Source organism: Arthrobacter sp. TJ-254 (assembly GCF_058269175.1).
Genome location: NZ_JBZCNF010000001.1, coordinates 677662 through 905247, shown reverse-complemented (window position 1 = coordinate 905247; position 227586 = coordinate 677662). Strand labels below are relative to the sequence as shown.

The window sequence follows — 227586 nt, the reverse complement described above, 5'->3', positions numbered from 1 at the left end:
AAGAGCAGGTAGGCGGCCGGAGCGAGGCTCATTGCCGTCCCAGGATGCCCGTTGCCCACCTTCTCAACGGCGTCCGCGGCGAGCACGCGGACCGTGTCCACCGCCCGGTCGTCCAGTTCAGTCCAGTTCAGATCCTGCTCTTGCGTTTGTGCCACGTCTACCGGGCTCCTTCTCTGTACAGAGCGGCCAGCGCCGCGGCGCCGAGTGGAGCTGGGGGCCGGCGTGCGTAGATGCACCGTCGACCAGCTGGCCGTTCACCGTTGAATACTGCGTATACCGACTTTCACCGGTTAGTCCAAATGCACGCCGACACAACGAAAAAAGGCCGCGCCGGCTTTGAAACCAACCATATCCCTTCCATCGATCAATGGAAGTTCACTACCTAACAAGTCACCGGCGCGCCCGGGCATTCCCGATGGTGCCCACCAATTTCATCTCCGATTTCTACAGGACGTAAAAGGGTATGATGGAGAGGTCTTGTGCCCCGGAAGAAACGAAAGTGTTGCCTTGTGAAGACCCAGCAGCTTCCTGCTCCGGCAAGCCCGTCACGGGCCCGATTGGGCGCTGGGCGCAAAGTGAGGGCGTATATCGCCCTCACCAAACCGCGCGTTATCGAACTCCTGCTGGTGACCACGCTTCCCACAATGATCTTCGCCCAGGGCGGGTTTCCCCCCTTCTGGCTGATGGTTGCGACAATGGTCGGCGGAGCCTTCGCGGCGGGCAGCGCAGGAGCGTTCAACTGCTATTTCGACCGTGACATCGACAAGGTGATGCACCGCACGGAAAACCGGCCCCTTGTCACCGGGGAAGTCTCCCCCCGCGAGGCGCTCGTCTTCGCCTGGGCACTCGGCGCCGCGGCGATCGCCATCCTGTGGATCGGCGCCAACCCGCTCGCCGCCTGGCTTGGCGTCGCGGCGATTTTCCTCTACGTCGTCGTTTACACCCTCGTCCTGAAGCGGCGCACGTCGCAGAACATCGTGTGGGGCGGTGCCGCCGGGTGCATGCCGGTGCTGATCGCCTGGGCCGCAGTGACCAATACCGTGGAGTGGCCGGCCGTTGTCCTGTTCCTGATCATCTTCCTGTGGACGCCGCCTCACTACTGGCCGCTCTCCATGAAGTACAGCGACGACTACACCGCAGCCAACGTTCCGATGCTCGGGGCAATCGCCGGTGCCCGCGCCGTGTCGGTGCAGGTCGTCCTCTACACCTGGGCCACCGTCGCCTGCTCGCTGCTCCTTGTCCCGGCAGGGGCGGGCTGGGTGTATACGGTGGCCGCGGCCGCCAGCGGCGCCTGGTTCATCCGTGAGGCGCACCGCCTCTACTCGCAGGCGCGGCGCGGCGACCTCAGCACCAAGGCGGCGATGAAGGTTTTCCACGGCTCGATCAGCTACCTGACCGTCCTGTTCATCGCCCTTGCGATCGACCCCTTCGTCGGAGCGCCCGTTTTCTAGGTCGATCTCCTAGAGTGGGGCAATGACCTTCACCGGGCTCGTCGCCTACCCCATCACGCCTTTCACCGCCGCAGGGGAAGTCAACACCCCCGAGCTCGCCTCACTCGTTGCTTCACTGGCACAGTCGGACGTCGATTCGGTCGCCGTCCTCGGCTCCTCCGGAAGCTTCGCCTACCTCAGCCCTGAGGAGCGCGGGCACGTGGCGCGCACCGCGGTCGAGGCAGCCGGCGGCGCCGTCCCCGTGCACGTGGGCATCAGTTCGGTCGGCACCCGGGAGGTGCTCAGCGCGGCCCGTGACGCGGAAAAGGCGGGGGCCTCCGGGCTGGTCCTTTCTCCCGTCTCCTACGTGCCGCTGAGCGAGGAGGAGGTGCTCGCTCAGGTGCGCACCGTGTGCGAGTCGACCGACCTGCCGATCTGCCTCTACAACAATCCCGGCACCACCCAGTTCCATTACGCCCTTGAGCTGGTCGCCGAGCTGCTCGCACTGCCGAACGTCGTCGCCTTCAAGGACACCGCACCCGACGCGGCGTCGTTCCGCGCCCGGTACGGCACACTGCGCAGGCTGGCGCCCAAGGGCTTCAGCCACGGGGTGAGCGGCGACCTCCTGATGCTCAGCGGGGACGTCGAGGCGGACGCCTGGCACACGGGTCCGGGCGCGCTGCTGCCCGCCTACTATTCGCGCCTGCGCAATGCCATCACCGTAGGAGACCAGGCCGTTGTTCAGGAGTGCAGGAAGGCGCTCACACCCCTGGTGCAGCACGTGATCAACCTCCGCCGGATCAGCGGCCTGCACCTGCTTGCGAAGGTGTGCGGCATCGACGCCGGCGACCCGAGGGCGCCGCTGCTTCCGGCGCCCGGGAGCGAACAGCGCGAACTCGCCCGCCTGCTCGATGTCGCCGGGGCGTCGCTCGCCGCCTGAGCCGTGCCGCGGAAAACCGTCCGCCGTCGCCCCCTAGGCGTCGACCTGCCGGGCCGGCGCGGCCGCGGCGGCCCGTACCGCGTCGAAGGCGTCGGCCGGCTGGCGGGTGAAGGCGCAGTACACCGCATTGACTGTGGCCGCCGTCAGCAGGGACGCGCCGAGCATGTGCAGGGCCACCAGTGCCGCCGGAAGGTGAAGGAAGTGCTGGACATACCCGACGGCGCCCTGCGCCAGAACGATGACGGCAAGGAGCACAAGGGCCCGCCGCAGGCGCGGTGAGACCCCGAAGCGGAAGGCAAGCACGACGGCGAGGCCGACGGACATTACCAGGAGGTAGACCGGCGCGGTGTGGACGCGCGTCATCAGTTCGGGGTTGAGGTTGTTCCGTGCCGCCCCGTGGTCGCCGGCGTGGGGCCCGGACCCGGTCAGCACGACGCCCAGGACCACGGTGACCGCCGTGAGCACGGCGACCGCGATGAGCACCTGGCGCAGCACCGCCGGGGCCGCCTGCGGGAAGGAGGCCCGGCTCTGTGCGGAGTTGAGGCGCGAGCGGTTGACCAGCACCGTCGCCACCGCGATAAGCGCCATCGACACGAGGAAGTGCCAGCCCACCACCCAGGGGTTGAGGTCCGTCCACACGGCGACGCCGCCGATGACCGCCTGGGCGGGAATGCCGGCGAGCAGTGCCAGGGCGAGACGGAACAGGTCCTTGCGGTCCCTGCGCAGGTTGATCAGCGAGACCAGCATTGCCACGGCCACCGCCACGAGGACGAACGTCAGCAGCCGGTTGCCGAACTCGATGACACCGTGAAGGCCGAGCTCCGGGGTGCTCACGATCGATTCGGGTGTGCAGCGCGGCCATTCCGGGCAGCCCAGGCCCGAGGCGGTCAGCCGGACGGCGCCCCCGGTCACAACAATGAGAATCTGGGAAACCAGCGAGGCGACGGCGAGGCGCCGCACCAGGCGGGTTTCGGAGGCGGGAAGCCTTGCCGCGAGGCGGGAGGCAGCGGGTCGGATCATTGAGCTAACTCCATTTGAACCAGCGGAGGGCGGCCGTGCTGGCCAGGACGGCCCAGATCACCAGGATCAGGCAGGCAAAGGGATCGAAGGCGCCCCCGGCAAGCGCGCTGCGCAGCCCGTCACCGAGGGCCGCCGAGGGAAGGAGGGTGACCACGGGCTGGATGGAAGCCGGGAGTTGCGCTGCGGGAAGTATGGTTCCTCCGCCGGCCGCGAGCAGGATCCAGAGCAGGTTGGTCACCGCCAGGGTTGCCTCGGGCCGCAGGGTCCCTGCGACGAGCAGTCCCAGCGCGGTGAAGGCGGCTGCGCCAAGGACAAGCAGCAGGAAGGCGGCGGGCAGCCCGCCAAGCTCCGGACGCCATCCCATGAGGAGGGCGGCCCCGCCGATGACAACCAGCTGCACCGCGAGCACCACGGCCACCGCAACTGCCTTGCCGAAGATCAGCCCGGACTTGCCCAGCGGCGTTGTCGAGAGGAACCGCAGCACACCGTACCTGCGGTCGAAGCCGGTCGCGATGCCCTGCCCGGTGAAGGCGGTCGACATGATGCACAGTGCGAGCACGCCCGGAGTCGCGACGTCGATCCGTGACCCCGGATAGCCGTCGAGGACCGGGGTGAAGGCCAGGGCGGCGAGGGCGAGCAGGGGAAGGGCGATGGCGAGAACCAGCTGTTCGCCGTTGCGCAGCATCGCCGCGGCCTCATACCGGCCGTGGCGCAGGACCCTGCCGGCCAGGGGAGTGGCGTTGGTCACCGGATGCTCCTTCCGGAGATGTCGAAGAAAACATCCTCGAGGGAACGCGGGGCCATGCTGATCGCTGTGGGCATCACGCCGGAGGCAGCCCACCAGCCGGCGACGGCGGCGATGTCGGCCGCGGTGAGCGAGCCGCTGAGCACGTACTGGCCGGGTGCCGGCTCGTAGGCGTTGAGGTGGGGGAGGAGGTCCGGCGGAAGCTGGAGTCCGGGAACGGTTTCGAAGCGCAGCTCACGGACGCTGCCCTGCGGGTCCGCTGCGGTGAGTTCGGCGACGGTGCCTTCGGCGACGGTGCGTCCGGCCTCCATGATGTACACATAGTCGGCAAGCTTCTGGGCGTCGTCGAGAAGGTGCGTGGTGAGGATGATGGCCAGTCCCGCGGCGCGCAATTCCTGGATCAGCTCGAAGACGATGACCCTTGACTGCGGATCGAGCCCGGCGCTCGGCTCATCGAGGAACAGGACCTCGGGCCGCCCCACAAGCGCGCAGGCGAGGGCGAGGCGCTGCTTTTGGCCCCCGGAAAGCCGCCGGATGGTCGAGGCATCGAACTCGTCGATGCCGAGGCGCTCGGCAAGTTCGGCGACCGGCCGCGGGCGGGCATACATCGAGGCGACGTGCCGCAGCAGGGCCATTGGTTTGACCGAGGGGGGCAGCCCGCCGTCCTGGAGCATGACGCCCACACGGGAGCGCAGGTGCGGGCTGGCGCGGTACGGGTTTTCGCCGAGCAGCCGGACGGTTCCGGCGTTGGGCCGGGTCAGGCCCTGCGCGCACTCAAGGGTTGTTGTCTTGCCTGCGCCGTTCGCACCGAGGATCGCGGTGACGCTGCCCGTTGATGCCTCGAGGCTGACACCGTCGAGCACGCGCACCATCCTTCCTTCGAGGGACGGAACCGGCCCGAAGTCCTTAACGAGGCCGTCGATGCGCAGGGCGGCGGAGGAATCTGGCACCCGGCTATTCTACGGCACGTAGTAATGGACGGCACCCAGTGGCAAGCCTCACCTTACTGGATCGCCGGCTGACATTACGTCATGATTGTGTTGTGTATTTTTTAATTCGGCCGGGAGGGATGACGTCATGACAGTGGCAGAGCATGCCGCCGGACGAAGCGGCGGAGCCGAGACCCCCGCCCGGCCCGGATCGGACACCGACGAGCGGACGCGTGACCGCGTCGCATCGGCGGTCCTCGAGCGCGGGCCGATCAGCGCAGCGGAACTTGGGGCGCGCCTGGGGCTGACGCCCGCCGCCGTCCGCAGGCATCTTGACGCACTCTTCCGCGACGGGCTCATCGAGGTCAAGCGCGGCGGGAGCACTGCCACCGGCGCCGGCCGTCCGGCCCGCCGGTACGTGCTCAGCCAGCGCGGCCAGACGAGGCTCGGCAACGACTACTTCGACATCGCGAAGGCGGCACTGGCCCAGCTTGCCGCGGTCGCCGGCCCCGGGGCCGTTGAGGAGTTCGCCCGGAAGCGCTTCGCCGACATGGAGGAGCGGTACCGCCCGCTCGTCGAAGCGGCAGGACCGGACGTTGAGGACCGGGCCCGCGCCCTCGCCGCCGCACTGAGCTCCGACGGTTTCGTCGGATCGACGAAGGTTGTCGGCGGTGCGTCACCGCGCACTGCCATGCTCAGCGTCCAGCTGTGCCAGGGGCACTGCCCGGTGCAGCAGCTGGCCGCCGAATTCCCCGCCTTCTGCGACCAGGAGACAGCGGTCTTCTCCCGGCTGCTCGACGTCGACGTCCGAAGGCTTTCAACGCTCGCACGCGGCGGGCATGTGTGCACGACCCACATTCCGGTCGGCCGGCCCGCGCAGGGCGCCGCGCAGCGGCAGCCCGAGCCGCTTCCCAATTCCTCAACAAGCCACTCAACGTCAATCCATCAGCAAGGAAGGCCGTGATGACGGATCAAGTAGACCAAAAGCCACTGACCCCGACAGCCGTTCCGGAGTCGGTCATCAGCGACATCCTGGAAAAGAACCCCGAGCTCGAGGGCATCGGCACCTACCAGTACGGGTGGTCCGACAAGAACGACGCGAGCGCCAATGCGCGCCGCGGCCTCAGCGAGGAAGTCGTCAGGGACATCTCCGCGAAGAAGAACGAGCCCGAGTGGATGCTCGACCTCCGCCTGAAGGGCCTCAAGTACTTCGACCGGAAGCCGATGCCCGCCTGGGGCGCCGACCTGTCCGGCATCGACTTCGACAACATCAAGTACTTCGTCCGCTCCACCGAGAAGCAGGCGAACACCTGGGAGGACCTTCCGGAGGACATCCGGAACACCTACGAGAAGCTGGGCATCCCCGAGGCCGAGCGCGCACGCCTGGTCTCCGGCGTCGCCGCCCAGTACGAGTCCGAGGTCGTGTACCACCAGCTCCGCGAAGACCTCGAGCGCCAGGGCGTGATCTTCCTCGACACGGATACCGCGCTGCGCGAGCACCCCGAGATCTTCAAGGAGTACTTCGGCACGATCATCCCGGTCGGCGACAACAAGTTCGCCTCGCTGAACACGGCCGTCTGGTCGGGCGGCTCCTTCGTTTACGTCCCCAAGGGCGTCCACGTCGAAATCCCCCTGCAGGCGTACTTCCGGATCAACACCGAGAACATGGGCCAGTTCGAGCGCACGCTGATCATTGCTGACGAGGGCTCCTACGTCCACTACATCGAAGGCTGCACCGCCCCGATCTACACCTCCGACTCGCTGCACTCGGCTGTCGTCGAGATCGTGGTCAAGAAGAACGCCCGCGTCCGTTACACGACGATCCAGAACTGGTCGAACAACGTCTACAACCTGGTGACGAAGCGTGCGGTCGCCCACGAAGGCGCCACCATGGAGTGGATCGACGGCAACATCGGCTCGAAGGTCACCATGAAGTACCCGGCCGTCTACCTGGTCGGCGAGCACGCCAAGGGCGAGACCCTGTCGATCGCGTTCGCCGGCGAGGGCCAGCACCAGGACACCGGCTCCAAGATGGTTCACATCGCGCCGAACACGAAGTCGTCGATCATCTCGAAGTCGGTGGCGCGCGGCGGCGGACGTGCCGCCTACCGCGGCCTGGTCCAGGTGCGCGAAGGGGCGAAGCATTCGGCGAACACAGTGCGCTGCGACGCGCTCCTTGTCGACACCATCTCGCGTTCCGACACCTACCCGTACGTCGACATCCGCGAGGACGATGTCACGATGGGCCACGAGGCCACGGTTTCGCGCGTCAGCGAGGAGCAGCTGTTCTACCTGATGTCCCGCGGGATGCCCGAAGATGAGGCGATGGCGATGATCGTCCGCGGCTTCATCGAGCCGATCGCCCGTGAACTCCCCATGGAGTACGCGCTCGAACTGAACCGCCTGATCGAACTCCAGATGGAAGGGGCCGTAGGCTAGCAATGGCTGACGCTACAAACGTGTATGAAACAGCGCCGGAAGGCGCCCTGACCGATGTCTCAGAGCTTGATGGCAAGGCGCGCCTCGGCGCGCCCTCCATCGACGGGTTCAGCGAGGAGGGCGAAAGCCTCTCCGAGCTCAACGCCGGCTCCGAGCAGCACGGCCTGAAAAAGCACAGCCACGGCAACGCACCGGTGGTCCCGGAAGCATCACGGGGGGAGCGGCTGAAGTCCTTCAACCTCGCGGACTTCGCGCCCCTCACCGGGCGCGAGGAGGACTGGCGGTTCACCCCGCTTGCCCGCCTGCGCGGCCTGCACACCAAGCCACTGACCGGCGCCGAGCCGGTGCTCAAGGTTTCCGGTGCGTCGAACGTGCGGGTCGAGACCGTCGACCGCTCTGACGCCCGCGTTGGGTCGGCGGGCATCCCCGAGGACCGGGTCTCTGCCGCGGCGTGGGCCGCGGTCCCCACCGCAACGGTGATCACGATCCCGGCCGAGACCACCGCTGACAGCGAGGTGACGGTGGCCATTTCGGGAACGGACGCCGCTCCTGCCGCCCAGCACCTGGTGATCTCCGCCGAGCGGTTCTCCCGCGCCGTGGTCGTCCTTGACCACTCGGGAAACGCGACACTCGCCCAGAACGTCGAGATCGTCGTCGGAGACGGCGCCGAACTCACCGTTGTGAGCGTCCAGGAGTGGGACGACGACGCCGTCCACGTCTCCTCCCAGCAGGCCCGGATCGGCCGCGACGCGCGCTTCAAGCACGTCGTTGTCTCCCTTGGCGGTGACCTCGTACGCCTCACCCCCTCGTCGGTGTTCACCGCGCCCGGGTCGGAGGTCGAGATGTACGGTGTCTACTTCGCCGACGCCGGCCAGCACCTCGAGCAGCGCCTCCTTGTCGACCACGCCGTGCCGAACTGCAAGTCGCGGGTCACCTACAAGGGCGCCCTCCAGGGCGCCGGTGCGCACACCGTGTGGGTCGGCGACGTGCTGATCCGCAAGGAGGCAGAGGGAACCGACACCTACGAGGTGAACCGGAACCTGCTGCTCACCGACGGTGCGCGCTCCGACTCCGTGCCGAACCTGGAGATCGAGACCGGCCTGATCGAGGGTGCCGGCCATGCCAGCGCCACCGGCCGGTTCGACGACGAGCACCTGTTCTACCTCATGGCCCGCGGCATCCCCGAGAAGGAGGCCCGCCGCCTCGTTGTGCGCGGCTTCCTCATCGAGGTCATCCAGCAGATCAAGGTGCCGGCCCTCGAAGAGCGGCTCTCCCTTGCCCTTGAGAACGAGCTCGCGGCAGGCAACCTGTGAGCGCTGAAGCAACGCCGCGCGGCGAGCTGATCTGCAGCGTCGACGACATCGAAGTGAAGCAGGCCCTGCGCGTGCTGATCGATGACTACCCGGTGGCGATCGTGCGGGACTCCGAGGGCGACATCCACGCTCTCGGCGACACCTGCTCCCACGCCGACATCTCCCTCTCCGAGGGCGACGTCGAAGGCTGCGCCATCGAGTGCTGGGGCCACGGCTCGCAGTTCGACCTGCGCAACGGGGCACCCCTGCAGCTTCCCGCCTACGAACCGGTCCCGGTGTTCGCCCTGGAAATCCACGACGGCGACGTGTACGTGGACATCACCACTGTCACCAACGGAGCGCCCGCCCCCCAGCTCGGCTGACCGCCGCAGCACCAGCACACTTAGACGACGCCCTGCACCCGGGGCAAAGGAGAACGGAATACAGATGTCCACCCTTGAAATCAAGGACCTAAACGTCAGCATCGTGACGGATCAGGGAACCAAGCAGATCCTCAAAGGCGTCAGCCTGACCATCAAGACCGGGGAAACCCACGCCATCATGGGCCCCAACGGCTCCGGGAAGTCAACGCTGGCATCCACCATCGCCGGGCACCCCCGCTACACCGTCGACAGCGGCTCGATCACCCTCGACGGCGAAGACGTGCTCTCCATGAGCGTCGACGAGCGCGCACGGGCCGGACTCTTCCTGGCCATGCAGTACCCCGTCGAGGTTCCCGGGGTCACCATGACCAACTTCCTCCGCACCGCCAAGACGGCGCTCGACGGCAAGGCCCCGAGCCTCCGCCACTGGACCAAGGACGTCAAGGAGGCAATGAGCCAGCTGCGCATCGATGCCGATTTCGCCCAGCGCAACGTCAACGAGGGCTTCTCGGGCGGCGAGAAGAAGCGCGTGGAGATCCTCCAGCTCGAGCTGTTCCACCCCCGGTTCGCCATCCTCGACGAGACCGACTCCGGCCTCGACGTCGACGCCCTGAAGGTCGTCTCCGAGGGCGTCAACCGCGAGCACGCCAAGGGCGAAATGGGAACGCTGCTGATCACGCACTACACCCGCATCCTCCGCTACATCAAGCCAGACTTCGTCCACGTGTTCGTTGACGGCCGGATCGCCGAGCAGGGCGGCCCGGAGCTCGCGGACCGTCTCGAAGAAGAGGGTTACGACCGGTTCGCCGCGGCCAGCCCCGCGGTCGAAGCGTAGAACCGAATTCCCCGACCGGGAAAGGAAAAACGATGAGTGAAGTAGAAGCAGCATCGACCTCGCTTGAGGATGTCGAAGAGGCGCTGAAGGACGTGATCGACCCCGAGCTCGGGGTTAACGTCGTGGACCTGGGGCTGCTGTACGGGCTCAAGTATGCTGACGACGGCGCACTGCTGATCGACCTGACGCTCACCACCGCCGCGTGCCCGCTCACCGACGTGCTCGAGGAGCAGGTCGGCCAGGCCCTCGACGGCGTGGTCGACGAGTGGCGGTTGAACTGGGTATGGATGCCGCCGTGGGGTCCCGAGAAGATCACCGAAGACGGCCGCGACCAGATGCGCGCCCTCGGGTTCAACATTTAGGACTGTCAGTATCTGCGGCGCCCAGGCTGGGCGCAGGCAGAACAGAAGGGGCGGCTCGAACGGAGCCGCCCCTTCTGTGCGTCGTGGAGTGTTGGTTCGAGCGTCAGGGGCCCTGCTGAGGCTCCCCGTCCGTCTCCTGGTGCTCGCCGAGCCCGCGCGCGGCCAGTGCTTGCCCGGTCGCCTGGGCGTAGGCGACCGCATTGACGACAACGGGGATGACCACGGCACGCGGGCTGCGCTGCAGGCCCCGGGCCTTGGCTGCATCACGGAGGTCCGACAGCGAGCCCACAAGGTAGGGGATGCTCCGCACCATGATCGACAGGGCGAGGGCGAACCGCTCGGGGTCGGCGCCGACGCGCCGCAGCGGCCGGACAAGGTACACAAGCCCGTCGAGGAGTTCCTGGCCGGGCGTCGTGACAGTGAGGAGCCGGGCGGCGAGGACGCACACGGCGATGCTCCCCGGCACCACGAAAGCCGCCTCGGGTCCCCGGCTGAACCACGAGTAGACGGCGAGGAGGCCGAGCACCGGCAGCAGCGGCAGCACCACCCCCACCACCCGCCGGAGTGAAAGACGGGCGCCGATGGTCAGCAGGATCAGCATCAGGGCCAGTCCCGCCGCCGTCCACACCGGCTGACGGGCGACGAGGACGGCCGTGCTGAGTCCCACGCAGAGCAGGGCCTTAATCCACAGCGGGGTCCGGTGGAGCAGCGAGCTGCCGGGAACGTACATCCCCAGGAGCTGACCATGACCCCTCACGGGACGCACAGCTCCCGGTAGAACCGTACGGCGGCCCCGGGCGCTCCGTCGAAAACAACATGCCCGTCGTCGAGCACCAGGGTACGTTCGCTGTCCTGGGCGAAGGCCAGGTTGTGCGTTGTGAAGATCACCTGCTGTGGGAGCCCGCCGATCACCGACCGGATGAGGTGCTCGTTGCGGAGGTCGAGCAGGGTCGTGGGCTCGTCGGCGATCAGGATCCCGGGATCCACTGCGGCCACAACGGCGATGGCCAGCAGCTGGCGTTCACCGCCGGAGAGGTCGTAGATCGACCGGTCGGCGAGATGGCCGATGCCGTACGCCTCAAGGACCCGCATTCCCGCGGCCCGGCGTTCGTCTGGCCTGCGGATCCGGCTGCGCAGGGAGAGCTCCACGTCCTCACGCCCGGTGGGCATCACCAGCTGCGACAGCGGATCGGTGAAGACGAATCCGACATTCCGGCGCACCTCGCGGCCCCGCCGCACCGTGTCGAGGCCGCCGACGGTTACCCGCCCGGAGGTGGGCACGGCGAGGCCGTTGATCAGCTTCAGCAGGGTGGACTTGCCGGATCCGTTGGCGCCGATGACGGAAATGCGGCGCTCGCGCAGCTCGAGGGAGAGCGGATGGAGAATGGTCCGGCTGCCGCCGTCCTCGTCGGCAGGCGAGGCGACTGATGCCTCGGTGAAGACGATCATGGAGACTGAGGTGTTCCTCCGGCGGGCTCACCGACGCGGCTTCCAAGGGGGTCCCGGCGGAGCAGTGCCGGGAACGCGCGGTGCACGGCCAGCGCGATGCCTGCCGCGAGGATGTTCTTGATCACGTCTCCCGGCAGGAAGGCGGCGTCGAGCACGATGGCGTCGCGGACCTGCAGTCCGCCGTTGATCACCAGTCCGGCGATTCCGAGCGGGTGGATGAGCAGCAGGCTCGAGGCGAAGCAGGCAAGGAAGAGTGCACCGACACGGAACCGTCGGACCCTCCTGAGGAGCACGGCGGCCAGGAAGCCTGCGAGCATCGCTGCGAGGGGGAAGGCGATGAGGTAGCCGGCGGACGGTCCGGCGAGGACGCCCAGGCCGCTGCGGAAGCCGCTGAACACCGGAAGGCCGGCCAGACCCGCAAGGAGGTACAGCCCGACGGCGGCTCCGCCCCTGCCGGGTCCCAGGACGATCCCTGCGAGCATCACGCCGAGCGTCTGCAGGGTGATGGGCACCCCGAGCGCGCCTACCGGGATTCCGGGTACGATGGCAAGGGCGGCAATGAGCGCGGCGAAGACCGCAATCAGCGACAGGTCGGTGGAAGTCCACCGCTCCCGGACGCGCCGGCGGGGCTCTCCGACCGGGCGTGGGAACTTTCGGTTCGATCGATTCATTGTTCTCTTCCTGGAAGTGTCCGACACAGGCCGCGCCCGGAAACGGGCCGGATCTGGAGCCCATCGACAACTCGGTGCCGCCCTCATCCGACAATAGCGCCGGACACCATAGAAACCTTTGTAGGGTTCTCACAAAAGAACGCCCTGTGCATGCGCAGGGCAAGGAAAGGCCACGGCATTGATTACCGTATCGAACTTGGAGCTGCGTGCAGGAGCCCGGCTGCTGATGGAGTCGGTGTCTTTCCGCATTGACCGTGGGGACAAGATCGGCCTTGTGGGTCGCAACGGCGCCGGCAAGACCACGATGACGCGGGTGCTGGCGGGGGAGTCCCTCCCGGCCGGTGGCAGCGTCAGCAGGAACGGGGAGATCGGCTACCTCCCGCAGGACCCCCGCACGCCGAACATGGACCAGCTCGCACGCGACCGCATCCTGTCCGCGCGCAACCTTGACACTGTCGTCCGCAACCTCCGCCAGGCGCAGGAGGACATGGCCAGCGAGGACACCGCCGTGCGCGCCAAGGCGATGAACCGCTATGACCGCATCGAGGCGGAATTCCTTGCCGGCGGCGGGTATGCCGCCGAGGCCGAAGCCGCGGCCATTTCCTCGAACCTCGCCCTGCCGGAGCGCATCCTGAACCAGCCGCTGCGCACCCTCTCCGGCGGCCAGCGCCGCCGCGTGGAGCTCGCCCGCATCCTGTATTCCGGGGCGGAGACGATGCTCCTTGACGAACCGACCAACCACCTCGACGCCGATTCGATCACCTGGCTCCGCGAATTCCTGCGCAACCACCAGGGCGGCCTGATCGTGATCAGCCACGACGTCGACCTCCTTGAGGCGACGGTCAATAAGGTCTTCCACCTCGACGCCAACCGCGCGACCATCGACATCTACAACATGGGCTGGAAGCGGTATCTGCAGCAGCGCGAGACCGACGAGCGGGCGCGGAAGCGCGAGCGGGCCAACGCCGAGAAGAAGGCGCAGGTCCTCATGGACCAGGCCAACAAGATGCGGGCGAAGGCCACGAAGGCGGTCGCAGCCCAGAACATGGCCAAGCGCGCCGAACGCCTGCTGGGCGGCCTCGACGCCGTCCGCGCGAGCGACCGCGTCGCCGCCCTGCGTTTCCCCGATCCGGCCCCTTCGGGCAAGACACCGATGACGGCCGAGGGGCTGAGCAAGTCGTTCGGTTCCCTCGAAATCTTCACCGATGTCGACCTCGCGATCGACCGCGGTTCGAAGGTGGTCATCCTCGGCCTCAACGGCGCCGGGAAGACCACGCTGCTGCGGATGCTCGCCGGGGTTGACACCCCGGACACCGGACGCGTCATCCCGGGCCACGGCCTCAAGGTGGGCTACTACGCCCAGGAGCACGAGACCCTCGACACCGAGCGCACCGTCCTTGAAAACATGAAGAGCGCCGCCCCCGACATGAAGGACGCCGAGGTGCGCGGCATCCTCGGGTCGTTCCTGTTCTCAGGCGACGACGTCGAAAAGCCTGCAGGAGTGCTCTCCGGTGGAGAGAAGACCCGCCTCGCGCTTGCGACGATCGTCGCGTCGTCGGCGAACGTGCTGCTGCTCGACGAACCGACGAACAACCTCGACCCGGCCAGCCGTGCCGAAATCCTCGGCGCCCTGGCGAACTACACCGGGGCGGTCGTCATGGTCAGCCACGATGAGGGTGCCGTCGAGGCGCTCAAGCCCGAGCGGGTCGTGCTCCTGCCCGACGGCGTCGAGGATCTCTGGAACGAGGACTACCTGGATTTGGTGACGCTGGCCTGACCCTGGTGACGCTGGCCTGACCGCGTGCCTCCCGTCCCGCCTTCGGGCGGAACGGGCCGGGTCACTGCAGACCCTGAGCGTCAAGGAGTGCGTCTTCCTCTTCCTCCGCCGTTGGCCTTCGCTGCCTCGTTGCGCGCGTCCGCTGCGGCCCCTCCGGGGGAGTACCGCTGGCGGGGCCTTCGGCGGCCTCGGCCTCCTCGGCGTCGACGACCGCCTGCTGCCGGGCCGCGTATCCGAAGCCGACGAACAGCAGCACCCCAAAGGCGAACCACTGCAGGGAATAGGAAAGGTGCGGGCCCTCATCGATCGAAGGTTTCGGGAAAGCCAGCGGTGACTGCGCGGGGGCCGGTGTTTCCTGGTCCAGCTGTCCGTACGCGCCGGTCTGGAGCGGATAGCCGAGCCGGGCGGCGTACCCGTCGAGGTCGATCGATGCCGTCTGTCCCTCCGGAGCCCCGCGGTCAACCGCCGGTTCCGCAGGGCGCACCCGTGCGACAACCTCCACCCGCCCGGATGGTGGAGCGGGAACGGTGTCGGGCCGGCCCGCGCGGTCGTTGCCGATCGGCAGCCAGCCGCGGTCAATAATCACCGCGGTACCGTCGTCGAGCCGCAGCGGCGTCAGCACCTCGTAGCCGGGCTGGCCGTTGAAGGGGCGGTTGCGCACGATCAGCTGATCAGCCGTCTCGTAGACACCCGTGAACCGAACGGGAGTCCATTCCCGGTCGGGGGTGAACGTTGCGAAGTCGTTCGCACCGGCTGCGTAGTCCGCCGGGCTGCGCTCGAAGTTGGACTCGATGCGCTCGATAGTCGCCACCACCCTGTCCCGGCGGTCGAGCTGCCACTTGCCCAGCGCACCGCAGGCTGCGGCGAGCACGAGGACGAGGGCGAACCAGCCGAGCCAGCGCGGGGAAACCAGGAATCTGTACCGCTTCATCTATGCCGCTCCGCCCGGTGCCGACGTTTCCGACCGCTCCGGTGCCAGCGCCACCGTCTCCTTATGAAGTCCCCTGAGCTTGAGGTAGTCCTCAAGCCACTGAACATGGGCGCTGCAGGCAGCCCAGACCTTCCGCCGCTCGGGGGTGTGGATCTTCGGGTTGTTCCACAACAGTTGCCACTGGGCTGCTTCCCTGCAGCCCTTCCGCGAGCACACCGCGTCGGCCGGTCCGCCGGCACCACGGCCTGCCGCCCGGTCCTGGCGGTTTGGGTTCTGGCCGCCTTGGTTTTGGGGATCCTGGTTCTGGCTGCCGGGGAGGTGGTCAAAGATGCTGAAGCCCGGGCCGCTCACGCTGCCGACCCCGTGGAGCGGCCGTCGAAGGGGAAACCGTCGCCCCTCTGCTGCTCCGGCTGGTCTGATTCGTCGTCCTCAACCAGCTCACCGGCCAGGATTTCGTCGGAGGGTTCAGGCTCCGCAGCGGGAGCCGACTGCTCGATTTCGCGCAGGGGGACGTGGTCGACAAGGGCGTCGCTGTGCTGGATGTTGCTTACGTCGCTGCCGCCATTGGCGAGGATCACTGCGAAATAGGGAAGGACGACGGCGCCAGCGATCACGACCCACATCATCCAGCCCTCAACGAAGAAGACGAGGATAAGGCAGACAAGCCGTACCCCCATGGAGATTGAGTACTTGATCATCCGCGACCGCATCTCGTCTGTGTGGGATTCGCGGGCGTCGGAAATGCTGTGGACGTCGGTGTCGCGCCTTCGCTGCCTTGTCTGCTTACTCATCACACTCCAAAAAGGGCCCAATCCATTGTCTCACCCGAGCGTCCGTTGTTAAAGTTGGCCACCTCGCGGCTAGGATCGACGGGACACTTTGACATAGTTCGTTTAATAACAACGCGTACCCGAAAGCAAAGGATCCCTGTGCAGGCAACAAATCTCGGCGATGAAGACAGGCCCGCGCGCAGCGTCCTGGTCACGGGCGGCAACCGGGGAATCGGGCTTGCCATCGCAAAGGCTTTCCTTGCCAACGGGGACAAGGTGGCGATCACCTACCGCAGCGGCGACGTGCCCGAGGGGCTCCTGGGGGTCAAGGCGGATGTGACGAGCGAGGAGCAGATCGACGCGGCGTTCAAGGAGGTCGAGGCGGCGCACGGCCCTGTTGAGGTGCTTGTCGCCAACGCAGGCATCACCCGCGACACCCTGCTCCTGCGGATGAGCGAGACCGACTTCACCGATGTCATCGACACGAACCTCAGCGGGGCCTTCCGTGTCGTCAAACGGGCGTCGAAGGGCATGATCCGGCTCCGCCGCGGCCGTGTCGTGCTGATTTCCTCGGTCACGGGCCTGTACGGTGCGCCGGGGCAGATCAACTACTCCGCGTCGAAGTCGGGGCTGATCGGGATCGCCCGCTCCCTGACCCGGGAGCTCGGCTCGCGGGGGATCACAGCCAACGTCGTCGCGCCGGGCTTCATCGATACCGACATGACCGCGGAACTTCCCGAGGAAACACGCAAGAGCTACCTCGCCACGATTCCCGCCGGCCGCTTTGCCGCTCCGGACGAGGTGGCGAAGGTTGTCCGGTGGGTCGCCAGCGAGGAGGCCGGCTACATCTCCGGTGCCGTCATCCCGGTCGACGGCGGCCTCGGCATGGGTCACTAGTCCCCGAACCAGCATTCGGCTGCAGCACCCGCTGCCGCCGCACCGATCACGCGAAGACACGATACGCGGGCATCACCCGCGCGAAGAAGGAGTATTCATGGGTGCTTTGGACGGCATTGGAGCAATCGTCACCGGGTCATCACGGGGCATCGGGGCCGATGTGGCCCAGCTGCTGGCCGCGGAAGGCGCATCGGTTGTGGTCAACTACCGGCAGAAGGCGCCACGGGCGAACAAGGTGGTTGCAGGCATCGAGGCCGCGGGTGGCCGGGCGGTAGCCGTCGGCGCGGACCTCACAACGCCCGAAGGCCCGGAGGCCCTCGTCGACGCGGCGGTGAGCAACTTCGGCGGACTCGGCCTGCTGGTCCTCAACGCTTCGGGCGGCATGGAGAGCGGGGTCGGCGAAGACTACGCGCTCAAACTGAACCGCGACGCCCAGGTCAATATGCTCAAGGCCGCCGCCGAAGTCATGCCCGCCGGTTCCCGCGTTGTCTTCGTGACGAGCCACCAGGCGCACTTCATCGATACGGTGCCCACAATGGACGCCTACGAGCCGGTGGCCCGCAGCAAGCGCGCCGGTGAGGACGCCCTGCGGGAGCTCATTCCGATGCTCGAGGACAAGGGCATTCGCCTCGTCGTCGTCTCCGGCGACATGATCGAAGGAACCGTGACGGCCACCCTGCTCGACCGCGCGGCTCCCGGCGCGATCGAGGCCCGGCGCAGCGAGGCCGGCAAGCTCTACTCGGTTGCGGAGTTCGCAGCCGAAATCGTGAAGATGGTCACCGCCGACGTGCCGACCGGCCACACCGAACTGGTCGGGGGAGCCCGCGGCTTCGTGCCGCAGGGCTGACCGCTTCCGCCGCACCTCCACCGCACAGGCCCGCTCCCGGAGTTCCGGGAGCGGGCCTGTTGCGTTTGTGTGGATCACAGGCCGCGTGCGGCCGACCGCGGTCCCGCTGATCAGCGGGTGTCGGATGCCGCGGTTTCGGCGTCGGACGCCTCGGCCGCGGTCTGCGCATACGACGCCGAGATGCGGCGGTAGACCGGGGTCAGGAAGGCCAGCAGCGCGGCAAGAATCAGAATGATTCCGGCCACCAGGAACACCAGAGCGATGCCGCGCGAGGTGCCCTCGCCCAGCAGCGGGGCCAGCCGGGCGGCGCCCTCCTCGGACCGAGCGTAGGGGATGATCCAGAACTGGGCGATCGGCGCGATGAGGAACGCCGTGATCGGCGCGGCCGCGGACTCGAACGCCATGGCGAATCCGAACACCCGGCCCTGCCGGTTCAGGGGCACAACCCGCTGGATGACCGTCTGCTCGGCGGCTTCAACAAAGGGCACGAGGACCAGATAGAGCCAGATCCCGACGATGTAAAGCCACGCCCACTCCCGCAGCGTGAACACCGCACCGAGGATGCCCATCAGGATCACGGCGAAGAGCATCGTGCGCAGCGGGTTTGACCCTAGTCCGAACCTGCCGATCAGCGCACCGCCCACGATGAACCCGGTGGCGCCGACCGCGAAGTACGTTCCCCAGAGCTCAACGGGGAACAGCTCCAGCCCGTAGGGATCCATCAACGCCAGGTAGACCCCGCCGACGAAGTTGTTGAACGTGGAGAACAGGATGAGCGCGAACAGCCCCGTGACGGCCAGCACGGCGGCCAGTGAGCCGCGCAGGTCGAATCCGCCGTGCGCGTCGGTGGCGGCCGCGCGCACCTCCTCGGGCATGCGCAGCGTGAGCAGGTGGGCGAAGGCCAGTGCCGTGAGCACGATGGCGAGGACGATCGTCCAGCCCATGCCCAGCAGCCCGACCGACAGCCCGGAGAGCACAGAGGTGACGATGAACATCAGTCCCTGAACCATGCCCACCAGCCCGTTGGCGTTGGCCCGCCGCTCCGGCTCGATGAGGATGGTGACCGTGGTGGAAAGCGCGATGTTGCGCATGTTCTCCACCACAGCGCCGATCAGGATGATCAGGGTGAAGATCCAGAACCACGGCCGGGTCAGGTCCAGCAGCGAGGCCGTCGGTGTCAGCACGAACATGACCCCGGCGAGCAGGAACATTCCAAGGGTGAAGGCGGCGGCGAAGCGCATCACGGACAGCTTGCGGTAGCGGTCAACGTAGGTGCCGAAGCTGATGCTGGAGAGTGCGATCAACAGCATGTAGGCGCCGCCGACCACCCCTGTGGCGATCACGTTGCGCGTCTGCAGGTACACCCAGAACGTCAGGGCGAACCACAGATAGCTGGTTGTGATGTTGGCAAGGCCGGTGTTCACGAGGATGCCGGTGAAGGTGCGGGACCGCTCTGCCGGACTGCGCACGGACGTGTCGATGGCGCCGCTGTCGGCCGGACCCGATGCACCGCCGCCCTCGATCGGCGTGGAGGCGGTGGTCGCGCCCTCGGAGGGGCCCGCGCCAGCGTGGGGATCCGCAGCGGCCCTGGAGGGGGCCGGTTCCTGCCCGGTCATGCGTTCCAGTGTACTGACGGGCACCGACACTGTCGCCGCCCGGCCGGACCCGCCCGCGGAGGCTCGTGCGGGGCCCGTCAGGGGAGGGGCCGCGCCGGATCCGGCTCAGATTCCGGCGAAATGCCGAACGACGTCGAGATACGGCAGGTCGATGGCGGCATCCGCGGCGGCCCTGACGGCGGGCTTTGCGTTGAAGGCCACTCCCAGGCCGGCGGCTCCGAGCATGTCGAGGTCGTTCGCGCCGTCGCCGACGGCGATGGTCCGCTCGAGCGGTATCCCTGCCTCCTCGGCCCAGCGGCGCAGGCATCGCTCCTTCTCCGCACGGTCGACAACCGGGCCCGACACCCGGCCGGTGAGGATCCCGTCGCGGATCTCCAACAGGTTGGCCTTCGCGTGCGTCAGCCGCAGGCGAGCCGCCAACGGGTCGAGGAGTTGGCTGAACCCGCCGGAAACCACCGCCACCCGATGGCCGGCTCCGAGGAACGCCTCCGCCATCACGGCGGCACCCTCGCTCAAGTCGATCTGGGCGCCGACCTTGTCGATGACCGCCTCGGGCAGTCCCGCGAGGGCGGCGACGCGTGCATGAAGGCTTTGGGCGAAGTCGAGCTCACCCCGCATCGCGGCCTCGGTGACGGCGGCCACCTCGGCCTCGCGGCCGGCAAAGGCGGCGAGCAGTTCGATGACCTCCTGCTTGATCAGGGTCGAATCGACATCGAGCACGAGGAGCTTGGTGCCCGGACCGAATACCGCAGCCGGCACAACGGCGGTTCCCACCGGTCGCGCCGGGGCGCCGGCTGCGGCACTGCCCGCTCCGGGCAGTGCCGCACGCAGGTCCCCGACCGGGCCCGAATACTCAACCGTCAGCGCCTGGACCCGGTACCGGGAGTCGCCGCCGTCGTCGACCGCTGAGATGCGCCCTCCGGCGGACCGGACGGCCTCCTTGACAGCGTCGAAGGCGGCTTCGGAATCACCGGAACCGTAGCTGACGACTCGGAACGGCGCGGTCATTGAACCTCCAGGGGATGCAGGGTGCCCGTCCGATGCGGGCGGGCCCTCCGGGCGGGGCCGGGCGGCGGTGCGGATTTCGCCAACTGCCCGGGTATTAGCCTAGTGTCTAGTGCTATGAGTGACGTTCTTGAATTGGCCGGGGTGAGCCTCATCCGAGGAGGCAAGACGCTGTTGGACAGCGTCGATTGGCAGGTCAGGGAAGGCGAACGCTGGGTGATCATGGGGCCTAACGGCGCCGGGAAAACAACGCTCCTGCAGATAGCCGGAGCGCGCCTGCATCCGACCACGGGCGTTGCAGGAATCCTCGACGAGGTTCTCGGCGCGGTTGACGTATTCGAACTGCGCCCCCGGATCGGCCTCGCCTCCGCCGCACTTGCCACCCAGATTCCTGAGCACGAAACCGTGCTGAACGTCGTCGTCACCGCCTCCTATGGTGTGACCGGACGCTGGCGCGAGCAGTACGAGAGGCTGGACGAGCGCCGGGCGTTCCAGCTCCTTCACGCCTGGGGGATGTCGACGTTCATCAACCGTCCGTTCGCTTCACTCAGCGAGGGGGAGCGCAAGCGGGTGCAGATCGCCAGGGCACTGATGACCGACCCCGAACTGCTGCTGCTCGACGAGCCCGCCGCGGGCCTCGACCTTGCCGGACGCGAAGACCTCATCCAGCGGCTCACGGAGCTGGCACAGGACGAGGACTCGCCCGCCATCGTCCTCGTCACCCACCACCTCGAAGAGGTGCCGCCGGGCTTCACCCACGCGCTGCTGATGCGCGACGGCGCCGTGGTTGCAGCAGGGCCGCTGGGCGACGTGCTCACCGAAGCGAACCTCAGCGAGGCATTCGACCTGCCCCTGAGGCTCAGCCAGACCGACGGCCGCTACAGCGCGGTCGCGCGCACAAACTAGGCACTGCGGCATGCCCAGCAGGATTTGCCGTGTCCCGGCCCCGGACGCCGGTTCATGACTCTGATCCACCTCGAAGGCCCCGGCGATCCCCGGGCCGCCGACTATGCCAACCTCACCGACACCCAGCTCCGCCGGCGCCGCGAGCCGGCGGAGGGCCTTTACATTGCCGAGAGTTCGAAGGTGCTCCGCCGGGCCGTTGACGCCGGACATGTGCCGCGCTCCTTTCTCCTCACCGAAAAGTGGCTTCCCGAACTCGGGGACGTCCTGGACCGTTTCCCGGATGTCCCCGCCTTCCTCGGCAGCGAGGCGACGCTTGAGCAGATCACCGGTTTCCACCTGCACCGGGGGGCACTTGCCGCAATGCACCGCCCGGCTCCCAGAACCGTCGAAGCGGTCCTCGCCGGGGCGCGCAGGGTCGCAGTGCTTGAGGACGTGGTTGACCACACCAATCTGGGGGCGATTTTCCGCTCCGCTGCCGCCCTCGGCGTCGACGCCGTCCTGATCAGCCCGCGCTGCGCGGATCCGCTGTACCGCAGGGCGATCCGAGTGAGCATGGGCAGCGTGTTCCAGGTTCCATGGGCACGCCTGAGCGAGTGGCCCGCCCAGCTCGGGACCCTCAGGGGTGCCGGGTTCACCGTCGCCGCGCTGGCGCTCGGTCCCGGCTCCCGGCCGGTCCAGGAGATCGGGGCGGCCGGCCTTGAACGGCTCGCGCTGCTGCTCGGCACCGAGGGTGAAGGGCTGTCGGAGGAAGCTGTGGCGGCCGCAGACCTGTCCCTCAGGATTCCCATGCATGCCGGCGTCGATTCGCTCAATGTCGCGGCGGCGGCGGCCGTTGCTTTCTGGGAATGCAGGTACCGCATACCCTAGCCGCGCGACGGTCCACCCGTTGTGCAGCCCGCTCTGGCTGGTCCCGGGCAACGGTGAAACACTGGGAGCGTGACGGTCCGGACGGGGCACGGCCCACCGCGCACGAGGAAGGCCTTTCTGCCCGTAGCCGCGGTGTCGGTCAGCGTTGCCCTGGTGCTGGGAGGCTGCGGCCGGCTGGCAAGCCAACTCGAGGAATCGGCCCGGCCATCGGCGAGTTCCGCCGCCCTCGGATCCGCACCGCCCGCAAATGCCCCACCGACCCCGGCCCCGCCCTCCACAGCTCCCGGCCCGACGACGCCCGGTGGCCCACCGGCGCCAACCGCCGGGGCAAAGCCTTCGGCGGACCCCAAAGCCGGAACGGCCCCGGCCGAGCCTGGTCCCACGGTGAAGCTGTCCCAGAGCCAGCAGCAGATGGTGCGGGAGGTGCAGGCGGCCTGCAGGGAGCTGCTCGCCCCGCAACGGCTCAAGCGCGTGCCGGGGGAGCGGGCCGGCGCGTGTGTCGAGGCGGCCATGCGCGAAGGCAAAACGGCACGCCAGGTGCTCTCCACCGATGCCACCGGGCTGCCCGCAGGCACGCACGAGGCCGAGGTCCGCACCGCGCCAGACTTCGGACTCGACCTGGTGAACGAGCAGTACGGGGTGCGGATCCTCGTCACCGGAGGCTCCGGGTTCCTGCTCACCGCGGAGGGCGGGGCACCCGCCAACCCCGCTGGCGGACCGGAGGAACGGTACGCCGCCGTCCTCGTTGAAGCGGCATCGGCCACATCCGATCCGGCCGCCCTGAGGGCATTGCTGTCCGGTTCAGCCGAATTCTCGGTCGACTACGCATCGGACCGGGAGGGCATGCTCTACACCCGCCTCACGGCCGCCCAAGGTCCCGAACTCCAGGGCGTGCGGATGACCTCGTTCCAGCTGTGGCTCGACGATCTTTTCCGCCCTGCCGAACTGTTCCTCCAGGGCTCCCAGAACGAAATCCAGACCACGCTCTCCGCCCGGTACACGCAGTGGGGCGCGCCCGTGGACATACCGCAGCCCCCTTTAGCGGAGCTGCCCGGTTTACGATAGGATGGATAGCTGGTCCCCGGACCGCCCTAACTTTCAATCACCCGTGCCTGGCAAAATCCAGGCAACCAGAGAAGGTATTCCTGTGAAGTCTGATATCCACCCCAAGTACCAAACCGTAGTTTTCCGCGACCTCGCTTCGGACAAGTCGTTCCTGACGAAGTCGACGGCCGGTTCGAACAAGACCGTCGAGTGGGAGGATGGAAACACGTACCCTCTGATCGAGGTGGAAATCTCCTCCGAGTCGCACCCCTTCTACACGGGCAAGCAGCGGATCATGGACTCCGCCGGACGCGTCGAGCGCTTCAACGCCCGCTTCAAGGGCTTCGGCAAGAAGTAATTCCGGGCGCACCGCCCAGTTCCTCTGCTTTCCAGTGAAGCCACGCCCCATCTGCGGCGTGGCTTCACTCGCTTAAAGCCCGGCTCCCCAGGAAGACGAACATGACCCCCAGCACCGGCAGCCCGCGACGCCTCCACGGCGAATACAAGACCCCGGGAGGCAAGCTCACGGCCGTTGACCTCGAGGTGCGTGATGGGCGCCTCTCCGGGGTGTCGGTGAACGGTGACTTCTTCCTTGAACCGGATGAGGCCCTCGCCGATATCAACGCCGCACTTGAGGGCCTTCCCGCAGATACGGGCGCTGGAGACCTCGCGGAGGCGGTGCGCAGGGGTCTCGACCCGTCGGTGCAGCTCTTCGGATTCTCGCCCGAAGCCATAGCGACAGCCGTGCGGCGCGCCCTCGGCCGCGCCACGGGTTTCTCAGACCACGCCTGGGAGATCATCGCCCCGACCCCGCTGAGCACGGCCATGCACGTCGCCATGGATGAGGTGCTGACCCACGACGTCGGCGCAGGCACCCGCAACCCGACGCTGCGCTTCTGGGAATGGGAATCTCCCTCGGTGGTCATCGGCAGCTTCCAGTCGCTGCGCAATGAGGTCGATCCAGAGGGTGTGGAGCGCCACGGCGTCACGGTGGTCCGCCGCATCAGCGGGGGAGGTGCGATGTTCATGGAGCACGGAAACGCCATCACCTACTCCCTCTATGTGCCGCAGACCCTCGTTGACGGGATGAGCTTCGCCGACTCCTATCCCTTCCTGGACGACTGGGTGATGGAGGCCCTCAGGACGATGGGCATCACCGCCTGGTACCAGCCCCTCAACGACATCGCTACGGACCTCGGCAAGATCGGCGGCGCCGCCCAGAAACGGCTCGCGAACGGGGGAATGCTCCACCACGTCACGATGAGCTACGACATCGACGCCGACAAGATGCTTGAGGTGTTGCGGATCGGCAAGGAGAAGCTGTCGGACAAGGGGACGAAGAGCGCCAAGAAACGCGTCGACCCGCTGCGCCGGCAGACGGGGCTGAGCCGGGAGGACATCATCGCCGTCCTGATCGACACGTTCCGGCAGCGCTACGGAGCTACGGATGCGGTGCTTTCGGCCGAGGACCTCCGGCGAGCCGGCGAACTCGTCGAGACCAAGTTCGGCACGGAGGACTGGCTTCAGCGGGTGCCGTAGGCCTGCGCCGTGAGGGAGCGCACCAGCTGGTCGCGCTCCTCGACGATGATGCGCCGCAGGGCCGCCGGAGCGTCGGTGTTGGCTTCCAGCCAGGCGTCGGTGCGCTCCACCACCGGATGCCGCAGGGGCTCGCCGTCGAGGTCCTGGCTGCCGGGGTAGAGCCCGCGCACCACCCGGGTGGCCATCTCGATTCCCCGAGCCGACCAGATGTCGCGGATGCCGTCGAAGTAGCGGGCCGTGAACGGGGAGGTGAGCTCGGCGCCGCCCACGGAGAACCCGTCGATGGTCGCGCTGAGCAGTTCGTTCGAGAGGCGGGTGCCGGAGAAGGCCTCCCGCCACGCCAGCTCCTTCACCGCGGCGTCGGGCACGGCCGCGCACGCCAGGGTGAACGCGACCTTTCCCGAGGCCGTGTTGTCGCGGGCAAGCTCGGCCTCAAGCTCGTCGACGCCCGCCAGGTTCTGCGCGGCCAGCGCGGAGAGGAGCAGCCACCGCAGCTCCGCATCGAGGGCCAGCCCGGGCACCGGGGCGGACCCGTCGAACATGCCGCGGACCGTCTTGGCGGCCGACACACTCGTGCGGCCGCACACCGCCAATGCCCGCGCCCAGACCAGCTGGATGTCCGAGCCATCCTCAGCGGCGCGCAGGCCGGCCTCAAGCAGTCGGGCATACCGCTCGCGCAAGCCGGGGCGTGCCACCGGCCGGGTGTACCGCTCCACAGCCGTCGACGCGTTCTGCAGCAGCACCTGCAGCACCCCGACCCCCGTCTCGGCGGGTGCCGCGAGTTCCACCGCCGCAAGGTAGTCCTGCGAGCTCAGGTCGGCGTCGCGGGTGCTCGACCACAGCGCCGAGAGGCACACGGCCCGTGCGAGCGGATCGGTGATCCGCTCCACCGATGCCAGGAGCGTTGAAAGCGAGCGGGCGTCGAATCGAAGCTTCGCGTACGTCAGGTCGTCGTCATTGACGAGCAGAAGGTCCGGCTGCTTCATCCCCGCCAGCTCCGGAAGCACTGTGCTGGCACCTGCAAGCTGCACCTCGTGGGCGCTGGTGCGGGCCAGCTGCCCGTCCGGGCCGAACGAGTAGAAGCCGACCCGGATCGAGTGCGGCCGCGGTTCTTCGCTGCCGGTGGCCGGGTCGAGGGCGTCCTGCCGGATGGAGACGGAGGTGTAGTGCCCGCTCCCGTCGACGTCGACCTCGGCGCTCAACGCCGGAACACCCGAGGTCTGCAGCCAGGAACGTGCCCACGCCGTCATGTCCTGCCCGGAGGCGGCGCTGAGCTCATGCAGCAGGTCCGCGAGGGTGGTGTTGCCGAAGGCGTGGGCGCGGAAGTAGTTCCGGGCGGCCCGGGTGAAGGCATCGAAGCCGGCGTAGGCGACGAGCTGCTTGAGCACCGAGGCGCCCTTGGCGTAGGTGATGCCGTCGAAGTTCTGTTTCGCGGCTTCGAGGTCGGCGATGTCGGCCACGATCGGGTGGGTGGTGGGCAGCTGGTCCTGTACGTAGGCCCAGGCCTTGCGCTTGTTCGCGAAGCTGACCCACGAGCTCTTCCACTGGGTGGCTTCGGCGACGGCGAGCGTCCCCATGAAGTCCGCGAACGATTCCTTGAGCCACAGGTCGTCCCACCAGGTCATCGTGACGAGGTCGCCGAACCACATGTGGGCCATCTCATGCATGATCGTGTTGGCGCGGGCCTCGTACTGTGCGGCGGTTGCAGCGGAGCGGAAGACGTAGTTCTCGGTGAACGTGACAAGCCCCGGGTTCTCCATCGCGCCGAGGTTGTATTCGGGGACGAACGCCTGGTCGTACTTGCCGAACGGATACGGGTAGTCGAAGAGGTCGTGGAAGAAGGCGAGGCCCTTCCTGGTGACGTCGAAGATCGCCTCGTGGTCAAAGGACGGCGCGAGGGAGCGGCGGCAGTACAGCCCCAGTGGAATCTCAAGACGGCCGCCGTCACTGGCCGCCGGAAGCGACCAGGCGTCCTCCACATAGTGGTAGGGGCCGGCGAGGACCGTCGTGATGTAGGTGGAGATGCGCTCGGTGGGGGCGAAGCGCCACCGGAGCGTTCCGTTTCCGGCGGGCTCCGCGGCGGCGGAGGCAACCGCGTTCGAGGCGACGGTCCAGGCCTCGGGGGCGAGCACGGTGAAGGAGAATGAGGCCTTCAGGTCCGGCTGCTCGAAGTTGGCAAACACCCGCCGGGCATCGGCCGGCTCGTACTGGGTGTAGAGGTAGGTGAGCCCGTCGGCGGGGTCGACGAAGCGGTGCATTCCCTCGCCGCTGCGGCTGTAGCTGGCGGTGCCGCGCACCAGTACCGTGTTGTGCTCCGACAGGTGTGGCAGATGGATGCGCGCGCCGTCGACGGCAGCCGCCGGGTCGAGGGGGTCCCCGTTGAGCAGAACTGTTTCGACGCCGTCGTGAACGAAGTCGAGGAAGGTCGACATTCCCGGCTTGGAGCAGCTGAACTCGATGAGCGACTCGCTGGGGAACCCGGTGACCGATGCGTCCTCCGCGCCGCCGAGGTCGAGGGTGACGGCATAGCTTTCAACCCGGATGTGGCTTGACCGCTCGGCGGCTTCGTCCCGGCGCAGATTTTCGTTTGGCACCCGGTTATTCAATCACGTGCGGCCCGCCCCGCCGGACGCCGTACGGGCCCCCGCCTCCATGGGGTGGCAGAATCGACGGATGTCGGGTTGGAGGCTCAGCGCATGAATATCCCCGAAGAGATCGCCCCCGCGGCGGTGATGATCGACGTCGACGTGCTCGAGAGGAACATCGCCGCAATGAGCGCTGCCACCCGCGCCCGGGGAGTGGCGCTCCGCCCACACGCGAAGACCCACAAGGTTCCGGAAATAGCCGCCCGCCAGCTTGCCGCAGGGGCGGCAGGGCTGACCGTGGCGACCATCGGTGAAGCCGAGGTCTTCGCCGCACACGGTGTAGAGGACATCTTCATCGGTTATCCGCTGTGGGTGGACCGGCGGCAGGCCGACCGCCTGCGCAGGCTCGCGGAAACCACCCGCGTCACCGTTGGGATCGACTCGGCCGAAAGCGCGCTCGTTCTGGGCCGGAACCTCGGCCGGGACGCAGGCGGAGTTGCAGTGCGCGTCGAGATCGACAGCGGCCACCACCGCACCGGCGTCGACCCCGGCGATGCGCTGGCCGTCGCATCCGCCGCGGCCGCGGCCGGGCTCGAGGTCACCGGAATCTTCACGTTCCCCGGCCACAGCTACGCTCCCGGCATGCCGGCCGCCGCGGTGCGTGAGGAGAATGCGGCGCTGATGCAGGCGGCCGGGGCGCTGCGCGCTGCCGGCTTCGCCATTGTCGACGTCAGCGGCGGGTCGACGCCGACCGCCACCCTGCAGGGAGGGACGGCAGTCACCGAACTCCGCCCCGGCGTCTACGTGTTCGGCGACGCGCAGCAGTGGGAACTGGGGGACTGTGCGCCGGAGGACATAGCGCTGACGGTGGCCGGCACGGTGGTCAGCCACCACAAGGGCACGCGGGGAGAGCCCGGCCGCTTCCTCCTCGATACCGGAAGCAAGGTCCTCGGCAGCGACAGGGCGGCCTGGGCCACGGGCTACGGTCGCCTGCTGGATCACCCGGAGGCGCGGATCTCCGCGCTGTCGGAGCACCACGCAACGGTTCAATGGCCGGAAGGGAAGGAGCTTCCGGCGCGGGGCCGCCGGCTGCGCGTGGTCCCGAACCATGTGTGCCTCACGATGAACCTCGTGGACGAGGTGGAGGTCGTCAGCGGTGGCGCGGTGGTCGGACGCTGGTCGGTCGCCGCCCGCGGGCGCAACAGCTGATCCACCGGCGCTTCAACAAACCGGCCCGGGAAAGCCTAGGGGAGTGGGTGGCGGAAGGCGCACGGGACTTCTTGACGGCGGCGCTGGTCACCCCGGCGGGCCGGGAAGCGGACCCTCGGGGGCCAGCACCCGGACCATCTGAAGCTCCCGCTGACCCGGGTTCAGCTCGTACGGGGTGGTCCCCGTCAGCGCATAGCCGCGGCGCCGGTAGAACGCCTGTGCACGCAGGTTGTCCTCGTGCACCTCCAGCTCGATCCTGGAGCACCGGAGCGCGGCCCACCGTTCAATCCCCGAAAGGAGCCCTTCCGCCACTCCGGCCGCACGGCCCCGGTAAGCGGGGGCGACATAGACGCCGACAAGCAGCGCTGCGGGATCTGCGGCCGGAAGGTATGCGCCCATGGTGCCCACCCACCGGCCGGAACCGGCGATTGCGGCAAGGGTTATGGAATCCCCGCCCGAACCCCGGCGGCCCCGGAATTTCCATTCTTCCGGGTCGTGCCCCAGCGCGGTTTCAAGGGTCTCGACAAAGGCCGACGGGGTATCTTCGAGCATTTCCAGCCGCAGCCGGCGAATGTTCTGCCAGTCGTCCCCAACCGTACGGCGAATCCGCACATCCGCAATGTCCATTGAGAAAGTGTAGGTGCCGGTTTCCTGAATGCCGGCCATTCTTTCCGAATACGCGAAATCGGATGGGTCGAAAAACGAATTCACCTTCCCGGCCGTGGTGAACCGGCGCCGCAGATGGTAAACCCCGGCCGGACCGCCGGTGGGCCCGCACGGAGCCCGCCGGCGGACCGGCCTCGAATGCTTGAAGGAACTAGCCCGCCGGTACGGTCTGGCCCTTGCTGAGGATGGTCAGTCCGGAGTCGGTGACGAAATACCCACGGCTGAGGTCGAGCTCCCGGTCGACGCCGATGCGTGCTCCGGCCGGGATCCTCACGTTCTTGTCCACGATGGCCCGCCGCACGATGGCGCCCGGGCCGACCGCCACCTTGTCCATGAGGACCGACCCGGTGACTTCCGCGCCCTCCTCAACGAACACGTCTGTCGCAAGCACCGAGCCCTGGACCCTGCCTCCGGTGATCACGGCACCGGCCGAGACGATCGAGTCGTGTGCTTCGCCGGTGCGGCCCGTTGCGCCGCGGACGAACTTCGCCGGGGGTGAGACGCTCTGACGGGTGTAGATAGGCCACTGCAGGTTGTAGAGATTGAAGAGGGGCAGCGGCGAGATGAGGTCCATGTTCGCGTCGTAGTAGGAGTCCATGGTGCCGACGTCGCGCCAGTACTGGCGGTCCCGCTCCGTTGAGCCCGGGATGTTGTTCGTCGTGAAGTCATAGACCGCGGCGTCGTTGCGCTCCACGAAGTGGGGAATGATGTCCCCGCCCATGTCGTGCTTGGTGTCAAGGCGGGCGGCGTCCTCCTCGAGCGCCTTCACCAGGGCGTCGGCGGTGAACACGTAGTTGCCCATCGAGGCAAGGAAGCTGTTCGGGTCGTCGGGCAGGCCGGGCGTCGACTTGGGCTTCTCAACGAACGCGGCGATGCGCCCGCGGTCGTTCTGGTCCACTTCGATCACGCCGAACTGGTCAACCAGGTTCATGGGCTGGCGCACCGCGGCAACGCTCACCGAAGCGCCGGAGGCGACGTGCGCGTTGACCATCTGTTCGAAGTCCATGCGGTACACGTGGTCGGCGCCGATGACGACGACGATGTCGGGCTGCGCGTCGTGGATCAGGTTCAGGGACTGGTAGATGGCGTTGGCGCTGCCGAGGAACCAGCTCTTGCCGCGGCGCTGCTGGGCCGGGACGGAGGCGATGTACTGCTGGAGCTGGGTGGACATGCGCCACGTCTCCGACACGTGGCGGTCAAGGCTGTGCGACTTGTACTGGGTCAGCACCACGATTTGCAGATAACCGGAATTGACGAGGTTCGAGAGCGCGAAGTCGATAAGTCGGTAACTTCCGGCAAACGGCACGGCCGGTTTGGCCCTGTCGGCGGTCAACGGCATCAGCCGCTTTCCTTCGCCGCCTGCCAGTACAACCGCTAGGACTTTCTTCAGTGCCACGAGTGACCCCCTGCTCTTCCTTGAGTGCTCAACGTGTCGGTCCAATTCAACTCACACTAGAGGACTTGGGCGCTCTGCACTACGTTGGGGGGGTGCGAGTAGATATTGTCTCAAAAGAATTTCCCCCAGAAATCTACGGCGGGGCGGGAGTCCACGTTGCCGAACTGAGCCGCGTGCTCGCCGGGCAGGTCGATCTCAACGTTCACTGCTTCGGCGCCGAGCGTCCCGCCGACTACCACGGCGCGAAGGTCCGCAGTTACGGAGTGCCGCAGGGGTTGGCGGAGGCCAACGCCGCGGTGCAGACCCTTGGCACCGACCTGGAGATGCTCGAGAATATCGGCGGCGCCGACCTCGTTCATTCCCATACCTGGTATGCGAACATGGCCGGCCACCTCGCCTCACTGCTCCACGGCATACCCCACGTGCTCAGCGCCCACAGCCTCGAGCCGCTGCGCCCATGGAAGGCCGAACAGCTCGGCGGCGGATACGCGCTTTCGTCGTGGGTCGAGCAGACCGCCTACGAGGCCGCCGCGGCCGTCATCGCGGTTTCGGCGGGGATGCGGGACGACATCCTGCGCAGCTATCCGAAGGTGGACCCCGCGCGGGTGCGCGTAGTCCACAACGGGATTGACGTCAGCGAGTGGGTGAGGGATGAGGATGACGACGCCGTCCGGGCGCTGGGCATCGATCCCGACCGCCCCAGCGTGGTATTCGTCGGCCGCAACACGCGCCAGAAGGGCGTGCCCTACCTGCTCCGCGCCGCAGCCAAGCTGCCGGCGGAGGTCCAGCTCGTCCTCGTCCTCGGGGCGGCGGACACCAAGGAACTGGCCGCCGAAACCGAGAAGCTGATCAACGACCTTCAGGAAAAGCGCGGCTCGGTGATCCTCATCGAACGCATGCTGCCGCGGCGGGAGCTGGTCCAGGTGCTCAGCCACGCCACAGCTTTTGCGTGCCCGTCAATCTACGAGCCCCTTGGGATCGTCAACCTTGAGGCGATGGCATGCGGGGCAGCGGTCGTCGCCAGCGCCACCGGAGGCATCCCGGAAGTCGTCGACGACGGCGTCACCGGAACCCTCGTCCGGCTCGAGCAGGTTGCGGACGGGACGGGGACTCCCCTTGATCCCGAGCGTTTCGTGACCGACTTCGCGGCGGCGCTGACGGAAATGGTCTCCGACCCCGCCCGGGCCCGCCGCATGGGCGAGGCCGGGCGTGCCCGCGCGGAGGAACACTTCGCGTGGGGATCGATCGCCCAGACAACACTCGAGGTCTACCGCAGCGTCCTCTGATCCCCGTCGAGGACGCACAACCGACGCTCCAAACGCCCTTGGGCCGGTCATTAGTGCGCCCTCGACGGGAGTGGTTCAGCGGGCCGCCCGTCAGCTGGCCTGGCCGCGCCGGGCGAGGAACGTCTTTTCGTCGATGGGCGCCCCGCCGCCGGCCCGCGCGGCCCGGGCATAGGCGGCGGCCTCTTCCTGCCGCTGCCGTTCAGCCCCTGTTGCGAGCTGGGCGCGGAGGTGTTCGGGACCGTAGCCGAACGCGTCAACGAGGTCGAGCGCGTGCGGCCGGATCTTCGCGAGCAGCCGGTTGATGTAGGCGCTGAGCGTCCGGGCCCGCTGCGCCGACAGCCGTCCGTTCATGAGGTACCACGCCAGGTTCTTTTCGATGAGGCACAGCCCGAACAGGTCCCGCACCCAGGTGAGCACCTGCTTGGTTCCCGGCTCGTCGACGGTGTGGACCGCGCGGGTGAACGCCTCCCACTGCAGCAGTTCGGCATGTGCGCGCGCCGTCTCGATCAGCTGGTGCTGGTTTTCGTTGAACAGGGCCGCGACCTCCGCCTGGGGCATGCGCTTCGCTCCGCGCAGTTCGCCGGCGAGCTCGCCCACCATGGTGTTGACGCGGTCGGCCAGCAGCCCGTGCTGGGTTGCCTCGTCGCGCAGCGCGATCGCCGACTTCTTCTCCGATCCGGTGTCGACAACCGTCTGGACAGCACGGCGCAGGCCCGAGCGGTGGACCGTCCGTCCGGCGACCTGGGTGACGGCGTAGCGGGCCAGCACCCCGAAGTCCATGTCCTTGAACTCTTTGGCGTAGTCGGTGAGCAGGCGCTTGGCCACCAGCTGCAGCAGCACGTTGTTGTCGCCTTCGAAGGTCGCATAGACGTCGAGGTCCGCCCGCAGCGAGGTGAAGCGGTTCTCGGTGAGGAAGCCGGCCCCGCCGCAGGCCTCCCTGCACTCCTGGAGCGTATCGAGGGCGAGCCAGGTGGACAGCGGCTTGTAGGCGGCGGCGAGGGTTTCCAGGTCCTGGCGGTCCTCGTCGGTGTCGTGCGCTCCGGAGAAGACGCCGTCGAGCTTCTCGAGCAGTTCCTCGTGGGCGAAGGAGGCGGCATAGGTCGCGGCGAGGCGCGGAAGCAGACGACGCTGGTGCCGCTGGTAGTCGAGGATGACCTCCTCTTCGAGGTCGGAGGCGGCGTTGAACTGCCGGCGCTCGGAGGAGTAGGTGATGGCGGCCTTGAGCGCCAGTTTACTGACGGCCACGGCGGCGCCGTCGAGGGAGACCCTTCCCTGGACGAGGGTGCCGAGCATCGTGAAGAACCGGCGTCCCGGGGAGGCGATGGGGGAGCTGTAGGTCCCGTCGGCAGCAACGCTTCCGTAGCGGTTCAGCAGGTTGGCGCGCGGCACCTTGACCCCGTCGAAGTGGAGCCGGCCGTTGTCGATGCCGTTCAGGCCGCCCTTGATGCCGTCGTCCTCGCCGCCGATTCCCGGCAGGAAGGCGCCGTCTGGGCCGCGCAGGTCAACGTAGAAGGCATGGACGCCGTGGTTGACGCCCGCGGTGATCAGCTGGGCGAAGACGACGGCGGCCCGCCCGTCCACCGCCGCGTTGCCGATGTAGTCCTTCCAGGCCGCCCGGAAGGGCGTCGAGAGGACAAAGGTTTCGTCGGCCGGGTTGTACACGGCGGTCGTGGCGATGCTCGCGACGTCCGAGCCGTGGCCCGTCTCCGTCATCGCGAAGCAACCCGGGATTTCCATGTTCATGATGCCGGGCAGCCACGCCTTGTGGTGTTCCTCGGTGCCCAGGTGCAACACGGCGGCCCCGAACAGGCCCCACTGCACGCCGGCCTTGATCTGCAGCGAGGGATCCGCCACCACGAGCTCTTCGAAGCCGGCAATGTTGCCGCCGTGGTCGTCATCCCCGCCGAGTTCGGTGGGGAACGCCCGATGAATGGCCTTGTGCTGCACGAGGTAGTGCATCTGGTCGAAGCAGCGCTTGCGGTGCTCGGTGTGGGTGAGCCCTTCGATTTTGTGCACCTCAGGGCGCCCGGCGAGGTCGCGCGCGACACGGCGTACCGCTGCCCACTTGCCAAGGAGAAGCTCCCCGAGCACTGCGGCGTCGATGACCGCCTGGTCATTGTCGGCGATCGCGGGCGCCGCAGGGACCTTCAGGGTCGGGCGGGTCACTGTCTGTGTCATGACTTGTCCTTTGCGGATGAAACGGGTGGTGAAGTGGCGGGGTCGTCGCTGCGCACGGCGGGCACCTGGTGGCTGATGCCGTCGAACAGCCAGTTGGTGAGCTGTTCGGCAAGCTGGTCCTCGGTCGGCTTGTCCGGTGATGGGGGCTGGGAGAGCCAGAGCTCACCGGCTGCCCGGACCATCCCGATCGCCGCCCGGGGCCAGTAGGCGAGCGCCGGGTCCACCGCTGCGTGCGGCGCGGACCGGAGGTAGGCCTTCATTGGAGCGGCGAGCATTTCCGTGACCGCCTCGAGGAAGTGGGTCAACGGATCGGTGGTTCTTCCCGAGCCGTTCGGGTCCGTCCCGGGGCCGGCCCCGGCCGCGGGATCGGAGCCTGCTGCAGGGTCGGTTGCGCCTACCCGGGTCACAAACGCGTAGACGTTGGGGGAAGTCGAAGCCATCTGGAGGTACGCCGACACCATCGACCGCAGGCCCTGCCGTGGCGTCCTGGCCTGACGAGCGGCGGCGAGCACCTTCTGCTGCATCTGGCTGAGCACCACTTCGGCCATCGCCTGCTGCAGGCCGGTCTTGTCCCCGAAGTAGCGGTAGTAAACGGATTTGGAGGTGTCCGCGGCAGCGGCGATGTCCTCCATCGACGCTCCGTGTCCCAGCGTGTCGACGGCGCGGCGCGCCGTGCTGATCAGCGCGCGGCGCCGTTCGGCCCGGTGCTCCTCCCAGCGGCTTGACCGGCCGTCCGCGGGAGGCGCGGTGTCGGTTCGAGCCCCGGAAAGTAGGGGGGAAGAGTTCATGATACTCAGCGTATCAGGTACGCTTGGTATCGGTAATCAGCCCGCCCATCCAGGAGAGCCTCCAATGTCAGATCAGGCCGGGGAAACCCGCACCTCAAGCACGGTCCGCAAAGCGGTAGTCATCGGCGGCAACCGCATTCCCTTCGCGCGGGCCGGGGGAGCCTACGCCCACTCCTCGAACCAGGACATGCTCACCGCGGCCCTCGACGGCCTCGTGGCCCGGTTCGGACTCCAGGGGCAGCGGATCGGCGAGGTGGCCGCCGGAGCGGTGCTGAAGCACTCGCGCGACTTCAACCTCACCCGCGAGGCGGTGCTGGGTTCCTCGCTTTCACCGGAGACTCCCGCCTATGACCTGCAGCAGGCCTGTGCCACAGGGCTCGAGACCGTCGTCGGGCTGGCCAACAAGATCAAGCTGGGCCAGATCGAATCCGGAATCGCAGGCGGCGTCGACTCCGCATCGGACGCGCCGATCGTCGTGAGCGAACGGTTCCGGCGGGTGCTGCTCAACCTTTCCCGGGCGAAGACGCCCCAGCAGAAGCTTGCCGCCGTCAGCAGGCTGCGCCCGAAGGATCTGGCACCCACCGCCCCCACAACGGCAGAGCCACGCACCGGCCTGTCAATGGGAGAGCACCAGGCGCTGACCACCGCCGTCTGGAAGATCAGCCGGGAGGCCCAGGACGAACTCGCCCTGAACAGCCACCGGAACCTCGCCGCCGCCTACGAACGCGGATTCTTCTCCGACCTGCTCACCCCCTACCGGGGCCTGACCCGCGACGCCAACCTCCGGCCCGACACCTCCCTCGAAAAGCTCGCCTCCCTGAAGCCGGTGTTCGGCAACAGCCTCAGCACCCCCGCCACTATGACGGCAGGCAACTCCACCCCGCTCACCGACGGCGCCTCGGTGGTGCTGCTCGGGTCCGAGGACTACGCCCGCGAGAACAACCTGCCGATGCTCGCCAACATCGTCGACGCCGAGGCCGCCGCCGTTGACTTCGTCAACGGCAAGGAGGGCCTGCTCATGGCCCCCGTCTACGCGATGCCCCGGCTGCTCAAGCGCAACGGCCTGAATTTCGACGACTTCGACTTCTTCGAGATCCACGAAGCCTTCGCCGCCACCGTCCTGAGCTCGCTCGCCGCCTGGGAAAGCGAGGAGTTCGGGCGCAACCAGCTCGGCCTTGACGGAGCACTGGGCAAGATCGACCGGAGCCGGCTCAACGTCCACGGCTCGTCGCTTGCGGCAGGCCACCCGTTCGCCGCGACCGGCGGGCGCATCGTGGCGTCGCTGGCGAAGTCGCTCGCCGAGAAGGGTTCGGGCCTGGGCCTTGTCTCAGTGTGTGCCGCCGGCGGGCAGGGCGTTATCGCCATCCTCGAGGCACGCTGACCGTGGCGGACAACTACCTCAACCTCATCAACTCCCCGCTACCCGGACGCGCTGCGAAGGCCCTCGGCCTTCCCCGCCCCGCGGTTCTGCGCCGCCACACACCCGGTGCGCCCCTGCTTGAGGGTCCGCTCCTGGTGCTCGGCAGCGGCGCCGGGGCTGACGCAGTATCCCGCGCCGCCCTTGAGTGGAACCTTGACGTGCGCCGCCATGCCGCACCCTCGGACAAGTTCGGCGCCGTCGTCGTGGTCCTCGATGAGGCCTCGCGGCCCGAGGACCTGGCCGCCCCAATGCTCACGCTGGGCGCCGCCCTGCGGCAGATGCTTCCCTGCGGCCGCGTCATCACCGTGTCCAGACCCGCAGCGGAATCCTCCGAGCCTGCCGTCGCCGCCGCCCGCCAAGGCGTCGACGGGGCGCTGCGGTCCGTCGCCCGGGAGCTCCGGTCGGGGGCCACAGCCAACGGCATCGTCCTCACAGCGGGAGCGGCAGCCGATTCCGGCACCGCCCTGGCGGCCCTGCGCTTCCTGCTGTCCGCCAGGAGCGCGTACGTCGACGGGCAGTTCATCGCCGTGGCCCCGGTTCCGGGAACGGAGGCGCACGATCCGGAGGTGCCCCTGGCCGGCAGGACCGCCGTGGTCACGGGCGCTGCCCGGGGGATCGGCGCCAAGATCGCCGAGGTGCTCCACCGGGACGGCGCGCAGGTGGTCGTTGTCGATGTTCCCGCCGCCGGGGAGCAGCTCGCGGCCGTTGCCAACAGCATCAACGGCACGGCCTTGCAGGTCGACATCACCGAGCAGGACGCAGCGTCCCGGATCCTGAAGCATGTCAGTGAACGGTACGGGTCACTGGATATCCTCGTTCACAATGCCGGCATCACCCGTGACAAGCTGCTGGCCAACATGGACGAGGCACGCTGGAACTTCGTCACGGCGGTCAACATCTCCTCCCAGCTGCGCATCAACGAGGAACTCCTCGCATCGGACACGTTCGCTGCCGACGGAAGGATCATCAGCCTCGCCTCGACCAGCGGCATCGCGGGGAACCGGGGGCAGAGCAACTACGCCGCCTCGAAGGCCGGCGTGATCGGCATGGTCCGGGCCACGGCCGCGGGGATCGACGGCGGAGGACGGACCATCAACGCCGTAGCTCCGGGTTTCATCGAGACCGAGATGACGTCGAAAATCCCACTGCTCACCCGGGAGGTGGCCCGCCGGCTCAGCAGCCTGCAGCAGGGAGGGCAGCCGGTGGACGTCGCCGAGACGATCGCCTTCCTCGCATCCGGCCCCGCCGCCGGAATCAACGGGCAGGTGATCCGCGTGTGCGGGCAGAACCTGGTCGGCGCATGAGCGACGTCGCCCTCGCCGGCGTGCCCGCGCTCTCCGACCTGTACCGGCGGGCGGGCCTGCTCGCCGCCCGCCGGAAGCTCACCCGCGTCCGGCCGGCGCTTGTCCTTCCCGCCGCCCGCCACACCTCCACCGGCATTTCGGTCGACCCGGCGCACCTGACCGCGTATCAGCACACGGTGGGAGCCACAGCACGGGACTCCCTGCCCTCCTCCTACCTCCACACCCTCGCGTTTCCCGTTGCGATGAGCGTCCTGGCCCGTGAGGACTTCCCGCTGCCGCTGCTGGGCCTCGTGCACCTCGGGAACGCCGTAAAGCAGCAACGCCCCATTGACGCCGCCGAGCGTCTCGACGTGACAGCGTTCGCAGAAAACCTGCGGCCTCACCGGTCCGGGACCCAGGTGGACCTCGTCGCCGAGGTCTCGGTGGCCGGGGAACCGGTCTGGACGGGGCGCTCAACCTACCTGGCCCGCGGCACCGGTTCGGCGAATGGTGTTGACCGGGTGCCGGCCGGCGGGCCCTTCACGCCCCCGCCGCCGACTGCCGTATGGCACCTCGGCTCAGATGCCGGGCGCCGTTACGCGGCGGTGTCGGGGGACTGGAACCCCATCCACCTCAGCGCTCCTTCGGCGCGCGCCCTCGGCATGAAGGGTGCGATTGCGCACGGGATGTACCTGGCGGCGCGGATGGTCGAGCAGGCGCGGCCGAGCGGGTCCGGGTCAGCGCCTGGAATCTTCGAATGGGCCATCGACTTCGCCACACCGGTGCTGCTTCCCCTGAAGGTCGCCGTTGCCCTGCGGCAGTCCCCGGACCAGCACTCGCCGGAGCAGCTTCGAACCGACGTCGTCGCCTGGTCCGGCGAGGCCCGGCGCCCCCACTTCACGGGCTGGGTCACCGAACGCGCAGGGTGAGCGGCGACGGCGCCGCCGGACCCGAAGCGCGGAACCGCGGTGCAAACACCGGTGCCTCCCGCTCTAGACTGGGCGAATGATCGAAGAAGAACTGCTGACCCGCGCCCGGGAACTCGACGCCAAGGATCCCCTTGCCGGCTACGTGTCGCGTTTCGTCACCGATGACAACGACGGCATCGTCGCCTACCTCGACGGGAATTCGCTCGGCAGGCCCCTTGCGGCGACCCTTGACACGCTGCCCGAGTTCATCAGGAGCCAATGGGGCGGGCGCCTGATCCGGGGGTGGGACGAGGGCTGGCTGGAGCTGCCGCAGCGCCTCGGTGACCGGCTCGGCGCGGTGGCCCTGGGCGCGGCGCCCGGTCAGTGCATCGTTGCCGATTCAACGAGCGTGCTCCTGTACAAGCTCGCCCGTGCCGCCGTCGCAGCGGCCCCGGGCCGCACGGAGATTGTCATCGACCGCGAGAACTTCCCGACCGACCGCTTCCTCATGGAGGGCATCGCCCGGGAACGGGCGCTGACCATCCGCTGGCTGGATGTACCGCCCAACGCCGGCGCGACAGTGCAGGCGGTTGCGGGCGCCGTCGGGCCGAAGACCGCGCTGGTGGTCCTCAGCCATGTCGCCTACCGTTCCGGCTACGCGGCCGACGTTCCGGGCATCACCGCCGTGGTCCACGACGTTGGCGCCCGCGTCCTGTGGGACCTGAGCCACTCCGTGGGGTCGGTCCCGGCCGAACTCGATGCGTGGGGCGTGGACTACGCCGCCGGGTGCAGCTACAAGTACCTCAACGGCGGGCCGGGTGCTCCCGCCTGGGCATATGTGGCGGCTCGGCACCTCAATGACTTCGAGCAGCCAATCCAGGGCTGGCTTGGCAGCGCGGACCCCTTCGCCATGGGCAGCTCATACGAGCCTGCGCCGGGGATCCGCCGGATCGTCTCGGGCACTCCGCCGATCGTTGGAATGCTTGCGCTGCAGGACATGATCGGACTCCTTGAGGAGGTGGGGATGGCTGCGGTGCGCGAGAAGTCCGTGGCACTGACCGGCTTCGCCGCAGAGGCCGTCGAGGCCCTCCTCGGCCGCTTCGGTGTTGGTGTCTCCTCGCCGGCTGCCCCGGGCGAGCGTGGAGGACACATCACCATCGACCACCCCAGCTTCGAGGGAATGGTTCCCGAGCTGTGGGCCGAGGGAGTCATCCCGGACTACCGCAATCCCTCGGGGATACGCCTTGGACTCTCTCCGCTGTCCACCACCTTCGAGGAAACGCTCGCCGGCGTCACCGGCATCGCGCGCAGGATGACCGGTAAGTAATCGGCGCGGAAGAATCACGGCAGCCGCGCGGTTTTCGGGGCGCCCGGCTGTAAGGTGTCGGTATTCCCCGTTCACGCTAAACGACCCTGATTCCGCGGAGGCCATACATGGTTAGCAACGACAGCGGCATCCGAAACGAGCAGATGAGTTCCCTGCTGCAGGACATGGTGCTGGACAGCGACGACGTCGGACAATTCCTGACAGAGCTGGTGAAGCTCGCTGCCGCAACCCTCGAGGGGGAAAACGGCGAAATGCTGTGCGGCGTGACCCTCCTGCGCCACCGGCGGGCGGGCACAGTGGCCAGCAGCAGCGAACATGCCCAGAAGATGGACGAGATCCAGTACAACTTTGAGGATGGACCGTGCCTGCGGGCGGCACGCGAGAAGAAGCTCGTCCATGTTCGGGACGTCCGTGAAGACAACCGCTTTCCCGAATACCGGGAAGCAATCCAGGAACACGGCCTCTACTCGATCCTCGGTGTCCCGATTCTCCTCGAAGGTGATGCGAGCGCGGGGCTGAACCTGTACTCGACGGAGGCGAACGCGTTCGACGACAACGCCATTGCCGCAGCCGAACAGTTCGCCGACGAGGCGTCGAAGGCGCTGCGCCTCTCGGTGCGCATCGCGAAGCTCACCGACTCAACGAAAGACCTCAAGGCGGCGATGGATTCCCGCACGACGATCGATCTTGCCGTGGGGATCATCATGGGGCAGAACCGCTGCAGCCAGGAGGCTGCGTTCGAGATCCTGCAGTCGGCCTCGAGTTCGCGGAATATGAAGCTGCGCGATGTCGCTGCCGCACTCGTGGCCTCGACCGGCAACGGGCCGGTCAAAACCCACTTCGATGGCTAGCGCCCCTGTCTTCGGCACCGTCGCCGGAAGCCGCCCCGGTACAACACCGGCTGCAACGGCTTGGGGCCCGTGAGCGCTTTTGGTGAGGCGTGGTGGAATTCCTTCGCCGGAGCGTTTGTCGCCGTTGCCCCGCCTGTCCTGACGCCGCCCTTTCTGGCGCTGATCCTGGGCGCGGCGTTCGCCGCAACGGTGCCCCGGCCCGCGTGGCGGTACTCGGGCCTTTTCGTCACAGTCGTCCACGAGCTTGGACACACCTTTGCCGCGCTCTCGACCCTGCAGCGCGTGAGCGGCATCCGCTTGCGGTTCGATCAGTCGGGTACAACGACGAGCCGGGGGCGCGCCGGCTGGAAGACCGTGTGGACGGGCTTTTGGGGATACCCCGCGCCCGCGCTCGTCGGACTGCTTCTGGTGTGGGCGGCTGGATCGGGCTGGTCCGCTGCAGCGCTGTCCGTCGGGTCCGTGGTCCTGCTGCTGCTGGTTCTCCTGATCCGCAACGCCCAGGGCTTCCTCATCGCTGGGGCAGCAGCGGCCGCGGCAGCCCTCCTTGTGGCCTATGCCCCGCCGCCGGTGGTTGCCGGGGTGACGCTCAGCGGGGGGCTCGGTCTCCTGGTTGGGTCGCTGCGTGACTGGATGAACGTTGTGAGGCTCCACCGGCGCGGTGGGCGGGGGCGGCTCGGCTCGGACGCCCACCTGCTCCAGGAACGGACAGGGGTCCCTTCAGCCGTGTGGCTCTGCCTGTTTGCCGTGGTGATTGCCGGGGCCGGTATCGGCAGCGCTTATCTACTCGCCGGAAGTGTGGTGCTGGGTATCCGCTGAAGAGGGCGCCCGGTCAGGCGGCCATTCTCAGCCGGGCCTCGGGGGCCAGCGCTGCAGCGAGGGGCATCGTGAGGAGTTCAACCTGACGGGCGCTCAGCACACCGGGCACGACAACCGCCAGGTGCGCTGCCTGGAGTGCCGCGGTGATGTGGTGGGTACCGGCAAGACCGCCCATGACGCCGCTGACCAGGGAACGGATACGGTCGTAGTCCCGCTTCGAGGCGTGGTGAGCCAGAGTCGCAAGCGCGTCGCGGTAGGCAACGTGTTCGTGGACGCGAAGGCTCTCCGCAGCGACGGTGTGCAACTGCTCCGGCGTCCAGACGACGTCGAAGATTTCGGAGGCGGGAAGGGCAGCGGTGTTCACAGAAGGGCTCCAGGTGGGGGTACGGCCGCGATTCCTGCGACAGGGTTATTGAACGCTGTCCACCGCCCATCTATGCCCGGCGCCGGGCATAGACGGCGTGGCGGCCGGTTTTCCCGGCGTGGCGTCGCAGCGCCGGGCGCTCGGGGTGAGCCGGCACACGGTGCCGCCGCGGCCCATGCCGGCCATCGAACATCGCCTTCTCAACGCGGTATGCCCGGCACGACCGGTGCCGGGCTTACGCGGTAGGACCGCCGCGCAGGCTCCGGAACGGACGGGACCTGCACAGCGCGCCTGCACCCCCCGGGGCTCAACCCCGGTGGGGGCGTTCTACCGGGGGCGGGACGCACCGACGGCAGCAGCGGCGTCGACCAGCCCCGTCCCGCAGCCACCGGTGCCACACCCTCCGGGGAAAGGCCGGGCGGTGCGCTTGAGCGTCTGCTCCACCTGGGCGGGGGTGAGCCTGGGGTTGAGCGAAATCATGAGCGCTGCCGCTCCGGAGACGTGGGGCGCTGCCATGGATGTCCCCAGCATGTAGGTGTAGCTCTCAGCGCCCGGGCGTGCTGTTCCGCTGTTCCAGGTGGAGATGATCCCGCTCCCAGTGGGGGAGGGGTCTCCTCCGGGAGCGCTGATGTCTACGCCGGGTCCGTAGTTCGAATACGGCGCGCGGCCGCCCTGGGTTCCGGTGGCACCGACCGTCACCACGTTCTGGCAGTTGGCCGGAGTCGACCCGGCGACGGGTGCGTTCTCGTTGCCCGCGGCGGCCACAACGACGGCGTTTCCTGCGTTCACCGCGTAGTTGACGGCTCCCTGCATTGTGGCGCTGCACGGTTCGTTCCCGCCCAAGCTGAGATTGATGACGCGGGCCGGTGTGCGGTTCACCGGGAGCCCGGGCACGCGCCCGCCGGCTGCCCACACCAGCGCCGCGGCGATGTCACTAGTCCACCCTCCACACTGGCCGAGGGCGCGGATTGGCTGGATCTTGGCGTTGTGGGCGATACCCGCCACGCCCCTGCCGTTGTTCGCCGCCGCGGCGATGGTGCCTGCCACATGGGTGCCGTGCCAGGAGGACGGCGTATCAAGCTCGGCACACCAGTCACCCGGGTCGGAGGGGTCAGCGTCGCGGCCGTCCCCGTCCCCGGAGAGGGCGGTATCGGCGATCATGTCATAGCCGGGAAGCAGGTTCGGCGCGAGATCGCTGTGTGCGGTGATTCCGGTATCGACGACCGCCACCCTCACCCCGGCCCCCGTCGAGAGGTCCCATGCCGCGGGGACCCGCATTCCCGCGGCCCCGAACAGGCCCCACTGCTGCGGGAAGTACGGGTCGTTCACCGTGGCAGCGGGATGAAGGAACTGATCCGGTTCGGCGTACTCCACGTCCGGTCGGGCTTCAAGCGCAGCCACAACCCTTCCCGCATCCGCTTCGCTCAAGTTACCTGCCGCCTGGAGCACGGCTGCCCCGTCGAAGGTCTGGCGGATCTCCTTCATCGAGATTCCGACGCTGCTGACCACCTGCCGGAACGCCTCGGCGCGCTCGCCGGAGGAGGCTCCGGCAGGCTGGTCGAACTTCACGATGAACCGGTCGGGCGGCTGCACCCCGGTATCCACCCGGACCGTTCCGGCGGGAGCGGCGGGAGCTGGTGGGGGATCGGCGGTGGCCGCTGCCGGATGGACGGCGAGTGAACCGACGAGAACGGCGACGGCGCAGGTGGCGGCCTTGGAAAGGTAATGGCGTGCATCTTTTGGCATGGGGGTCCTCAAAGTGATGCGGCGCTGCCCGGATCAGCAGGAACTGCTGTCCACTTGCAGCAGGTCAGACGGGTCGCTGTGTCCCTACAAATGCTATCGGCGACGCCCCCACCTGAGAATGGAGGCGGGTCAGCTATCTGCCCGGGGGTTGACGTGGGACAAACGTTGTACGACCGTGATCCGGCCGACTGTTCAAGCCGGCGACGGCGGTTGTAGAGTCCTCCTCAGTACGCGGCTTGTGGGGGCAGCCGGGTGCCAAATCGCACTCGTGTGCGGGCTGAACAGAGCCCCAGCCACGGTTTTCGATGAGTCCACACCCTATTCCGCCGTGCTTTCCGCGCGCCGTCAGGGCATGTATTTCAAAGGAGCCATCCACACCTCTCATAGACAGGCAATTACGTTGAAGAAATCACCCGTCCTTGCACTCTCACTCGCCGCGGTCCTTCTCGCCGGGTGCAGCCCGGCTCAGGACGTTTCGGGATCGCCGGACCGCCCGGCCTCGAGCGCACCAGCCAGCGCCACACCTGCCGACGCCGCACCGACCACGCAGGCTCCGGAACCGACGGCCACCCCGGCACCGACGACGACGCCGGCCGAGGAAGAACCAACGCCCACTCCCGCGGCTGAAGCGCCAGCCGCAGCACCGGCCGCAGCTCCGGCCCCGGCTCAAGCGCCAGCCGCAGCACCGGCACCGGCCGCAGCACCGGCACCCATGCCGGAGGCACCCGTTCCGGCCCAGCCCGCCGTACACGCTCCGGCAGCGACCTACCCCGACCTCGTTCCCTCCTCGCGCGAGGATGAGGTCCGGGTCACCCGCGAGGCGGGAAGCTCCTGGAACATCTCCGGCGGCGGTTACGCCCCGGGCGCTGCGGTACACGTCATGTTCGGTCCGTACCAGACGGATCGATCGCTGATCGGAGATGCGGTTGCATACGCCGACGCCAATGGGTGTTACTCAATGCGGATCACCCTCTCGGCGGACCTCGCACCGGGCACCTACGGGGTCATGACCCGGCCCGAGCCCCTCTCGGAGGAAGGCAAGAGATTCGCGATCGTTGATGTCGTGGCGCCGTCCTGACAGCGGGCCCGCCGTCCTCCGCGGGCGGCGGGCCAGTGCAGCCTGCTCGGCGGTGCCCCGCAGGCGGAGGGCGCGTCGCCGCAACGCATCCGCGCTACGGGTTTCCGCCGGGACCGTGCTGTTGCCGCGACCGATCCCGGCGCCAGCCCATCCAGTACGTTGCGGCAAGGACAAGGAAGAGGGCCGCGAGAAGCGGATGGAGCATCCGGTCGGGATCGAAAACCCAGATGATCAGCCAGCACACGCTCACGAACGCGCTGAATCCGGCAAGCAAGAGCTTGACCCAGGTGGCACTGATGGGCGTCTGCGCCATGCCCCAAGCCTAACTCCATGAAGCACATCGCGCCCCGGGAATTAGTCGCCGCAGCCTGGGAGTGTTTCCGGGTCCCGGTCGGGGGCTTTGACCTTCGCATCGGAGACGTCGCAGCTGCGGAGGGAAGCCTCGAAATCCTCTTCCATTGGGAGCATGACCCGCTGCTGTACGGCGTGCGGATCGTGCACCCGGACACGACCGACTCGCCGTCCTGGCAGGCCTGGGATCCCGCAACGGTCGGTGAGTGGGTCGAATACGCGGTCCGGCAGACGCTGATCGAGGAACTCATCACCGGTCTTCTGAACCGTGCCGGGCGGACCTTCGACGGCACGGTGACCTGGGTCAGCATGAACCCGCCAGGCACCTGATTGGCGGGGTACGTCCTCCGGCCGCGCCGGGCCCATTCGCGACGAATCAACGCGGGGCAAAACGTCCATCATGACTCCCAGGCCGCGCCGGGATTTACTGCGGTGTGAGCTTGTCGCCCTGCGACACCCAGACTCGGCCGACGGCGCCAAGGTGGTCCTCCTGGCAACGAGTGGCCTTCTCCTGCAGAGCATCCGAGGCCGCCTGGTCCCCGCTATAGGAGGAGCCAAAGCCCAGCTGCTGGTCATCCATCTGCCGTACCGGCTCGACCGTCATACCTGCCGCGGCCACGCAGGCATGGGCCTCGGCAACCGCGCCCCGGTACTCGGCTTCGGTGACGTGCAGGTCGGCGAGGATCGCCTGCTGATACTGAGTTGACCCATCGCGCAGTTCCCGCTTGGCGTCCTCCGACAGGTAGTTGAACGAACACGCCGCAAGGACGGCGATGAGCGCGCCGGCGCTCACGATCTTCCCTGTTTCCCCCATGTCCCCATCCTCGCAGGGACGCCGCCGGAAAGGAACGGGACAGGCAGCCTCGCCATAGCGGCAGGGGTACGCCTGCGTACATCCGCCTCCTCCCGCGGAGGAAACCGTTAAAACAGAAAAGCCCCGGAGATCCGGGGCTTTTCACTGTGCGCGGAGGGGGACTTGAACCCCCACCCTCAATAAGAGGACTAGCACCTCAAGCTAGCGCGTCTGCCATTCCGCCACCCGCGCGGGTGGGCTTTTTCCGGTTGAAAACCGTCGAAAGCGGCGAAAAAAACTCTAACACGAGATATGCCGAACCGTTTAATCGAGGCGTTCCACCCGGCCCCGGCAGCCGGGTGGAAGGCGGAATTCCGGGCCTTCCTTCCCGCCGCGTCGGCTGCCCCCGGGGTGGCTCCGGCCGCGGCGTTGGGCGCTCGGTAGGCTTGGGGGAGCTACCGCCACCGAGGAGGACCTTCATGAGCATCAAACCCGAAGACGAAGTCGTACGGATCTGCCAGGAGCTCATCCGGTTCGACACCTCAAACTTCGGAGACAATGCCGGGCCGGGGGAGAGGGCCGCCGCGGAGTACACCGCCGGGCTGATCGAAGAGACGGGCCTCGCGACCGAAATCTATGAGGCGGCTCCCGGCCGGGCCTCGATCATTTCCCGCATGGAGGGAACCGACCCGTCGCTGCCCGCCCTGGTGGTCCACGGGCACCTCGACGTCGTTCCCGCCCAGAAGGAGGACTGGAGCGCCGACCCATTCGGCGGGGAGGAACGCGACGGCCTGATCTGGGGGCGCGGCGCCGTCGACATGAAGGACATGGACGCCATGATCCTTGCCGTGCTTCGGCACCTGCAGCGCAGTGGGACCCGCCCGAAGCGCGACCTGATCTTCGGGTTCTTCGCTGACGAGGAAGCCGGCGGCAAGTATGGGGCGTCGTGGCTGGTCGACAATAAGCCCGGGGTGTTCGACGGCGCCACCGAGGCCATCTCCGAGGTTGGCGGTTTCTCGGCCACAATCGGTGGGCAGCGGACCTACCTCCTGCAGACGGCGGAGAAGGGCATTTCCTGGCTGCGGCTCGTCGCGCACGGGCGCGCCGGGCACGGCTCGCAAATCAACACCGACAATGCGGTAACCCGGCTCGCGCGTGCCGTGGCGCGGGTGGGCGAGTACAAGTGGCCGATCGAGCTGACCCCGACCACCCGGCAGTTCCTCGACGGCGTGACCGAACTGACGGGCGTCGAATTCGACCCCGGCAACCCCGAACGCCTCCTCGCCGAACTGGGAACGGTGGCGCGCTTTGTCGGAGCAACCCTCCAGAACACCTCCAACCCGACGATGCTGAAAAGCGGTTACAAGCACAACGTCATCCCGGGCACTGCCGAGGCCCTGGTCGACGTGCGGACACTCCCCGGGCAGCAGGAAAAGGTGCTTGAGATAGTGCGGGAATTGGCGGGGGAGGGTGTGGAGGTCTCCTACGAGCACAAGGACGTCTCCCTGGAAGTGCCGTTCGCCGGGAACCTCGTGGACTCGATGATCGATGCCCTGCACAGCGAGGATCCCGAGGCAAAGGTCCTTCCCTACACGCTCTCCGGCGGAACCGACAACAAATCGCTGAGCCGCCTCGGGATCACGGGGTACGGATTCGCTCCGCTGCAGCTGCCCGATGAGCTTGACTTCACCGGCATGTTCCACGGAGTCGACGAACGCGTGCCTGCCGACTCGCTGCGCTTCGGGGCGAAGGTCCTGACCCGGCTGCTGAGCACCTACTGATGGTCCCGCCAACCCTCGAGGAGGATCTGCTCCCCGACTCGCTCCTGCAGGCCGTCCGACAGCGGGCGCAGGAGTACGACAGCCGCAACGCGTTCTTCACCGAGGACCTCGCCGACCTCGCCGCCGCCGGCTACCTGCGCCTGTTCTGCCCGGCCGGCTCAGGCGGTTCGGGAGCGGGGATGGTGCAGGCCGCCGCGGCCCAGCGCCGACTCGCCGCGGCAGCCCCCGCGACGGCGCTGGGCATCAACATGCACCTGGTGTGGACAGCAGTCGCCAAGCTCCTCAGCGACCGCGGAGACCCCTCACTGGAATTCATCCTCGACGAGTCCGCCGCCGGCGAGGTGTTTGCCTTCGGCCTCTCCGAGCCAGGCAATGACGCAGTGCTGTTCGATTCCCTCACCCGGGCAGACCCACAGCCCGACGGCTCGTACACGTTCACCGGTACCAAAATTTTCACGAGCCTGTCACCAGCCTGGACGCGTCTCGGGGTGTTCGGGAAGGCGACCGGGTCAGCCAGTGGGGACGACACCCTCGTGCATGGCTTCGTGACGCGCGGGACGTCCGGGGTGACAGTGGTCGAGGACTGGGATCCGCTGGGGATGCGCGCCAGCCAGTCCAACACCACCCGCCTCGAGGGCGTGCACGTTCCGGCAGCGCGGATCTTCCGGCACCTGCCGGTTGGCCCGAACGCGGATCCCATGATCTTTGCGCTCTTCGCAGCGTTCGAAACGCTGATCGCCGCGGTCTACACGGGGATCGCCGACCGGGCGCTGCAGCTGGCGGTCGAGGCCGCGAACCGCCGCACTTCGCACCAGCACGGCCTTACGCATGCCCAGGATCCCCTGGTCCGCCGGCGCATAGCCGAAGGTGCGATGCGCCTCGATGCCCTCGATGCGCAGCTGCGGGCTGTCACAACGGATCTTGACGCGGTGACCGACCATGGGCCGTTTTGGTTCGCCAAACTGGTGGGCCTGAAGACCAACGCCGTTGAAGCAGCACGGAGGCTGACCGACATGGGACTTTCGGTTTCGGGAGGTGCCGGCTACGCGGCAACGAGCGAGATCGGGCGGCTCCACCGCGACGCACTGGCCGGGCGGTTCCACCCCTCGTCCGAAGACTCGGCGCTCAATACAGTGGCGACAGCCTGGCTGGGACCGCTGGAGCGCTAGGCCGTGCGCTCGACGCGAAGGACTTTCCGGCGGAGCCAGTAACGGCGTCCTCCGCCGAGGAAAATGCAGCTGCGCTCAAGTTCCCACTTGCCGTATTCGGCGTGCTCGCTGAGGAGTTTCCGGGCAGCGGACACCGGTTCGCGGGCATTGACCGTCAAGACGAGGTACTCGTACTGGCGGGCGAAATCGCGCTTGCGCACCGTGGTTGCGTTGAGAAATTGTTCGCGCATATCCCTCCAATTTGCACCACTTTACCGATAACGTCTAACCCATGAGCTTAGATCCGCGTGTCGCGCTCCAGACCCTTGTGACTGCCCTTGAGGAGCACCTCGCGGCGTCGGCCTCGCGGAGAATGGACGACGATCCGGCGGTTGAAGCGGCGTACCTGGCCGTGGCCGACGCGTTCGAAGCGTACGAGGAAGCACTGTACGAAGCACACGGCGAGGTCACGCCGCTGGAAATCTACGATGAGTCCGATGAGGACGCCGAGGAGCTGTCGGAGGACGACCTCGACGAGGTGTCGGACGAGGAGCTGGACGAAGAACCGGTTCTGGACGAGGAACCCGTTCAAGAGCGGGTTGACAACGACCGCTGATCGGACTACTTCGCCGGAGCGGACACTTCATCGAGGACGTCGGTGATCTGGCCGGCAACGGGCTTGATCTCGGTCGCCAGCAGCTCCTTGAGCTGATGGGCCGTCCTAGCGCCAACGACGGCAGCGGCAACCACCGGCCGGCCCAGAAGCCAGCGAAGGGCCAGTTCATGGGGCTGCAGGTCGAGGCCCTGTGAGGCAGTGCACAGGGCGTCGGTGACGCGCAGCGGCCTGCCCTCGAGGTAGAACTCGACGTAGGGCGCCCAGACGTCCGAAGCTCCGCGGGAATCAGCAGGCACCCGCCCGCGGTACTTCCCTGTCAGCACGCCCCGCCCCAGGGGCCCCCAGGCCAGGATGCCGGCACCGGCCGCGGCGGCTGCCGGCGCCACCTCCCGCTCCACGCCCCTGCTGAGCAGGGAGTACTCGACTTCATTCGCGACGATCGGGAACCCGGCGGTTGCCGCGGCACGGGCGAATTCCCACCCGGCATGGTTCGAAACGCCCACATACCGGGCCCGCCCCGACACGTAGGCGGCTTCGAGGGCGCTGAGAGTTTCATTGAGCGGCACCTTGGCGTCCGGGGCCGGCGCCAGCCACAGATCCACATGGTCGGTTCCAAGCCGCGACAGGGAGGCGTCGAGCGAATCGAGGAGCCCTCGCCGTGACGAGTCAGCCGTCCGGCTTCCCGCCCGCGTTGCCCCGCCCTGGACGCTCAGCACGAGCTCCGAGCGGGCGACGACGTCTCCGATCAGTCCGCCGAGCATCGCCTCGGCCTGGCCCTCGCCGTAACGCGCGGCGGACTCGACGAGGGTGCCGCCGGCGTCGACAAAGAGCCGCAGCTGCTCGCGTGCGGTCTCGTCGTCGACCTCCTGCCCCCAGCCCATCGTTCCGAGGCCGAGCACCGAGACGGACAGGCCGCTGATTCCCACGTTTCGCCGTTGCATACAGCAAGCCTAAAGCCTGCGCCGAGAAGGTTGCTCTAGGGTCTATACATGTGAATTGGATTGAAGCCGCCATCCTGGGCCTTGTGCAGGGCCTTACGGAATTCCTGCCCATCTCCTCCAGCGCCCACCTGCGCATCGCCGGAGAACTCCTGCCCAACGCGCAGGACCCGGGTGCCGCCTTCACCGCCATCACCCAGCTGGGAACCGAGACCGCCGTCATCGTGTTCTTCTGGCGTGACATTGTCCGCATCGTCGGCGCCTGGTTCGGCTCACTGACGGGCAAGGTGAGCCGGCAGGATCCGGACGCCCGCATGGGCTGGCTGGTGATCTTGGGCAGCTTCCCGATCGTGATCCTTGGCCTGCTGTTCCAGGACCAGATCGAAAGCACGTTCCGCAGCATGTGGCTTGTTGCGACGATGCTCGTCGTCTTCGGGCTGATCCTCGCGGTGGCGGACGCCGTCGGCAGGCAGACCCGGGACCTCCAGCGGCTCACCTACCGGCACGGGATCCTCTATGGATTCGCGCAGGCGCTGGCCCTGATCCCCGGCGTTTCGCGGTCGGGTGGAACCATCACAGCCGGACTGTTCATGGGCTACACCCGCGAAGCGGCCGCACGCTACTCCTTCCTCCTTGCCGTACCTGCGGTCTTCGGCAGCGGCATCTTCCAGCTGGTCAAGAGCTTCGACAACCAGGGTCCCTATGGATTGGGGGAGACCGCACTTGCCACGGTGATCGCCTTCGGTGTCGGCTTCGCCATCATCGGCTGGTTCCTGAAGTTCGTCTCCACCCGCAGCTACGGACTCTTCGTCTGGTACCGGATCGGGCTCGGCCTCGTGCTTTTCACCCTGCTCGGGACCAACGTCATCAGCGCCTGAGCCGGTCCGCCGGCCTGCGCGACGCAGACGGCCTGTGCCGGGCAGGCGCCGCGAGAACGTAAGGTAGAAGGGTGATTGCGTGGAACTCCAGCCCCGTCCCGGACCTTCCCGGCCAGCAGTCGGGCATCGAACTGTACGACACATCCCAGGGGCGCGTCATCCCGCTGCCGCAGGAGGACAATCCGAGCCTCTATGTGTGCGGAATCACCCCCTATGATGCGACCCACATCGGGCACGCGGCCACCTACGTCGCGTTCGACCTCCTGAACCGCGTCTGGCGGGACACCGGGGCAACCGTCAGCTACGTGCAGAACGTCACCGACGTCGACGACCCGCTGCTTGAACGCGCCACCGCCACCGGTGTGGACTGGCGGGATCTGGCCGAAGACCAGATCGCACTGTTCCGTACCGATATGGAAGCCCTCAACGTCCTCGCGCCGGACCACTACGTCGGGGCGGTCGAGGCAATCGACTGGATCGTTCCGGTGGTCGAGGCACTCCGCGACGCCGGCCTTGCCTACCCCGTGCCCGGCTCCGACGGCGAGCCCGACGGCGACATCTACTTCTCGGTTGCGGCGGCCTCGGCCATGCACGGCAAGGACGACGCCCTGTGGTTCCTCGGGCAGGTCTCCAACCTGGCCGAAGACGAGATGGTCCGACTGTTCGCCGAACGCGGCGGAGACCCGGAGCGGTCCGGGAAGAAGCACGCCCTCGACCCGCTGCTGTGGCGTGTGGCCCGGACCGGTGAACCGAGCTGGGAAGGCCGAAGCCTCGGCGAGGGACGTCCGGGCTGGCACGTCGAATGCTCGGTCATCGCCCAGCGGTTCCTCCCTTCCCCCTTCACGGTGCAGGGCGGCGGATCCGATCTCATCTACCCCCACCACGAGATGAGCGCCGCACACGCCTCCGCGAGCGCCGGTGTTCCCCTGGCGCGCCACTACGCCCACTCGGGGATGGTTGGATACGACGGCGAGAAGATGAGCAAGTCTCGGGGGAACCTCGTGCTCGTCTCCAAGCTGCGGAACGACGGCGTTGAGCCTGCGGCGATCCGCCTCGCCATCCTGAATCACCACTACCGCTCCGAATGGTCCTGGACCGACGAGGTGCTGCAGGAGGCCACGGCGCGCCTCGGAGCCTGGCGCCGGGCGCTGGGCACCTCGACCGCCGCATCGACCGAGACCCTGATTAAGGACCTGCGGGCCGCGCTTGCCGCCGACCTCAACGCTCCCGAAGCGCTGCGGGCGGTAGACCGGTGGGCGGAGACGGCTGCGGCAGCCGGTCTCCCGGCAGGCACCGCCGACGGTGCCCGGGCAACCGCCGAGGCGCTTGACGCCCTGCTCGGCATCCGCCTGTAGGCACGGAACGCGCCTCCAGGCGCAAGGCGGCTCCGGAAGACGACGGCGGGACCGGCGCGCCGCCCCGGGAGTCCGGCAGCTACTGCTCGCGCCGGCGTTTCTTGAGGTAGCGCTCGAACTCCCGCGCAATCGACTCGCCGCTGGCCTCGGGCAGGTCCACCGTGTCCTTGGCCTCCTCGAGCTGCCTCACGTACGCAGCCACCTCGGGATCTTCGGTGGCGAGTTCGTCAACGCCGCGCTCCCACGCCTCCGACTCCTCGCTGAGCACCTGCGTCTCCAGGTTGACCTGCAGCAGTTCCTCAAGCCGGTTCAGCAGCGCCAGCTGGGCCTTGGGCGACGGCGACTGCCCCACGTAATGGGGCACGGCCGCCCAGAGGGACATCGTCGGGATATCGGCGAGCAGGCCCACCTCCGCCAGCACCCCGACAATCCCGATCGGACCCTCGTAGGTTGACGGCTCGACCTCGAGGCCCTCGCGCAGCAGCTCGTCATCGGAAGTAACGGTCACGGGAATCGGACGCGAATGGGGGACGTCGGCAAGCAGTGCGCCGACCAGGACGATGCAGTCGACCTTCAGCTCCTTCGCTGAGGCGACAAGTTCGGCGGTGTAGGCACGCCACTTGTAGGAAGGCTCGACGCCGTGAACGAGGATGAGGTCGACGTTCGAACCGGGCACGGGCGCCCGGCTGATCTTCGTCGTCGGCCATTTGATCCTCCGCTGCCCAGCGGCGTTGCGCTTGATCATCGGGCGGGTGAACTGAAAATCGTAAAACTCGTCGGCGTCAATCGTCGAAATCTTCTCGCTGCCAAGATAGCGGCCCACGAACCGCAGGGCGTCGCTTGCCGCTTCGCCGGCGTCGTTCCACCCCTCGAACGCGGCGAGCATGATGGTGACGCGCCGGTCGGGGTTCGCGTCGTCCTGAAAGAGGTCGCGCACGCCGTGCGGCTGGCTGTCGTCGAAGGTGTTCACTTCTTCACCCTAAACCTCAGTGAGCGGACATGTCAGTCACCGCGCGAGTGCTTCGCGGACAGCGGAGCCGCAGGAGACGCCCCCGTACCCGCCGTAGACTTGGGACATGGCCACCCCTGCTTCCCCGACCGCCGTCGACGCCCGCCCCCGCCCGTTCCGAGCCGATCCGGGATCCCGTGCCGCCGTTCAGGCCGTGCTGTGGGACATGGACGGAACAATCGTCGACACGGAGCCGTACTGGATCGAAGCGGAAATGGAAATCGTCAGGGCCCACGGCGGAACCTGGTCGCCCGAGCAGGCCAAGGCGCTCGTCGGGCAGGCCCTGCCGTTCTCGGCCGGACTCCTCCAGCAGGCCGGCGTTCAGCTGACCGTGCGGGAAATCATCGACCACCTCACCGGCGTGGTAGTGCAGAAGGTCCGCCGTCAGGTCCCCTGGCGCCCGGGAGCCCGGGAGCTGCTTGAAGAACTCCGCCTCAACGGCGTTCCCTGCGCCCTCGTGACGATGTCCGAGCTCGCCCTCGCCTCCGAGGTGCAGGCCCAGCTGCCCGAGGGCACCTTCGACCTCCTCGTCACCGGCGACAGCGTTACGCACGGCAAGCCCCACCCCGAGGCTTACCTCACGGCGTTCGCACGCCTTGCCGAGCGCACCCCCGGCCTGAGCAAGGAACGGGTCGTCGCCATCGAAGACTCGCTCCCCGGGGTGACCTCGGCCCTCGGTGCCGGGGTTGTGACGCTTGCGGTGCCACACTTCGTGCCGCTGCCCGAAGACCCTCGGCGCACCGACTGGACCACCCTCGAGGGCAGGACGCTCCGGGACCTGGATTCCCTGGTCTCCGGCGGGGCATCCACACCGGAGCCCGGAGAATGAACGCCGCGGCCCCCACCGGGCCGGGACGCCGCAGCCAGAAGCTGGGGGTCTCCCTGGGCAGGATCGCGGGAATCCCGATCGTCCTGACATGGTCCTGGTTCCTCATCACGGCGGCGATCGCGCTCTTCTTCGGACCGCGCGTTGCGCTGAACTTCCCGGAACTTGGCGTCGGCGCCTACGGCGTCGCCCTCGCCTACGCCCTGCTGCTCGCCTTGTCGGTCCTCATCCACGAGCTTGCCCACGCCCTGACCGCCCGGGCCTTCGGCTGGCCGACCACCCGCATCGTGCTGAACCTCTGGGGCGGGCACACCCAGTTCGAAACGTTCAGCGCCTCGCCCGGCCGTTCACTGAGCGTTGCCCTTGCCGGGCCCGCGGCGAACCTTGTCCTCGCGGTGGTCAGCTGGGGGATCCTCACCCTCACCGAGCCGTTCTCGGTGGCCCAGCTGCTCGCGAACATCCTCCTCTGGGCGAACCTGCTCCTTGCAGCGTTCAACCTCCTCCCCGGGCTGCCGCTGGACGGCGGCCGGCTCGTCGAATCGGCGGTATGGAAGGCCACCGGCAGCCAGGAGAAGGGCACCATCGCCGCGGGCTGGGCCGGGCGCCTCATCGTCGTGCTGATTCTCGCCGTCGTGCTCGGCGTGCCGTTCCTTGCCGGACAGGCGCCGTCCCTGCCCCTCATCATCGTGGCAGTGATTGCCGGTGCGGTCATGTGGTCCGGAGCAGGAGAAGCGATCACGATCGCCAGGATGCGCCTGCGGCTGCCCGAGGTGAGCGCCGCCCGGCTCAAGCAACCCGCTTTCGCGGTTCCCGCCGCCACCCCTGTGAACCATGTCCGCCAGCTTCTTGCGGGACGCCCCGACGCCGCCGTGATCCTGATCGGAGCCGGGGGTGGGGCGGACGCCGTCGTCGACCCGGTGGCACTGGGCGACGTGCCGGCGGCAGCGGCGGCCGGCACCCCGGCAGCGGCGGCCGCACGGCCCCTTCCCGCCGGTTCGATCGTTCCCGAGTCCGCCGCCGGAGAGCAGCTCATGCAGCTGCTGGCACGGCTCGAAGGCAACGAATTCCCCGTCATCGACCCCCGCGGGAGGGTCACCGGCCTGCTTCACCGCTCGGCCGCCATCGACGCCGTCACAGGCAGGCGCACCCCGGGCCGGCCCTGACCCGCCCGCCCGATCGGCCCGCACCAGACACACGTCTCAGCACGACCTGCACGTCGCAGCATCACCTCAACGCGAAGGATCACTCGAAAATGAACACACCCGCCGAACTCCCTGCCGGGAACGGACCCCACGGCGCAGCGAGCAGGAGGGGCGTGTTCCGTCCGGGGGAGCGGGTCCAGCTCACTGACGAAAAGGGTCGGATGAACACCGTCACGCTCACCCCGGGCGGCGCCTTCCACACCCACAAGGGGTTCCTGCTCCACGACAAGGTCATCGGGCAGCCCGAGGGGACCGTCCTTCCCAACACCACGGGGCAGCTTTACCAGGCGCTGCGCCCGCTGCTGTCCGACTTCGTGCTCTCGATGCCCCGCGGGGCTGCAGTGGTCTACCCCAAGGACGCCGGCCAGATCATCACAATGGGCGACATCTACCCGGGCGCCCGGGTAGTCGAAGCCGGTGTCGGATCCGGCGCCCTTTCGATCTCACTGCTGCGCGCGGTCGGCGACTCGGGCTACCTCCACTCGATTGAACGCCGCGAGGAATTCGCCGACATCGCCAGGGGCAACGTCGAAACCATCTTCGGCGGACCCCACCCCGCCTGGAAGATCTCCCTCGGCGACTTCCAGGACCAGGTGGTCGAAAAGGAAGAACCCGGCAGCGTGGACCGGGTGGTGCTCGACATGCTCGCGCCCTGGGAGTGCCTCGACGCCGTTGGAACCGTCCTGGCGCCCGGCGGGGTGTGGATCAGCTACGTTGCCACGGTGACCCAGCTGTCGCGCACTGCCGAAGCCATCCGGGCCGACGGCCGGTTCACCGAACCCGAGGCCTGGGAGTCGATGGTGCGCGGCTGGCACCTCGAAGGCCTGGCCGTGCGTCCGGACCACCGCATGGTTGCCCACACCGGCTTCCTCCTGACAACCCGGCGCCTGGCGCACGGGGCGACAGGCCTGATTCAGAAGCGGCGCCCGTCGAAAACAGATTTCAGCGAGGCGGACCTCAACGCCTGGACCCCGCAGGCCGTGGGGGAGCGGGAGGTGTCCGACAAGCGCCTGCGGCGTGTTGCCCGCGACGCCGCCTCGACCATCCAGCGCGGCGCGCTTCCTCCCGAGGAAGCCCAGGCGCGGCGCGACGCGGAAAACCCGACCGGTTCCTGAGCCGACCCGGGAGGAAAATCGGGCGCGAAGGAAACGAACATTGCAATCGAGACGTTTGAAAGTGCAACGATCGTTCCCAGCGCCTTTGCCTGCGCTATGGTCGATTCATAGGTATGCCGAATTGAAGGTGGCGACACGCTATGTCGGAATCTGAAAACTTCGCTTCTCGTCCCGACGGACCCGGGCAGGTGAACGCGCCGACGCCGGGCGAGTACGCTGTGGCCCAGCGCCAGCTCAACGTGCTGCGGGACAAACTGCGGCACATCGACAGGCAGCTAGCCTCGGCCACGCAAAACAACACGCGCCTCGTCTCAGCGCTGGAGTCGGCGCGCACCGAAATCATCAGGCTCAAGGCCGCCCTCGAAAAGGAGGGCGCGGCCCCGTTCAGCTTCGCAACGGTCATCCAGGTCAACGCCCAGCAGGCGGCCGAGCCCGGAACCACAACGCAGGCCACGGTGCAGGACACAGCGGACATCCTGCAGTCCGGGCGGAAGCTGCGCGTGACGGTGAGCCCGCTGATCAATGTGCGCCAGCTTTCCGCTGGGCAGGAGGTGCTGCTCAACGAGTCGCTGACGATCGTTGCCGCCCTCGGCTACGAGCGGGCCGGCGAGATCGTCACGGTCAAGGAGCTGCTCGGCGTCGACCGGGCGCTCGTGGTCGGCAGGACGGACGACGAGCGCGTCATCCGGCTGAGCGGCCCCCTGCAGACCCAGCGGATCCGCGTCGGCGACGCCCTCGCCGTCGACACGAAGTCCGGCTACGGCCTTGAGAAGGTTGCGCGCAGCGAGGTCGAGAACCTCGTGCTGGAGGAGGTGCCCGACATCGGGTACGAGGACATCGGGGGCCTCGGCCCGCAGATCGAGCAGATCCGTGACGCCGTCGAGCTGCCCTTCCTCCACCCCGACCTCTACCGCGAGCACGGCCTGAAGGCGCCGAAGGGAATCCTCCTGTACGGCCCGCCGGGGTGCGGCAAGACCCTGATCGCCAAGGCCGTGGCCAACTCCCTCGCCGCAAGGGCTGCGGAGCGGTCGGGCACCGAGCAGATCCGCAGCTACTTCCTCAACATCAAGGGCCCCGAGCTGCTGGACAAATATGTGGGGGAGACCGAACGCCACATCCGGCTGATCTTCTCCCGCGCGCGCGAGAAGGCCTCGGACGGCAGCCCCGTCGTTGTGTTTTTCGACGAAATGGACTCCCTCTTCCGCACCCGCGGCACCGGGGTGTCCTCCGACGTCGAGACAACGATCGTGCCCCAGCTGCTCAGCGAGATCGACGGCGTGGAGAAACTCGAGAATGTGATCGTGATCGGCGCCTCGAACCGCGAGGACATGATCGACCCGGCGATCCTCCGTCCGGGCCGGCTCGACGTCAAGATCAAGATCCAGCGGCCCGACGCCGAAGGTGCGGCGGAGATCTTCGCCAAGTACATCACCGAAGACCTGCCCCTCCATGCCGACGACCTCGCCGAGTACGGCGGCAATGCGGCGGTCACCGTCCAGGAGATGATCCGGCGCACGGTGGAAAAGATGTACTCCACGGAGAAGTCGAATGAGTACCTCGAGGTGACCTACGCCAACGGGGACACCGAGATGCTCTACTTCAAGGACTTCAACTCGGGTGCGGTCATCCAGAACGTGGTGGACCGGGCTAAGAAGTACGCGATCAAGGACCTCCTGCTTGAGGGCAGCAAGGGCCTGCGCATCGAACACTTCATGCGCGCTGTCGTCGATGAGTTCCGCGAGCATGAGGACATGCCGAACACCACCAACCCCGATGACTGGGCACGGATCTCCGGCAAGAAAGGCGAACGCATCACCTACATCAGGACGATCGTCCAGGGCAAGGCGGGCCAGGAGCCCGGCAAGGCGATCGAGACTGCCGCCAACACCGGCCAGTATCTATGACCACAACCTCGGGCACCTCGTCCACGCCCGTCCTGGCGGGAACCACAGCGGGCGAGGTTTCGGTGCACCGGGTCATGGGCACGGAAACGGAGTACGGGATCATCGCCCCCGGCCTTCCCGCGGCGAACCCGACGATGCTCTCCTCCCAGGTGGTCAACGCCTACGCCGCGACCCTTCGGGAGGGGCTCGGCAACCTGGCCGGAACCAGGTGGGACTACACCGACGAAGCGCCCCTTGCCGACGCGCGGGGCTGGCTGGTCGACCGGGCGTCGGTGCCTCCGGCGCAGCTCACCGACGAGCCTCCCGTGCTCACGGCCGAGCAGGTGGCGCTCGACGACGGTGCCGACCTCCAGGACCCGGCCGTGCTGATGAACCTGGTTTTGAACAACGGGGCGCGGCTCTACGTCGACCACGCCCATCCCGAGTACTCCAGCCCGGAGGTGACGAACCCGCTCGACGCCGTGCTGTGGGACAGGGCGGGGGACCGGGTGGCCCTTGCCGCCATGGAGCGCATCGCCGCCACCCCCGGTTTCTCACCGGTGCACCTGTACAAGAACAACACCGACAACAAGGGCGTCTCCTACGGCTCCCACGAGAACTACCTCGTACCCCGCAGCGTCCCCTTCGGGAACCTCGCCGCGGCGCTCATTCCGTTCTTCGTCTCCCGGCAGGTTCTTTGCGGCGCCGGCCGGGTGGGAATCGGGGCGGCCCACCAGGAGCCCGGGTTCCAGGTGAGCCAGCGCGCCGACTTCTTCGAAAACGAGATCGGTCTCGAGACCACCGTGCGCCGGCCGATCATCAACACGCGCGATGAGCCGCACGCCGTCGCGGAGAAGTACCGCAGGCTTCACGTGATCATCGGCGACGCCAACCTCAACGAAGTCTCGAACTACCTCAAACTCGGCACGACGGCGCTCGTGCTGTCCCTGATCGAACGCGGCAGCGCACCGGTGCCGGAACTCGCCGAACCCGTCCGCGCCCTCCAGACCATCAGCCACGACCCCACGCTCACGGCCACCGTCCAGCTCACGGACGGCAGGAACGTCACGGCCCTCGATCTGCAGGAGATCTACCACGGCGCCGCCGCGGCGGCGTGCGTCCCGGGTGCCGACGGGCAGACCCGGGACGTGCTCGACCGGTGGGGTTCGCTGATCGACCTCCTGCGCCGGGACCCGATGTCGGCCTCGGCGCAGGTCGACTGGGTGGCCAAACTCAAGATCCTCCAGGCCTACCGGGAGCGCGACTCCCTGGCGTGGGGGGACCACCGGCTGGCCCTGATCGACCTGCAGTACGCCGACCTGCGCCCCAGCAAGGGCATCTACCACCGGCTCGCCCAGCGTGGCCAGGCAGAGCTGCTGGTTTCCGGCGCGCAGGTGGAGCGCGCGATGTCCGAACCGCCCCGCGACACCCGGGCATACTTCCGGGGCAAATGCATCGCGACGTTTCCCGCTGAAGTGGTCGGCGCCAGCTGGGATTCGATCATTTTCGAGCTTCCCAACCAGAACCGCCTCCAGCGGGTGCAGACGCGGGAGCCGCTGCGGGGCACGGCGCAGCTCACCGAGCGGCTTTTTGCCGAGTCGGCAAGTGCTGAGGACTTCCTCACACGATTGTTGAGCGGGGCCGAACCCCGCGTGGCACCATAGAATCAGCACAACAAACCGGAGGGTGCTCATCATGGCAACACAGGATCACAAGACCACGGAAACACGTCCTGAGGAGCAGGAGGACAGCACGCCAGAGCCGCTGCCCGCCGCCGCCGGGCAGGACACCTCGCAGACAGAGGGCGTCGATGACCTCCTCGATGAAATCGACGGCGTGCTTGAATCGAACGCCGAAGAATTTGTGAGGGGCTTCGTCCAGAAGGGTGGCCAGTAGCGGATGATGCCGGAAGACGCAGCAGGGGCGATCGCGAGGGCAGCGGCAACGTCCTTCACCGATCATTTGGGCCGACATCATCCTGACCTGCTCGCCTCCCGCACCCGGGTAGACATTCCGGCCTCGGCCGGCGCCCTGGCCCCGCACGCCACAACGATTGTGGCCTTGACCTATGCCGGCGGCGTGCTCATGGCGGGGGACCGGCGCGCCACGATGGGCAACGTCATTGCCAGCCGGCACATTGAAAAGGTGTTTCCGGCCGACATGTTCTCCGTCCTGGGCATCGCTGGCAGTGCCGGCATCGCGCTCGACCTGACCCGCCTGTTCCAGGTTGAGCTTGAGCACTACGAAAAGATCGAGGGAACGCGGATGAGCCTCGACGGAAAGGCGAACCGGCTCGCAGCGATGGTCCGGCAGAACCTGCCGATGGCGCTGCAGGGCCTTGCCGTGGTTCCTCTGTTCGCCGGATTCGACACGGTCCGGCGGGAAGGGCGCCTGTTCTCCTTCGACGTCACGGGCGGGCGGTACGAGGAACAGGAGCACCACAGCGTCGGATCAGGATCGGCGTTCGCGCGCGGCGCCCTGAAGAAGCTGTGGAAACCGAACCTTGATGAGGACACAGCCATCCGGGTGGCCGTCGAATCGCTCTATGACGCCGCCGACGACGATTCGGCCACCGGTGGCCCCGACGTCGTCCGGCAGCTGTGGCCCGTTGTCTACACGGTCAGCGGCGCCGGGGCGCGGAAGGTCGCGGACCGGGAACTCGAGACGTTTGCGCTCGGGGTCCTGTCGAGCCGCTCAATCGCTGGACGGGAGGCGTAGACGATGACACAGCAGTTCTACGTATCGCCGGAACAGCTGATGAAGGACCGCGCCGATTTCGCGCGGAAGGGCATCGGCAGGGGGCGTTCAGTCATTGTCATGAGTTGTCGGGACGGCATCGCGCTCGTGGCCGAGAACCCCTCGCCGTCGCTGCACAAGCTGGGGGAGATCTACGACCGCATCGCCTTCGCCGCCGTCGGCAAGTACAACGAGTTCGAGAGCCTGAGGCAGGCGGGAGTGCGCTACGCCGATGTCCGCGGGTATTCCTATGACCGCGAAGACGTCACCGCCCGGGGCCTGGCAAGCGTCTACGCCCAAAGCCTCGGCGCGGTGTTCACCGCCGAAAGCAAACCGTTCGAGGTGGAGCTGGTGGTCGCCGAGGTCGGGGAGCTCCCCGCGGCGGACCACCTGTACCGGCTCACATTCGACGGGTCGATCGCCGACGAGACCGGGTTCGTGGTGATGGGCGGCGCCGCCGAGACCGTCGTGGAGCTGCTCAGGAACAAGTGGTCGGGGGATCTGACGTTCCCCGAGGCCGTCCGGGCCGCAGTGGATTCGCTGCAGCAGGACGGCGCCGACGGGCGGGGAGGCAACCGGCTCGGACCGGGGCTCCTCGAAGTAGCGGTGCTTGACCGCGACCCGGAGACTTCCCGCGGGAGCCACAGGGCGTTCCGCCGCATCATCGCATCCGAGCTTGAATCTATGCTCGCTTCCCCCGAAGGTTCCCGCTGATGGACCGTCGTATTTTTGGCATAGAAACGGAGTTTGGGATTTCCTATTCAGGGCCCAACTCCCGGCCGCTCTCGCCCGAAGAGGTGGCACGCTACCTCTTCCGCAAGGTCGTGAGCTGGGGGCGCTCCTCGAACGTCTTCCTCACCAATGGTGCACGGTTGTACCTGGATGTCGGCTCCCACCCGGAGTATGCGACGGCCGAGTGCGACGACCTCGCCCAGCTCATTGCCCAGGACCGGGCCGGTGAGCTCATCCTCGAGGACCTTGTTGTCGAAGCCCAGCGGAAGCTGAGCCACGAAGGCTATAACGGCAACATCTACCTGTTCAAGAACAACACCGATTCCGCGGGCAATTCCTACGGCAGCCACGAGAACTACCTCATTCCCCGCAAGCTGGAGTTCGCCCGGCTCGCCGACATCCTCATCCCGTTCCTTGTGACCCGGCAGCTGCTGGTCGGGGCGGGGAAGGTGCTCAAGTCCCAGAACGGGTCCCTGTACGCCTTCTCGCAGCGCGCGGACCATTTGTGGGAGGGGATCTCCTCGGCGACAACCCGGTCGCGCCCGATCATCAACACCCGCGATGAACCGCACGCCGACGCCGAGTTCTTCCGCCGCCTGCACATCATCGCCGGTGACTCAAACATGTCGGAGACAACCACCCGGCTCAAGGTCGGCTCCGTCGACCTCATCCTGCGCATGGTCGAAGCCGGTGCGATGATGAGAGACTTCCGCCTCGAGAACCCGATCCGCAGCATCCGCGAGATCTCCCACGACCTCACCGGAAGCCAGCTGCTGAAACTGGCCAACGGCCGGCAGATCACCGCCCTCGAGATGCAGCGCGAATACCTTGCCCGCGCCACCGCGTTCGTGGAGAGCCACGGCGCCCACACGCCCCACGTGCCGGCCATCCTCAGCCTGTGGGAGCGCACCCTCGACGCCATCGCCTCGGGAGACACCTCGGGCATCGACCGCGAAGTGGACTGGGCGATCAAGAAAAAGCTCATCGACCGCTACCTCACCCGGCAGGGCGGCGACCTCGACTCGCCGCGCGCCGCCCAGCTCGACCTCACCTACCACGACATCTCGCGTACCCGCGGCCTGTTCTTCCTCCTCCAGGCCCGCGGCGAGGCCGTGCGCGTGGTTGAGGACGTCGTCGTGAAGGATGCGATGGACACGCCCCCGCAGACCACCCGGGCCCGGCTGCGCGGAGAGTTCGTGCGCAGGGCGAAGGAAGCCAACCGCGACTACACGGTTGACTGGGTGCACCTCAAGCTCAACGACAGGGCCCAGCAGACGATCCTGTGCAAGGACCCCTTCAAGTCGGTTGACGAGCGCGTCGACGCGCTGCTTGAACACCTCTGAGGCCGACACGTCCTGTAACGAAATCCGGCGGACGGGAGAAACGGGCCGCACCGACCCGTTAGGCTTGATGCGGCCTGTTGTTCGGCGCCGCCTGAACTACCGATAATTCCAGTGAAAGAAGTTCTGTGCGAAAAATACTCTTAATCCTCCTGCCGCTGTTGCTCGTGCTGACGGCGTGCGGCGGATCGACGACGGGCCGCTCCGCCGGCGAAGCCGGGATCTTCGACTCACTGAAGGTCACCGGCGGATCCGACGAGGAAGCGCCCAAGGTTGAATTCGAGACCCCCCTCAAGGTCACCGGCCCTGCCGTGAAGACCGTTGTCGAAGGCGACGGCGATCCCATCGAGGCAGGTCAGCAGATCACCTTCAACGCCATCTTCCTCAATGCCGAAGACGGAAGCACAGTTGGCGAGACCTACTCATCCGGGGAGCCCCAGCCGCTGCCGGTCAATGACGAACTGAAGAAGGCCGACGCCGAGCTCTACGAGGTCCTCGTTGGAACGAACGTCGGCTCGCAGGTGGCATACACGCGCCCCATGGAGCCCGTCGAGGGCCAGCCGGAGACGCCGCAGCAGGTCATCGTGCTGAAGGTCCTCTCCGCCAAGGACGCCGCGCCCGAGCCCAAGACCCTGGCTCCAGAAGAGGTCGAGAAGCTCGACAAGGCCGGAGAGCTGCCCAAGTTCACGTTCGACGACAAGGGCGTGCCCAAGGTCACCATCCCGAAGAACGACCCGTCCAAGGACCTCGTCGTCAAGGTGCTGAAGGAAGGCACCGGGGAAGTCGTCAAGGAGTCCGACAGCATCACCGCCAACTACAGCGGCTGGCGCTGGGAGGACGGCAAGCAGTTCGACTCGAGCTTCGAACGGGGCGAGCCCGCCGAGTTCCCGCTGACCGGAGTCATCAAGGGGTGGACCGAAGGCCTGAGCGGCCAGAAGGTCGGCTCGAAGGTCCTCCTCGTCATTCCCGGCCCGTGGGCGTACGGAGACCCGGCACCGCAGGGCCGGCCGTCCGGCACCCTGGTCTTCTACATCGAAATCACAGCCAAGACCGCTGCCAAGTAGCGGTCCGCACACCCATCACCAACGCGAAGGAGCCCCATGTCATTCGGTAAGCGCGAGTTCGACCGCCAGAAGCCCGAGATCGACTTCCCCGCCCACGCAGCTCCGACCGAGCTCGTCATCGAGGACCTGATCGAGGGGAACGGGCAGGCCGCCAAGGCCGGCGACACCGTGTCGACCCACTACGTTGGTGTCGCCTTCTCGACGGGGGAGGAGTTCGACGCCTCCTGGAACCGCGGCGCACCGCTGGACTTCCGCGTCGGCATCGGGCAGGTCATCCAGGGCTGGGACCAGGGGCTGCTCGGGATGAAGGTCGGCGGACGCCGCCGGCTCGAAATCCCCTCCGACATGGCCTACGGGGCGCGCGGCGCCGGTTCGGCCATCGGGCCGAACGAATCGCTGATCTTCGTCGTTGACCTGCTGGACGTGCGCTAGGGGCCAGCACCCCGCCACTGCACCACCGCGAAAGTGCCGCGCCCCACACCACGGGGCGCGGCACTTTCGCGTATTCCCGCCGGGAGGGCCCGCCCTGTCCTGCCCGGGCGCACCCGGGCGGTAAGGTATCCACCGTGTCCGCTAAACGAACCGAACGACTCCTGACCCTCGTCATCCTGCTGCTCTCAAGCAAACGGGGCTTCAGCAAGGAGGAACTGTTCGAGGAGATCGAGCTGTACCGCGAGGCTCCGACCACCGCGGCCCGCGAGAAGCTGTTCGACCGCGACAAGGCAATGCTCCGGGAACAGGGCATTCCGCTTGAGGCCTTCAGCGACGATCATGTCTTCGACACCGACAACACCGTCCAGCGCTACCGGATCAACGCCGAGGAGTACCGGCTGTCCGGCGTGAGCTTCACCCCGGCCGAGTACACGCTGCTGAGCCTTGCCGCCGGCATGTGGGATTCGGCGGCGCTCGATTCCGCGGCCTCGCGCGCCATCCGGAAGCTGAGCACCCGCACCCTCGCCTCGGAGACGCCGGCACCGCTGCCCATCCAGCCGCGCATCCAGACAAGCGATCCCTATTGGGACGAGGTGTGGCATGCCCTGGCGCAGCGGCGTCCCCTCACCTTCGGCTACCGGGCGGCCAGCACGGGACGCGACGAAAACCGGACCGTCCTCCCGTGGGGGATGGGCTCGCGCTTCGGGCACTGGTACCTGGTGGGCTTCGACACCGTCCGCGAACAGGAGAGGTTCTTCCGCCTGTCCCGGATGACATCGGTGCCGCGCACGCTCCAGGGCACCTTCGACGTACCCGAGTCCTTCGACATCAACGCTGCCCTTTCCTCGCTTAAGCGCCGTGATGAGGAGTCATCGGCTGTCCTGCTCGCCCGGCCCGGCACCTGCAACCTGCTGCGCGTGCGCCGGGGCACCAGAGTTATGGAAACCGGCGAGGATTGGGACCGGCTCGAGGTCCGGTACGCGGACCAGGCGCTCCTTGCCGCCGAGATCGCCGGTTTCGGGGCCAGCACCGCCGTCGTCGAGCCGACGGACCTGGCGCACGCCGTGCGGACCCTGTTGCAGGGCGCGTTCGACGCCGCACGCACCGCCCCCGAACACATCACCTTCTCCGCGGACCCGAACCACCCGCCGCGGCGCAAGGCCTCCGCGCAGGACCACCTGCTGCGCCTGCTTGACCTCGTGCCCTACCTCCTGGCCCACCCCGGGGCCGAGCTGACCGCCACGGCGCAACGCTTCGGGGTCACCGAGGCACAGCTGACACGGGACCTCGACCTGCTCTTCGTCAGCGGACCCCGCTACTACCCCGACGAGCTGATCGACGTCTCCGTCGAAGGCGGACGGATCTTCCTCAGCAATGCGGCGAACCTTTCCCACCCGGTGCGCCTCGGCATGGATGAGGCAAGCGCCCTCCTCGTCGGGCTGCAGGCCCTGCGCGACCTTCCGGGGCTTGTCGACAGCGACGCCCTGCTCGGAGCCCAGGCGAAGCTGACCGCCGCGGCGGGAAGCGCGGCCAGGATGGGCACCGTCGTCGCTGCGAAGCTGAGCGAGGATGAGGTGAATCCGACCCTCGAGGTGCTCCAGGAGGCGCTGAGCCGGGGGCTCCAGGTCGAGCTGTCGTATCTGGTGCCGGCCCGCGATGAAATCACCCGGCGGCTGATCGAGCCCGTCCGCGCGTTCTCCCACCGCGACCACTGGTATGTCGAAGCGTGGTGCATCGAGTCCGCGGGCATGCGCAATTTCCGCCTCGACCGCATCCAGAGCGCCAGCCTGACCAACCACCCGGCCTCTGCAGGGCGGGTGGACGTGGAGCGCCAGGGGCAGGGCCCGGCGGGGGAGCTTTACCGACCGTCGGCCGCCGACCGGGAGATCACGCTGCTCCTGCGACCGCCGGCCGGATGGGTTGCCGAGCAGTACACAGCCGATAGGACGGAGGAACTGCCCGACGGCAGCCTCGGTGCGGTCCTGCGCGCGGGTTCAACAGCATGGCTCCCCGGCCTGCTTGCCGGGCTCGGCGGTGCCGCGGCAGTGGTCGAACCACGGGACCTGCGCACCGGGACGGAGGCCTGGCTCGAGGCGGCGCTGGCGAACTACGCCTGAACTAGACTGAGGGAATGCCTTGGTGGACGTGGATTGTGTTGTGGGTCGCGCTTCTTGCGCTCAGCGCCCTGTTCCTGATCGTTGTGGGTTTCAAGGTCTTCCGGAAGGCCGCCGCAACACTGAGTGAATTCGAGGCGACGGCCGAGCGTCTCGGAGCGGTCAGCGCCGGGCCGCGCACCGACGCCGTCCCGGACAACGGGCACACCATGCGGGCCGCGCCGGCGGTGTTTTCCGCCCCCGAAACCGTCCGCCGTGCCAACGCCGAGGCGCGGGACCTGCGCGGGGCGCGACGGCGCGAGCGGCGCATCAGGCGCCGGACCGAGGCCAACCGGCCCCAGCTCTTGCGGGACCTGCCTCATCTATGACCTAAACTTAAGTGGCATCTACGGAAGGATTTTGGGCATGAGGCTCGAAGGCTGGCACATCGTCATCATCATCGCCCTCGCGATTGTTCTCTTCGGCGCGCCGAAGCTTCCCGGCCTCGCCCGGAGTCTGGGCCAGTCGCTGCGCATCTTCAAGTCCGAGGTGAAGCAGATGAAGGACGAGAACAACACCGACGGCGACGCACCGACCGTCGAAGGACGTGTCGTCGGCACGACGCAGCCGGGCACACCCGGCACCGACTACCGCCCCACCACGCCGCAGAGCCCGCCCGGCCACGGCTCCACAACCCCGCCGGGCGGACCCTCAGCTCCGACACCGTAGGAACAATGGCACGCACCAAAGGGCGCAAAGCCAACCCCGAGGGGCGGATGCCCCTCAAGGAACACCTGAAGGAAGCCCGCAACCGTCTGTTCAAGTCGGGCCTGGCCGTCATCGCGGGCACCGTCGTTGGCTTCTTCATCTACAACCCGGTGCTTGAGGCGCTCTCCGCGCCCGTCGTGGAGCTCAACGCCCGCGAGGGCCGCACCGCGGCCCTGAACTTCGACGGCGTCGCGTCCCCGTTCGACCTGCTGATCCAGGTCTCGGTCTTCCTGGGGCTGATCATTTCAAGCCCGGTGTGGCTGTACCAGTTGTGGGCCTTCATCACTCCCGGGCTGCACTCCAAGGAACGCCGCATCTCGCTGTCCTTCATCGCCGTCGCAGTGCCGCTGTTCCTCACCGGCATCTATCTCGCCTGGCTCGTGCTTCCCAACGCCGTTCGGGTGCTCACCGACTTCACGCCGGGCGGATTCTCGAACATCATCACCGTGACGGTTTTCATCACCTTCATCCTGCGCCTGATGCTCGCCTTCGGCGTTGCCTTCCTCCTCCCGGTTGTGCTGTTCGGCCTGAACCTTGTAGGGCTCCTCAGCGGCAAACAGATCCTCAAGGCCTGGCGCATCACCGTGTTCCTTGTCTGCCTGTTCGCGGCGATGGCCGCCCCTGGAGCCGACGCCGTCAGCATGTTCTACCTCGCCGTGCCGATGCTCGTGCTGTTCTTCATCGCGATCGGCCTGTGCCTGCTCAACGACAAGCGCAGGGACCGGCGCAACGCCGCCCGCGAGGCCGCTGTGGCCGCAACCGCCGGCCAGGCGTCCTCCATCGACCCGGACTAAGGCACTCCGATGCGTGCTGGAGTGTTCGCAAGCGTTTAGGGTTGAAAGATGAGCACCCCCGCAGAGCGCTACCAGGCTGCCAAGGAACGCACCCGGTATTCGCGGACCAGCCTTTCGGCCTTCGAACAGACGCTCTCCTTCGAACTCGATCCCTTCCAGCGCGACGCCTGCACCTCCCTTGAATCAGGCAAAGGCGTCCTCGTCGCGGCACCGACCGGTGCTGGGAAGACGGTCGTGGGGGAGTTCGCCGTCTACCTCGCCCTGCAGCACGGACTCAAGGCGTTCTACACAACGCCCATCAAGGCGCTGAGCAACCAGAAGTACACCGAGCTGTCCGCCGTTCACGGCCCGGAGCGGGTGGGCCTGCTCACGGGCGACACGAGCATCAACCCCGACGCCGACGTGGTGGTCATGACCACCGAGGTCCTGCGCAACATGCTGTACGCGGACTCGGAGACCCTCGACGACCTCGGCTACGTGGTGATGGATGAAGTCCACTACCTGGCCGACCGGTTCCGGGGGGCGGTGTGGGAGGAGGTGATCATCCACCTGCCCACCGAGGTGAAACTGGTTTCCCTCAGCGCCACCGTCTCCAACGCCGAGGAGTTCGGAGCGTGGCTCGACACCGTGCGCGGCGACACCGACGTCGTGGTGTCCGAACACCGCCCCGTGCCGCTGTGGCAGCACGTGATGGTGGGCCATGACCTCCTTGACCTGTTTGCCGGCGACGTCGCTTTCGACGAGGCTGCGCCGGGGGGCCCGCAGGCGGGCGCGGCCGAACAGTACGACGTCAATCCAGAACTGCTCGAACTCGCCAGCAGCGAGGTGCGGCTCAACCAGCGCGCGAACTGGGGCTCGGGCAACGGACGGCGCGGCAAGGCGCAGCCGCGCCGCCAGCCGCAGAACACCCTTGTGCGCCGGGCCAGCCGCCCCCAGGTCATCACCGCCCTCGACCGGGCAGGCCTGCTGCCGGCGATCACCTTCATCTTCTCCCGCAACGGCTGCGAAGCCGCGGTGAGCCAGTGCCTGCACGCAGGTCTGTGGCTCACCACCGAAAACGAGCGGGCCGTCATCAGTGAAACCATCGACGACGCCACCGCCGACATTCCACGCGACGATCTTGAGATCCTCGGCTTCTGGACCTGGCGCGAGGGGCTGATCCGGGGGTTCTCCGCCCACCACGCCGGCATGCTTCCCACCTTCAAGGAGGTTGTCGAGAAACTTTTCGCAGCGGGCCTGGTGAAGGCGGTTTTCGCGACCGAGACCCTCGCGCTCGGCGTGAACATGCCCGCGCGCTCCGTGGTCCTCGAAAAGCTCGACAAGTTCAACGGCGAGGCCCACGTCAACGTGACGGCGGGGGAGTACACGCAGCTGACCGGGCGCGCCGGGCGCCGCGGCATCGACGTCGAGGGCCACGCCGTCGTGCTGTGGCAGCCGGGCACCGATCCCGGCGCGGTGGCCGGGCTCGCGTCCCGGCGGACCTACCCGCTCAATTCAAGTTTCCGGCCCACCTACAACATGAGCATCAACCTCGTTGCCCAGTTCGGCCAGGAACGGTCCCGTGAGATCCTCGAGACCTCCTTCGCCCAGTTCCAGGCCGACCGGTCCGTTGTCGGGCTGGCGAAACAGCTGCGCAGCCGCGAAGACTCCCTCAAGGGCTACGAGAAATCGATGACCTGCCACCTTGGCGACTTCAGGGAGTACGCGAACCTCCGCCGGGAGCTGTCCGACCTCGAAACCCGGGCTTCACGCGACCGCTCGCGCTTCCTGCGCTCGGCTGCCGAGGCCTCCCTTGAGGCGCTTCGCCCCGGCGACGTCATCGACGTGCCCGGCGGGCGCAGCCAGGGTTACGCCGTCGTGCTCGACACCGACACCTCCCGCGAACCGCGGCCCACAGTGCTGACCCTTGAAACCCAGATCCGGCGCGTCGGGGTCCAGGACCTTGACGGACCCGTGGAGATCCTCTCCCGGATCAAGATCCCCAAGAGCTTCAGCGCCAAGAGCCCCAAGGACCGCCGGGACCTCACCTCGTCAATGCGCAACGCCCTCCAGGCCAACCGCCCGCCGCGGCGGGGAGCGGGCCGCGCCGACGGCCTCCACTCGTCCTCGGCTGCGGCCGAGGAGCGCGCCATCACCGACCTTCGCCGGCGCCTGCGTGCACACCCGTGCCATGGCTGCAGCGAACGCGAGCAGCACGCGCGCTGGTCCGAGCGCTGGCTGAAGCTCCGTAAGGAGACCGACCGCCTCGCGGGCCAGATCCGGGGGCGCACCAACACCATCGCCAAGACCTTCGACCGGGTATCCGAGGTGCTCCACTCCTACGGCTATGTGCAGGCCGACGAGAGGGACGGGCTCAGGGTCACCGCTGCGGGGCAGAGGCTGCGACGGATCTACGGGGAGAAGGACCTGCTGATCGCCCTCTCGATCGAAAAGGGCGCGTTCACCGAGCTCGACGCCGCGGAGCTCGCCGCCGTCGCCTCGGTGCTCGTCTATCAGGCCAAGCGGGAGGAGCGGGGGCTGCGGCCGGTCATGCCCAGCGCCGGCCTTGAGGGTGCAGTGGACACGATCATTCGGGAATGGTCCCGCCTCACCGACCTCGAGGAACAGCACCGCCTGCCCGTCACCACGGAGCCCGAGCTTGGCCTTGCCTGGCCCATGTACAAGTGGGCGCAGGGCCGCTCCCTCCAGGCGGCACTCCACGGAACCGATCTCGCCGCCGGCGACTTCGTGAGGTGGGCCAAACAGGTCATCGACCTCCTCGACCAGTTGGCGAAGGTACGCGACCTGCCCGAGGGCCTACACCGGCGCTGCATCAAAGCAATCGGCCTCGTCCGGCGCGGCGTTGTCGCCTACTCAAGCATCACCGAATAGCACCTGGCACAGCCAGCCACACACTAACGAAAGCCGCTTCGACACTTGATGAATACGAAACTGCCGGTCCTCTACCGCAACGGATCGGTCTACAGTGCTGCTGACCCGTTTGCCACCGCAATGCTCGTCGACGGCGACACCGTCGCCTGGGTCGGCGGCGAACACGCTGCCGAAAACCTGATCGGCCCGGGGATCCGCACTGTCGATCTCGACGGTGCCCTGATCGCCCCGGGCTTCGTCGACTCCCACGTTCACACGACGGAAACCGGGATCAGCCTCGCGTCAGTCGACCTTTCGGGCTGCGCCAGCCTGCGCGACCTCCTCGACGCGGTACAGGCCTCGGCGCGGTCTTCCGAAGGCACTATCCTCGGCCACGGCTGGGATGAGTCCCGTTGGCCGGAGAAACGGGTGCCGACCGCCGGGGAACTCGACGCCGCCAGCGGCGGCCGCTTCGTCTACCTCACCCGCGCCGATGTCCACTCCGCCGCCGTCTCGGGGGCGCTTGCCTCGACGCTGGGGCTCTCCGCACTCGACGGCTGGGACGACGGGTTCGTCGTGCGGGCCGCCCACACGGCTGCCCGCGCCGCGTCACGCTCGCTCAGTCCCGCCCAGCGCGGCACCTACCAGCGGGCCGCGCTCACCCACGCCGCCTCCCGGGGCATTGTCGCCGTGGTCGAGATGGCCGCCCCGCACATCGCCGACCGCGGGGACCTCGAGACCCTGCTTGAGCTCGGCGGTTCCGGTCCGCACGGCCCGCTGCCCGAGGTCCTTGCCTACTGGGCACAGCAGGCGACGTCCCGTGAACAGGTGCGCTCGACGCTCGAGTCGTTCGGCGGCCGCCTCGCCGGCCTGGCCGGTGACCTCAATGTTGACGGATCGATCGGCTCCCGCACCGCCGCGCTCCGCCAGCCCTACAGTGACGACCCCGGCAACCGCGGCCACGCGTTCCTTGGGGAGGACGAGGTTGCGGCGCACCTCCGCGCCACAACGGCCGAAGGAGTGCAGGCTGGCTTCCACGTGATCGGAGACGCCGGTCTTGACGTCGTATTCCGCGGGTTGGCCCGGGTCGAGAAGGAGCTGGGCATCGACGCTATCCGACGCTCACGGCACCGGCTCGAACACGTCGAAATGACCGACGACGCCGCCATCGCCGCCCTCGTCCACTACGGCATCACCGTCAGCGCGCAGCCATCCTTCGACGCCCTGTGGGGCAGGCCGGGGGAGCTGTACAGCCAGCGGCTCGGTGAAGACCGCCGCGGGGTCATGAACCGCTTCGGTTCGCTCCTGGCCGCGGGGGTGCCCGTCGCGATGGGATCTGACAGCCCCGTCACGCCGCTTGACCCGTGGGCCTCGGTGCGTGCCTGCATCAACCACAGCAACCCCGACGAGAGCATTTCGGCGCGCGCCGCGTTCATCGCCCACACGCGTGCCGGCTGGCGCACGGCCGGTGCTGGAAACCCGATGCTCGGCCAGCTGGTTCCGGGATCACCGGCCTCCTACGCTGTGTGGCGGGTCGATGAGCTAATGGTCCAAACACCGGACAACAGGGTGCAGTCGTGGAGCACCGACCCCCGCGCCGGCACCCCCGTCCTGCCCGCCCTCGACACCGAGAACCCGCCGGAGTGCCTGGAAACCGTCCACCACGGGCAGGTGCTTTACTCCTCCGGGCTCGCCTGAGGGTCCGCGGGCACTGGCTGAAGGGCAAAACCGTCGAGAGCGCAAGGGAAAAAAACCGGGTTTTCCGGGAATGCCCCTGACCTGCGGAAAAGCACGTTTTCCCATGTCAGGGGCGTGTTGACACTCCGAGGCGAGCACGTAAGCTGGTGCTTTACGGGTTAGAGGAGTTTTCCTTCGGGAATGACCTGGCCGGATCCCACCGCAATACCGGCAGTCCAGTGGGGAAGCTGTGCTGCGGTGCCGGTGCTGGAAGAGGGCAGGTCCCCGCGTCATCAGAGAACAGGTTTGGCGTACCGCCGATTCTGGTACGAAGACGCGGGGACCCGCTCCGTCCACCCGGCTAGAGCGGTTCCCCCACGCGCCCGAGCACATCAGCCACCCAGCGGTGCAACAGTCCCTTCTGAAACATTCCGTCCCATATACTGACGGTTTGGCTCCGGGGACCGGAGCATCACCTGCGCCCTGCGCATCCCGCTGGAAAGGCCCTCCGAGTGCGTGTTGTAACAATCATTCCGACCTTCAACGAAATTGATTCGCTGCCGCTCACCCTCGCCCGGTTGCGCAAGGCCGTTCCGGCCTCCGATGTGCTGGTCGTCGATGACAACAGCCCCGACGGCACCGGCGAGCTCGCCGACAAGATGGCCGCCGGGGATTCACAGGTCTTCGTGCTCCACCGCACGGGCAAAGAGGGGCTCGGTGCTGCCTACATCGCCGGGTTCCGGTGGGCGCTGGAGCGCGGTTACGACGTCCTCGTGGAGATGGACGCCGACGGTTCCCACCGTCCCGAAGAACTGCAGAGCCTCCTCGACGCGGTGGACGGCGCCGACCTGGTGATCGGTTCGCGCTGGGTGAAAGGCGGAAGCGTCGTCAACTGGCCCGCCCGGCGCAAGCTGCTCTCGCGCGCCGGCAGTGCCTACTCCCGGCTGCTGCTTGGCCTGCCCGTCCGCGACGTCACGGCCGGCTACCGCGCATTCCGCCGCTCCACCCTGGAGCAGCTCGACCTCGACTCCGTCGAATCGGTCGGTTACGGATTCCAGGTGGACATGACTTTCCGCGTCGCGCGCCTCGGCCTGAAAATCCACGAAGTGCCGATCACCTTCGTGGAGCGCGTCCTTGGCGCCTCGAAGATGAGCGGAAACATTGTCTTCGAGGCTATCGCCAATGTCACCAAGTGGGGCCTTCAGGCACGCCGTGCCAAACTCACCGCACTGACGAAGAAGCGCGACGCCGTCCGGTAGGCGGTGGCGCCCCAGCAGGGGCACAGGGCAGGCGAAAGGCCGGTGTCCGCGCCTTACAGCGTGGCCACCGGCCTCAGGGTCCGTTCTGCTGACGCAGGCGTCAGGCGGAGCGGCGTTCTCCCCGGCGTTCGCGGAGGATTGTCAGCCGATCCTGCAAAATCTGTTCGAGCTCGTCAACCGAACGTCGCTCGAGGAGCATGTCCCAGTGGGTCCGGACCGGCTTGTCGTTCGACGTGTCGGGGCGCTCCCCGTCCACCAACAGCGCCTCCTTGCCGGTCTTGGAAACCCATACCGGCGGAATCTCCGCTTCGGCGGCAAACGTGACGAACACTCGCTCGCCGTCCTCGCAGCGGTACTCAACGCGTTGGCGCGGAGCCGGCTCCACACCGGATTCGGTTTCCATGCTTTGCGCTCCGAGGCGCATGCCGCGCAGGCTGCGATCGCTCATATTTTCTCCTACTCAAGAGTGGCTTCCGGGTAACCCGGCACCGATATGTGGATTCTTGCCAGCCCCCCGCTGATTTTGCGCAGCCGGAGACGTCTCGCTATCCACACTCTGTATAACTCCGCCATCAGCGGGAATGTTCCTGCCGGGCAAAAGAAATACCCGCAAACATCCAAGTATACCCGTTCAGCGCCTACTGTGCACGGCTTGACGAATCGGCGGAAGGCCTTGCAGCCAGCGGCGACTCGTCAACACCTGCGGCACCGAGGACGCTGCCCAGGCCCTTGAGTGCGTCACCGATCTCGCTGGGGATGATCCACAGCTTGTTCGAGGACCCGTCGGCAAGCTTGGGGAGGGTCTGCAGGTACTGGTAGGCGAGGAGTTTCGACGTGGGATTTCCCTTGTGGATGGCGTCGAACACCTTCTGGATTGCCTGGGATTCGCCGTCGGCCCGCAGGATCGCGGCCTTAGCGTCGCCCTCCGCTGCGAGGATGGCGGCCTGCCGCTGACCCTCGGCGGTGAGGATCGCCGACTGCTTGGTGCCTTCCGCGGTGAGGATCGCGGCGCGGCGGTCGCGCTCGGCCCGCATCTGCTTTTCCATCGAGTCCTGGATCGACAGGGGCGGATCGATGGCCTTCAGTTCGACGCGGGAGACGCGGATGCCCCACCGGCCGGTTGCCTCGTCGAGCACTCCGCGCAGCTGGCCATTGATCTGGTCGCGCGAGGTGAGCGCCTCTTCAAGGTTCAGCCCGCCCACCACGTTGCGCAGCGTGGTGGTGGTCAACTGCTCCACCGCCTGGATGTAATTGGCGATTTCATAGGTCGCGGCCCGGGGGTCGGTCACCTGGAAGTACACGACCGTATCGATCGAGACAACCAGGTTGTCCTCGGTGATCACCGGCTGCGGCGGAAATGAGACAACCTGCTCGCGGAGGTCGAGCAGGGGGAGCAGGCGGTCGACGAACGGGATGAGGATGGTCAGGCCCGGCTGCAGGGTCCTCAGGTACTTGCCAAGCCGTTCCACCACGCCGGCACGGGCCTGCGGAATGATCCGGACCGACTTCACCAACACTGTCAGCACAAAAAGAATGAGGAAAATCAGGACAATTGTCAGCCCGATGGTCCCGGCGTCGCCGTTCATAGGTCCCCTTTATTTGTTGGAAATGCAAGTCTTTGGTTTGTGCAGGCCCTCAGGCCTCGTCGGCGGGCGCACCGCTTGGCTGGGCGGGCGTGACGACGGCGGTCGCACCGTCGATGCGGGCGACGGCAACGCGCGTACCGGCCGGCAGTGAGACCCCGTCGAGCGTCCGTGCCGACCAGGTGTCACCACCGATCTTCACCGTGCCGGAGGACGAGGTGACAGTCTCGAGGGCCAGCGCCGATTCCCCGATCAGCCTGCTCACGTTGGAAAGCGAGTCACCGCTTCCCGCCTTGAGGTGCTTCAGGGCGATGGGGCGCACGAGCAGGACCATCAGGAGGGACACGATGCAGAAGACGACGCCCTGCAGGAAGAACGATTCGGTGAGGAAGGATGCAACAAGGGCGGCGAGGGCGCCCAGCGAGAGCATGATGAAAAGCAGGTCAAGCGTCAGCGTCTCGACAGCTGCAAGCCCGAGGAAGAGGACCAGCCACAGGATCCACGCGTTCTCGATAAGCCAGTTCAGCATTTCTACTCCTCATCGAGTGCAGGAACCAGCACCGCAGCCCGCTGCGGTGCCCTTGGCTGCCATTGTGTCAAAGTCGCGGCGGAGAACCTAGGGATCCGGCGCCCGGACGCCCGGTCGTTACCGATTTGGGTCCTGCACTGCCGCGGGTGGGAAACTTGAGGGTGCCCTCTCACCCCCGCCGCGCCCGGCGCGTGCTCCTGCGCCACGCCCGCCTCTATGTTGGACTCTTCCTCTACGGCGCTGCGATCGCGCTGATGATCCGCGCGAATCTCGGCGCATCGCCGTGGGACGTATTCGGCCAGGGGATTGCGCGGGTGTCCGGGCTGAGCTTCGGAGTGGCAACGGTCGCCGTCAGCGTCGGCGTGCTCCTGCTGTGGATTCCGATCCGGCAGCGGCCGGGATGGGGGACCATCGCCAATACCTTCCTCGTGGGTCTTTCCGCCGACGCGGTGCTGGTTTTCCTCAGCACGCCGTCGCTCGTCGTCCTCCAGGCGCTCATGTTCGCTGCGGGACTGCTGCTCCTTGCCCTTGCAACGGCGCTCTACATCGGGGCCGGAATGGGACCGGGCCCGCGGGACGGTCTGATGACCGGCCTGGTCCGCGTCACCGGCTTCCCCGTCTGGCTGGTGCGCGGATCGATCGAACTGAGCGTCGTCGTCGTTGGTTTCCTCCTGGGCGGCGTGGTGGGCGCCGGAACCGTCGTCTTCGCCCTGGCCATCGGCCCGCTGGTTCACTGGGCGCTTCACATCCTCCGGGTGCCCGTCGCTGGCCGTCCGGTCAGGGGCGACGGAACACCTGAACCGTGAACCGCGCCCCCACCGGCCGGTCGGCTTGACCGTCATCGGGCAGCTCCGACAGGCCGTCCTGCCCGAGGTGACGGGCGGCCGGTCCCATGAGCACCACGTCCCGCAGCGCGGCCGGGGAGAGCATCATGGGGAACTCGACCGCTGAGCGTTCGACCTCAACAAGTGCCCCGTCGAAGGATGCACCGACGTCCTCCGGTTTCCCCTCAGGGACCCTCAGGAGCGGGATCACCGCCCCGGCTTCGGCAAGGTGCCCCGGCAGCGGTGTTACAACGAGGAGAACCCCCTCGGGACTGAGCACGCGGAGAAACTCTTTAGTATTCCGGGGAGCGAACACATTGAGGATGACGTCGGCCGCACCCGACCGGACCGGCAGTTCACGCCACACGTCCCAGACCAGGTTCAGGCCCTCCGGGAGCCGCCGTGCGGCCCTGCGCAGCGCGAACTTCGAAATGTCGAGGGCCACCGGGGTTCCGGGAATGCGGTCGGCAAGCCCCCGCAGGTAGTAGCCGGTGCCCGCCCCGGCCTCCAGCAGCACCCCGGCACGCGCGGCGAACCGCTGACCGGCGTCGGCAAGCACGTCCCGCAAAGCACCGTAATGGCCCGCGCCGAGAAACCGTTCCCGGGCGTCGACCATCTCAACGGTGTCTGCTTCGAACCGGGTTCCCCGGCCCGTCAGGAGGTTGAAGTATCCGTGCCGCGCCGCGTCGAACCGGTGCCCCTGCGCGCACTTCAACAACGCCGGCAGCACCGTGACGGCCGAGGCGCAGACCGGGCACTGCAGGATCTCGTCAGCATCGGTAGGCATAGAGCAATCCTAGGCGCGCACCCCGTGCCGGGACGCCCGCGCCGGTTCAGGCTCCTCCACACCGGCGGATGACCGCGTGAAGCCACGGAGCAGGCACCGCCCGCTCCGGTCAGGAAGCCAGCTGCCGTGAACGTGCCTTCCGGAACAGGGTGCTGGCCGCGGCGATGGCGGCAATGACGAAGGCGGTGCTGATCAGCTGGGTCCGGCTCGTTTCGCCGCTGAGTCCCACAGCGAAGATCGTTCCGAGGATGACCAGCGCGAAAACGGTGAGTCCGGGGAACGCCTTCATCCGCACCGGCAGGGGCGTGCCGGCCCGGTCCGCACGCCGCCGCAGGATGATCTGGGACACCAGCGCGGACCCCCACACCACCAGGCAGGTGGAGCCGATCAGCTGGAAAAGGGCCGGCAGGATGCGCTCCGGGAACAGCAGCTCAAGGATGGCGGCCACAAAGCCGAAGACCACCGACGTGGTCACAGCCCGCCGCGGCACCCGGGACGGGCTGCGGTGTTCGATGAACCGGGGCGCCTGCCCGCGCTCAGCAAGGGAAAAGATCATGCGCGAGGCACCGTAGAGGTTCGCATTGAGAGCCGAGAGCAGTGCCAGGACCGCCACGATGGTGATTGCGGTGCCCGCGCCGGGAATCTGTGCCGCGTCGAGCACCCCTTTGAAGGGGGAGGCCAGCGCCGGTGAGGTGGCGGGCAGCACGAGGATGATCACCAGGACGGAGCCCACATAGAAGACGAGGATGCGCCAGACGACGGTCCGGACGGCCCGCCCGATGCTCCGTGAGGGGTTTTCGGTCTCGGCCGCGGCGACGCTGACGATTTCGGTGCCGCCGAAGGCGAAGATGACGATGAACAACGCCGTCGCGATGCCCTCGAGCCCCGCGGGTGCGAAATCCGTTGTGACATTGGACAGCCCCGGTGACTGCGCCCCGGGGAGCAGGTTCAGGACTAGGGCGGCTCCGATGAGGAGGAATACGACAATCGCGGCAACCTTCAGGATCGCGAACCAGTATTCGAACTCGCCGAAGTTGCGCACTCCGGTGAGGTTGATGGCCGTGAACAGGGTCATGAAGATCAACGCCAGGGCCCAGGGTGGCAGGACCGGCCAGATCGAGAACAGCAGGGCGGCCGCACCAAGGGCCTCGGCCGCGATGACCACAACGAGCTGGAACCACCACAGCCAGCCGATTGTTGACCCGACGGTCTTGCCCATTGCCTTCTCCGCGTAAACCGAGAAGGCCCCGCTGTTGGGATGGGCGGCGGCCATTTCGCCCAGCGCCCACATGACGAGGATGATCAGGGTGCCGGCGACGAGGTACGAGATCAGGACGGCGGGGCCGGCTGCCTCCACACCCGCACCGGAACCCAGGAAGAGGCCAGCGCCGATGGCGCTGCCAAGACCCATCATTGTCAGCTGCCGTTGTTTCATCAGCCGTGCTGCGCGAAGGGGCGGACGGACTGCTGGATCTGGCGGACTGGGCATCATTCCTTTGTATCCGATGCGCGGTGCCGGCGGCACATCGGCGGGGTATATGTCGCCGTGGAGAAGGCTCACCACGCCCTGGCGGGGACCGCCGGGCCGGAAATAGCTGCGGGGGGATTGGGGTGGAGGCTGCGCACGGTTAGGGTCGGAAAGATGAGACACGATCAGCTGAACCTGCTTTCCTCGGTGGGCCCGCCCGCGCTTTCGCCCGACGGCTCACGCGGGGCAGTGTCGGTGACCCGGCCCGACTTCGCCGCAGATGCCTATGTCGGGCAGTTGTGGGAGGTGCGCACCGGCACCGGCGAGCGGCGCAGGCTCACCCGGGGCTTCCGCGACACGGCTCCGCAGTACTCGCCCGACGGGGCGGTCCTCGCCTTCCTGCGGAGCGCCCCCGGCGGAAAACCTCAGATCCACATTGTTGAAGCCGACGGCGGCGAACCGGTCCAGCTCACGGATCAGCCGCTGGGAGTGGAGGGCTTCGACTTTGCGCCGGACTCCTCGACGATTGCCTTCCTCGCGCGCGTTCCCGCCCCGGGACGCTACGGAACCACGGACGGCGTCGGACCCTCCGCCGAAGATCCACGGCTCATCACCACGTTCAAGTACCGCATGAACGGGCTCGGCTATCTTCAGGACAAGCGCGCGCAGATCTTCACCGTGGGCCTGCCGGATCTCCAGGCCGAGCCATTCATTGAACCGGCCGGCCGGGCCAAAGAGGAGAACGGCGACACCGCACCGGGACCGGTTCCCGAGGCCAGCCGGCTCACCGACGACCCCGCCGACCATGGCGCGCCCCGCTTCACTGCAGACGGCTCACGCATCCTCTTCACTGCCGCCCTTGGTGCGGACGCCGACCTCACGCTCGTCAGCGACGTCTACTCGATCTCACGTGACGGCTCCGACCGGCAGCGGCTGTCGAACCTGGCCGAGGCGTCCCTGCTCGATTGCGCGTCGCCCATCGAAAGCGCCGACGGTGCCTGGCTCTACTACCTCGGTGTCGACCTTTCCCCCAGCGGGCGGAACTTCGTCGCCCGCAGCACCGCGCTCTACGCCGCACCCACCGGCTCGCCGTCGGCGGTGGAACGCCTCACCGACGTCGACGGGTTCGATCTGGGGGAGGTGGACCGGCTCGTCCGGCACGGCGGGTCATCGGTCCTGGCATTCAACCGCACCCGGGGAGCAGTTGAACTCCTCGAGGTTTCCCCCGCCGGCGGACGAACCGTCCTTGCCAAGGGCCCCCTGACGATTACGGGTGCGGCTTCGGCCGGAAATACGGTGCTCGTGAGCTACACCGGTCCCGAAACGATGGGGGATGCCGCAGTGGTGACCCCCGATGGGCTGCGCACGCTCACCGACTTCTCCGCCGCCCTGCGCTCGGGCACCCGGGTCGCCGTGCCCATTGAAGAGACCTTCTCCGGTCCCGACGGATACCCCGTGCACGGGTGGGTGCTGCTCCCGGAAGGTGAGGGCCCGCACCCGGTGCTGCTCATGATCCACGGCGGACCGTTTGCCCAATACGGCTGGGGCTACTTCGACGAGGCGCAGGTCTGCGCCGCGGCCGGGTATGCCGTGGTGATGTGCAATCCGCGCGGTTCCGCCGGTTACGGCACGGCGCACGGCGCGGCAATCAAGGAGGCGATGGGCACCGTGGACCTCCAGGACGTGCTGGCGTTCCTTGAGGGCGCCCTCGAGAAGTACGAGGCGATGGACAGCGGCCGGCTCGGGATCATGGGCGGATCCTACGGCGGCTACCTCACCGCGTGGACCATCGCGCACGACCAACGGTTCGCCGCTTCAATCGTGGAGCGCGGCTACCTCGATCCACAGTCATTCGTCGGTTCGGCGGACATCGGCTGGTTCTTCTCCGAGGAGTACACCGGCACCGACCCCGACCGCGTGCACGCCCAGAGCCCCTTTGCGCAGATCGCGGCGGTCAAAACGCCCACGTTGGTGATCCATTCGGAGGAGGACCTCCGTTGCCCGCTTGAGCAGGCTCAGCGGTATTACACGGCGTTGAAGCAGCAGGGCGTGCCCACCGAACTCCTGGTCTTCCCGGGTGAAACCCACGAGCTCTCGCGCACCGGCTCGCCGTGGCACCGAAGGCAGCGCTTTGAGCACATCCTTCGATGGTGGGCCGCCTGGCTGCCCAGCTCCCTCAATCCCAAACAGGAGGACGCAGGCTAGAAGCCGAGGCCGCGGCGCGCCTCATCGGGTGTCGGATGCGCCCACCGGCGCGTGTATTCCGTGTTCTCGGCGAGGGACCGGGTGATGGCCTTATCAAGGTAAAGGACACCGTTGAGGTGGTCCGTCTCGTGCTGCACGATGCGGGCCGCCCAGCCGCTGAAGCGCCTATCGACTGTCCGCCCGCCGATCTCCTGGAACGTCAAGGACACCTCCCGGTGCCGCTCCACCACAGCCTGGTAGCCCGGAACCGAAAGGCAGCCCTCGTAGAACGCGTCGGCGGCCTGGCCCACGGGGGAGTAGCTCGGATTGATGATCGCGAGGAAGGGCAGGGGGGTGCGCCGCCGGGCCGCGGCGATGGCGTCGTCGTCGATCCCCTTGTCCTCAAGCACCGCAATGCTCAGCGGTATGCCCAACTGCGGGGCGGCAAGCCCGACACCAGGCGCGTTGTGCATGACCCGGCGCATTGTCTGGATAAGTGCCGCGAGGTCGGCCTCATTGATCTGGCCCTCGAAGGGCAGGGCCCGCATGCGCAGCACCGGGTGGCCGGCCCTCACGATGGAAGGCACATCCAGGCCGATCACCGTGTGGATTGCGTCGCGGAGCTGGTGGAGCGAGTAAGCCGGGCCGGGAGCGGGGATCATTGGATCATCGTAGCGAGCCGCGCGTGCGCGCGAATGTTACGCCGGATCGTGGCCGCCAAAGGCCGTGCTCTGGCGGCTGGGCGGAACGCTGAGTAGGCTACCGCGCATCATGAAGAGGAAAAAGCGGGAATGGCTGCTGTCGGCATGACGAACGCCGGCAGTCCCACCAGCGGCAGGCTGCTGTCGCTGAATGTTGGAAAGCCCAAGGACGTCGCGTGGCAGGGAAACACCGTCTACACGGGTGTCTACAAAACCCCGGTGACCGGGCCGCGCATGGTGCGCACGCTCAACGTGGACGGCGACGGCCAGGGCGATCTGGGCGGGCACGGAGGCGAACAGCGCGCCGTCCTCGTCTACCAGCGCCAGTCCTACGAGCACTGGTCGGAATTCCTCGGCCGCGACGATCTGAAACCGGGGGCATTCGGGGAAAACTTCACCGTCGACGGGCTGCCCGACAGCGAAGTGTGCATCGGGGACCGTTATCGGATCGGTGGGGCGGAATTCGAGGTGACACAGCCCCGGGTCACCTGCTTCCGGGTGGGCATGCGCCTCGGCGAACCGCGGATGCCCGCCCTGCTGGTGGGCCACCACCTCCCCGGCTTCTACCTGCGGGTCATCAGCGAAGGCGAAGTGCGGCCGGGCGACCCGATCATCAAGACCCGCGCCGGACCCCACCAGCTCAGCGTCGCCGAAACAGACGCGCTGCTCTACCTGCCAAACCGTTCGGCTGAGGCGCTGCGCAAGGCGGTCGACATTCCGGCGCTCAGCCCCGGCTGGCAGCAGTCCTTTCACGACCTGCTCACCACCGACCTGGCCAACGCGACAGTGACCGGCCCGCCCGACGAGGAACCCGGCTGGACCGGCTTCCGCCCCATGACAATCACCAAGACCGTCCGCGAAACGCCAACGATCACCTCCGTCTACCTCAGCGCGGACGAGCGCGTGCGCCTCGATCCGGTAATCCCCGGCCAATACCTGACCCTCCGGGTTGACGCCGGCGGGCCCGCCTCGATCCGGAGCTACTCCATATCGGATATGCCCAACCCCCACACCTTCCGCATCAGCGTCAAACGCGAAGACCACGGGCTCATCAGCCGCTACCTCAACGACAGCCTGGCCGTGGGCGGGAGCCTCGACGTCGCGGCGCCCCGGGGGCAGTTCCGGCTCCACGATGGAGACGGTCCGGTGCTCCTCATCTCGGCCGGTGTCGGAGCCACACCGGTGATCCTGATGCTCAAGGAGCTCGCCCGCACGGGCAGCAGCAGGGACGTCTGGTGGATTCACACCGCGAGGAGCCCGGCCGAGCATGTTTTCGCCACCGAAGCGCAGGCGTACCTGAACCGGCTGCCCCACGCCCATGGCTTCACCTTTTACACGCGGTCCGAGTCCGTCGTCGCCAACGCGGTCAACGGCCGGCCGACAGTCGATCGGTTCCGTGCGATGGGCGTTCCCGCAGACGCATCGGCATACGTCTGCGGCCCGCAGGCCTTCATCGGCTCGATCACCGACGCCCTGACCGGCCTTGGTCTCGCGCCCGTCCGGATCTACTCGGAACTGTTCGGCACGCTTCCACCGATCAACCCCGGCGTCACCGACCACCAGACCGTGCCGCCGCACCCGCCCACCGGCGATCCCGGCACGGGGCCCGCGGTGTCTTTCGCCCGAAGCGGGCTCACCGTGCACTGGCGCGCGAGCGACGCCTCCCTACTGGAACTGGCAGAGGCGTGCGACGTACCCACCCGCTGGTCCTGCCGTACCGGTGTTTGCCATACCTGTCTCACCGCGGTCATCGCGGGGAAAGTGGCCTATCAGCCCGAACCTCTCGAAGCACCTGTCGCCGGCCAGGCACTCATCTGCTGCGCCCGCCCAACCGAAGACGTCGTCCTGGACAGCTGAGCACCCCGCTGCCCTGGACTCCGCCTTAGCCAACGAAGGTGGCTGCCATTGACCGGCACCCCAGGAAAGGAAGCGATGCGTGCAACTTTGATGTACGGAGCAGGAGACATCCGGGTGGAAAACGTGCCCGATGCAACGCTCAGAGACGCCACCGACGCCGTCGTGCGCATCGTCGCCTCCTGTATCTGCGGGAGCGACCTGTGGCCGTACGGATCCATGGAACCCACCCAGCAGGGGCAGCGGATGGGACACGAGTTTGTCGGAGTCGTTGAGGAGATCGGCCGCGAGGTTGCGACAGTCCGGCGCGGTGACGTGGTGATCGTGCCGTTCGTCTGGTCGGACGGGACCTGTGACTTCTGCCGCGCGGGCCTGCAGACCTCCTGCCGGAACGGAGGCCACTGGGGCAACCCCGACGCCGGCCAGGGCGAGGCGGCCCGTATTCCCCAGGCCGACGGAACCCTCGTCAAAGTGCCGGTGCCAGAGGACTCGGACCTTATCCCAGCGCTCCTGACCCTCTCCGATGTCATGTGCACCGGGCACCACAGCGCCGTGACGGCGAAGGTCGGGCCCGGCTCGAACGTCACCGTGATCGGTGACGGCGCGGTCGGACTGTCGGCCGTCATCGCGGCCAAACGGCTTGGTGCTGACCAGATCATCCTCATGGGCCGTCATGCCGTCCGGACCGATCTGGGGCGGGACTTCGGTGCAACGCACATTGTGTCCGAACGCGGCGAGGCAGGTCTCGTAAGGGTGAAGGAACTGACCGGGGGAGACGGCACCCACGCCGTCCTTGAGTGCGTGGGCACTCTGCAGGCCATCGAGGCGGCCATCGCAGCAGTGCGCGCCGGCGGCACCGTCAGCCGGGTTGGGGCACCACAGTACGCCGACGTGCCCATGCCGTTCCGGGAATTCATGCGCAATGTCTCCCTAAGCGGCGGCGTAGCACCGGCGCGTGCCTACATCGAGGAGCTCCTCCCGGAGGTTCTCGACGGGAGGATCCAGCCCGGCCGCGTGTTCGACCGCACCGTGAAACTCGAGGACATCGCCGACGGCTACCGGGCCATGGCGAACCGCGAGGCGCTCAAGGTGCTGGTCCGCCCCTAGGTCCCAGGGCCGTGGCGGGCTGCCGCCCCCGTCGAACCGCCTCCGCCCTGGTCCTGGACGCCGACCAAGAAGGCCGCGGAGTGTCGATGGTTGCTGGTTAGATAGACCCAGACGACGCCGGGGGATACCGCGGAAACGGGCCCGCACAACAGAGGGGGAGACACCATGAGCATGGTCACGAGGACTGACGAGCAGGCGCTCCATGATGCCGACAGCCACGACCTGATCCGCGTGCGGGGCGCGCGCGTCAACAACCTCAAGGACGTCAGCGTCGAGATTCCAAAGCGGAGGCTCACGGTGTTCACCGGCGTCTCGGGCTCGGGCAAGAGCTCCCTGGTGTTCGGCACGATCGCGGCCGAATCGCAGCGGATGATCAACGAGACCTACAGCGCCTTCGTGCAGGGCTTCATGCCCACGCTGGCCCGCCCGGAGGTCGACGTACTTGAAGGGCTGACGACGGCCATCATCGTCGACCAGGAACGGATGGGTGCCAATCCCCGCTCCACGGTCGGCACCGCCACCGACGTCAACGCCATGCTGCGCATCGTCTTCAGCCGCCTCGGCCAGCCTCACATCGGATCGGCGCAGGCGTTCTCCTTCAACGTCGCCTCGATCAGCGGTGCCGGTGCCGTCACGCTCGAGCGCGGCGGGACGACGGTCAAGGAGCGCCGCAGCTTCAGCATCACCGGCGGCATGTGCCCGCGATGCGAGGGGATGGGATCGGTCACCGACTTCGACCTGACCCAGCTGTACGACGACAGCAAATCGCTGAACGAGGGTGCCCTCACCATTCCGGGCTACAGCGTCGACGGCTGGTACGGGCGCATCTTCAGCGCCAGCGGCTTCCTGGATCCTGACAAGGCAATCCGCAGATTCACGAAACGGGAACTCCACGACCTGCTCTATAAGGAACCGACCAAGATCAAGGTCGACAACATCAATCTGACCTACGAAGGCCTGATCCCAAAGATCCAGAAGTCGTTCCTCGCCAAGGACCGGGAGGCAATGCAGCCGCACATCCGGGCGTTCGTCGACCGGGCGGTGACGTTCACTACGTGCCCGGAGTGCAATGGGACGCGGCTCAGCGAGGCGGCCAGATCATCAAAAATCGCAGGGGTCAGCATCGCCGACGCCTGCGCCCAGCAGATCAGCGACCTCGCAGGGTGGGTGCGGACGCTTGACGAGCCGTCGGTGGCGCCGCTGCTGACGGCGCTGGGGGAGACCCTCGACTCGTTCGTCGAGATCGGGCTCGGCTATCTCAGTCTTGACCGGTCCACCGGCACGCTCTCGGGCGGCGAGTCACAGCGCACCAAGATGATCCGCCACCTCGGGTCCTCGCTCACTGACGTCACCTACGTCTTCGACGAGCCGACGATCGGACTGCACCCGCACGACATCCAGCGCATGAACGGCCTCCTGCTGCGCCTGCGCGACAAGGGCAATACCGTGCTTGTGGTTGAGCACAAGCCGGAGGCGATCGCGATTGCCGACAACGTCGTCGACCTCGGCCCCGGGGCAGGCACCGCCGGCGGCACCGTCTGCTTCGAAGGCACAGTGGAGGAGCTGCGGACCAGCAGCACCCTCACCGGCCGCCATTTCGACGACCGGGCCGCGCTCAAGCAGTCCGCCCGGACTCCCAACGGTGCGCTGGAAATCCGGGGAGCAACCGCGCACAACCTGCGCGACGTTGACGTCGACATCCCGCTCGGTGTCCTCGTGGTCGTCACCGGGGTTGCCGGCTCCGGGAAGAGCTCGCTCATCCGCGGCTCGGTCTCGGGACGCGACGGGGTGGTTTCGGTCGACCAGGCAGCGATCAAGGGCTCGCGGCGCAGCAACCCGGCCACGTACACCGGGCTGCTCGAACCGATCCGCAAGGCCTTCGCCAAGGCGAACGGCGTGAAGCCTGCGCTGTTCAGTGCCAACTCGGAGGGTGCCTGCCCAACCTGCAACGGCGCCGGTGTCATCTACACCGACCTAGCGATGATGGCCGGCGTCGCCACTGTCTGCGAAGAATGCGAGGGGAAGCGCTTCCAGGCATCGGTCCTGGAATACCGCTTCGGCGGCAAGGACATCAGCGAGGTCCTTGCGATGTCGGTGAAGGAGGCCGAGGAATTCTTCGCCGCGGGGGAGGCCCGCACTCCTGCCGCAAATGCCATCCTTGACCGGCTCGCCGACGTCGGGCTTGGCTACCTCAGCCTGGGCCAGCCACTCACCACGCTGTCCGGCGGAGAACGGCAGCGCCTGAAGCTTGCAACCCAGATGGCGGAAAAGGGCGGCGTCTATGTTCTCGACGAACCGACAAGCGGCCTCCACCTGGCCGACGTCGAGCAGCTGCTCGGCCTGCTCGACAGGCTCGTCGATTCAGGCAAGTCCGTCATCGTCATAGAGCACCACCAGGCGGTGATGGCGCACGCGGACTGGATCATCGACCTGGGTCCCGGGGCGGGCCACGACGGCGGCAAGATCGTCTTCGAAGGAACACCTGTTGACCTCGTCGCCGACCGGTCCACGCTCACCGGGCAGCATCTGGCGGCCTACATCGGCGCCTGAGGGCGCACTTCCGGCAACGGCGTCCCTGCGTCTGTTTGACCGCTGCCCGAGGGATCTCCGAGTTCTTGGATAAAACGTATTGACAGCCGGCACTGCCGATCCTACTTTCGAAGCACGCACACCCCAGGAATGGTCCCGTGGAGGCTGGCGGTAAACCGCAGGACCCGCGGCCGGGTCGGCACGCCGCCCGGACCAGTTGAAAGCGAAGGCAGGGATCAGCCATGCCCGCAGAAGACCGTCCACGAGACGTGGCAGCGATTGTCAGGATCGGCCACGACGAAGCCATGGAGCTCGCCGCCGAGGAAAACCGGCGATTCCATGCTCTCCTGCAGCAACTCGGCACTGAGGACTGGGAGAAGGCAACCGATTGCTCCCGCTGGACCGTACGGGACATTGCCGTGCATGTGGTTGCCTCCGCGGAGGCCCAGGCCTCACCGTTGGAGTTCATCCGCCAAGTCCGGCGGGGACGCAAACTCACCGCGCGGATCGGCGGCCGGCATTGGGTCGACGGGCTCAACGAGGCCCAGCTTAGGGCAAGGACCAACCTGACCGCCGAGGACATCCCTTCACGGTGGGAGTATGCCGCCGGCGCGGCGCTCAAGGCACGCAGGCGGCTGCCCAAGGCCGTCGGAGCGCTTCGGCTGCTGCCCCTGGGCAGCATGGAGGGAGTGTCCTTGGGGTGGCAGCCCCTGAACTACCTTTTCGACATCGGATTCACCCGTGACGTGTGGATGCACCGCATTGACATGTGCAGGGCGACCGGCCGGCCCGTCAATCCGACAAGCGAACACGACGGCCGCATCGTTGAAGACATCATCGCGGAATGGGCGACACTCCACACCGACCCATTCCTGCTGAAACTCACCGGACCAGCGGGCGGTACGTTCACCCGGGCGGATGAACCCGGGAACGACCCGCTGGAGATTGACGCCATTGAATGCTGCCGCCTGCTATCTGGCCGCGGAACGCCCCGGGGCGTGCTGCAGCACCCGCTGCCACTCTGAGAACCACCAGCAGGCGCGGCGCAGCCACCTCGCTGATTGCCCCCACTTTCCGGCTTTCCCTTTTCGCCGATAATCTACATTATGTCAAGTAAGCTTTGCAACCACACCCCCCGACCGACATGTGGGGCCACTTGGTCGAACATCGATAGAAGGATTCGGCAACTGATGACTTAGGCCGGCGGGGTTCGCATGTCTTGCCCCGTCTAGTCGGAGCGGGAAATAAATCCCGGCCGGCTGAAGTTCGACAAAGGCGACTCCGACGTCCTTTCCGGTTGCAACCTTGGACGCTGCCGACGCCGTGATGGATCTGCGGAGCTGTCACCCATCGCCCTCCGAGTTACAACGATCTTCCATCCGGTAGGCCGGGCCTGGAAGGTTTCCGCTGTCGTGCTGATCCCAGTACTACTCCCAGGTATATCGAATTCATCGTTCAGTAATCAGGGAAAAACAGGCTTTCATCTCCTCCGGACTTTCCCCTTCGGACACTTGAGGAAGCCACTCCCCCGCCCAATCCTCAACAAATGATCATGAACATCGATGCAGGGCTTGTATCCCTTTCGTCGTCCTGAGATGTAGGCCTTCAGTTCGCTACTGGTAGCTGAACTCCCGTGACCGAAAGCGCGTACTGCTGCGCTTTGAATCCGAGCAGCTCATGCAGCTTAGTGAACAGCTCTTGAGCGGCGAGGCCATGCCACCCTTCGGGGAGGTATTCCTCGGGTAGGCCGGGATCAATGTAGGGAAGGCGCCGCCATTCCGTGATCATTGGGACGTAATCAGTGAAAGCGTCCTTGAGCAGGCCAAAGGGATCACTCGTCTCATCCGGGCGCTGCAACCACCGATGCAAAACGGGCTCGTGACGTTCCAAGAAATCCGTGTAGAGCGCTTCGAGGGACGGAAGATCCCACCATTGCCCTATCTTGTCCTTGATGTGGTCTTCCGTGAGAGAGGTCGCTTTGAACAGATCCACATAGTCCATGAGGCCCGCCCGCCGAAGCTGGAGCGCGACCTCCTCGGCCCGGTTGCCGGGAGCAATCCACAGGCCTGGAGAGACCTGACCGCATCCGACTCGCGTCAGGATGGTGCGCAGCTTATGCCGCAGGTGCCTTCGCGCCTCCGGAACCGAGAACGAGACAAGAAACCAGTCATCGTCTCTTGTGGCCCTGCGTGGGGAAAAAATCCGCTCGTCTCCCGCCGTGAAGACATCCTCAAGGCCCGGTGACAGCCTATATGCGGCAGCACCACCACGCTTGAGACTGACGAGAACTCCACGTTTTTTCAGCCTGGACACCGAGGACCGGACGCCAGCCGATTCAATGCCCAGGTCGCCGAGCAGACGAATGAGATCAGCGATCGCGAAAGAGCCGTCGTGGTGGCGGGCATAGAGCCCGTAGACGGTGACGATCAAGTGCTGATGACGTGGCAGCGGGGTTGCGTCGGGGACGGCACTAGCCTTCGCCATTCAGTACTACCTCTTATGGTCTGGATTACGTTGCAATCCTAGGCTACAACGACCAATCTTCAATCAGCTGAGCGCTCGCCTGCGCAGTCCTCGGCGTAGCTGCATGAATTCGTTGTGTCGCAGTGGTGACTCTCGTCCCGATTGCTATATTTGGAGCTTGATCCAGCTGAAGGGCGGGCCTAATGGAGCGGTTGGCTGATGTGCGCCCGCAAGCAAGTGTTGAGCGCTACGTGGAGTGGGTGGATACGGACGCCTCGGGACACCAACACAACTCCGTCATCCTGCGGTGGGTTGAGTCTGCCGAGGCCGAGCTTTTCCTGCGCGTGCTCGAGCTACCGGACTTTTTCCCGATAGCGCCTCGGGTGCACCAAGAGATTCACTTCCGGGCCAAGCTGTGGTTTGGGCAGAAGGTGACTGCGACAGTCGGCATCTCCAAGCTGGGCCGGACCTCCCTGACCTACATGTTCGAGGTCCACGGGCACCGCCGCGGTGAAGTGCCAGGCGGCCTTGCTGCCTACGGAACTGTCACCGTCGCACATGTGCCATCCGGCGCAGTGAAGACAGCCCCGTGGCCGACACATATTGTCGACGCCATCGAGGGTTACAAGGAGACCGGCTCCCAGCCTCTGCAGATGTAGAACTAGCCACCTGCGGACATCAGCATCGGCCGCTCGAGGGTCTCAAATAGGCCCGTGACTGCCGGGAGCGACGTCGGAGGAGGCCCGTCTCCCCCACCGTTGTTCGCCCCGATCGTTGAACCGGAGTATGGCAGCGTCTGGATTATGGTGGTCCATGCGGCACTCGGGGAGGTCCGGCGCTCTCATCGAACCTCCCCGAGTGCATGGCTCAGTGGCCTTTGAAAGCCTCGGCAAGCCACCAGGATCCGCCATCGGAGGCGATTCGGGCATCGATCACGATCGGGCAGGCGCGGGGGCCCGCGAGCCACTCCGCAACCCCTGCAAGGTCCTCACGCGTGCGTACGACGACACCCACCGCACCGTAGCCGCGCGCAATTGAAGCAATGTCGGTGATCGGGAAACGGACGGTCTCCAGATCCTCCTCCTCTGCGGTGTCAAAGTGATGAACCTCGGCTCCGTAAGCGGAGTCGTTGTAGACGACTGCCACGAGGGGAATGCCCCGGCGCACAGCGGTTTCGAGCTCGGCGATTCCCATCAGGAATCCACCATCGCCGGCCCCCAGCACCGGCAGCCGATCCGGCTGGGCGATAGCCGCGCCGATCACCGTGGCCAGACCCAAGCCGACCGACTGAAACGCCTGCGTGAAGCAAAATCCAAACTCGTCCGGAACCTGGAAATAAGCACTGGGATAACCCATAAAGTTGCCGGAATCGATGGCGACGATCCGCTCAGTGGGTAGAAGCTTATCCAGTTCCCGGCTGAGCACCCGCGGGTCGATTGTCTCCGGGGTCGAGAGATCCTCGGTATCCACTGTGTTCCACCGAGAGCGGTCGGCGATCGCGGCAGCCACCTGCGGCGTGCGCAGACCAGGACTCCGGAACCCGGAGGCGTCCATCAGCTCCAGAGCCGCGGCAGCGGTCTCTGCGCAATCACCGACCACCCCGAGGTCGATGGGCCGGTGCGCTCCCAGTGAGAGGTCGTCAAGATCAACCTGTACCACGACGGCGTCCGGCCCGATCAGGGAACCATGCCGGGTGGTCCACATGTTGAGCGCACACCCCCACCCTACGATCAGATCGGCATCGGCGATCGTGGCTGCCGTGAAGGGCGAGGAGAATCCACCGGAGATCCCCAGGTTGAACGGGTGGTCGCGGAAAAGTCCGTGAGCGACAGCCGAGGTGGCCACGAGTGCTCCGCACGCTTCCGCCAGAACCGCAATCTGCGGTCCAGCGCTCCGCCCGCCACGACCCGCCACAAACACCGGGCGCCGGGCTTCGCGCAGCAGCCCGACGAGACGCTCGACGGCGACCGAGCTGGGGCGCACCGCCTGCGGCGGATCCAGTGGCCGAAGCGCTTCGATGGTGGATTCTGCCGGAGCACCTTGAATATCTGTGGGCAGCGAAAGCACAACGGTCCTGCGTTCGTTGACTGCGGTCCGGTAGGCGCGGACGGTGTCCGCCAGGGCGCTCGATGGGGAATGGACGCGTTCGGGCACCGCCCCGACGCTGCGGGCCAGCCCGTCCTGGTCGATCCGGAAGTTGGCTCGAACGGCCGCGGCGGCTGTATCAGCGGTGAGTACGATCATCGGCGTTCGGGACTTGGCAGCCTCCGCAATACCCGTTACTGCGTTCGTTAGCCCGCAGCCCTGATGCGTGGAAACCACCCCGACACGGCCGGACATCCGTCCGTAGGCATCAGCCATGGTCGCTGCTCCACCTTCATGGCGGGCAGCAGTAAAGGGCACACCAGCACGACGTAGGGCATTGGTAACGGTGAAGTTGCCGCTGCCGACGACACCGAAGATGTGACCGACGCCCAGTGCTGCGAGGGTCTGGCCTACCAGTTCGGCCACAGTGGCCGGTGGAAGGTCTGCGGCGTCTGCCGTGCTCGCGGCGTGAGGTTCGCTGAAAGTGCTCATATCTGCTTCCTTTGGTGGCGCTGACGGCTGTCCCCCGGCCAGCAGTCACGACTGCTGGCCGGGGGAACGGATCACGTGGTCGTGGGCGTGGTCGTCATCTGATCATCCGAGCCGGAGCGTGATTTGAGCTGGACTGCCGGCGGGCGCGGGATGAGGGATATGGCGATCGCGGCTGCCAGCGCGAACAGCGAGAAGATGATGAAATTCCATTGGAATGGCAGTGCAGCGGAGCCGATCCAACCACCGATCAGCGGACCACAGATTGCTCCGATGCGGGCAAATGACAGCGCCCAGCCGGTGGCGGTGGCACGGGCGTAGGAGGGGTAGTAATCAGCGACCCAGCCGGTGAGGACGAGGGAAGTGGAGATCGAGCCAATACCGGCCAGGGCCACGAAAACGTAGTTGATCACAATGTGGTTGGGGAACATCAGCAGGAGGATGCCGACCCCGCCGAGAAGGTAGAAAGTCGTCAGGATCAGCTTTTTGCCGTAGGCATCGGCTGCACGACCGAGAACTATGCCACCAATTGCAGAGGCCAAACTGAAAACGGCCAGGAAGGTGAGGGCCGAGCCAAGGTCATAGCCGGCCGAACGCATAATCGAAGGCAACCAGGTGTTCAGGCCGTAGACCAGCAACAGGCCGCAGAACATGGCAATCCAGAAGAGAACGGTCGGGCGCAGGTACCCCCGGGAGAACAAGGTTGACAGGGCCTCCTTCCATCCAACGGCCTTTGTGGCATCGGCAGCGGAGGGAGCAGGAGTCCAGTCGGACTCCACGAAGGGAGCGATGTTCAGTTTCCGGGCCAACTCGGCTGCCTTCGTGCGGCGCCCCTTAGCCATCAGGTATTCCAACGATTCCGGAAGTATCCACGCCAGCAGAGGAATCAGGAGCACCGGCACACAGCCCATGCCGATCACCCAGCGCCATCCCAGGGTCGGCAGCAGTGCCAGGGCGACGAGAGCGGCTGCCAGAATGCCCAAGGAGTACCCGGAATACATCAGACCGTAATTGAATGACCGCCGTCGCGGGGCGGAGTACTCGATTGTCAGAGCAGCGGCCACAGGGATGATTCCGCCCATGCCCAACCCTCCGAGCAAGCGGAACAGGCCGAAGATCTCCGGCGTAGGGGCCAGCGCCGCGCCCAATTGCGTGGTAGTGAAAATGAGTACGGACAGCATCAACATTTTCTTGCGGCCGACCCGGTCCGAAATTGAACCGATGGTCATCGCCCCGATGAGCATGCCGATGAGCGCGTAGGAACCCAGCCCACCCAGTTCCAGCGGGGAGAGGTCCCAGGGCTCGTACGCGGCCAACGCTGGGATGATCGCGCCCAGAACGCCGACATCATAACCCTCGGCCAGAATAGCCATCCAGCAGGCTAGGAGCACTCGGTTGGTGGTTTTTTGTGGAACGGGCCACTGGGTGGAAGCCGGGGTTGCCATGAATCACCTTGTCCTGTCTCGCCCACATGACAGCGGGCCATAGATGCAGTTGAAGCGCGCGGAGGTTTGTGTTGCGAATCACAGTATGTTCTATATATGCCGTTCGTTACAAGAGCGCTATATGAATGACTCTCGCTGCTGGACATTCACGCCGTCATGCTCCGGGGCTGTCGGAGGACCCATGGACATGACTATGGAGGAGACCGGGTTGTCATGATCCCTGCCTCTTCCGGTAGTTCCAGCGTCACGCCGGCAGCTGGGCTGACGGAAAGGTGATGCGGTTGACCAAGCGGCCGATGCCGTCAATCTCAGTCTGGAGCACGTCCCCGTCGGCGAGGAACTGCGGAGGAGTCATGCCCATACCCACTCCGCCAGGGGTGCCGGTCAGCACGAGGTCGCCCGGCCTCAGCGTCGTGAACTCCGAGATGTACGCAAGCAGCTGCGCCGGCCCGAACACCAGGGTCTTAGTGTCGCCTTCCTGCACTTGCTTCCCATTGACATAGCCGCGAACCCGGAAGGCGGGGTCGTCAGCGAACTCATCGGCGGTAACCATGACCGGTCCGACCGGAGTGGTCGCATCAAAGGCTTTTCCTTGGAACCACTGCAGGGTGCGGTTCTGCCAGTCACGCATCGACACGTCATTGGCGACCGTGTATCCGGCGATGCCCGCTCTGGCTTCGCCCAGGTCGGCACGGCGTAGTTCGGCCCCCACCACCACGGCCAATTCGGCTTCCCAATCGACGCGGGAACTACCGTGCACGGCGATCTCATCCCGGGCCCCGATGAGGGTGTCGGCATACTTGGCAAACAGCGTAGGGTATTCCGGGAGCTCGCGTCCCATCTCCTGGATGTGCTCGGCATAATTCAGTCCGCAGCAGATTACTTTCCCGGCGTGCGGCAAGAGTGCAGCGAAATCAAGCTCCCCCGCGGGGATCACATCCGCCTGGGAGTCCAGGGCTGCAGCAACCATGTCCTGCCATCCCGGGCCGGAGATCAGCTCGCCCAGATCACCGACTGGAAGCGGAATGGCAGTGCCATCCTCGCGAAGGACAGCTGCGGAGGTGGAACCCGCGTAACGAATCGTGGCCAGCTTCATCTGGATCTCCTAAGAAGGGCGTGGTGTCGGTGGTTATCGTCCGAAAACGGCGGCCGCAGCTGCAGCTACGCCGCATCCTGGATGACGGCGACGCCCTGAATTTCGATTAGCGCTTCCTTCTGCCACAGGCGGGTGACCCCGATACCCGCCATCGCGGGATACCGGTTGCCGGCCATTTCGCGCCATAGCCTCCCGATTTCCCTTCCGTGCGCCATGTAGTCGTCCACATCGGTCAGGTAGATCGTCACGCTCACCAGGTCGTCAGGTTTACCTCCGGCTTCGGTCAGCGAAGCCAGCACGTTCCGGAAGGCCTGGGCGAACTGCTCGACAATGCCTCCCTCCACAATTTTCATGTCCTTATCCAGGGCCGTCTGTCCACCCAGATAAACCGTGTTTCCCGTCCGTACGGCATGGGAGTATCCCGAAGGGGCAGGCAGGGAAGCGGGATTGACGATCAGGTTCTGCATAGGGACGGCTCCATCCGTGGTCGGGTGCTGTGTACAGGCGACGGGGCTAATTACCCCTAGCGCGGTTCATGTCCTCCGTGCTACCTTCACTCTACGTGACGGTCGTCACGACGTCGACATATCCAACGAGAAGGGCATCCAATGAGCACGGTCAGCCAGTACCGCACCGAAGGTGACAACAGCGCCTATTCCGGCCCTGACGGCAAGGTCGTCCCCGTCGTGACGCGGTCCGGTGAGGAAGACACCAACACCGCCCAGTCCGGAGACTGCATCCGCGTATCCGGCGTAAGCATCCAGCACACACCCGCGACGAAGATCTGGTTCGGTCAGGTTTCGAACACCCCCGGCTACCGGTCACTGCCACACCACCACGGCGAGGCAGAAACGGGCGGGTACGTCCTCCGCGGCCGCGGTCGGATCTACTTCGGCGAGGGTTACAAGGAGTACCTAGACATGACCGCCGGTGACTGGGTGTTCGTTCCCCCTTTCATGCCGCACGTCGAGGCCAACATGTCCACCACCGAAGAGCTTGTCTGGCTCACCGCGCGGACACCGGAGAACATTGTCGTAAACCTCGACGATGTTCCGGATGAGACGCTCGCGGACTACCGACGCGCATGAATCCCATGACCTGGGCAGCGGACACAACCGCAAACACCGCCGCGGAAGGGGCCAGCCAACGTAAGGTCGGCCCGACGTCGGAAATCTTCCTCGCGGCCCTGGACCTGCAGCCAGATACCGCCCAGCTGTACGACGAGGCCTGGACGGCACGCACGCAGTATGTCCCCTGGCCCAAGGCTTTCGGCGGGGACATGGTCGCCCAGGCCGCAGCAGCGATGATGCACTCCGTTGACGGTGACCGCGTGCTGCACTCCATGCACAGCTACTTCATGCGTCCCGTCGACATCGGAGTGACGGTGCGTTACGAGGTGGAGCTCCTGCGCGATGGGCGCGGCTACTCAACCCGTCATGTTCGCGCGTTTCAGGGCGAGAAGCCTGTCTATGACGCCATCGGTTCCTTCCAGGTCCCTGAGACAGGTGCCGATCAGGCCCCCGACGCTCCCCTCGTCCCTGGCCCGGGAGAGCTGCCTGCGGCGGCGACAGTTCTGGCCGGGGTGCAAGGGCCGGCAGCCGAGTACTGGGCTGCGGGCCGGTCCTTTGACATGCGACACGTCGAAGGACCCCTCTACACGGAGGTTTCCGGCAGTAGGGAACCCCGGCAGGCAGTGTGGGTGAAGGCGTTCGACCAGCTTCCTGACGACCCCAACCTGCACCGCGCGGCACTGGCCTACGTCTGTGACTACACGATCCTTGAACCCCTGCTGCGGTCCCAAGGCCTGGCCTGGGCGGCGCCCGGACTCCAGACGGCAAGCCTTGATCACTCCATGTGGTTTCACCGGCAGGGGCGGGCTGACGAGTGGATCTTGTATGTCCAGGAAGCTTGTTCACTCCAAAGCAGCCGCGGCCTGGTCCGCGGCCAGTTCTTCGACCAGAAAGGCCGCCTTTTGGCCACGGTCGCACAAGAAGGCCTGATCCGTCCCGGCGGCTAAGCCCACCCTCCGGTCCCGCACCTCACGCCCCACGAGCATCCTTGAGGAAGTAGATCCATGCATCTGTCTCCGTCAGCGCACCAGGACACGTTCACGCGCGACAACCTGCCCCCAGCCGAACAATGGCCGGTGCTGGAATTCACTTTGCCCGAGTTGGAGTACCCGGACCGGCTCAACGCCGCTTCGGTTCTCATCGACGAGACGACGGCAGCCTTCGGCCCCGACCGGCCCGCTCTGCACACCCCGGACGGTGAAACTTGGTCCTACGGCCAACTCCGCCGCCGCGCCAACCAGGTCGCCCAGGTCCTCGTGGAGGACCTCGGTGTCGTGCCCGGCAACCGCGTCATGCTGCGCGCCCCGAACAATCCGTGGCTTGTTGCCTGCTGGCTCGGCGTCCTCAAAGCAGGGGCGGTAGTTGTCACCACCATGCCGATGCTGCGTCCCGAGGAAGTGCTAAGGCTCGTTGAAAGCACGAGTCCGACAGTGCTCCTCTCCGACCACCGCTTCCTCTCAGGCCTTGCTGACGTCCTGGGGCAGACACTGCTGGTCCCTGTAGGCGGGGATGGAACCGACGACCTTCTTCACCGGTGCGAAACGAAGTCGGGCGAGTTCGCTGCCGTCGAAACGGCATCGGATGACGTCGCTCTATTGGGCCCTACCTCCGGCACCACAGGCACCCCGAAATTCACGATGCATTTCCACCGCGACATCCTCGCCAACGCTGACACCTTCGCGCGGCACATACTCGCTCCAGTGCCCGACGACGTCTTCGCGGGCTCCCCGCCGCTGGCGTTCACTTTCGGCCTCGGCGGGCTCGTCGTCTTTCCGCTGCGCTTTGGTGCTTCGGCCCTGCTCACCGAGCGCAGCGCACCGCTCGAGCTCGCCCGGCTTGTCCATGACCGGGGAGTCAGCGTGCTGTTCACTGCACCGACCGCCTACCGCGCCATCCTCAAGGAAGGCCAGGAAGGTCTCCTGAAGAACCTGCGGATCGCCGTCTCCGCAGGAGAGCACCTGCCTGTCCAGACCTGGCGGGAAGTTAAGGAGAAAATCGGGCTTGAACTCATCAACGGGATCGGAGCCACCGAAATGCTGCACGTCTTCATCTCCGCGGCCGTGGGTGACATCCGACCGGAGGCGACAGGAAAACCCGTCCCGGGATATCGGGCAACGATCCTCGACGACGACGGACAGGAACTCGGACCGGGACTCATCGGACGCCTGGGCGTCATCGGTCCCACCGGGTGCCGGTACCTCAACGACACACGACAACTCAATTATGTTGTCAACGGGTGGAACGTCACTGGTGACACCTTCCTCAAAGACGAGGACGGCTACTTCTACTACCAGGCCCGCACGGATGGAATGATCGTCTCGGCCGGGTACAACATCAGTGGACCCGAGGTCGAAATCGCCGTCAATCAACATCCTGACGTCGTCGAATCCGCCGTCGTCGCACGTCCGGACCCCGAGCGGGGCAACATCGTCTGCGCTTTCGTCGTTCTACGCCAGGGCGTCGAGGGGGACGACGCGAAGCGGCGCGAAATCCAGGACTTCGTCAAGCAAACTATCGCCCCTTACAAATATCCGCGCGACATTCGGTTCGTCGACGACCTGCCCCGCAATCCCAGCGGCAAGCTCCAGCACTTCCGGCTGCGTCAGCAGCTCGCGGAGGAATCAACTCCGCCGGCCGAACTCCACACGTCCTAACGTCAAGAAAAGGGAAACCGACATGAAGATCGCGATCGTTGGCGGAGGCCCGGGCGGGCTCTACTTCGCCGCCTTGATGAAGCAGCTCGATCCCGCACACCACGTCACGGTCTGGGAACGCAACGCCGCCGAGGACACCTTCGGGTTCGGTGTCGTGTTCAGTGATGAAACCCTCGGCGGCATCGAAAATGCCGACACGGTCGTCGCAGCCAGCATGGCCGCGCGCTTCGCCCGCTGGACCGACATCGACATCCACTTCAAGGGCGAGATGACCACCATCGGTGGTCAGGGTTTCGCTGCGATGAGCCGCAAGGAGCTGCTGGAAATCCTGCAGCAGCGGTGCCAGCAGCTCGATGTCGACCTTCGCTTCCGCACCATGGCCCCCGACGTCGAACAGCTTTCCGCCGAGTACGACCTCGTGCTCGCGGCAGACGGCCTGAACTCCGCCATCCGGAACCGGTTCCCCGAATCCTTCGGTCCAAGCCTGGACCCCCGCGAATCGAAATACATGTGGCTCGGTACTGATCTCGTTTTCGAAGCGTTCAAGTTCTTCGTCAAGGAGACCGAGTGGGGAGTCATGCAGATCCACGGCTACCCCTACTCCGATCAAGGCTCCACCTTCATCGTGGAGATGCACGAAGACGTATGGCGGCGCGCCGGCTTCGATGCGAGCGAGTCCCAGCAGTTCCCGCCCGGCGTCAGTGACGACGCGTCGGTGGACAGACTCCGCGAGATCTTCTCCGAAGAGTTGGAGGGTCATAAGGTCCTCACGAACAACTCGAAATGGATCAACTTCACCACTGTCCGCAACGAAAACTGGCGCCACGGCAACATCGTCCTCCTCGGCGACGCGGCACACACCGCACACTTCTCCATCGGCTCGGGCACAAAGCTGGCGATGGAAGACGCCCTGGCCCTGGCGGCATGCCTGCATGAGCACACGGACATCGAACACGCCCTCGAGGCATACGAAACCGAACGCCGCCCGGTCGTTGAATCCACACAACGCGCAGCACAAGCCTCCCTTGAATGGTTCGAGACAATCGGCCAATACAAGGACCAGGAACGCACGCAGTTCTGCTTCAACCTGCTCACCCGCTCACGGCGCATCACCTACGAAAACCTCAAGCTGCGCGACCCGGACTTCACAGCCGAAGTGGACGAGGCATTCGCACGGGCACAAGGACTCGAATCAACCACGCCGGCCATGTTCCAGCCCTACAGCATCGGCAACCTGCAGTTGAAGAACCGCATCGTGGTATCGCCGATGGACATGTACTCGGCAGTCGATGGCGTGCCGGGTGAATTCCACCTGGTCCATCTCGGCAGCAAGGCTCTGGGCGGCGCCGGGCTCGTCATGACCGAAATGGTTTGCGTCTCCGACGTCGGTCGCATCACTCCGGGCTGCACGGGCCTGTACTCGGACGAGCAACGCGACAGTTGGAAGAAGATCACTGACTTCGTTCATACCCAGTCCAATGCCGCCATCGGAGTCCAGCTCGGACACTCAGGCCGCAAGGGTTCTACCCGCCTCATGTGGCACGGCATGGATGAACCACTCACTGAGGGAAACTGGGAGACCTTCGGCCCCTCCCCTGTTCCCTACGGAAAGGGAAGCGCCACCCCGCGCGAGATGGACCGGACAACCATGGACGAAGTGAAGCAACAGTTCGTTGCCTCCACCCGCAGGGCCGCGGAAGCCGGCTTCGATCTGCTCGAGGTCCACGCAGCCCACGGCTACCTGCTCTCCTCCTTCCTCTCCCCGATCTCCAATCGCCGCAGCGACGAGTACGGTGGTTCCCTCCAGAACCGTCTGCGCTACCCGCTCGAAGTCTTCGACGCCATCCGCCAGGAATGGCCAGCGGACAAACCCATCCTCGTGCGCCTCTCCGCGGTGGATTGGCTACCCGACGGCAACACAGTGGAAGCAGCCGCAGAAATCGCGCGTGCCTTCGTTACCCACGGGGCCGATGGGATCGACGTGTCCAGCGGCCAGATTGCCAAGGACGAGAAGCCTCAGTTCGGACGCAGCTACCAGACCCCGTTCGCGGACGTCATACGGCACTCGGTGGCGAAGGAGGCCGGTGCAGCAGTGATCGCTGTAGGAGCGATCTCGACCTATGACGACGTCAACTCGATCCTGCTCGCAGGCCGCGCAGACCTTTGCGCATTAGGACGGACGCACCTGTACGACCCTCAATGGACTCTCCACGCGGCCGCTGAACAGGAGTACCGCGGCCCCGGAACCGAGTGGCCCGTCCAGTTCAAGGCGGGCCGACGCAAACCGCCATCGGCGCGCACCGACGCCATCCGCCCGCGTCTGTCACTGGTCAGGGACCCGTTGGCGGATGACCTGCCAACACACGTCCGTTGGACGCCCCAGACCAAGCAGCACCAGCCCGCGGGCTGACTGGCTGCGCAAAGACCGGTAGCGGGCCGGGAACGGCTGGCCCGCTACCGCCAGCTTCAAATCAGTTCGCCAACCACGGACGAATTGTGGCTGCACCAGTACCTTCAACACCCATGGGCTCCTGGAAGTGGAGGTGTCATGTGTTGGGACGAAGATTGCATCATCGTCTCGAAGAGCATGACATCGTTCCTAGCCATCGGCTCGGGCGAGTCAATCCTTTAGCTAGTGCGACCGCGGACCGAACACGCCGGTTCTACACTTTCAGGTGAGACCGTCGGTCTCCTGAAGGAACCGTCCCAGCCGGAGGAAATCCCTGACTTGGAAGTAGGCAAATGCGAGCATGAGAATGCCGGCGGGGATCGCGTACCACCACACCCGGGTCACGGGTGCGAAATAGACCACCGAGCACGGCAGGTAAAGGAGAACGGTGGCGGTCTCCTCGCGCAGTTGGACGGCGGCTGCCCGGACCACCGTCAGGTGCTCCCGGTCAATAGGCTCCTGGCCCGCAATCTGGCGGCGCACGGACTTCTGATCGGTTTTGTTCAGCGCGATCATCACCTTTCCCCACCCCGATTCGACTGTGGGCCTCATCCGCTTGGAGTTGTAAGCCCATCCCCCAATCCAGCACCCCAAGAACATTAGAAACACTCCGAACTGAAGATGCCAGATCCACTGGCTCCTCCCGCGATCGAACAGCAGATAAGCGCCGGCGGTACCCAGCGCCAGGAGAGTCGGCACGCCGACCGCCAGATACCGGGTGTAATAGATCCGGAGCGCCTCCCCAATACCGTTGTCCCTGATCTCGGCGGACCGCCGTTCCGCCGCCACCCAGCGGCTTGGCCGCTCTGCCCTCTTGTTGCTGGTGCCCGCCACTTATCCCCCTGGTTCAGTGTGCTGTCGCTGCGGTCCAGTCTCGCATCGGACCTGCCAATCCCCCGGCTGCTCCCCCGCCCTTACGCAGTAGGCGCTCATGTGTCCGGTTGTCACCGAGTCCTCGCCTTCGAATCAATCCTCATCAAGTCCTGCTGGTTTGCGGCCAGCGTACAGAGCGGGGATCAGGACCCCGGTGACCGCTGCTCCGACATAGGACCATGCCGTTCCCCAGTCGCATTCCGGCTGTGCCAGAACGAGTACGACCAGCGTGGTCGATAAGACCCCAGCAACTCCGCGGCTCTTTTCCGGCGCCCATAGCCGCTCAAGCGCTGGCACAACACAATCCACGCCGGTAGACCCACCAACCAGAAACCAGCCACAACCCTCCCCCACCGGCCCAGACCGCGTCCAGGAGAAGGCCCGGAGTGATACATCCGGCCACCAGCTTCCACGACACGCTTCGCCACACCGGCCCAAGCACCAAAGCGCACACCGAAATCTGGGCGGCAACAACCAGGGGAAGGACCTGAATTTCCGGCACGGTGGCCAGCCCGCGCATTAACAGAACCGAGAGAATACCCACGGTGGCCGCCGAGGCAACAACCGACGAGGAGCCCGCCCAGATACCTGCGAACCGCTGTCCGCGGTCTTCCTGCACGAGGTCCATGCTCGAAGTATTGCATCGCACACCGCAAGCTGGAGATCGGACGGGGCGGCACGGCCTGTCTTGTCAATGTGACTTAACCAATACGCGCCCAAAGCGGAGAAAGCACCACCCATCCGGACAATGGAAGTAGCGATAATCCGTCTTTGAGGAACCCAATGCAGTGGCTAAACAAAAACCGTGACCTTCTCCCTTCCGCCGGAGCACTCCTGGCCGTCCTCATTTTCTGGGTTGTCGGATCCTTCGGTGGCCTCGGATTCCTCCGAGGATTCCACTCGCCTTTGGTGACCCTGGCCGGGCTCTACCTGATGCTCCTGCTGGTGCCCTTCTCGCTCATCGTCGCCTTCTGGGCCGTCCGCGAGTGGCGCCGACGGCTCGCGTACCGGCGCCACGCCAACGGCTAAGAGTCACAACCGCGGCGGGCAGCATCCCGCCGCGGACCGAGCTGATGGGGTGAAGTGGACCACAGGATTAGCATGACCGGTGGCAAAACCGGCCTAGGGATCCTCGGGCTGACTCAACTGTCCTGATCCCACTGGCACCCCTCTGTTCGAAGATTCCGGGACAGTACCTGGAGGCTCTGGCCTGTCGTCAGAATCCGATTACACATTTCCCGGTCGGATGCGAAGGATCTCACTCGACAGCGCGTTCTCAAGTACTGCGGTAGCCGCGCTCAACCGTCCGTACGGCTACCGTCTGGTGTAGGTGTAGGTTCCCAGATGCAAGACGGTGTTCGTCGGGGTTTCAGCCATCGTCCAATCGACGACGAGCGGAGTGCTTCCGTCGTTGTAGTAGAAGACCGCCTGCGAACCGTTGAAAACCACTTTCCCCTCATCCACGTGACCCGCTTGAACGTTGTTCCCGTCGATCAATGTCCAGGTTCCGTCGCTCGCGATGGTCAGATGAAAGTTCTCTGACACTGAGCCCCCACCCATCCAGTGTCCTTCGACTCCTGCGGGTACGATAGGCGTCGGTTCAGGTGATGGTGTAGTTGGTTCAGGTGATGGTGTCGTCGGTTCGGCAGTTGTCGGTTCAGGTGATGGTGTCGTCGGTACGGCGGCAAAGGTTGCTGGAGCCGGAGGCGGTGGCTCCCCCGGCCCAAGAACCCCGCTGGTGAAGAGCACCGTTATCACCGTGCCGGCCAAGGCCAACCCGCCTGTTATCCAAGCTGTCTTGGTTGCCGCATCCTTTGTAGATGGCTCCACGTCGCCTCCCGATGCCGGGCCCTGCCCTTAGATTGGTCCGTGGTAAACGAGGTGTCAACACTTGTCCTAGTTCTCAGCCCGGCGGTTGACTGCGTACCGGATGTGCAGTCTGGCAATCCTGATAACGACATCACTGCGAGAGCCGCGGTTCCCGGTGGTTGGGCAGGCGCTTTCCATCGCGGGATAATTCGAGAAGGCCGCCCATCCTCAACCGCCCAAGTGCTTCCACACAATGCCGGGTCTTAGTACCAATAATGCGACCTATCATCCGTGGCAATCCCTACGTCATATTGAACTGAGCATATTCAATCGGCGCCGATTAGTTCCCCTCAAGGTTGAATTGCTTCCTCGGGCAATTGATAGTGCGCCCTCATGAGCTTTGTCTGCAAGAATAAAGCGATGTTGACCGCCCAGGAGAAGCGCGTATTGAAGGCCGCCAATGACCTGATTGCCCATATTGGTGAAGATCCCAACCACACCGTCGCTGCGGCAGCGATGGACACCTTCGGGAGAATATACACGGGCAAGAATGTGTATCACTTCACCGGCGGGCCCTGCGCCGAGCTCGTCGTCCTCCGTGCAGCAGCGACCGCGGACGCAGGTCCGCTCACGACGATGGTGGCAGTAGGCAGCGAGGGCCGCGGTGTCATCGCGCCCTGCGGGCGTTGCCGGCAAACCCTTGTGGATCTTCACCCCGACTGCATCATCATCGTTCCCACCGATGATGGACCCGACACCCGGCCTGTACGTGAATTGCTGCCCTTCACCTTCCGACACCCCGACGCCGCGCCCGGGCGGTTTTTACGTTTCAACTGCGCCTATTACGACAAAGTTGAGCAGGGTGTGAAAACCGCAACCACCCGGTACCGCGATCCAATCGAAGTCGGTCCGGCACTCTTCCTCTTCGAGGACGACAACGGGTACCGGCGGTTGCCCGGAGTCATTGAGAGCATTAGATCGCTGCGCCTGGAAGAGCTGACCGAGGAGCACGCACAACTTGAAGGTGCCTCCTCTGTCCTAGCACTCCAACAAGGACTCGCCCACCACTACCCCGGCATCAGCGGCGGTGACGTGGTGGATTTCGTCCAGTTCCATGTGGGTGACCCACACTCGAATTTCGATTCTTGACACACTTTGGGCATGATCGATCCGCCATTTTTTCATCCCTGGCCAACCACGAACCCGGCTCACGGGTCTGTGATGCTGCGGCGGTTCCGTAGCAATGACGCTGCCATGGCCGTGGATCTGGCAAGTGATCCCTACGTATCGAGTATCGGTTCACTCCCCCTGGACGCCACGATGCATCAGGCCCACCTCTGGGTGGAACGGCAGCAATCCCGATATGACGAGGGGGCGGGATTCTCATTCGCCGTCGTCGACCGCGCGCACGGGCTGTGCGTTGGCTCAATTGGGCTATGGGTGCGTGAATTGGCTAATGGCCGAGCGAAAATCGGGTATGGGATTGCCCCATCTTTCCGTCGTAAGGATTTCGCTACGGATGCGTTGCGGGCGGTGACCGATTTCGGTTGGACGATACCCACACTGCAGCGTGTGGAGCTCTATATCGAACCGTGGAACGCGGCATCGATCAAGACCGCTGAGCGCGCGGGTTATCTCCGTGAGGGACTCCTGCGAAGCCACCAGGAGATCGAGGGAAAGCGCTGCGACATGCTTCTTTACTCGATGATTCGTCAGAATCTTCACACCCCCTGACCTCACGCAGTTTCGGGATTCTTGCGGTCACGTTGCCGCTTCTCCCTGGGCGCGGGCCCGCATCAGAAGGTCCGTCACGATGGCGCTCTTCCGGTCGACGTACTGCTGCCGGTCGACGATGAGCAGTGGGGCCAGTTCCCGTTTGATGGCGGCGTACCGGTCTGCCTTTCCGGGATTGGCCCGGAGGTAGTCGCGGAGGTCGACATGGTCGTTATGCGGAACGCTGCCGGCCACGACCAGGTACAGGTGGTGGTAGGCGAAACCTGGGAGCACGTCGAACGCCTCACGTCCCTTGACGCCCAGGTTGCCCCGGTGCGCGTAACCGGCCGCGGTAAAGGCGGCGACACCGTCAGCAACGAAAGTTGCTTCGGGCACGACGACGTCGATGTCGATGATGGGCTTGGCATCGAGTCCGGGAACGCTGGTGCTCCCGACATGCTCGATCCGGTGCGGCACCCCGGCGAGAAACGGCAGCAGGTAGTCTGCAAGCTCGCGGAAGTCGACCGGCCACGACGGCCTGTAAGGAACGACTTCACTTGGTGCATCCACTTCCCCATCGTATTCACCACAGGCTCGCCGCGGGGAAGCCTGTCCGCACCACCATCCAGCACCCGCCCGTCCTCGTGACAGCTCAGGCGACAGTGAACACGATCAGAATGACTAGCGCGTTGTTCGCCGCGTGAAGCAGGATGGGCGCCCAGAGGTTTTGGTGGAACCGGCGCAGGAGCGCCAGGGCCACACCGAGCACAAAGAGATGGACGAAATTGAGGATCGCCAAATGGAGAGCGGCAAAGAGCACTGCGGAGAGCACGACGGCTGCGAAGGGCTTGAACCGCCGCGAGAAACCGCTGAGGAAAGCACCCCGGAACAGCATCTCCTCCCACAGCGGCGTCAGGACAGCAATTACGACGGCGGCGAGGATGACGACCCCTGGGGGCAGAGCGGGGAGGTCAGCAAAGGGGCCGCCTGATGACCCGGCAGCTGAAGTGTCGACGCCCAGCGGGACAAGAGCAGAAAGGAAAAGGACCTGCAGCGTTCCGGCGGTCAGGATCGAGACGGGGATCTGCCAGAGCAGATGGAACATCCTCGGCGTCGGCCGCCGGAAACCCAGATCGGTGAGTCTCAGGCGGTTCCTTCGAATCAAATGCAGGTACAGAGCGAGGATGATCAGCGCTGTGGTTCCCGCAAGGAACACTACGATGGAAGTACCCGATGTGACGTCCACCAGGTCGAGCAGCCCGGCTGCCAGCACCGCACCGACGAACGCCGCGACATAGAGCACCACAAACAGCAGTGCCCACCACGCCTGTTTGAGGCTGACGTTGTTTTCCTGCCTCGCTGCACCTTGAAGTGCTCTGGTTGCCCCGTGGCCGAAGTGCTGGCTCATGCGCGTGTTTCCATCCATCTCCCCCATCCGGCCATCATGCCGCAGGGAAAGTAATCCGCCGAAACGGCACGGACGGGCGGTTCCATGGACCGAAGGTCCCGCACCCTCCGGATGCCGGATGTGTGATGCCGAGCACAACCAAGAGAGTGCCCTTCGCCTACATTAGGACTGGCAACCGACTCCGTCACCGTCTCGGTCAAACTTGGCGTCGAATCCCGGGTCGCCCGCGCGGATCGGAGCGGCCCCCGCTGCCCGGACTTCGGCGCAGCTGGCATAGGAGACATGGCCTGACGGTGGGGCCTCCGTGGCGGTCGCCTCTCCGACGGGAGGCTTAGGTGCCGGTGGGGATTCAACAGGCGTGCCCGGCGGCGGCGGGACAGCGGAGACGCTCTGAGAATCCTCGGGAAGCGGTTGGTCAGGGCACGAAGCGAGAACCTTGGCGATGGCATCCCGCTCTGCCGCGGTCACCCACAGTTGGTACTTGGCCTTCACCGCGGTCTGCCGTGCCACGTATTCGCAGCGGAACGCCTTATTGGCGGGCAGCCATGTGGCGGCGTCAGCGTCGCCCTTCTGGCGGTTCGCCGGCCCGTGGACGGCGAGCAGGTTCAGCGGATCGTTGGCGAAGTCCCGGCGGACCCCGGGAGAGAGCTGCTGGGCGCCGGTCACCCAGGCGTTGCCGAGCGCCACTACGTGATCAATATCCACGAGGGCGTCGCCGCCCTTCACGAAATCAATTCTCCTGCCGGTGTAGGGGTCGGCGAGGACGCCAGCGGTGACAACGCAGTCCTTAGTACCGGGTTTGAAGGTCTCCCCAGTCAGATCCCGTGCCAGGACGTCATTGCGGCTGTCGCATCCGTTCCGGTCCACATCGGCCCAGGCAGGCCCGAACTGATCCCGGTCGTACCCGGTTTTTGGGGCGCGGCCCTTGACCGCACGCGCCTCCAGTGCGTCAAGGGCGGCCGGCGCTGACGGGTTCGAGATGCCAGGAGTGACCGGCGGTACGGGATCGCTCTCACGGGCCGCGGAAGGGCTCTCGGCGGGTGCCGGGTTCTGCCCTATTGCAGCCACGTCATCCGGCACCGGAGTGCAGGCGGCCGTGCCCAGGGCCAGGAGGGCGCCGGCGATGGAGGTGAAGGCCTTGATGCGAGCCCTGTGGCCGAACACGCCGGCACCGGTGAAGTCTGTCCTGTCGGGGCGGATGGCAAATGGCACTAAGTCAGCCTAGCCCGGGGCGGGTCCCGGGAAGCGCATACTCGCCGGGCCACAACGCCGCATTTGGATGGCTCTCGGACCTACAGATTGATCAGGTAGCTCCTGATTGTGGTGACCTTGGCCGTTTTTGCCGCGGACGCGAACCGCAACACGTGGCAGAACGCCTGCTTGGTCCCATTGCGGAAGGTGATCACGCCGTCAACGCCGCCCTCCCTGCCGTGGGTGAGGATCGAGCTCAGCTCAATGTGGTCCACTTGGGTCTGCCCGGAGAGCCTGTCGGTCACGCCGGCCACTCCTTCGATCGCCTCACCACCGGGAATTTCCCAGTTCACCTTGTCGGCGAGCAGTCTATCGAGTTGTGGAGCGTTGACCTCGGCGAATGCGAGCACGATTTCCCGGATGACCAGATGGCGTGGGGCGTTGCCGCAGCCCTCCGGTTCCGCCATGGCGATCATCAGCTGTCAACGTCTCGTCTGTGCGGTGGGCCTGCGGCTACGCCATCTGCTGGTCTTGGTCATTGGTCTCCTGCCCTTCATCCAATCTCGACAGTTCATCTCAGCACCCGCTTTGCATATGACGGCGAGCGCGCCAACAGTGTGCACCCTCCACCCCGGTTCGGTTTCCTCCTAGCGCTTGAGCCCGCGCTCGGGCCACGCCGCCCAGTGCCGGGCGACGGGTTCACTGTCCATTGCTCGGGCAAGCTCCTGCCAACCCTCGGGAAGGTCCTCAAGCCTGCCGTTGCTCTGACACGTCCCGTCGGCCCCTCGAAGCTCCTTCCACACCGGCAGGGGGTCGCGCAGATCCACGGCTTCCCGCAACCCACCGCCCACGACCGCGAAAACCGTCCGCTCCATCGCTGATGCTGCTTCCTCGAGGGTTTCGTCACAGGCATCACAAGCACACGCAGGAAACGCCTCATTGAACAGCGTTCCGCAGTGAATCGTGGTCCCTGCGGCCGATGTGACGAAGGTGATCGGGGAAGCAGCGGGATCCGCCGGGACCAGCCTGAGCAGCTCCGTGGGGATTGCGGGCTGGTAGTAGCCGAATTCTTGTCCGTCCGTCGCTGCCCTTTCGACGTCGTAATTGCGGAGCAGGTACGCGATCAGTTCTCCTGTGACCTGCTGCAGCTGCGCGAAGCGCGCGATATTGCTGATCCGGCTGTAACTGTCATCTGGTGGCCCCCCTCTCGAGTGCCACCGATTCCCATACGCGATGACCAATCCGTCGGCATCCCGGAAGGTGGGCGGAGTTATTGGTGTGCGGGTGTACTCCTCCATTCCGTCATCCTAGGAGCCCACGTCAACCCCCGCAGCCGTTCGTGGAGGACTGGCTGCGGTCCGCCGGCACACTCCCGCCGCAGGTGACAAGTGGGGGCTAGGCTGACGACGTGCAAACTGTGGAAGATGCCCGGAGCCTGGCCCCGAGCCTCAAAGAAATACACCCCGTTCCAAGCTTGATGGTCGGGCTGGCCTCTGCTGCCCTCGGCCTGCTGCCCTGGCTGATCACCGGCATGCGCCTTCCGCTGCAGAATCTGTGGGCGACCGCGACGCCGCCTGAGGACATGCCGGTGACGTTCCTGCCTTTCAGCCAGTACGCGCTGATCCTCCTTGCCGCGGTGGTCATCACGGGCTCGGCGATTGCAGGGTGCGCAGTTCGGCGAGCGCCAGCACACGGACGGCGCCTGAAACTCAGCGCGGTCGCGCCTGGCGTGGTGGCGCTTCAGACGGTCGTGACTGTTCAAAGCGCGCTGACTGTCTCGGCCGGGCTGAGGAAAGTCCCCATCGCGGACCTTTACCTTTATGCGTTGATCGCGGGGACTGTCGCTGCAATGCTCTCGGGGATTCTTGTCCTGTTGCTCATTGCCCGGGCTCCTGCGGCCTGGGCGGTGATCGGCATGAGCATGGCCGGAGTGATGTCGGGTGCGTGGTTGGGCGGAATCGTGCTTCCGTTCGGATCCGTCTCGACGGATACGCAGTCGATGCTTCTGGGCGCGGTCCGGTGGGCCCCCGCCGTCGTCGTCGGCCTCATTTTGGTGTGGTGCGGTTTCAACACGATCGGCAGGGCCTTTGCGTCGATCACCGGCTTGCTCCTGCTGTGGGTTGGGCCCGCGGCATTCGCGGGCATCAGTGCAGCCGCGGGAACCCGTGTGCTCGCTCCCTCTCCCGACGAGATGGCGGAATACGGCGCACAGGTTTTCGTCAGTGCGCTCGGCCTCCAGGGAGGATCGCTTTCCCTCGTAGTCCTCGCCGTGATTGTCGCCGCCCTCGGGTCGGCTGCGCAATGGTCAGTTCAACGGAACCGTCTGGACAGTCCCGTGTATGGGAAACCACTTGGCTAGGGCATCACGGTGACGCGGCCGATGCTCTTCCTCGTCGCGGTTGGCGTCGCTGCCGGCGTCTGCGTTCCGGCCTGCACCGCGGTCGAACCATCGTCGGAAGCTGTGGCCACCACTCGGGTTCTGCTCGTTTCTACGGAAGTACGCGACGGAAAATCCGGACCAGAGGCACTGTTTGAAGGAACCCTCGTCCTCGATGCCGCGAACTGCGTGCAGGGGCAGGCCAAGGATGGCACGACATTCAATCTCCAGTTCCCCGCAGGTACGGTTCCCGACCCAGCTGATCCGGATGCCATCGATATGGGCTTCGCGACAATTGTCGTGAATCAGGAAGTCTCACTTGGGGGCGGCTACAGCGATGACGCCGGGCTGGCATCATCGCTTCCTGCGTCGTGTCGGCAGCCGGTTACATTCAAGGTCTACTCGACGTCCGACTCATATTGATGACCCAGAGGCTGTTCGGAAACATCACGGAGCTACGGGCAGCGGCCCGGTGGCTCACCTAGTGTTGGGGCATGCCTCTTGCCTTGATCACCGGAGCCGCCCGCAGTAACGGCATCGCCGCAGGGATCGCCCCGCGGCTCGTCGCCGATGGATGGAATGTCGTCACCAGCGACCTCAAAGGCACCGATTACCCCTGCGACCTTTCCGTGCCGACCGGCCCCGAGGAGTTGATCGGGACTGTCACACGCAACCACGGCCCGGTCACGGCGCTGATCCTGAGCCACGCGCACGACGTGGAGTCGGGGATCCTGGACACCACGGCGGAAAGCTTTGATATGCACGTGGCGGTCAACGCCCGTGCGAGTCTGCTGCTGATCGCCGCCTTTGCCCGCCAGCTTCCCTCTGTAGGCGGGGCAGTCGTCGCCCTCACCAGCGACCACACCACCGGCAACCTGCCCTACGGAGCTTCAAAAGGGGCGCTCGACCGCATCGTGATTTCCGCCGCCCGCGAGCTCGGACCCCGGGGCCTTTCAGCGAATGTGCTCAACCCGGGTCCGATCGATACCGGCTGGATGAGCGAGGAGCTGCGCGTCGAGCTGACCCCTCAACATCCCTTGGGACGCCTGGGTACTCCCAGCGATATCGCGGGCGTCGTCTCGTTCCTCGTTTCGAAGGAAGGACGATGGGTCTCCGGGCAACTGCTTAAGGCCGACGGCGGTTTCTCCGCCCTGTTCTGACACACCAGGCGACACACTTGGCCAGGTGGCGGACAGGTACAGTGCATGAGGCATTTCTCGGAGCTTCCGCAGCGGGAGCACACCTTCAGGTCGTTCTACGGGACGGTCTATCCCGATCTGCTCAGGTTTGTGCAACGACGCGCCCACCCGGACCACGCCGAAGACGTGGTCGCTGACGCGTTCCTTGTTGTGTGGCGACGGCTCGACGAACTGCCGCGCCTCCCAGAGGACGCCAGGGCATGGGTTTTTGGCATCACCCGGAACATCCTGCTGAACGCCCAGCGGGGAGAGCAGCGTCGCCAGGCACTGGGTGTGCGCCTCGCAGATGCCGCAACGGTGCCCTCTCTCGACTCGGACGCCGACCTTGTGGTGAGCCGCGTGGACCTGGGCAGAGCGTGGCGCAGCCTTTCCGAGGTCCACCAGGAGGCGCTCGGACTCGCGGTCTTCGAAGAGCTCAAGGCACCGCAGGCAGCGGCAGTGCTCGGCATCTCGCCGGTCGCGTTCCGCCTACGACTAAGCCGTGCCCGCCGGGCACTCCGACTCCTCCTCGAAGCCCTACCCCAGCCCTCCCCCACGCCGGCCGCCGTCCTTGGAAGGACAACCGCATCATGACCCGCACCCTGGACATCGACACAACGCTTCGATCGCTCGACGCCGCCCGCCACCACGGCGCCACCGCAGACACCCAACGGGCCCATGCCGATCTTCGGCACATCCTTGCCACCGACCCAACATCCTTTCCACGGGGCCCCCGGTCGTCGGCCACTGCCGGACGACGGCGCTCCCAAGGGAGCCCGGCCCGGACCGGCCGCAGGGCCGCCGTGATCCTCGGGGCGGCAGCCGCTGTAACTGCCGGCCTGATCGCCCTGCCGTCCCTGAACGGCGGCGACCCGGCATTCGCCACCTGGACGCCGCTACCTGCCGGCATGACGGAGCAGGAACAAGGCACCGCCGCAGCAGCGTGCCGCGCATCCCAAAAGGACACAGGCGGCGGAATGTACGCCCACGACGTCGAGACTGCCACGCTGGCGATCGCTGAACGCCGCGGCGCCTGGACCACTGTCGTCCTTGCCGGAACCGATGGGTTCTCGGCAATGTGCATCACCGACGACTCGACCCACCCGTTCGACAGCGGAATGATCGGCTCGGTGGGAAGACCGACCGGTTACGCCGCTCCTGGCCCCCGCGACCTCACCGCCTCGGATCTGGGCACCGGCACGATGAAAGCGGGCGATATCTCCTTGGCGGCCGGCTCGGCAGGTTCCGACGTCGCTGGAGTCAGTTATGAGAGCCGCACCCACAAGGAGGTGGCCGCCACCGTATCCGAGGGACGGTTCGCCCTCTGGCTGCCCGGTGACGAACTCGAAAACGCAGCAACGGAAGGGCTTGAGGTTGAAGTGACCTACCGGGACGGCACCACGGGAACCAGCCGGCTCAGCTTCTAGAGCGCCGGTCCTGGCCGCATTACCCCCGGACGCGGTTCAAGGCGACGAGGTAGTGGGGCCAGTACCGAGGCCGGGCCGGCAGCAAAGGCAGTGCGTTGCGGGTTGCCAGTCGGGCCGCGCCAAAGGCTGCCTGATCCCGGCGTCGCCAGGAGAGCCCGTAACCATCCCGCACGGCCGGTGGCAGGAGGCCGGCTGCGAGCAGCGCGGGAAAGGGACGGGCGAGCGGGGTCAGGATCGGCGGACTGGGAGACAGGATCTGCTTCGCCAGCAGCGCGGCGGTCGCACCGACGGTGAGCCCGTCGCGGATCTGGTCTTCCATGTAGCGTTCCAATCCGGGATATCCGTCGGGCAGAATCGATGCTGGGACCCCGAAGCGGTGAGCCATCCGGGTCATGTCCCGGTAGTACTCGTCGCATTCCGCCGCCGGGATCGAGCGGACGAACTTGTCGGTGACGGCGATCGACGTCCACACCAGGGTTCCGAAGACCCAGAGTGCGAGCTCGGGATCGTCAGCACGGTACGACGTACCCGCCGGTATCGGGCCGGTTGCGGCAGGTAGGGTGCCGCGGACGCGCCGATGCCGGCGTCCGACGCGACTGGCGGCGGCATGAACCTGGGCATGGTCGCCGAACGTGACGTGCAGGACGGCGTCAAGCGTGCCGCGGAGCCGGCGCAGGGGGTCGGTCGCGAAATTGCTGTGCGCCCGTACGCCTTCGGCGACGAGTGGGTGGGCTACCTGGAGCAGCAGGGCGGCTGGACCCGCCGCGAGGAGAATGCGCTCACGCCCGATACGCCACGCCGCCGACGCCGGGCCGAAAATGCCGGGGTCTCCGCTTTGTCCTGCCGGCGGACGTGGAGGGATGAATGCCTTCAGCGCCGGCATCAGTTCCGCCTGATTGCCACTGTGTCAACGCGCGTGGGTAGCAGCATGTCATCCGCAGCCGGCACGTCACCGTAGCACCTTGCCCGCCCTGCAACGTCCGTCATTGGCCTTGTCCGCCTCCCGGCCCCCGCACAGTGGCCGGGCGCTCCGCATGACCAGGACCGGCATGCTCGTCCACGTCATCGACCCACTCCAGCAGATCACCGGGCTGACAACCAAGAACCCTGCACATGGCCTCCAGCGTAGTGAATCGGACGGCTTTGGCGCGGCCGTTTTTCAACACCGCCACGTTCGCCGGCGTTAGCCCGATGCGGTCGGCGAACTCACCAACACTCATCTTCCGCTTGGCCAACTCAACGTCGATGCGCACAACGATCGGCATCAAATCACCTCGTCCAACTCCGTGCGGAGGTTCCGCGCCTCGACGTCGCGGGCTACCGCCTGCGCGAGCAACGCCCGCAGCACCAGGACGATCAGGGCCACCGCCGCGATCATCACCGCTACTCCCCCGATCAGCAGGACGACGCCCGGAGCGACGGCCTCCCCGGGAGCGAGTGCAACTCCCAACCCGAATGTCAGCAGGGACGCCGCCGCAAAAGCGCCGATCACGACGTCAACGAGGCGGAAGGCATCGGTCGAAAACACGGTCCCCCGGCGCACCATCGTCAGGAGTCCCCACACACAGACCATCGCCGCCTGAATCGCGAGGATGCCCAGAACGGTGAGGACAACGAGCGGGGTACGGATCGCCGCGACGTCCGGATCCGCCTCGCTCAGGTCAACCCCCAGCAGAGGCACCATCACGACTTGTACGAACAACGCACCGGCGAACATCATCACGAGGACTATGCGCAGCGCGATGACTGTCAGTTTTCCCATTTCATCTCCTTTGACCGAATCTCAGTGCAAAACTATCGATAGTCAATTGATAAAGCAAGTAGATCGTTCTTCAAGTGACTCGAGGCCTAGGGTTGGAACGAGAACCCAGCAACTGCTCGGACGGTTAGGAATCCACTATGCGCATTCTCGTCATCGGCCCCGGAGCCACCGGAGGTTACTTCGGGGGCCGGCTCGTCGAGGCGGGCCGCGACACTACCTTTCTCGCGCGTCCCGCCCGGGCAGCACAACTGAAGGAGCACGGCCTGACCGTGGTCGATCCGGACCGCGCTGTGACCCTGCACCCGCCGGTCATCACGGCCGACCAGCTTGACGCTCCCTTCGACCTGATCCTTGTCGCGGTGAAGGCCGATGCCCTCACCGCGGCTCTTGAGGGCATCGGCAGAGCCGTGACGAGCGAAACGCTCGTCCTACCCTTCCTGAACGGCATGGCGCACATGGATGAACTGGAGCGCCGTTTCCCCGGCCAGGTCCTGGGCGGGATCGTCCGGGTTGTCAGCACCGTCGATGAGTCCGGGCGCATCGTGCAGTTCAAGCCCATCAACACCTTGGCCCTTGGCGAACTCTCGGGCGAGCGAACAGCGCGGGTCGTCGAAGCCCTGGACACCCTGACCGTGCCGGGTATCGAGACCACACTGGCCGATGACATCACCGCGTCCATGTGGCACAAATGGGCGTTCATCGTCGCCTCCGGTGTGGCAACCTGCCTTTTCCGCAGCAACATCGGTGGGATTCTTTCGGTTCCCGGCGGCGAGGAGGCAGTGCTCAAGATCGTCGGCGAGTGTGAGGCCGTTGCTGCTGCTGCGGGATTTCCCGTGCCCGAGCACGAGCACCAGGCAACCATCGGCATGCTCACGGAGCGGGGATCGGTATTCACCTCGTCCCTGTACCGCGACGTCAGCGCCGGGCATGCCGGAGAAACCGAGCATCTCGTGGGGGACTTCGCCGCCCGTGCCCGTCAGCTGGGGGTGCCGACCTCGATCCTCGACCTCGCCCTGATTCAGCTCCGTATCGTGGGGCATGGCCAGCCCGAGTCTCCGCGCCGGCCGTGACCTTCTCGATGGCAGCGATTCCCGGGGGATCCCTCGAACTGCGGGATGCGCGGTCCGGTTCAATCCGCGACGTCCCGCTGATTCCGTTCGAGCTCGGGCGGACGGAGGTCACATGGGCCGACTGGCCAGCGGCTGCGGAGACCCGAAGCACCCCGCCCTTCCCGGCGAATGTGCCTGCCCACCCCGTGACGTGGTTTGAAGCTGTCCGGTGGTGCAATGACATGTCCGCCTCGGCCGGCATGGTTCCGGCGTACGCGATCCGCGACCGGGACGTTACGTGGGATGTCAGCGCCGACGGCTTTCGGCTTCCAACCGAAGCGGAGTGGGAGTGGTCCTGCCGCGCCGGAACGCGTACCCCTACCTACGGCGCGCTGTCGGAGATCGCGTGGACGGCTGAGGATCAGGTCGACGGTCCCCGGGCGGTGGCGCTCAAGGCTCCGAACGCTTTCGGCCTGTTCGACATGATCGGCAATGCGTGGGAGTGGTGCTGGGACTACGCCGATACCGCCCGGTATGGGGATTACCGGAGTATCCGCGGCGGAGGGTGGGCCGATCAGCCCTGGAGCTGCCGGGCGTCGGTGCGCCGCGGCAGTGCACCCGACGCGGTACTTGAGGATGTCGGATTCAGAGTGGCCCGTGGGTCGGTTGGTGAACCCGGCGCGCAAGCCGCCCAGGGCTGGTCGGCAGACGCCGATCGGCGCAGGGCGGACATCCGCGGACCACTCCCCGTCGGCTGGACCCCGCACCGGGGGCTGGCCTCGCGTACCAACTGACCGAAGGGAGCGCATCAAAGGCCTCCGGAGCAGCTGACCGGCCGCGCCGACAGTCCTTGGTGGTCCTTACCGGGAACGGAGTTGTCCGACACGCAGGAAAGACGGTCTAATGAAGGTAACCGACCAGTCAATGTTGCCTGGCGCTATCCCTGCGTCGCATCCGGCTGGATGATTCCGTGCCGGTCGACCCGGCGCAGTGAGGGACGCAGTTGACGCATCACGACCCGACCACGAGCCGCGAGACCTGGATGAGCCGCGAGGCGCTCGCCGAGGCGATGATTCCGGTGATCGGCCGCCTGTACCGCGAGAACAACGTTGTCACGAGCATTCACGGGCGCAGCCTCATCAATAAGTCGACGATGAACATCCTTAAGGCGCACCGTTTTGCCCGTCGCATCAGCAACGAGGAACTCCGGCTGGAGGACACCGCTCCCCTGCTCGAGATCCTCTCCGGCCTCGATCTCGGCGCGGCGGCGATCGACATCGCCCGGTTGCGCCTGAAGTTCGACCGCGAGGCCGACGGCCGCACGCTCGAGGCGTTCCTTCGGGACGAGCTCGCCGATGTCGTGGGGAAGGGCGGGCGCGACGAGAGGACGAGCACCGACGTCGTCCTCTACGGCTTCGGGCGCATCGGCCGCCTCCTCGCCCGCCTGCTCATCGAGAAGGCCGGCGGCGGGCACGGCCTGCGCCTGCGGGCGGTTGTTGTCCGCCGCGGGTCCGACAACGACCTCGTCAAGCGGGCAAGCCTGCTGCGCCGCGACTCCGTGCATGGGTCCTTCGAGGGGACCATCCAGGTGGATGAGCAGGCGGAGATCATCACCGCGAACGGGATCCCCATCCAGGTGATCTACTCGAACGATCCCTCGACCATCGACTACACCCAATACGGCATCCGCGACGCCCTCGTCGTCGACAACACCGGACGCTGGCGCGACGCCGACGGTCTTTCCCAGCACCTGCGCAGCAAGGGCGTGGCGAAGGTCCTGCTCACCGCCCCGGGCAAGGGCGCCCTGAAGAACATCGTCCACGGCATCAACCACGGCACCATCAGCGGCGACGACACCATCATCACGGCGGCGTCGTGCACCACGAACGCAATTACGCCCGTCCTGAAGGCAATCAACGACCGCTTCGGCGTGGTTCACGGCCACGTGGAGACCGTGCATTCGTTCACCAACGACCAGAACCTCATCGACAACTTCCACCGTGGTGACCGGCGGGGACGCTCGGCTGCCCTCAACATGGTGCTGACCGAGACCGGAGCGGCCAAGGCCGTGGCCAAGGCCCTGCCCGAGCTCGAAGGGAAGCTGACCGGCAGCTCGATCCGCGTCCCCACCCCCGACGTGTCGATCGCGATCCTGAACCTTACCCTGCGCGAAGGTACGACGAAGGACGAGGTGAACGCCTACCTGCGCGGCATGTCGCTTCACTCCGACCTGCGCAAGCAGATCGACTACATCGCCTCCCCCGAGGTCGTCTCAACCGACTTCGTCGGATCACGCCGCGCCGGGATCGTCGACGGTCTCGCGACGATCTCCAATGAGACCTTCCTCGTCCTGTATGTCTGGTACGACAACGAGTTCGGCTACAGTTGCCAGGTTGTCCGTGTCATGGAGGAAATGGCTGGCGTGCATCCTCCGGCCTTCCCCGCCAAGGACGCAACCCTGGAGCCGGCCGCCATGCCCCTGGTGGGTTCCTAGCCGGTCACCGTTGCCAGCGGTACGGCGTTGTGGTTGACACCTTGACCAATCCGTAGCGTTCGAGGATCGGCCGGGAGTACTCGGTGGAATCGCTGTGGATGAGGGTTTTTCCCATCGCGAGTGCGGACCTCGCCCGCGCTGCCGTGAGAGCCCGATAGATGCCCCGTCCCCGCCATTGCCTCCGTGTCGCCCCGCCCCAGATGCCGGCAAAGTCGGTTCCAGCTACGGGTTCGAGGCGGCCGGCGCTCACGATCTGGCCCTGGTGTTCGGCGATCCACAGTTCCATGCCGTCCTTGAGGGCGGCGCGGCGCAGCAGCGCCCGTGCCGACTCGTCGGAGATCCTGTCGCCGAAGACCTCGTCCTGCATGGCGCTCATCGCACGGATGTCGGATTCCCCGGTGACCTGGCGCAGGGAGACCCCGGCCGGGAGCGGCACGTCGACACAGAGCGCCTCCGCGCGTCCGATCATGATCGATTCGGTGTCGTCCGGCATGAAGCCGTTCTCCACCAGCGCGTCATGGAGCCCGGGCGCGTGGTCATGGCCGCGGGTCTTCCACTCCACCCTCGTGATCTCCGGATCTTCACGGTAGTGGGCGAGCGTGTTGACCACCCATCGGGCGATGGTCTTCACGCTTCCGCCGGCCAGGTCCTGGTAGGTGACGAACCCCCGCCCACCCGCAAAGGTCACCAGCCGTAAAGGGCCCAGGCGCGCGACGGCTATCGCGCTGGGCGTCTCCGCGTCGGTGCGCAGTTGCCGGTCATAGGCTTTCAGCAGCCGCTCGGAATGATTCACAATCACCAATCAGACCACAACCGACCATTCGGGCGTCTTTCGTTCCCAACTAGGATCAGGTCATGGAACAGTCCCAGGACATGGAGATCGAGGCCGCCGTCAGGCACGGTTATGCGCTGCGAGACCGGTCGAACATGCTGCCCACCATCGATTACTTCCTCCGGCTCCTGGAGAAATATCCGGCCAGTCCAACGGTTCTGTACGAAGTCGGAGGCGTCTATGACACCGCAGGACTCGAAGAAACAGCACGCGGATACTACGAGCGGGCATTGAGTTCCGGGCTTACCGGCGAGACCCTCAGGAAATGCCTGCTGCAGTACGGGAGCACCCTGAGGATCCTCGGTGAGCACGAAGACTCACTGGCCGTACTGCGCGGGGCGCGGTCGCAGTTCCCGGCGTCGGACTCGGTGCGCCTTTTCCTGGCGCTCTCACTCCATGCCGCCGCCCGGAGCGACGAGGCCGTTGCCGAGCTCCTGGAACTTGCCGCCGACAGGATCAACACACCCGAAGTGGAACGGTACGAAGCTGCGCTTCGAGGCAATGCCGCCCATCTCCTGAGCCGCGGCCCCGGCCCCGGTCCCGCCTGACGATCCTGAATGCGTCGGCCCCCCGGCTCCCAGTCCGTGCTGTGCATCTGCAGGACGGACCGGTCGCGACACGGGTGACCGGTCCCCCAAACTCACCCTGGAGGAGGAGGTGCTCGATGTTTCCGATGCGGTCGCCGGGACCTTCCGTTTCCTCCCAGCCTGAACGGTGCCGCGTCGGGCGCTTGCAGCAATCTCCGCCGCAGCTCCCAGGGCCGAGTCAGACTCGCCGTGGATAATGTCAGGTAATCCTCGGAAGGACATCATGCTCCTCGTGTTTATCGGCATCGACGGCGCGGGAAAGACAACGGCAGCCCGCGCGCTGGTCAGTGCCGCGCCGCCGCAGCGGCCGGTGTTGATGCTGGGCAACTACTCGGGCCGGCGGACACTGACAGCGTGGTGCCTGCGGCTCGGCTGGCAGCTCCCGGAAACGGTCATGGACCGCCTGGAAACAGCTGTCCGGATCATCAACGTTCTGGTGTCCTACCTGCGAGCCGTCCAGTTCGACGGGCTCGTGGTGATGGACCGGCACCTCTACTGCCAGCTTGCGCTGCGCAATTCGCGGGGGATCCGGCGAGGATGGCTGCTCCCCTGGCTGATCCGGCATCTGCCACAACCGGACGCCGTCCTCTACTTCGACGTGTCCCTTGACCAGGCATACGCCCGCATCATCGAGCGGGGAACCGACGTCGAGACGCTTGAGAGGCTGCGCGCCTACCGCGACGGATACCGCGCACTTCCCGAGTACGGGCGCTTCATCCGCGTTGACGCCGGAGCACCCACCGCCGCCGTGCTCCGGCAGATCGAACAGGTGGTTGAACCCATGCCCGCCGCATGCGCTGACAGCCCCTAATTCATATTTCGTCAACGTTTCGCGGGAATCAATCGGCGGTGCCGGAAGTTGAGAGTTGCACGTGTACGCTGTTGCAGCGTTCATCCGAAGGAGAGATCAAACCAATGGCAACCGACTATGACGCTCCGCGCGTCAGCCAGGAAGACCAGCCTGCCAATGAATCGCTTGAGGCGATTCAGGCCCAGCGCAGCGCTACGACCCAGACGGCCCTCATTGATGTCGAGGACAGCGATACGGCTGAAGGTTTTGACCTTCCCGGCGCTGACCTGTCCCACGAGGAGCTGCTGATCCAGGTCGTGCCTGAGCAGAACGATGAGTTCACCTGTATGTCCTGTTTCCTCGTTCATCACCGCAGCCAGCTCGCACGCGAGCACAACGGCAGCAAGTTCTGCACCGAATGTGAGGGCTGAACCCGCTCACCGCTTGCAGAGCGCATCAGGGAGATCGTTGGCGCCTGGCCGGAAGGCCGGCGCCTTCGCCGTTAACGGCTCGGCCCTTCAGGTTCACCCTCCGGCGTAGGAGCGCTGCAACTCCGCGATGTCGAGCTTCTTCATCCCGAGCATCGCGGCCACTGCACGTCCCGAAGCCTCAGGGTCGGGTCCCCCGAGAAGCTCCGGCAGGACGGTCGGGACAACCTGCCACGACAACCCGTACTTGTCCTTGAGCCAGCCGCATTGCTGTTCGGCGCCCCCGGCGGAAAGGCTGGTCCAGTAGTGGTCCACTTCCTCCTGCGTCTCGCATCCAAGCTGGAAGGACACGGCCTCGCTGAACGTGAACACCGGACCGCCGTTCAAGGCAACAAACTCCTGGCCGTTGAGCTCAAAGGAGACCGTCATCGCCTGCCCCGGCGTTCCTGGCCCGGCCTCCCCGTAGCGGGTCACCCCGAGCACCCGTGAGTTCGAAACTATCGACGTGTAAAACTCCGCCGCTTCCTCTGCCTCGGTGTCGAACCACAAGCAGGGGGTTATGCCTTTCATCGCTGAACCTCTCAGGACGTGACGCCGGCCGCCGCACTGGATGCGCGTAGCGCCGAGCGTAGTCCCCGCTCCCCTGCCATTCAACCCTTATTCTGGTTGCATGGCCCAGACTCACACCCCGGAGTACCGCTCATCCTGGATCGTCTGGTTGGCCGCGGATCTTGTGCTCGTCCTCCTCTTCGCAGCTTCGGGCCGCACCACCCACGCGTCGGGACTGACAGCAGGCGGCATCCTTGCAACAGCCGGCCCTTTCCTCGCCGCCTGCCTCGCCGCCTGGACCGCCGTCCGGGCCTGGCGCCTGCCCGGCCGGGTCTGGCCCACCGGCCTCGTTGTCTGGATCGGCACTGCGGGCGGAGGCCTCCTGCTCCGCGCAGCGACCGGAGGCGGCGTGGCCCTCAGTTTTCAGATTGTGACGTTCCTGGTACTCGGCATTCTCCTGCTGGCACCGCGGCTCGCCGCGGGCATCGTTACCCGGCGCCGGAAAACCCCTTCAGCGGCATCGCCGCGGTACGGTGAACTGGAAGCACCATCCACGAAAGGCCGGAAATGATCACCGCATTTGTTCTCATACAAACCGACGCTGCACGAATCCCGGAATGCGCCCAGGAAATTTCGGAAATTGAGGGCATCAGTGAGGTTTACTCGGTGACCGGCGAGTGGGATCTGATTGCAATGGCGAGGGTTTCGCGCCACGAGGACCTCGCCGACGTCATCGCCGATCGGCTGTCGAAAGTCGCCGGGGTTGAATCCACGACAACGCACATCGCATTCCGGTCGTATTCAAAGCACGACCTTGACGCTGCGTTCTCACTGGGTTTCGACAGCTGAGAACGCCTGCCGCTAGAACGAGCGGCTTACTGCCACCCAGCGCTCCAGCGCATCCCGCGCCGACCCTGAGTCAATAGAGGCGCGGGCCCGTTCCATCGCGGAGCGGATCCTCTCGACAAGCGGGGCCTCGTGGCTCTCATCGAGGGCAACCAGGCCCGCCGCCGCGTTGAGCACGACGGCGTCCCGCACCGGGCCGTCATCTCCCGCAAGGAGTTTGCGCACAACCGCGGCGTTCCCCGCGGCATCGGTGCCGCGCAGCGAATCAACACTGCTCTCGGAAACGCCGAAGTCGGCAGGGTGCACTGTGTGCTCGGTAATCTGCCGGCCGCGCACCTCCCAGATCGTTGAAGCTCCGCTCGTGGTCAGCTTGTCCCGGCCGTCGCTGCCCCGGAACACAAGTGCGCGGATGCCCCTGGCGGCAAGCACCCCGGCCATCAGCGGCGCCATCCGCGCGTCGGCGCAGCCCACCGCCTGTGCCTGGACGCCGGCAGGGTTGCTCAGCGGGCCAAGGAAGTTGAATGCTGTGGGCACGCCGAGTTCGCGCCGCGGGACGGCGACGTGACGCATCGAGGGGTGGAACACCTGCGCGAAGCAGAACGTGATCCCCGCTGCTTCGGCGGTGCGCGCGACGTCACCGGGGGTGAGATCAAGCCGGACGCCGAGTGCCTCGATGACATCGGCGGCACCCGCCGCCGACGACGCCGCCCGGTTGCCGTGCTTGACGACCTTCGCGCCGGCACCCACCGCCACCAACGACGACATCGTCGAGATGTTTACCGTATTGAGTCCGTCCCCGCCGGTGCCCACGATGTCAAGAGCCGGTCCGGCCACCGAGATCCGATGCGCGCGCTCCAGCATGGCCTCAACGAGTCCGACGAGCTCGTCGACCGACTCACCCTTGGCGCGAAGCCCCAGGAGGAACCCTGCAATCTGCGCGTGCGTCGCCTCCCCGGACATGATCTGGTCCATCGCCCACTGGGCCTGAAATCGCGTTAGGTCGCTGCCCGCAATCAATGCGGAAAACAGCGACGGCCAGGTCGTGCGGACGTCACCGGGGCTGGGAATTGTCGTCACACCCCTAGGTTATCTACGAATTGTAGAAAGTCGGTACAACTCGACTTCCGCGTCTTTACTGGGATCGGTGCCCCACCAGCATGTTTGGGGACGCGCCGACAGCGCAAAGCCATTGGTGAAGTGGCGAGTTTTAGAGACATAATGAGTCCGTGACATCTGCGACCCAAGCCCCCAGCGCCGCCCCACATCCCGCGCTCAACCGCCCGAACATGGTTTCTGTTGGAACCGTCGTGTGGCTGTCGAGCGAATTGATGTTCTTCGCCGGCCTCTTTGCCATGTACTTCACGCTCCGCTCCACCTCGGGTGACATGTGGGCGGCCGAGACGGAAAAACTTAACGTTCCGTTCGCGCTGATCAACACGATCATCCTGGTGTCGAGTTCGGTGACCTGCCAGTTCGGTGTGTTCGCCGCAGAGAGGCTTCAGCCGCGGCGCTCCGGCGGGCTCTTCGCCTTCGGCCGTTGGGGAATGGTGGAGTGGTTCCTCCTCACCTTCCTCCTCGGGTCGATCTTCGTCGCCGTCCAGGCATACGAGTACGCGCAACTGGTCTCGGAAGGGGTCGCACTGTCGTCGAACTCCTACGGCTCGTCCTTCTACATCACCACCGGCTTCCACGGCCTGCACGTACTCGGCGGGCTGATCGCCTTCCTCCTCATCATCGGCCGCGCATACGCGGCGAAGCGCTTCGGACACTTCGAAGCGACCTCCGCAATCGTCACCTCCTACTACTGGCACTTCGTCGACGTGGTTTGGATCGGACTTTTCATCATCATTTACTTCCTCAAGTGAGTTGCTCCTGTAGACTTTTCTACTAGAGGTAGAATCCGAACAGGGACTCAGGAACCATGGCAAAGAAGACAGGAACCATCGCGTGAAGGCACTATCCCAGAGGCGGCGTCACCCCCTAGCAGCGATCGCACTGCTGCTGATGGCGCTGCTGCTCACCGGCGGCATTTACGCGGTGGCCAGCTCGGCGAACGAAGCGAAGGCCCAGACCACCTCGTTCAGCGCCTCAGACGTTGAGGAAGGCGAGAAGCTTTTCGCCGCTAACTGCGCCTCGTGCCACGGCCTCGGCGCCACCGGATCCCCTGCGGCACCCTCCCTGGTCGGTGTCGGTGCGGCCTCGGTTGACTTCCAGGTAGGAACCGGCCGGATGCCCATGCAGATGGACGGGCCGCAGGCGCAGGTCAAGCCGGTCCAGTTCAACGACGAGCAGGTCCGCCAGATGGCCGCCTATGTCGCTTCCCTGGGTGCCGGCCCCTCCATTCCCGACGAGGAAATACTCGACGCTTCCAAGGGAGACTCCGCCAAGGGCGGAGAGCTCTTCCGGGTGAACTGCGCGATGTGCCACAACGCAGCGGCTGCCGGCGGCGCCCTGACCAGGGGCAAGTTCGCACCTTCGATCGAGGGCGTCGAAGAGAAGCACATCTACGAGGCAATGGTCACCGGACCGCAGAACATGCCCGTCTTCAACGACGCAAATGTCTCCCCCGAGGACAAGCGCGACATCATCGCCTTCCTCAAGACCATCGAGGATCAGGGCTCCCCCGGCGGAGCCGACCTCGGCTCGCTTGGCCCAGTCTCCGAAGGGCTGTTCATCTGGGTGGCTGGACTTGGCGTCATCATTGCCTTCACCGTCTGGCTTACCTCCCGGTCATCCTGATCCAGTGCCGCAGGTGGGATCAGAAGTGAATAACGAATTGCGAATGCAGCATCTAAAGAAGGATGAGAGGGATCATGGCCGACACTAGTCACGGCGCCCCGGATACGTCGGTCACCGTAGCTACGCCGGGCCAGGACGGCGTCGAGAGGTTCTCCGACCCGGGCCTGCCTCCGCACCGTCCACGCCTTGCGGACCGCGACCCTCGGGCCGCGAAGCGGGCCGAACGGCAGGTCGCCCTGCTCTTCACCATTTCGGTCCTCGGAACCCTCCTCTTCTTCGTCGGGTACTTCCTGATCCCGCTCAATGACACGATCGAACGCCTGCGGCTCCAGAACCTGACGCTGGGCCTCGGCACCGCGTTCGCGATGCTGGGCATCGGCGTCGGCGTTGTGCACTGGGCGAAGACCCTGATGCCCGATCACGAACTCACTGAAGACCGGCACGAGATCACCACCGAAAAGGACCGCGCCGAAGCCGAGCAGATCGTCGGGACAATCCTCGACGAAAGCGGCATCAAGCGCCGTCCGCTCATCCGCAACACGCTCCTCGGAGCGGCGATTCTGGCGCCCCTGCCGGCGATCGCCATCTTCAGGGACCTCGGCCCGCTGCCCGGTGACGTCCTCCGGCACACCATGTGGGACGCCGGGATGCGTTTGACCCGCGACCCCAGCGGCACCCCGATCAAGGCTTCGGATGTCACGGTGGGCTCGGCCTTCCACGTCATCCCCGAGGGCCTCAATGAAGTCGAGAACAAGCTCGAAGAGAAGGCGAAGGCAGTCGTCCTGCTGATGCGCCTGGATCCGGAAGAGCTCAATCCGTCGGCAGGCCGCGAGGACTGGGGATATGACGGAATTGTTGCCTACTCCAAGATCTGCACCCACGTTGGCTGCCCGGTAGCGCTTTACGAACAGCAGACACACCACCTGCTGTGCCCGTGCCATCAGTCCACCTTTGACCTCACGCAGGAATGCAAGGTCATCTTTGGCCCGGCCGCACGAGCGCTCCCCCAGCTACCCATCGCCGTCGACGACGAGGGCTACCTCATCGCAACAAGCGATTTCCAAGAACCCGTAGGACCTAGTTTCTGGGAGCGAGGCTGACAATGAGCAGCTCAACCGCGACGCACGGCTACGTGCCGAAGACCCGGGTCGGCCGGGTCGCCAACTTCGTTGACTCACGGGTTGGCGGAGCCGGCATGGTAAAGGAGTTTGGGCGGAAGATCTTCCCCGACCACTGGACGTTCATGTTCGGTGAGGTCGCCCTCTACAGCTTCGTCATCCTTCTGCTCTCGGGGACGTTCCTGACGTTCTTCTTCGACCCGTCGATGGCCGAGACGCACTACGATGGCAGCTACCTGCCCCTGCGCGGCGTGGAGATGTCGGTGGCCTACTCGTCATCGCTGGATATCTCCTTCGACATCCGCGGCGGGCTGTTCATGCGCCAGGTCCACCACTGGGCGGCACTGCTGTTCGTTGCATCGAACGCGTTCCACATGCTGCGGGTCTTCTTCACCGGAGCGTTCCGCCGCCCGCGTGAACTGAACTGGGTTGTCGGCACGCTGCTCCTGATCATGAGCCTTGCCGCAGGCTTCACCGGCTACTCCCTCCCCGACGATCTGCTCTCCGGCAACGGCCTGCGCATCATTGACGGCGTTGTGAAGGCCATCCCGGTCGTCGGTACGTACATCAGCTTCTTCCTGTTCGGCGGTGAGTTCCCGGGCACCGCGATCATCGGGCGCCTCTACGTCCTGCACATTCTGCTGGTCCCCGCAGTGATCCTGCTGCTGATCGCCGTCCACCTCTTCATGGTGGTCACCCACAAGCACACGCAGTACCCCGGCCCGGGCCGCACGAACAACAACGTCGTCGGCTACCCGGTTGGTCCTGTCTACGCCGCAAAGGCCGGCGGGTTCTTCTTCATCGTGTTCGGTGTGATTGCCGCCATCTCGGCGGCGTTCACAATCAACCCGATCTGGAACTACGGCCCCTACGACCCCTCTCCCGTGTCCGCCGGTACCCAGCCCGACTGGTACATCGGCTGGGTCGACGGCGCACTCCGCCTCATGCCCGGAACGTTGGGCCAGAACTTCGACTTCGAGTGGAACATCCCGTTCCCCTGGGGCGTCAACACACTGTCGATGAACGTGCTCTTCCCGGCGCTCGTCCCGGCCGGCATCGTCTTCACCCTCATGCTCGCCTGGCCCTGGATCGAATCATGGGTCACGAAGGACAAGACCGAACACCACCTGCTCGACCGCCCGCGCAACGCCCCGACCCGCACCGGTGTCGGTGTGGCCGGCGTCGTGTTCTACTGCGTCATGTGGGCCGCAGCAAGCTCGGACCTCATCGCCACCCACTTCCTGGTGTCGCTGAACGACGTGCTGTACTGGCTCCGCTTCCTGGTCATCGTCGGCCCGATCATCGGCTTCATCGTCGCCCGCCGCATCGCCCTGGCACTGCAGCGCAAGGACCGCGAGATCGCCCTGCATGGACGCGAGACCGGCCGAATCGTCCGGCTGCCCCACGGCGAGTTCATCGAGGTGCATGAGCCTGTCGACGAGTACCGCAGGTACAAGCTCGTCAACTTCAACTCCCCCGAGGTCACCCCGGCGCTGCCGGACGGTAACGGCCACATCAGCCGCTCGGAGAAACTCCGCGGCCGGGCCTCCAAGTTCTTCTTCGAGGACCGCGTCGCTCCGGTGACACCGTCGGAGCTGACCGCCGCTCACGCCGGCCACCACGGCGAGATCGCCGAGTCCCAGGACCGGGAGTCGATCGCCAGCCACTAGGCAAAGGCACGGTACACGGAAAGGGAATGCCCGGACAGCGCAGACTGTCCGGGCATTCCCCGTCTAATCGGGTTCCCGGATTTGTAGGGGCGTGTCTGCAGCCATCCACGACCCGCAGGCACAAGGTCTCGCACGTGCCGGCTGCTCGGTTGGTGCCGAGTGTTGACTTATCAGCAACTGATGGTTGCACTTGGCGGATGGCATCTGAACACGTTGAGTGGAAGCTGCGGATCGTAACCGGTCTCGTAGTGATTGCACTCGCCGTCATTTCCCTGCTCACAATGGGGCGAACCGCGCCGGGGCCCTTGTACGCGGACCTCCATGGTCTCCTGTGCGCCCTCCTGGTCGTTTGGGGCGGTCTGGTCCTCGCCGGGAAGATCATGGCCGGGAAGCTGGTGCGGACCCGCCGGCGATGGAAGTACGCGATGGTTATTGGATTCTCATCGCTCTTCATCATCCTTTCTATCCTCACCGCGATGGTTATCCCGGAGCGTGCGGGCGGCAGCCGGGCCCTGCCGTTGTTTCCCGCCGTCATCGGTTTGTTCGTCGCCCAGCTTTACGAGCCGGAAAGCGGTGCCCGCTTCAGCGTGGCTGACCTGAGCGACCGTGATGCCAAAACCTGGAAAGTGATCGCGCTTGTACCGGCCGTGGTTGGAACCGCTCTCGGATGCATTGCCGGTGCGGCAGCGGCTGCCGGTGACACCAGCACGGGTTTCACGCTCCTGTCGCTTGCACTGCCTCTTCTGGCTTTTGCCACCGTGTTCTTCATCGCGCTCGGGTCAAGGAACCGGCAGTTGAAGGCGAAACCCTAGGCCGGTCATGGCGCTTGGGACCGATGCGGGTCGCCGGGGGCCCGGCACGGGCCGAGCTTGTCCCAGCGGCTATCCGAGGCGCTTGGAGGTGTAAGCCCGCGGTGTGCGCATTCCCGGGCGCTGCAGGGGCACCCACAGCTTGTAACGATCGGCCCGGTAGTAGGAAACGGAGTAGTCGACCATTGAACGCGCTACGTAGGCGTGGCGCTGGATCTTGAGCAGTGGCGCTCCCATCTCCACGTTGAGCAGGCGCGCGATCGACGGGGACGCGGCGGTGGCCTCGATGGTGTCCTCTCCCCACTCCATCACCAGTCCGTACTTCTCGCTGAGCACGTTGTAGAGCGAGGTCGGCGGAGGGTCATCGAGGATGCCGCGGACCCGGTGGGCGGGGATGAAGTTCTCGTCAACGCTCATCGGCTCACCGTCGGCGAGGAGCTGGCGGCGGAACCGCACCACCTGCTGGCCGATCTCGAGCTGGAGCTCACGGGCCACGAGCGGCGTCGCACCGACCTGCTCAAAGCTCAGCACGTGCGCGTCGGGCACCATCCCCCGCCGCAGCATCTCCTCGCTGTAGGAGGTGAGCTTCATCTGCAGGTCGAGCTTCGCGTGCGCCACGAACGTACCGAGGCCGACGATCCGTTCGAGGACGTCCTCGGCCACGAGTGCGTCAATCGCGTGCCGGACGGTCATCCGGGCCACGCCGAACTGCTGGGACAGCTGCCGTTCGGACGGTATTGCCGAGCCGGGCTGGGCGTGCTCGGTGATGTACTCGCGGAGAATCTCCCGCAGCTGCACATGCTTGGCAACGGGCGAGCTGTCATCGAGAGCCGCTCCCCCCGGCAGGAAGCCCGGAACAGTCGCCGTCATCTCCAACCGCCCTCTCCACGCGCTGTAGCGCCGCCTCCATCGTCGGCTGCCGAATGGTTCGATTCTACCTACCCGGACTCCCCCATCATCTCCTCTGAACGCAAAGAAGGGGCCCGCACAGAGTGCGGGCCCCTTCCAAGCAGAGCGGGTGATGAGGATGGGTCAGTGGGCGTGAGCCCCGCGGCTGTACTCATAGACCCAACCCACAAGGGCGATGACCGTGAGGCCGAGCCCGATGTACAGAATCCACCAGCCGGCTGCCATCCCGAGGAACCCGGTGGCTGCGGAGATGCCGAGGAACAGCGGCCACCAGCTCCATGGGCTGAAGTGCCCCTGCTCACCCGAACCCTCGTGGATTTCGGCGTCGAGCCGGTCCTCGGGGCGCATGCCGACCCTGCGGCCGGTGAACCCGAGGTAGAACCCGATCATGATCGAGAGGCCCGCCGTCAGGTACAGCCCGAGGAATCCGACGGGTTCCTCCCATTCGACGAGGAAGCCGTAGACGGTTGCAACGAGCAGGAAGAACGGCGTCAGGAAGACGAAGAAGCGTGTCTCGATTTTCACTGGTTGGCGTCCTCTCGTGCGGCCGATCCAAGCAGCTTGCCGGCGGCGGAGTCGTCGGTGTGCTGCTGCTGCAGCTCGGGGTGGTGCAGGTCAAGTGCCGGACGCTCAGAACGGATCCGCGGCAGCGACGTGAAGTTGTGGCGGGGCGGCGGGCAGGAAGTTGCCCACTCGAGCGAAGCGCCGAAGCCCCACGGGTCGTCGACCTCGACCTTCTTGCCGCTGCGCCAGGTGATGTAGACGTTCCAGAAGAACGGGATCAGCGAGGCGCCGAGGACGAAGGAGGCGATGGTTGAGAACTGGTTCATTTCGGTGAACGCGTCCTCGGGAAGGTAGTCGGCGTACCGGCGGGGCATGCCGATCACTCCGAGCCAGTGCTGGATGAGGAAGGTTCCGTGGAAGCCGAGGAACAGGAGCCAGAAGTGGATCTTGCCCAGGCGCTCGTTGAGCATCTTTCCGGTGAACTTGGGCCACCAGAAATAGAACCCGGCGAACATCGCGAACACCACGGTGCCGAAGACCACGTAGTGGAAGTGGGCGACGACGAAGTACGTGTCCGAGACGTGGAAGTCGAGCGGCGGCGAAGCCAGGATGATGCCGGTGAGCCCGCCGAACAGGAAGGTCACGAGGAAGCCGAGGCTCCACAGCATCGGCGTTTCGAAGGTGATTGAGCCCCGCCACATGGTGCCGATCCAGTTGAAGAACTTCACGCCGGTTGGAACGGCGATCAGCATTGTGGTGAAGGCGAAGAACGGCAGCAGCACGGCGCCGGTGACGTACATGTGGTGCGCCCATACCGTCACCGAAAGTGCGGCGATGGCGATGGTTGCGTAGACGAGGCCCTTGTAGCCGAAGATCGGCTTGCGGCTGAAGACCGGGAAGATCTCCGAGACGATGCCGAAGAACGGCAGCGCGATGATGTACACCTCGGGGTGGCCGAAGAACCAGAACAGGTGCTGCCAGAGGATGGCGCCGCCGTTTTCCGGATCGAAGATGTGGGCGCCGAAGCGGCGGTCCGCTCCGAGGGCGAACAGTGCGGCGGCCAGCGGCGGGAACGCCATGAGCACGAGGAGGGCCGTCACCAGGGTGTTCCAGGTGAAGATCGGCATGCGCCACATGGTCATGCCGGGGGCGCGCATGCAGATGATCGTGGTGATGAAGTTGACCGAGCCAAGGATGGTTCCGAAGCCGGACAGCGCGAGGCCGAAGACCCAGAGGTCACCACCGACGCCGGGCGAGAACGTGGTGCTCGACAGCGGCGTGTAGGCGAACCACCCGAAGGAGGCGGCGCCCTGCGGGGTGATGAAGCCGGAGACGGCGATGGTGCTGCCGAACAGGAAGAACCAGAAGGCGAGTGCGTTCAGCCGGGGGAAGGCGACGTCGGGCGCCCCGATCTGCAGCGGCATGATCACGTTGGCGAAGCCGGCGAACAGCGGCGTCGCGAACATGAGGAGCATGATCGTGCCGTGCATCGTGAACAGCTGGTTGTACTGCTCTTTGGTCTGCAGGATCTGCATTCCCGGTTCGAACAGTTCGGCGCGGATGACGAGCGCCATCACGCCGGCCAGGCAGAAGAAGACGAACGAAGAGATCAGGTACATGTACCCGATCGTCTTGTGGTCGGTCGAGGTGATCCAGTTGACGACGATGCGTCCCTTGGTCCGCGGGACAACGCGCGGAGCAGCAGTGGTGCCCGCTTCCTCAAGTGTGTATTCGTAGGTAGACATCAGCTGCTCCTGGCAGGGTCAAAGTCGGGGTCGGCATCCGGGTAGGAGTCACGGTCGTAGTCGTCACCGAGTTGTCCTTCGTTGAGCGTCGCCATCTGGGCGTCGAACTCCTCCTGCGAGACGACCTCCACGTTGAAGAGCATCTCGGAGTGGTACTGGCCGCACAGCTCGGCGCACTTTCCATCAAACGTGCCCTCCTTGGTGGGAGTCAGGTTGATGTAGTTGGTGCGTCCCGGGTAGAGGTCCCTCTTCTGCAGGAATGCCGGAACCCAGAAGGAGTGCTGCACATCGCGGGAAGTGAGCTGCAGTTCAACCGATCGGTTGACGGGCAGGTAGAGCGTCGGAAGTTCTTCCTCGACGCCCGGCTCACCGGTGAGGGCAACCTGTACTCCGGTGGAGTACCGGTTCTCGTTGACGTAGTTGAAGTCCCAGGACCACTGCTTGCCGCGGACGTCGACAACAATGTCGGGATCGTCGACGCGGGTGTCGATGGCGCGCTGCTCGCGTTCGGTGAAGTAGAAGAACACGAGGACCATGAACAGCGGGATGGTCAGATAGAAGATTTCGAGCGGAAGGTTGTAGCTGAGCTGGCGGGGGTATCCGGTGTCGTTGCGGCGGCGGCGGTATGCGACCATGCACCAGATGATCAGGCCCCAGGTGATGATGCCGACGACCAGCGCTGCGATCCACGAGTTAACCCACAGGTCGATGATCTTGCCGGTGTGGTTGGTGGTGTCGGCGTCTGAGGGCAGCCAGCCCCTCCGGACTTCCGTTGAACAACCGGACAGCAACACTGCACCGGCCAGCGCGAGGCTGGAAATCTTTGCGACCCTGGCGCGATTGCCGCCGGTTCGGCCCTGCAAACTCACAGACGGACCTTCCTTCTCTACGTGCGTTGCCACCCGCAGTCTGCTGCAGTCCGGGGTGCCCATCCAGTTTTACTACTCACTGTAGAGCTTACCTGCAGTCGAAGCCATCGTGTGACATTCGCGGGGGCCCCGCGTCGCGGATTTCTCCGCCGCGCGGGGCCCCGGCGCATGCTAGTGGAAGGAGTCTCCACAGGCGCAGGAACCGCCTGCGTTCGGGTTGTCGATGGTGAATCCCTGCTTCGAAATCGTGTCCTCGAAGTCGATGGAGGCACCGGAGAGGTACGGAACGCTCATCTTGTCAACGATCACTTCGACGCCGTCAAAGTCGCGCACGGCGTCGCCGTCAAGAACCCGCTCGTCAAAGTACAGCTGGTAGATCAGCCCCGAGCAGCCGCCGGGCTGGACTGCGACACGGAGCCGGAGATCCGTGCGGCCTTCCTGCTCGAGGAGGCTGCGAACCTTCCCCGCTGCGACGTCGGACAGTTTCACCTCGTGCTCCGGAAGCGACGCGGCGGTCTCATCGGCGGCGGTGGTGGTCTCTGTCGTGCTTGCGCTCATTATGTTTCTCCTAGCTTGGATCCGTTGCTGGAACGTCGCTCACAGTTCCGTCCCCGTCAATGCGGCGTTCTGGAGTCCCTTCCATGGTACGCCGCGCTTCTCCTGCAGTTAACTTGGGCTTCCTGCCGCACCCTCGACGCCGGACCCAGTGAGTCGGCCCTTGCTGATCCCCGCCAGGAGGAGGGCCTCGGCAAGCACCGCGCGCTTGAACTCTCCGAGGTGGAGGGATTCGTTGGCGCTGTGCGCCCGGGAATCGGGGTCTTCGACACCGGTGATGAGGATTTGGGCCTGTGGGAACAGTTCTGTCAGGTCTGCGATGAAGGGGATCGACCCGCCCATTCCCGCTTCGACGGCCGGCACGCCCCACGCTTCCTCCAGCGCCTGCAGTGCGAGCTGGGCCGCCGGCGCCGAGGTGTCGGTGGCGAACGGGCTGCCCGTCTCCCCCGGTGTGAATGTCACCCGCGCACCAAAGGGGGCATGGTGCTGCACATGATCCTCGATGGCCCGCATGGCCTGCTCCGGGTCCTGGCCGGGAGCCAGGCGGAGGCTGAACTTCGCCCGCGCACGCGGCAGCAGCGTGTTCGAGGACAGTGCCACGCTGGGGATGTCCATGCCGATGATCGACAGGGCCGGCTTATGCCAGAGCCGTGAAGCGATGGTGCCCGTACCGGCGAGCCGCACGCCCTCGAGCACCGAGCTGTCTGCCCGGTAGTCGCTTTCGGCATAGTCGACTGTGGCGTGGTCGCCACCGGCCAGGCCAGCGATGCGTACGTCACCTGCTTCGTTGTGGAACGTCGAGATGAGCCGTGCGAGCAGTGTGGGCGCGTCGAGGACGGGGCCACCGAACATTCCGGAATGCACCGCGTGGTCAAGGACCTGCACCTCGATGGTGCCGTCGACCAGGCCGCGGAGGCTGGTGGTCAGGGCCGGCACGCCGACCTTCCAGTTGCTCGAATCGGCAACGACGATGACGTCGGCCTCGAGCAGCGAGCGGTGCGTCTCAAGGAAGGACCTGAAGGTCGGCGAGCCGGCTTCCTCCTCGCCCTCGATGAACAGGGTGACACCGACACCGAATTCGTCGCCGAATACCTCGAGCAGGGCGCGCAAGGCGCCGACGTGGGCCATGATCCCGGCCTTGTCGTCGGCAGCGCCCCGCCCGTAGAGGCGTCCGTTGCGCTCCTCGGGCGTGAAGGGGTCGCTCTCCCACAGATCCGGGTCCCCCGGGGGCTGGACATCGTGGTGTGCGTAAAGGAGCACGGTGGGTTGGCCCGCCGACGCAGGACGGCGGGCAACGACGGCCGGGCCGCCCGGGACGCCGGCATTGTCAACGCGGAGAATCTGGACATCGTCGACGCCGGCGGCGCGGATCAGGTCCGCTACCGCCTCGGCGCTGCGGTCCAGCTCGGCGGGGTCGAACGCTTCCCAGGCGATGCCACGGATGGCCACCAGTGAGGAAAGCTGCTCGACGATGCTTGGGAAAGCGGCTTCGACGCTCGAACGGAGCGCCTCGACGTGCTGGTCAGTGCTGCTGGGCGGCCGCTCGGCCGCGTCGTGGAGGTTCATATATCGACCCTACACAGCCGGGGCCGGGGCGGCAGCGGGAGGAGCACCGCCTCGCGGCGTCAAGGGGGCCGCTCCCGCGCGGCGCAGCCGCCGTGCGCGTACGCCCGGCGGCTTCCCTGCGGGTATCCTGAGGGTGTGTTTGGACGAAAGAAAGACGCCCCAGCGGCCCAGGATGTTATTGACCGGATGAGCCAGCAGCGCGAAGAGAGCCAGCGGGCAGCTGGAAAAGGCGCCCCGACTCCCAAGCGGAGCGTTCAGCAGGCCGCCCGCAAGCGGCCGCTGGTGCCCGAGGACCGGAAGGCTGCGCGCGGGCAGAACCGCACGGCGGTCGCCGAGGAGCGGGCCCGGATCCGGGAGGCCCTGAACACCGGCGAGGAGCGCTACCTGCCGCTGCGTGACAAAGGCCCGAACCGCCGCTACATCCGCCAGTTCGTCGATGCACGGTGGAACGTCGGGGAATTCCTCATGATCGCGGCACTGGTGTTCGTGATTCTCAGCTTCATCCAGAGCCTCGCCGTGCAGAGCGCCGTGATGCTCGGGTTCTGGGTGCTGATCCTGGTTGTGATCGCCGACTGCTTCCTGCTGCGCCGCAAGCTCAAGGCGCGCCTGACCGAGAAGTTCGGCGGCCCCAATGCCGGGGATCTCTGGTACGGGGTCACCCGTGCCCTGCAGCTGCGCCGTCTGCGCCTGCCCAAGCCGCTCAACAAGCGTGGGCAGTACCCGGCCTAGGATTCAGCCTCGCCGCGCGGGGGCGAAGACGAACATTCAAGGGTGGACCGGTGCGCCGGTCCACCCTTCGCGATAGAGGTCTCTTGACTGCGGACCTTATGGGCCGCGGACGGTACCGACAGGACGCTCGACCGGCCCACCCGCACCGCCCGGCGCCGGGCCTCAGCGCTGCTGGCGCGAGCGGAAGGCCCGGGCAAGGCCCCGGTTGATGCGGGCGGCCCAGAGCGGTCCCTCGTAGAGGAACGCAGTGTACCCCTGAACAAGGGTGGCTCCGGCGTCGAGGCGCTCCAGGACGTCCTCCGCCGACTCGACGCCGCCCACCGAGATGATGGCTAGGTCGTCGCCCGCGGCGGCGCGCAGGCGTTTGAGCACTTCGAGGGAGCGTGCCTTGAGGGGCGCTCCGCTCAGGCCTCCCACCCCCATGGCCATCACCGCTTCCGGCTGCGCCTTCAGCCCGTTGCGGGTGATCGTGGTGTTCGTGGCAATGATGCCGTCGAGGCCGAGGTCGAGGGCCAGCCGGGCGACGTCGTCGAGGTCAGCGTCGGTGAGGTCGGGGGCGATCTTGACAAGGAGGGGCACGTGGCGGCCCGCCGCTTCATCGGCGGCGCGGCGGACGGAGGTCAGGAGCGGGCGCAGGGAGTCGACCTTCTGCAGGAGCCGCAGCCCGGGGGTGTTGGGCGAGCTGACATTGACCACGAGGTAGTCGGCCGCAGGGGCAAGTTCGGCGGCGCTGAGCAGGTAGTCGGCCGTGGCATGCCTGAGGTCGACCTTCTTGGTCTTGCCGATGTTCACGCCGATGATCGGGCGGTTCGAACGGTAGGTGCGCTCAAGGCGGGCACGGGCGGCGCGCAGGCGGGGGGCGACGGCCGCGGCGCCGTCGTTGTTGAATCCCATCCGATTGATGACGGCCCGGTCCTCGACGAGGCGGAAGAGCCGCGGCTTCGGGTTGCCCGGCTGGGCCGCACCGGTGATGGTCCCGATTTCGACGTGGCCGAAGCCGAGGGTCGTCAAGGCGCTGATGCCCTTCCCTCCCTTGTCGAATCCCGCGGCGAGACCGAACGGCGAGGCGAACACGACGCCGAAGGCCGTGGTCTGCAGGTCCGCCGGAGGGCTGCAGTAGCGCCTCAGCAGCCACCCGGCCGGCGTGCGGTCGGCGGCGCGGATCAGCCCGAACCCAATCCGGTGCGCTTTCTCGGCGTCCATTCCGGAAAACACGAGGCGGAAGAAGGTTGGGTAGATGCGCATGCTCTAAAGTTCCCATGAGGACCGCCGCTCGAACAACTCGGGCACGACACCCGGAGGATTTGGCCGAATCATGACTGGCACCTGGGAGCCGGACCCCCTGGGCGACGGCTATCGACAGCTCACTCTTGAACTCGAGCCAGACGACGAGGGCCCCTGTTTCGCCACCCTCGTCTCCTACCGCCGGGCACCGGCCAAACGAGCCAGTTCCACCCCGAGCAGTGATTCCACCGCCGGAAACGGTTCCGCTCCGGCTGCGCCCGCCGCCGGGGTCCAGCCGCGGCGGGTGCCGGCCGTGATGTACATCCATGGGTGGAGCGATTACTTCTTCCACACGGAACTCGCCGAATTCTTCAGTGAGCGGGCCATCGAGTTCTTCGCCCTTGATCTGCGCAAGTACGGCCGGAGCCTCAGGCAGTGGCAGACACCCGGATACGTGCGGTCCCTGGAGGAGTACGACGCCGATCTCGATGCCGCCATCGACGCTGTCGAGGCTGCGGTACAGGAGGAACATGGCGGCGGCGTGGAGGTTGAGCTGAGCATCATGGCCCACTCGACCGGCGCCCTGACGACGGCCTTGTGGGCCAACCGGTTCCCGGGGCGGGTCACCTCGCTCATCATGAACAGCCCCTGGCTCGACACCCAGGGCAGCGCCCTGCTGCGCAGCACAACGCAGGGTCTGCTTGAACCGATCAGCCGGCTTCGCCCCAAGACCCGGCTGCGGCTCCCCGAATTCGGGCATTACTGGCGCAGCATCAGCAGCGAGGCCGAAGGCGAGTGGAACCTTGACCGGCGCTGGCGGCCCGAGTTCGGGTTTCCCGTAACGGCCGGGTGGCTGACGGCCGTGCTCGCGGGCCATGCCGCCGTGGCGCGGGGGCTGCACATCGAGGCGCCGGTGCTCGTGCTTGCCTCGGCCCGTTCGGCCGTCAGTCCCACGTGGAGCCCGGCGATGCTCGAGGCCGACAGCATCCTCGAGGTGTCCCCCATGGTGCGCAGGGCCACGGACCTCGGGCGGAGGGTGATGATCTGCCGGTTCGACGGCGCCCTCCACGATGTCCTTCTCTCCCGGCGGGAGGTGCGCCGCGAGGTCTACGGCGAGCTCGACAGGTGGGTCCGCGGCTACACGCTGAGCCTCTGACCTTCTGAGCTGTTGAACCCCCGGCCTCAGCCGCGCGCGGCTGTGGCGGCGTCGACGGCGCCGCCGTAGCGCCGGTCCCGGGAGGCATACTCCTCGATGGCCCGCCACAGGGTGCGCCGGTCGACGTCGGGCCAGAGGGTGTCCATGAAGACCATCTCGGCGTACGCCGACTGCCACAGCAGGAAGTTGGAGAGGCGCTGCTCGCCGGACGTGCGCAGGAACAGGTCGACGTCGGGCAGGTCCGGTTCGTCGAGGAACCGCTGGACCGTTTCCTCATTGACTGACGAAGCTTTCATGCGGCCCGCCGCCACCTCCTCGGCGATGGCCCGCGCGGCGTCGGCGATCTCGGCGCGGCCCCCGTAGTTCACGCACATGGTCAGCGTGCACGTCGAATTGCCCAGGGTGTGCTGTTCGGCCGCCTCGAGTTCGGAGATCACCGAGCGCCACAGCCGGGGCCGGCGCCCGGACCAGCGAATGCGCACGCCCCACTCGTTCAACTGGTCGCGCTGCCTGCGCAGTACGTCCTTGCTGAACCCCATCAAGAACCGGACCTCATCGGGCGACCGCTTCCAGTTCTCTGTCGAGAACGCGTACACCGAGACGTGCTTCACGCCGATCTCGATGGCTCCGGCCATCACGTCGAGCAGCGCGGCCTCACCGGCGCGGTGGCCCTCCGTGCGGGGCAGCCCGCGCTCGTTGGCCCACCGACCGTTGCCGTCCATGACGATGGCCACGTGGGCCGGAACGAACTCCCGCGGGATGGCAGGTGCCGTCTCCCCGCTCGGGTGGGGCCAGGGGGCCACCGGACCTGCTGCCGGAATATTCGAAGTCACACACGCTCCACATGTCGAAGTGATTGGACGACCCGCTCAAGGTGCCACTGCAGATAATTTGCCACGAGCCCCGCAGCCTCACGCCGGGCCGCGCTTTCCGCGGCTTCGGCCGCAGCCCAGTCGCCGGTGAGCAGCGCAGCAAGCAGGTCCATCGTTGCCGGCGACGGCGACGCCGCTCCGGGCGGTCTGCACTCGGCGCACACGGCACCGCCGAGCGGCGCCGAGAAAGCGGTGTGCGGTCCGGGGGCCGCGCACTTGGCGCATTCGGAGAAACTCGGCGCCCACCCGGCGGTGGCCAGGGCGCGGAGCAGGTACGAATCGAGGATCAGTTCGGGCGGGTAGAGCCCGCGGCTGAGCGCCGAGAAGGCTCCGGCCACGAGGCCGTACTGCGCGCCGGCAGCCTCGCCGTCGGTGTCGGTAAGGCGTTCCGCCGTCTCTGCGATGGCAGCCGCCGCGGTGTAGCGGCCGTAGTCGGCGGCGATGCCGTGCCCGTACGCACCCTTCGTCTGGGCCTGGGTGACGACGTCGAGGTTGCGTCCGGATGCAAGCTGCAGGTCGACGGTCATGAAGGGTTCGAGCCGCGAACCGAACTTGCTGCTCGTGCGCCGTACGCCTTTGGCGACCGCACGCACCTGCCCGTGTTCACGGGTCAGCAGCACGATGATCCGGTCGGCCTCGCCCAGTTTGTAGGTCCGCAGCACAACGCCTTCGGCGCGGTAGGTGCGGGACGCTGACATTTTGGGCACCCTACAATTGTCCCACTAACTCGACGCCGCAGGAGTCAGGCGGCGTCCCGGATCGCCCGGTTGACCGCCGACACCACGGCCTTGAGCGCCGCCATCGTCGTGTTGGCGTCGATGCCCACGCCCCACAGCACCCGCTCCCCCACGGCGCACTCCACATAGGCAGCCGCGCGGGCGTTCCCGCCCGAGGACAGGGCGTGCTCGGTGTAGTCGAGGACGCGCACGTCGACCCCGTCCTGCCCGAGGATTTCAAGCAGGGCGGCAATCGGACCGCTGCCCACCGCAGAACGCCGCTGCTGCACCCCGTTGACGAGCAGGGTGGCTGCGAGCTTGAAGGAGCCGTCCTCGGCGGTGTCGGTGTTGACCGAGGTGAGCGCGTAATGCCCCCACTGCGCGGAGTCCTCGCCCGCGCGGGTGGGCAGGTATTCGTCCTGGAACACGGCCCACAGTTCGGGCCCGCTGATTTCCCCGCCGACGGTCTCGGTGCGCCGCTGGATGACGCCGGAGAATTCGATCTGGGCGCGGCGCGGGAGGTCGAGGCTGTGCTCGTGCTTGAGCAGGTAGGCAACGCCGCCCTTGCCCGACTGGGAGTTGACCCGGATGACGGCCTCGTAGCTGCGACCAATGTCCTTGGGGTCGATCGGCAGGTAGGGGACGGCCCATGGGAGTTCGTCAACGCTCACGCCGGCGGCCTTCGCGTCGCGCTCCATGCTTTCGAAGCCCTTCTTGATGGCGTCCTGGTGGGATCCGGAGAACGCAGTGAAGACGAGGTCGCCGCCATAGGGCGAACGCTCGGGCACCAACAACTGGTTGCAGTATTCGGCGGTGCGGCGGATCTCATCCATGTCCGAGAAGTCGATCTGCGGATCGATGCCCTGGCTGTAGAGGTTCATGCCGAGGGTCACGAGGTCGACGTTGCCGGTGCGCTCGCCGTTGCCGAACAGGCAGCCCTCGATCCGGTCGGCGCCGGCGAGGTAGCCGAGCTCGGCGGCGGCGACTCCGGTTCCGCGGTCGTTGTGGGGGTGGAGCGAGAGGATGATGTTCGAGCGGTTCTCAAGGTTGCGGCACATCCACTCGATCGAGTCGGCGTAGACATTGGGGGTGGCCATCTCGACGGTGGCCGGCAGGTTAAGGATCATCTGGCGGTCGGCGGACGCTTCGAAGACGGCCGCCACTTCATTGCTGATGCGCGCCGCGAACTCCAGCTCCGTCCCGGTGAAGGACTCGGGCGAGTACTCGTATGTGACGTGGGTGTTGCCGAGGGTTTCCTCGAACTTCCGGCAGAGCCGGGCACCCGTCAGCGCAATATCGACGATGCCGTCCTGGTCCTGGTTGAAGACCACCCGCCGCTGAAGGACCGAGGTCGAGTTGTAGAGGTGAACGATGGCGCGGTCGGCTCCCGCGAGGGACTCGTACGTCCTCTCGATCAGGTGCTCCCGCGCCTGGGTGAGCACCTGGATTGTGACGTCGTCGGGGATCCTGTCGCCCTCGATCAGCTGGCGGACGAAATCGAAGTCTGTCTGCGACGCCGAGGGGAAGCCGACTTCGATCTCCTTGTAGCCCATGCGGACGAGGAGATCGAACATCTTGTGCTTGCGCTCGGGGCTCATCGGGTCGATGAGGGCCTGGTTGCCGTCGCGGAGGTCGACGGCGCACCACCGGGGAGCTTTGGTGATCAGCTTGTCCGGCCAGGTGCGGTCGGGAAGTTCAACCGTGATCTGGTCCTGGAACGGCGTGTACTTGGTGAACGGCATTCCCGAAGTCTTTTGTGCGTTTCGCATTACATTGGCCTTATCTCTTGAACCTTTGCGCTGGCGGCCGGGCAACACAGTCACCGCAGCGAGGTTCGGCCTGTAGCTGGAAAGTCCTAGGTGACCTCGCCGCGGCACATAAGAAGAGTCATCTTTGCGCGCACAATCTCACGATAGCACGGCACATAGGATGGCTTAAGGGACGTTCCGTTGCGCAGGGACGGCGGAGCGCGCCTGGCCGAACCCGTTGAGAAAACACCCGTTGAGACAACCTTGAGGAGAACCCGATGAGCGATGCCGGGATGGCGCCGGATGCGGCCGATGAGGAAGTGCGTGCGCAGGACGACCTGTTCCGGCACGTGAACGGCGGTTGGCTCAAGTCGACGGTGATCCCGTCAGACCGGCCCCTTGAGGGATCCTTCACGCAACTCGCCGATGCCTCTGAACGCGCGGTGCGCGACATCGTGGAGACTGCGGCCCGGGAACCCGGTGCGACGCCGTCGCTCACCAAGATCGGCACGCTGTACGCGGCCTTCATGGACACCGCGGCGACCGACGCCGCCGGGATCTCCCCCGTGGCCGGCCCGTTGGCGGAGGTTGAGGCCGTGGCGGACCTCGACTCTTTCCTGGCCCTCACCGGTTCCCTGACCCGGTCCGGTGTCCAGGGCCTCTGCGCGCCCTTCGTCAGCAACGACGCAGGGAACCCCGACCGTTATGTTCTGCACCTCTACCAGTCCGCGCTGGGGATGCCGGACGAGTCCTACTACCGGGAGGAAAGGTTCGAGGGAACGCGAAAGGAGTACGCGAAGCTGCTTGAAACGCTGCTGTCCCTGGCCGGGCACCGCGAACCGTCGCGGGCCGCCGGCGCCGTCCTCGCCCTCGAGACCCGCTTGGCCGGTGGACACATGACCACCGTCGAACGCCGGGACCCCCAGAATACCTACAACCTTTATTCGCGGGCAGCGCTCCTCGAGCACGCGCCCTTCAGCAGCGGCTGGCTTGCGGCGGTCACCAACACCGAGGAGCAGGCCGAAGAGCTCGTTGTCAGCCAGCCGGAGTACCTGAAAACGGTTGAGGCGGCACTGACGGAAGAGCCGCTGTCCGTCTGGAAGGAATGGCTGGGCACCCGGGTGCTGCTCCACGCCTCCGACTACCTCGATGACCGGTTCGTGCAGGCGGTCTTCGCCTTCTACGGCACTCATCTGGGAGGGACTCCGCGCATCAAGGACCGCTGGAAGCGCGCCGTGGCGCTGGTGGAGGGTGCACTGGGCGAGGCCGTGGGCCAGGAGTATGTCGCCCGGCACTTCCCGGAGAGTTCCAAGCAGACAATGATGGATCTGGTCTCCAACCTCGTGAAGGCGTATGCCAAGAGCATCTCCTCCAGGGAGTGGATGACCGAGGCCACCCGCACGCGTGCCCTCGACAAGCTCTCCCTCTTCACCACGAAAATCGGCTACCCGGAGGAGTGGATCGACTATGGGCCGTTGGACATCCGGCCCGGCGATCTCTATGGCAACGTCCGCAGGGCCTCGGAGTTTGAACACAACCGGCAGCTGAACAAGCTCGGCGGCCCCATCGACCGCGGCGCGTGGCTGATGACGCCCCAGACGGTGAACGCCTACTACATGCCCACAATGAACGAGATCGTGTTCCCGGCGGCAATCCTTCAGCCTCCGTTCTTCACCGCCGACGCCGATCCTGCGGTGAACTACGGTGCGATCGGTGCCGTGATCGGCCACGAGATCGGCCACGGCTTCGATGACCAGGGGTCCCGCTTCGATGGCAGAGGCGCCCTGCTCGAGTGGTGGTCCGAGGACGATCGGACGGCCTTCGAGGCGCTGACCTCCCGCCTCGTCGAGCAGTACGCGGCGCTCTCCCCCGCCGAGGCACCGGACTCGAAGGTCAACGGGGAGCTGACCCTCGGGGAGAACATCGGCGATCTCGGGGGCTTGGGCATCAGCTACGAGGCCTACCTGCTGAGCCTTGGCGGCGCGGAACCGCCCGTCATCGACGGGGTGACCGGGGCAGAGCGCTTCTTCCACTCCTGGGCGCGGTGCTGGCGGCAGAAGATCCGCCCCGAGGAGGCCCTGCGCCGCCTCACCGTCGATCCTCACTCACCCAACGAGTACCGCTGCAACCAGGTTGTCCGGAACCTCGACGAGTTCCATGAGGCGTTCGCCGTCCGCCCCGGTGACCGGCTGTGGCTGGAGCCCCAGGAGCGCGTGCGCATCTGGTAGTCGGGCACGGGAGGCGCCTACCCGGGCGCCTCCCGTCAGAACCCTGAAGACGCCTGGCAGGTGACCTCTTCGGCCGTCTGTCCGTCGAGTCCGGGCGCGAGCGGTTCGCGCTTCACCTTCGGTCCCGAAACGAAGTCGGCGCCTGCCTGCACCTCGATGCCCGGCAGCGAAGCACTGGCGATGAACTGGCTGTCCGGGATGCCCAGGAGCGCCTGCAGTGCGGCCGCTGCCTCTTCGTATCCCGGCCCGTAGAGGAGCTGGGTGGCCGGCGCGGATCCGCCCTCGAGCGTTCCAGCCAGGGCGTACCCCTCGTCGAGGAGGATCCCCTGGATTTCGGCGGCGCGCGCCGGGTCGCCGGTTCCGTTGACCACCGTGACCGGGATCGATGCGGCGTCGAAGGCCGGCGTTTCCGGTGTGGTCGTCTCGGCGGCGGGGCTCTTCGAGGAGGGTCCGGTCGGCGCCGGGCCCTGGGAGCTCCCGGCCCCGGGTGCCGGCGTGCCGGCGGACGGCTTGGTCGTGGGCGAGGGGCTGGTGAGGCTGCGGTCTGCGCGGAGCGCGGCGAACAGTTTTTCGGCCGGCTCCTCATCGAGCACCAGGCGGTTCGGGTCCTCGTCCCAGGGCGCGGTCGGCACGGTGACGAAGGCGATGTTTCCAAGGTCGACGTTCTTGACGCGGTCGGCGAGTTTGAGGATCTCCGTGACCTGGGAAAGCCCTTCATCGACGGTCAGGTTCTTGCTGAGCGTTTCGGCAATTGAGTAGAGGCGCGGAAGGTTGTTGAGCGTCCCCTCCTCCTGCACCTTGCGGGCCAGCGAAGCCATGAATGACTGCTGGGCGCGGATGCGGCCGGCATCGCCGCCGTCCCCGAACGCGTGGCGCGTCCTCAGGAAGGCAAGTGCCTGCTCCCCCTCGACTTCGCTGGTGCCGGCGGGAAGGCTCAGCCCGGAGAATTCATCCTCGACGGCCTGGTCGACACATACTTCCACCCCGCCGAGGGTCGCGGAGAGTTCTTTGACGGCGTTGAAGTCGGCCATCATGAAATGGTCGACGCTCAGCCCCGTCATTTCGTTGACTGCCGCAACCGTGCAGCCGGGTCCGCCCGAGTTCAGTGCACCGTTGAGCTGGGCGAGATCCATGGCCGGCGATACATCTCCCGTGTCCGGGTTGACGCAGCTGGGAAGGGGAACGAGGAGGTCCCGCGGCAGGCTCAGCACCGTGACGGTCGACCGGTCGGCCGAGAGATTGGCAAGGAGCATTACATCCGAGTTGCCCGAGCCCGAGGAAAGATCCTCGCCGCCGACATCTTCGCCGCCGTTGCCGGTGCGCGTGTCGGTGCCAAGGATCAGGATCTGCACCGGATCGGTGCTGAGGTCGACGGGCAGCTGAGGCTCCCGGCTTGCCCCGATGTTGAGGGGCTGGGTGTCGACGTTCGACTGCAGGCGGAGGACCTGGAAACCGGCGAAGGCAGCGGTTCCGAGCAGGAGCGTTGAGAGGCCTACAGCGGCAGCCTGAAGCGCACGCGGCCGGGCCGGCGGGCCGAGGTGCCTCCCTGCCGGGGCTGCGGCTTCCCGTCCGCCCGCGGAGGATCCGGAACCTGCGGGACCAGGTCCGAACGGTCCTTTGTCTTCACTCACGCGTGCGGGTCCCTTTCAAGGAGCTAAGCGCCGTTGCCGGCGGAAAATCAAGGCACTAGATCGAACGTCCGTCAGGGCGCCGGCTGGAACCCCGCGGACTAGAACCCGAGGCGCACCAACTGTTTGGGATCGCGCTGCCAGTCCTTTGCGATCTTAACGTGAAGGTCGAGGTAAACCCGGGTTCCGAGCAGTGCTTCGATGCTGCGCCGCGCATTGGTTCCCACCTCGCGGAGCCGGGCACCACCCTTACCGATGATAATTGCCTTCTGCGAGGACCGCTCAACGTAGAGGTTGACGTGGACGTCAAGCATGGGATTGTCCTCGGGCCGACCCTCGCGCGGGATCATCTCCTCGACGACGACGGCAAGCGAGTGCGGCAGTTCATCCCTGACACCCTCGAGCGCCGCTTCGCGGACGAGCTCGGCCACCATGACGGCCTCGGGCTCGTCGGTGAGCTCCCCCCCGGGGTAAAGCACTGGGGATTCAGGCATGTGCTGGGTAAAGACCTCCACCACGGTGTCGATCTGGAATCCGTCGGCGGCCGACACCGGCACCACGTCCGCCCATCCGTCGGGTCCGACGACGTCCACGCCGAGCTGCGCCACAGCAAGGAGCTGCTCGGTGAGCTGGGCTCGGTCAACGAGGTCTGTTTTGGTGACGACCGCGATGAGGGGCTTGCGGTTGAGCCGCGCCAGCTGCTGTGCGATGAATTTGTCGCCCGGGCCGATTTTCTCGTTGGCGGGGATGCAGAAACCGACGGCGTCGACCTCAGCGAGCGTGTCCGCGACCAGGTCGTTGAGGCGCTGACCCAGGAGGGTGCGCGGGCGGTGCAGGCCCGGCGTGTCGACGAGCACGATCTGCGCGTCCTCCCGGTTAACGATGCCGCGGATCGTGTGGCGGGTGGTCTGCGGTTTCGCCGAAGTGATCGCAACCTTCTGTCCGACCAGCGCGTTCGTCAGTGTGGACTTGCCGGCGTTTGGCCGGCCCACCAGGGACACGAATCCCGCCCGGTGCTTATCGCCGCTCATATTCTTCCGCCGTTTCTCTCTCGTCTGCCAAAGTGCCTTCGTCGCTGTCGGCGTCGTGCCGGAAGGCGATGATGTGTGAAACCCGGTTCCGCCGGCCCTCAAGCCGCTCGGCCCGCAGGGTTATACCGTCAATTGTGACCTCGCTGCCAACAATCGGCACCCTGCCGAGCGTCTTGGCCAGGAGCCCGCCGACGGTGTCGACCTCTTCGTCTTCGAGGTTGAGCCCGAAGAGCTCGCCGAGGTCGTCGATGCCCATCCGTGCGCTGACACGGTATGCGCCTTCGTCGATGCTTTCCTGTTCCGGGACCTCGGAATCGTATTCGTCGACGATCTCGCCGACGATCTCTTCGATGAGGTCCTCGAGGGTCACGAGGCCGGCGGTTCCGCCGTACTCGTCAATGACGATCGCGACGTGCGTGGATTCGCGCTGGAGCTCCTGCAGGAAGTCACCCACGGGCTTCGATTCGGGGACATAACGGGCCTCGCGGCAGACCGGGTCGACAGGGCGGCTTCCGCCGTCCGGGGACCGGCCGTGCAGCTCCGCGACGACGTCCTTGAGGTAAAGGATTCCGATGATGTCATCGGCGCTCTCGCCTATGATGGGGACGCGCGAGTACCCCGAACGGAGGAACAAGGACATCGACTCGTCGAGCGTCGCACCCGATTCGAGGGTGACCATGTCGGTGCGGGGCACCATCACCGAACGCACCATCGTGTCGCCCATCTCGAACACCGAGTGGATCAGTTCCGCCTCGCTGTCCTCGATCATCTCGGCGTCGTTGGCGCGCGAGAGCATCTCCCGGAATTCCTCTTCCGTGAAGAACGCTGCATCGTCGCGCTCCGCACCGGGGGTGACTGCGCTGCCGACCGCAACGAGCCACCGCGGGATCGGACCAAGCACCGCGCAGAGGAAGGCCACGAACCCGGCGGTGAACTGGACAACGGCCGGAGCGTGGGCGCGGCCGAGCTGCCGCGGCGAAACCCCGACAAGGGCGAACCCGACAACGGCCAGGACCGCCGTCGCAATCAGCCCGGCAAGCCACACGTTGCCGAGGAGGTCGTGGAACAGGATCGCCAGCGCCACCGCGCCTGCCATCTCGAACCAGACCCGCCAGAAGCGCAGGGCACGCATTGCCGCGGTCGGGGATTCGAGGATGCCGCGCAGAGCGGAGTTGCGCGACTCGGACACGAGGGCTTCGCCTTCGTGCCTCGGGAGGTAGCTGAATGCCGCCTCGGCAGCGGTCACCAGCGCCGCAACCATCAGGAAGACCAGCGCCATTACCGCAAGTAGCCAGATGATCAAGCGCGGGTCTCCCGGGGCGCCTGCCGGCCGAGGAAATCACTGAGGAGCTGGCGCTGCAGGCCGAACATCTCCTTTTCCTCATCGGGCTCGGCGTGGTCGAAGCCGAGCAGGTGGAGCACGCCGTGGGTGGTCAGCAGCAGCAGCTCTTCACCGGTGCTGTGCCCAGCGGCGGCCGCCTGGCTCTGCGCGACCTCCGGGCAGAGCACGACATCGCCGAGGACCCCGGCCGGGGTGACACGTCCTGCGGCTCCGGGGCGCAGCTCGTCCATGGGAAAGGAGAGCACGTCGGTGGGTCCGGGTTCATCCATCCACTCGACGTGCAGGCGTTCCATCGTGTCGGTGTCGACGAGGATGATGGACAGCTCCGCGTCGGGGTGGACGAATAGGTTTTCAAGGAGGAAGTTCCCGAGGCGTACGAGGTTCTCCTCGTCGGCGGCGTACCCCGACTCGTTATTGACTTCGATGCTCATCGCCGCGCCGCAGCCTTCGCCCGGCGGGCCGCGCCGTCGCCCGCCGCCTCGCCGGACGCCCCGCGGGAGGCGTTCTGTTCCTCGTCCCAGCGGCTGTATGCGCTAACGATGTCCCCGACGAGGCGGTGCCGGACGACGTCGGAGGCGTCGAGCACGCTGAAGTGGACGTCTTCAATGTCGGAGAGGATGTCGCTGACGATCCGCAGCCCGGAGCTCGTGCCGCCCGGAAGGTCGACCTGCGTCACGTCTCCGGTCACGACCATCTTTGAACCGAATCCAAGGCGGGTCAGGAACATCTTCATCTGCTCGGGCGTGGTGTTCTGGGCCTCGTCGAGAATGATGAAGGCATCGTTGAGGGTGCGGCCCCGCATGTAGGCAAGGGGCGCGACTTCGATGGTTCCGGCGGCCATCAGGCGGGGGATCGAGTCGGGATCCATCATGTCGTGGAGCGCGTCGTACAGCGGGCGCAGGTAAGGGTCGATCTTGTCGTTGAGCGTGCCCGGAAGGAAGCCCAGGCGCTCACCGGCCTCAACGGCGGGCCGGGTGAGGATGATCCTGTTGACTTCCTTCTGCTGGAGGGCCTGAACCGCCTTGGCCATGGCGAGGTAGGTCTTGCCGGTGCCGGCGGGGCCGATGCCGAAGACAACGGTGTTGCGGTCGATCGCGTCGACGTAGGCCTTCTGGTTCAGGGTCTTCGGGCGGATGGTCTTGCCCCGCGAGGAAAGGATGCTCAGCGTCAGCACGTCCGAGGGCCTGCTCGCGCTCTGGGTGCGCAGCATTGTGACAAGCTGCTCAAGCACCTGGGGGTTGACCGTCGTGTTGTTGATGGCCATTGTGCGGACCTCGGCGATCAGGCGCTCGGTGCGGGCAACATCGGCAGCGGGGCCGGTGATGGACAGCTCGTTCCCGCGTGCCTGGAGGCCGACGCCCGGGAAGGTTGCCTCGATGAGCCGAAGTGCCTCGTCATTGGTGCCGAGGGCCTTGACCATCTGTTCCCCCGAGTCGAACTGCACGACTCTTGTGTCTAGCCCGGCCGCGCTCATGCCTGAAGATTCGCTCATAGTACGGCCGCTCGGCCTTCCATCGCCCCTTGCTGTGATTCGAGTGTTGTTGTACCGGATCCTGCGCACCTTAATCTTACGGCATCGCTTCCCCGCGCCGTCCTGCCCCCGTGCGGCCGCCGGCACCGTAACCTGCCGGTCGAGTGTTCCAACTTCGCAACGGCTCTATATCGATACCGTTTCAGTCCGGCCGGCGGCCCGGTTTACGCGCAATGCCGCCCGTCCGCTGTGCAAAGCTGAACTGCGCGCTCACCCGGAGGAGACCACCGGTGCGCTTTTCTGATGCCGTCCAGCCGCCCCGGCTGGCCGCGGCCAAGGATGTCGAGAGGAGGCACCCGTGACCAGGCAAGACCCGCTGCGCCGCAGCCGGCTGGGCGGCAAGAGCCTCCTTCTTTCAGCGACGGGCGTCGTGCTCGCCAGCAGCCTGCTGATGCTTCCTGCCTGCACGGGGCTGCCTGAAGCCGTTGTGCCCTCCCCCATCCCCACTGCAACGGATCCCGGGGCCGCGAAGGCGAACCTCGGCGCCGAGGCCGCCCCCGTTGAGGGCGTGGCGGCCCAATCACCGAGCTCGACGGAGCTGCTGCCGGTGTACTGGCTCGGCGGATCCGGCTCGGATGCCCGGCTGTACCGGGAGTTCGTGCCTGCGGATATGCCAGGTGGAATCGGCGACCCGATCGCCGACGCCGTTCGCTTCATGACGACCGCGGCCCCGCTCGATTCCGACTTCTACACGGCGTGGGAGTCCGCCTCCCATGTCACTTCGTCGATCTCCCAGCGGAACGTGATCACCGTCGACATCTCAGCCGACGCCTTCCGTGGCAGGCTCACCGAAGTCGCAGCGCGCCGGGCGATCCAACAGCTTGTGTTTACGGCGACGGCGGCCGCGGCGAACGCCGGGCTGATCACCGGCGGTGAGGCAAGTTCGGTCGTGATCCTCGTTGACGGCAAGGCTGGCTACCGGGCGTTCGACAAGGTGAGCCTCGATGGGGAGCTGCGCCGCGACACCTCTCTCGTCGCCCCGGTGTGGATCGCCAACCCGCAGAACGGCGACGTCCGCGACCCGTCCACCGTCGTCGTCAACGGCAGCGGCGTCTCCGATTCCTCGCTCCTCGCATGGCGGATCACCGCGGTAATCCCGCCTGGCGGCGAGGGTGCGGCATCAGCGGGGAGTGCCATGAACGCGGGAACGGTGAAGGAGGGAACCGTGGAACTCGACAGCGCGGCGGGCGTTCCCGGAACCTACGAGTTCACCGTCGCACTTCCGCCGGGGCACTACGAAATCAGCGTTTTCCGCACGGACGGCAGCGTTCCGGAGGGCGCCGAACAGTATGCCGACACGAAGCTTATCGAAATCAAGTGAGCTGACGCGCCGGGCCGGCCGGGTGCTTATCCGGCGCCGGCCGGGGGTCTGGTTACCACCGCTGCAGCAGGTGGTTCAGCAGTACCAGCGCCGCGGGGCCGGCAGAGGATGAGCGAAGGACGTACGGCCCAAGCTTCGCCGCTGCCGCCCCCGAGGCCTCAAAAGCGAGCATCTCCCGCTCGCTGATCCCTCCTTCGGGTCCAACCACCACGGCGGTTGTGCCCGGTTCACCGGGGCCGCTGCCCTCAAGAACCCGGGCCAGGCCGTCGGGGGCGTCTTCGTGAAGGACGAAGACCCGTTCGAACCCGGCAAGCCGGGACGGGAGCTGGGTCGACTCAAGGAGGGGATAAACCTCCGGAATCCACGCCCGCCGTGATTGTTTGGCGGCCGCGGTAACCACGGCCTCCCATTTCTGCCTGCCCTTGGCAGCCTTCTCCCCGCGCCAGCGCACGATACTCCGCTCAGCCTGCCACGGGACGACTGCGTCGACACCGAGTTCCGTGGCCGCTTCGACGGCCTGTTCGTCGCGGTCTCCCTTGGCCAGTGCCTGGATCAGCACCAGCCGGTGGCGGGGAGGCTCCTCCTGGGCGACGGCGGCGACGTCGATGGTCAGGGCGCCCTGGCTGCTGTCAGTAATTTCACCGCTGAGCCGAAACCCGGAACCGTCACTGATATCGATGCTCTCCCCCGGGCCGAGACGCCGGACCGTTGCAGCGTGCCGGGCTGCCTCTCCGCGCAGGACGAACACGCCGCCGGGCACTGCCGCACGGACCGCTTCGGGGTCGGCGAAAAACAGGGGCCGTGTCACTCCTACAGGTTCCCCAGCCGCTCCCGGAGGCGCGCGAAGACGCCCGAGCCGCTGCTCGCCAACTGGCCTTCGGCTGCTTCCTCGCCCCGCAGTTCGGCGAGCTTGCGCAGCAGTTCCTCCTGCGCGGCGTCGACATTGCGCGGGGTCTCCACGTTGAGGTGCACCCGGAGGTCGCCGCGCCCCTGGCCGCGCAGGTGGGTGACGCCAAGCCCGCGCAGGGTGATGATTTCCCCGGACTGGGTGCCTGCCTTGATCGCCAGTTCCTGGTCGCCGTCGAATGTGTCGAGGTTGACGGAGGTGCCGAGGGCGGCGGCCGTCATCGGCACGCTGAGGGTCACGTGCAGGTCGTCGCCGTCACGCAGGAAGGTGGAGTCGGTGTTGACCCGGATCTCGACGTAAAGGTCGCCCTGCGGTCCCCCGGCCGTTCCGGCTTCGCCCTGTCCGGACAGCTGGATGCGCGTTCCGGTCGAGACACCCGCGGGGATCTTGAGGGTGAGGGTGCGACGTGCACGGGTCCGCCCTTCGCCCTTGCACTCGTGGCAGGGGTGGGGAATAACAGTGCCGAAGCCCTGGCAGGTTCCGCAGGGCGCGCTGGTCATGACCTGGCCGAGGATTGAGCGCACGGCGCGCTGGACCTGGCCGGATCCGCCGCAGATGTCGCAGGTCCGGGGCGAGGTTCCCGGCTCGCAGCAGGTGCCGTCGCACGTCGAACAGACCTCTGCTGTGTCGACTTCAATCTTCTTGTTCGTGCCGAAGACGGCGTCCTTGAGGTCGATGCGCACGTTGATCAGCGCGTCCTGCCCGCGGCGGGTGCGTGAGGGCGGCCCGCTGGATCCTCCTCCGCCGAAGAAGGTCTCGAAGATGTCCTGGAAGGCGAAACCGGATCCCGAGTATCCGGAGCCGAAGCCGTTGTCGGTTCCGTTTTCGTTGCCGGTCGTGTCGTACACCCGGCGCTTCTGTGGGTCCGAGAGCACCTCGTAGGCGTGGCTCACGCGCTTGAACTGTTCCGACGCGTCGGGCCCGGAGTTCACATCCGGGTGGAGCTTGCGGGCGAGCTTCCGGTAGGCCTTCTTGATTTCCTCGCCGCTGGCTCCCTGCGAAACGCCAAGAACCTCATAGTGATTACTCACTCGTGCACATCTCTTCCTGCTGAATCAGCTGTCAAACGTTGTATTGCCCGGCCGTACCGCGCCGGGGTGCGCCGTGCCGCCGGCCTTACTCCGCGAGGACCCGGGAAAGGTACCGGGCAACCGCACGGACCGCGGCCATGGTGCTTGGGTAGTCCATCCGTGTGGGTCCGAGGATACCCAGCTTGGCGGTGGCGTCCGGCCCGTAGCCCGTGGCGATGACCGAGGCTTCCGACAGACCGCCGTAGGGGTTTTCACTTCCGATGCGCACGGACACGCCGCGGGCGTCGTGTTCCATCTCGGATAGCAGCCGCAGCATCACCACCTGTTCCTCGAGCGCTTCGAGGACCGGTCCAATGCTGAGGGGAAAGTCTACTGTGGACCGGGCAAGGTTGGCAGTACCGGCCATCACAATGCGGTCCTCCCGGCTGATGCCCGCGAGCTGTTCAAGCGTACGGATCAGCGCCGCTCCGGCCGTGTGCAGGTGCTGCGGCAGCGAAGCCGGCACCCCGGCGAGCTCCTGCGGGAGGGCGGAAAGCTTCGCCCCGGCAACCCCTGCGAGGATCCGCTGCTTGAGTTCGGCGAGGTCGGCCTCCGGCACCGGGGCGGGCAGCGGGACAACGCGTTGGTGCACCGTGCCATTGGTGGCGATGAGGACCACAAGAACCTGCTGGGGGGCGAGCAGCACGAGCTCGATGTGCCGCACCGCCGCGGAGCCGAGCCGCGGGAACTGGACAACGGCCACCTGGTTGGTGAGCTGGGCCAGCAGCCGGACCGTGCGGTCCATGACGTCGTCGAGGTCCTCGGCACCGGAGAGCAGCGTCTGGATGGCCCGTTTCTCCGCGGCGGAGAGTGGCTTGACCTCGGCGATCCGGTCGACGAAAGTCCGGTACCCCTTGTCAGTCGGGATCCGCCCCGAGCTCGTGTGGGGTGCCGTGATCAGCCCTTCCTCTTCGAGGACGGCCATGTCGTTGCGGATGGTTGCCGAGGAGACTCCGAGCCTGTGCCGGTCAACGAGGGCCTTTGAACCGACCGGCTCCCGGGAATGGACGTAGTCTTCAACGATCGCCTGCAGCACCTCAAGGCGTCGCGGTTCACTCATCTGGTTCACCTCCGTTGTTCCGTTTCGTGGGGGCGGTGCACGCTCAACGGTTAGCACTCGACACACCCAAGTGCTAAGTCTAGTACGTTCCGGGCGATTGTTAGCATTGAAAACCCGGTCACAGAGCGTGCGCCGGACCACACGGAAGCGAGATCAACGGTGGCCGACTACGCCTGGGGCGCACAGGACCTCTCCGCCCCGAAGCGCACCCAACTCCGCGACGTTCCGGCCGATCTCGGTCTTGTGCTCGAGGACATCCAGAGCGGATTCGTCGGGGCCGTGGTGCGGGTGGAGAAGTCCGGTGGCCTTCACGTCATGGTGCTTGAGGGCCGCCGCGAGAAGAAGCGCACCTTTCGGCTCGGCCACGGTTTCCTGCTCGACGGCGAACCGGTGCACGTTGTTGCGCCGCAGGCCAAGGTGGCCGCACCGGCTCGGACCGCCTCGGGGTCGGTCAAGGCTCCCGAGGCCCGGGCGCGCGTTGCACGGGCCAGCCGGATCTGGGTGGAGGGACAGCACGACGCCGAACTGGTGGAGAAGGTGTGGGGCGAGGACCTCCGCCATGAAGGGATCGTCGTCGAGCCGCTCCATGGAATCGACGACCTCGAAGGCGCGGTGCGCGCCTTTTCACCGGGGCCCCGGCGCCGCCTGGGCATCCTCGTTGACCACCTGCTTCCAGGCACCAAGGAATCCCGCATAGCGCAGCAGGCGATGGCGCTTCCCGGCGCCCGGGGACACGTGCTGATCGTGGGGCATCCGTATGTCGATGTCTGGCAGGCGGTGAAACCTGCTGCCGTCGGGCTTTCGGCCTGGCCCGTTGTGGCCCGCGGGCAGGACTGGAAAACAGGCATTCTGGCCGGCCTGGGCTGGCCCCACCACAACCAGGCGGCCGTGGCGCACGGCTGGAAGCGGATCCTCGGCAGCGTGAACACCTATGCAGATCTTGAGCCCTCGCTCCTTGGGAGGGTCGAGGAAGTCATTGACTTCCTCACCGCCGGTGAGGCGAATGCTTGATGCGGGCCCCGCGCAGCACCAAGTACCCTTAGAGGAAACGCTGGGGGAATCCGGCCACGCTGAAAAGGAATCTCGTTGTCTAACACCGCCGACAAGCACCAGGACTCCGGCTGGGAAGCAAACCGGTCCGCCTTCGAAGGCGCACCGGCCCAGGCCCTGCCGCTGACGGCGGCCGAAGACCGGCAGTTCGCGACGCTCGCCCACTTCGGCGGGATCCTCGGCTTCGTCCCCTCGCTGATCATCTACCTGATCTTCAAGGACCGCGGGCCGTTCACCGCCCAGGAGTCCAAGGAAGCACTCAACTTCACCCTGCCGCCGACGGTGCTGGCCCTCGCGGCGTGGCTGTTGTCGCTGCTGCCGGTCGTCGGCGGCGTATTCGCCGTCATCAACGCCCTGATCTGGGTTGCGATAGCGGTCTTCTCCGTCACAGCGGGCATCCAGGTCAACCGCGGCCGGCCCTACCGCTACGCCGTCAACCTCCGCCTTCTGCGCTGACACCGGCCGGGCCGCAACCCGGCCGGTGAGGCTGCTCAGCCGCAGCTAGAGACCCGCGGCGGTGATTTTGACGAGCGTCCACTGGCTGTGGCTTTCGGAGCTCGCAAGGACTCGGTACGAGCCGCCGGGGGCTTCCTCCGGAATCGCGATGGATGCGGTGAACTTCCCTGAAGGGTCGGCCACCATCCGGATGGTCTGGGTGATGACGTCGTCGCCCTCGCGGCCGAACATGACAGCGACTTCCTCGCCCGGCCGGTATCCGGAACCGGTGACGGTCCCGGTCTCGCCCGCCACCCACTGGCCGCCGAGCACCAGGTCGGCCGGTGCTTCTTCGGGGGTCTCCACTGGCTGCGGGTACTGAGCACCATCCCAGGTGAGTTCCGGCGGCGCCTCGCTCGGCGTAGGCGTTGCGGTGGGCGTCTCGACCGGCGCGGGCACGGTGGTTTCCACGATGGGGGCGTCGGGCGCCGCTTCGACGGGCGCAGCAGGCGTTTCCTCGGCCGGAGGCGTCTCCTCCCTCGGCGACGTGGTACGCAGCGGTTCCCGGTCTGCGGCCGGGGCAACGGAGCACCCGGTCAGCAGCAGGGCTGCAGCGGTGAGCGCCATCAGAGCGGAGTTCCTCAAGGTAATGCCTTTCGTCGTGCCGACAGCGGCCGCGGTAGGCCGCCCGTCATCAAGTATGGAGCCGGCCGCCCCCGAATCCGGGGAGGCCCGCCCCGCCGGGCGCATGGCGTCCCCTCCGGGACTGGACCATTGCTCCTTTCTACCAATCAGGGGCGGTCCGCGCCGTGCGACATGCGGGGCGGGGCACCCGGAGGATCCGGCCGCTTGCGGCGGTTAGGCTGGCAGGGTGCTCCAACGAACCACTGCCCCGCCGGATCCCGTGATGGTCGATATCGTTTCCGACGCCACTCCTTGGTGGGAGATCGTCGGCGCTTTTGGCCCGTTGGCCATCCTGCTGGCCGCGCTCGTGACGGGGGCCATCGCCTGGACGAACATCAAGCACCGCCGAGAGGCCGATCAGCGCTCGCAGTGGTGGGCGCGGGCCGAGTGGGCGCTTGATGCGTCGATGTCCGAGGACCCCCACCGCCAGGAGATCGGCCTTGGCGTCCTTGACCTTCTGGCGCAGAGCGATCTCGCCGGCGAGGAAGAGGTGGCGATCATCGAGGTGGCCTGGGCCGAACCGCTGGCGCCGGGGGTCGTGGACGGAAACGGCGGCATGGGGAACAATGGAAACACCGAGGAATCGATCGAGGAGGCTGGCAGTGAGCACAACAGCAAGCCGTAACGGCCAGGCCGGGCGCCGCCCCGCCGCGCCCGTTGTGCGCCAGGGTGACCACGAGCGGGTCCGGATCCGCGCCGCGCGCCTCCGGATGACCACGGATAAGAAGCTCGGAAAGCCCACCCCGGCCTGGGTGCAGCAACTGGCGAAAAAGCCGCTTTAATCTTGCCGCTTTGGAACTGCCGCCCCGACAGTGTCAGGGCGGCAGTCGTTTGTGCGTGTATTGGTGGCCTCCGCGCACGATCCCCTCCCGGGGTGCGGCTCAGTCCGGGAGGAGGCGGCGGACCACCGCGTCGGCGAGCAGTCGCCCGCTGCTGGTCAACCGCACCAGCCCCTGGAAAACGTCGCGCGCCTCGACAAGGCCTTCGGCGATCAGTCCCGCGACCGCACGCCGTCCGGCCGCATCGAGGCGGCTGATGGGCAGCCCCTCGCTGAGGCGCACCCGCAGCATCACGTCTTCAACGTACTTCTCCCGGGCGTCAAGGATCTCCCGGCCCTGTGCGGGTGACGCGCTGCCCTCCAGCGCAGCGGCGTAGGCGCGCGGATGCTTCACGTTCCACCAGCGCACTCCCCCGACATGGGAGTGCGCGCCCGGGCCCGCCCCCCACCAGTCATCGCCGCGCCAGTATGCAAGGTTGTGCCGGCACTCGTCGGCCGGCGTGCGCGCCCAGTTGCTGACCTCGTACCACTGCAGCCCGCCCCGGGTGAGCATCTCGTCGGCGATCGCATACTTCTCGGCGTGGTCATCGTCGTCGATGGGCGGAACCTGGCCGCGGCGGATACGGCCCGCCAGCTTGGTTCCGTCCTCGATGATCAGGGCGTAGGCCGAGATATGGTCGGGGTTGTAGGACAGGGCTGTCTCGAGCGAATACCGCCAGTCGTCAAGGGTTTCTCCCGGCGTCCCGTAGATGAGGTCGATGCTGACCTTCAACCCGGCCTGCCGCGCCCACTCCACGGCCTGGGGAACCCGGGCCGGCGTATGGGTCCGGTCAAGGACGGCCAGCACGTGCGGAACCGCCGACTGCATGCCGAAGGAAACGCGGGTGAACCCGCCGTCCGCAAGGGTCTGGAGCGACTCCTCGGTCACCGAGTCGGGGTTCGCCTCGGTTGTCACCTCGGCGCCCTCGACCAGCCCCCACCGCCGCACGGCGGCGGCGAGGATCGTGACGAGGTCGTCAGCCGGAAGCAGCGTGGGGGTCCCCCCGCCGAAGAAGACAGTGGAGAGAGGACGCTCGGGCAGGCCCGACCCGGCAAGCACCGTGCCGGCCAGGTCGAGTTCCTGCAGGACGGTGCCCGCGTACTCGTCCTGGGAGCCTCCCCCGCCCAACTCGGTGGCTGTATATGTATTGAAGTCGCAGTACCCGCAGCGGACCGCACAGAACGGGATGTGCACATAGAGCCCGAATTTCCGGTCAGCGGCGCCCTCGGCCGCGTGCGCCGGCAGCAGGCCGTCTCCGGGAGCGGGAAGGCCCAGCGGCAGTGCACTAGGCATGTCGCGGACCCTGCGCGGTCGGGCAGGACAGGTGGTTCACTTCTTGGATTTGTCCTTTGAATCATCGGAGGAAAGCGCCGCAATGAATGCTTCCTGCGGCACTTCGACGCGGCCGACCATCTTCATGCGCTTCTTTCCTTCTTTCTGCTTCTCAAGCAGTTTCCGCTTGCGGGTGATGTCACCGCCGTAGCACTTGGCGAGGACGTCCTTGCGGATTGCCCTGATGCTCTCCCGGGCAATGATGCGCGATCCGATCGCCGCCTGGATCGGCACCTCGAACTGCTGCCGCGGGATCAGTTCGCGCAGCTTCCCGGTCATCATGACGCCGTAGGCGTAGGCCTTGTCACGGTGGGTGATGGCGCTGAACGCGTCGACCTGCTCGCCCTGGAGAAGGATGTCGACCTTGACGAGGTCGGAGACCTGGTCGCCGTCGGCCTTCCAGTCGAGCGAGGCGTAGCCGCGGGTCTTGGATTTCAGGAGGTCAAAGAAGTCGAAAACGATTTCGGCGAGCGGCAGCCAGTAGCGCATTTCCACGCGGTCCTCGGAGAGGTAGTCCATGCCGCGCATGTGGCCGCGCCGCTGCTGGCACAGCTCGATGATTCCGCCGACGAACTCGTTGGGCGCGAGGATGGTTGCCGAGACCATCGGCTCGCGCACCTCCTTCACCTTGCCCGTCGGGTATTCGCTGGGGTTGGTGACCGTGACCACGCTCTTGTCCTCGAGGGTGACCTCGTAGACGACGTTCGGCGCGGTGGAGATCAGGTCGAGGTTGAACTCGCGCTGAAGCCTTTCGCGGATGATCTCGAGGTGGAGCAGGCCAAGGAAGCCGACGCGGAAGCCGAAGCCCAGGGCCGCGGAGGTCTCAGGTTCGTAGGTCAGTGCCGCGTCGTTGAGTTTCAGCTTGTCGAGCGCGTCGCGCAGCACGGGGTAGTCGGTGCCGTCGAGCGGGTACAGCCCGGAGAACACCATGGGCTTGGGGTCCTCGTAACCGCCCAGGGACTCCGACGCAGGCTTGGCCAGGTTGGTGACCGTGTCTCCAACCTTCGAGAGCCGCACGTCCTTCACCCCGGTGATCAGGTATCCCACTTCGCCCACGCCGAGGCCCTTCGAGGGGGTCGGCTCCGGGGAGCTCACGCCGATTTCGAGCAGCTCGTGGCTGGCCCGGGTGGACATCATCTGGATGCGTTCGCGGGGGCTGAGGTGCCCGTCCACGACGCGGACGTAGGTGACGACGCCGCGGTAGGTGTCGTACACCGAATCGAAGATCATGGCCCGGGCCGGCGCGTCGGGATCACCGACGGGCGGCGGAAGTTCAGCCGTGATCTTGTTCAGGAGCGCCTCGACGCCGGCCCCCGTCTTGCCGGAGACCAGCAGGACGTCCTCCGGCTTGCCGCCGATGAGCTTCGCCAGTTCCGCCGCGTACTTCTCCGGCTGTGCTGCGGGGAGATCGATCTTGTTCAGCACCGGGATGATCGTCAGATCGTTTTCAAGGGCGAGGTAGAGGTTTGCCAGCGTCTGCGCCTCGATGCCCTGCGCCGCGTCGACGAGGAGGATCGCACCCTCGCAGGCGGCAAGTGACCGGGAGACCTCGTAGGTGAAGTCGACGTGCCCGGGGGTGTCGATCATGTTGAGCGCGTAGGTCACGCCCTCGTACTCCCACGGCAGGCGGACGGCCTGGGACTTGATGGTGATGCCCCGCTCGCGTTCGATGTCCATGCGGTCCAGGTACTGGGCCTTCATGTCACGCTGCTCGACGACGCCGGTCAGCTGCAGCATCCGGTCGGCCAGCGTCGACTTCCCGTGGTCGATATGCGCAATGATGCAGAAGTTCCGAATAATCGCCGGATCAGTGGCGGCGGGCACCGGAGCGGTGCGGGCCATGGGTGACACGTGGGTTCCTCACTTTTACGGGATATTTTTCAAGTTCGCCAGCGTTGTCGCATCCGCTGTCCTATAAGTGTCCCACGAGCGGCGAATCGGAACGGAACCGGCGGCGTTCCGGGGGCCCTGCTCCCCCGCCGCTAGGCTTGCCGCATGGGAATCAACGGAGGAGGAATGTACAAGGGAGCGCTCCGGTCCGCGGGACGCCTGCTGAAGCGCCTGGTGTTCCCGGGAGCCCCCGCGGCGCGCAGCCGCTCCGACCGGCGAACGGCGGCGGGAAGCGGCGTCTCTTATGCGCCCCGGCCCGACGGGAAGCCGGACCCCGGTGAAATCGTATGGGCGTGGGTGCCCTACGAGGACGATCCGGCGCAGGGCAAGGACCGGCCGGTGCTGCTGATCGGGCGGGAAGGGAATCGGCTCCTGGCCCTGCCGCTGACCACCCGCGACCGCAATAATGCCTCGTCGAAGGATCGCCGCTACGTCGACATTGGGACCGGCGCCTGGGACCCCAAGGGCCGCCCCAGCGAGGTGAACGTGGACCGGGTGCTCCGTCTGGAACCGTCGGCGATCCGCCGTAACGGGGCGGTGCTGCACCGCGCCGCGTTCGACGCCGTGCTCGATTCGATGCGGCGCCGCTGAGGGCCCGGCGGCTGGATTCGCGCCGTTCTTCCGGACGGCGCGCGGAGCATAGCGGTGCTGCAGTCGGCGCATCGGTGCTTTTCTGCTAATATTTACTGCTGTGTGTCCGCGCAGGTCGACGGGCACTTTGGACCAATCGCCACACGGTATCCCCACGCCGCTCAGTTCTTGGTTGGACCGAAATTCCCTCACGACCAGTCCGCAATACAAAGAAAGTTCTCATACGTGGCAAATATCAAGTCCCAGAAAAAGCGCATCCTTACCAACGAAAAGGCGAGGCAGCGCAACAACTCGGTGAAGTCCGAGCTCAAGACGGCTATCCGCGCGGTATCAACCGCCGTGGACTCCTCTGACAAGGACGCAGCCGCGGCCGCACTCCAGACCGCCAGCCGCAAGCTCGACAAGGCTGTCAGCAAGGGTGTGCTGCACAAGAACAACGCAGCCAACCGCAAGTCGGCGATCTCCAAGAAGGTCAACGCGCTCTAGGCTGCATCTTTAGATTTCGTTCTGAGGCCGGTCCCTTTCGGGGCCGGCCTCAGTCGTTTCCGGGCCCTGAGCGAGGAACGTGGCTGCGGGGTCTGCGTCCAACCGCGGAAGGTTGTCCCGACAGCGGGACACCGCGGCAGCCGCGGGCCCTAGTGGTGGCCGAGGGCGATGATCGTTACGGCCCGCTCCACCGCGTAGACCGGATCCCGCGAGCCGCCCTTCACCTGCGCGTCGGCCTCCGCGAGGGCCTTGATACAGCGGGCCAGCGATTCGGAGGTGAAACGCTGAGCCTCCCGGCGGGCCTGGTCCACCTGCCACGGTGCCATGCCCAAGGTTCGTGCAAGCTGGGCCGACGATCCCTGTGCGCCGTGGACTTTCGCGACCGCCCTGACCTTCATCGCGAGGGCCGCCACGAGGGGAACGGGATCGGCACCGGTCGCCAGGGCGTGGCGGAGCATCGACAGTGCCTGCGCCGCACGGCCGGCGAGGGCCGCGTCGGCGACCTTGAAGCCCGTGGCTTCGACACGGCCGCCATAGTACTTTTCGACGACTTCGGCGGTGACGTCGCCGGTGGTGTCGGCGATCAGCTGCTGGCATGCCGCTGCCAATTCGGCGAGCTGGGACCCGACGGCGGCGACGAGCGCACGGACGGCATCGCCGTCGATCCGCCGCCGGGCGAGCCGGAACTCGGCGGTGACGAATTCACCCTTTTCGGAGTCCTTTTTGAACGGCTGGCAGTCAACGACCGTCGCCCCGTGAACCTTGAGCGCGTCGAGGAGTTTCTTGCCGCGGTTGCCGCCGCTGTGCCGCAGGATGAGCACGACCTCCGGCGAAGGGTCGGCCAGATAGTCAAGTGCATCCTGGAGGAAGGCATCGTTCATTGCCGAGAGGTTGCTTGCCTCGATGATTTTCCAGTCGCCGAACAGCGACGGGCTGGCCTGCATCGTGAGGCTTCCCCCCTCGTAGGTTCCGGCATCCAGGGAGACGAGTTCTGCACCGGGCTGAGCGCGGCGCACCTGGGCGCGGAGGGTTTCGGAGGCCTTGGCCGCGAGGTAGTCCTCGGGGCCGCTGAGAAGCACGACGGTGGCCGGCTGCACGTCCCGCCACGACGCCGTCGGGGGCGTGCCGGTGGTTCCCTTGCTGTTGACCTTGGTAGCCACTGTTCCTTCGTTCTGCTGGGAGTGCTTCGCGTCCAACTCTGCCATGCCCCCGGTGCTCATCAAAGCGGACGCAGGGGCCGCACGGCGACAACGGGCACGAACGTTTTCGAGTCGCCCGGCACTGTGGGAAGCCTGCCGGTGACCAGGTCGACGGAGGAGGTCGCCAGGCCAAGACCTAGTCCGACGCAGTCGTCATCCGGGTGACCGGCGCTGCTAAACTGCCGCCAATCGCTCGGCACGACAGGAAGCAGACGGTGATGGCACAGGCCGGCACAACATGGGACTCCGAGGATCAGGGTTGGGTGCGGGAGAACCTGCGCGAGGCCATCGACCATTTGGTGAGCCAGGGTTACACCGTTCGCGGCGGGCAGGGCCAGGACCCAGAGTTAATCGATCCCGGTGGCTTGGCTGTGGAAACGTGGCGGGAGGACTACCCGTACGAAGAGCGGCTCACCCGAGACGAGTACGAGCTGGAGAAGTACCTGCTGCAGATCGAGTTGCTGAAGTTTCAATACTGGGGGCAAGACAATGATCTCAAGCACATCATTGTGTTCGAAGGCAGGGACGCAGCCGGCAAGGGAGGGACAATCAAGCGCTTCACGGAGCATCTGAATCCGCGCTCCGCCCGAGCCGTGGCACTGGGCAAACCATCGGACAGAGAACAGGGCCAGTGGTACTTCCAGCGCTACGTCCAGCATTTACCCACGACCGGGGAAATCGTGATGTTTGACCGGTCCTGGTACAACCGGGCAAACGTTGAAAAGGTGATGGGTTTCTGCACTGAAGAGGAGTATCAGATTTTCATGACGCAGGCGCCGGATTACGAGAAGATGCTGGTCGACTCCGGGATACACCTCACCAAATTTTGGTTCTCCGTGACGCGCCGGGAACAACGCACCCGATTCGCCATCCGGCAGATTGACCCGGTGCGGCAGTGGAAACTATCTCCCATGGATCTAGCTTCCCTGGATCGGTGGGACGACTACACAGAAGCCAAAGAAGCGATGTTCCTGCGAACCGACACCGATCACGCGCCTTGGATCACTGTGAAGTCCAACGACAAGAAGCGGGCACGAATCAACGCGATGCGTTTCTTTCTCAACCAGTTCGACTACGAAGGCAAGGACACCTCAGTGATCCGCGAGCCCGACCCACTCATCGTGCGTCGGGGCCGCGATGCCGTCGGCGACTAGGATTCGACTAGGTGGGAGGAAAACGGCATCGATGAACGGTTCGAGGCTGTGCACGCCCACCCCGCTTTTCGGTGCAGCGTTCAGCCATTCGAAGCCTGCACACAGGGGAAAGTGCTGGACATTAGCGGCGTCGGGATAAGGGACCGGGTTGTGGGAGGGCTTGCGGCGAAGGGGCGATAGTCTCCGGATTGTCGTCCACTGACGGGTTCGTGCCTTGAATCGATCCCGTGTCTCGGTAAGGCCGCCGCTGGAGCAGGATGCCCGGAACCTGACGGAAGTGGGGTTGGTGCCTATCGGCGGCTCTCGAAGGACACTGCCTCCTGTCCCGAGGCTTCGCGGCCTTGGTTGGCGATCCGGCGTTCGGCGTCGAGGTCGAGCGACCGTCCGAGGACGAGGTAGGCGATGGCGGAGGCTGCGAGACCGACAAAGAGGGCAAGATCGGCTCCTCCGAGCGCCTCCGCGAGTGGTCCCACGTACCAGGCGGTGACGGCGAAGGGCACCATGGCAAGAATTCCGACCATATATGCGGTCATACCCCGCCAGCCCCAGTTGCCGTAGATGCCGTTGGGCTTGAAGATCTCACCGATGGCATATTGCCCGCGGCGGACGAAGTAGTAGTCGACGAGGTTGACCGAGGTCCATGGGACCAGGACATAAAGAAGGATGACCAGGAAGCTGCCGAAGTTCGCGAGGAACTCACCGGTGCTGAGGAGGGAGCCGATGAAAGCAGCAACCGCGATGATGGTGCAGCTGATAACCCTGACAGTACGGGTGGGTTTCAGCGGTCGGATCGAGTCGGCCGCGGTGATCAGTTCCATGGCCGCCGCATAGATGTTCACGGTGATAACGCTCACCAGGCCCGGGAGAGCGGCGATGAGCAGCCAGTATCCCGCTCCCGGCACAATTTGGTCAGCAGCATCCCTGACACCTTCCAGCGGGGCCGTTCCTTGGAAGGCTGCGGCAATGAATGCGCCAAGGGACATGAGCCATACGGCGCCGACGAACACACCCCCGTAGGTGTAGGCCAACACCTTTCCCGGACGGGTTTCCGGCGGCAGGTATCGGGAATAGTCCGATACGTACGGTGCCCACCCCAGCGCGTATGCTGCCGCGGCACCGAACTGAACGAGGAAGGGCGCCCAGGCGAACCCGGCGAGGGAAAACTGCTCGTCGGCGAGCGGTACGGCGAAGATGGCCGCGACGGTGAAGAGGCCAAAGGTGAGCAGGAAGAGCAGGGTCAGCCACTTCTGTGTCTTGTGGATCCAGTGATACCCGAACACCGCAAGCACCAGTGCCAGCGCGCTGATCATGAAGTACCACAGAGGATTCACCGCTGAACCGGTGGTCATCGTGAGGATGTCGGCTGCAAGCATCTGGTTGAACATGTTGAAGCCGACCAGGCTGAACACCACGACCGCGCAGATTAAGGCGACCCCGCGGAAGCCGAACTGTGCCCGGGACTGGATCATCTGGGGCAGTCCGAGCTGTGGCCCTTGGGCCGAATGGAAGGCGGTGAAGACGGTTCCCACGGCAACCCCCAGCACGATGGCCAGGAGGGAAGTCGCGAAGGATGCTCCCAGGGCAGCGCCGATCATGCCGGTTGCCAGGGTGGTGACGTTGGCGTTGGACATGAACCACAGCGGAAACAGACTCCATGGCTTCCCGCCGCGCTCGGTCAGCGGCACCCAGTCTATGGACCGGGACTCGATGATCCCCGGTCGTGCGGCCGGTTGCTGTGCCGCCGTGACTGATGAGTTCATGGTTGTCCTCCGGAGATAGTCGCACTGCATTGTGGTTCCATCGATCGACCATAATTGGGCCGGGGGCATCGCACAAGGCGATGTTTCCCACTGTCAGCTATAGGAAAAAGCTATGCACCTTCCGGATGGGCTGTCCTCATCATTTCGGTGGCAAGCCGCAGCAGTTCGGACGTGGCCGGGGATAGTGCGGCATCCTCGCGCGTGATGACGGCGATTGTTTCGAAAAAGGGGTTGGCGAAGGGCACGGTCGATGCCTGGGACGGGAAGGCTGCACTGGCTGCGACTGCCCGGGAGACGATCGTGTCTCCGAGCCCCCGGGCGACCAGCGCCAAGGCGGATTCCACGTTCTCCACCTCGATCATCGGCTCGAGCCGCACTCCGGCAAGCTGGGCGCGGTCTGCCAGCTGCCGCCGGGTGGGATCCTCCCATCCGTAATGGGCGTCATACAGAATGAGTGGAGCTTCGGCAATCGCCTCCATGGTCATCGGTTGCGCCGTCCGCGCCGCATCGGTCGTGGCCCAGAGCACTTCATCGCGCAGAATCGGGGTGACGGTGAGCCCGTCGTGGGTGATAGGCAGGACGACGAGGCCCGCCTCGAGCTGCCCGGAACGGACGCTTTCGGCAACTTCGACAGAGTTCTGGCCGATCAGCCGCGTGCGTACGCCCGGCCGCTCGGCATGGAACCGCACCGCAAGGTCGGAGAGGAAGTAGTAGGGGGCATTGCGCAGAACGCCCACGGAAGCCACTCCCCCGGTCATGCCGCGGAACGCATTCAACGACTGCTCGGCGCCGTCGGCTCCTTCCACCACCCGGCGGGCCCACGGCAGCAGCTCCCGCCCCGCCGAGGTAAGCACGAGGCGTCGGCCGCCCCGGACAAACAGCTGCAGTCCGTGCTCGGCCTCGAGCTTGCGGACCAGTTCGGAGACGGTGGGCTGGGTGGTTCCCAGAGCGGCGGCTGCGGCAGTCAAAGACTCGAGCGTGGCAGCGAGCAGGAAAGCCCGAAGCTGGGTAAGTGTCATAGCCTAAAACTATAGCTTCGATAGCTTCTATAGTTCTTGTGGCAGGTCGGCAATCCTGCCTACGATCACGGCATGCTATTTACTCCCTCCGTGCTGCAGAGCCTCACCGGTCGTTACCACCACCTCAAGGAACCGTTGGTCGATGCGCCCGCGGCCCAGCGTGATCCTGCCGTCATCGAAACAGTTTCTACAATGCTTCGCGACATAGAAAGCGGCGGCATGGACGCCGTACTGCGGTACGCCGGCACGCTGGACGGATGGAAGGGCGGCGGGGTAGAACTCTCCGCAGGAGACATTGAGACCAGCGGGGCCCGGCTGCCCGCCGACCTGCGCGCAGCGATCGAGCTCGGAGCCGAGCGCACTCAGACATTCGCCCGAATTCAGCGGGAGCACCTTGTCGATTTTGAAACCGAGGTGGTGCCCGGGGTGAAAGCCGGCGTGCGCTACATCCCCCTCTCCCGGGTGGGCGCCTATCTCCCCGCCGGACGGTTCCCACTCACCGCCAGCGCGTTCATGACCGTGGGAGTGGCCAAGGCCGCCGGTGTGGATACTGTTCTGGCCTGCACGCCACCGCGGCCCGATGGCCGGGCCAATGATGCCGTCCTGTACGCAGCGCACCTCTCCGGCGTCGACAGGGTTTTCGTCCTGGGCGGGGTACATGCCCTTGCCGCGATGGCTTTCGGGCTGCTCGGCGAACTGCCCGTCGACATGCTGGTCGGCGCGGGCAACGCCTATGTTGCCGAGGCCAAGCGCCAGCTGTTCGGCGCGACAGCCATCGACCTGCTTGCAGGTCCTTCGGAAGTGGCGGTCATCGCTGATCAAGACGCCGATCCTGTACTCGTGGCCGCGGACCTTCTGGGCCAGGCCGAGCATGGACCCAACTCCCCCGCTGCGCTGGTGACCACCTCCGTAGAACTGGGGCAGAAGGTAATTGAGGAAGTGGACCGGCAGCTTCTGGCCCTGGAGACGGCCGAGATCGCCGGCGCCGCGTGGCGTGACTATGGTTCCGTCACGGTGGCGGCCAACCGGGAGGTCGCGGCCGCGCTCATGGATGACCTCGCCCCCGAACACCTCGAACTCCTGACCGGCGAAAACGACTACTACCACTCGACCCTGCGCAACTACGGATCCGTTTTCCTTGGAGAGTGGAGCACTGTTGCTTATTCCGACAAGGGCATGGCAGGGACGAACCATGTCCTGCCGACCGCCGGTGGAGCGAAACACTCAGCGGGGCTTTCGGTGTCGCGGTTCCTCAAACCGCTCACCTATCAGCGCGTGGAGCGGGACGCGACCCCCGAGCTTGCCGAGGCCGTCGCAGTGATTTCCGCATCCGAGGGAATGGCCGCGCACCGGGCCACCGCTACTCTGCGCCTGAATCGGCTGGCACGGATCTCCGGGTCCGGCACCCCGGTCCGCGCCTGATGAATTCGGACGCGACCGCCGCCGTGCGCGCCGGAGCCCGAGAGCGCGAGGTGTCCGTCCGGGCGCACGAACTTGCGCCGTTGGTCGGTGATCTTGAGGCAAACCTCTCGATGATCGAGCTCGCGATCCAAGCGGCTGCGACCGACAAGGTCCAGCTGCTGGTGTTGCCGGAACTCTCCACGAGTGGGTACTACCTGCACCAAGACGAAGCAAAGCGGTGCGCCCTGCCCGCCGATCACCCGGTGTTTGACCGGTGGGCCAAACACCTCGCACCGGACATGGTCGTGATTGTCGGATTCTGCGAACAGGGCGACGGGGAACTGTTCAACAGCGCCGCTGTTATCACCCAGGCCGGGATACAGGGCGTCTACCGTAAAACCCACCTGTGGGACGAGGAGCAATCCCTCTTCTCCAAAGGGACGCAGGTCCCCCCGGTGATACAGACGCCCGCCGGCGCTGTCGGGGTTCTCATCTGCTACGACCTCGAATTCCCGGAAATGCCGCGCTCCCTGGCCCTCCGGGGCGCGGAAATCACCGTTGTACCGACCAACTGGCCACTGCTGCCCCGGCCCGCCGGGGAGCACCCGCCCGAGGTCATCCAGGGCATGGCCGCGGCACGGGCATCTGCCATGGCGATCGTCTGCTGTGACCGCCGGGGAACCGAGCGGGGACATACCTGGACGCAGGGTACCGCGATCATTGGCAGCGACGGATGGCTTCACGGACGCACCGACCCTTCCGGCCGACTGGACGCCACCATCACCATTACGGCTGATCGAACCCGCATCGGACCACTCAACGATTCACTGCACGACCGCCGTCCCGACCTCTATAAAGAACACTGAATGACCCGCCAGGGGATCGCCCATCCGGTGCACAAAAGAATCAGCCCGGGCTCGGCCGGGCTGATTCTTCGGCGTTCCTGCCTTTCCGTGTCAGTCCGCAGTAGCCTCGGCCGCCGCCTTGATAAGGTCGGTCATTTCCTCAGGATGGCTCACGAAGGCCAGGTGGGAACTGTCGATCCTCACAATGGTCGCGCCGGCCCGTTCAGCCATGAACTGCTCAGCGATGGGCGAGAGGCTGCGGTCCTGGTTCCCGATCAGCGCCCAGCTCGGAATCGTCTTCCAGGCTGGAACCCCTGAAGGGGTGTTGAAGGCACGGGCAGTTGCGGGCCGCTGGGTTGCGGCGATCACTGCTGCCTGCTTGGCTGAGAGGTCCTGCGCGAACAGCCCGTGGACGAACAGAGGGTCGATGTAAAGATCGACGTCCCCTTCGGGCGCGCCGGGGTATGGCCGCGCAATCAGGTGGTTGTTGAGATCGGTCTGGCCCCCACCGAGAGCGCCCGCCTCGGCCAGAGTTTCGCCTTCGTCCGGGATATGCCCGCTAACGTAAACCAGGGCCTTGACGTTCGGGTTTCCGGTGGCGGCGTTGGTGATGGTTGCACCACCGTAGGAATGCCCCACGAGCACGACGGGACCGGTGATGGTGCTCAGGAACGACCGCAGGTACTCGGCGTCCTCAATGATGCCCCGGAGCGGATTCGGTGGAGCGATCACCGGGTAGTCGTCCTTCTGAAGTCTTTCGATTACCCCTGCCCATCCCGAGGCGTCTGCGAAGGCGCCATGGACCAGAACCACGGTCGGCTTCGGGGCGGTGCCCTTGTCCCCTGAACCGCCGGCCTCCGGGCCGGCGCCGGCCGCCGAGGGAAGTCCCACCCCCAGCGTGAATGCCAAGAGCAGCGCGAAAATCGTCCGTCGCCAAGACCTTCTGGTGACAGGTGCCTGTAATTCCATAATTGAACCTTCCATAAAGATTTAGGCCCGGCCGAGATTCGCTTTCGGACATGGCGCAATACTTTGGTTATTCCGCGCCCGGACGGGCGTCGTGGCGGAGCGGCCCGAAGTGCGACAGGGCGAGGGGACACCACAGTGGATACCCAGCGAACACCACAATGGTGTCGACCGGCCGGCCGGGAATTGTCGATTCGGGCGCTGCGCCCTTCGGCTGGAAGGACACCCGCGGATTACGACGGGCGTACGGCCGAAAACGCCTATGTAGACCCTGCCGGAGGAGGGAGGGAGCTTCAAGTGTCTGCTCCGTTGGGTTCCTGATCCCACCGGTGTCAATGTCGCTCAGTCAACCGAACATGGAAATTTACCGCTCATGGCGGATTGAATTTCGAAATCGCAGGCCCACCCTCCATTCGGGGGAGCCGCCAGATGTTATACCGTTTCGCAGTCCGACTAGTCGCCCGCTTCACTGCTGAATATTCTGCTCCGTTTTAGAAGTTTGTCTAGCATTGTGATGCACGAATGTTGATTGTGAAGCACCGGTCCGCCCGGCTGAGCTGGGCGGCTCCAGTCACCTGTCCCGGTCGTGTTGGGAGACCGAGGACAGTGGAAGAGTCACTTCGAGGTCCGTGCCAGATCCCGGTGGGCTCGTGATGGTAATCGTTCCACCGGTGGCCTCGATGCGGTCGGTCAGTCCCGTGAGTCCGGTTCCCATGTCTGGGTCGGCGCCGCCCACGCCGTCATCGCACACTCGTAGGTGAAGCTCATCTCCTGCTTCCGAGAGCCACGCTGCGACGTCTACATGCTCGGCATGCGCATGCTTGATGGCGTTCGTGATCGCCTCGGCGGCGGTGAAATACCCTGTCGTCTCTACAGCCACGGGAAGTCTGGGAAGCGGCAGGTCCAGCGTGACGGGCACCGGCAGGTCGGCGACGAAGGATTCGATGCCGGCCACGAGACCTCCCCGGGTGAGCGCGACGGGCAGGATGCCCCGCACCAGGTCCCGCAGCTGCCGGTTGGCTTCTTCGGCGTGCGTCAAGGCTTCCTGAATGAGGGCGGCCGCAGACAGCCCGTGCGCGCCTTGGTCGCGGGCGAGCTTCAGCGCCAGGATGGTGTGTACCAACCGCTGCTGCGCTCCGTCGTGCACATCGCGTTGTAGCTGGTGCCGTGCGTCGTTTGCTGCTTTGACCATGCGCTCCCTGGATGCGATGAGCGCTTCCCTGGTCCGGGCGTTGGCAATTGTGGCCGCAGCGAGATCAGCAAAGGCTTCCAGATCGGTTTCAGCAGGGTCCGTCTTCGGATCCGGACGGGGCGCAATGAGTAAAGCGCCGGACAACTGGTCTGCGACTGTGATGGGTACCCCGACGTCGGTTTCTGCGTCGCTGCCGAACACGCGACGCGCGACGGAAGTCAACTCGTCGACGCGCCTTGAGCCGCGCGGACTCCGCTCGACCAGTGATTCTTCGGCCACGGGGAGCATTGTTCCTGCCGGGATCCCGCTTCGACAGGCCGCCACTATTACCGGGCCATCCGTGTCGAATCGCACGATCACGACCGACGAGTCATCGAGCAGGCGGGATAGTTCTGTCGTGATGGAATGGAAGACGGTCGACGGCGCTGCGCCGCTTGCAATGAGCTCGGCAATCCTGCGAAGTGCTGCCTGCTCCTCGGCAAGGTGGCGCAGGTGCAGGCGGGTCAGGATTGCGGATACGACCTGGCCGGCGACCTGTGCGAGGTTCGTTAACCGCGCGGCGGTTGTGTCGGGTAGCTGGTGGGCCTGCGCTTCAATCTCGAGATACGCCCACGTGCGCTCGTGGGTCTGGATGGGGTAGGACAGGGATAAATGATCCTCCGCCGTCGAAGTTGAGCTTTCGGGAGGTGATGAGAGTGTCATCGGATGCGGATTTATAGCTGCCCCCGCAACACCTCGCAGGGTGAGCGCGTGATCCACGGTCATTGCCAGCGCGATGTCGGATGAGGTGCCCGTGACTGATTGCTCGGCCAAAAACCGTATTGCGAGATCGTGCTGGGCAAGAGCGCGCAGTTCCTCCCGGGCCTCGATGTTGGCGATTGTCGTCACAACGAGTTGAGCGAAGCTCTCGAGTCTGTCCTCAGTACGCCTGGGTAGGGGCCCGGTGAGTGAGGTGGCTGAGAACGCACCCCAGACGACGCCTTCGATGATCACCGGTACTGAAACGCACGCCCGAAGCCCATATTTCTCGGCGAGCGCGGCGTTGACCTCGAGCCTGAAGTCATCAACACGCACGCTTGATTTCTGATGGCGTACTCGATACGGCTGGGTACCCGGTCCGAACTTTATGCGGGTGCCGATCGGCGTCGGGCCGGCATGGGCGGCCACGACCATGATTTCGTCGCCAGCGGTGTATCGAGTGATCGTGACCGCGTCACCGTCAAGTTGCCGGGATGCCTCAATCGCTGCCAACTGAAACACATCTTCAGTGCGGCTCGCTCTCGCAACGAGGTCAGCGATGTCGCGGAGAGAGCGCCCTTCGCTGGCTAGTCTCTGTAACCCATCGAGGTCATGATCGGGAACTGGAAGCTCGGACGGGCTCATGATCAGGGGCCCTGAGCGGCGAGGTGACGGAGCACGGCCTGCACCCGGCGGTGGCCATCGGTCAGCTGGGCGAGCCCGAGCTTCCGGAACATCGCCGTGACGTGCTTCTCGACAGCCGCCTCGCTGATGAGAAGCGCACGGGCGATGCCTCGATTCGATAATCCTTCTGCCATGCAGGCCAGGACACTGCGCTCGCGGTCGGTGAGATCAGCGAGCTCGGAGGGGACAGTGCGCGGCCGCAGCATCCGTGTGACAACCTCGGGATCCAGGGCACTTCCTCCATGGGCAACCCGTTTGACCGCCGCTGCGAAATCGTCGACGTCCCCCACACGTTCTTTGAGGAGATATCCGACGCCTTGCGGCCGATCACCGATCAGATCGATCGCGAATTCGGGCTCGCAGTACTGCGTCAGCAGCACCACTCCCGTACCGGGCAGGCGTTTGCGGACTTCGATGGCGGTCCGCAAGCCATCGTCACCGTGATGTGGAGGCATTCGAACATCGACGACGACGACATCGGGACGGAACGCCAAAGTCATGGCGAGAAGTTTGGTCGCATCCCCAGTCGAAGCGACGACATCCAGTCCTGCACCCAGGAGCACCCGCGTCACTCCTTCACGGAGGAGTACATCGTCCTCTCCGACGGCAACGCGCACCGGGGACGGTGCGGGTGAAATTACCAACCTTCCTTACCCATCGCCGAGAATCGACCGAAGCGTCGAGCACGACAACTCGCTTTTCGGAATGAACCCGTCCGCCCCGACCGCGGAGGCTTCCTCCGCCGAGGTTGCGTCGCTGTCGGCGGAAATCAGTACGACCCGAACCCGATATGGCGCTCCGGTGAGTCGCCGGCTCAGTTCCAGGCCGTCGCTGTCCGGAAGCCCAATATCAACAAGTGCGATGTCAGGACGCGAGGCGTCGGCACAACGCAGTGCCTCTGCCACGTTCCCAGCGTCGCCACCTGGCGCGTACCCGCAGCTCTCGAGCAGTCTTCTCGCCAAGTCCCGAAACCTTTCATCATCATCGACGACGAGTACGAATTGGGCCATCCCCCAGCCTCCCACTCAGTTTGCTCTTCTGCAGGGGGGTTTACCAGAGCATTACTCCGGGTATCCCCGGCGCGGCGGTGGAAACGGCGGACGAGACTTGAGCTGTCAAAGGCCCACGCGAGCACGGCACCCGTACCCACTGCACAAGGGAGAACATCATGAGCATCACCGAACCCGCATCGGACAAGCCCACCGTCGTGCTCGTCCACGGCGCCTTCGCAGATTCATCGAGCTGGAACGCGGTGATCAGCCCGCTTCTGGCCGAGGGCTACCCGGCGATCGCCGTCGCGAACCCGCTGCGCGGGGTCACCGTCGATTCCGAGTACCTCCGGGCTCTCCTGACCGACATCACCGGCGAGATCATCCTCGTCGGGCACTCCTACGGCGGCACGGTCATCAGCGGCGGCGGCACCGGCAACCCCAACGTGAAAGCCCTGGTCTTCATCGGCGCCTTCGCACCCGAGGAAGGAGAGACCCCCGGGGAGCTTGCCAACAAGTTCGAAGGCTCCACCCTCGGGGAAACGCTCGCTGCGGTGGATGTCCCCGGCGGCAGGGACCTTTACATCATGCAGAGCCGCTATCACGCGCAGTTCGCGGCTGATTCCCCGGCGGAGGTCGCCGCGGTGATGGGTGTCGGCCAGCGCCCCATCCTGGAGGCCGCCTTCTCGGAGGCCTCCACAGAGCCGGCGTGGAAGTCGGTGCCCTCATGGTTCCTCTTCGGTGCCGAGGACCGGAACATCCCGGCCGCCGCCCACCGTTTCATGGCCGAGCGCGCCGGGTCACGGAAAACGATCGAGCTCAAAGGCGGCTCCCACACGGTCGCGATTCCCGAGGCGGCCCAGGTCGTCGATCTCATCCGCGAAGCCGTCGCCGCCACCACCGGCCGCCAGTAAGACGATAACCGGGCAACACGAGCCGCCAATCTCAGAAGGATCAGGAACATGACCGAAGCACAAGAGGCCAAGCCGGCCCTGACCCGGGTCAGTCTGCAGGATGCGTCCAGTCCGGTGCAGGGCTGGAGGATCCGTCAGACCCTGGTGGAAATCCCCGAAGGCACCTCCTCCGGCCGGCACAGCCATCCCGGGCCCGAAGTGGGCTACATCATCCGCGGAGACGTGTCCATGGAGTTCGACGACAGGCCCCCGCTCGAGCTTCACGCCGGAAGCCCGTTCCTCATTCCGCCGAACACCATCCACAACGCGGTGAACGTCGGTTCGGTCACCACGAAAATGCTCTCGACCTACTTCGTCGAAGCGGACCAGCCACTGGTCACCAACTACCCCGCACCGGAACGTGCCGAATGAACATCAGTGCACATCATCCATCCATGCAGCAGCCCAGAAAGGTACCACCATGTCCAAAGTAGTGCTCGAACCAGGTGCCCAGATCATCGCCGACGCCACCGCCCAGCCACCGGCTCTGGCCGACCTGGGGGTCGAAGGTGCCCGCAAACTGCTCGATGACCTCCAGGCAGCCCCGGTCGACAAGGTCGAGATCGGCGAGGACAAGTGGATCACCGTCCCGGCCGACGTCGGAGACGTACAGGTGCGCATCATCAAACCCGTGGGCGCCACCGGGACGCTGCCGGTGATCCTCTACGTCCACGGAGGCGGCTGGATCCTTGGCAACTCCGGCACCCACGACCGCCTCATCCGGGAACTGTGCGCCGGGGCCAACGCCGCCCTGGCCTTCGTGGAATATGACCGCTCCCCCGAGGCCCAGTACCCGAAGGCCATCGAGCAGGCCTACGCCACCGCGCAGTGGATCACGAAGCAGGGCGCCACGGAGGGCCTGGACGGGTCCCGCATGGCCGTTGCCGGTGACTCGGTCGGCGGCAACATGACCGCGGCCCTGACTTTGCTCGCAAAGCAGCGCGGTGACGTGACCTTCGTCCACCAGTCCTTGTACTATCCGGTCACGGACGCCGGCCAGGACACCGAAAGCTACCGCACCTTCGCCGACGGACCGTTCCTGACCGCCAGAAGCATGGCCTGGTTCTGGGACGCCTACCTCCCCGACGTCAGCCGTCGCTCGGAGATCACCGTCTCACCGCTGAGGGCCACGCTCGAGGACCTTCGAGGGCTTCCGCCGGCCCTGCTGCTCGTGGACCAGAACGACCCGCTCCGGGACGAGGGCGAAGCCTACGCGGCGAAACTCGTCGAAGCCGGGGTGCCCACCACCAGCGTCCGCTACAACTTCGTCACCCACGACTTCATGATGCTCAACCCCGAACGCGTCACCCAGGGAACGACCGCCGCCATCGAGCAGGCAATCCGCTCGCTTCAGAAAGCCCTGGGAACCGGAAAGGACTAAAGCGGACCTTCCCGCATCATCCTCAACCATTCACCGGGGGTCCCCGTCAATCGACTCACTGGGCCGGGTGACGGGTGCGGGACAGGAAGCTGAGTGCAGCTGGCAGCGTCCGAGCAGGAATCGGGCTGCCGGCAGGCTGCAGTGAAGTGACACGGCCCACCTTTTATTGACCATAGAGACAATAAAAAATACGATGAACAGTCCGCGTTCACGAGGCTGGGTAGGTTGGAACCTCCAGTCCTCGCGCCAATGACGCGATATCCGCCTCACATGCAGGAATTGAAAGGTGCACCACCATGGACCAGGAACAGAACAGCGCAAGTGCAAGCGCAGAAGAGCAGATTGCTCTTGCCAAGGAATACTTCAGAAGAGTCGATTCCGGCGACCCCAACCTGCTCGACATGTTCACCGACGACACCCAGATCTTCTTCCCGAAGTTTGGATTCGCGCATGGGAAAGCGGAGATCGTTCCATTTCTCGTCGGCCTTGGTTCGGCCGTGACCTCGTTTGATCACCCCCAGTCCCGCATGACATTCACCTCCAGCGACAACCGCGTCGTCGTCGAAGGAGCGGAATCCGGCGTGCTCGCCTCCGGCGTGCCTTTCCCCGGCGACGCCCGGAGCAGCGGTCTTTTCTGCAATGTGTTTGAGTTCCGCGGCCAGCTGATCAGTCGTCTGCACGTCTACGCGGACCCGGATCTGGCCGGCCAGCAGCCCCCACTGTTCACCTGGAACTGACAGGCGGCGGCTCGAAGTACCCGATCGCCAACCGGCGGCAGGGCGCCGGGCACCTGCTGCTGAGAGCCGAACCCGCCCACAGCCTCGGCCCTGCGGCTGCTCCCTCGGCACAAGAGATGATCATTTGCCCTTCACCTTGAACAATCAGAGGCGGCAAGAGGCCGACATGGCCTCCTGCGGGGTCGAGGCGGTGGGATGCTGTCCATCCCCCAAGTTGAGGAGAAAAATGAGTGGCTTGAAGGAAAGTTCCCCACCCGTACCTCACGGGGCGGGGACGAGCTTCTGGATGGTTCTCATCGTGGTCGGACTTGTTGGGGGGCTTCTGTCCGGCCTGTTTGCCATCGGCGGCGGAATCATCATGGTGCCACTCCTGATGGCCCTGGCTCATTTCGACCAGCGCAGGGCCGCTGCGACGTCGCTTGCCGCGATCGTACCGGCATCGGTCGTCGGCTCCATCACCTACCTGCTCGCCGGTGAGATCGACCTCCTTGCGGGGTTCTTCATCGCCATCGGCGGCATCGGCGGGGCGCTGCTCGGAAGCGCCCTCCTGAAGAAGATTCCCATTGTGGGGCTGCGCTGGATGTTCATCGTCTTCATCCTCCTGGTCGCAGCTCGCCTGTTCCTGGTATCGCCGGTCCGCGGAGAAAGCCTTGAATTTTCCGTGCTGGTCGGGCTTGGCTATGTCCTGCTCGGCCTGGCCATGGGGATACTCTCCGGGCTGTTCGGAATCGGTGGCGGAATCATCGTCGTGCCGGCTCTGATTGGGATTTTTGCCATCAGCGACCTCATCGCCAAAGGCACCTCTCTACTGGTCATGATCCCCACCAGTGCCATCGGCACAGGTGCCAACTGGCGGGCCGGAACCGTCGACGTTCGAGCCGGTCTCATCGTTGGGGTGGCCGCAACAGCCGCTTCCATTCCGGGTGCTGGCCTCGCTCTGGCCCTGCCGGCGCGGTTGTCCGGCATTCTCTTTGGCCTGCTGCTCCTCGTCGTTGCCACGCAGCTCACCGTCCGCGCCGTTAGAACATCCCGCACCTCGCGCGCCTCCCCAGCGAGATAACCACCGGAAGCCCGGGAGGGCAACGTCATCGCGGGAAGTACTGCATGCATCCGGGACACGACCTCCACGTGCGCCCCGAGGGCAGCATCGACGCCCGTCCTTGCACCCCTCTGCTTCGGCATCATCACCCCAACCAGTCACTAACCAACACCGGCACCATCGGACACCGCAGCGAAACCTGCAAACCCGGAACCGACCCGACGGCACCCCCTTATTTTTGACCATATAGACAATAACCATCTACGATGAGATATCCGCGTCGTATCAGAAGAACAGAGGCCCACCATGGGACAGCTTGAGAACAAAACCGCATTGATCACGGGAGGGACAACGGGCATCGGCTTCGCGACCGCCCAACGCTTCATCGAGGAGGGAGCGCATGTCTTCATCACCGGTCGCCGCGAGGCAGAACTCGATGCCGCGGTCGCCAAATTGGGAGATCGGGCAACAGGAATCAGGGGCGATGTCGCGGATCTCGACAACCTCGACCGCATCTTCTCCGTCGTCGCATCCAGCGGAAAGGACCTCGATGTTCTGTTCGTGAACGCCGGCGGCGGAGGGTTCGCAACGCTTGAGCAGCTGACCCCTGAGGACTTCGATCAGACCTTCGGCGTCAACGTGCGAGGGACAGTCTTCACGGTGCAGAAAGCGCTGCCCATGCTCGCGGATCACGCCTCCGTCATCATCGCGGGATCGAACGCGGCGAGCAAGGGGAACCCTGCGTTCGGCGTCTACGCTGCGACGAAGGCCGCCTTGCGCTCGTTCACGCGCACATGGGCGGCGGAGCTCGCCGGCCGTCACATCCGGGTTAACACGATCTCCCCCGGGCCCACCGAGACGCCCGGCCTCACCGGACTCGCCCCCGACCCCAGCCAGGCACGGGATATGCTCGACGCGATGGCCGGAAACGTCCCGCTCGGACGCCTCGCCCAGCCGGCTGAGATCGCCAACGCCGTGCTGTTCCTCGCCTCGGATCAGGCAAGCTACGTCACCGGCACCGAACTGTTCGCAGACGGCGGGGAAACCCAGGTCTGAATATTGCAGTAGGGCCGGGAAGCCCTTCCCAGTTGAACAGCCGGACGGACATGGTTGCCCGTAGCACCCCGCGCGAGAACGTGGAAAGCAGGCGACCGGGCCCGATAGTTGGAGCTCTCCCCACGAGGGGAGAGCTCCAACTGCGTAAGGCGACTTTTCCAAGCCAGAAGGATCACTTCGCTGCCGCGTTGGAACTGTGCTCATGCGCACTACTCCAAGTTCGGTGCCGCGGGTCCATCCGAGCCACATACCGGCATGCACTCCTCCGCATAATCCCGCGTGATGCGCCGTTGTATACGGCAAAAGCGACAGGGGTCGGAGTGTTAATGCCGTATCTGCCCGACAGGGAGGGTGGACCGATCCTGCAGGTGTCCCAGGAGGCGGACCGACCTGAGCGAGGTCACTGCACCCCTTCGGACTGATCCTGGAATACGGTCTCGGTTGTTCATACCCGGGTTCCCGGCCCGGGCGGCACACCCGTTGGGTCGTTCGTTGGCTCCGGCCAGGACCCGGGGCGGCGCCCGATGCGGGAGTTCCGTCCGGCATGCCGTTTCCGCTGCCGCGCCAGTCGCGCTTTCCTGTCGGCCCGCCGGAGGATCCCCACCGTGAGGATGGCCGCGATGGCCGTCCCGGCGGCAAAGAACACACCCGAGAAGAGGTAAAGGAGGAACAACCACCAGGCCACACCGGCCGAATACTCCACCAGGCGACCGCCCCTACGGGCCGCCGGCACACGCACCTCAGGTGGTGGCTCCACTATTCCGGTGAGCCATGCGAAAGATTCCACTGCCCAGCCGAAGCACGCCCCGCTGAGAACCACGCCCCCAGCACAAACACCGCATCGCGCAACCCCCTGCTGAACCGGTCCTCAGTCGACGGCGGCATCTTAAAGAACTTCATTGTCCCCCCTCATACGCCACCGCCGCGCCGCCGCGGCTCCAGCGCCCCGCCCGCCACTGTACAGGCGCATCGGACCGGCCGTGTCGTATCCTTCGAACGTCGTACCCGGTTTTTCGAACCCCGTACCTGGCTTACGGTGAACATTCCGGCCCTCTTCCCGGACAGAGCCGGCCGCGGTGTGAGCCGAGGCGGTGAAACTGCCGACACCCTGGCGGAAACCGCGGTTCCCTAGCGGCGGTGAGGGTCACCAGGATGATTCATCTAGTGCCGGCCGCGCGAACCCGCCATCCGAGCGCCGAGGGAGGTCCCATGTTCATCATCTCCTCAACCGGGGGTGACCCGCCCTACTCGGACGAGCGCCGCGTGCTCGACCCGGAAACCGGCACAACGCTGTAGTTTAAGGCCGGGACCGGCCCGGGACGGGGAAAGGCGTTCGTGCTTCACCACGGGGACAGAATCATCCCGCTTCACACCTCCCCGTACACGGAGCACGAGAACCAAGCGACCGGGAAGACGTACTACGAGACGGAAATTGCTCCTTCGGGACGAGCATCCTGGCCGACGGCCAGTGTATGAGGCGAAAATCAGCGAGCTGGGGCTCTCACGCCTGAATGCCCACCTTTGGTGCCCGGTCAGCCCGCACGTGTGGCGGCGGCACCAAAGGTGCGGCGCTGCGGGCGAGGAGGGCGCCGGCGACACACAGGATGAAAGGTAGGAACAAGGCGGCAGATAGGCCGGTGAGGTGGGAGATCCAGCCGATGACGGCGGGACCCGCCAGGAGCCCGACGTACCCGGCGCTCACAACCCGGGCCATCATCTGTCCCTGATTCTTCGCTCCGAGGTTCCCGGCAGCGGTGAAGAGCTGGGGCACCGTGCCGGAGAGCCCGAACCCGAAGACAAACCAGCCGGTCAACGTGACCGGGTGAACCGTGGAGGTGATCACGATGAGGATGCCACCGGCTGCGATTGCGCTCCCGTACCTGACGACCCTCACGGGGCCGATCCGGTAGGAGATCCAGTCCGCGAAGAACCGCCCCATTGTCATTGCTAGGGCGAAAGCCGCGAAGGCCAGCGAGCCGACGGCTTCGGAGGCACCGATGTCCTGCACCGCGTGCAGCGCCGACCAGTCATGGGCGACACCTTCGGCCAGCATGAGGAAGAACGCCAGGGTTGCCAGTGCCATGGTTCTCCGACGTACATCCCGCGCTGGCACCTCCGCCGCTGCCGGTTCCACCGCCCCGACCCCGCTCGGTGCGCCAGGCGGCAGCAAGTAACGGATCGAGGTGCCCATGACACCGAGGACGACGACGGCGCCGAATCCCAGGGACCAGAAGAGGTGGAGGTACAAGCTTTGCATCAGCGCACCGACACCGGCTCCGACTACAGCGCCAACAGAGAAGAAGGCGTGCAGGCTGGACATGATGGGCTTGTGCCAGCCGCGCTCCACCCGCACGGCCTGATCGTTCATCGATACATCAACCGCTCCCTCGCCGAAGCCAAGGACAAACAGGGCGATACCAACACCCCACGCATCCTGGGCGAACCCCGGGAGCAGCACCCCCACAGCAAGGACCAGGCCCCCGACGATCGCGGTCAACCGGCTCCCCCACCGATCGATGAGAACGCCCATGACCTGCATTCCGGCTACCGATCCCAGGCCGAGAAGGAGAAGCAGCCCGCCGAGAAGGCCGTGCGACAACCCAGTGGATGCCTGTATCGCCGGGATGTTCACAACCCACATGGCCAGAGCCAGCCCCGCAAGGAAGAACAGGCCCATGACAGCCAGACGGGTGCTACGAAGAGCGCGGGAGGGCACCAACGAAGCCTACGGGAGACACCCGGCATTCAAGGAAAGATGTCGTGCCCAATAGGACTGGGCGAGGGTACCCCAAGAAAAGTCTCACAACTGATCCGCTAGCTGTGTGCTGTATGTCATTATGGGGCACTCGTCAGTTGTCGTTCGGTTTTGCGCCATGCACCCGGTGCTGTGCCCGTCTCTCGCTTGAACGCGGCACTGAAGGCGTAAGCGGACCCGTAGCCCACATCATGCGCGATCAAGTGGAGGGGTTCATCTGATTCGCGGAGTCGTTCCTTCGCAAGAAGTACGCGCCATGAGGTGAGGTACGTCAGTGGCGGTACCCCGACGAGATCTGTAAATCGCTGGGCTAGGGTCGCTCGGGAGACGTGGGCGAGTTTTGCCAGCGAGGCGACGGTCATCGGCTCGGCTGGCGACCCGTGCATGGCCTGCAGCGCTGTCTTCACGGCAGGATCGCTCAGAGCGGTGTACCAGGTTGGAGCGTTGAGCGGATGTGAGGCGAAATGGTGGCGCAGCACCTTGATCAACAGCACATCCAACAATCGATCCAGCACTGTCTGCTTACCCGGTGGGGCGTAGGAGAGTTCATGCTCGATCAGATGGACGACGCTGCTGATCGCCGTGCCTTCTTCGGCTCGCACGATGACCACCTCGGGCAGACCGTCCAATAGCGTGCTGCAAAGATCACCCTCGAAGCGGTAGGCGCCGCAGAGAAAGGTGGTGATGGGACCGTCGCCGCGGACCATGAAGCCGTCACTTGTTCGCTCGATGTCCGGATCTGCGAGGAAAGTCGATAGATCGACCAGGTCCGCGGATGACTGCCCGGAGAGACTATGCACCTCGGTGCTGCGGACGGCGGCTATGTCACCAGATCGGAGAACATGACTGCCGGTCGGTGTAGTCATCACCGCTTCGCCCGTAACTATGACATGGATGGCTAGCCGGGCCGGGGTGAAGCGCAGTCCCCAGTCGGTGCCGGAAAAGGAGGTCGAGGCAAAAGCGGCGCCCCGTGCCCTCGCTCGCTCCAACAGATCGGCCATCACATCCATCGTTAGACGATCGCATATCGATTCTGGCCTGACAAGTATCGATCATCCAAGTCTTGATGCGTTCTACTTGGGTCATGACTAAATCTGATCGCCTCACCCTCGTCCTCGGTGGTACCGGCAAAACTGGCCGTCGAATAGCTAGCATCCTGCGCGGGGCAGACGTGCCTGTGCGCACAGCAGCCCGCTCAGGCGCTGATGTCTTCTTCGATTGGGATGATTCATCGACGTATATGGACGCCCTCGACGGCGTTCAGCGCTTGTATCTCGTGCCGCCCGCGTTTCGAACCGACTTCGCCGAGCCTGTAATCGGCTTGATCGAGGAGGCGAAGCGCGCCGGGGTGCAGCACATCACCTTTCTCAGCGCTCGAGGTATCGAGTATGCGCCTGACGACGTCTCGTTACGCGCCGTAGAGATACATCTGTTAGCAGCCAAATCACCGAGCTTCACCATCCTGCGGCCGTCTTTCTTCATGCAGAATTTCACAGAAGGCTCTTTCGCTTACGCGCTCACTACAGGAAGTTTCGCCTTGCCGGCGGGTGACGGCGAAGAGGCTTTTATCGACGCCTATGACATTGCCTCCGTGGCCGCAGCCACTCTGCTTGACCCCCTCAGTCATGCGGGCGGCCAGTACGAGCTGACCGGCCCGGACGCCCTCACGCATACGGAGGTCGCCAAACATCTCAGCGCTTCCGGACGCCCCATCGAGTACCAGCCTGTGCCGGTCGCTGACTGGACGGAACAAGCGACGTCAAACGGTTTGCCCGCTGACTACGCCAATTTACTTGCAGCCTTGCTGTCCGGCATCGCCGAAGGAAACGGCGCCCGACCGACTGGTGAAGTAGAGCGCATACTCGGCCGGCCAGCGACTGCCTTCTCTGAAGTCGTTCACCGCGAGGTCACACCGGTGACTAAGTAGCCGGACTGTCTGACGTTCCGCCTTGCCCAGGGAATGAGCAGCGAAAGCGACTCCCCTGTATAGCGACGAACCCGGCGGACCTGCTACGGGCGGACGTGTGTGGCCCTTCTTCGTAGTGAGCTCGATGCAAGGTGGCGGGATGCACCAAGTTACGCGTGGTGCAGCGGATCCGATGCGCGGGTTGACCAAGGATGTTCCGCTTTCAAGGACGTGGGATACCGGCGGCGATGAAGAAGTGAGACACCACGACCATCACGGGCGCTCTTCGTTCCTTGCCCGGATCCCATACACCAGCTCGACCAGTCCCTGATCGTACGCTGTTGCGCTCTGAAGGGTCAGCATCTTCGGGTCCTGCCCAGAAGGAAAGACGCCCCGGCCCGTGCCTATGGCGATTGGCATCACCACGAGCCTCACCGAGTCCACGACGCCCGCGGCCAGGAACGTCTCCGCCAGGGTGAGGCTTCCCCAGACAACAATGTCGCCGCCGGTCTCGGCCTTGATCCGCCTGATCGCTTCGATAGGGTCACCTGATTCGATGGCCGCCTCCGCCATGTCTCCCCATGGGGCCCTTGTCAGGTGCCGGGAGAAAACGACACGGCGGAGCGAGTTCAGTGATGGCGCGATGATCTCGTCTTTGGATGCCGGTGTCGGCCAGTACTCGACAAACATACGGTAGGTGTTTGCCCCGAGGACCATCGTGTCAACTGTCTCCAGCCACTTCAGCTGGTTGCGGTCAAATTCTGCGGTGCCCCCGTCAAGGTATTCATAAAAGCTGAACTCGTTGTTGGCGTCGGCCGCGAAACCGTCGGCGCTGACAAAGTCCTGAATGATCAGTTGCCCCATGACCTGCTCCTCGCTCCCGCGTCGTCGAGGACTCTACCCCGCGGCGTCTTCCCCAACAACCCCTCCGAAAATGCGCACTTGAGCGCCCGAAATCGACCACTTCGACTCCTTCACCCGCAGCGGGTTATCTCAAAGCGAATTTGCTTCGCAACTTGGCAAGCTCCGATTCCTGCCGCTCTCCGGAGGCTCTGCGCATCGAGACTCCGGAGCTTGCAGCCTGCATGTGCCCACAGCGCGGACGTCCACGAGATCGGCACCTCTGGTTAACCACGGGCAGCGGCATCCACAGCGGCGCCAGCGGTTTGAAGCCCGAGGCCAGTCGTTACGGAGGAAACTCGGCGCCGCGGGCCCGGTATTCATCACATCATCCGCGGCACTCTTCGCGGCCACCTACGGCCTGGCGAGGCTCGGGTACGGACTCTTTCTTTCCGTCTTTTCGGCAGCCTTCGCTCCGACCCCCACGGTCGGAGGTGAACTGGCTTCCGGCGCCTCCGTCACCTATTGCATCTCGGCGGTCGTGGGATTCCGCTATGCGCCGTCCCGCCCCCGCATGGTCGTTGTCCTGGCGGGGCTGACGGCCATCACGTTCACCGCAATGATTGGCGTACTTCGTTCAGGCATCTCCCGCTTGTGGTCCGGCAGAGGTTCCCGCCGGGCCCGCGTACCGGGGACGCATCATCGAAGGGCCGGGTTGCGTCCGCTGCGGCGTCCGGTCACTGCCGCCTTCGTCTTCGGCATCGGGTGTGCCGCGATTTGGGCCCACGGCCGGACCCTTCTGGAAAGGCACGGCGGGATGGCAGTTGAAACCTCTGCAATCGCATGGATAGCGCTCGGCGTCGGAGGAACCGCAGCGGCCCTCACATCATCATGGCTGGCGCGGCACACTATCCAGACAACGTGGCCGGTCACCGTGCTGGGCGTCACAGTCACGACCGGGGTCTTCGCCATCGCACCGCACAGCACCGCCGCGAGCTTCGGAGCGGCGGCACTGTTCGGCCTGGCCTACACCGCCGCGACATCGGTGCTCATTAGCTGGGCGGCGCAGACGGCAGGGTGCAGTGCCACAGGGACCTCAGTGCTCTTCATCAGCCTTGTCCTCGGACAGGCCCTGGGAGCAACACTGGTCGGCGCCCTGATCGAAACACTGAAACCCGGTCCGGCATTTGTCATCGCCGCTAACATCTGCGGCATCAACGCCTTAGCAGCCCTTCATCTGCCACATCGCAGCCGCCACGACACGGGCAGACGCGGGGACCCGGAGCGGACACTCCGCAGATCCGAATGACCTTCATCATTCACCCTGCGAGATCGGTCGGGCAGGCTTCTTAGCCTCTGAGCTGACCCTCTCCCATAAAACCCTTCAACGTCGCGCTGCACCCGCCCGACAAAACGCCCAGTGTGGGATCGTCGTGTGGTGCATCCTGGGATCGGGTTGGCGTCTGCGTGTGGGCGACGCGCATTCAATGTCCTGCTGCCGGATCCTGATGGGCATATCTCCGCTTTGACCTGCGAGAATTCCGACATGGCTCGATTGGCGGCACCGGAACTTGGCCCCGTGCGCACCGTTACCGGATTTGCAATGGCAGTGGCCCTTCCGCCGGTGTTGGAGTGGGGCACGTTCCTTGCCGGCACCGACTTTCTTGCCGCCGACGTCCTGCTCCAGGTTGCCGGGGTTGTGGCGGTTGCGCTGGTCGGCGGGCTGTGGCCGGCGCTGCTGGGTGCGCTGTGGAGCAGCCTGATCCTGAACTACTACTCCACCGAGCCGTTTGGTTCCTTGGAGATCGCCGATGCCGAGAACCTGCTGACTCTCCTGATTTTCGTGGCCGTTGCGGTCTCGGTTTCCCTGGTGGTCGGGCTTGCGGCCCGGCGGTCCCGTGAGGCCGCCATTGCTTCGGCCGACGCCGCAACACTTGGGGAACTTGCCCGGGGCGTGCTGGCCGCGGAGGACACACTGCAGGGCTTCCTTCACCATGTCCGCACACATTTCGGGATGGCCGGCGCAGCACTGTATGCCGGGGGCGGTGAGGAGGACGCCGCCAGCACCACGGAGGTCGGCACCGGGGAAGCTCCCACCTGGAGGACGCTGGCCGTGGATGGCACCCAGGCGGCTCCTGACGGCGGGGATCTTGCCGCGAGCCAGGCAGCTGGGGAGGGTGATGCGGTGATTCTTGTGCCCGGTGATTTGAAGCTGGTGCTGCACGGCCGGGCGCTGACTGCACGGGAACAGCGGCTGCTGGTGGCCTTCGGATCCCAGTTGGCGGCGCTGCGGCAGCGGCAACAGCTGCTGGCCACCGCTGAGGAGAACCGGCGCCTGGCTGAGGGGAATGTCATGCGGACGGCGATCCTGCGGGCGGTCTCCCATGACCTGCGCACACCACTTGCCGGAATCAAGCTGGCGGTGACGAGTCTGCGACAACAGGGCATTGTCTTCACCCCTGATGAAGAGGACGAGCTGCTGGGCACCATCGAGACTTCATCGGATCGGCTGGCCTCGCTGATTAATGATCTGCTCGATATGTCCCGGCTGAGCGGCGACGTGGCCACCGCACACCTGGGTCCGGTGCACTGGCCGGATGTTGTAGATGCCGCCCTGCGGGGGATGCCGTTCGACAACGTGCGGATTTTGCTGGAGCCCAACGCTCCCCCGGTGCACGCCGACTTCGGCATGCTCGAACGCGTCATCGCCAATATCGTCGAGAACGCACAAAAGCACGCCGGTGACTCCGACATCGTGATCACTTCTATGGTCTTTGGCATCGTCGGCGGCTTTCCGGCCGGGGAACTGCGCATCCGTGACCATGGGGGCGGTGTTGATAAGGAGGGGATGGTGCGCATGTTTCAGCCGTTCCAGCGCCTCGACGACGCGGGCACAGCTGGAGTGAGGCTGGGGCTGGCCGTCGCCCGCGGATTTACTGAGGTGATGGGCGGGGAACTGATCGCCGAACCGGCGCCCGGTGGCGGCCTGACCATGGTGATTAGGCTCCCTCTTTCAACGGGGGTGCGGCAGTGACATTGGTCCTGATCGTCGAGGATGAACCCCAGCTGCTGCGCGCCCTGCAAATCAACCTGCGCACCCACGGTTACCGCCCGATAACGGCCGCCGACGGTGCGTCCGCGCTTGCTGCAGCATCAGAGCACCGCCCGGACCTGGTAGTTCTTGACCTGGGGCTTCCGGACATGGACGGTGTGCAGGTCATTGCCGGTCTCCGCGCCTGGAGCCAGGTGCCGATTATCGTCCTGTCTGCGCGCCACGGCCCCGAGGATAAAGTCGAGGCGCTGGACGCCGGTGCCGATGACTACGTGACCAAACCGTTTGGCCTTGAGGAACTGCTGGCCCGTCTTCGCGCAGCCGAACGGCGGTCCGTTGCAGCCCCGGAGATGCCGGTGGTCATTACACCGGATTTCCGCCTGGACCTCGCTGCGCGTAAGGCCGAGCGCTCCGGCGAGCAGGTGCGGCTGACTCCCACAGAATGGAGAATCGTTGAACTACTGGTGCGCAATCCCGGTCAGCTCGTCGGGCAGCAGAAGCTGCTGTTGGAGGTGTGGGGTCCGGCGTACGCCCGCGAAGTGCAGTATCTGCGCGTCTACCTGAACCAGTTGCGGCGCAAGCTCGAGCCGGATCCAACCCGTCCCCGCTACTTCATCACCGAAAGCGGGATGGGATACCGGTTCGAACCCTGACGCCGCCAACGGCAGCAGCACGACCGCTCAGTTCCGTGTGGCCTTGCGCACACTGAATGTGGGCAGGCGTTAAGGATCCATAAAGAAGCGTCCCCACCCAATATGCCGGGCGTAGATTCGAGCCCGTGAGCGCAACCATAGATGATGTCATCCAGTCCCGTGCGGCCCGCAGGCTCGGGCACTGGCTTCTCGACGACGAGAACCAGCGAAAATCGAAGCGCCGGACCGACTCCGCGGTGCAGCCGTGGTGGAAAGTCATGTGCCTCACCGGCGTCGACTACTTTTCCACCCTCGGGTACCAGCCGGCCATCGCCGCCGCGACGGCGGGCACACTGGCTCCTGTCGCCACGCTCATCCTCGTTGCCGTCACCCTTTTCGGCGCGCTGCCTGTCTACAAGCGGGTAGCCCGGGAGAGCCCCAACGGTGAGGGTTCGGTCGCGATGCTGGAGAAGCTGCTGCCGAAATGGAAGGGCAAGCTCTTCGTCCTCGCGCTGTTGGGGTTCGCGGCGACCAGTTTCATTATCACCATCACCCTGTCCGCCGCCGATGCCACTGCCCACCTGATCGAAAACCCTTTCGCGCCGTCCTGGCTGCACGGCCAGGAGGTGGCCGTGACCCTGGTGTTCCTGCTGCTCCTCGCCGGGGTCTTCCTCCGGGGGTTCCACGAGGCCATCGGCATCGCCGTTGCCCTCGTGGCCGCCTTCCTCGCCCTGAACCTCGTGGTTGTGGTGACCGCCGCCGCGGAAATCACCACCAATCCCGAACCCATCAGCAACTGGTGGACCGCCCTCACCGCCCAGCACAGCAGTCCCCTCGCAATAATCATCGTCGCGCTGCTGGTCTTCCCCCGGCTCGCGCTCGGACTGTCTGGATTCGAAACCGGCGTTGTCGTCATGCCGCAGATCAAGGGCGCGCCGGGCGACACACAGGACAGGCCCCAAGGCCGGATCATCGGGGCGCAGAAACTGCTCACCTCGGCCGCCGTGATCATGAGCGGCTTCTTGATCACATCGAGCTTCGTCACGACCCTGCTCATTCCCGCAGCCGCATTCGAGGAGGGCGGCGAGGCCAGCGGCCGCGCCCTGGCCTACCTCGCACACAAATACCTGGGCGAAGGCTTCGGCACCCTCTACGACCTGAGCACCATCGCTATCCTCTGGTTCGCCGGCGCCTCGGCCATGACCGGGCTTCTCAACCTCGTACCGCGGTACCTGCCCCGCTACGGCATGGCACCGGCCTGGTCGCGGGCCGTCCGACCCCTGGTCATGGTCTTCACCCTTATTGCCGCCGCAGTCACTGTCGCTTTCGAGGCCGATGTGGAGGCCCAAAGCGGCGCCTACGCCACCGGGGTGTTGGTGCTGATCACCTCGGCATCGGTGGCCGTGACACTCTCGGCCCGCCGCCGCAGTCGGCACACCGCCGCGCTGGGATTCGGTGTCATCTCCCTGATCCTGACCTGGACCACAGTCACCAACGTCTGGGAGCGTCCCGACGGCGCCGGCATCGCCGCCCTGTTCATCTTCGGCATCCTCGTGGTGTCCTTCGCCTCCAGGGCCCGGCGCGCCTTTGAACTGCGGGCCACCACCATTACCCTCGACGATCAGGCCCTGGCCTTCGTCGCCGCTCAGGACTCCGGGCAGATCTCACTAATCGCCCACGAACCCCAACGGCTCAGCGCCGCGGCCTACCGCCGCAAGTTCCAGCACGCCTGCACCGTCAGCCACCTAAGCCAATCCGATGAGCCGCTGTTTATCGAGGTCATCGTTGATGACTCCTCCGAGTTCGAAACGCACCTGCACGTGCGAGGGATGACCCGCCACGGGTTCCGCATCCTCCAGGTTCACAGCTCGAACGTACCCAACACCATCGCCGCGGTGATGCTCCACATCCGCAACATCACCGGACTCATGCCCCACGTGTACTTCCGCTGGACGGAAGGCAACCCCCTGGTCAACCTCGTCAAGTTCCTCATTCTCGGTGAAGGCGAAATCGCACCGGTCACCCGGGAGGTACTCCGCGAAGCCGAGCCCGACCTATCCCGCAGACCCTGGGTTCACGTGGGCTGACCCGCAAAACGCAAAGGTGCGAACTCGGCTGCGCCACGGCCTGCCAAACCGCCTGGTACGCGGGGGTTCCCATGCCGGTGGCCGCCCGCGGTTTGCTGGGGATTGCTCCCGCGGCGTGGAGTACCCTGTGCTTGATGCCTGATCCTATTTTTGATCATCCGCGGGTCGCCCGCGTTTATGATCCTCTTGACCCTGACCGCAGCGATCTAGATACCTATGTGAATCTTCTTGATGAGTTTCACTCGACTGCGGTCCTGGATGTCGGCTGCGGGACGGGGACCTTTTGCTGCCGCGTGGCGGACCGCAATATAAGAGTCGTTGGTGTTGACCCTGCGGGAGCGTCCGTTGCTGTCGCCCGTACCAAGGCCGGCGCCGATCGGGTGACGTGGGTTGTGGGAACCGTGCTGGATGTGGCCGCGGACCCTTCCCATCATCATCAATATGACCTCGCCACGATGACCGCCAATGTCGCCCAAGTCTTCCTTGGCGACGAAGAGTGGCTCTCTACCCTGCGGGCAGTTCGTACGTTGCTTCGCCCTGGTGGGCGGATCGCATTCGAGAGCCGTGTACCCTCTGATCGCGCCTGCGTCGGCTGGACGAAGGAACTCACCCGGCGGGTCGTGGACGTTGAAGGAGAGGGGCCGGTGGAGGACTGGGTTCAAGTAACCGATGTGGATGGAGAGCTTGTGACGTTTGATTCCCCGACCATCTTCCTGGCTGACGGTCAGCGCATTGACTCCACGTCCGTCCTGCGATTCCGCACGGAGGAGGCGTTGTGCCGCTCATTGTCAGAAGTCGGATTCACCGGCAGCGAAGTTCGGGATCTTCCCTACGCACCCGGTCGCGGGTGGCTGATCGTTGCGCGCGCCTGAGCCGGCTTGGAACCCATGACTTTTACTTTGTTTGAGCTCGAGCAGGCTTTTCGTCACGCCTGGGGCGCGGACACTACGTGTCTCAAGCCAGGAAGCCTTGCCGGCTGGGACCCGAGCAAGCCGGAATACGGACAATGCGGACCCACCGCACTTGTCTTGCAGGACCTTGTAGGCGGAGAGCTCCTGATCGCTGATGTCACTGGCGGGCATGAGAACAATGAGGTGCACTACTGGAACAGGCTCTCCGGTGGGCTGGAAATCGATCTCACTCGTGAACAGTTCACCGCGGTCCGCGTCATCGGGGAACCCCGTGTCGTGGTCAGACCAACAGGAGGGCCCCGCGCATACATACAGGAGTACCGGCTGCTTCGTGCAAGAGTTTTGGCCGCGCTGAAGCTCGAAGCGTCAAGCTTCCCTGGGGCTTAATACGACACCCGGGGCCGGCGGTGGTGCCAGAAGGGAGCCCCGGTCAGGGTAGTGGATGGACCTGCAGTGCGGCGCCGTCAAGGAGGACGGTGAAGGATCCGAGCCGGTCGGTGCGCGCCGCATGGATCTGCGCCTTGCGGAGCGCCGCGATCACCTGGGGGTGGGGGTGACCATAGTCGTTGCCCTCGCCCGAGGAGATCAGGGCCAGCGCCGGGGCCAGGGCCCGGGCCATAGCGTTGCCACCGTTGCTGGCACCGTGGTGGGCGACTTTGAGGATGTGCACGCCATTCCGTTGCAGGTCGGGGTTGGCGGTGAGCATCCGTTCGGAAGCGTCTTGTTCGATGTCGCCGGTGAACAGGGCGCGGATGACGCCGTCGGGGGCCGGGATTTCGGCGAGGAGCACCGCGCTTGCATCGTTCTCCGATGTGGCGCGGTGCACGGCGGAGGGCCAGAGGACGCTCCAGCGCGCCTTACCGGTGGTGAAGCCGTTCCCCGCGGTGAGCCGCGACGGTGTGAGGCCCGCCCCGCGTGTGAGTTCGGTGATCTCCGATGGCAGGCGGGGTTCCGCGGAGGAGTATGCGACGGCGGCGACGGACCGGCCGCGGAAGACTCCGGAAACACCGGCGTAGTGATCCACGTGCAGGTGGGTCAGGACGAGCAGATCGACCGTCTCGACCGAGAGGTTGCGCAGGCAGTCGTCGACGGCACCGGGATCGGGGCCTGCGTCAATGACGACGGCGCGGCCGTCGCCGCTGCGCACCACGAACGCATCACCCTGGCCCACGTCGCAGGCGGCGAGCAGCCAGCCGGACGGCACGGCCGGTCCGCGCAGGGGGACCACGGTGATCAGGACAAGGCCGATGAGGCATCCGGCCGCGATACACAGCGACACGGCGGCGTGCCGGACGCGCCGCGGCGCAGGCGGCAACCGGGGACCGCGGATCAGGACGAGAAGGATCCCCGCGGAGGCCGCCGCCGCCAGAAGGACCCCGGGCAGTCCCGGGGTCCAGGGCAGCTGACCGAACGGCGCCTCGCTGCCGGCGCCGGCAACCGATGCCACCCACCAGGTTCCGGCGCGGGCTGCGGGGACGAGAACGGGCGCGGCGGGCGGCCAGAGGACCAGTGCCACGGCGGCGAGCATCCCGATGATCGTCACGAACGGGATGACCGGTGCCACAGCGATGTTCGCCGGAACCGCGTAAACGGGCAGTGCTGGCTCCAGCAGCACAAGGATGGGCGTGCAGAAGAGCTGGGCCGTGATCGGAATAGAAACAAGCTGGGCGGCGGTCTCGGGAAGGACCGCGGAGAGCCGCGCGGCAACGAGCGGGCCTGCCAGCACGAGGCCCGAGGTGGCTGCCACCGAGAGGATGAAGGCGTAGGAGGAGCCAAGCCAGGGATCCGCCGCGAGCAGGACGATGACGGCGAGGAACAGCAGGGCCAGTGACTGCCGACCCCTGCCGTTGACAAGGGCAAACACGCCCACCGCCCCCATCACCGCTGCCCGCAGCACGCTGGGCTCCGGGCGTACCAGCACCACGAAACCAACCAGCGCCGCGACCGCGGTGCAGGCGCCCACGGACCGCGGCACCCGAAGGAAGCGGCAGGCGCCGAGAAGGAAAGCGAGCACATAGGAGCAGTTGGCTCCGGACACGGCCGTCAGGTGCGTCAGGCCCGTATCCTTCATTGCCTCCTCGAGATCGTGCGCCAAGACGGACCGGTCACCCAGCACCATGCCAGGCAGCAGCCCGCCGTCGGCCGGCCCGCCACCGGCTGCTGTCTTTCGGAAGTCCTCGCGGAGTTGCTGGGTGAACCCCTGCCCTCCTTCGGCCTTGTCCACAATCGGGGCGGTTGTGGGGAACAGCACCGCCACCTCCCTCCCCTGACCGCGGGGCCGCCTGAGCGTTCCGAGGACCCGCACGGTGTCGCCGCGGCCCACGCCTTTCCATTCCTCGCCTCCGATAACCACGATGGGCGCGGCGGATCGGAACGGTCTACCGGCCAGGGAGCCTTCCCTGGCCTCCGCCTCGACGAGGAATCGCTCCCCTGCGGTGAACGTGTTCCGGCCCACCGGTGTGGAGTCGCTCGTGGTCCGCAGCACCGCCGAGACCGCGGCACCGCTGGCCGCCGCTTCGTCAACCGGTCCCGAGGTGGCACGTTCGATGCTGCCGGCGGCAGAGAGGAGTACCAGGGCCGCGGCGCCCGCGGGAAGGAGCACCACCCCGGCCCCGCGGCATCGCAGCAGTGCAAGCACTCCGGCCAGGACCGCCGCGCCTGCGCCCAGCAGGGCCGCGACAGGCACGGCCCCGGCCGGCAGGTGCAGTGCGGCTGCGGCTGCCGCCCAGGCCGCGGCGGCAGCGCCGGCGAGGCGCAGGTCTGCGGCGGGGTCGCCCCGGGGCGGGGCGGGGCGGTTTCGCTCCCGCCTCACCCCGTCACGACCAGCGGCAGGATTGCGTCAAGCATCCCGGGCCCGATGCCCGGCACCGCATCGAGGTCCTCAGGACGCTGGAAGGGCCCGTGCTGTTCGCGCCAGGTGACAATCCGCTCGGCGAGCACCGGCCCCACCCGTGGCAGAGCCTCGAGTTCGGCGGCGTCGGCGGTGTTGAGGTTCACCATCGAATCTCCCTGCCCCTTCGGCGCCTGTTCCCCTGCCGCCGGGGCGGGTGCCGGTTCGGGGACGGTGGGCGTAGCTGCAGGCTCTCCGGCACGGGGCACATGGACGTGGGCGCCGTCCTCGGCCGGGGCCGCGAGGTTCACTGCCGCCAGGTCGGCGTCCTTCGTCGCTCCCCCGGCGAGCTTGAGCACGTGGAAGAGCCGGGAGCCCGCGGGGGCCTCGATGACCCCCGGAGCCGCGACCGCGCCGGTGAGGTGGACGAACACGACCCCGGCAGGGCGCCCGGCGCCCTGAGCTGTCGGACCCCCAGGGGCGCCACTGGCGCGCGGGACTGCCTCGCCTGCCGACGGATGACCGCCGGGCGGCCCCGCTCCCGACGGGGCGGGCCCGGCCAGCGCGTCACCGTCACCGGGGCCCGTGCCGTCGGCGGCGGGGGCGGTGGTGATCGTGGCGGGCAGTGGCTGTTCGAGCGGAACGGATATGGCGGCCGGAGGCGGCCCGCCGCCGCGGCCGAGGAAGAGGGCAACGCCAACGGTGAGTGCAAGTCCGAGGAACACCAGGGCCGCGCCGCGCGCGGCCACCCAGCGGCGCCGGCGCACCGGCAGGCGCTGGATCACTGGGGAACCGGGCTCCCCCGGCCCGGCCTCGAAGGGCTGCGTCCGCAGGAGCGGGGAAGGTGGGTCGGTGGTGGCCCACCGGTGCTTCGCCATGGGGAAACGCTAGGGCTGGATCCAGCGTCGATCCGGGCGGGAACCCGCTATGTTGACAAAGGAGCCCCGGCTACGGCGACGGCCATCACTCCGAGTCCTGCGTGGGCGGCGAGCACCGCAGGGCACCGTGCCGCTGTGATCGTGGTGTCGGGGAACGCCTCGGCGAGGCGGAGCGCCAGGCGGCCGGCTTCGTCGTCGTTGCCGAAATGGTGGATGGTCAGCTCCGCCCCCGATGCCCGGCCCTGCAGGTCCGCGCTCACCAGCGCCATGAGGCTCTCGAGGGCCTTTTCTGCGGTGCGCACCCGGTCGATGGGAACCAGCCGTCCATCCTGGACCTTCAGCAGCACCTTCGTCGAGAGCATCGATCCCCACCAGCTGGCGCCGGCGCTGATTCGCCCGCCGCGCCTCAGCTGGTCGAGGCTGGGCACGTAGAAGTAGAGCGCCGAGGACCGGCACACCATTGCCGCGGCGGCAGCACTCTGGCCCATGCTGCGCCCGGCCCGAAGCTGTTCGAGGGCGGCGAGGGCCGCGAAGCCCTGGGCCATTCCGGCGGTGCGGCTGTCGATGACCTCAACGGGAATGCCCACAGAGGCGGCCGCAAGGCGTGCCGCTTCGACAGTTCCCGAGAGCGCACCCGAGAGGTGGATGGACACGATGCCCTCGTGGCCGGCCGCTTCCAGCCCCCGGTACGCCTGCTCGAACCGTCCGGGCGACGGCCGTGAGGTGCGCACATCCGAGCCCTGGGCCAACGCGATGCTCAGCGATTCGACGAGGCCGTCGCTGCCTTCGCTGAACATTTCCCCATTGATATGGACCGGCAGGGGCACCACGGTGATTCCGTCGCCCCTCCCCGGCGCCTTGAGCCAGCCTGCCGGGAACCCGGCCGCGGAGTCGGTGACGACCGCGGCCGGGGTGGCTTTACCGGACATGGTCAGCGCGGAACGATGTTGACCAGCTTGGGCGCCCGGACAATCACCGTGCGTATTTCGCGGCCGTCGAGCACCCGGATGATCTGCTCGCTGTCCAGGGCCAGCGCACGCAGTTCGTCCTCGGAGATTTCCGGGGAGACCTCCAGCCTGTCGCGCACCTTCCCCTGGACCTGGACGACGGCCACAACCGTCTCCTGGGTGAGCAGCTTCTCATCCACCGCCGGCAGTTCCACCATTGCCACGCCGGCTTCGTGCCCGAGCCTGTTCCACAGGTCCTCGGCCGTGTATGGGGCGAACATGCTCAGCAGCACAGCCACCACCTCCACTGCCTCACGCACGGCCGGGTCGGCCCCGCCCGGACCGGAGTCAACCGCCTTGCGGGTGACGTTCACCAGCTCCATGAGCCGCGCGACAACCACGTTGAACTTGTTGTTCTCCATGAGCTCGACGACGTCGGCCAGGGTGCGGTGGGTGGCCGAGCGCAGGGCGCGGTCACCCGTCGACGGGTCGGCGCCGGGTTCACTGGTGACATCACCCCCAAGCCGCCAGGCGCGGGCGAGGAACTTCGCCGAGCCGGCCGGGGAAACATCGGCCCAGTCGACGTCGTCCTCCGGCGGAGAGGCGAAGACCATCGTCAGGCGCACCGCGTCGACCCCATAGCGGTCGAGCTGTTCGCCGAGGTCCACGCCGTTGCCCAGGGACTTGCTCATCGCCTTGCCGCCGTTGAGCACCTGCCCCTGGTTCAGCAGGGAAGAGAAGGGCTCGGTGAAGTTCACCAGGCCCAGGTCGAAGAGGACCTTGGTGAAGAACCTGCTGTACAGCAGGTGGAGGATGGCGTGCTCGACGCCGCCGACGTACTGGCCCACGGGCAGCCAGCGGTTGACCGCCTCGGTGTCGAAGGGTGCGGTTTCCAGGTGCGGTGAGACGAACCGGAGGAAGTACCAGGAGGAGTCGACGAAGGTGTCCATGGTGTCGGTGTCGCGTTTGGCCGGGCCCCCACACGACGGGCAGGCGACCTTGACCCAGTCCTCGACGGCAGCAAGCGGGGAGACGCCCCGCGGTGCCAACTGCCTGCCGTGCAGGCCTTCGGGCAGCGTGACCGGCAGCTGGTCGTCGGGCACCGGGACCTCGCCGCAGGACCCGCAGTGGATGATGGGGATGGGCGTGCCCCAGTACCGCTGGCGGGAGAGCAGCCAGTCGCGCAGCCGGAAATTGGTGGTCGCCTCACCGGTTCCCTGTTCGGCGAGGATTTCAATGGCGCGCGCCACGGCCGCGGTTTTCTCGAGCCCGCTGAGCTCGCCCGAGTTCACCAGAACCCCTTCACCTGCCGTCGCGATGCCGCTCGTGGCGGGGTCCTCGGCGCCGGTGTCGACGACGGTCCTGACGGGCAGGTCAAAGGCCCGCGCGAAGTCGAGGTCGCGCTGGTCGTGGGCGGGAACGGCCATGATTGCCCCTGTGCCGTAGTCGGCCAGGACGTAGTCCGCGGCCCAGACGGGCAGCTTCTCGCCGTTCAGGGGGTTGATTGCGTAGCGGCCGGTGAACACGCCTGTCTTCTCGCGTTCGGTGGACTGGCGCTCGATCTCCGAGAGTTTCTTCACCTGCTCCTGGTACTCCTCGAGCGCCACATGGTGCTCGGCGGTCACCAGGTCGTGGGCCAGCGGCGAGTCGGCGGCAACGACGAAGAACGTCGCACCGTAGAGGGTGTCGGGCCGGGTGGTGAAGACTTCGACCTCGTGTGAGGGCCGGTCCTCTGTTGCTTCGATGACGAATCTCACGTGGGCGCCCTCGGAGCGCCCGATCCAGTTGCGCTGCATGGCCAGAACGCGCTCGGGCCAGTGGCCCTTGAGCTCGTCCATGTCCTCCAGCAGGCGATCCGCGTAGTCGGTGATCTTGAAGTACCACTGGTTGAGGTCCTTCTTGGTGACCATCGTCCCGCAGCGGTCGCAGGCCCCGTTGATGACCTGCTCGTTGGAGAGCACCGTTTGGTCCTTGGGGCACCAGTTGACCGGCGAGTTCTTCCGATAAGCCAGGCCCTTGTTGAAGAACCGGGTGAACAGCCACTGGGTCCAGCGGTAGTACTCGGGATCGGAGGTGTGGATCCGGCGGGACCAGTCGGCGCTGATCGCGTAGCGCTTGAAGGAGTGCGCCTGCGTCTCGATGTTCGCGTAGGTCCACTCGGCCGGGTGCGCGTTGCGCTTGATGGCCGCGTTCTCCGCCGGGAGCCCGAAGGAGTCCCACCCGATCGGGTGCAGCACGTCGTAGCCCTTGAGGCGGGACCAGCGGGCGGCGACGTCGCCCATGGCGAAGGCCTCGGCGTGGCCCATGTGAAGGTCGCCGGACGGGTAGGGGAACATACTGAGCACGTACCGGCGCTCACGCGAGCCGTCGTCGAACGGCTTGAACGATTCCAGCTCATCCCACACCGCGGGCCATCGGGCCTCCATGGCCGCGAAGTCGTAGGTGTTCTCGTCGGGCTGTCCCGCCTCGGAAGGTGTGCTCACTGTCTTTGACCCTGTCCTGTCATTCATCGCGATTGCCTCATCGTCATCAGTTCCCGCGTGTCGGCCGCGTCGAATTCCGACCCGGACACACAAAAGCCCCTCGTCCAGGGAGGGGCCGCCGCACGCTGATCGCGTGCGGCTAAGGAAGAAGTCGCCGAGTTGACATGGAACAACCTTAGCGCAGAACTCCCGGCTTCTTCGGCGATTTCGCTGCGGGAGCATAGAAGCGCCCGTCCACCGGTACCGCTGGTGGACGGGCGCCTCCGCTGCGGAAGGATCCCGGACTAGGAAACGTCCTCGTCGACCCAGTCGAAGGTCTTCGTGACGGCCTTCTTCCAAAGGCGCAGCTGGCGCTCGCGCTCGGCGTCGTCCATGGAGGGGTTCCAGCGCTTGTCCTCGGACCAGTTGGTGGCGAGCTCGTCGGTGTCCTTCCAGAAGCCGACGGCGAGGCCGGCGGCGTAGGCGGCACCGAGCGCGGTGGTCTCCGTAACCTTCGGCCGGATCACCGGGATGCCGAGGATGTCCGCCTGGAACTGCATCAGGGCGTCATTGGCGACCATGCCGCCGTCGACCCGAAGGTCCTGCATGTTCACCCCGGAGTCGGCGTTGGCCGCGTCCAGCACTTCGCGGGTCTGGAAGGCCGTGGCCTCAAGCGCCGCACGGGCGATGTGTCCCTTGTTCACGAAGCGGGTCAGCCCGACGATCGCGCCACGGGCGTCCGCACGCCAGTACGGGGCGAAGAGCCCGGAGAACGCCGGGACGATGTACACGCCGCCGTTGTCATCAACCGTCGTCGCGAGCTGCTCCACCTCCGGAGCACTCTTAATGAGGCCGAGGTTGTCGCGGAGCCACTGGATGAGGGACCCGGTGACGGCGATCGAACCCTCGAGCGCGTAGACCGGCTTGGCGTCCCCGAGACGGTAGCAGACCGTGGTGAGCAGGCCGTTCTTCGAGTGGACGATCTCCTCGCCGGTGTTCACGATCATGAAGTTGCCGGTGCCGTAGGTGTTCTTCGCACCGCCCTTGGCGAAGGCGGCCTGGCCGAAGGTCGCCGCCTGCTGGTCGCCGAGGATGCCGGCCACCGGAACCTCGCGCAGGAGCTGGGATCCGTGGACCGTCCCGTAGACCTCCGAGGAGGACTTGATGGCGGGCATCATCGACAGCGGAACGCCGAAGTCCGCGAGGATCGACTCGTCCCACGAGAGCGTCTCAAGGTCCATGAAGAGGGTCCGTGAGGCGTTGGTGACGTCGGTGATGTGCACGCCGCCGTCGGTGCCGCCGGTGAGGTTCCAGGTGACCCAGGAGTCGGTGTTCCCAAACAGGAGGTCCCCGGCCTCGGCCTTCTCGCGGGCGCCCTCGACGTTGTCGAGGATCCACTTGATCTTGGTGCCCGAGAAGTAGGTGGCCAGGGGCAGGCCGACCTTGGCCTTGTAGCGCTCCACGCCGCCGTTGGAGGCGAGCTCGTCGACGATGTTCTGGGTGCGCGTGTCCTGCCAGACGATGGCGTTGTAGACCGCCTTACCGGTGGTCTTATCCCACACCACGGCGGTCTCGCGCTGGTTGGTGATACCGACGGCGGCGATGTCGTGCCGGGTCAGGTTCGCCTTGGAGAGGGCGTTGCCGATGACCTCGCGGGTGTTGTCCCAGATCTCCGCCGGGTCGTGCTCGACCCAGCCGGCCTTCGGGAAGATCTGCTCGTGTTCCTTCTGACCGGAGGAGACGATGTCCCCCTTGTGGTCGAACACGATGGCGCGGCTCGACGTGGTGCCTTGATCGATGGCGATAACGTACTGCGACATGTCTTACTCCTTTGTGGAATGTCGAATTGCGGCGTGCCAGGTGCGCGCCGGCGGGGTGAACGGTCTGCGTCAGGCCGGCGGCGCCGGGAACTGCACCAGTTGGACAACCAGACCGGCGAGGACACCGCCGATGATCGGGCCGACCACCGGCACCCAGGCGTAGCCCCAGTCCGAGCTGCCCTTGCCCTTGATGGGAAGGATCGCATGGGCGATACGGGGGCCGAGGTCTCGGTTCGGGTTAATCGCGTAGCCGGTGGGACCGCCGAGTGATGCACCAATGCCGACAACCAGGAGGGCTACGGCCAGCGGGCCGAGGCCTGAGGGCGTGTATCCGAAGGACAGGATGACGAACACGAGTACGAAGGTGCCGATAATTTCGGTGACGAGGTTCCAGCCATAGGAGCGGATCGCCGGTCCGGTGGAGAACACGCCCAGCTTGTTTGCCGGATCGGGCTCGTCATCGAAGTGCTGCTTGTACGCCAGCCATGCCACCACGGCACCCACGATAGAGCCGAGCATCTGCGCGGCGAGGTAGCCAAGGGCGTTGACGAAGTTCTTATCAACGCCATTGGCGAAGCTGGGAACGTCACCGTTGACCCACAGGCCCATGGTGACGGCGAAGTTCAGGTGCGCGCCGGAAAGGGCCGCAACAAACACGCCGGCGAAGACCGCAAGGCCCCAGCCGAAGTTGACCATCAGAAATCCGCCGTTGTTGCCCTTCGTTTTCGCCAAGGCAACGTTGGCTACGACACCACAACCGAGCAACAACAGCAGCATCGTGCCGAAAGCTTCGGCAACAAATACTTCTAGAGACATCTTTGACTCCCTTGTTTATTCATTTGTGAGGGTGCCGCCGCCTCAGCGGCACCCTTTGGTTCCCCCCGGCAACCAGTGCCGTTGGACTGGGCCGCTGCTTCCTGCCAGCGGCCCCGACCTGCCTGCGGAGCTCCGCTAGCCGATCAGGCTTGAAACGTTCACCCTGTGGTACTCCGCAAGAACGCCCTCGGCATGCGCAATCTCCTCGGCGGTCTTAGCGGCGTCCCAGCCCAGCAGCGGGGCAAGGGCATCGCCAAGCTCCGCGAGCAGTTCCCCGCTGACCAGGCCACGGAAAGCGAGCGAGGTCCGCCGGATCAGAACGTCAACCAAGTGGCCGATCTGCTCATTCTGCACCATGTAGGCAATCTCCCGCGTGCTCAATTCACTTGTGGAACTGAACAGCGTGTCCTCTCCCTCGGCAAGGAACCCGAGGACCTCGGTTGCCCGCGTGCCGTACCGCGTCAGCAGCACCCGGACGCGCGCTTCGTCGAACCCCGGGCGGATGGCTCCCTTGACCCACGCCGCTTCGGCCGCGGCGTCCTTGGGGAAGCCCTTGCCGCCGCCGATTGCGAGATCGGCCGTCGACGCCGTCCGTTCGCTGCCAAGGGCGGCGAGCGCCTCGTCGGCAAGGTGCTCGGCGAGCGCCCTGAAGGTGGTCCACTTGCCGCCGACAAGGCTCAGGGTGGTCACTGTCCGCTCCTTGCGGCGGACCTCGCGCTTCTCGATGCGGTAGTCACGGGAAACGAAGCCCGGCTGGGTATCGTCGTGGCGGGGCAACGGCCGCACGCCGGAGAAGCTGTAGACAATGTCGCCCCGTCCAACCTCAACCTGAGGGAAAACATGCCGGACGAGGTCGAAGAAGTAGTCGATCTCCTCGTCGGTGATGACGGCCGGGACGTCCATGTCGGCATCGATGTCGGTCGTGCCGACGAGGACCCGGTCTCCCATGGGGTAGATCAGCACGATGCGTCCGTCGGAGTGCTCAAAGAAGATCTCGCGTCCGGCCGTTGCCTCGAGGAGGGCTTTCGAGTCGAGCACGATGTGGGAGCCCTTGGTCCCTCCCATGAAGCGGGTTGCTGCGCCCAGGGCGGCGTTGGTGCCGTCCACCCATGCACCCGTCGCGTTGATGACGACGTCGGCGTCGAAGGTGAAGGTCGTACCGGTGAGCTCGTCGCGCAGGACGACGCCCTCGTCGGTGGCACCCACGGCGCTGACATAGTTGACGGCCCGGAGCGCCGGGTTGGCGGTCATGCCGTCGCGGAGGACGTCCAGGATCAGCCGCTCCGGATTGTGGACCGAGGCGTCGAAGTAGGTGGCCGTGTACTTCACGTCGGGGCGCAGGTCCGGCATGGTGGCCAGGGACTTCTTGCGTCCGACGAACTTGTGGCGGGGAACCGACCCTCCGTCGCGGGAGAAGGAGTCGTAGAGGCTGAGCCCGACCTTGATGAGGAACGCGCCGCGCTCCGTCTGCTTTCCCTGCTTGTGGGTGAGGAAGCGCAGCGGCGCGGCGAGGATTCCGGAGAACGTGCTGAAGATGGGAATGGTTGTCTGGAGGGGCTTCACGTAGTGCGGGGCCACCCGCAGCAGGCGGTTGCGTTCGACGACGGATTCGCGCACGAGGCGGAACTCGCCGTTTTCGAGGTAGCGGATCCCGCCGTGGATCATGTGTGACGAGGCGCCCGAAGCGCCCTGTGAGAAATCTCCGCGCTCGACAAGGGCAACGTCGACCCCTTGGAGCGCGAGGTCGCGGAACGTGCCCACGCCGTTGATGCCGCCGCCGATAATGAGCACCGATGCCCGGGGGCGGTCCCGGAGCTCCTGCACCTCGACCCGTGGGGTGGCGGCGTTGCTCTTGCCGTTGGTGCGGTCGATGGAATTACTCACGGTACTTCTCCATTACTTGAGAAACTGCTCTGGTAGATGACTGCCCGACCATTCTGGAGAGAGTGGGAATAGCAGTCAACCGATCTGCACAAACGTGCACGGGGGTGCGAGAATGGGGATGTGCACCAGATCGAGCCCACACCTTCCGCGGACGAGACCGACGACGGCGAAAGCGTGAGATACCGGGGCAGAGACGCCCTCCGCGCCGCTCAGATGTACTACCTCCAGGACCTGACGATGAACACGATCGCGCGCGAAATGCGCACGTCGCGCTCAACCGTCTCCCGCCTGCTGGCAGCGGCCCGGCAGAACGGGTTGGTGCAGATCCAGGTCAACAACCCCTCGGAACGCGCCCCTGCCCTCGAACAGCAGATCCGCCGCCTCTTCGGCGTCGAGGCCCACGTGGTGCCCGTCGCGCACACGGTCAGTGAGCCGGAGGCACTGGGGCGGGTGGCGCTCCAGGCGGCGCGCACCATCGGCCCCCTCGTTGATTCGAATGCGATCATCGGGGTGGCCTGGGGTTCCACCCTGAGCGCCGTGAGCCACCACCTCACCCGCAAGGTGGTCCATGACAGCACCGTGGTGCAGCTGAACGGCGCCGGGAACACGCAGACCACCGGCATCACCTACGCCAGCGAGATCCTGCGCCGCTTCGGCCAGTCCTACGGCATGCGCGTTGAACAGTTCCCGGTGCCTGCCTTCTTCGACCACGCCGCAACCAAGAAGGCGATGTGGAATGAGCGCAGCGTCAAGCGGATCCTCGACCTCCAGCACCGCATGACCATGGCGATCTTCGGCGTGGGTTCGATCGACGCGGGAATCCCGAGCCACGTGTACAGCGGCGGTTATCTGGACGAAGAGGATCTCCGGCAGCTCGCCGACAACGAAGTTGTGGGCGACGTGGCGACGATGTTCTTCCGCGCCGACGGCAGCCACCGCGACATCCTGCTCAACCAGCGAAGCACTGGCCCCGACCTCGACCGGCTGCGGGAGGTCCGGCGCCGGATCTGCGTCGTCTCCGGGGAATCGAAGATCAACGGGCTGCGCGGCGCGCTGGCGGCGGGGCTGGCCACCGACCTGATCCTCGATGAAGGGTCCGCCCGGCGCCTCGTCCACCTGGAGGGGCGGTGACGGGCGCGGGACCCGATTCCGGGCTCCGGTGTCAGGGCGGCGCGGCTGCGCTCGGTAGAGTCGATCCATGCGACTAGCCCCCAAAGCGCCGCTCAATAACGGCGTGGAAATCGATACTGTGGGATACGGCGTCTATAAGGTGCCACCCAGCGACACGGCCGCCCTGTGTGCGCTCGCGCTGGAGGCGGGATACCGGACGCTCGACACAGCAGCGCTCTATCAGAACGAGTCCGGCGTGGGCGAGGCCGTCCGGCGAGCCACGAAGACGTCGGGACTGGCGCGCACCGACATCTTCGTCACGACAAAGGTGCACAACGACGACCACGGGTACGACGCCGCCCTGCACGCCTTCGACGCGTCGCTTGAACGCCTCGGACTGGATTACGTCGACCTGTACCTGATCCACTGGCCCCAGCCGGCGCGCCACCTGTTCGTCGACACCTACAGGGCCCTTGAGCGGCTGTACCGCGATGGCAGGGTCAGGGCGATCGGGGTTTCAAACTTCCAGGAAGCCCACCTCCAGCAGTTGTTCGACGAGACCGAGGTGGTCCCAGCGGTCAACCAAATCGAAGTGCACCCCTACCTGCAGCAGCACGCACTTCGCTCGTTCAACGAGGAGCACGGCATTGCCACACAGGCCTGGAGCCCCCTCGGACGCGGAAACGTCCTCCGGGATCCCGTCGTTCAGCGAATTGCCGCTGAACTCGGACGGACGCCGGCTCAGGTGATCCTCAGGTGGCACGTGGACGGCGGAAACCTCGTGATTCCCAAGGCGAGCAGCGCCGAACGGATCGAGGGGAACCTCGACCTCTTCGATTTCAGCCTCAGTCCGGACCAGCGGGCGGCCCTCGACGGGCTCGACCGCGGCGAGCGCTTCGGTTCCCACCCGGACAAGGTGAACAAGTGAAGCGCCGCGGAATTACGTCCGATGCCGCGCCCCGGCGCCCCGAGCCGGCGGTCAAGCGGGCAGCCGAGCAGATCACCATCGCCTGGGACGGGAAACTCCAGGCTTACTGGGACTTTCCTCCCGCCGCGGAGGCAGCCGGCTCGTCGGAGAGCGCACCGCCCATCTTCATGGTCCACGGCTTCCGAGGCGATCACCACGGGCTCCTGCGCATCGTCGAGGGCCTCCCCCGCCACCGGGTGGTGGTGCCGGACCTCCCCGGCTTCGGTGCCTCCGAGGCACTGGCCGGCTCCCACGACACGGCCGCCTACGCCCGGTTCGTGCGGCACAGCCTCGACGTGCATGGGCTTGGGCCCGAAACGGTGATGCTGGGGCATTCCTTCGGCTCGGTCATTGCCGCGCGGTTCGCCGCGGAGAACCCTCGGCGGACCGCCGGCCTGATCCTGGTCAACCCCATCTGCGAACCCACCCTTGAAGGATCCAGCCGGGCAGCGTCCCGGGCCGCCGGGCTTTACTACGCCGCCGGGGCCAGCCTCCCCGAAAGGCCCGGTCTGGCGCTGCTTACCAACCCATTGATTGTCCGCGCCATGAGTGCCTTCATGGCCAAGACGAAGGATCCGGCACTACGGGCATACATCCACGACCAGCACGCACGCTACTTCAGCGCCTTTGCGGAGCGCAGGGTTGTCCTTGAAGCTTTCCGTGCCTCAATCTCCGGCACGGTGCGCGACAGCGCCGCCGCGTTGTCGGGCCCGGTGCTGCTGATTGCCGCCGAACTCGACGACCTGGGGTCGGTGGAGGGCCAGCGCAGCCTCGCCGCAATGATCTCCGGGGCGCGGCTTGAAATCCTTGGAGGAACAGGACACCTCGTGCACTACGAAAAACCCGTCGAAGCCGCGGCCCTGATCTCCGAATTCCTTGAGGAGCACTCGAAGTGAGGATCCTCATCGACGCCCGGTTCACTAGGACGGACCACCACGACGGAATCAGCCGCTACGGGGCGAGCCTGATCGGTGCCGTCTCCCGGCTGGCCGACGTCACAATGCTCATCAGCGATCCCCGCCAGTTGAAGCTGCTGCCCGATGTGCCGTACGTCCTTGCCAACAGCCCCCTCTCGCCCGCCGAACTCCTGGTGGCGCGGTCGGTGAACAAGCTGCATCCCGACGTCGTTGTCTGCCCGCTGCAGACGATGGGCACCTGGGGCCGGAAGTACCCGCTGATCCTGACCCTTCACGACCTCATCTACTACACCAATCCCACTCCCCCGCCGTTCCTGCCACTGCCGGTGCGGGCGCTGTGGCGCCTTTACCACCTTGCCTACTGGCCGCAGCGGCTGCTGCTGAACCGGGCCGACGTCGTCGCCACCATCTCCGAGGCCACGGCAGCCCTGATCAGGAAGCACCGCCTGACGCGGCGCCCCGTGCACATCGTCGGCAACGCCCCCCAGGAAACGGCGTTCACCCGGGATCCGGAGGTGGCACCGGAAAAGTCCCTCGTCTATATGGGTTCGTTCATGCCCTACAAGAACGTTGAGACGCTCATTGCGGGAATGGCCGGGCTTGAGGATTACACGCTGCACCTGCTCAGCAGGATCAGCGATGAGCGCCGGGCCAGCCTTGAAGAACTGGTTCCGCCGGGCGCCACGGTCGTCTTCCACAACGGTGTCAGCGATGAGGAGTACAACACGCTGCTGGGCCGTGCCACCGCCCTCGTGACCCTGTCGAAGGCCGAGGGATTCGGCCTGCCGGTTATCGAGGCGATGGCGACCGGCACTCCGGTGATCGCCAGCGACACGGAGATCTTCAGGGAGGTGGGCGGGTCGGCGGCCCTCTTCGTTGACCCCGACGACCCGCGGGCACTGACGGCGGCCGTGCGCCAGCTCAGCAATCCGGAGCGGTGGCGGCAGGCGGCCCGCGAGGGCCGCGAGCAGGCGGGAACCTACACGTGGGACCGCTCGGCCCGACAATTGCTCGAGGCGGCGGAGACGGCGATCAAGGTGCGCCGCGGCCGCTGAACCGATCGACCAGCCCGTCGCCTCCGACCGGACGAAAACCCTGCCCTGCCACCCGCAGGTAGGTCCCACCCTGCAGGCCCTTGCGAGCGATAGGCATTCAACCCGGCATTCCTTCGGGCTTCGCCGCGGGTGGAGTACCGTTCGGTCATGGACGACGTACCCGATGTGAAACTTGAACCGGCTCCGGAAGCGGTCGTCGCGCTGGCCGAACAAATCGTGTCCTCACCCTGGCCTGCCGGAGAGAGGGAGCGGGACGCCCACTTCCTGCGGCTCGGACTACAGCAGTGCGCGGCGGAAACCCGTGCCCCTGACCCGCCGTCCGCTGCCGGAGGTGGGTTCGTCGCACCCGGGATCGCCCTGACCGGAGGGTCGTGGACGTCGCATAACGGCAACCTCGTGAGCCTCGGCTTCTTCGTCTACGAAGGCACGCCGGGGGAATCCAAGGGGACGGAACAGGGTTACCGAGCCGTCCATGCGCGTTTGGTATCGCTGTATGGGCCGCCACGCGACGAGGCAGCGCATCCAGGCGGAAACGCCTCCTCGAACTGGCATGCGCAGGGAACCTCGATCGAGCTGTACTGCCATCTGGACCTGGCGCCGGTGGTCCAGTTCGGGTTCAGTTCCATCACCCGGACCGCTGCGTACGAGTCAATGATCGCCGACCTTTCCGAGCCGCCGACCTGGAGCAGAACCGGCCCGGGTGCCCCGGGCTGAATCAGCAGCGCCGCCGCGTGCCCGCATCCGCCGGTGCGGGTCTGCAGTGGGGCATGGGAGCTTTGGGCTCGTGAGTGTAGATACTGGGTGGACGGCCGTTCACTCATTGAAGGAGCGCGAGCATGACGCGGGAATATGCGGGCACCACGGCACTGATCACAGGAGCCAGTTCCGGCCTCGGGGAGGAATTCGCGCGGCAGTTGGCCCGCCGCGGGGCAGACCTGATCCTCGTGGCCCGCCGCGCCGACCGGCTCGAATCCCTCGCAGGGGAACTGCGCACCACCATGGGCCGAACAATCACTGTCATCCCCTCCGACCTTGCACGGGCCGGAGCTGGCCAAGCCCTGGCGGAGGCCGTTGCGGCGAAGGGGCTCAGCGTCGACACCCTCGTAAACAATGCCGGATTCGCCACCCGCGGAAGGTTTGAGGATGAGGACCCCGCGCGGATCCAAGAGGAGATCGGCCTGAACGTTGCGGCGCTGGTGGGCATTACCCGCGCCTTCTACCCGGGGATGCTCGCGTCCGGCAGGGGTGCCCTCGTCAACATCGCGAGCACGGCCGCCTACCAGCCCGTTCCGTTGATGGCTGTCTACGGGGCGACGAAGGCATTCGTGCTCAGTTTCACCGAGGCCCTGTGGTTTGAGGCCCGACACTCGGACCTCAAGATGCTTGCCCTGTCCCCGGGCGCGACCCGCACCGAGTTCTTTGACATCGCCGGTGAAGCGGCGCAGGTGGGAACCATGCAGACCGCCTCTGAGGTTGTGGCACTCGCGCTTGCCACCCTTGACCGGCCTCGCCCGGCACCCAGCGTCATCTCCGGAAGGGCGAACAAACTTTCGGCGTTCGCTTCGCGGATTCTCCCGCGCCGGGCCGTCGCGAAAATTTCCGGCACGGTCACCGGCCGAAAGTAGCCGTCATCCCGCGCAAGCCTGCATAGGGCAGGGTCAACGCCGGCAGGTGAGTGGTAATTTTGAATTATGGGTATCAACTCGCTGAGGCTGCGCCGCGCATAGCGGCGGGCTGATCCACTAACCGCAGCTTCGCCGCCATCTGGTTCACGCCGGTGCGGCCCGACCTCGCTGCCCGGCTCCAGCTACTTCACAGCGGAGCACACGTTGAATACCTTTGTCGGCGGCCGACACGAACTCGGCCAGAATCTTCTTATCGATCAGCGCGTCATCACCTCGATTGTCAGGGCACTCGAACCGGCGAACGAGCCCATCATCGAAGTGGGCGCCGGCCGCGGAGCCATAACCCGCCGGCTGGCCGCTCTCAACAGGCCGTTGACCGCCATCGAGATCGATCCAGTCCACATCGCGGCCCTGCAACGGACGATGCCGCCGCACGTGAACGTTCTCCAGGCCGATGTAATGCAGGTGCGGTTCCCTGCAACCCCCTTCACCATCGTGGGGAACATCCCGTTCCATCTGACCACTTCCATCCTGCGGCGGCTGCTTGCGACAGAGAACTGGACGGAAGCCGTCCTGCTAGTGCAGTGGGAGGTTGCTCGGCGACGGGCCGGGATCGGCGGAGCGACCCTCCTGACGGCGGCGACCTGGCCCTGGTTCGACTACAGAGTCGTGGCCAAGGTGCCGGCCTCCGCCTTCAAGCCCCGGCCGTCGATTGACGGCGGAATCCTCCACGTCCGCCGTCGGCCCCAGCCTCTGGTCGACCATGCCGACCCGTATAGGCGGTTCGTCCACCAGGTGTTCACCGGCAGGGGAAACGGGCTGCAACAGATCCTCGTGCGCACCGGGCGCTTCACCCAGGCTGGCGCACAACGGTGGCTCCGGGAGCAAGACATCAGCCCGCGCGCCCTCCCCCGCGAACTCAGCGCCACCCAGTGGGCTTCTCTGTGGAACGCGTCCTTCCCCTTGGGCATCACCCCGCGGCCGCGTGCCCTCCGAAGCAAGGGGCTTGCACCGCCTTGATATGTTCGAGGAAACCTGCGGTGCACGAGGGTTTCGTCCGAATAAGCGAGGTATTCGATGAATTTTTCCAATAACGATGTGCCCCCTCCCATCCGCATGTTTCCGGATTACGCGGACACAGTGCTTTGGTTCGTAGACGGCCCCGTGCCCTACGAAATTACCCATCTCAGCCGGGAACTTACCGAAGACCTCAAAGCCTGGGAAGAGTACTACTACGGCGCGCTGGACCGCGATTTCAAATTTGTTTCGGAGGAGCACGCGGCCGCCTTCGCGTTGCGGGGCAATGAGCTTGCCGAACGCGTCGCGCAGGAAGTGGGACACGAATTCGTTGTGGAATTGCACACCTACGAAGAAGGCGTTCCCCACCGGAGGGTGACAAGTGGTCTTCCCGCTTCGAATCGGAACGCAGAAGCGGCATTCTGGCAGATGGTGGCGTTGTGCGAGGAGGAAAGAGCCGGCTTCACTCCGGGGCGCGGTCCGTTCACGGCCCATATCCCCTCGGCAGATGCGACGTTCAAGCCCTCGGATGAGGAGGACTGAATTGCGATTTCTGGACGATGACGTTCCTCCCGGATTTACAGTGGCACACCGTCCTGACTGACCAGCCTTACCGCGACCTCAAGGCGTTGACGGGCTAGGATGGTGTGATTTGATTCGCGCCACCGAAAATTGCCTGCACAGCAGGGCAAATCGACGAAGGAAGCGCTTTGGGACGTCGTTAGTCCCAAAGGCTGCGGAATCCGTCGAAGGAAAGGAAATCATGACGACTCACACCAGCAACGTTGCCCCCGTGGAAATCCCGATCCCCGTTGGAGCCGATGAAGAGACGGCCGCCGCCGTGACCGGGCTGTACACCGAGGGCATCATCGGTCGGAAGGGAGCTTTTTCCCGTGAGTGGGCCCGCCAGATGGGCGAGGACATCGACGTCGCGTTCAGGGAGGCCCTCTCGCGCCCGAACGGCGCCGTCGGGCGCGGCCCCAACCGCCACTATGTCGAGATCCACCCGGAGCAGATGCGCGGATGGCTCGAGCTCGTCGACCACCCCTGGGTTCGCATGGTGTGCGAGTCCGTCCTGGGCCCGGACTACCAGTTTGTGGAACTCGGCTTTGACATCCCGGGCGTCGGCGCAGTCAACCAGCCATGGCACCGGGACTTCCCCATGCCGGAGGTAACCCGGGTGGGACGGCGGCTGAACTCGCTCGCCTTCAATGCCACCGCCGTCGACACCGAGGAAGACATGGGCCCCTTCGAGGTGGCACCGACCACCCAGTGGGACCTTCCGGATGGATTCGAGCACGAAATGTTCCCCCCGAAATCGGCATACGGCCGGTATGAGGCGCTCGCGCAGCGGAAATACCCGCAGATGGGTGACATCTCCGCACGGTCGGCACTGACCATCCACCGAGGCACGCAGAATCATTCGCAGAAGTCCCGCCCCGTTCTGGTGCTTGGGGTAGACGCCCCGGGAGCCGGGAACGCGGAGCACCATGACATGGCGGTCACCCGCGGGTTCTACGATTCGCTTCCTGAGCGGGTCCGCCACCACCTCAGCTGCCCAATCGTGGATGAGCTGACGCCAATCACGCAGAAGCACTCCATCGAAGGCCTCATGATGGGTGATGCCTGATCCGCGCCGTCGGCGCCCTGATTCGGCCTTTGCGCGGCCCGGGCCTCATGGCGGGCAGCGGGGGTACCGGCTTCCGCTGCCCGGAGAGTCCCGCTAGTTGAGCACCGAGAAGCCCGGCCAAAGGGTGAACTGGACCGCGGCCGGCTGGGGCCTGGCCAGCGCATTCCTTGCCCTGGTCGCCGTCGTCCTGATCTCCGATTCTCAGTCGGGGTTTGGCATTGCCGGTGGCTGCCTCATCCTGGGGGCAGCCGCACTGCTCGGCGCGCGGGCGGTCGTTGCGCTGAGGGCACACCAGGAATAAGACGGATGGGCCGGACGCGGTAATGGAAAAACTGCGCTGACGACTAGTAGGGGGCGTCCGGGTAGATGCTGCGGGTTTCCTGGCGCTCCCGGCGTGTCCGCAGCCACGCCGGAGGGTGGGCCTTCGGCAGCACCTTCACCACGGCCAGTGCGGTGTACATGACGGTGTTGATTGCCACGACCGTCGCCAGGATGGCGAACACCTCGCTATGCAGAATCGATTCAGGAAACAGGATTCCCATCGAGATGTGCAGTCCGTTGGTCATGATATCGGCTCCGCCTTCTCCTGCTCCCGGACGCGGGTCACGTGCTTCCAGTTGGCCGTGCGGCCAAGCGAGATATCGATGATCCCCTTGACGTAGACGATATTGAGGAACATGTCGAAGAACAGTTCCGGGAAAAGCGGCGCGGCCAACAGGCGGGCGCGCCAGCCTCCCTTCCACACCGTAACGACGCGTTCAACGATAAAGAGGGCACCCAGTCCCACCCAGAACGGGAACCAAACCCATTCATCGAGGGAGAACACCATGAGGAAAACGAGAAGCACATACGCGCTGAGCGCGATCACCCCATACCCGATGCCCAACTGCTGCGCCCAGTAGCGCATTGTCTGAGGAGTGACCCCGTAAGCGCCGATATTCTCGAGGGCACCGCGCTGCCACCGGAGCCGCTGCGCCCACAGGGTGGACCAGGTTGGCATCAGCTCCGTGACCACGGTGCATTCGCTCGGGGAAATGATGAGTGCGCCTAGGGACTTGAGGGCAATCGTGAGCTCATTGTCCTCAGTGAGTGCCGCCGTGTCGTAGACATCACCTGGGGTTCCGGGGATCGTCCGCCCCCTCTCGTCCGCAATAGTCCGCAAGGCGACCGGCCGGAAGAGCGATGCCGTCCCCGTCAGGACAAAGACGCGCCCGCGGCGGCGCCGGATCTCGCGGCTGTACCGGATGTACTCATTGCGCTGGAACTGGCCCAGAATGCCGTGTCCCGGCTCTCCATAGAACAGTCCGCCGACCGCCATGAGACCCCGGTCATCGGCGAAACGCCGCACCGCTGCGGCGAGGAATCCGTCGTCGAGTTGGGTATCCGCATCCATCACCATGACGACGTCGTTTGGCCCGTGCGATGGAAGGATCTGCTTGAGCGCCTGATTCAGCGCGCCTGCCTTCTTCTTCGTGTTGTGCACCGATTCAATCACTTCCACGCCGGCACGGCGGGCCAGCGCGACAGTAGCATCGGTGCAGTTGTCCGCCACGACCACGATGCGCTCCGGCGGATGGGACTGGGCCTGAAGGGAAGCAATCGTTGAGGGCAGCGATGCTTCCTCGTTGTGCGCGGGGATCAGCACGGTAACCGTCACCGGCCCGTCGTAGACACCCCGGGTGGCCGCCATGACGATCCTGGGGGCCAGCGGAGCGATGTCGGCGTTAGCCGACCGCCGGGAGCGGGTGGCAATCCGCTGTTCAAGCAACGCCACCCCGGCGGCCAGCAGCACGGCCAACGCAACGGCGACAACCAGTACCCGGACGGGTGGTGCATCAGTGTTGTAAAGCACCCTCCAGGCGCCGAGGACGACGCCGGGGGTCGCACCGTCAGACGGCGAAGGGCCCCCGGCCGCAACGGCGATCCACAGCAGAGCGGCCGCGCCTCCGGCCAATAGCGCTATTACGAGACCTACTGTCCGATGAAATCGTCCCCTGCCCATTTGCCAGACATTACCAGTGTGCGTGATTCACTTCCGCCACAACAGATTAGACGATTATGCAAATATTTTTTCATGCCGAACGGAATTCCCACTTTGGCCCATCGGGCGTTGGAGGCCGCAGGACGAGGTGTTCAAGGGGTAACGGGTTGAACCTGTAGGAGCACGAGCCTACGCTGGTCCCCATCACCGCCGGGCTAGGTTGGGGGCGGCTTCTGTGAACCGGACTGAAGGGGAGGGCTCATGGAACGGGTAACGGGAATTGGCGGGGTGTTCGTGACCGGCACACGACCTGCCGAGCTGGCGCAGTGGTACAGCGACATGCTCGGTGTCGACACTCCACCGGAGTCGTACGATGCGAGTCCCTGGTGGCAGGACGCCGGACCTACGGTCTTCGCCGTAATGCCGCCTGACTCCGAGCACGTGGGCGGCAAGGGGCATTCATGGTCGCTGAATTTCCGCGTAGCCGATCTTGACGCAATGGTCGGCCAGCTGCGTCGAGGCGGTGTATCGGTTGAAGTTGACCAGGAGGTGTATCCAAACGGTCGGTTCGCTTCACTACACGACCCGGAAGGCAACCAGGTTCAGCTGTGGCAGCCCGGTGGTGCGGAGGCCGAGGGCAGCAGCTGACAGGCGGGTTGCCGCCGATGGCGGTGGCTCGGCACGCGCACGTGCTGGACTAGGTTTCGTTAATGCCCTGGGAGTGGTGATGAAGCCGCTGCAGTGCACTGGGCGGACCGCGCCGGCTCTTTTGCGGTGGCCGGCCGTCGTCTAGGCTTAAGTCGTGCCTTTTGAGGCCGTGTAGGAATGGCTCCGCTGGGGTAGTCGGACCGACCACGTGAAAACCGCATCGAATGCACCGGAGACGAACGGCTCCCGGCACTGAGGCTGGCGGCTGCTCGAACTCAGCTGCATCCGCTCTGGGCAAAAGCGGACGGACCCGCCGGACATCCGGTCGCAGCGCCGATGAAGCGCGCCCGTCCCCATCACCGATCCGGCGTTCATGGAAGTAGAAACCCATCATGAAAAAGTCGCTCAGCTGGCGGCTGTTGATCCTTGTTGCCGGGACGCTGCTTGGCTTGCTTGCGGGCCTGGGCCTTTCAGCTCCCGTGGTTGCTGCCCCCGTCCAGGCCGTAACCGCTGCGGATCAGAACCGGGACAACAGCGGCGACCTTACGTTGAAGGTCGACCGCGACGGCAAGCTGAAGGTCATCGGCAAGGATTACGAGGCCAAGAAGGTCTATGTGAAGATCGTCCAGACCAATCACAAGGGCAAGGACAAGGTAATCGACGAGCGTAACGTGCGCACGCATCGCGGCGAGTTCAAGTTCGACAGCAAGAAGGCCAAGTGCGGCAACGACTACCGGGCTCACAGCTACAGCAAGAAAGACGGCTGGGACAAGAGCAATAAGGTCAAGATCGACTGCGGCAAGGACGGTCACTAGCGCAAGGAGCATCCATCACCGTCTTCTGGCCTCATAACGGACGCCTCGGCAGGAGAATCCAAGCAGGCAGAGGGCTGGTGCAATGGCCCACCAGCTATGGACGGCGTCGGCCCGCCCTCGCTCCACAAGCGAGGGCGGGCCTTCCAATGCCGGAGGGCAACAGGCATTGGATCGGCAGCAAGCGCCAGTTGAGCCTGTGTTGAGGAGACGTGATTGTGGTGTCTGGGCGCGTCGGGTCCCGGCTGCAGCGGACCATCGAATCGAAAAAGGACCAACGGCGCCCGCCGTCGGACCGATTCATGCTTCTACAATGAACCATTGCGATCTATGGGGGAAAGATGCAGCAGTCCTTTGCCAGTGTTCTTACCGCGGCCCTTGCAGTACTTGCCCTGTCGGCGTGCGGCTCTCAGCAACCGCCGGCGGATGAGTCCGCCACCGAGGCGGTGGGCCCCCTGCCCCGTTCGGTCACTTCAACATCGGCCCCAGCGGGCCCCTCGCCCCAACCGCCGCCGTCGGTGCCAACAACCGGTCTGCCGTCAGCGGACTTCTGCGGGGCCGGCGAAACGTACCTCGGAAAGTTCCCTGACCTTCCTCGAGTGGATCCTCCGGCGGGAACAACCCCGCTGCCGTCGGAGGGCATGTGTGTGTACACGGCCTCCGTCGGGGAAGTCTACGCACCCATCGCAACCCTTGGTGCCCTGAGCCTGTCCGGCGGCGGCGATGAACTCGACATGATCAGACAAAGCTGCGACGAAGGCGGACAACTTTCGCCGGGTGACACCCGAATCAGTGCGGAGTGGATCCAGTCCCGCGGTTGGTCTGGCTGGACTGGGAGCAATGGCCCCGCTCAGCAGGCAACGCTGTGCACTGACAGTCACTACTTCACCGCCGCCTTGGTGAACGTCCCCGGGTCCACGTCCGAGCATGCCTTGGACGCGATCCTGGCTTCCATCGACTGAAGCTCAGCCTTATTCGGGCCGGCTAGCGGTCGTGGTGCTGACCGGTGAATTCGCGGTGGATCCGGTTTCGGGCACTGTGCTCGACGAGGGTCGGAATGTACGTCCGGATCCGGCCTCCGTCCAAGGTGTCGTACTCCTCCTCGACGATGACCTCGACCTGCGGTCGCGGGGCCTCCGGGTAGCGGGCCGCCAGCCGGTCAACGATGCGCATGACGATATGGTCCTTGCTGTCCTCGTTCATCGGCTCAGTGTAGCCAGCCCATCGCGGGGCGGCAGATCATTACGAAGCGCTCCCACGGCTAAGGGCGCCCCCCCAGGCCTACTCAACCGGCGCAATCAAGTAGTTCCACATAAGCCGCCGCTTCCTATGATGAGGATGGTGGGATCAGATCGTAGAGAGGAACTTGCCATGCAGGAGACGGAAAGCACCGACAAAAACGCCAAGGCGCAGGACGGATTCACCGACGAGGAACGGGTCGCGATGAAGGAGCGCGCTCGGGAGCTCAAGGCGGCATCACGCCGGCCGCGGGGCGCCAAGGCCGATGGTGAAAGCGACGTGCTCGAGAAGATCGCCGAGATGCCCGAATCTGATCGCGTCATCGCCGAGCGGATCCACGCCATCATCAAGGCCAGCGCACCAGAACTCGTACCGAAAACCTGGTACGGGATGCCCGCGTATGCCAAGGACGGCAAAGTCGTCTGCTACTTCCAAAGCTCGCACAAGTTCAAGTCACGGTATGCGACGTTCGGGTTCGATAACGCGGCGAACCTCGATGACGGCACAATGTGGCCCACGTCGTTCGCCCTGACGAAGCTGACCGCCGCCGATGAGGCAACGATCAGCGCGCTGGTCAAGAAGGCCGCAAGCTAGGGCAGGACGGTCCTAACACTGAATACTGTGGGTTTCCCTGCCCCAGGCACCGCACGCCGCTCCCACGCCGCCGCACCACGCCGCCAACCCAGGCTGCTGGCCGCCTGCGTCAGAGCCGGGCGACATCCTCGAGCGTAACGATCAGGTCCGCCCGGTCCCTCGTGCTGCGGATGAGACGGGCGTTGCGTTCATCCACGTTTGCCACCCAGTCAGTGGCAGCAGCGGGACTTTTCCCGAAGCGGATGTGCCGGGCGATGAGCCGTTCCACCCGGAGCTGGTCATCCTGCTCGCAGTACCAAATCTCGGTGCACTGGGATTGGACGTTGCGCCAGCCGGGTTCGTCAAGCAGGAGGTAATTGCCCTCGGTGAGGATCGTGGTTGCCGACGGGTGAACCGGGATCGCTCCTGCGAGGGGCTGTTCAATGGTGCGTTCAAAGCCCGGTGCATACACCACGGCCTCCCGCGGTCCACGGAGCCTCTCTAGGAGGGCCGCATAACCGTACGCATCGAAGGTATCCGGCGCTCCCTTGCGGTCGAGCCGGTCGAGGCGGGCCAGTTCGACGTCGGCCAAGTGGTAGCCGTCCATCGGCACATGCGCATGACGTTGGCGCTCGGGCGCGGACTCTTCGGCGTTGAGCCGGACCATGAGCTGCTCAACGAGCGTGGTCTTGCCGGCCCCCGGAGCCCCGACCACCCCGATAATGACCGGTGCGGGATGGGATTCCTGAAGGAGCGCGATCCGTTCGAGAAGATCCTCCAGCGTCACCGCGCCGCCTGGCTTGCGTGGAGCTGGTTCTGCATGAAGGTCCGGGCGTGCACGGCGAGGTCCTCGCTGTCGGTCCACAGGTTCCGCCACACCGCGAGGTCGTTGGACAACCCCCGGGCGACGACAGCCGAGGAGAAGCTTTCGAAGGTGATGGCGCCGGTGTAGTTGATGCCGGCGAGGGCGTGGAAGAACGAGGTGAAGTCAAGGTGTCCCGAACCGAGGTAGCCCCGGTGGTTTTCCCCGATATGAACGTAGCCAAGCCGCTCCCCCACCTCGTACACGGGGGTGACAAGGTCATTCTCCTCGATGTTCATATGGTAGGTGTCGAGGTGGATCAGGACGTTGTCCTCGCCGATGTCGTCTGCCAGCCGCAATGCGTCCCGTGCGGTGTTGATGACGTTGGTTTCGTACCTGTTGCAGATCTCCAGCCCGAGGGTCATGGAGCGGGACTGCGCCTCGGCGGCGAGGTCCTTCAGGACCCTCACCACGTTGTTCCTGCCGGCGGCTGTCATGGGCGCCCCGTATTTGCCCAAAGCGCTGAAGAGCGCGCCGGTGAAATGCGTGCCTCCCATCTCGTGGGTGATGCGCAGGGAGTCCTGCAGAAGTTTTGCGCCGCGGTCCACGGTCGCCGTGTCGTCACTGGAGACGTCCGCATCGAAGGCCAGGCCGCGTGAACACACCACGTCCAGGTTGTTGTCCGCGAGCAGCTTCCGAGCGTGGCCGACGTCGAGGTTGAGGGAGTCGTGCAGAGAGAACTCGACGAGATCGTAACCGGCGGCGGCCGTACGCGTGATGACGGTCTCGACCGATTCCCGCGAGGTGTCCCCTGCCCAGACGAGGGCGTGGACGCCGAGTGCGTTGGTTGTTGTTGTCATAGTCATGTGTTCCTTTGCTCTACTGCTCACGGGAGCCAGTGATGAGGGCAACGATTTCGTCGCCGGTGGTCTCGTTGGTGCGCCGGCCTGCAACACAGCGGCCGGCCCGCATCACCCAGACCTGGTCACTAAGGCGCATGACCTGGCTGAAGTTGTGGCTGATAAGGAGCACTGAATGTCCGTCGTCACGCAGCTTCAGGATCAGCTGCTCCACCTTGGCGGTCTCCTGCACGCCAAGGGCGGCGGTCGGTTCGTCCATGATGACGAGCTTCGAGCTGAAGCCCGCGGCCCGGCAGATCGACACCGCCTGCCGCTGCCCGCCGGACAGCCGACGGACCTTCGATTTCACGGCTGGGACGTTCACCGCGAGCGTCGACACCATCCTCTCGGCTTCCTCACGCATGGCCTTGCGGTTCAGGAACCGGATGGGACCGACGCCGCGGGTTATCTCACGGTTGAGGAACAGGTTCTGCCAGACGGTGAGATCGTCGACGAGCGCCAGATTCTGATGCACGGTTTCGATGCCCTTTTCCCGGGCGTCCTCAGGATTGCGGAAGTGTATTTCTTCGCCGTCGAAACGGATCGATCCCGACTGTGCACGGTGGATGCCCGCGATGCAGCGCACCAGGGTGGACTTCCCGGCGCCGTTGTCTCCCACGAGTGCGGTGATCTCCCCCGGGGCGAGGGTGACACTGACGTTCCGCAGTGCTCTGACGCTCCCGAAGGAGAGGGACACATCACGGACGTCGACGATGGGCTCGGTGATGGTTGTGGTCATTTCTGGAACCTCGAGAGTAGGGCGGCAAGAATGACGACGATGCCGACGGCCAGTGGCTGGTAGAACTGCGAGACGTTCATCAGGGTGAGCCCGTTGGTGAGGACGGTCAGCAGCAGCGCGCCCACGATGGGCCCGAAGATGTTGCCTCGGCCTCCGGTGAGGCTGACGCCCCCGAGGACGACGGCGGCGACGGAGTTGAGCAGGAAGGTGGTGTTCGCTGCCGGTTCGGACGCCCCCACCCGAGCGATGAGCATGATTGCTGCGATGCCGGCAAGAACACCCGAGATGGTGTAGACCGCGATCTTGATCCGTGCCGTGCTGATGCCGGTGGCCTGCGCTGCTTCCTTCGACCCGCCGGTGGCGAAGAGGTGAGTGCCGAAGCGGGTTCGGAAGAGCACCACGTGCGCTAGGACGGCGATCACGGCGGCCACAAGGAACGGAAAGCCGAAGATCAGCAGCCCGTGTGTTGAGAAGTTGATGAGGTCCACGCTGAACACGGAGATCGGCTTTCCGTCGGACAGGACCAGGGCCAGCCCGGAGGCGACCGAGAGGGATCCGAGGGTCACGATGAAGTCCGTAATCTTGCCTTTGGCCACCAGGATGCCGTTGAGCAACCCGATCAGCGTGCCGGCTACGACGGCCGCGAGCATGCTCACAACCAGACCGGCCCCTTGGGAGAAGGCGATGCCGAAGGCGATTACTCCAAGCGTCATGGTTGAGGCGACGGACAGGTCGATTCCGTCGCTTAGGATCACGAATGCCTGCCCGATGGTCAGCACCATCAGGATGGACGACGCCACGAGGATCGACTGGACGTTCCCCAGGGTCAGGAACACAGGGTTCAGCGCGGTGAAGACGATCACCAGCAGCACCAGCCCGATGATGGCGGCGTGGTCGGCCCAGAATCCGATGCGCCGCAGGTTGGAGTACCAGCGGTCGCCCTGAGCCGTGGCAGGGGGGCCGGAGCGGCTGGGCCTGGTCGCCGGCGGAGTGTTCCCCACCGGAGTTGGGGGTGTGTGCGAAACGGAGGACATGGCGCCTGGCTTCCTTGATCGGGCCTGAACTGCTACTTGGCGAACGGGTTCTCGTAGGCTTCGAAGGGGGCGGGTGCGGCTTCGATTGCCTCGGCGACGTTGTCCTTGGTGACAAGGGCAACCGGTGCCTCGACGTTCCCTGGAAGGTCGTCGCCGGCGACAGCTGCGGCGCAGGCCTGTGCCCCCATCTCGCCGATCGCGTAGGGGTACTGTGCGACGGTCGCGGTCAGCTCGCCGGATTCAACGCCGGCAAGTCCCTCAGGGACTCCGTCCACGCTAATGATGGAGACCTTGCCGGTCAGGCCCGCATCGGCGACGGCCCGGGCCACACCCAGTCCCATGACGTCGTTGGCCACGAAAAAGCCGGCGATGTCGGGGTTGGCACGCAGCAGGTCCCCCGCCTTAGTCAGTGCCACCTGGCGGTCCCAGTCCGCGGAGACGGTCTCCAGCACCTGGGCCTTTGTGCCGAGGCCCTCCGTGAAGCCGGTCACCCGATCACCGCTGGTCACGTCGCCCGCGATGCCGCCGATCACGGCGACCTTTGCACCGTCATCGACGAGGCTGGCCATGTGCTCGCCCGCGAGTTTGCCGGCGGAGACGTTGTCGGTGCCGATGTAAGTGTCCGGGGTGGCTTCAGCGGAAGCGGCGGCCTCCGGGTCGACAGGGCTGTCGATGTTCACGACGGTCTTTCCGCTGGCCTTCAGCTGTGCGACACCCTGGAGCAGGTTGTTGCCGCTGATGGGGTTGATGATGAAGCAGTTGAAGTCCTGGCCGGCGAGAGAGGAGAGCCGGTCAGCCTGGCCGCTCGTGTCGGTGATGTCCTGTGCGGCCTGGACGGTGATTGAACTATCCGCCGCCTTGATGCCGTCTTCCATGGACTGGAAGAACGGGTTGTCCAGTCCTTTGATGACGGCAGCAGTTTTCGCTTCTCCACCCTCGCCGGAGGCCGGTGTCGTGGCGGTGGTGCTGCAGCCAGCCAGTGTGAGGGCCCCTGCAGCGGTTGTGGCAATAACAATCAAGGTGTTGCGTAGCTGTGGCATCGTTGCCCCTTCTGACTTTGAAAACCATATGTACGTCGAAGTAACGTTAAGTGTTAGCATAACTATGGGATGTGATGCACGCAACCCCTGCTCCGCCCGGGTTAATATGGCAGGCAGGCCAATGACGAAGGGGCAGAGAAGCCATGAATCCGCAATCCATACCAGTTGCCCCCGAGGGACCGGCGGGCGGCACCTTGGAGATACTGCGGCTTCTGCGCTCCGGTCTCGTGCTGACAAAATCCGAGGTTGCGGCCCGGACCGGGCTGTCCCGCTCCACGATCAACCAGCGGTTGGACGCGCTGCTTGAATCGCGGCTCGTCGTGCCGTCGGGGGCGGAATCGACCAAGGGACGCCCTGCAGAGTCCTACGCCTTCAACCGCACCGGCGGGCACCTCCTTGTCGCTGACATTGGCGCCACCGGAATGCGGGTGGGTCTGTGCGACCTCTCAGGAACCATCCTCAGAGAAGTTGAACTCACCGTCCCGGTCACCGAAGGACCGGACGCCGTCCTTGGCTTGGTGGGTAAGGAATTCTCGCGTCTGCTCGCCGCGGCGGATGCGCCGGCCGCGTCGGTGGTGGGCATCGGCGTAAGCGTTCCCGGGCCCGTTGATACCGCCACCGGGCAGGTGGTGCACCCGCCGATCATGACCGGATGGGACCAGTACGACATTCCAGGATGGTTCAGTGGTACCTATGACTGCCCGGTCATCGTGGACAAGGACGCCAATGCCATGGCTTTCGGGGAGCAGCAGGTCTCCTTCCCAGAGGCCCGGCACCTCCTCATGGTCAAGATCGGCACCGGTGTCGGGTCGGGCCTCATCTCCGACGGCCGGCTGCACCGGGGCGCCGACGGTGCTGCCGGCGACATAGGCCACAACTATGTGCCGAAGCCCGCCAACGTGCAGGACGAACCGGAATGCCGATGCGGCAACATCGGATGTCTCGAGGCCTACGCGGGCGGATGGGCCCTCCTGCGCGACCTGCAGGCTCTGGGCATCGAGGCTGAATCGGTCGACGACACCGTCCGTCTGCTGCGCGGCGGCAACCGGGAAGCAGTCCGGCTGGCCCGCAACGCCAGCCAACTCCTGGGCGAAGCGATTGCGGTGACCGTAAACCTTTTCAACCCGCAGGTTGTCGTCATCGGCGGGCAACTCGCAGCCGCCGAGGACTACCTTTTCGCAGGTATCAAAGGCGCCGTCTACCGTCGGTCCCTGCCGCTGGCCACGCGCAGGATACAGATCGTCGGTGCCACCCAGGGAAAACAGGCCGGCATCATTGGACTTGCCCTGCTCGTCGCCCAGTCAGTCTTCAGCGGGTTGCCGCTTCCCGAACTTCGCCCTGTGGCCGCCGGGCGGAAAGTCGCCGTCTAGGTAGGAGTTCCCTCCTGCGGTAAGCCCGGTTTTCGGCCGACGGACGCGCTGGCAATCAGATAGTCGCTCCATCGCGTCAAGGCCTGGGTGACCTCCGGATGCGCGAGTCCGTGCTGCTCCGCCAGCCGGTTCGCCGGACCGGTGGGATATCTGTCCGAGGCGAGGAAGCTTAACGTCTCGGGGTCTGCGCCGGTGATGGCACGCGGCAGCCGCTTCACGATCCCGACGGGAATGCGCAGCCGCGGCACCCGCACGTGATGGTGCCGGCCGATCAGCCGCAGCACCTCAGGGAGCTCCGGGGTGCTGTCATCGAGAATCCAGTACGACTTTCCGCGGGTCTCCTCCTGCACCGGCAACAGCGTCAGGAACCGGGCAAGGTAGTCAACGGTGACCACGGGCACGAACGTTTTTGAGTTGCCCGGCACGGCGGGCAGCCTGCCGGTGACCAGGTCAAGGACGGCGGTCCCCAGGCCCAGGACCTGGTCCGACTCACCGGTGACCGAGTGTCCGATAACCGAAGCCGGGTTGGCGATAGTCAGCGCCACTCCGAGTTCCTCCGCTGTTGCCTGTACGACCGCGTCGCTTTCGACCTTTGACGCTTCGTAGGCGCCCAGGCGCTTGTACTCGTTCCTGAGCTTCTGCTCCGACCACGGAACCGAGCCGGGCTCCTGTCCGCCAACCCGGTAGCCGGACAGGTGGACCAGGCGCACATCCCCTGGGATGGCAGCGGCAAACTCGACAACGCGCCGCGACGTGTCGACGTTTGCGGCACGGGCCTCATCCGCGGTCATTCCGAACGCGTAAGCGCCGGCAACGTTATAGATTTCGCCGACATGGGTAAAGGTGTCGCCGTCCAGCCCGATTCCTTCCGACGCCAGGTCGGCCTCAACCGCGCCCAGCAATTCAACATTCACACCGCGGGCGGCCAGCCAGTGGCGCAGGGTCCTAAACCGGGTGGTGTTTCGGACGGCGGCGGTGGTCGGAATGCCCTGGTCGAGCAGCTCCTTGACGAGCCACCGCCCGATGAAGCCGGTGGCACCGAAGACCAGGGCGCGACGGTTGGTATTCACGAATGGCTCCTTTGGGGTTTTCATGTGAGCTCCTCGTGGTTCTGCATGACCGTTCACGATCCAAAGTGTACAGCGTACACTCTGGATCGCGGATACCGGATGAGGTAGGTTCGCTCAATGAACGCCGGCGAATCAGCGAGTCCGGTACCGCCCGGACAGTGGTGCGACGATGGAACGGTGACTGCCGAAGATTCCACCCAGGCCCGCTCCACCGCCCTGACATGCTTCAGGCTCGCACCGAACTCCGGACCAATGAGCCTCGAGGGCACCAATTCATACCTGATCGGTGCGGACAGTCACCCGGGGTCGGTCGTGGTGGACCCGGGACCGCTGGACGAGAAGCACCTTCAGGAGCTCGCCGCCGGTCCCGTGGAACTGATCCTGATCACGCACCGCCACGCCGATCACACGGCCGGATCCGTGCGCCTCCACGAACTGACGGGTGCGCCCGTCCGCGCCGCCGACCCGGAATACTGCATCGCAGGACCACCGCTGCAGGGAGGCGAAGTCCTGTCCGTTGCCGGAACGGAAATCAGGGTGGTGGCCACGCCGGGGCACACCTCGGATTCGGTCTGCTTCCACCTTCCCCTCGACGGCCCGGCTGGGTCCGTCCTCACCGGGGACACCGTCCTGGGCCGCGGAACCACGATGCTCGATCACCCCGACGGCCGCCTCGGCGACTACCTGTCCTCACTTGACCGGCTCGAATTGCTCGGACCGGCCACGGTGCTGCCGGCCCATGGCCCCGTCCTGCCGGCGCTGGACGCCGTTGTCCGCACCTACCGCACGCACCGCCTGGACCGCCTGGCCCAGATCCGCGCCGCCGTGACACAGCTTGGGCCGGATGCGGGAGTACAGCAGGTCGCGGACATCGTCTACGCCGAAGCCGACCCGTCTGTGCGGCGGGCGGCCGAGAGCTCGGTGGCAGCCCAATTGGAATACCTCCACTCCCCTGCCTGACGGCCCGGCGCCGATTGGTCCGGCTGCAGCGCTGTCGGTCTGCGGGTGCCGAAAGGCCGGATTCGATTCCCGCGGCGACAGCCCGCCCGTTGAACAGCAGTCAGCCGACGGACCGTTGGCAGGCGTTGTTGCCTCCGCAGCCGGCGTACCTGCACCCGGAGGCGGGCATGTCGTTGGCGCGGGTGACCTGTGTTTGAGTTAACGCCATGGCATCCCTGCACGCGGACGAAGTCGGGATCGGTGAAGAGACGGTGCGCCGGCTCATCGATCACCAGTTCCCTGAGTGGGAGCATCTGGCCCTCACCCCGGCCGGGCACGGCACCGACAACCGCATGTTCCGCTTGGGCGATGACCTGGTGGTGCGATTGCCGCGCACCTCGGGCGCCGCGGTGGATGTGGCTAAGGAACAGGAATGGCTGCCGCGTCTGGCCCCGTGGCTGCCGCTGCGCATTCCCGAGCCGGTTGCACAAGGCAGCCCCGATGTCGGCTATCCGTTCGCGTGGTCGGTCTACCGGTGGATCGAAGGCACCGCGTTGCATCCCGAACTCGTGGAGGATCTACCCCGGCTCGGCCGTGACCTAGCGGGTTTCGTCCGAGCACTCCACAGCGCGGAGTTGATGGGCGCTCGGCGGGAAGGTTCTCTGTTTTCCTACCGTGGCGGCAGCCTGCGGGACCGGTCCCGCGAGACGTTGGAGAACCTCGCTGCATGCCGTTCACTGGAAGGGCTCGAGTTGGATCTGGACCGCCTGACGTCCATCTGGGATGAAGCCGTCACCCTGGAGGAATCGCTGGTTCCGCATACGTGGATGCACACCGACCTCAAGCCGTCCAACCTCCTCGTCCGACACGGCGTCTTGGTGGGAGTGGTCGACTTCGGCGGCCTCTCCGTCGGGAATCCGACTTGTGAACATGCGGCAGGTTGGGATCTGCCAGCCGAAGCCAGAAAGGCGTACGCCGAGGAACTGGGCCTGGATGCCGGCGTGCGGCTGCAGGCCCGCGCCTGGGCGCTGACCATCGCGCTGGCGGGGGTCCCCTACTACTGGTCGACCTGGCCCGGCTTCGCACGGGAATGCGTCGGCAGGCTACGAGCTATCGAGCAGGACCTCCACGCCTAGGCCTGCAGCCTTCCGGTATTGGGGGGGGCCGATGACGTGGACAACCTGAAGCGCACGAATCGGCACAGCTCGTCCCGCCGGCAGAGAGTACCCCGCCGTCAATGTGCTGTCTCGGAGGGCATCTCTTGACAGGAGTACGGTGTACACCCTAGCGTTCTTCCGATTCAGTGTACGTCGTACACCTTCAGCCGAGGGAAGAATCATGAACCTGTCCAGGCCGACCGCCGTCACCGCCGGAGCTTTCTTCCTGCTCACCGAGGTGGGCGCGATTGTGGGAGCCGCCCTTCACCGCCCGATCCTGACAGACACCAGCTACATCACGGGCGCAGGCGTGGATGAAACAATCCTCTTGGGCGCGCTTATCGAACTCCTCCTGGTGGTTGCCGCCGTCGGCACCGCAGTGACGCTGTATCCGATCCTGAAGCGGCAGAGTGAGCGTCTCGCGCTGGCGTTCGTCGTGGCGCGCCTGCTCGAGGCGGCGCTAATTCTCATCGGGATCCTCAGCCTGTTGTCGATCGTCACGCTACGCCGGCAGTTCGCCGGAGACGCGGATACCGACCCTGACGTACTTTCCACCATCGGCTCCTCGCTGGTGGCCCTGCGCGAGTGGACGGTCCTGTTCGGGCCGAACTTCGCCCTCGGTGCCGCCTCGCTGCTGCTGGCCGCGCTGATGTACTCGTCGCGCCTGGTCCCCCGTCCGATCGCCGTGCTCGGGCTGGCCGGCGGGGCAATGATCTCCCTCTCCGCGGTCGCCGTGATGTTCGGTGCCTATGGGCAGTTCTCCACCGTTGGTCTGATCGTCGCGCTCCCCGTGTTCGCGTGGGAGCTGAGCCTGGCCGTGTGGCTCATCGTCAAGGGCTTCCGCCCGGTGAACATCCTCACAACCCCTGCCGCCGGTCCCGGGCTCACCTCGGCCGTCCGGTGAGGGCTGCGGCAATCCGGTGCTTCGGGAGTGCTCGAGGCCGCCGAAGCACAAATGTCGGCCCCACCCCGAGAGGCCAGGAACGGATCGAGCAGCACTACCGCATCGCCCGGCGGTTCTACACGCCCAGCAGGGAGGCCTACATTGGCATGGCACTGTTTTACGAGGAGAACGAGGACATGGGCAGATTCCATAACGGTTACCACGAGGGCATGGTCGAATTCCTGGTCCCGGCCATCACCGAGTACGCGCAGGACCGCCTGTGAAAAGCAGCACCACCTTTTGGGGTACCGGACCGGGGTTGGAGTGGATTCTGTTGAATGTCGAACTTGAGGCCAGGAGGGAAAGTTCGTAGTGAACACCGAATGGAGCGGGGACACTGAACTTGTGCGCGCCGCCGAGCGCGCATTCCGGTCGATAGCGCCCACGGCAGCAGTGGCGGTAGTTACTCCCCAGTGTGAGATGACAGCGACTGTGGGTTCCGGCCATCAGTCATCTTTCGAAATTGGGTCGATTTCGAAGGCGCTCACCGGCATGTTGTACCGGGATGTGACCGAGCGCGGCCTCGTGGCACCGACGACAGTCCTTCGCGAGGTGCTTCCGCTTGAGGATCACGGCGAGGTTGGCTCCGTGACCCTGAGCTCCCTGGCTACTCACCGCTCCGGTCTCCCCAGCCTGCCGCCAGGGATGCATCCACTGCGCCGAAACCTCAAGTTTTTGATCCGAGGTGAAAACCCTTACGGTGATTCACTGACCGATCTCCTGGACCAGACGCGCAATGTGCGCCTTGGCGCCCCTCGGCCCAGATACTCGAACCTGGGTTTTCAGTTGCTGGGGCACGCCGTCGCGAAAGCCGCAGGGAGCAGCTACGAACGACTCCTGCAGGAGGTCTTGGGTGCCGGGTTCTCGACTCCCGCGCACGCGGAGGACCTCGGGCGCGCGGATCTGAAGGGATGCAGTCGATTCGGACGCCCGCAGTCCGCATGGGTAGGTGAAGCCGTCGCGCCGGCGGGAGGGGTTCGCGCGACCGTAGGCACCATGCGCGTCTTCCTTCGTTCGGTCCTCGAGGGGACAGCACGGGGCCTTTCCGCCCTCGAGCCGGTCGCGGAATTCACCCCTCGGGTCCGTGTCGGTGCGGGGTGGATCACGCTCGAGCACCGGGGCCGCGAAATCACCTGGCACAACGGCGCCACCGGGGGTTTCAGCAGTTGGATCGGACTCGACCGGGACGCCGGAACCGGAGTTGTGGTGCTTGCGGCGGCTCACAGGTCTGTCGACAGGCAGGGGTTTCGGCTTCTGACGGAATTCACTACAACTTTCGAATCCAGAACGTGAAATCGCACCTAGGGACCCGGGGCTGGATCGAAGCTGCCTGGACCTGCAGGCCAGTCAGCGTGGTTGTTGTTAAGCTCAGGCGATGGACCAGTCAACATACCTGCGTAATCTTTTCGGCTTGAATGGGCGCGTAGCACTCGTTACAGGAGGAAGCTCAGGGATTGGCAAAGCCATCGCCCTGGCGCTCGGCGCAGCAGGTGCACATGTGCTCGTCGCTGCCCGGACCCGTGTGACCATCGATGCCACGGTCCGGGAAGTACGTACGGCCGGGGGCTCCGGTGATGGCATCGTCGCGGACCTCTCGACCCGCCAGGGTGCGCACGCTCTTGCCGGTGCTGCCGGAGATATCGACATCCTGGTGAATTCGGCCGGTATCAACCTTCGCCCGTCTATGCCCGAGCTCGATGAGGCCACCTGGGACGCAACCATGCAGGTAAACCTCGAGGCCCCCTTCATCCTCGGCCAGCGACTCGCCCCCGGTATGGCGGAACGCGGTTTCGGGCGGATCATCCACATCAGCTCTCAGCAGGCGCACCGTCCCTTCGCTTCAAGTGGCGCCTACGGGGTGTCGAAAGCAGCACTCGAGGCCCTCGCC

General features: G+C 66.0%; 225 protein-coding genes and 1 tRNA gene (2 of these 226 cut by a window edge). 128 read left to right on the top strand and 98 right to left on the bottom strand.

What is annotated here, in order from left to right; translation table 11 throughout:
- Window positions 1–155, bottom strand: partial view of a transketolase gene (tkt, locus tag AC4D14_RS04345; RefSeq protein ID WP_490900338.1) — the 5' end (the start) only. 2032 nt of this gene lie to the left of the window's left edge; 155 of the gene's 2187 nt are visible here — the first part of the coding sequence; its start codon is at window positions 153–155; the stop codon falls past the left edge of the window.
- A gap of 354 nt (window positions 156–509) precedes the next feature.
- On the opposite strand from tkt, the gene AC4D14_RS04340 reads away from it, so the two are divergent.
- Both AC4D14_RS04340 and AC4D14_RS04335 read left to right on the top strand, forming a co-directional pair.
- The gene (locus AC4D14_RS04340; RefSeq protein ID WP_490900337.1) at window positions 510–1451 is read left to right on the top strand and encodes a heme o synthase; all 942 of its coding nucleotides are present in this window, start codon (window positions 510–512) and stop codon (window positions 1449–1451) included.
- Between the two features lie 22 nt (window positions 1452–1473).
- On the top strand, window positions 1474–2370 hold the full coding sequence (locus tag AC4D14_RS04335; protein WP_490900336.1) for a dihydrodipicolinate synthase family protein: 897 nt from the start codon (window positions 1474–1476) through the stop codon (window positions 2368–2370).
- A 33-nt stretch (window positions 2371–2403) separates the two neighbouring features.
- Here the strand turns inward: AC4D14_RS04335 and AC4D14_RS04330 are convergent, their stop codons facing one another.
- From AC4D14_RS04330 to AC4D14_RS04320, 3 genes are read right to left on the bottom strand one after another with little or no spacing between them, the layout of a single operon-like run.
- Complete coding sequence (locus AC4D14_RS04330; RefSeq protein WP_490900335.1) at window positions 2404–3390, bottom strand: COX15/CtaA family protein; 987 nt, start codon at window positions 3388–3390, stop codon at window positions 2404–2406.
- 4 nt (window positions 3391–3394) lie between these two features.
- The gene (locus tag AC4D14_RS04325; protein WP_490900334.1) at window positions 3395–4138 is read right to left on the bottom strand and encodes an ABC transporter permease; all 744 of its coding nucleotides are present in this window, start codon (window positions 4136–4138) and stop codon (window positions 3395–3397) included.
- A complete protein-coding gene (locus tag AC4D14_RS04320; RefSeq protein ID WP_490900333.1) occupies window positions 4135–5085 on the bottom strand; it encodes an ABC transporter ATP-binding protein in 951 nt (316 codons plus the stop codon). The genes AC4D14_RS04325 and AC4D14_RS04320 overlap by 4 nt, the downstream gene beginning before the upstream one ends.
- Before the next feature lie 127 nt (window positions 5086–5212).
- Here AC4D14_RS04320 and AC4D14_RS04315 point away from each other — a divergent pair, with 127 nt between their 5' ends.
- The 6 genes from AC4D14_RS04315 (at window position 5213) to AC4D14_RS04290 (ending at window position 10375) form a co-directional block, all read left to right on the top strand.
- Window positions 5213–6028 (top strand): helix-turn-helix transcriptional regulator, encoded by an 816-nt coding sequence (locus AC4D14_RS04315; RefSeq protein ID WP_490900332.1) that lies wholly within the window; start codon window positions 5213–5215, stop codon window positions 6026–6028.
- Complete coding sequence (sufB, locus tag AC4D14_RS04310) at window positions 6028–7503, top strand: Fe-S cluster assembly protein SufB (protein ID WP_490900331.1); 1476 nt, start codon at window positions 6028–6030, stop codon at window positions 7501–7503. Before AC4D14_RS04315 ends, sufB begins: the two co-directional genes overlap by 1 nt.
- Window positions 7504–7550: 47 nt before the next feature.
- Window positions 7551–8816: a Fe-S cluster assembly protein SufD gene (gene sufD / locus AC4D14_RS04305; RefSeq protein WP_490900490.1), complete on the top strand. Its 1266-nt coding sequence runs from the start codon at window positions 7551–7553 to the stop codon at window positions 8814–8816.
- Window positions 8813–9178 (top strand): non-heme iron oxygenase ferredoxin subunit, encoded by a 366-nt coding sequence (locus AC4D14_RS04300; protein WP_490900330.1) that lies wholly within the window; start codon window positions 8813–8815, stop codon window positions 9176–9178. The genes sufD and AC4D14_RS04300 overlap by 4 nt, the downstream gene beginning before the upstream one ends.
- Window positions 9179–9242: 64 nt before the next feature.
- On the top strand, window positions 9243–10013 hold the full coding sequence (gene sufC, locus AC4D14_RS04295; protein WP_490900329.1) for a Fe-S cluster assembly ATPase SufC: 771 nt from the start codon (window positions 9243–9245) through the stop codon (window positions 10011–10013).
- A 32-nt stretch (window positions 10014–10045) separates the two neighbouring features.
- Entirely contained in the window at window positions 10046–10375 is a 330-nt protein-coding gene (locus AC4D14_RS04290) for a metal-sulfur cluster assembly factor (protein WP_490900328.1), read from the top strand.
- Between the two features lie 103 nt (window positions 10376–10478).
- On the opposite strand, the gene AC4D14_RS04285 is transcribed toward AC4D14_RS04290, so the two are convergent.
- Genes AC4D14_RS04285 through AC4D14_RS04275 form a run of 3 tightly spaced genes read right to left on the bottom strand, consistent with a single transcriptional unit; the run spans window position 10479 to window position 12495 of the window.
- Entirely contained in the window at window positions 10479–11132 is a 654-nt protein-coding gene (locus tag AC4D14_RS04285; RefSeq protein WP_490900327.1) for an energy-coupling factor transporter transmembrane component T family protein, read from the bottom strand.
- On the bottom strand, window positions 11129–11824 hold the full coding sequence (locus tag AC4D14_RS04280) for an energy-coupling factor ABC transporter ATP-binding protein (RefSeq protein WP_490900326.1): 696 nt from the start codon (window positions 11822–11824) through the stop codon (window positions 11129–11131). Before AC4D14_RS04280 ends, AC4D14_RS04285 begins: the two co-directional genes overlap by 4 nt.
- Window positions 11821–12495, bottom strand: a complete 675-nt coding sequence (locus AC4D14_RS04275; protein ID WP_490900325.1) for a biotin transporter BioY — start codon at window positions 12493–12495, stop codon at window positions 11821–11823. Before AC4D14_RS04275 ends, AC4D14_RS04280 begins: the two co-directional genes overlap by 4 nt.
- Window positions 12496–12673: 178 nt before the next feature.
- Between AC4D14_RS04275 and AC4D14_RS04270 the strand changes: the two genes are divergently transcribed.
- Window positions 12674–14272, top strand: a complete 1599-nt coding sequence (locus AC4D14_RS04270) for an ABC-F family ATP-binding cassette domain-containing protein (RefSeq protein ID WP_490900324.1) — start codon at window positions 12674–12676, stop codon at window positions 14270–14272.
- A gap of 61 nt (window positions 14273–14333) precedes the next feature.
- Here the strand turns inward: AC4D14_RS04270 and AC4D14_RS04265 are convergent, their stop codons facing one another.
- The 3 genes from AC4D14_RS04265 to AC4D14_RS04255 all read right to left on the bottom strand — a co-directional run bounded on the left by AC4D14_RS04265 (window position 14334) and on the right by AC4D14_RS04255 (window position 15994).
- Entirely contained in the window at window positions 14334–15203 is an 870-nt protein-coding gene (locus tag AC4D14_RS04265; protein ID WP_490900323.1) for an SURF1 family cytochrome oxidase biogenesis protein, read from the bottom strand.
- Window positions 15204–15419, bottom strand: a complete 216-nt coding sequence (locus AC4D14_RS04260) for an acetone carboxylase (RefSeq protein ID WP_490900489.1) — start codon at window positions 15417–15419, stop codon at window positions 15204–15206.
- 131 nt (window positions 15420–15550) lie between these two features.
- On the bottom strand, window positions 15551–15994 hold the full coding sequence (locus AC4D14_RS04255) for a DUF3099 domain-containing protein (RefSeq protein WP_490900322.1): 444 nt from the start codon (window positions 15992–15994) through the stop codon (window positions 15551–15553).
- Between the two features lie 138 nt (window positions 15995–16132).
- Between AC4D14_RS04255 and AC4D14_RS04250 the strand changes: the two genes are divergently transcribed.
- Window positions 16133–16870 carry a beta-ketoacyl-ACP reductase gene (locus AC4D14_RS04250; protein WP_490900321.1) on the top strand — a complete coding sequence of 246 codons (738 nt, stop codon included), beginning with the start codon at window positions 16133–16135 and terminating at the stop codon, window positions 16868–16870.
- A 97-nt stretch (window positions 16871–16967) separates the two neighbouring features.
- Entirely contained in the window at window positions 16968–17717 is a 750-nt protein-coding gene (locus tag AC4D14_RS04245; RefSeq protein ID WP_490900320.1) for an SDR family oxidoreductase, read from the top strand.
- 110 nt (window positions 17718–17827) lie between these two features.
- Here the strand turns inward: AC4D14_RS04245 and AC4D14_RS04240 are convergent, their stop codons facing one another.
- Together AC4D14_RS04240 and serB are read right to left on the bottom strand one after the other, a co-directional pair.
- Window positions 17828–19333 (bottom strand): MFS transporter, encoded by a 1506-nt coding sequence (locus tag AC4D14_RS04240; protein WP_490900319.1) that lies wholly within the window; start codon window positions 19331–19333, stop codon window positions 17828–17830.
- A gap of 105 nt (window positions 19334–19438) precedes the next feature.
- Window positions 19439–20341: a phosphoserine phosphatase SerB gene (gene serB / locus AC4D14_RS04235; RefSeq protein WP_490900318.1), complete on the bottom strand. Its 903-nt coding sequence runs from the start codon at window positions 20339–20341 to the stop codon at window positions 19439–19441.
- 114 nt (window positions 20342–20455) lie between these two features.
- Between serB and AC4D14_RS04230 the strand changes: the two genes are divergently transcribed.
- From AC4D14_RS04230 to lplAB, 5 genes are all read left to right on the top strand, one after another.
- A complete protein-coding gene (locus tag AC4D14_RS04230; RefSeq protein WP_490900317.1) occupies window positions 20456–21244 on the top strand; it encodes an ABC transporter ATP-binding protein in 789 nt (262 codons plus the stop codon).
- A 54-nt stretch (window positions 21245–21298) separates the two neighbouring features.
- On the top strand, window positions 21299–22111 hold the full coding sequence (locus tag AC4D14_RS04225) for a TrmH family RNA methyltransferase (protein WP_490900316.1): 813 nt from the start codon (window positions 21299–21301) through the stop codon (window positions 22109–22111).
- A 69-nt stretch (window positions 22112–22180) separates the two neighbouring features.
- Window positions 22181–23176 carry a hypothetical protein gene (locus tag AC4D14_RS04220; protein WP_490900315.1) on the top strand — a complete coding sequence of 332 codons (996 nt, stop codon included), beginning with the start codon at window positions 22181–22183 and terminating at the stop codon, window positions 23174–23176.
- A gap of 82 nt (window positions 23177–23258) precedes the next feature.
- On the top strand, window positions 23259–23513 hold the full coding sequence (locus tag AC4D14_RS04215) for a type B 50S ribosomal protein L31 (protein WP_490900314.1): 255 nt from the start codon (window positions 23259–23261) through the stop codon (window positions 23511–23513).
- Between the two features lie 101 nt (window positions 23514–23614).
- Window positions 23615–24694, top strand: a complete 1080-nt coding sequence (lplAB, locus tag AC4D14_RS04210) for a lipoate-protein ligase LplAB (RefSeq protein ID WP_490900313.1) — start codon at window positions 23615–23617, stop codon at window positions 24692–24694.
- Here the strand turns inward: lplAB and pepN are convergent.
- The gene (pepN, locus tag AC4D14_RS04205; RefSeq protein ID WP_490900312.1) at window positions 24679–27288 is read right to left on the bottom strand and encodes an aminopeptidase N; all 2610 of its coding nucleotides are present in this window, start codon (window positions 27286–27288) and stop codon (window positions 24679–24681) included. The genes lplAB and pepN overlap by 16 nt on opposite strands.
- Window positions 27289–27390: 102 nt before the next feature.
- On the opposite strand from pepN, the gene AC4D14_RS04200 reads away from it, so the two are divergent.
- Complete coding sequence (locus AC4D14_RS04200) at window positions 27391–28488, top strand: alanine racemase (protein WP_490900311.1); 1098 nt, start codon at window positions 27391–27393, stop codon at window positions 28486–28488.
- An 87-nt stretch (window positions 28489–28575) separates the two neighbouring features.
- Here the strand turns inward: AC4D14_RS04200 and AC4D14_RS04195 are convergent, their stop codons facing one another.
- Together AC4D14_RS04195 and glgC are read right to left on the bottom strand one after the other, a co-directional pair.
- Complete coding sequence (locus tag AC4D14_RS04195) at window positions 28576–29115, bottom strand: GNAT family N-acetyltransferase (RefSeq protein WP_490900310.1); 540 nt, start codon at window positions 29113–29115, stop codon at window positions 28576–28578.
- 190 nt (window positions 29116–29305) lie between these two features.
- Window positions 29306–30550 carry a glucose-1-phosphate adenylyltransferase gene (gene glgC / locus AC4D14_RS04190; RefSeq protein WP_490900309.1) on the bottom strand — a complete coding sequence of 415 codons (1245 nt, stop codon included), beginning with the start codon at window positions 30548–30550 and terminating at the stop codon, window positions 29306–29308.
- 92 nt (window positions 30551–30642) lie between these two features.
- Between glgC and glgA the strand changes: the two genes are divergently transcribed.
- Window positions 30643–31836 (top strand): glycogen synthase, encoded by a 1194-nt coding sequence (glgA, locus tag AC4D14_RS04185; RefSeq protein ID WP_490900308.1) that lies wholly within the window; start codon window positions 30643–30645, stop codon window positions 31834–31836.
- Window positions 31837–31926: 90 nt separating this feature from the next.
- Here glgA and AC4D14_RS04180 read toward each other — a convergent pair whose 3' ends face one another.
- Window positions 31927–34014 carry an acyl-CoA dehydrogenase family protein gene (locus AC4D14_RS04180; protein ID WP_490900307.1) on the bottom strand — a complete coding sequence of 696 codons (2088 nt, stop codon included), beginning with the start codon at window positions 34012–34014 and terminating at the stop codon, window positions 31927–31929.
- Window positions 34011–34802, bottom strand: a complete 792-nt coding sequence (locus AC4D14_RS04175; RefSeq protein ID WP_490900306.1) for a TetR family transcriptional regulator — start codon at window positions 34800–34802, stop codon at window positions 34011–34013. Before AC4D14_RS04175 ends, AC4D14_RS04180 begins: the two co-directional genes overlap by 4 nt.
- Before the next feature lie 64 nt (window positions 34803–34866).
- Here AC4D14_RS04175 and AC4D14_RS04170 point away from each other — a divergent pair, with 64 nt between their 5' ends.
- From AC4D14_RS04170 to AC4D14_RS04145, 6 genes are all read left to right on the top strand, one after another.
- A complete protein-coding gene (locus AC4D14_RS04170; protein WP_490900305.1) occupies window positions 34867–36183 on the top strand; it encodes an acetyl-CoA C-acetyltransferase in 1317 nt (438 codons plus the stop codon).
- 2 nt (window positions 36184–36185) lie between these two features.
- Window positions 36186–37526, top strand: coding sequence for a 3-oxoacyl-ACP reductase (locus AC4D14_RS04165; RefSeq protein WP_490900304.1), 1341 nt, complete (start codon window positions 36186–36188; stop codon window positions 37524–37526).
- Window positions 37523–38434 (top strand): MaoC family dehydratase, encoded by a 912-nt coding sequence (locus AC4D14_RS04160; protein WP_490900303.1) that lies wholly within the window; start codon window positions 37523–37525, stop codon window positions 38432–38434. The genes AC4D14_RS04165 and AC4D14_RS04160 overlap by 4 nt, the downstream gene beginning before the upstream one ends.
- Before the next feature lie 76 nt (window positions 38435–38510).
- The gene (locus AC4D14_RS04155; RefSeq protein ID WP_490900302.1) at window positions 38511–39740 is read left to right on the top strand and encodes a kynureninase; all 1230 of its coding nucleotides are present in this window, start codon (window positions 38511–38513) and stop codon (window positions 39738–39740) included.
- A gap of 107 nt (window positions 39741–39847) precedes the next feature.
- Window positions 39848–40591, top strand: coding sequence for a GAF and ANTAR domain-containing protein (locus tag AC4D14_RS04150; protein WP_490900301.1), 744 nt, complete (start codon window positions 39848–39850; stop codon window positions 40589–40591).
- Window positions 40592–40660: 69 nt separating this feature from the next.
- The gene (locus tag AC4D14_RS04145; protein WP_490900300.1) at window positions 40661–41407 is read left to right on the top strand and encodes a M50 family metallopeptidase; all 747 of its coding nucleotides are present in this window, start codon (window positions 40661–40663) and stop codon (window positions 41405–41407) included.
- Window positions 41408–41420: 13 nt separating this feature from the next.
- Here AC4D14_RS04145 and AC4D14_RS04140 read toward each other — a convergent pair whose 3' ends face one another.
- Together AC4D14_RS04140 and AC4D14_RS04135 are read right to left on the bottom strand one after the other, a co-directional pair.
- Window positions 41421–41771 (bottom strand): hypothetical protein, encoded by a 351-nt coding sequence (locus tag AC4D14_RS04140; protein WP_490900299.1) that lies wholly within the window; start codon window positions 41769–41771, stop codon window positions 41421–41423.
- Between the two features lie 327 nt (window positions 41772–42098).
- On the bottom strand, window positions 42099–43517 hold the full coding sequence (locus tag AC4D14_RS04135) for a S8 family serine peptidase (RefSeq protein WP_490900298.1): 1419 nt from the start codon (window positions 43515–43517) through the stop codon (window positions 42099–42101).
- A 400-nt stretch (window positions 43518–43917) separates the two neighbouring features.
- Here AC4D14_RS04135 and AC4D14_RS04130 point away from each other — a divergent pair, with 400 nt between their 5' ends.
- Window positions 43918–44595, top strand: a complete 678-nt coding sequence (locus tag AC4D14_RS04130) for a hypothetical protein (RefSeq protein WP_490900297.1) — start codon at window positions 43918–43920, stop codon at window positions 44593–44595.
- A gap of 94 nt (window positions 44596–44689) precedes the next feature.
- On the opposite strand, the gene AC4D14_RS04125 is transcribed toward AC4D14_RS04130, so the two are convergent.
- Window positions 44690–44908, bottom strand: coding sequence for a hypothetical protein (locus AC4D14_RS04125; protein WP_490900296.1), 219 nt, complete (start codon window positions 44906–44908; stop codon window positions 44690–44692).
- 17 nt (window positions 44909–44925) lie between these two features.
- Here AC4D14_RS04125 and AC4D14_RS04120 point away from each other — a divergent pair, with 17 nt between their 5' ends.
- Window positions 44926–45276, top strand: a complete 351-nt coding sequence (locus tag AC4D14_RS04120; protein ID WP_490900295.1) for a hypothetical protein — start codon at window positions 44926–44928, stop codon at window positions 45274–45276.
- A 94-nt stretch (window positions 45277–45370) separates the two neighbouring features.
- Here AC4D14_RS04120 and AC4D14_RS04115 read toward each other — a convergent pair whose 3' ends face one another.
- Both AC4D14_RS04115 and AC4D14_RS04110 read right to left on the bottom strand, forming a co-directional pair.
- Window positions 45371–45760 carry a hypothetical protein gene (locus tag AC4D14_RS04115; RefSeq protein ID WP_490900294.1) on the bottom strand — a complete coding sequence of 130 codons (390 nt, stop codon included), beginning with the start codon at window positions 45758–45760 and terminating at the stop codon, window positions 45371–45373.
- Between the two features lie 147 nt (window positions 45761–45907).
- Window positions 45908–45991: transfer RNA gene (locus AC4D14_RS04110), tRNA-Leu, on the bottom strand.
- Between the two features lie 227 nt (window positions 45992–46218).
- Here AC4D14_RS04110 and AC4D14_RS04105 point away from each other — a divergent pair.
- Together AC4D14_RS04105 and AC4D14_RS04100 are read left to right on the top strand one after the other, a co-directional pair.
- Window positions 46219–47520 carry a M20/M25/M40 family metallo-hydrolase gene (locus AC4D14_RS04105; RefSeq protein WP_490900293.1) on the top strand — a complete coding sequence of 434 codons (1302 nt, stop codon included), beginning with the start codon at window positions 46219–46221 and terminating at the stop codon, window positions 47518–47520.
- Window positions 47520–48689, top strand: a complete 1170-nt coding sequence (locus AC4D14_RS04100) for an acyl-CoA dehydrogenase family protein (protein WP_490900292.1) — start codon at window positions 47520–47522, stop codon at window positions 48687–48689. Before AC4D14_RS04105 ends, AC4D14_RS04100 begins: the two co-directional genes overlap by 1 nt.
- Here the strand turns inward: AC4D14_RS04100 and AC4D14_RS04095 are convergent.
- Window positions 48686–48919 (bottom strand): DUF5703 family protein, encoded by a 234-nt coding sequence (locus tag AC4D14_RS04095; RefSeq protein WP_490900291.1) that lies wholly within the window; start codon window positions 48917–48919, stop codon window positions 48686–48688. The two genes, AC4D14_RS04100 and AC4D14_RS04095, sit on opposite strands and share 4 nt — an antisense overlap.
- 41 nt (window positions 48920–48960) lie before the next feature.
- On the opposite strand from AC4D14_RS04095, the gene AC4D14_RS04090 reads away from it, so the two are divergent.
- A complete protein-coding gene (locus tag AC4D14_RS04090; protein WP_490900290.1) occupies window positions 48961–49284 on the top strand; it encodes a hypothetical protein in 324 nt (107 codons plus the stop codon).
- A gap of 5 nt (window positions 49285–49289) precedes the next feature.
- On the opposite strand, the gene AC4D14_RS04085 is transcribed toward AC4D14_RS04090, so the two are convergent.
- On the bottom strand, window positions 49290–50225 hold the full coding sequence (locus tag AC4D14_RS04085; RefSeq protein ID WP_490900289.1) for an aldo/keto reductase: 936 nt from the start codon (window positions 50223–50225) through the stop codon (window positions 49290–49292).
- Between the two features lie 50 nt (window positions 50226–50275).
- On the opposite strand from AC4D14_RS04085, the gene AC4D14_RS04080 reads away from it, so the two are divergent.
- Both AC4D14_RS04080 and mshC read left to right on the top strand, forming a co-directional pair.
- Window positions 50276–51100, top strand: coding sequence for an undecaprenyl-diphosphate phosphatase (locus tag AC4D14_RS04080; protein ID WP_490900288.1), 825 nt, complete (start codon window positions 50276–50278; stop codon window positions 51098–51100).
- 71 nt (window positions 51101–51171) lie between these two features.
- On the top strand, window positions 51172–52455 hold the full coding sequence (gene mshC / locus AC4D14_RS04075) for a cysteine--1-D-myo-inosityl 2-amino-2-deoxy-alpha-D-glucopyranoside ligase (RefSeq protein ID WP_490900287.1): 1284 nt from the start codon (window positions 51172–51174) through the stop codon (window positions 52453–52455).
- Between the two features lie 79 nt (window positions 52456–52534).
- Here mshC and AC4D14_RS04070 read toward each other — a convergent pair whose 3' ends face one another.
- The gene (locus AC4D14_RS04070) at window positions 52535–53392 is read right to left on the bottom strand and encodes a PAC2 family protein (RefSeq protein WP_490900488.1); all 858 of its coding nucleotides are present in this window, start codon (window positions 53390–53392) and stop codon (window positions 52535–52537) included.
- A 139-nt stretch (window positions 53393–53531) separates the two neighbouring features.
- On the opposite strand from AC4D14_RS04070, the gene AC4D14_RS04065 reads away from it, so the two are divergent.
- The 18 genes from AC4D14_RS04065 (at window position 53532) to AC4D14_RS03980 (ending at window position 74235) form a co-directional block, all read left to right on the top strand.
- Window positions 53532–54293 (top strand): HAD family hydrolase, encoded by a 762-nt coding sequence (locus AC4D14_RS04065; RefSeq protein ID WP_490900286.1) that lies wholly within the window; start codon window positions 53532–53534, stop codon window positions 54291–54293.
- Window positions 54290–55453, top strand: coding sequence for a site-2 protease family protein (locus AC4D14_RS04060; protein WP_490900285.1), 1164 nt, complete (start codon window positions 54290–54292; stop codon window positions 55451–55453). Before AC4D14_RS04065 ends, AC4D14_RS04060 begins: the two co-directional genes overlap by 4 nt.
- Window positions 55454–55542: 89 nt before the next feature.
- The gene (locus AC4D14_RS04055; protein WP_490900284.1) at window positions 55543–56607 is read left to right on the top strand and encodes a tRNA (adenine-N1)-methyltransferase; all 1065 of its coding nucleotides are present in this window, start codon (window positions 55543–55545) and stop codon (window positions 56605–56607) included.
- Window positions 56608–56747: 140 nt separating this feature from the next.
- Window positions 56748–58511 carry a proteasome ATPase gene (gene arc / locus AC4D14_RS04050; RefSeq protein WP_490900283.1) on the top strand — a complete coding sequence of 588 codons (1764 nt, stop codon included), beginning with the start codon at window positions 56748–56750 and terminating at the stop codon, window positions 58509–58511.
- Window positions 58508–60154, top strand: a complete 1647-nt coding sequence (dop, locus tag AC4D14_RS04045) for a depupylase/deamidase Dop (RefSeq protein WP_490900282.1) — start codon at window positions 58508–58510, stop codon at window positions 60152–60154. Before arc ends, dop begins: the two co-directional genes overlap by 4 nt.
- A 31-nt stretch (window positions 60155–60185) precedes the next feature.
- Window positions 60186–60386, top strand: coding sequence for a ubiquitin-like protein Pup (locus tag AC4D14_RS04040; RefSeq protein ID WP_490900281.1), 201 nt, complete (start codon window positions 60186–60188; stop codon window positions 60384–60386).
- Window positions 60387–60392: 6 nt separating this feature from the next.
- Window positions 60393–61208 carry a proteasome subunit beta gene (prcB, locus tag AC4D14_RS04035; RefSeq protein ID WP_490900487.1) on the top strand — a complete coding sequence of 272 codons (816 nt, stop codon included), beginning with the start codon at window positions 60393–60395 and terminating at the stop codon, window positions 61206–61208.
- Window positions 61209–61211: 3 nt separating this feature from the next.
- Window positions 61212–61940 carry a proteasome subunit alpha gene (gene prcA, locus AC4D14_RS04030; RefSeq protein WP_490900280.1) on the top strand — a complete coding sequence of 243 codons (729 nt, stop codon included), beginning with the start codon at window positions 61212–61214 and terminating at the stop codon, window positions 61938–61940.
- Window positions 61940–63301: a Pup--protein ligase gene (gene pafA, locus AC4D14_RS04025; RefSeq protein ID WP_490900279.1), complete on the top strand. Its 1362-nt coding sequence runs from the start codon at window positions 61940–61942 to the stop codon at window positions 63299–63301. The genes prcA and pafA overlap by 1 nt, the downstream gene beginning before the upstream one ends.
- Before the next feature lie 125 nt (window positions 63302–63426).
- Window positions 63427–64362: an FKBP-type peptidyl-prolyl cis-trans isomerase gene (locus AC4D14_RS04020; RefSeq protein ID WP_490900278.1), complete on the top strand. Its 936-nt coding sequence runs from the start codon at window positions 63427–63429 to the stop codon at window positions 64360–64362.
- A 36-nt stretch (window positions 64363–64398) separates the two neighbouring features.
- A complete protein-coding gene (locus AC4D14_RS04015) occupies window positions 64399–64794 on the top strand; it encodes an FKBP-type peptidyl-prolyl cis-trans isomerase (protein WP_490900277.1) in 396 nt (131 codons plus the stop codon).
- A gap of 134 nt (window positions 64795–64928) precedes the next feature.
- Window positions 64929–66911, top strand: a complete 1983-nt coding sequence (locus AC4D14_RS04010; protein WP_490900276.1) for a helix-turn-helix transcriptional regulator — start codon at window positions 64929–64931, stop codon at window positions 66909–66911.
- Between the two features lie 14 nt (window positions 66912–66925).
- Entirely contained in the window at window positions 66926–67276 is a 351-nt protein-coding gene (locus tag AC4D14_RS04005) for a hypothetical protein (RefSeq protein ID WP_490900275.1), read from the top strand.
- 37 nt (window positions 67277–67313) lie between these two features.
- Window positions 67314–67616, top strand: coding sequence for a Sec-independent protein translocase subunit TatA (gene tatA, locus AC4D14_RS04000; protein WP_490900274.1), 303 nt, complete (start codon window positions 67314–67316; stop codon window positions 67614–67616).
- A gap of 5 nt (window positions 67617–67621) precedes the next feature.
- Window positions 67622–68449 carry a twin-arginine translocase subunit TatC gene (gene tatC / locus AC4D14_RS03995; protein ID WP_490900273.1) on the top strand — a complete coding sequence of 276 codons (828 nt, stop codon included), beginning with the start codon at window positions 67622–67624 and terminating at the stop codon, window positions 68447–68449.
- Between the two features lie 48 nt (window positions 68450–68497).
- Window positions 68498–71320: a DEAD/DEAH box helicase gene (locus AC4D14_RS03990; RefSeq protein ID WP_490900272.1), complete on the top strand. Its 2823-nt coding sequence runs from the start codon at window positions 68498–68500 to the stop codon at window positions 71318–71320.
- A gap of 48 nt (window positions 71321–71368) precedes the next feature.
- Window positions 71369–72997, top strand: coding sequence for an amidohydrolase (locus AC4D14_RS03985; RefSeq protein WP_490900271.1), 1629 nt, complete (start codon window positions 71369–71371; stop codon window positions 72995–72997).
- Window positions 72998–73488: 491 nt separating this feature from the next.
- Window positions 73489–74235 (top strand): polyprenol monophosphomannose synthase, encoded by a 747-nt coding sequence (locus tag AC4D14_RS03980; protein ID WP_490900270.1) that lies wholly within the window; start codon window positions 73489–73491, stop codon window positions 74233–74235.
- A gap of 100 nt (window positions 74236–74335) precedes the next feature.
- Here the strand turns inward: AC4D14_RS03980 and AC4D14_RS03975 are convergent, their stop codons facing one another.
- From AC4D14_RS03975 to AC4D14_RS03965, 3 genes are all read right to left on the bottom strand, one after another.
- Window positions 74336–74683: an RNA polymerase-binding protein RbpA gene (locus AC4D14_RS03975; protein WP_120168085.1), complete on the bottom strand. Its 348-nt coding sequence runs from the start codon at window positions 74681–74683 to the stop codon at window positions 74336–74338.
- 190 nt (window positions 74684–74873) lie between these two features.
- Window positions 74874–75821: an SPFH domain-containing protein gene (locus AC4D14_RS03970; protein WP_490900269.1), complete on the bottom strand. Its 948-nt coding sequence runs from the start codon at window positions 75819–75821 to the stop codon at window positions 74874–74876.
- A 49-nt stretch (window positions 75822–75870) separates the two neighbouring features.
- On the bottom strand, window positions 75871–76347 hold the full coding sequence (locus AC4D14_RS03965) for an NfeD family protein (RefSeq protein ID WP_490900268.1): 477 nt from the start codon (window positions 76345–76347) through the stop codon (window positions 75871–75873).
- A 161-nt stretch (window positions 76348–76508) separates the two neighbouring features.
- Between AC4D14_RS03965 and yczE the strand changes: the two genes are divergently transcribed.
- Window positions 76509–77153 (top strand): membrane protein YczE, encoded by a 645-nt coding sequence (gene yczE, locus AC4D14_RS03960; RefSeq protein WP_490900267.1) that lies wholly within the window; start codon window positions 76509–76511, stop codon window positions 77151–77153.
- Here yczE and AC4D14_RS03955 read toward each other — a convergent pair.
- Together AC4D14_RS03955 and AC4D14_RS03950 are read right to left on the bottom strand one after the other, a co-directional pair.
- Window positions 77125–77958: a putative RNA methyltransferase gene (locus AC4D14_RS03955; RefSeq protein ID WP_490900266.1), complete on the bottom strand. Its 834-nt coding sequence runs from the start codon at window positions 77956–77958 to the stop codon at window positions 77125–77127. The genes yczE and AC4D14_RS03955 overlap by 29 nt on opposite strands.
- A 109-nt stretch (window positions 77959–78067) precedes the next feature.
- Window positions 78068–79393 carry an amino acid permease gene (locus AC4D14_RS03950; protein ID WP_490900265.1) on the bottom strand — a complete coding sequence of 442 codons (1326 nt, stop codon included), beginning with the start codon at window positions 79391–79393 and terminating at the stop codon, window positions 78068–78070.
- 207 nt (window positions 79394–79600) lie between these two features.
- Here AC4D14_RS03950 and AC4D14_RS03945 point away from each other — a divergent pair, with 207 nt between their 5' ends.
- Window positions 79601–81631, top strand: a complete 2031-nt coding sequence (locus tag AC4D14_RS03945; RefSeq protein ID WP_490900264.1) for a S9 family peptidase — start codon at window positions 79601–79603, stop codon at window positions 81629–81631.
- Here the strand turns inward: AC4D14_RS03945 and AC4D14_RS03940 are convergent.
- Entirely contained in the window at window positions 81628–82272 is a 645-nt protein-coding gene (locus tag AC4D14_RS03940; RefSeq protein ID WP_490900263.1) for a peptide deformylase, read from the bottom strand. The genes AC4D14_RS03945 and AC4D14_RS03940 overlap by 4 nt on opposite strands.
- A 129-nt stretch (window positions 82273–82401) precedes the next feature.
- Between AC4D14_RS03940 and AC4D14_RS03935 the strand changes: the two genes are divergently transcribed.
- The 4 genes from AC4D14_RS03935 to AC4D14_RS03920 all read left to right on the top strand — a co-directional run bounded on the left by AC4D14_RS03935 (window position 82402) and on the right by AC4D14_RS03920 (window position 88826).
- A complete protein-coding gene (locus AC4D14_RS03935; RefSeq protein WP_490900262.1) occupies window positions 82402–84168 on the top strand; it encodes an MOSC domain-containing protein in 1767 nt (588 codons plus the stop codon).
- Between the two features lie 75 nt (window positions 84169–84243).
- The gene (locus tag AC4D14_RS03930) at window positions 84244–85272 is read left to right on the top strand and encodes a zinc-dependent alcohol dehydrogenase family protein (RefSeq protein ID WP_490900261.1); all 1029 of its coding nucleotides are present in this window, start codon (window positions 84244–84246) and stop codon (window positions 85270–85272) included.
- Between the two features lie 165 nt (window positions 85273–85437).
- The gene (locus AC4D14_RS03925; protein ID WP_490900260.1) at window positions 85438–87822 is read left to right on the top strand and encodes an ATP-binding cassette domain-containing protein; all 2385 of its coding nucleotides are present in this window, start codon (window positions 85438–85440) and stop codon (window positions 87820–87822) included.
- A gap of 221 nt (window positions 87823–88043) precedes the next feature.
- Window positions 88044–88826, top strand: coding sequence for a maleylpyruvate isomerase family mycothiol-dependent enzyme (locus AC4D14_RS03920; RefSeq protein WP_490900259.1), 783 nt, complete (start codon window positions 88044–88046; stop codon window positions 88824–88826).
- Between the two features lie 580 nt (window positions 88827–89406).
- On the opposite strand, the gene AC4D14_RS03915 is transcribed toward AC4D14_RS03920, so the two are convergent.
- Window positions 89407–90285 carry a PaaX family transcriptional regulator gene (locus AC4D14_RS03915; RefSeq protein WP_490900258.1) on the bottom strand — a complete coding sequence of 293 codons (879 nt, stop codon included), beginning with the start codon at window positions 90283–90285 and terminating at the stop codon, window positions 89407–89409.
- Window positions 90286–90467: 182 nt separating this feature from the next.
- On the opposite strand from AC4D14_RS03915, the gene AC4D14_RS03910 reads away from it, so the two are divergent.
- Entirely contained in the window at window positions 90468–90923 is a 456-nt protein-coding gene (locus AC4D14_RS03910; RefSeq protein WP_490900257.1) for an acyl-CoA thioesterase, read from the top strand.
- 208 nt (window positions 90924–91131) lie between these two features.
- Here AC4D14_RS03910 and AC4D14_RS03905 read toward each other — a convergent pair whose 3' ends face one another.
- The 4 genes from AC4D14_RS03905 to AC4D14_RS03890 all read right to left on the bottom strand — a co-directional run bounded on the left by AC4D14_RS03905 (window position 91132) and on the right by AC4D14_RS03890 (window position 95846).
- The gene (locus AC4D14_RS03905; RefSeq protein ID WP_490900256.1) at window positions 91132–92841 is read right to left on the bottom strand and encodes a thiamine pyrophosphate-binding protein; all 1710 of its coding nucleotides are present in this window, start codon (window positions 92839–92841) and stop codon (window positions 91132–91134) included.
- A gap of 71 nt (window positions 92842–92912) precedes the next feature.
- A complete protein-coding gene (locus AC4D14_RS03900; RefSeq protein WP_490900255.1) occupies window positions 92913–94211 on the bottom strand; it encodes an MFS transporter in 1299 nt (432 codons plus the stop codon).
- Window positions 94212–94527: 316 nt separating this feature from the next.
- Window positions 94528–95379, bottom strand: a complete 852-nt coding sequence (locus AC4D14_RS03895; protein ID WP_490900254.1) for a fumarylacetoacetate hydrolase family protein — start codon at window positions 95377–95379, stop codon at window positions 94528–94530.
- Window positions 95380–95444: 65 nt separating this feature from the next.
- Window positions 95445–95846 (bottom strand): RidA family protein, encoded by a 402-nt coding sequence (locus tag AC4D14_RS03890; protein WP_490900253.1) that lies wholly within the window; start codon window positions 95844–95846, stop codon window positions 95445–95447.
- A 141-nt stretch (window positions 95847–95987) separates the two neighbouring features.
- Here AC4D14_RS03890 and AC4D14_RS03885 point away from each other — a divergent pair, with 141 nt between their 5' ends.
- The 4 genes from AC4D14_RS03885 to AC4D14_RS03870 are packed head-to-tail and all read left to right on the top strand — an operon-like array spanning window position 95988 to window position 101513.
- Entirely contained in the window at window positions 95988–96467 is a 480-nt protein-coding gene (locus AC4D14_RS03885) for a cupin domain-containing protein (RefSeq protein ID WP_490900252.1), read from the top strand.
- A gap of 5 nt (window positions 96468–96472) precedes the next feature.
- Window positions 96473–97396 carry an acyl-CoA thioesterase gene (locus tag AC4D14_RS03880; RefSeq protein ID WP_490900251.1) on the top strand — a complete coding sequence of 308 codons (924 nt, stop codon included), beginning with the start codon at window positions 96473–96475 and terminating at the stop codon, window positions 97394–97396.
- Between the two features lie 57 nt (window positions 97397–97453).
- Window positions 97454–99103 (top strand): AMP-binding protein, encoded by a 1650-nt coding sequence (locus AC4D14_RS03875; RefSeq protein WP_490900250.1) that lies wholly within the window; start codon window positions 97454–97456, stop codon window positions 99101–99103.
- Between the two features lie 22 nt (window positions 99104–99125).
- Window positions 99126–101513: a bifunctional salicylyl-CoA 5-hydroxylase/oxidoreductase gene (locus tag AC4D14_RS03870; RefSeq protein WP_490900249.1), complete on the top strand. Its 2388-nt coding sequence runs from the start codon at window positions 99126–99128 to the stop codon at window positions 101511–101513.
- Window positions 101514–101774: 261 nt separating this feature from the next.
- Here the strand turns inward: AC4D14_RS03870 and AC4D14_RS03865 are convergent, their stop codons facing one another.
- Both AC4D14_RS03865 and AC4D14_RS03860 read right to left on the bottom strand, forming a co-directional pair.
- On the bottom strand, window positions 101775–102386 hold the full coding sequence (locus AC4D14_RS03865; RefSeq protein WP_490900248.1) for a hypothetical protein: 612 nt from the start codon (window positions 102384–102386) through the stop codon (window positions 101775–101777).
- A gap of 322 nt (window positions 102387–102708) precedes the next feature.
- Complete coding sequence (locus tag AC4D14_RS03860; RefSeq protein ID WP_490900247.1) at window positions 102709–103053, bottom strand: hypothetical protein; 345 nt, start codon at window positions 103051–103053, stop codon at window positions 102709–102711.
- A gap of 155 nt (window positions 103054–103208) precedes the next feature.
- Here AC4D14_RS03860 and AC4D14_RS03855 point away from each other — a divergent pair, with 155 nt between their 5' ends.
- Window positions 103209–103454 (top strand): hypothetical protein, encoded by a 246-nt coding sequence (locus AC4D14_RS03855; protein ID WP_490900246.1) that lies wholly within the window; start codon window positions 103209–103211, stop codon window positions 103452–103454.
- 285 nt (window positions 103455–103739) lie between these two features.
- On the opposite strand, the gene AC4D14_RS03850 is transcribed toward AC4D14_RS03855, so the two are convergent.
- A complete protein-coding gene (locus AC4D14_RS03850; protein ID WP_490900245.1) occupies window positions 103740–103970 on the bottom strand; it encodes a hypothetical protein in 231 nt (76 codons plus the stop codon).
- Between the two features lie 657 nt (window positions 103971–104627).
- On the opposite strand from AC4D14_RS03850, the gene AC4D14_RS03845 reads away from it, so the two are divergent.
- Window positions 104628–105383: a hypothetical protein gene (locus AC4D14_RS03845; protein ID WP_490900244.1), complete on the top strand. Its 756-nt coding sequence runs from the start codon at window positions 104628–104630 to the stop codon at window positions 105381–105383.
- A gap of 12 nt (window positions 105384–105395) precedes the next feature.
- The gene (locus AC4D14_RS03840; protein ID WP_490900243.1) at window positions 105396–105968 is read left to right on the top strand and encodes a GNAT family N-acetyltransferase; all 573 of its coding nucleotides are present in this window, start codon (window positions 105396–105398) and stop codon (window positions 105966–105968) included.
- 27 nt (window positions 105969–105995) lie between these two features.
- Here AC4D14_RS03840 and AC4D14_RS03835 read toward each other — a convergent pair whose 3' ends face one another.
- The 5 genes from AC4D14_RS03835 to AC4D14_RS03815 form a co-directional block, all read right to left on the bottom strand.
- Window positions 105996–106517: a GrpB family protein gene (locus AC4D14_RS03835; RefSeq protein ID WP_490900242.1), complete on the bottom strand. Its 522-nt coding sequence runs from the start codon at window positions 106515–106517 to the stop codon at window positions 105996–105998.
- 82 nt (window positions 106518–106599) lie between these two features.
- Entirely contained in the window at window positions 106600–107355 is a 756-nt protein-coding gene (locus AC4D14_RS03830) for a CPBP family intramembrane glutamic endopeptidase (protein ID WP_490900241.1), read from the bottom strand.
- Between the two features lie 162 nt (window positions 107356–107517).
- Window positions 107518–108567 carry a GmrSD restriction endonuclease domain-containing protein gene (locus AC4D14_RS03825; protein WP_490900240.1) on the bottom strand — a complete coding sequence of 350 codons (1050 nt, stop codon included), beginning with the start codon at window positions 108565–108567 and terminating at the stop codon, window positions 107518–107520.
- A gap of 80 nt (window positions 108568–108647) precedes the next feature.
- Entirely contained in the window at window positions 108648–109022 is a 375-nt protein-coding gene (locus tag AC4D14_RS03820) for a nuclear transport factor 2-like protein (protein WP_490900239.1), read from the bottom strand.
- 171 nt (window positions 109023–109193) lie between these two features.
- Entirely contained in the window at window positions 109194–109844 is a 651-nt protein-coding gene (locus AC4D14_RS03815) for a DUF6226 family protein (protein ID WP_490900238.1), read from the bottom strand.
- A 110-nt stretch (window positions 109845–109954) separates the two neighbouring features.
- Between AC4D14_RS03815 and AC4D14_RS03810 the strand changes: the two genes are divergently transcribed.
- From AC4D14_RS03810 to AC4D14_RS03790, 5 genes are all read left to right on the top strand, one after another.
- A complete protein-coding gene (locus AC4D14_RS03810; protein ID WP_490900237.1) occupies window positions 109955–110905 on the top strand; it encodes a hypothetical protein in 951 nt (316 codons plus the stop codon).
- A 21-nt stretch (window positions 110906–110926) separates the two neighbouring features.
- Window positions 110927–111346, top strand: coding sequence for a hypothetical protein (locus tag AC4D14_RS03805; RefSeq protein ID WP_490900236.1), 420 nt, complete (start codon window positions 110927–110929; stop codon window positions 111344–111346).
- 71 nt (window positions 111347–111417) lie between these two features.
- The gene (locus tag AC4D14_RS03800; RefSeq protein ID WP_490900235.1) at window positions 111418–112083 is read left to right on the top strand and encodes an SDR family oxidoreductase; all 666 of its coding nucleotides are present in this window, start codon (window positions 111418–111420) and stop codon (window positions 112081–112083) included.
- A gap of 45 nt (window positions 112084–112128) precedes the next feature.
- Window positions 112129–112695: an RNA polymerase sigma factor gene (locus AC4D14_RS03795; RefSeq protein ID WP_490900234.1), complete on the top strand. Its 567-nt coding sequence runs from the start codon at window positions 112129–112131 to the stop codon at window positions 112693–112695.
- The gene (locus AC4D14_RS03790) at window positions 112692–113528 is read left to right on the top strand and encodes a hypothetical protein (protein WP_490900233.1); all 837 of its coding nucleotides are present in this window, start codon (window positions 112692–112694) and stop codon (window positions 113526–113528) included. Before AC4D14_RS03795 ends, AC4D14_RS03790 begins: the two co-directional genes overlap by 4 nt.
- A 19-nt stretch (window positions 113529–113547) precedes the next feature.
- Here AC4D14_RS03790 and AC4D14_RS03785 read toward each other — a convergent pair whose 3' ends face one another.
- The 3 genes from AC4D14_RS03785 to AC4D14_RS03775 form a co-directional block, all read right to left on the bottom strand.
- Window positions 113548–114411 carry an oxygenase MpaB family protein gene (locus tag AC4D14_RS03785; RefSeq protein ID WP_490900232.1) on the bottom strand — a complete coding sequence of 288 codons (864 nt, stop codon included), beginning with the start codon at window positions 114409–114411 and terminating at the stop codon, window positions 113548–113550.
- Window positions 114412–114511: 100 nt separating this feature from the next.
- Window positions 114512–114793, bottom strand: a complete 282-nt coding sequence (locus AC4D14_RS03780) for a helix-turn-helix domain-containing protein (RefSeq protein ID WP_490900231.1) — start codon at window positions 114791–114793, stop codon at window positions 114512–114514.
- Window positions 114793–115290, bottom strand: a complete 498-nt coding sequence (locus tag AC4D14_RS03775) for a DUF2975 domain-containing protein (protein WP_490900230.1) — start codon at window positions 115288–115290, stop codon at window positions 114793–114795. The genes AC4D14_RS03780 and AC4D14_RS03775 overlap by 1 nt, the downstream gene beginning before the upstream one ends.
- Window positions 115291–115427: 137 nt before the next feature.
- Here AC4D14_RS03775 and AC4D14_RS03770 point away from each other — a divergent pair, with 137 nt between their 5' ends.
- The 3 genes from AC4D14_RS03770 (at window position 115428) to AC4D14_RS03760 (ending at window position 118833) form a co-directional block, all read left to right on the top strand.
- Entirely contained in the window at window positions 115428–116360 is a 933-nt protein-coding gene (locus tag AC4D14_RS03770) for a ketopantoate reductase family protein (RefSeq protein WP_490900229.1), read from the top strand.
- Between the two features lie 8 nt (window positions 116361–116368).
- Window positions 116369–117133, top strand: a complete 765-nt coding sequence (locus AC4D14_RS03765; protein WP_490900228.1) for a formylglycine-generating enzyme family protein — start codon at window positions 116369–116371, stop codon at window positions 117131–117133.
- Window positions 117134–117342: 209 nt separating this feature from the next.
- Window positions 117343–118833, top strand: a complete 1491-nt coding sequence (locus AC4D14_RS03760; protein WP_490900227.1) for a glyceraldehyde-3-phosphate dehydrogenase — start codon at window positions 117343–117345, stop codon at window positions 118831–118833.
- 4 nt (window positions 118834–118837) lie between these two features.
- On the opposite strand, the gene AC4D14_RS03755 is transcribed toward AC4D14_RS03760, so the two are convergent.
- The gene (locus tag AC4D14_RS03755; RefSeq protein ID WP_490900226.1) at window positions 118838–119626 is read right to left on the bottom strand and encodes a GNAT family N-acetyltransferase; all 789 of its coding nucleotides are present in this window, start codon (window positions 119624–119626) and stop codon (window positions 118838–118840) included.
- A gap of 62 nt (window positions 119627–119688) precedes the next feature.
- Here AC4D14_RS03755 and AC4D14_RS03750 point away from each other — a divergent pair, with 62 nt between their 5' ends.
- The 3 genes from AC4D14_RS03750 to AC4D14_RS03740 all read left to right on the top strand — a co-directional run bounded on the left by AC4D14_RS03750 (window position 119689) and on the right by AC4D14_RS03740 (window position 121473).
- Window positions 119689–120213, top strand: a complete 525-nt coding sequence (locus AC4D14_RS03750) for a tetratricopeptide repeat protein (RefSeq protein WP_490900225.1) — start codon at window positions 119689–119691, stop codon at window positions 120211–120213.
- 262 nt (window positions 120214–120475) lie between these two features.
- A complete protein-coding gene (locus AC4D14_RS03745) occupies window positions 120476–121063 on the top strand; it encodes a dTMP kinase (RefSeq protein WP_490900224.1) in 588 nt (195 codons plus the stop codon).
- Between the two features lie 104 nt (window positions 121064–121167).
- Complete coding sequence (locus AC4D14_RS03740) at window positions 121168–121473, top strand: DUF4193 domain-containing protein (RefSeq protein WP_490900223.1); 306 nt, start codon at window positions 121168–121170, stop codon at window positions 121471–121473.
- A gap of 93 nt (window positions 121474–121566) precedes the next feature.
- Here AC4D14_RS03740 and AC4D14_RS03735 read toward each other — a convergent pair whose 3' ends face one another.
- A complete protein-coding gene (locus tag AC4D14_RS03735) occupies window positions 121567–122040 on the bottom strand; it encodes a VOC family protein (protein WP_490900222.1) in 474 nt (157 codons plus the stop codon).
- A gap of 100 nt (window positions 122041–122140) precedes the next feature.
- On the opposite strand from AC4D14_RS03735, the gene AC4D14_RS03730 reads away from it, so the two are divergent.
- Window positions 122141–122590 carry a DUF3054 domain-containing protein gene (locus AC4D14_RS03730; RefSeq protein ID WP_490900221.1) on the top strand — a complete coding sequence of 150 codons (450 nt, stop codon included), beginning with the start codon at window positions 122141–122143 and terminating at the stop codon, window positions 122588–122590.
- Window positions 122587–122868, top strand: coding sequence for an Lrp/AsnC family transcriptional regulator (locus AC4D14_RS03725; protein ID WP_490900220.1), 282 nt, complete (start codon window positions 122587–122589; stop codon window positions 122866–122868). The genes AC4D14_RS03730 and AC4D14_RS03725 overlap by 4 nt, the downstream gene beginning before the upstream one ends.
- A 12-nt stretch (window positions 122869–122880) precedes the next feature.
- Here the strand turns inward: AC4D14_RS03725 and trpD are convergent, their stop codons facing one another.
- The gene (trpD, locus tag AC4D14_RS03720) at window positions 122881–123942 is read right to left on the bottom strand and encodes an anthranilate phosphoribosyltransferase (RefSeq protein ID WP_490900219.1); all 1062 of its coding nucleotides are present in this window, start codon (window positions 123940–123942) and stop codon (window positions 122881–122883) included.
- A 149-nt stretch (window positions 123943–124091) separates the two neighbouring features.
- Between trpD and ctaE the strand changes: the two genes are divergently transcribed.
- The 5 genes from ctaE to AC4D14_RS03695 all read left to right on the top strand — a co-directional run bounded on the left by ctaE (window position 124092) and on the right by AC4D14_RS03695 (window position 129204).
- Complete coding sequence (gene ctaE, locus AC4D14_RS03715; protein ID WP_490900218.1) at window positions 124092–124730, top strand: aa3-type cytochrome oxidase subunit III; 639 nt, start codon at window positions 124092–124094, stop codon at window positions 124728–124730.
- A gap of 82 nt (window positions 124731–124812) precedes the next feature.
- On the top strand, window positions 124813–125604 hold the full coding sequence (gene qcrC, locus AC4D14_RS03710; RefSeq protein ID WP_490900217.1) for a cytochrome bc1 complex diheme cytochrome c subunit: 792 nt from the start codon (window positions 124813–124815) through the stop codon (window positions 125602–125604).
- Window positions 125605–125678: 74 nt separating this feature from the next.
- Complete coding sequence (qcrA, locus tag AC4D14_RS03705) at window positions 125679–126704, top strand: cytochrome bc1 complex Rieske iron-sulfur subunit (RefSeq protein WP_490900216.1); 1026 nt, start codon at window positions 125679–125681, stop codon at window positions 126702–126704.
- Between the two features lie 2 nt (window positions 126705–126706).
- The gene (qcrB, locus tag AC4D14_RS03700; protein ID WP_490900215.1) at window positions 126707–128392 is read left to right on the top strand and encodes a cytochrome bc1 complex cytochrome b subunit; all 1686 of its coding nucleotides are present in this window, start codon (window positions 126707–126709) and stop codon (window positions 128390–128392) included.
- Window positions 128393–128589: 197 nt separating this feature from the next.
- Complete coding sequence (locus AC4D14_RS03695; protein ID WP_490900214.1) at window positions 128590–129204, top strand: hypothetical protein; 615 nt, start codon at window positions 128590–128592, stop codon at window positions 129202–129204.
- A 69-nt stretch (window positions 129205–129273) separates the two neighbouring features.
- Here the strand turns inward: AC4D14_RS03695 and AC4D14_RS03690 are convergent, their stop codons facing one another.
- The 6 genes from AC4D14_RS03690 to AC4D14_RS03665 all read right to left on the bottom strand — a co-directional run bounded on the left by AC4D14_RS03690 (window position 129274) and on the right by AC4D14_RS03665 (window position 135349).
- Complete coding sequence (locus AC4D14_RS03690) at window positions 129274–130071, bottom strand: GntR family transcriptional regulator (protein ID WP_490900213.1); 798 nt, start codon at window positions 130069–130071, stop codon at window positions 129274–129276.
- Window positions 130072–130233: 162 nt separating this feature from the next.
- A complete protein-coding gene (locus AC4D14_RS03685) occupies window positions 130234–130635 on the bottom strand; it encodes a cytochrome c oxidase subunit 4 (protein ID WP_490900212.1) in 402 nt (133 codons plus the stop codon).
- Window positions 130632–132359, bottom strand: a complete 1728-nt coding sequence (gene ctaD, locus AC4D14_RS03680) for an aa3-type cytochrome oxidase subunit I (protein ID WP_490900211.1) — start codon at window positions 132357–132359, stop codon at window positions 130632–130634. Before ctaD ends, AC4D14_RS03685 begins: the two co-directional genes overlap by 4 nt.
- Window positions 132359–133228, bottom strand: coding sequence for an aa3-type cytochrome oxidase subunit II (gene ctaC / locus AC4D14_RS03675; protein WP_490900210.1), 870 nt, complete (start codon window positions 133226–133228; stop codon window positions 132359–132361). Before ctaC ends, ctaD begins: the two co-directional genes overlap by 1 nt.
- Before the next feature lie 171 nt (window positions 133229–133399).
- Window positions 133400–133786, bottom strand: coding sequence for a HesB/IscA family protein (locus AC4D14_RS03670; RefSeq protein ID WP_490900209.1), 387 nt, complete (start codon window positions 133784–133786; stop codon window positions 133400–133402).
- A 108-nt stretch (window positions 133787–133894) separates the two neighbouring features.
- Window positions 133895–135349, bottom strand: a complete 1455-nt coding sequence (locus AC4D14_RS03665) for a dipeptidase (RefSeq protein ID WP_490900208.1) — start codon at window positions 135347–135349, stop codon at window positions 133895–133897.
- 135 nt (window positions 135350–135484) lie between these two features.
- Between AC4D14_RS03665 and AC4D14_RS03660 the strand changes: the two genes are divergently transcribed.
- Window positions 135485–136078 carry a DUF3043 domain-containing protein gene (locus AC4D14_RS03660; protein ID WP_490900207.1) on the top strand — a complete coding sequence of 198 codons (594 nt, stop codon included), beginning with the start codon at window positions 135485–135487 and terminating at the stop codon, window positions 136076–136078.
- A gap of 162 nt (window positions 136079–136240) precedes the next feature.
- Here AC4D14_RS03660 and AC4D14_RS03655 read toward each other — a convergent pair whose 3' ends face one another.
- Complete coding sequence (locus AC4D14_RS03655) at window positions 136241–137323, bottom strand: quinone-dependent dihydroorotate dehydrogenase (RefSeq protein ID WP_490900206.1); 1083 nt, start codon at window positions 137321–137323, stop codon at window positions 136241–136243.
- Between the two features lie 70 nt (window positions 137324–137393).
- Between AC4D14_RS03655 and AC4D14_RS03650 the strand changes: the two genes are divergently transcribed.
- Window positions 137394–138458 carry an alpha/beta hydrolase gene (locus tag AC4D14_RS03650; RefSeq protein ID WP_490900205.1) on the top strand — a complete coding sequence of 355 codons (1065 nt, stop codon included), beginning with the start codon at window positions 137394–137396 and terminating at the stop codon, window positions 138456–138458.
- Between the two features lie 26 nt (window positions 138459–138484).
- On the opposite strand, the gene AC4D14_RS03645 is transcribed toward AC4D14_RS03650, so the two are convergent.
- Genes AC4D14_RS03645 through leuA form a run of 3 tightly spaced genes read right to left on the bottom strand, consistent with a single transcriptional unit; the run spans window position 138485 to window position 141815 of the window.
- Window positions 138485–139291 (bottom strand): isoprenyl transferase, encoded by an 807-nt coding sequence (locus AC4D14_RS03645; RefSeq protein ID WP_490900204.1) that lies wholly within the window; start codon window positions 139289–139291, stop codon window positions 138485–138487.
- A complete protein-coding gene (gene recO / locus AC4D14_RS03640) occupies window positions 139288–140028 on the bottom strand; it encodes a DNA repair protein RecO (protein WP_490900203.1) in 741 nt (246 codons plus the stop codon). Before recO ends, AC4D14_RS03645 begins: the two co-directional genes overlap by 4 nt.
- Window positions 140029–140072: 44 nt before the next feature.
- A complete protein-coding gene (gene leuA, locus AC4D14_RS03635; protein ID WP_490900202.1) occupies window positions 140073–141815 on the bottom strand; it encodes a 2-isopropylmalate synthase in 1743 nt (580 codons plus the stop codon).
- Between the two features lie 257 nt (window positions 141816–142072).
- Between leuA and AC4D14_RS03630 the strand changes: the two genes are divergently transcribed.
- Window positions 142073–144022 (top strand): M13 family metallopeptidase, encoded by a 1950-nt coding sequence (locus AC4D14_RS03630; protein WP_490900201.1) that lies wholly within the window; start codon window positions 142073–142075, stop codon window positions 144020–144022.
- Between the two features lie 35 nt (window positions 144023–144057).
- Here AC4D14_RS03630 and AC4D14_RS03625 read toward each other — a convergent pair whose 3' ends face one another.
- From AC4D14_RS03625 to AC4D14_RS03605, 5 genes are all read right to left on the bottom strand, one after another.
- Window positions 144058–145653, bottom strand: coding sequence for an LCP family protein (locus tag AC4D14_RS03625; protein ID WP_490900200.1), 1596 nt, complete (start codon window positions 145651–145653; stop codon window positions 144058–144060).
- Between the two features lie 98 nt (window positions 145654–145751).
- Window positions 145752–146681, bottom strand: coding sequence for a GTPase Era (gene era, locus AC4D14_RS03620; protein WP_490900199.1), 930 nt, complete (start codon window positions 146679–146681; stop codon window positions 145752–145754).
- Complete coding sequence (locus AC4D14_RS03615) at window positions 146668–147960, bottom strand: hemolysin family protein (RefSeq protein ID WP_490900486.1); 1293 nt, start codon at window positions 147958–147960, stop codon at window positions 146668–146670. Before AC4D14_RS03615 ends, era begins: the two co-directional genes overlap by 14 nt.
- Window positions 147961–147980: 20 nt before the next feature.
- Entirely contained in the window at window positions 147981–148454 is a 474-nt protein-coding gene (ybeY, locus tag AC4D14_RS03610) for an rRNA maturation RNase YbeY (protein WP_490900198.1), read from the bottom strand.
- Complete coding sequence (locus tag AC4D14_RS03605) at window positions 148451–149515, bottom strand: PhoH family protein (protein WP_490900197.1); 1065 nt, start codon at window positions 149513–149515, stop codon at window positions 148451–148453. The genes ybeY and AC4D14_RS03605 overlap by 4 nt, the downstream gene beginning before the upstream one ends.
- Before the next feature lie 337 nt (window positions 149516–149852).
- Here AC4D14_RS03605 and AC4D14_RS03600 point away from each other — a divergent pair, with 337 nt between their 5' ends.
- Window positions 149853–150875, top strand: a complete 1023-nt coding sequence (locus AC4D14_RS03600; RefSeq protein ID WP_490900196.1) for a GerMN domain-containing protein — start codon at window positions 149853–149855, stop codon at window positions 150873–150875.
- Between the two features lie 52 nt (window positions 150876–150927).
- Here AC4D14_RS03600 and AC4D14_RS03595 read toward each other — a convergent pair whose 3' ends face one another.
- The 3 genes from AC4D14_RS03595 to hrcA form a co-directional block, all read right to left on the bottom strand.
- Complete coding sequence (locus AC4D14_RS03595) at window positions 150928–151683, bottom strand: 16S rRNA (uracil(1498)-N(3))-methyltransferase (RefSeq protein ID WP_490900195.1); 756 nt, start codon at window positions 151681–151683, stop codon at window positions 150928–150930.
- Between the two features lie 2 nt (window positions 151684–151685).
- Complete coding sequence (gene dnaJ, locus AC4D14_RS03590) at window positions 151686–152813, bottom strand: molecular chaperone DnaJ (protein WP_490900194.1); 1128 nt, start codon at window positions 152811–152813, stop codon at window positions 151686–151688.
- Window positions 152814–152898: 85 nt separating this feature from the next.
- Entirely contained in the window at window positions 152899–153912 is a 1014-nt protein-coding gene (gene hrcA, locus AC4D14_RS03585) for a heat-inducible transcriptional repressor HrcA (RefSeq protein ID WP_490900193.1), read from the bottom strand.
- A gap of 159 nt (window positions 153913–154071) precedes the next feature.
- Between hrcA and AC4D14_RS03580 the strand changes: the two genes are divergently transcribed.
- Together AC4D14_RS03580 and AC4D14_RS03575 are read left to right on the top strand one after the other, a co-directional pair.
- Entirely contained in the window at window positions 154072–154923 is an 852-nt protein-coding gene (locus tag AC4D14_RS03580) for a DUF3097 family protein (RefSeq protein WP_490900192.1), read from the top strand.
- 75 nt (window positions 154924–154998) lie between these two features.
- Entirely contained in the window at window positions 154999–155418 is a 420-nt protein-coding gene (locus AC4D14_RS03575) for a DUF4870 domain-containing protein (protein ID WP_490900191.1), read from the top strand.
- Between the two features lie 45 nt (window positions 155419–155463).
- Here the strand turns inward: AC4D14_RS03575 and AC4D14_RS03570 are convergent, their stop codons facing one another.
- Window positions 155464–156042 carry a hypothetical protein gene (locus AC4D14_RS03570; protein WP_490900190.1) on the bottom strand — a complete coding sequence of 193 codons (579 nt, stop codon included), beginning with the start codon at window positions 156040–156042 and terminating at the stop codon, window positions 155464–155466.
- A 226-nt stretch (window positions 156043–156268) separates the two neighbouring features.
- On the opposite strand from AC4D14_RS03570, the gene AC4D14_RS03565 reads away from it, so the two are divergent.
- Both AC4D14_RS03565 and AC4D14_RS03560 read left to right on the top strand, forming a co-directional pair.
- Complete coding sequence (locus tag AC4D14_RS03565) at window positions 156269–156706, top strand: hypothetical protein (RefSeq protein ID WP_490900189.1); 438 nt, start codon at window positions 156269–156271, stop codon at window positions 156704–156706.
- Window positions 156684–156863 carry a hypothetical protein gene (locus AC4D14_RS03560; protein ID WP_490900188.1) on the top strand — a complete coding sequence of 60 codons (180 nt, stop codon included), beginning with the start codon at window positions 156684–156686 and terminating at the stop codon, window positions 156861–156863. Before AC4D14_RS03565 ends, AC4D14_RS03560 begins: the two co-directional genes overlap by 23 nt.
- Before the next feature lie 99 nt (window positions 156864–156962).
- Here AC4D14_RS03560 and hemW read toward each other — a convergent pair whose 3' ends face one another.
- Both hemW and lepA read right to left on the bottom strand, forming a co-directional pair.
- Window positions 156963–158192: a radical SAM family heme chaperone HemW gene (gene hemW, locus AC4D14_RS03555; RefSeq protein WP_490900187.1), complete on the bottom strand. Its 1230-nt coding sequence runs from the start codon at window positions 158190–158192 to the stop codon at window positions 156963–156965.
- A gap of 36 nt (window positions 158193–158228) precedes the next feature.
- Entirely contained in the window at window positions 158229–160082 is a 1854-nt protein-coding gene (gene lepA, locus AC4D14_RS03550) for a translation elongation factor 4 (RefSeq protein WP_490900186.1), read from the bottom strand.
- A 144-nt stretch (window positions 160083–160226) separates the two neighbouring features.
- Here lepA and AC4D14_RS03545 point away from each other — a divergent pair, with 144 nt between their 5' ends.
- Together AC4D14_RS03545 and rpsT are read left to right on the top strand one after the other, a co-directional pair.
- On the top strand, window positions 160227–160712 hold the full coding sequence (locus AC4D14_RS03545; protein ID WP_490900185.1) for a type II toxin-antitoxin system PemK/MazF family toxin: 486 nt from the start codon (window positions 160227–160229) through the stop codon (window positions 160710–160712).
- Window positions 160713–160937: 225 nt separating this feature from the next.
- Entirely contained in the window at window positions 160938–161198 is a 261-nt protein-coding gene (gene rpsT / locus AC4D14_RS03540) for a 30S ribosomal protein S20 (protein WP_490900184.1), read from the top strand.
- Between the two features lie 149 nt (window positions 161199–161347).
- Here rpsT and holA read toward each other — a convergent pair whose 3' ends face one another.
- A complete protein-coding gene (gene holA / locus AC4D14_RS03535) occupies window positions 161348–162403 on the bottom strand; it encodes a DNA polymerase III subunit delta (RefSeq protein WP_490900183.1) in 1056 nt (351 codons plus the stop codon).
- Window positions 162404–162615: 212 nt separating this feature from the next.
- Here holA and ppk2 point away from each other — a divergent pair, with 212 nt between their 5' ends.
- Entirely contained in the window at window positions 162616–163551 is a 936-nt protein-coding gene (ppk2, locus tag AC4D14_RS03530; protein WP_490900485.1) for a polyphosphate kinase 2, read from the top strand.
- 290 nt (window positions 163552–163841) lie between these two features.
- Here ppk2 and AC4D14_RS03525 read toward each other — a convergent pair whose 3' ends face one another.
- On the bottom strand, window positions 163842–165311 hold the full coding sequence (locus AC4D14_RS03525) for a purine-cytosine permease family protein (protein WP_490900182.1): 1470 nt from the start codon (window positions 165309–165311) through the stop codon (window positions 163842–163844).
- Between the two features lie 110 nt (window positions 165312–165421).
- Complete coding sequence (locus AC4D14_RS03520) at window positions 165422–166330, bottom strand: LysR family transcriptional regulator (protein WP_490900181.1); 909 nt, start codon at window positions 166328–166330, stop codon at window positions 165422–165424.
- Window positions 166331–166402: 72 nt separating this feature from the next.
- Between AC4D14_RS03520 and hisD the strand changes: the two genes are divergently transcribed.
- Together hisD and AC4D14_RS03510 are read left to right on the top strand one after the other, a co-directional pair.
- The gene (gene hisD, locus AC4D14_RS03515; RefSeq protein ID WP_490900180.1) at window positions 166403–167752 is read left to right on the top strand and encodes a histidinol dehydrogenase; all 1350 of its coding nucleotides are present in this window, start codon (window positions 166403–166405) and stop codon (window positions 167750–167752) included.
- Window positions 167752–168597, top strand: coding sequence for a nitrilase-related carbon-nitrogen hydrolase (locus tag AC4D14_RS03510; RefSeq protein WP_490900179.1), 846 nt, complete (start codon window positions 167752–167754; stop codon window positions 168595–168597). The genes hisD and AC4D14_RS03510 overlap by 1 nt, the downstream gene beginning before the upstream one ends.
- A gap of 90 nt (window positions 168598–168687) precedes the next feature.
- Here AC4D14_RS03510 and AC4D14_RS03505 read toward each other — a convergent pair whose 3' ends face one another.
- The 4 genes from AC4D14_RS03505 to AC4D14_RS03490 all read right to left on the bottom strand — a co-directional run bounded on the left by AC4D14_RS03505 (window position 168688) and on the right by AC4D14_RS03490 (window position 173166).
- On the bottom strand, window positions 168688–169545 hold the full coding sequence (locus AC4D14_RS03505) for an alpha/beta fold hydrolase (RefSeq protein WP_490900178.1): 858 nt from the start codon (window positions 169543–169545) through the stop codon (window positions 168688–168690).
- 568 nt (window positions 169546–170113) lie between these two features.
- A complete protein-coding gene (locus tag AC4D14_RS03500) occupies window positions 170114–172117 on the bottom strand; it encodes a GAF domain-containing protein (RefSeq protein ID WP_490900177.1) in 2004 nt (667 codons plus the stop codon).
- Window positions 172118–172119: 2 nt separating this feature from the next.
- Window positions 172120–172800 (bottom strand): response regulator transcription factor, encoded by a 681-nt coding sequence (locus AC4D14_RS03495; RefSeq protein WP_490900176.1) that lies wholly within the window; start codon window positions 172798–172800, stop codon window positions 172120–172122.
- A 6-nt stretch (window positions 172801–172806) separates the two neighbouring features.
- Complete coding sequence (locus tag AC4D14_RS03490; protein ID WP_490900175.1) at window positions 172807–173166, bottom strand: response regulator; 360 nt, start codon at window positions 173164–173166, stop codon at window positions 172807–172809.
- Between the two features lie 158 nt (window positions 173167–173324).
- Between AC4D14_RS03490 and AC4D14_RS03485 the strand changes: the two genes are divergently transcribed.
- The 6 genes from AC4D14_RS03485 (at window position 173325) to AC4D14_RS03460 (ending at window position 178311) form a co-directional block, all read left to right on the top strand.
- Entirely contained in the window at window positions 173325–174059 is a 735-nt protein-coding gene (locus AC4D14_RS03485) for an alpha/beta fold hydrolase (RefSeq protein WP_490900174.1), read from the top strand.
- Between the two features lie 48 nt (window positions 174060–174107).
- Complete coding sequence (locus tag AC4D14_RS03480) at window positions 174108–174470, top strand: cupin domain-containing protein (RefSeq protein ID WP_159616250.1); 363 nt, start codon at window positions 174108–174110, stop codon at window positions 174468–174470.
- 49 nt (window positions 174471–174519) lie between these two features.
- The gene (locus AC4D14_RS03475) at window positions 174520–175479 is read left to right on the top strand and encodes an alpha/beta hydrolase (protein ID WP_490900173.1); all 960 of its coding nucleotides are present in this window, start codon (window positions 174520–174522) and stop codon (window positions 175477–175479) included.
- A 296-nt stretch (window positions 175480–175775) separates the two neighbouring features.
- Window positions 175776–176216 carry a nuclear transport factor 2 family protein gene (locus tag AC4D14_RS03470; protein WP_490900172.1) on the top strand — a complete coding sequence of 147 codons (441 nt, stop codon included), beginning with the start codon at window positions 175776–175778 and terminating at the stop codon, window positions 176214–176216.
- A gap of 226 nt (window positions 176217–176442) precedes the next feature.
- Window positions 176443–177276: a sulfite exporter TauE/SafE family protein gene (locus tag AC4D14_RS03465; RefSeq protein WP_490900171.1), complete on the top strand. Its 834-nt coding sequence runs from the start codon at window positions 176443–176445 to the stop codon at window positions 177274–177276.
- Between the two features lie 285 nt (window positions 177277–177561).
- Window positions 177562–178311 carry an SDR family NAD(P)-dependent oxidoreductase gene (locus tag AC4D14_RS03460; RefSeq protein ID WP_490900170.1) on the top strand — a complete coding sequence of 250 codons (750 nt, stop codon included), beginning with the start codon at window positions 177562–177564 and terminating at the stop codon, window positions 178309–178311.
- 445 nt (window positions 178312–178756) lie between these two features.
- On the opposite strand, the gene AC4D14_RS03455 is transcribed toward AC4D14_RS03460, so the two are convergent.
- Window positions 178757–179014 (bottom strand): hypothetical protein, encoded by a 258-nt coding sequence (locus AC4D14_RS03455; RefSeq protein ID WP_490900169.1) that lies wholly within the window; start codon window positions 179012–179014, stop codon window positions 178757–178759.
- A 461-nt stretch (window positions 179015–179475) separates the two neighbouring features.
- Here AC4D14_RS03455 and AC4D14_RS03450 point away from each other — a divergent pair, with 461 nt between their 5' ends.
- Window positions 179476–179607: a hypothetical protein gene (locus AC4D14_RS03450; protein ID WP_490900168.1), complete on the top strand. Its 132-nt coding sequence runs from the start codon at window positions 179476–179478 to the stop codon at window positions 179605–179607.
- Between the two features lie 205 nt (window positions 179608–179812).
- On the opposite strand, the gene AC4D14_RS03445 is transcribed toward AC4D14_RS03450, so the two are convergent.
- Window positions 179813–181027, bottom strand: a complete 1215-nt coding sequence (locus tag AC4D14_RS03445) for an MFS transporter (protein ID WP_490900167.1) — start codon at window positions 181025–181027, stop codon at window positions 179813–179815.
- A 119-nt stretch (window positions 181028–181146) separates the two neighbouring features.
- The gene (locus AC4D14_RS03440; RefSeq protein WP_490900166.1) at window positions 181147–182067 is read right to left on the bottom strand and encodes an AraC family transcriptional regulator; all 921 of its coding nucleotides are present in this window, start codon (window positions 182065–182067) and stop codon (window positions 181147–181149) included.
- Between the two features lie 83 nt (window positions 182068–182150).
- Here AC4D14_RS03440 and AC4D14_RS03435 point away from each other — a divergent pair, with 83 nt between their 5' ends.
- Entirely contained in the window at window positions 182151–182993 is an 843-nt protein-coding gene (locus tag AC4D14_RS03435) for an NmrA family NAD(P)-binding protein (protein ID WP_490900165.1), read from the top strand.
- Between the two features lie 252 nt (window positions 182994–183245).
- Here AC4D14_RS03435 and AC4D14_RS03430 read toward each other — a convergent pair whose 3' ends face one another.
- Window positions 183246–183836, bottom strand: coding sequence for a dihydrofolate reductase family protein (locus AC4D14_RS03430; RefSeq protein WP_490900164.1), 591 nt, complete (start codon window positions 183834–183836; stop codon window positions 183246–183248).
- A 793-nt stretch (window positions 183837–184629) separates the two neighbouring features.
- On the opposite strand from AC4D14_RS03430, the gene AC4D14_RS03425 reads away from it, so the two are divergent.
- From AC4D14_RS03425 to AC4D14_RS03400, 6 genes are all read left to right on the top strand, one after another.
- The gene (locus AC4D14_RS03425; RefSeq protein WP_490900163.1) at window positions 184630–185121 is read left to right on the top strand and encodes an MFS transporter; all 492 of its coding nucleotides are present in this window, start codon (window positions 184630–184632) and stop codon (window positions 185119–185121) included.
- A gap of 237 nt (window positions 185122–185358) precedes the next feature.
- On the top strand, window positions 185359–186846 hold the full coding sequence (locus AC4D14_RS03420) for a sensor histidine kinase (RefSeq protein ID WP_490900162.1): 1488 nt from the start codon (window positions 185359–185361) through the stop codon (window positions 186844–186846).
- The gene (locus tag AC4D14_RS03415) at window positions 186843–187517 is read left to right on the top strand and encodes a response regulator (RefSeq protein ID WP_490900161.1); all 675 of its coding nucleotides are present in this window, start codon (window positions 186843–186845) and stop codon (window positions 187515–187517) included. Before AC4D14_RS03420 ends, AC4D14_RS03415 begins: the two co-directional genes overlap by 4 nt.
- A 257-nt stretch (window positions 187518–187774) precedes the next feature.
- Window positions 187775–189583 carry an APC family permease gene (locus tag AC4D14_RS03410; RefSeq protein WP_490900484.1) on the top strand — a complete coding sequence of 603 codons (1809 nt, stop codon included), beginning with the start codon at window positions 187775–187777 and terminating at the stop codon, window positions 189581–189583.
- A 134-nt stretch (window positions 189584–189717) separates the two neighbouring features.
- The gene (locus AC4D14_RS03405; RefSeq protein WP_490900160.1) at window positions 189718–190455 is read left to right on the top strand and encodes a class I SAM-dependent methyltransferase; all 738 of its coding nucleotides are present in this window, start codon (window positions 189718–189720) and stop codon (window positions 190453–190455) included.
- 15 nt (window positions 190456–190470) lie between these two features.
- The gene (locus tag AC4D14_RS03400) at window positions 190471–190881 is read left to right on the top strand and encodes a YunG family protein (protein WP_490900159.1); all 411 of its coding nucleotides are present in this window, start codon (window positions 190471–190473) and stop codon (window positions 190879–190881) included.
- Between the two features lie 43 nt (window positions 190882–190924).
- Here the strand turns inward: AC4D14_RS03400 and AC4D14_RS03395 are convergent, their stop codons facing one another.
- The 7 genes from AC4D14_RS03395 to AC4D14_RS03365 form a co-directional block, all read right to left on the bottom strand.
- A complete protein-coding gene (locus tag AC4D14_RS03395) occupies window positions 190925–193306 on the bottom strand; it encodes a ComEC/Rec2 family competence protein (protein WP_490900158.1) in 2382 nt (793 codons plus the stop codon).
- On the bottom strand, window positions 193303–194202 hold the full coding sequence (locus AC4D14_RS03390) for a ComEA family DNA-binding protein (protein ID WP_490900157.1): 900 nt from the start codon (window positions 194200–194202) through the stop codon (window positions 193303–193305). The genes AC4D14_RS03395 and AC4D14_RS03390 overlap by 4 nt, the downstream gene beginning before the upstream one ends.
- 47 nt (window positions 194203–194249) lie before the next feature.
- Window positions 194250–195131: a DegV family protein gene (locus tag AC4D14_RS03385; RefSeq protein ID WP_490900156.1), complete on the bottom strand. Its 882-nt coding sequence runs from the start codon at window positions 195129–195131 to the stop codon at window positions 194250–194252.
- A gap of 2 nt (window positions 195132–195133) precedes the next feature.
- On the bottom strand, window positions 195134–197659 hold the full coding sequence (gene leuS / locus AC4D14_RS03380; RefSeq protein WP_490900155.1) for a leucine--tRNA ligase: 2526 nt from the start codon (window positions 197657–197659) through the stop codon (window positions 195134–195136).
- Between the two features lie 257 nt (window positions 197660–197916).
- Window positions 197917–199431 (bottom strand): glycerol kinase GlpK, encoded by a 1515-nt coding sequence (gene glpK, locus AC4D14_RS03375; RefSeq protein ID WP_490900154.1) that lies wholly within the window; start codon window positions 199429–199431, stop codon window positions 197917–197919.
- A gap of 69 nt (window positions 199432–199500) precedes the next feature.
- Window positions 199501–200247, bottom strand: a complete 747-nt coding sequence (locus AC4D14_RS03370) for an MIP/aquaporin family protein (RefSeq protein WP_490900153.1) — start codon at window positions 200245–200247, stop codon at window positions 199501–199503.
- Between the two features lie 135 nt (window positions 200248–200382).
- The gene (locus AC4D14_RS03365; RefSeq protein WP_490900152.1) at window positions 200383–202131 is read right to left on the bottom strand and encodes a glycerol-3-phosphate dehydrogenase/oxidase; all 1749 of its coding nucleotides are present in this window, start codon (window positions 202129–202131) and stop codon (window positions 200383–200385) included.
- A gap of 213 nt (window positions 202132–202344) precedes the next feature.
- On the opposite strand from AC4D14_RS03365, the gene AC4D14_RS03360 reads away from it, so the two are divergent.
- From AC4D14_RS03360 to AC4D14_RS03315, 10 genes are all read left to right on the top strand, one after another.
- A complete protein-coding gene (locus tag AC4D14_RS03360; protein ID WP_490900483.1) occupies window positions 202345–203262 on the top strand; it encodes a sugar-binding transcriptional regulator in 918 nt (305 codons plus the stop codon).
- A 67-nt stretch (window positions 203263–203329) separates the two neighbouring features.
- Window positions 203330–204169: an aldo/keto reductase gene (locus AC4D14_RS03355; RefSeq protein ID WP_490900151.1), complete on the top strand. Its 840-nt coding sequence runs from the start codon at window positions 203330–203332 to the stop codon at window positions 204167–204169.
- On the top strand, window positions 204166–205104 hold the full coding sequence (locus AC4D14_RS03350; RefSeq protein WP_490900150.1) for an alpha/beta fold hydrolase: 939 nt from the start codon (window positions 204166–204168) through the stop codon (window positions 205102–205104). Before AC4D14_RS03355 ends, AC4D14_RS03350 begins: the two co-directional genes overlap by 4 nt.
- Window positions 205101–206180 (top strand): glycosyltransferase family 4 protein, encoded by a 1080-nt coding sequence (locus tag AC4D14_RS03345; protein ID WP_490900149.1) that lies wholly within the window; start codon window positions 205101–205103, stop codon window positions 206178–206180. Before AC4D14_RS03350 ends, AC4D14_RS03345 begins: the two co-directional genes overlap by 4 nt.
- A gap of 147 nt (window positions 206181–206327) precedes the next feature.
- The gene (locus AC4D14_RS03340; protein WP_490900148.1) at window positions 206328–206894 is read left to right on the top strand and encodes a hypothetical protein; all 567 of its coding nucleotides are present in this window, start codon (window positions 206328–206330) and stop codon (window positions 206892–206894) included.
- Between the two features lie 122 nt (window positions 206895–207016).
- Window positions 207017–207805, top strand: coding sequence for an SDR family NAD(P)-dependent oxidoreductase (locus AC4D14_RS03335; RefSeq protein WP_490900147.1), 789 nt, complete (start codon window positions 207017–207019; stop codon window positions 207803–207805).
- Window positions 207806–208009: 204 nt separating this feature from the next.
- Window positions 208010–208825 carry a 23S ribosomal RNA methyltransferase Erm gene (gene erm, locus AC4D14_RS03330; protein WP_490900146.1) on the top strand — a complete coding sequence of 272 codons (816 nt, stop codon included), beginning with the start codon at window positions 208010–208012 and terminating at the stop codon, window positions 208823–208825.
- A 57-nt stretch (window positions 208826–208882) separates the two neighbouring features.
- Window positions 208883–209365, top strand: coding sequence for an immunity protein CdiI family protein (locus AC4D14_RS03325; protein ID WP_490900145.1), 483 nt, complete (start codon window positions 208883–208885; stop codon window positions 209363–209365).
- A gap of 220 nt (window positions 209366–209585) precedes the next feature.
- On the top strand, window positions 209586–210452 hold the full coding sequence (locus tag AC4D14_RS03320) for a phytanoyl-CoA dioxygenase family protein (protein WP_490900144.1): 867 nt from the start codon (window positions 209586–209588) through the stop codon (window positions 210450–210452).
- A gap of 97 nt (window positions 210453–210549) precedes the next feature.
- The gene (locus AC4D14_RS03315; protein WP_490900143.1) at window positions 210550–210753 is read left to right on the top strand and encodes a hypothetical protein; all 204 of its coding nucleotides are present in this window, start codon (window positions 210550–210552) and stop codon (window positions 210751–210753) included.
- A 43-nt stretch (window positions 210754–210796) separates the two neighbouring features.
- Here AC4D14_RS03315 and AC4D14_RS03310 read toward each other — a convergent pair whose 3' ends face one another.
- Together AC4D14_RS03310 and AC4D14_RS03305 are read right to left on the bottom strand one after the other, a co-directional pair.
- On the bottom strand, window positions 210797–211018 hold the full coding sequence (locus AC4D14_RS03310) for a hypothetical protein (RefSeq protein ID WP_490900142.1): 222 nt from the start codon (window positions 211016–211018) through the stop codon (window positions 210797–210799).
- Window positions 211015–212406, bottom strand: coding sequence for a glycosyltransferase family 2 protein (locus tag AC4D14_RS03305; protein WP_490900141.1), 1392 nt, complete (start codon window positions 212404–212406; stop codon window positions 211015–211017). Before AC4D14_RS03305 ends, AC4D14_RS03310 begins: the two co-directional genes overlap by 4 nt.
- A gap of 288 nt (window positions 212407–212694) precedes the next feature.
- Between AC4D14_RS03305 and AC4D14_RS03300 the strand changes: the two genes are divergently transcribed.
- Complete coding sequence (locus AC4D14_RS03300; RefSeq protein ID WP_490900140.1) at window positions 212695–213081, top strand: VOC family protein; 387 nt, start codon at window positions 212695–212697, stop codon at window positions 213079–213081.
- A 392-nt stretch (window positions 213082–213473) separates the two neighbouring features.
- On the top strand, window positions 213474–213896 hold the full coding sequence (locus tag AC4D14_RS03295; protein WP_490900139.1) for a hypothetical protein: 423 nt from the start codon (window positions 213474–213476) through the stop codon (window positions 213894–213896).
- Window positions 213897–214877: 981 nt separating this feature from the next.
- Here AC4D14_RS03295 and AC4D14_RS03290 read toward each other — a convergent pair.
- Window positions 214878–215096, bottom strand: coding sequence for a three-helix bundle dimerization domain-containing protein (locus tag AC4D14_RS03290; protein WP_490900138.1), 219 nt, complete (start codon window positions 215094–215096; stop codon window positions 214878–214880).
- Window positions 215097–215264: 168 nt separating this feature from the next.
- Between AC4D14_RS03290 and AC4D14_RS03285 the strand changes: the two genes are divergently transcribed.
- Window positions 215265–215726: an iron chaperone gene (locus AC4D14_RS03285; protein ID WP_490900137.1), complete on the top strand. Its 462-nt coding sequence runs from the start codon at window positions 215265–215267 to the stop codon at window positions 215724–215726.
- A gap of 109 nt (window positions 215727–215835) precedes the next feature.
- On the opposite strand, the gene AC4D14_RS03280 is transcribed toward AC4D14_RS03285, so the two are convergent.
- The 5 genes from AC4D14_RS03280 to AC4D14_RS03260 are packed head-to-tail and all read right to left on the bottom strand — an operon-like array spanning window position 215836 to window position 220219.
- Window positions 215836–216492, bottom strand: a complete 657-nt coding sequence (locus AC4D14_RS03280) for a nucleoside/nucleotide kinase family protein (protein ID WP_490900136.1) — start codon at window positions 216490–216492, stop codon at window positions 215836–215838.
- Window positions 216489–217367: a sugar phosphate isomerase/epimerase family protein gene (locus tag AC4D14_RS03275; protein WP_490900135.1), complete on the bottom strand. Its 879-nt coding sequence runs from the start codon at window positions 217365–217367 to the stop codon at window positions 216489–216491. The genes AC4D14_RS03280 and AC4D14_RS03275 overlap by 4 nt, the downstream gene beginning before the upstream one ends.
- Window positions 217368–217386: 19 nt before the next feature.
- Window positions 217387–218145 carry an ATP-binding cassette domain-containing protein gene (locus AC4D14_RS03270; RefSeq protein ID WP_490900134.1) on the bottom strand — a complete coding sequence of 253 codons (759 nt, stop codon included), beginning with the start codon at window positions 218143–218145 and terminating at the stop codon, window positions 217387–217389.
- Window positions 218142–219179, bottom strand: a complete 1038-nt coding sequence (locus tag AC4D14_RS03265; RefSeq protein WP_490900133.1) for an ABC transporter permease — start codon at window positions 219177–219179, stop codon at window positions 218142–218144. The genes AC4D14_RS03270 and AC4D14_RS03265 overlap by 4 nt, the downstream gene beginning before the upstream one ends.
- Before the next feature lie 32 nt (window positions 219180–219211).
- Window positions 219212–220219: a substrate-binding domain-containing protein gene (locus tag AC4D14_RS03260; RefSeq protein ID WP_490900132.1), complete on the bottom strand. Its 1008-nt coding sequence runs from the start codon at window positions 220217–220219 to the stop codon at window positions 219212–219214.
- A 143-nt stretch (window positions 220220–220362) separates the two neighbouring features.
- Between AC4D14_RS03260 and AC4D14_RS03255 the strand changes: the two genes are divergently transcribed.
- Window positions 220363–221589: an ROK family protein gene (locus AC4D14_RS03255; RefSeq protein ID WP_490900131.1), complete on the top strand. Its 1227-nt coding sequence runs from the start codon at window positions 220363–220365 to the stop codon at window positions 221587–221589.
- Here the strand turns inward: AC4D14_RS03255 and AC4D14_RS03250 are convergent.
- Window positions 221586–222659, bottom strand: a complete 1074-nt coding sequence (locus tag AC4D14_RS03250) for an SDR family oxidoreductase (protein ID WP_490900130.1) — start codon at window positions 222657–222659, stop codon at window positions 221586–221588. The two genes, AC4D14_RS03255 and AC4D14_RS03250, sit on opposite strands and share 4 nt — an antisense overlap.
- Window positions 222660–222836: 177 nt before the next feature.
- On the opposite strand from AC4D14_RS03250, the gene AC4D14_RS03245 reads away from it, so the two are divergent.
- The 6 genes from AC4D14_RS03245 to AC4D14_RS03220 form a co-directional block, all read left to right on the top strand.
- Window positions 222837–223619, top strand: coding sequence for an MBL fold metallo-hydrolase (locus tag AC4D14_RS03245; protein ID WP_490900129.1), 783 nt, complete (start codon window positions 222837–222839; stop codon window positions 223617–223619).
- A gap of 206 nt (window positions 223620–223825) precedes the next feature.
- Complete coding sequence (locus tag AC4D14_RS03240) at window positions 223826–224734, top strand: aminoglycoside phosphotransferase family protein (protein ID WP_490900128.1); 909 nt, start codon at window positions 223826–223828, stop codon at window positions 224732–224734.
- A 202-nt stretch (window positions 224735–224936) separates the two neighbouring features.
- Window positions 224937–225659 carry a DUF4386 domain-containing protein gene (locus AC4D14_RS03235; protein WP_490900127.1) on the top strand — a complete coding sequence of 241 codons (723 nt, stop codon included), beginning with the start codon at window positions 224937–224939 and terminating at the stop codon, window positions 225657–225659.
- Window positions 225554–225922 (top strand): TipAS antibiotic-recognition domain-containing protein, encoded by a 369-nt coding sequence (locus AC4D14_RS03230; RefSeq protein ID WP_490900126.1) that lies wholly within the window; start codon window positions 225554–225556, stop codon window positions 225920–225922. Before AC4D14_RS03235 ends, AC4D14_RS03230 begins: the two co-directional genes overlap by 106 nt.
- A gap of 88 nt (window positions 225923–226010) precedes the next feature.
- The gene (locus tag AC4D14_RS03225) at window positions 226011–226991 is read left to right on the top strand and encodes a serine hydrolase domain-containing protein (protein ID WP_490900125.1); all 981 of its coding nucleotides are present in this window, start codon (window positions 226011–226013) and stop codon (window positions 226989–226991) included.
- A gap of 82 nt (window positions 226992–227073) precedes the next feature.
- Window positions 227074–227586 carry the 5' portion of an SDR family NAD(P)-dependent oxidoreductase gene (locus tag AC4D14_RS03220; RefSeq protein ID WP_490900124.1) on the top strand. Its footprint extends 255 nt past the window's final position, so only the first 513 of its 768 coding nucleotides appear in the window; it begins with the start codon at window positions 227074–227076; the stop codon falls past the right edge of the window.

Bases quoted from the DNA above. Each gene is read 5' to 3' on its own strand.
- AC4D14_RS04335 (WP_490900336.1), top strand. From the start codon at position 1,474: ATGACCTTCACCGGGCTCGTCGCCTACCCCATCACGCCTTTCACCGCC.
- AC4D14_RS04330 (WP_490900335.1), bottom strand. From the start codon at position 3,390: ATGATCCGACCCGCTGCCTCCCGCCTCGCGGCAAGGCTTCCCGCCTCC.
- AC4D14_RS04315 (WP_490900332.1), top strand. From the start codon at position 5,213: ATGACAGTGGCAGAGCATGCCGCCGGACGAAGCGGCGGAGCCGAGACC.
- sufB (WP_490900331.1), top strand. From the start codon at position 6,028: ATGACGGATCAAGTAGACCAAAAGCCACTGACCCCGACAGCCGTTCCG.
- sufC (WP_490900329.1), top strand. From the start codon at position 9,243: ATGTCCACCCTTGAAATCAAGGACCTAAACGTCAGCATCGTGACGGAT.
- AC4D14_RS04290 (WP_490900328.1), top strand. From the start codon at position 10,046: ATGAGTGAAGTAGAAGCAGCATCGACCTCGCTTGAGGATGTCGAAGAG.
- AC4D14_RS04280 (WP_490900326.1), bottom strand. From the start codon at position 11,824: ATGATCGTCTTCACCGAGGCATCAGTCGCCTCGCCTGCCGACGAGGAC.
- AC4D14_RS04275 (WP_490900325.1), bottom strand. From the start codon at position 12,495: ATGAATCGATCGAACCGAAAGTTCCCACGCCCGGTCGGAGAGCCCCGC.
- AC4D14_RS04265 (WP_490900323.1), bottom strand. From the start codon at position 15,203: ATGAAGCGGTACAGATTCCTGGTTTCCCCGCGCTGGCTCGGCTGGTTC.
- AC4D14_RS04255 (WP_490900322.1), bottom strand. From the start codon at position 15,994: ATGAGTAAGCAGACAAGGCAGCGAAGGCGCGACACCGACGTCCACAGC.
- AC4D14_RS04245 (WP_490900320.1), top strand. From the start codon at position 16,968: ATGGGTGCTTTGGACGGCATTGGAGCAATCGTCACCGGGTCATCACGG.
- AC4D14_RS04240 (WP_490900319.1), bottom strand. From the start codon at position 19,333: ATGACCGGGCAGGAACCGGCCCCCTCCAGGGCCGCTGCGGATCCCCAC.
- serB (WP_490900318.1), bottom strand. From the start codon at position 20,341: ATGACCGCGCCGTTCCGAGTCGTCAGCTACGGTTCCGGTGATTCCGAA.
- AC4D14_RS04230 (WP_490900317.1), top strand. From the start codon at position 20,456: ATGAGTGACGTTCTTGAATTGGCCGGGGTGAGCCTCATCCGAGGAGGC.
- AC4D14_RS04225 (WP_490900316.1), top strand. From the start codon at position 21,299: ATGACTCTGATCCACCTCGAAGGCCCCGGCGATCCCCGGGCCGCCGAC.
- lplAB (WP_490900313.1), top strand. From the start codon at position 23,615: ATGACCCCCAGCACCGGCAGCCCGCGACGCCTCCACGGCGAATACAAG.
- AC4D14_RS04200 (WP_490900311.1), top strand. From the start codon at position 27,391: ATGAATATCCCCGAAGAGATCGCCCCCGCGGCGGTGATGATCGACGTC.
- AC4D14_RS04195 (WP_490900310.1), bottom strand. From the start codon at position 29,115: ATGGACATTGCGGATGTGCGGATTCGCCGTACGGTTGGGGACGACTGG.
- AC4D14_RS04180 (WP_490900307.1), bottom strand. From the start codon at position 34,014: ATGACACAGACAGTGACCCGCCCGACCCTGAAGGTCCCTGCGGCGCCC.
- AC4D14_RS04175 (WP_490900306.1), bottom strand. From the start codon at position 34,802: ATGAACTCTTCCCCCCTACTTTCCGGGGCTCGAACCGACACCGCGCCT.
- AC4D14_RS04170 (WP_490900305.1), top strand. From the start codon at position 34,867: ATGTCAGATCAGGCCGGGGAAACCCGCACCTCAAGCACGGTCCGCAAA.
- AC4D14_RS04160 (WP_490900303.1), top strand. From the start codon at position 37,523: ATGAGCGACGTCGCCCTCGCCGGCGTGCCCGCGCTCTCCGACCTGTAC.
- AC4D14_RS04155 (WP_490900302.1), top strand. From the start codon at position 38,511: ATGATCGAAGAAGAACTGCTGACCCGCGCCCGGGAACTCGACGCCAAG.
- AC4D14_RS04150 (WP_490900301.1), top strand. From the start codon at position 39,848: ATGGTTAGCAACGACAGCGGCATCCGAAACGAGCAGATGAGTTCCCTG.
- AC4D14_RS04135 (WP_490900298.1), bottom strand. From the start codon at position 43,517: ATGCCAAAAGATGCACGCCATTACCTTTCCAAGGCCGCCACCTGCGCC.
- AC4D14_RS04125 (WP_490900296.1), bottom strand. From the start codon at position 44,908: ATGGCGCAGACGCCCATCAGTGCCACCTGGGTCAAGCTCTTGCTTGCC.
- AC4D14_RS04120 (WP_490900295.1), top strand. From the start codon at position 44,926: ATGAAGCACATCGCGCCCCGGGAATTAGTCGCCGCAGCCTGGGAGTGT.
- AC4D14_RS04115 (WP_490900294.1), bottom strand. From the start codon at position 45,760: ATGGGGGAAACAGGGAAGATCGTGAGCGCCGGCGCGCTCATCGCCGTC.
- AC4D14_RS04105 (WP_490900293.1), top strand. From the start codon at position 46,219: ATGAGCATCAAACCCGAAGACGAAGTCGTACGGATCTGCCAGGAGCTC.
- AC4D14_RS04100 (WP_490900292.1), top strand. From the start codon at position 47,520: ATGGTCCCGCCAACCCTCGAGGAGGATCTGCTCCCCGACTCGCTCCTG.
- AC4D14_RS04095 (WP_490900291.1), bottom strand. From the start codon at position 48,919: ATGCGCGAACAATTTCTCAACGCAACCACGGTGCGCAAGCGCGATTTC.
- AC4D14_RS04090 (WP_490900290.1), top strand. From the start codon at position 48,961: ATGAGCTTAGATCCGCGTGTCGCGCTCCAGACCCTTGTGACTGCCCTT.
- AC4D14_RS04085 (WP_490900289.1), bottom strand. From the start codon at position 50,225: ATGCAACGGCGAAACGTGGGAATCAGCGGCCTGTCCGTCTCGGTGCTC.
- AC4D14_RS04065 (WP_490900286.1), top strand. From the start codon at position 53,532: ATGGCCACCCCTGCTTCCCCGACCGCCGTCGACGCCCGCCCCCGCCCG.
- AC4D14_RS04060 (WP_490900285.1), top strand. From the start codon at position 54,290: ATGAACGCCGCGGCCCCCACCGGGCCGGGACGCCGCAGCCAGAAGCTG.
- AC4D14_RS04055 (WP_490900284.1), top strand. From the start codon at position 55,543: ATGAACACACCCGCCGAACTCCCTGCCGGGAACGGACCCCACGGCGCA.
- arc (WP_490900283.1), top strand. From the start codon at position 56,748: ATGTCGGAATCTGAAAACTTCGCTTCTCGTCCCGACGGACCCGGGCAG.
- dop (WP_490900282.1), top strand. From the start codon at position 58,508: ATGACCACAACCTCGGGCACCTCGTCCACGCCCGTCCTGGCGGGAACC.
- AC4D14_RS04040 (WP_490900281.1), top strand. From the start codon at position 60,186: ATGGCAACACAGGATCACAAGACCACGGAAACACGTCCTGAGGAGCAG.
- prcB (WP_490900487.1), top strand. From the start codon at position 60,393: ATGCCGGAAGACGCAGCAGGGGCGATCGCGAGGGCAGCGGCAACGTCC.
- prcA (WP_490900280.1), top strand. From the start codon at position 61,212: ATGACACAGCAGTTCTACGTATCGCCGGAACAGCTGATGAAGGACCGC.
- pafA (WP_490900279.1), top strand. From the start codon at position 61,940: ATGGACCGTCGTATTTTTGGCATAGAAACGGAGTTTGGGATTTCCTAT.
- AC4D14_RS04015 (WP_490900277.1), top strand. From the start codon at position 64,399: ATGTCATTCGGTAAGCGCGAGTTCGACCGCCAGAAGCCCGAGATCGAC.
- AC4D14_RS04005 (WP_490900275.1), top strand. From the start codon at position 66,926: ATGCCTTGGTGGACGTGGATTGTGTTGTGGGTCGCGCTTCTTGCGCTC.
- tatA (WP_490900274.1), top strand. From the start codon at position 67,314: ATGAGGCTCGAAGGCTGGCACATCGTCATCATCATCGCCCTCGCGATT.
- tatC (WP_490900273.1), top strand. From the start codon at position 67,622: ATGGCACGCACCAAAGGGCGCAAAGCCAACCCCGAGGGGCGGATGCCC.
- AC4D14_RS03990 (WP_490900272.1), top strand. From the start codon at position 68,498: ATGAGCACCCCCGCAGAGCGCTACCAGGCTGCCAAGGAACGCACCCGG.
- AC4D14_RS03985 (WP_490900271.1), top strand. From the start codon at position 71,369: ATGAATACGAAACTGCCGGTCCTCTACCGCAACGGATCGGTCTACAGT.
- AC4D14_RS03975 (WP_120168085.1), bottom strand. From the start codon at position 74,683: ATGAGCGATCGCAGCCTGCGCGGCATGCGCCTCGGAGCGCAAAGCATG.
- AC4D14_RS03970 (WP_490900269.1), bottom strand. From the start codon at position 75,821: ATGAACGGCGACGCCGGGACCATCGGGCTGACAATTGTCCTGATTTTC.
- AC4D14_RS03965 (WP_490900268.1), bottom strand. From the start codon at position 76,347: ATGCTGAACTGGCTTATCGAGAACGCGTGGATCCTGTGGCTGGTCCTC.
- AC4D14_RS03955 (WP_490900266.1), bottom strand. From the start codon at position 77,958: ATGCCTACCGATGCTGACGAGATCCTGCAGTGCCCGGTCTGCGCCTCG.
- AC4D14_RS03950 (WP_490900265.1), bottom strand. From the start codon at position 79,393: ATGAAACAACGGCAGCTGACAATGATGGGTCTTGGCAGCGCCATCGGC.
- AC4D14_RS03945 (WP_490900264.1), top strand. From the start codon at position 79,601: ATGAGACACGATCAGCTGAACCTGCTTTCCTCGGTGGGCCCGCCCGCG.
- AC4D14_RS03940 (WP_490900263.1), bottom strand. From the start codon at position 82,272: ATGATCCCCGCTCCCGGCCCGGCTTACTCGCTCCACCAGCTCCGCGAC.
- AC4D14_RS03935 (WP_490900262.1), top strand. From the start codon at position 82,402: ATGGCTGCTGTCGGCATGACGAACGCCGGCAGTCCCACCAGCGGCAGG.
- AC4D14_RS03930 (WP_490900261.1), top strand. From the start codon at position 84,244: ATGCGTGCAACTTTGATGTACGGAGCAGGAGACATCCGGGTGGAAAAC.
- AC4D14_RS03925 (WP_490900260.1), top strand. From the start codon at position 85,438: ATGAGCATGGTCACGAGGACTGACGAGCAGGCGCTCCATGATGCCGAC.
- AC4D14_RS03920 (WP_490900259.1), top strand. From the start codon at position 88,044: ATGCCCGCAGAAGACCGTCCACGAGACGTGGCAGCGATTGTCAGGATC.
- AC4D14_RS03915 (WP_490900258.1), bottom strand. From the start codon at position 90,285: ATGGCGAAGGCTAGTGCCGTCCCCGACGCAACCCCGCTGCCACGTCAT.
- AC4D14_RS03910 (WP_490900257.1), top strand. From the start codon at position 90,468: ATGGAGCGGTTGGCTGATGTGCGCCCGCAAGCAAGTGTTGAGCGCTAC.
- AC4D14_RS03905 (WP_490900256.1), bottom strand. From the start codon at position 92,841: ATGAGCACTTTCAGCGAACCTCACGCCGCGAGCACGGCAGACGCCGCA.
- AC4D14_RS03900 (WP_490900255.1), bottom strand. From the start codon at position 94,211: ATGGCTATTCTGGCCGAGGGTTATGATGTCGGCGTTCTGGGCGCGATC.
- AC4D14_RS03895 (WP_490900254.1), bottom strand. From the start codon at position 95,379: ATGAAGCTGGCCACGATTCGTTACGCGGGTTCCACCTCCGCAGCTGTC.
- AC4D14_RS03890 (WP_490900253.1), bottom strand. From the start codon at position 95,846: ATGCAGAACCTGATCGTCAATCCCGCTTCCCTGCCTGCCCCTTCGGGA.
- AC4D14_RS03885 (WP_490900252.1), top strand. From the start codon at position 95,988: ATGAGCACGGTCAGCCAGTACCGCACCGAAGGTGACAACAGCGCCTAT.
- AC4D14_RS03880 (WP_490900251.1), top strand. From the start codon at position 96,473: ATGACCTGGGCAGCGGACACAACCGCAAACACCGCCGCGGAAGGGGCC.
- AC4D14_RS03875 (WP_490900250.1), top strand. From the start codon at position 97,454: ATGCATCTGTCTCCGTCAGCGCACCAGGACACGTTCACGCGCGACAAC.
- AC4D14_RS03870 (WP_490900249.1), top strand. From the start codon at position 99,126: ATGAAGATCGCGATCGTTGGCGGAGGCCCGGGCGGGCTCTACTTCGCC.
- AC4D14_RS03860 (WP_490900247.1), bottom strand. From the start codon at position 103,053: ATGGACCTCGTGCAGGAAGACCGCGGACAGCGGTTCGCAGGTATCTGG.
- AC4D14_RS03855 (WP_490900246.1), top strand. From the start codon at position 103,209: ATGCAGTGGCTAAACAAAAACCGTGACCTTCTCCCTTCCGCCGGAGCA.
- AC4D14_RS03845 (WP_490900244.1), top strand. From the start codon at position 104,628: ATGAGCTTTGTCTGCAAGAATAAAGCGATGTTGACCGCCCAGGAGAAG.
- AC4D14_RS03840 (WP_490900243.1), top strand. From the start codon at position 105,396: ATGATCGATCCGCCATTTTTTCATCCCTGGCCAACCACGAACCCGGCT.
- AC4D14_RS03830 (WP_490900241.1), bottom strand. From the start codon at position 107,355: ATGAGCCAGCACTTCGGCCACGGGGCAACCAGAGCACTTCAAGGTGCA.
- AC4D14_RS03820 (WP_490900239.1), bottom strand. From the start codon at position 109,022: ATGATCGCCATGGCGGAACCGGAGGGCTGCGGCAACGCCCCACGCCAT.
- AC4D14_RS03815 (WP_490900238.1), bottom strand. From the start codon at position 109,844: ATGGAGGAGTACACCCGCACACCAATAACTCCGCCCACCTTCCGGGAT.
- AC4D14_RS03805 (WP_490900236.1), top strand. From the start codon at position 110,927: ATGCTCTTCCTCGTCGCGGTTGGCGTCGCTGCCGGCGTCTGCGTTCCG.
- AC4D14_RS03800 (WP_490900235.1), top strand. From the start codon at position 111,418: ATGCCTCTTGCCTTGATCACCGGAGCCGCCCGCAGTAACGGCATCGCC.
- AC4D14_RS03795 (WP_490900234.1), top strand. From the start codon at position 112,129: ATGAGGCATTTCTCGGAGCTTCCGCAGCGGGAGCACACCTTCAGGTCG.
- AC4D14_RS03790 (WP_490900233.1), top strand. From the start codon at position 112,692: ATGACCCGCACCCTGGACATCGACACAACGCTTCGATCGCTCGACGCC.
- AC4D14_RS03785 (WP_490900232.1), bottom strand. From the start codon at position 114,411: ATGCCGGCGCTGAAGGCATTCATCCCTCCACGTCCGCCGGCAGGACAA.
- AC4D14_RS03780 (WP_490900231.1), bottom strand. From the start codon at position 114,793: ATGCCGATCGTTGTGCGCATCGACGTTGAGTTGGCCAAGCGGAAGATG.
- AC4D14_RS03775 (WP_490900230.1), bottom strand. From the start codon at position 115,290: ATGGGAAAACTGACAGTCATCGCGCTGCGCATAGTCCTCGTGATGATG.
- AC4D14_RS03770 (WP_490900229.1), top strand. From the start codon at position 115,428: ATGCGCATTCTCGTCATCGGCCCCGGAGCCACCGGAGGTTACTTCGGG.
- AC4D14_RS03765 (WP_490900228.1), top strand. From the start codon at position 116,369: ATGGCAGCGATTCCCGGGGGATCCCTCGAACTGCGGGATGCGCGGTCC.
- AC4D14_RS03750 (WP_490900225.1), top strand. From the start codon at position 119,689: ATGGAACAGTCCCAGGACATGGAGATCGAGGCCGCCGTCAGGCACGGT.
- AC4D14_RS03745 (WP_490900224.1), top strand. From the start codon at position 120,476: ATGCTCCTCGTGTTTATCGGCATCGACGGCGCGGGAAAGACAACGGCA.
- AC4D14_RS03740 (WP_490900223.1), top strand. From the start codon at position 121,168: ATGGCAACCGACTATGACGCTCCGCGCGTCAGCCAGGAAGACCAGCCT.
- AC4D14_RS03735 (WP_490900222.1), bottom strand. From the start codon at position 122,040: ATGAAAGGCATAACCCCCTGCTTGTGGTTCGACACCGAGGCAGAGGAA.
- AC4D14_RS03730 (WP_490900221.1), top strand. From the start codon at position 122,141: ATGGCCCAGACTCACACCCCGGAGTACCGCTCATCCTGGATCGTCTGG.
- AC4D14_RS03725 (WP_490900220.1), top strand. From the start codon at position 122,587: ATGATCACCGCATTTGTTCTCATACAAACCGACGCTGCACGAATCCCG.
- qcrA (WP_490900216.1), top strand. From the start codon at position 125,679: ATGGCCGACACTAGTCACGGCGCCCCGGATACGTCGGTCACCGTAGCT.
- qcrB (WP_490900215.1), top strand. From the start codon at position 126,707: ATGAGCAGCTCAACCGCGACGCACGGCTACGTGCCGAAGACCCGGGTC.
- AC4D14_RS03695 (WP_490900214.1), top strand. From the start codon at position 128,590: ATGGCATCTGAACACGTTGAGTGGAAGCTGCGGATCGTAACCGGTCTC.
- AC4D14_RS03690 (WP_490900213.1), bottom strand. From the start codon at position 130,071: ATGACGGCGACTGTTCCGGGCTTCCTGCCGGGGGGAGCGGCTCTCGAT.
- ctaD (WP_490900211.1), bottom strand. From the start codon at position 132,359: ATGTCTACCTACGAATACACACTTGAGGAAGCGGGCACCACTGCTGCT.
- AC4D14_RS03670 (WP_490900209.1), bottom strand. From the start codon at position 133,786: ATGAGCGCAAGCACGACAGAGACCACCACCGCCGCCGATGAGACCGCC.
- AC4D14_RS03665 (WP_490900208.1), bottom strand. From the start codon at position 135,349: ATGAACCTCCACGACGCGGCCGAGCGGCCGCCCAGCAGCACTGACCAG.
- AC4D14_RS03655 (WP_490900206.1), bottom strand. From the start codon at position 137,323: ATGCGCATCTACCCAACCTTCTTCCGCCTCGTGTTTTCCGGAATGGAC.
- AC4D14_RS03650 (WP_490900205.1), top strand. From the start codon at position 137,394: ATGACTGGCACCTGGGAGCCGGACCCCCTGGGCGACGGCTATCGACAG.
- recO (WP_490900203.1), bottom strand. From the start codon at position 140,028: ATGTCAGCGTCCCGCACCTACCGCGCCGAAGGCGTTGTGCTGCGGACC.
- leuA (WP_490900202.1), bottom strand. From the start codon at position 141,815: ATGCGAAACGCACAAAAGACTTCGGGAATGCCGTTCACCAAGTACACG.
- AC4D14_RS03630 (WP_490900201.1), top strand. From the start codon at position 142,073: ATGAGCGATGCCGGGATGGCGCCGGATGCGGCCGATGAGGAAGTGCGT.
- era (WP_490900199.1), bottom strand. From the start codon at position 146,681: ATGAGCGGCGATAAGCACCGGGCGGGATTCGTGTCCCTGGTGGGCCGG.
- AC4D14_RS03615 (WP_490900486.1), bottom strand. From the start codon at position 147,960: ATGGCGCTGGTCTTCCTGATGGTTGCGGCGCTGGTGACCGCTGCCGAG.
- ybeY (WP_490900198.1), bottom strand. From the start codon at position 148,454: ATGAGCATCGAAGTCAATAACGAGTCGGGGTACGCCGCCGACGAGGAG.
- AC4D14_RS03605 (WP_490900197.1), bottom strand. From the start codon at position 149,515: ATGAGCGAATCTTCAGGCATGAGCGCGGCCGGGCTAGACACAAGAGTC.
- hrcA (WP_490900193.1), bottom strand. From the start codon at position 153,912: ATGAGTGAACCGCGACGCCTTGAGGTGCTGCAGGCGATCGTTGAAGAC.
- hemW (WP_490900187.1), bottom strand. From the start codon at position 158,192: ATGCCTAGTGCACTGCCGCTGGGCCTTCCCGCTCCCGGAGACGGCCTG.
- AC4D14_RS03545 (WP_490900185.1), top strand. From the start codon at position 160,227: ATGGGAATCAACGGAGGAGGAATGTACAAGGGAGCGCTCCGGTCCGCG.
- holA (WP_490900183.1), bottom strand. From the start codon at position 162,403: ATGGCAGAGTTGGACGCGAAGCACTCCCAGCAGAACGAAGGAACAGTG.
- ppk2 (WP_490900485.1), top strand. From the start codon at position 162,616: ATGGCACAGGCCGGCACAACATGGGACTCCGAGGATCAGGGTTGGGTG.
- AC4D14_RS03525 (WP_490900182.1), bottom strand. From the start codon at position 165,311: ATGAACTCATCAGTCACGGCGGCACAGCAACCGGCCGCACGACCGGGG.
- AC4D14_RS03520 (WP_490900181.1), bottom strand. From the start codon at position 166,330: ATGACACTTACCCAGCTTCGGGCTTTCCTGCTCGCTGCCACGCTCGAG.
- hisD (WP_490900180.1), top strand. From the start codon at position 166,403: ATGCTATTTACTCCCTCCGTGCTGCAGAGCCTCACCGGTCGTTACCAC.
- AC4D14_RS03510 (WP_490900179.1), top strand. From the start codon at position 167,752: ATGAATTCGGACGCGACCGCCGCCGTGCGCGCCGGAGCCCGAGAGCGC.
- AC4D14_RS03505 (WP_490900178.1), bottom strand. From the start codon at position 169,545: ATGGAATTACAGGCACCTGTCACCAGAAGGTCTTGGCGACGGACGATT.
- AC4D14_RS03500 (WP_490900177.1), bottom strand. From the start codon at position 172,117: ATGAGCCCGTCCGAGCTTCCAGTTCCCGATCATGACCTCGATGGGTTA.
- AC4D14_RS03490 (WP_490900175.1), bottom strand. From the start codon at position 173,166: ATGGCCCAATTCGTACTCGTCGTCGATGATGATGAAAGGTTTCGGGAC.
- AC4D14_RS03485 (WP_490900174.1), top strand. From the start codon at position 173,325: ATGAGCATCACCGAACCCGCATCGGACAAGCCCACCGTCGTGCTCGTC.
- AC4D14_RS03480 (WP_159616250.1), top strand. From the start codon at position 174,108: ATGACCGAAGCACAAGAGGCCAAGCCGGCCCTGACCCGGGTCAGTCTG.
- AC4D14_RS03475 (WP_490900173.1), top strand. From the start codon at position 174,520: ATGTCCAAAGTAGTGCTCGAACCAGGTGCCCAGATCATCGCCGACGCC.
- AC4D14_RS03470 (WP_490900172.1), top strand. From the start codon at position 175,776: ATGGACCAGGAACAGAACAGCGCAAGTGCAAGCGCAGAAGAGCAGATT.
- AC4D14_RS03465 (WP_490900171.1), top strand. From the start codon at position 176,443: ATGAGTGGCTTGAAGGAAAGTTCCCCACCCGTACCTCACGGGGCGGGG.
- AC4D14_RS03460 (WP_490900170.1), top strand. From the start codon at position 177,562: ATGGGACAGCTTGAGAACAAAACCGCATTGATCACGGGAGGGACAACG.
- AC4D14_RS03440 (WP_490900166.1), bottom strand. From the start codon at position 182,067: ATGGCCGATCTGTTGGAGCGAGCGAGGGCACGGGGCGCCGCTTTTGCC.
- AC4D14_RS03435 (WP_490900165.1), top strand. From the start codon at position 182,151: ATGACTAAATCTGATCGCCTCACCCTCGTCCTCGGTGGTACCGGCAAA.
- AC4D14_RS03430 (WP_490900164.1), bottom strand. From the start codon at position 183,836: ATGGGGCAACTGATCATTCAGGACTTTGTCAGCGCCGACGGTTTCGCG.
- AC4D14_RS03425 (WP_490900163.1), top strand. From the start codon at position 184,630: ATGGCAGTTGAAACCTCTGCAATCGCATGGATAGCGCTCGGCGTCGGA.
- AC4D14_RS03420 (WP_490900162.1), top strand. From the start codon at position 185,359: ATGGCTCGATTGGCGGCACCGGAACTTGGCCCCGTGCGCACCGTTACC.
- AC4D14_RS03410 (WP_490900484.1), top strand. From the start codon at position 187,775: ATGTGCCTCACCGGCGTCGACTACTTTTCCACCCTCGGGTACCAGCCG.
- AC4D14_RS03405 (WP_490900160.1), top strand. From the start codon at position 189,718: ATGCCTGATCCTATTTTTGATCATCCGCGGGTCGCCCGCGTTTATGAT.
- AC4D14_RS03400 (WP_490900159.1), top strand. From the start codon at position 190,471: ATGACTTTTACTTTGTTTGAGCTCGAGCAGGCTTTTCGTCACGCCTGG.
- AC4D14_RS03390 (WP_490900157.1), bottom strand. From the start codon at position 194,202: ATGGCGAAGCACCGGTGGGCCACCACCGACCCACCTTCCCCGCTCCTG.
- AC4D14_RS03385 (WP_490900156.1), bottom strand. From the start codon at position 195,131: ATGTCCGGTAAAGCCACCCCGGCCGCGGTCGTCACCGACTCCGCGGCC.
- leuS (WP_490900155.1), bottom strand. From the start codon at position 197,659: ATGAATGACAGGACAGGGTCAAAGACAGTGAGCACACCTTCCGAGGCG.
- glpK (WP_490900154.1), bottom strand. From the start codon at position 199,431: ATGTCGCAGTACGTTATCGCCATCGATCAAGGCACCACGTCGAGCCGC.
- AC4D14_RS03370 (WP_490900153.1), bottom strand. From the start codon at position 200,247: ATGTCTCTAGAAGTATTTGTTGCCGAAGCTTTCGGCACGATGCTGCTG.
- AC4D14_RS03360 (WP_490900483.1), top strand. From the start codon at position 202,345: ATGTACTACCTCCAGGACCTGACGATGAACACGATCGCGCGCGAAATG.
- AC4D14_RS03355 (WP_490900151.1), top strand. From the start codon at position 203,330: ATGCGACTAGCCCCCAAAGCGCCGCTCAATAACGGCGTGGAAATCGAT.
- AC4D14_RS03340 (WP_490900148.1), top strand. From the start codon at position 206,328: ATGGACGACGTACCCGATGTGAAACTTGAACCGGCTCCGGAAGCGGTC.
- AC4D14_RS03335 (WP_490900147.1), top strand. From the start codon at position 207,017: ATGACGCGGGAATATGCGGGCACCACGGCACTGATCACAGGAGCCAGT.
- AC4D14_RS03325 (WP_490900145.1), top strand. From the start codon at position 208,883: ATGAATTTTTCCAATAACGATGTGCCCCCTCCCATCCGCATGTTTCCG.
- AC4D14_RS03320 (WP_490900144.1), top strand. From the start codon at position 209,586: ATGACGACTCACACCAGCAACGTTGCCCCCGTGGAAATCCCGATCCCC.
- AC4D14_RS03310 (WP_490900142.1), bottom strand. From the start codon at position 211,018: ATGACCAACGGACTGCACATCTCGATGGGAATCCTGTTTCCTGAATCG.
- AC4D14_RS03300 (WP_490900140.1), top strand. From the start codon at position 212,695: ATGGAACGGGTAACGGGAATTGGCGGGGTGTTCGTGACCGGCACACGA.
- AC4D14_RS03295 (WP_490900139.1), top strand. From the start codon at position 213,474: ATGAAAAAGTCGCTCAGCTGGCGGCTGTTGATCCTTGTTGCCGGGACG.
- AC4D14_RS03290 (WP_490900138.1), bottom strand. From the start codon at position 215,096: ATGAACGAGGACAGCAAGGACCATATCGTCATGCGCATCGTTGACCGG.
- AC4D14_RS03285 (WP_490900137.1), top strand. From the start codon at position 215,265: ATGCAGGAGACGGAAAGCACCGACAAAAACGCCAAGGCGCAGGACGGA.
- AC4D14_RS03275 (WP_490900135.1), bottom strand. From the start codon at position 217,367: ATGACAACAACAACCAACGCACTCGGCGTCCACGCCCTCGTCTGGGCA.
- AC4D14_RS03270 (WP_490900134.1), bottom strand. From the start codon at position 218,145: ATGACCACAACCATCACCGAGCCCATCGTCGACGTCCGTGATGTGTCC.
- AC4D14_RS03265 (WP_490900133.1), bottom strand. From the start codon at position 219,179: ATGTCCTCCGTTTCGCACACACCCCCAACTCCGGTGGGGAACACTCCG.
- AC4D14_RS03260 (WP_490900132.1), bottom strand. From the start codon at position 220,219: ATGCCACAGCTACGCAACACCTTGATTGTTATTGCCACAACCGCTGCA.
- AC4D14_RS03255 (WP_490900131.1), top strand. From the start codon at position 220,363: ATGAATCCGCAATCCATACCAGTTGCCCCCGAGGGACCGGCGGGCGGC.
- AC4D14_RS03240 (WP_490900128.1), top strand. From the start codon at position 223,826: ATGGCATCCCTGCACGCGGACGAAGTCGGGATCGGTGAAGAGACGGTG.
- AC4D14_RS03235 (WP_490900127.1), top strand. From the start codon at position 224,937: ATGAACCTGTCCAGGCCGACCGCCGTCACCGCCGGAGCTTTCTTCCTG.